Origin of the sequence: Acinetobacter sp. YH12086 (assembly GCF_013419345.1) — a bacterium.
GTDB classification, from domain to species: domain Bacteria; phylum Pseudomonadota; class Gammaproteobacteria; order Pseudomonadales; family Moraxellaceae; genus Acinetobacter; species Acinetobacter amyesii.
This window is the reverse complement of record NZ_VPAF01000003.1, coordinates 57,672-228,420: the sequence shown is the minus strand read 5'-3', so window position 1 is coordinate 228,420 and position 170,749 is coordinate 57,672. Positions and strand designations below refer to the sequence as shown.

Below are 170,749 nucleotides of genomic sequence, written 5' to 3'. Positions count from 1 at the left end.
TAAGGTTTTTAATCAGTTGTATTACGGTGACTTCATGTCTCTTACTGATTTTATAGAGTGTGCGATTAATGACTAAAATTCGATTAACAAAACCCCAATTCGCCCAGCTCCAAATTGACAACTTAACGTCAAAAGACATGCCCTACTTTGAAAATTGGGATGCGCAGGAAGTTGAACTGTTTAATGCGATTGTGAATGCAGTCGATTACGACAATGAGTTTACTTTCAATATGCGTGGTTGGTCACGTCAGCGTGTTGTAAATGGCACAGGCGGCATGATCGAAGTTAATGAAATGAATGCTGATGAGCTATACCACTTGTTTAGCTGTTATTTGAGCGGGTTGTCTAGAAATGTGATGGAAAGTTTGAAGGAGGTGTCTTGATGAAATCCAATGCTGAACATGAATTGCTTCAAGCTATCTTTAATGAAATGCAAGAGCTAAAAAAAGCTATTCAAAAAAAGGATGAGCGTCGAGTAAATGTGAGAGAGTTTTCCCAACGATTAAATATCTCAATTCCCTCTCTTTATTCTCGTATTAATGATGGTGTGATTCAAAAACCAAATAAGGATGGAAAACTAAGTTACTGGCTGAATAGCTATGTAAATGAAGTTGTCACACAGCCCTCAAACTCTGATAAAGTAGCCGCTTAAATTAGCGGCTTTTTTAATTGCGCTAAATTTAAGCAAAAATTCTAATGTGAGTAACATTGTGAGTAACAATTATATTAATTAATTATTACCACAATAAAAATCAGAGGTTTACATCCAAAATGCTTCTAATGATCGACAATTATGACTCTTTTACCTACAACATCGTCCAATATTTTGGCGAGTTAAATCAGGAAGTAAAAGTTGTACGTAACGATGCCGTGACATTGGAAGATATCGAGCGATGGCAACCGAAGTATTTAGTCATTGGTCCTGGCCCTTGTTCGCCAAGTGAAGCAGGCATTTCAATTCCTGCGATTCAACACTTTGCGGGGAAAATTCCTTTACTGGGTGTGTGTTTAGGCCACCAAGCCATAGGACAAGCTTTTGGCGGCGATATTATTCGCGCTAAAAAAGTGATGCACGGTCGTTTATCTGACATGTATCACAGCGATCAAGGTATTTTCAGCAACCTCCCTTCTCCATTTTCCGCAACGCGTTATCACTCTTTGGTGATTGATCAAGCGACTTTGCCTGAATGTTTAGAAGTGACCTGCTGGACCAATGAAGAAGATGGCACGATGGAAGAAATCATGGGCGTTAAACATAAGACATTGCCTGTCGAAGGCGTGCAGTTTCACCCTGAATCAATTCTTAGTGAACATGGCCATCAAATCTTTAAAAACTTCTTAGAAATTTACGCTTAATCGAGTGCAAAAAATATTATGAATATTCAACAAGCTTTAAATAACATCACTAAAAATATTGAACTCACTCAACCTCAAATGGAAGAAGTGATGCGAACCATCATGCAAGGTGAAGCGACCGATGCTCAAATTGGCGCACTGATGATGGGCTTACGCCAAAAAGGTGAAAGTATTGATGAAATCACTGCCGCAGCACGTGTAATGCGTGAGTTTGCGATCAAAATTGATGTCAGTGATTTACCACATTTGGTGGATATCGTTGGTACAGGTGGTGATGGTCAAAACTTATTTAACGTCTCTACTGCGTCTAGTTTTGTTATTGCAGCAGCAGGTGCAACTATTGCTAAACATGGCGGTCGTGGTGTTTCATCAAAATCAGGCTCTTCTGATCTTTTAGAACAAGCTGGAATTAACCTTGACCTTAACATGCAGCAAACTGAACGTTGTATTCGTGAAATGGGCGTTGGTTTCCTCTTTGCCCCTAATCATCATAAAGCCATGAAATATGCTGCTGGTCCACGTAAAGAATTGGGCTTCCGTAGTATTTTCAACCTACTTGGCCCGCTTACGAATCCGGCCGGCGTAAAACGTTTTGTGATTGGTGTTTTCTCTACAGAATTATGTCGTCCTATGGCTGAAGTTTTAAAACAGCTTGGTGCAGAACATGTCTTGGTGGTGCATTCTAAAGATGGTTTAGATGAAATTAGCCTTGCATCAAGTACTTATGTTGCAGAACTCAAAGATGGCGAAGTCACTGAATGGGAAATTCAACCGGAAGCTGTAGATATCGAATCGCAAACCTTAACAGGTCTATCTGTAGATAGTGCTGCGGAAAGTCTAAAATTAATTAAAGATGCTTTAGGTAAAAACAAATCTGCGCTCGGTGATAAAGCCGCGAATATGATTGCCCTAAATGCAGGCGCAGGCATTTATGTTTCAGGCTTAACCAAAAGCTATAAACAAGGTGTTGCATTAGCACATGACATTATCTATGGCGGTCAAGCCTTAGAAAAAATGGGCATTTTGTCTGAATTTACGAAAACTTTAAAAGAATACGAAGCTTAAGATTAGGACACAGATCATGGTAGATATCGCCAATACAATTTTGGGTAAAATTGTTGAACGTAAAAAAGAAGAATTTGCAGCCCGTCTTAAACAACGTAGCTATAAAGATGTCGAAGAGCTAGCTCAAGCAGCTACACCCATTCGAGGTTTTGCACAAAACCTCGGCTCTAAACGTCCGGGGGTGATTGCTGAAATTAAAAAAGCATCACCATCGAAAGGCATCATTCGTGAAAACTTTAACCCTGCTGAAATTGCGCAGCAATATCAAGATGCTGGTGCGGCATGTTTGTCTGTTTTAACTGATGTCGACTTTTTCCAAGGTGCCGATGAAAACATTCAGATTGCACGTACGAACTGTGACTTACCTGCGCTGCGAAAAGATTTTTTAATTGACCCTTATGGTGTAATTGAAGCACGTGCATTACATGCTGACTGTATTCTTTTAATTGTGGCTTGTTTGTCTGATCAACAACTCGAAGAAATGTCGAAAACTGCTTTTGAGCACAATCTCGACGTATTGGTTGAAGTACATGACGAAGAAGAACTTGAGCGTGCAATGCGTCTTTCTGACAACTGTCTACTTGGCGTCAATAATCGTAATTTAAAAACCTTTGAAGTTGACCTCAATACATCATTACGTTTGAAGAAGTTACTTGAGCCTTCTCGCCTGCTAGTGACAGAAAGCGGCATTGCAACACCTGCTGATGTCGCGATGATGCAAGAACATGACATTCATGCCTTCTTGGTCGGTGAAAGTTTTATGAAGCAGCCACGCCCTGATCAGGCATTCAAGGAGCTGTTTGGTGTGCCTGATAAAATATAAATGAAATATGTAGGGTGAGTTCGCTCACCCTTTTTCTCCTTTGCATCTATATTAAAAAAATTACACATCCTTTTTATATTTTTTATTCAATTGAGAATTAAAAATAATGAAGTCGATTATTTCTTCTACTCTTCTATTCATTTCATTAATCTTGGTTTCACTACACCAGATAAGTTAGGCAAAAATATAACTCTTTATACTGGTTCACCGTATCATATTGACCAAAATCATATCCTCTACTTTAATATTTCCAATATGCCCGAAGGCATCATTGCTGCGCAGATTGACCTAAATCAAATTTTTCCAAATATAAATACTCACGTGCTAAAGGGCAAAAATTATGATTTCAATAAGAATCAACTTGAAATCATTAGTTATCAAGGCTTACCAATAGTCATTAATTTCTCAATCAATACTAAAAACAAGAATATTGAAAATTCAACCTATTTTTCTATTTCTAAAGGACAAAAAAATTCTTTATCAAAACCAATCAATATTATATCTCACCCTATTTCCATGGAAAAATTAAATCATTTTGAACAGATTTTTTATAAAGATACCCCTCATTTATTGAAAAAGAATTTAGCTGATGAGCCATATTTAATAAATATATTCATGTTCCATGCAGCAATAAATGATTTTGATGATATGAATGATTTTTTCCAAAATGCTATAAAGAACCTGACACAGAAAAATGATATTGATAATTATGAAAAAGCCAAAAATTTGTATCTTGAATATTTAAATTTTGGTGAAAACAATGAATTTTATGATACCACCTTAATTATGGCGGCTATCGAGCACACAGATATTTCTTTCATCAAAAAAATGAAGCTGAGAAAAATAAATGAACTTGTAGTAGATGAAGTTGAACCACAAACATATTATTTCACTAGATGCTCCCCATTAGGTAAAGCTATCCGCCTAAATCAATATCAGATAATTTCTTATTTACTTGAAAAAGGCGCTTCAACCGAAATCGTGTGTATTTCTAAATTTAATGAAGAACAATCAGCATTAGCTCTTGCAGAACAATATAAAAATAAAAAAGTTATTAAATTAATTAATTCAACTTTGAAGCCCAAATAGGACTTGTAATGAATTAAGAGTCTTCTTTATATAAAGTCTTTCCAGTTCAAATCAGTGCCATTTAAGGCTATAATTGCACTAAATTTTTGTATATTTCCCGTTTTTTCATTATGAGCAAACACGATTCTTCGCTTTCAAAAGATCAGTACAACCTACTGAAATCTTTTAAAAAGCAAATTACGAATCCACATTCCTCAACGATTGCTAAACAGCCTGAGCCAACGCCAAAGACTGTTGAACAAGAGCAGGAAGAAGACTTCGCGCTTTTCCAAAAGCAAATGCAAGGTGTTCAAAAAATGAATGCAGGAAATATTGCAAAAATGGAAAAAGTGGGTCGTAAAAAACCTGATGCGCAAACGTTGGCTAAACGTGCTGCTGCAATTGGTCCTATGGAAACAGATGATGCATTACTTTCTGATACGCAAGCGATGCTCAACCCTGTTGCCAGTCAAGCTGCTTTAAGCTATCGCATTGCAACCTTACAACATAAAGTTTTTGAAGATTTGAAAGCTGGTAATCTACGTTGGTTTGAAGCTGTCGACTTACACGGTTGCACTGTTGAAGAAGCCCGTTCTGCCGTGCTGCAAATTATTCAAATGGCGAAAGATGACAATCAAAACGTTATTAAAATTGTGCATGGCAAAGGTCCAGAAGCAATTTTAAAAACTTATGTAAATAGTTGGTTACGTCAACATCGTGATGTATTGGCATTTGTGAGCGCCCCAGAAAAACAAGGCGGCACAGGTGCTGTACTGGTTCTGCTTAAACGTGCAGAAAAAAACCCACAGTTTAAACAATAATCGGATTTAACTCCAAAAGAAGGCATTGTAATAGTTTTCTGCTACAATGCCGTCCTTGTTCAATCTCTCAGTGTAAGTGAACACGTCTTATGTCTATGCAGCAATCCTACGCAAATATCCTAACTGCCGTTGGTGAAGATCTGAATCGCCCGGGTCTTAAAGATACGCCTATGCGTGCTGCTAAAGCTTTTTCATATCTTACTTCTGGTTATAGCCAGACACTTGAAGAAGTGACCAACAATGCGGTTTTCCCATCCGATAACCGTGAAATGGTCTTAGTTAAGAATATTGAATTCTATTCATTGTGTGAGCACCATTTATTGCCTTTTTATGGCCGTGTACATATTGCTTATCTCCCAGAAGGCAATGTTTTAGGTTTATCAAAATTCGCACGTATTACAGAAATGTTTGCCCGTCGCTTACAAATTCAGGAAAACCTTACTCAGCAGATTGCTGAAGCAGTGGCTGAAGTGACTGGTGCGCGTGGTGTTGCTGTGGTGATTGATTCAGCTCACATGTGCATGATGATGCGTGGTGTAGGTAAACAAGAGTCTACAACACGTACCGTTTCTTTTGTCGGTGACTTTAAAACCAATAAAGAAGAACGTCGTGAATTTTTAAGTGCAGTTCCAGAAAGCTATTAATAGAACATTCAGCGTTAGCACTCATAAAAAAAGCCTCGAGCTCTTGAGGCTTTTTTTATTTGTGTTTTAATGTCGAAAATCGTTTGCTTTGATAGCAAAGTACTATTTTCAGGATGAATCATGTCAGATGTATATATTGCCGGTCAGGGTTTAGCACAAGCCGAACACAGCATAGACTTCCCTCGCCCAGACCGTTTGGTTCAAGGCAATCCTAAACGTGAAACCGCAAGCCTGTATGTACACCCCAATATGGACTGCGGGATCTGGCAATGTGAAGTTGGTGCATGGAATATTGTCTTTGCACCGAACAAACAAGAGTTTTTTACAATCCTTGAAGGTTTAGTACGTATTCATGATCAACAAGGCGGATATATCGAAGTTTCTGCTGGCCATGCGGGCATTATTCCCCCATCGTTTCAGGGCAAGTTTGAAGTTGTCGAAGCCGTCAAAAAATACTATGTGGTTGTAGAAGTTTAATCGCCCAAAATATTTATTTTGAAAAAATATCTTTTAAAAATATTGTTTGTAACCGTGCTGTAAGACTTGTAACTCAAAACTACAGCATAAAATTGATATCAATTACTTAATGTATTTCTGTTCATAAATTAAACATTTCATAACATGATTTCCCCCCCATATTCAAGATTAGTCCGTACATTGAAAACAAAATGAATCCTTTAGATTCATTGCTATTTTCTTTTTTTTACTAACTAAGGGTGATCACTATGGTAGCCGCAAAAAAGACAACTGAAAAAGATGAGAAAAAGACAGCGAAAACTACGGCAAAAACTGCAAAAAAGAATGAGGATAAAGTAAAAAAATCAGCTAAAGCATCGAGTAAAGATTCAAACAAAGCAACAAAGAAAACTGCTGAAAAAAAATCTAAGGACAGCACTTCTAAAAAAGAAGCTGCAACTAAAGATGAAAAAGTAAAAGCTAAAAAATCTGCATCAACTAAAAGTTCGCCGAAATCTAAAGCTGACAAAAAAGAGGCCCCTAAAAAAGCCAGCACATCAAAAAAAAGCACTAAATTTAAAGAGGAAAAGCCAAAAGCTGAGAAGAAAGCAACAAAAAAATCTTCAACAGCAAAGAAAACGGATGCTAAGGCAAGCAAGTCTAAGGGAGAAAAAACCAAGTCGACCAAAGCCAAATCCACCAGCAAAAAGACAAAATAAAAAGTAGCCTCAACTGGGGCTACTTTTTTAGCTTAAGCTTGAAATAGAGTAAGGTTGTAATGGAGTGAATATGAATAATAAATCCATCCCCACACCTAAGCGTGTATCACGCGTTCATTCCAATAGTTTTGATTACAGTTTAGATTTTAAAAAGATAAATTTTCGCGAACACCCTGAACTTTATAGAATTGGACGTGGTGAACAAGGTGTATTACTCGTAGAGCCTTATAAATCTGAAATTTTGCCTTATTGGCGATTTGCTAATGAAGAAAAAGCCATCGAAAGCAGTACCAAAATTTGGCAACTTTTTGAAGAGTATTTAGACGCTGAAGATTTTGTCGGTGCAGATATGGCACGTAAATTTTTGCAGATGGGTTTTACACGTGCACGTCGCTATGCCAACCATAAAGGTGGTAAAAAATATGAGGGTCCAGTCCCTAATGATAAAAAAGGATTAAGTGGTGCACATGGACGCGAAGAGCTTCCAAGACAAAAAGAGGATCCCGTCAAAGCAGCTGCTGCACGAGTATTTAAACAAAAATGGGATGAAGCTAAAGTTCATCCCAAGTATGTAGAGCAAAAAGCAAAATTTTTAGATTTTTTACAAAGCAAAATTAAGTGAATATCCATTTAGGATGAAGATGATCTTGTTTGCTGATCAGTTTTAGCAACGTAAATACGGTTACGACCAGTATTCTTGGCAGCATAGAGTGCTATATCGGCAGCATCTAGTAAACGTTGATAGTCAGGATGACCATTATACTGCACACAGCCAACGCTAACGGTTAAACTAAATTGCTGACCTTGTACTGTTCGGATCACTCCGTTTTCAATATATTGGCGAATATTTTCTGCAACTTTCATCGCACGGTTTACATTGGTGTCCACCAAGAGTAACAAGAACTCTTCGCCACCAATACGGAATGCATAATCGCTACCTTGGCTGTAACGCTGCAAAGCTTCGGCAATAAATTTCAGTGCAAGATCACCTGCCGCATGACCAAACTTATCATTGATCATTTTAAAGTAATCCGCGTCAAAGGCTAGCAAAGACAAAGGCGTTTCATTTTGACGTGCAAAAGTAATTTCACGTGAAATAATAGTACTAAGATAACGACGGTTTAGGAGTTGCGTCAAAGAATCATTGCCTGACTCAATATATTCAGCCACCTGAAATAATTGATCGACTAAATGCTGAATTTCACGATTTAAGTCTCGAATCTGTTGAATCAAATGTTGCAGTTGATCTTTATCCGTTATTTGTGTGGTTTGCTGCGTTAGCTCATCTACTTGATAAATTCGATCAATAATTAATTGAACCTGATCTGAACCCGAAAAAGCATATGCCGCTTTATGAATAAACCACAATCCAAATTCTGATTTTGAAAGTAAGGAATGATAAAAACTGACATTTCCCGAAAAGATTTTAAACATCAATTCATTTTCCCAATTGAGCAATGAACCACGTTGTTTATCTTTATGCACTGCCACATCTTGCATCGCTGAAAATAAGCGATAATTATGCTTGGTTTCTTGTTTTTTTTCCGTATTGATCTCATAAGATCTGCACATAATTTCTGTGCTAAATCCCATAATTTGCACAATATAACTACACATATGGAGAATATTTTGAGTTTGGTTTAGCTCTAAAATTTCAAATATTTTACGTTCTATTTCACGTACACCACGCATAATCAACCATGACGGAATGCCGACACGCGCATGCACCATTCCAACTTTTTGCTGCCTTTTAACCGAAATTTCAAAATCATTATTTAGTGCAACATTAAATGTTTCTAATAACCATTTTCTTAAGGTGTCGATGAGCCTTTTTTGAATAATATCGTCTTTAAAAAATTCAGCTGACGCTGGTTCTCGCGACATTTGTTCATAAAAAACAGTGACTAAATGCTCAACATGCTTCTGAATAAATTGCAAAGCTGCAAGATGTTCATTTTCAGTATATTGATCACAAATATCTTTCCAAGTCTGACTTAGACTTGTAATACATTCTTGATTCATTCGGTGACACAAACCACAGCTATTACAAAGCTAGAAATCATACCTCGCTTTACTTACATAAAAAAACAAATTTCTTTGATATTTCACATTTTATCTATTTTTAAAAATTAATAGAAAAATACATAACTCAATTTCAATTTATTCCAATCTTGATCATCTTGCTGCTGGTATTCATAACCTAGTCTTAAAGCATTTTGTTGGTTGACGATATATTGTAATTCAGCATCAAGTTTTAGATTCCACTGTTGCACATCTTCCCAATACGGAAGCTCTACCTGAATCAAACTATTGAATCTCTCTGACCAAATATTTTGGCAACCCAGTGTCGGCCCAAGGCCCACTCGCCATCCCTGATCAAGTGACTTGCCTCCCTGCACCTGCATTTGAGACTGCACATAACACAAATGTGTACGTTCCTGATTGGCCCAGCTATATCCAGATTGAGCTTTTAATTCAGCAACGCCATGTTGTTTCGTTTCACTAAATTGACCTGCATCTACAGACACTTGCTGCCAACCAAAATTAAAACCCCAGCTTAGCGGTGTTTTAAATGGCGTGATCGGATTGTAGGAGTTGACCGATAAAAAATCAAAATGATTGAGTTTGAGTTGGTCGTCTCGATATTGGATCGAGCCATCCCAAAACATCAACTGCGTACCAATCCGAAAGCCACCTTGCGGATCGATCAAATCATGATATGCCTGACGATGACCGAGTTCGATGTATTTTTCACCTTGAACTTCGCCTACTGCGGCTGAAAAATTTCGCGCATGATGTCCATTGACTGGGTCTAGACTTGGCTGCTTAGGTTCAGTCCGTTGTTTGGGTTGTGAAGATTGACTACGTAAGGCCAAGATTTGACGCAATTTAGGCTGCGTTTCTTCCGCACTCACCTTTCTCCCAATCAGTAATAAATACAGATGGTCATACGCCATTTCTAATATTTTCGCTTGCTCTACTTCATTAAACTGAGCGAGTGCTGTCGGCATGTTCTCAGGTTCAATTTCAGCGAGCTTATGCGCTTCGCGTGCTAAACGATATCCATGTTGCTGCGCTTGTGACAAAAGCTGCGTTTCTAATGCAGGACGATAAACCGCTGCTTGAATCAGTTGTTCATCATTGATCGCTTTGATCGTCTCAACGGGAATGGAAGCAACTTTAAATTTTTCGGTTAAATTCAGTGTCGGGCGAACCAAATCCATTAAGCCCAATAATCGATATGCACAGTTATCACTGGCGAAATAATAGGGAAAACTGACATTTTGCATTTCCCAAATATGTTTAACCAAATAACTGGTTTCTTGCTCGGTCAGTGCTAGCTCATATTCCCACAAATCACGACTTTCAAAATCACCATATTCTTTCACTTTACGGTAGTACGGCATCAATGAATATTCACCAGGATACTGCCCTGTTAAGCCTTTCCATGCATAAGACCAGTTATCTTCACCTGCAACTGTCGCTGCATAGTTAATGGCATAGGACACCAAATTTAGTTCTTTTTGATCTTTCGGATCGAGACGCAATAAGGTATGTCCAAACATAGAACTTGGATTACCCATAAAGTCTGTGGCGTAGATTAATGTTGCTTTATAAGGCTTAATTTTTCCAAACCATTCATCAAACTCAGGGCAGCTCACCACAGGTAACTGCTCTGAACGGATGGATAACTCTTGCATCAGCCACTGACTACGCGCAGGGAAACGACAACGAAAGGCTTGATTAGGTTCGGCGGTTTGAAATAGTGCAGCGACATCTGCCTCTAATTCGGCTTGGGCATTTTGACGGCCATTTTCAGCTAAAAAATAACCGGTATAGGCAACTTCACTTTGTCCTTTATGATCTGTATATAAAAGTCGTTGCCAACTGATGTGTTCAGACAGTTTTTTTGATTGTGCAAGTTCAATATATCGCTGTAGCTCTACGGTTTTAGAGAGGTTTGGATCTACAACTTGCTGAGCATATAAGATGCTCGGAATCATAAAGGTACAAAATAAAGCAATTGATTTCATTCAGTTATATTCAAATCCATTTTTATATATTTTAGATAATAAAAAACCCTGCCGAGAGACAGGGTTTTGAAAGCATCGATTAAACGTATGCTTTAAGTACTTCGTCTTTTGCCATTACACTTTGTAATGAAGCAAGTACTTGTAGAGAAGACTGGTTTTCAGCTGAATAGATTTCAGCAAAATTTGCTTTAGACACAGCAAAGAAACGTGCTTTATCTGTTGATTGGATGTTTAAAAGCTCAGCCAAAACATTCAGGCTCTCACCTTGACCAACTGCCATATCACGAGCAAGTGATTCAGCATTTTCATTGGTAAATGTTACCGCTTGAGCAGTTACTGTACCTGTACCGCTACAACCTAAAGTACCAAAGGTAATACCAAGTAACTGGTTAGTAAAAATACCGTTGGTAGTCGCAGCTAAAATTTTAGGAATTTTACCTGATTGACCAGCCCAAACTTGAGAACCAACACCACAACCTACGTCACGGTCAGCAAAAGCAGCTGTAGAACCTAGTGCAACGACTGCAACTAAAGCTAATTTTTTTAACATAGCACTTCTCCAGGGAATTTTATTCCATTGTTTTTAATTATTAAAACATGTGTAATTTTGATTACACACCTGTAGATTAACTTGATCTTTCAGATAAGGCAAAACATTTTCATCTAAAAATTTTGGCTAAAAATAATACGTTCTTTTTCACTATTTTTTGAGCAACCAAGTACCATTTTCATCACGTTTTCCAAGAATTTTGAGCACTAAAACCAGACTGAGTAATAGCAACAAATACCAAGAACCGAGTTTCCCCCAACCGACCATATGCCATGCATCGACCTGACTTGGATATAACCAAATTTGATAGAAAGTACTGATATTTTCTGCGATCCAAATCAAAAATGCCAAAATCAACAGTACTGGTAACATCGGCAACTGAATCACATAATTTTGTAATTGAAAACTGAGCTTGGTTTTCCAAAAGATCACCACACTCCAAGCAAACAAAAACATACGAATATCTGGCACAAAAAATTTGGTCATAAAATTAAGATATGACAAAACGGCTAAGCACAGCATATTGCCAAAACGCGGTAAGTTACTGAACGACGCTTGATATAGACGTAGCGAACGTGCAAAGAAACTTCCCACCGCCGAATACATAAAACCAGCAAATAATGGCACAGTCAGCAGTTTAAAAACCGCAGGCTGCGGATATTGCCATGAGGCAATGTGTGGATGGGTCAGAAATATTTCCATCCCCATTGCAAGGATATGAAACAGTGCTATGACTTTAGCTTCCGCCCAAGACTCGAGTTTAAGGTAGAGTAAACACACTTGAATGATCAGTGCATAAAACAATAAATAATCATAACGGAAAAAGCCAAAATATTCCTGACTTCCCATTGCTGCAGTTAATGCAAAAGCGATCAGCAGTAATATCCCAAATAAGGCAGCCGAAGCTGCCTTATAAGAGAACTCAAAACATGATTTTATAATCTTGACCACGGTTGAATCCTAAACCTATTTCCCTAAAGCCTTATAAATACTTGGCACTATATTCGTGTACCGTATCAATAAAGGCTTTTGGATTGGCAGGATCTACCCACTGGGTAATACCATGACCTAAGTTCGCCACATAACCGGTTTTTTCACCGTTGGCATATGCGTCATCTAACATAGCACGCGTCGCTTTCGCGATTGCTTCAGGCGAACCATATAATGTTGCTGGGTCTAAGTTACCTTGCAAAGCTGCACGGCCTGCGACTGTTTGACGTGCTACATTTAATGGCGTAGTCCAATCTAAACCAAAAGCATCTGCACCCGTTGCAATCATTGGCTCTAACCATTGACCACCACCTTTGGTAAACAAAATCACAGGGACTTTGCGTCCATCTTTTTCACGCTGTAAACCTGCCACGATTTTTTGCATGTAGTTCAGTGAAAATTCAATGTATTCACGGTGTGCTAATGCCCCACCCCAACTATCAAAGATTTGTACGGCTTGGGCACCTGCATCAATCTGCGCATTGAGATATTCAGTCACCGCCACAGCCAAACGGTCTAATAAGGCATGCAGCACTTCAGGTTGTGCATACATCATTTGTTTTGTAAAACGGAAATCTTTGCTTGAACCGCCTTCCACCATATAGGTTGCCAGTGTCCAAGGACTGCCAGAGAAGCCAATCAAAGGAACTTGTCCGCCCAAAGCTGAACGAATCGTAGTCACGGCATTCATGACATAATCTAAGTCAGATTTGGCATTAAATTTAGGTAAATTCAGTACATCTTGTTCGGTACGTACAGTTTTATGAAACTTCGGACCTTCACCTGCCTCAAAATACAGTCCCAAACCCAACGCATCAGGTACTGTCAAAATGTCTGAAAATAAAATGGCTGCGTCTAAGTCATAACGACGCAAAGGTTGTAAAGTAACTTCACAAGCAAATTCTGTATTTTTACAAAGGGATAGGAAATCACCCGCTTTTGCACGTGTTTCACGATACTCTGGTAAATAACGGCCAGCCTGACGCATCATCCAAACCGGAGTTGCATCTACCGGTTCACGTAATAAGGCGCGCAAGAAACGATCATTTTTTAAGGTCGTCATTCACTTTCCCAACTTAATTCGATATTCGCATCATCATATCAAAAAGGTTGTAAATATAATAACTTCTCAAGCATTTAAAAACCGATCATGTTGAGTGCCAAAAATGATATTTACACAAAACAACTACTGCATCTCCACTTTTTTTCTGTAATACTTAGCCAGTTTTTAATACACAGTAAATGAATAATTCTTAAGGTTGAATTACATGTTCGTTCGCACCATGCTCGCACTGAGCCTAAGTTGCATATTTGCTGGTACAGCTATTGCCGCATCTACTGCTGAACAACCATTAACGCCAAAAAAAGTGACTAATGTTGCAGTTCAGGATCCCATTGATCCGTTAGCGACTGAAGCTTCAGCTGCAACTAGCCAGATTAGCGCTCAAGAACAAGAAGATCTGAACCAAGCATCGCAAACTTTAGACAGCCTGCAACAATCAGAAGATGTTAAAGCCGACATCGGTGCTGCACCTGCTACAGCGACTGCTACAACTCCAACATCAACTTCGCCTGCTGCCAAAGTTGCTTGGGGTTTAAATGACCTAAATAATGCACAGTGGTATGACAACATTGGTAAAGGTCAATTCCCTGTTTATGCACGTGCGCATGTCATGCTCAATAATGCACATGCTTCACCGGGTGCAATTGATGGTACCAGTGGTAAAAATACCCTAAAGGCGATCGCTTCATTCCAACAAATGAATGGGTTGAAACCTACAGGAACGTTAACCAAAGAAACTTGGGATGCGCTGATTGCGAAACAAGGTTCTAAACCTGCATTCATTGAATACACATTGACTGATGCAGACTTGAAAGGTCCTTATGCAGCATCAATTCCACACGACTATGCATTACAAGCAAAAATGAAAGGCTTGTACTACACACGTGTAACTGAAATGTTGGGTGAAAAATTCCACATGGACGAAGACTTTTTGAAAAAGTTGAATCCAAAAGCGACATTTAAAAAAGTTGGTGAAAAAATCTTAGTAGCGAATATTCGTAACGAAGTTCCTGAAGATATTCACTTAATCGTTGCACATAAAGGCGCGAAACAACTTTACTTGTTTAATAGCCGCAACCAAATGATCGGTTCATTCCCGGCAACGATTGGTAGTTCAGATACGCCATCACCTACAGGTACATACAAAGTTACAGGTGTTGCACCAAACCCTTGGTACAGCTACTCACCTTCTAACTTTGTTCAAGGCAACAACAGAAAACCATTGTCTTTACCACCTGGTCCAAATGGTCCTGTTGGTAATATCTGGATTGGCTTGAGCAAAAAATCATTCGGTATTCACGGTACACCGAACCCATCTGCTATCTCTAAAACTGCGTCACACGGTTGTATTCGTTTGACCAACTGGGATGCAAATGACTTAGGTAAGAAAGTGAAATCTGGTGTGACTGTTAAATTCTTAGAATAATTTTAGTCATATTTAAAAAAGCCTGCTTCGTGCAGGCTTTTTTATAGCTGTGCTTTCATGCATAACAAAAGACTCAATCTTGGCTGAGCGTTGCAAAAATAGGATGAATTGTCGCTAAAAAACTATATATCCCGATTTAGTTCAATCTTAAAATAGGCACATGTTCAATAATTAAGATAAGGATGAATGCCATGAATGCTTTTTTACATCCAAGTGAAAACCGCGGTCACGTAAAAATGGGCTGGCTTGAGTCTAAACACAGCTTCTCTTTTGGTAACTGGTATGACCCGAAATACATGGGCGTTAGTGCGCTTCGTGTGATTAATGATGACTTAATTGCAGCACATGAAGGTTTTGGTCAACATCCACATGACAACATGGAAATTTTAACCTGTGTGTTAAAAGGCACCATTACACATAAAGACAGTATGGGCAACCATGGTGGCATTTCTGCAGGTGAATGGCAGCTCATGAGCGCAGGTACAGGTGTGCGTCATAGCGAAATGAACCAAGGTGATGAAGATGTGCATTTACTACAAATTTGGATCGTTCCAAATGAACGTGATGCTGAACCGACATATCAACAAATTAAATGTGATCCACGCGATCAACCCAATCAATGGCATTTAATTGTCGGTCCAAATGACAATGCAGCTATGCATATTCGCCAGCAAGCGGAAGTTAAATCTGCATTTTTGACGAAAGGTCAATCTTTAGATATCCATGCAACGCAGCATATCAACTATATCCATGTTATTTCAGGTTCAGTGCAAATTGCTGAACATAAAGTTGAAGCTGGTGGTGCAATTGCGTTCTTAGAAGATAGCCAAATTGAAGCGCTTGAAGATGCTCAAGTGATTTGGTTTGATTTACCCGAAGTAAAATAATTAAAAGCCCTCAAATGTGAGGGCTTTTTTTATGCAGCTTGGCTAAGGCGTTCACTGCGTTTATATAACCATATCAACACTAAAGACGGAATAATAAATCCATCAGCATGCATGGCTATATGTTTTATTGGAAATGTGCATGGTGACATTTGTAGTGCCAGTAAAGCGAAGAAACTGAGCTGCCAAGTTATGTTTTCACCTTTTTGAGCATGCTTTTTATATTCATAAGCCAATATATGGCAGCAAATCCAATGTCAAAGACCTAAGATCAAGTACCCCATTCCCCCATAAGTCTAAACCAAAGACAATTTTGCAAAAATATAAGTTCATATCTGCATAATACTGAAGGATATCGTCGAAAAATGCAGAAAACATGACAAGACTCTAATTGTCGCAATATGCTTATCTTTAGCCCCAAATATGTATTTTAAAGAATAAAGCAAATTACCTCCCTCACGAGAGAGTGATCCAAATCTATAAAAGTTAAATTAAAATATAAGTATGGAAATGTTTGAAGATTTGAATTTACTTGTAAAAGGCGAAATTACCCGTTTACCTTATAAAAATTAGTGACACAAAATGCCGTTAAATCATCTGACCTTGCGTACCAAAGCCTGAATAAAGTTTTTGCTATAGCCATGTTCTGCAATAGCAGCAAGCCATTATCGAGGAGATTTTGACAATTTTCTAAATTTTGATCTGCTTAGGACATGGTTTAACTAAGATAAACTGAGAGTTAAATGAACAGATGCTCAGTTAATTCATAAACGATTTTTTTTATTTTTAGTAAATCTTAAATTTAATACGCCATAGCCCTGATTTAATTTAAAACAAAGACATAAAATATGAAGATTAAATACATCTGAATGCATCTTAAGTGTTCCAATAAAAAAAACCTCGATCAAAGCCATTTTGCTTTAACAGAGGTTTTAGCTTGTTGGATATCGATCAGAAGTTAAAGCCAATATTTAAATTGACGCGATATAGCCATTTATCGCTATTTTCAGATGTTGCTGAAGTAAAGCCTGTGCCATTGGTTGCCCCACCAATAATATTGGCATTTTTGCCCCAAGTATAATCTGCCCACACCATAAATGGTGTAGCGATAAACATTGCACCTGTGGTATTCATTTGCGAAGCTGACCAGTCACTGCGTTCTTTGTCTAAATAACTGTAGTCATTGTAAAAACGAATGGCTTTGAGTTTACCCATATTTTGAACAGGTAATGTATATGCCAAATTGACGCTTGAAACTGTACCTTCAGAGGCAATGAAATAGGCTGGTGTTAAACCATTTGCGCCCATCAAGGTCATGTCATTACTTACACCTTCAGGGTTTTCAGCATCATATTGATAATGAATCACCGAAGACTGTAAATTCCAACGTTGGTAGTTGCTGTTGGTATGAATCCCGGCGGCATAATAACTACCTTCATCGCGGGTCGTTTTGTTATGCAATTGTGCGGCAGATCCAGATATACCGACCTCGTGTTTCCCGATTTGATCATTACCGAATTTACGTACAATACGAGTATTCAGCTGATTGTGCTTTTCGTTTTGATAAGCAGCTTGAAAGGGTAAATGATTCTCTGAAAGATCATCATAAGTTGCAGATTCAGGTGAATAGCGTAAATTGGTTTCCAACATACGTGGGTAGTAACCAACTTTCACATCCCATTCAGGATTATTGTAATTCCAGTTAATCCCCGGCGCGATGTTGTTGCCATAGCCCAAGAAGAACGGGATATGATAGGTCCAACCATTTTGCGGATATGGATAAAGCGCAAATGGCTTATAGACAAAACCTGCTTCGATGCTGTTGTTTTTGTCTAGGTTATAACCCACATAGGCTTTTTCAATTGAGGTTTTTTCCTGATCTTGAATTAAATAGCTCGCATTCAAATAGGCATCACCTGATTTGCCTTTTAAGTCGATACGGAAAATATCGAAATCTAATTTTCCAAAACCACGTTTATCACTGGCATCCCATTGTTCATAACGATGATTGAAACGAACTACACCACCAACTTTAAAACTATGTGCCCCGTCTTCACTTTTCCACTCTAGCAGATCATCTTTAGCTTGTGTTGTTGCGAAGCTATTACAAAGCAAGAGCATCGCAGCCAATACAACCTTAGGATTGAGAAAAATATTATTATTCATGGTGATTTCCTTATACCTTAAAGTTTTATATATAAAACTTTGTTTGATTTGAATTTTGGCTAAAAAATTATGCAATGTCTTGCAAATTTTCACTGACCTTCACTTCGGTAATTAAATTTTCAAAAGAGAAAACTTGCTGTAATTCTTGCTCTGTCATCAATCCTTGTGACAGTACAACCTCTTGAATGGTTTTATTTTCTGCAATACATTGCTTACCAATCGCATCACAGCGCTCATGTCCTAATATCGGATCAAGTAAGGTCACGATGCCCACACTACGCATCACCATGTCATAGGCTTGTTGTTCATTCACCTGAATGCCTGCAAAACATTTTTCATCCAAGGTATGAATGCCTTCCACCAATAATTGAATCGACTCGTTGAGTGACAATGCAATAACTGGCTCCATGACATTTAACTGAAGTTGCCCTGCCTCTGCTGCCATGGTGATGGTTAAATCATTGCCCATGACCTTAAAGGCGATTTGGTTCACGACTTCAGGAATAACTGGATTGACTTTGGCTGGCATGATCGATGAACCTGCCTGCAGTTCTGGCAGTCGGATTTCAGCCAAACCTGTACGTGGCCCTGAACTCAATAAACGTAAGTCATTACAAATTTTTGATAGCTTACAAGCCAAGCGTTTCAAGGTACTTGAAATAATAATAAATACGCCGCAATCACTGGTCGCTTCGATATAATCTTCCGCGCCTTTAAACGATAAACCAGTCAATTTGCTGAGGTTTTCGGTAATACGATGGGCGTATCCGACTGGGGAATTCACACCTGTACCAATCGCTGTTGCGCCCAGATTAATTTCCAAGAGCAACTGACGCATCTGATCAATCAAACGTAGATCTTCATTTAATAATGTGGCAAAGGCACTGAACTCTTGCCCAACTGTCATCGGCACCGCATCTTGCAATTGGGTACGGCCCATTTTTAAGGCAAATTTATATTCGTCTGCTTTGAGTCGAATAGTACTTACTAAGCCTGTCAGTCCTTGTAATAAATCATCCAAGCGTTGATACAAACTGATTCGTAACGCTGTCGGATAAACATCATTGGTCGATTGTGATTTATTTACATGATCGTTAGGATGTAACTCACGATAATTGCCTTTGTTCAGTCCCAAGAACTCCAAACCAATATTGGCAATCACCTCGTTACAGTTCATGTTGACCGAGGTACCTGCTCCTCCCTGATAAACATCAATGGGAAAGGATTCCGCCCATTTTTCAGGATGTTCAATCAATTGATCTGCACCGTATTCGATGGCAGCAAGTTGCTGTGCGGTAATACGCCGAAAATTAAAGTTGGTTTGAGCTGCCGCTTTTTTAACAAAACCTAAGGCACGAATAAAGTGCGGTAACTGTCCAATTTTCACATTGGAGATTTGAAAATTTTCGATGGCTCTGAGGGTATGAATACCATAATACGCATCTACAGGAACTTCTTTCGCTCCTAATAAATCATGCTCTATCCTTGTTTGCATTTGCTCGCACCTATATGGCCTGAATTGGGTTCATTCTGATTCAAACTTTGTGCAATCCTTCCTTTTTAGAAAATTGCACCCTCTATGCTTCGTTATGGCTTAAAACGCTTTATCTTAATTAGTAAAGTTTTTTCTGCGGTGGACCTGCAAATTTCAATGGACCAATGGCGTTCATATCCAGTTCAATCACTGCTGGGCCATTCAGATCAATAGCTTCTTGAATCGCAGTTTTGAACTCGTCTGCACTACCTACTTTCCAGCTCTTCACACCCATCGACTCACCCAATAAACGGTAGTCTGGAGTGTGCAATTCATTGAAGTACTGACGACCGCCAAAGTAGTTATTTTGAATGCCGCGCATCACGCCATAACCACCATCGTTCATAATCATTAACACCATGTCGGTGTTTTCTTGTGCCATAGTGGCAATTTCACCAATACCGAGCATCAATCCGCCATCACCCACTAAGCCCACCACTTTTTTGTCTGGGTTGGCAATCGATGAACCAATCGCGTGTGCAAGGCCCAGACCAATCGCACCTGCAAGTGAATGGATGTTTTTATTAGGGCTTTGTACAGGGAACAAACGGCTGCCCCATGTGCTGCCTGACATGGTGATGTCACGTACAAAAATACCGTCTTCTGGTAATGCAGCGCGCAAGTGGTCGCAAATCAATGCGTATTGATCCATTTGCGTACGTAGTGCATCTACCGCATGTTCACGCGCAGCCTTAACATCTGCATCATATGCAGCATCAATTTTGCTTAGGCCATTCAATGCGCTAATGACACGTGCAAAAGTATCTTTGGTATCTGCACATACAAATTGTGAAATCTTGTAGTTACGTTGCTGTGCAACTGGATTTGCATCAATTTGGATGATGTTTTCAGGGAATTCAACTGAGTAAGTCTTGGTTTCATTACTGCGTAAACGTGAGCCTGCAACAATCAATAAGTCCGCCTCTTTCATCAGTTTTTCAACGGCTGCAGAGTTATGGAATGCACGTAAGCTACGTGGATGATCATCTGCCAATACACCGCGTGCATGCGTAGATGAAACAACTGGAATACCTAAGTCAGCCAGCGCTTTCACTTCTGCAACTGCATTTAACGTACCGCCACCAATCCACAGTAATGGACGTTTCGCCTTTTTCAATGCATCTGCAATCATGTTAATTTCAGCATTTTCCGCTTGCGGCAGTTGCATGGCTTTTACTGGGCCAAGATTGGCTGGCAAATCAATTTCAGCCGCTTGCACATCAATTGGAATTTCTACACTGACTGGCCCCATAGGCACAGTCGTCGCAACGCGAATCGCTTCACGAATAACACCAACAGCATTGTCTGGGCTGGTAATACGAAAAGCCGCTTTGCTTGATGCTTTTAAGAAAGTCAGTTGATCTTTAGTTTCATGAATAAAGCTTGCATCGCGATCTAAATATTCACGTTCCACTTGACCTGTTAAATGCAACACTGGACTGCCTGCATTCATTGCTTCAATGAGTGAACCCACAGCATTACCTGCACCAGCACCAGTACTGGTCAAAGCTACACCTAAACCTTTAAAGCGTGCATGTGCGTCTGCCATAGTGACAGAACCTGCTTCACCACGCGCTGCGACAAAGCGCATTTTTTCACGGCGGCCTACGGCATCTGCAATAGGCAAGTTGTGAATAGAAATCACGCCATACATGCTGTCTACATTATGCTGTTCTAAAACTCGAGCGATTGCTTCGCCTACATTTACACGTTCAGTCATTGTTCTTTCCTTAAATTCTTGAATTTTTGATTACTAATTTTTTGAGTCTGCTAGTCCGACCATGGATTGGCTTGCTCGTTTAAACCTAGATAAATACTTTTTTGCTGCATATAAGACAGGATACCGAGACGGCCTTTTTCACGGCCAATTCCACTGTCTTTAAAACCACCAAAAGGTGCGCTGATGGAGAATTTTTTATAGGTGTTAATCCACACCGTACCGACTTCCAGCAAACGGGCAATTTTCCATGCTTTACGGTAGCTTTCTGTCCAAATCCCTGCCGCTAAACCAAAACAGCTATCGTTGGCTTGCTCGAATAAATCTTTTTCATTGTCGTATGGCATAACGACCAACACAGGGCCAAAAATTTCTTCTTGGCAGGTTTGCGCGCTGTTGCTCAAACCCGTGATGATCGTCGGTTTGTAGAAACTGCCTTTGGCAAATTCACCTTCAGTGATCGCTTCACCACCCGTAACAACCGTACCGCCTTCAGCTTTGGCTAATTCCACATACCGATGCACAGATTCCAAATGCTTTTGGTTAATAAGTGAACCCATATGTACATTTGGCTGTTCAGGATGGCCCACGCGTAAACCTTCAGTGATTTCCACTAATCGCTTTAAAAATTCGTCATAAATGGAAGCGTGAATAAACAAACGCGAACCCGCAATACACGCCTGACCTGCTGAACTGAAAATACCGTAAGCAATACCTTTGGCTGCAATTTCAATATCTGCATCTGGCAGTACAATTGTTGGCGATTTTCCGCCTAACTCTAAAGACGTGGTAATCAGCTTTTCAGCAGCAATATGCGCCAAGTGACGGCCAGTAGATGTACCGCCCGTAAAAGAAATTTTGCGTACTAAAGGATGTTGGGCAATAGCATCACCAATCACTGAGCCGCGTCCAACCAACACACTCAAAATGCCTTTTGGTAAGCCTGCTTCTTCAAAGATTTTTGCCAACTCCAAAGCAATTAATGATGTCGCTTCAGCTGGTTTTAAAATCACCGCGTTACCTGCTGCAATAGCGGGTGCCAATTTTTGCACTTCACTGGCAATTGGCGAATTCCAAGGGGTAATCGCTGCCACTACACCCACAGGCTCATGCACGCTCATGGTCAAAAAGTCAGATGCACGCTGCGTGGTCAATTCTTCATTAAATGTTTCGCAAGCTGCGGCATTAAAGCGCGCCGTTGCTGCTGCACTCATCACCAAAGCACGTGTTTCGGCTAAAGGCTTCCCGTTGTCACGAGTTTGCAATTTAGATAATTCATCTGCGCGGGCTTCAATAATATCGGCGACACGGTACAAAATTTTTGCGCGCTCATGCGGCAAAGAATTGCGCCACGCTGGCTTACGCCAAGCTTGATCAGCCTTTGTAATCGCTTCTTCAACATCGTCCAACGTTGCGGTAGAAATTTCCGCATTGACTGAATTGTCTGCTGGAAAAACACTTTGAATCACGTTGCCGCGGCCTAAACGCCATTCACCTGCAATATAAATTTCTTTAACCATGGCACTCACCAAATTCCTTTTAAATCTGAATCGCATCTACGCTGTTGCGGCATGCACGGATCACGCTCAATGCTGCCAATGTTGATGTTTTGGGATTGCTCTCCAAAGGCACACCAATCATTTCAATACTCATTTGACCAAACCGCCCTTGGGCAATAATGGTATGTTTGTTTTGGTTAATATGTGGATCGACCGTTAGCTCAACCATGGTTTCATCCATGCCGATACCCGCCAATGCAATGGTGGCAGCCACGTTGGCATTGGCTGGAAAATGCAATGCCGCTTCACGCGCAGTACCGGTATAAAAAACGGTGGCTTCAGTCACTTGATCTAAATCAATGAGCTTTTCTGCATAACTGCCACGCCAACTGTTTGGACTTTTGCAGCCTTTATAAGTGACCTTTTCCAATCCACCTTCTTTGGCCGCTGAAATGCCGTCAATTCCTGCAATCGCACCTGCCAGTAAATGAATGTGTGCACCCGAATGTTCAGCGATATTTTGCAACTCTTCAAAGAAAGCGCTGTCAGCCAAAGTGCCCACAGAGATCAGGCCAATGTTCCAGCCTTTTGCTAAAACTTTCGTGGCATGTTCTTTCACCGCAGCTTGGCCTGCCACTTCAATCACATAGTCGGGCGTGCCATCACAATCGTCGATATCGGAAATGACCTGCACATCTGCGGCAAGCGCGTCCTGTACACTGGCAATACTGCGCTCTGGTACCACCACCCATTTCAATTTAAGGTCTTTGGGCAAATGGCTGCGAACCTCATTGGCCATTGCGCCAAAACCAATCATCATCAGCTGTTTCATATGCCCACCTTATAAATGCTTGTTAAAGCCGCCAGAAACATCGATTGCGGAACCTGTGGTATATGACGCCATTGGCGATGCCAAGAAAACCAAAGCGCGCGCGGGCTCTTCAGGTTTGCCTAATCTCTCCATTGGAATACCTCGTTTTTTAGCGATATTGCCAATCCATTCTTCCCACGTTTGATTTTGATCAGAACGGGCTGCAAAACGGCGTTTCCACTGTGCAGATTCCACCATGCCCAATAGGATTGAGTTGACACGAATACCGTATTGAGAAAATTCATGCGCCAATGAATGGGTTAAATTCAACAATGCTGCACGTGCAGATGAGGTCGCTATCATGTGCGGTTCAGGCTGCAACGCTAGTAATGAATTGACATTGGTAATCGATGCACACTCTGACTGCTGCAATGCCGGCAAAAATGCGCGGATAGGATGCAGCACACTGAAATATTTCAATTCAACTTCTTTCAGCCAATCTTCATCCGCAGTATTTTCGAAGTTTGAAACACGACCTTGGCCTGCGTTATTAATTAAAATATCCACGCCACCAAATTCTTTTTGAACTTGATCTGCAAATTTTTTCACATCAACTTTATCTAAAACGTTGCAAGTTGAGGTAAAGACTTTGGCATTTGGGTACCGTGATAAAACCTGTGCTTTTGACTCATTCAAACGCTGTTCGTCACGACCACACCAAGCAACTTGTGCGCCTTCGGCTACCAAAAGCTCAACCGTTGCCAAGCCAATACCAGACGAGCCACCGGTGACTACTGCTTTTTTGCCTTCTAATTGGAAGCTCATTTTCCTATCTCACATCCGTGCGTCATGTAGCGACAATAAAATTTGGTTAAATTGCGCTGCTTGATCCAAATAACTCAAGTGGCCTGCAGCGGCAATTTCGTAGCATGGATTCAACTGAAACTGATCCGCCAATGCTTGAATATCCTGTGGAGGCGTTATGCCATCCGCCATGCCTTTAATCACATGAATATTGTACTGTCCTGGGTTTAAATAACTTTGAATCGCGTCATAGGCCAAAAGATACGATGCATCAGTAAAGCCTTCTAATTGAATGTTTTGCATCACTGTTTCAATCAGCGCTAATGCCTCTGCTGAAGCATTAGCAACCAAATGCGGCCCACGTGATTGCGCCATGCCTGATGCGCCTAAGGTCTGCAGCATTTTTGGACGCTTTTCAAAGACATCCTGCTGCTTTTGTGCATCACTACCTTTATAACCCTGCGCTGCATTGGCAAGGACCACTGCATCTACCATGTCTGGATAGCGTGCATTAAAGGCTGCTGCCTGCATTGCACCTAAAGAATGACCGACCAAAATCATTTTGTTTTGATCCGGAGCTGATCCTAAGTTCAGGCCTAATGCAGTCAACATGCCTTTTAAACGCTGTGCATAATCTTCTGCATTCGGCTGTTCTGCAGCTAAAGGATCTGACTGGCCATAACCCGGTGCATCCCATGCAATCACATGAAAATGATGACTCAAATCTTGCAACTGCTTGACCCATGAACCTGAACCCGAACTGATGCCATGCAGCAAGACCAGAACTTTGCCTGCGCCTGCCTCACGGTAAGATTGCTGTACACCGTCAAACTGAACGGTTTTTAATTCAAACTGTGCCAATTGCTCAACTAAAGTCATCTCTTTTCTTCCTAAAATTAACGCTTGATTTGAGACAGAGGGTGTTCAGGCGGATAGTTCGGAATCGTCGGCTTGCCAGTACCTAGCATTACGCACATTAGGGCATCTTCACTTCCTGGGTTAAATAAGCCGCGGTAAATCCCCGGTGGAATTGAAATCAAGTCACGTTCTTTTAAGCGGGTTGAAAACTTCTCGCCTTCATGTTCGATAAAAAGATCAATTTCACCACGCAGCATAAAGAACACTTCTTCTACATCGTGATGAATATGCAACGGACCTTCGCACTGCGGTGGCAAGACCATAGTTGAAAAGGTAAAGTTTTCTGCAGGCACCGTATTTCCATCATTTGCTACACCTGTTGCACCTGTCCCCATATAACGCATTTGCGCACGGCGGTATTTTGGGTCGTAATCTGCTTGGAATTTGAGTGCATCATAATCGTATTGACGGGTTTCAAAGCGAGCGATGCGTCCGCCAATCCAGTCTTCTAATGTTTGACCTTCAGGCTGTTTCCAAGATTCAAATTGCTGTACGGACATGATTCTCTCCTTATTTCAGCTCACTGCGATTTCATAAAAGTGGAGCTGGATCTGATCTAAATTGTTCTTACCGTCAGCACCAGTTGCTTTAAGCGTCATGACGGTCATGTATATCGGTTAAATAAAAGTAAGGGCTAATTTCTTGGCTTTAACTTTGGCTCAAGCCTTAATAACGTTTCAGCAATGGCGCGAGGAAGAATGAACCGATCACGGCGACTGCTGCCAAGAAGGTAATGCCAATATTGAAACTACCGGTTTGCATTACGATCGCACCAATTAATACCGGTGCCGCTGCACTGGCAAAGTTACCAAGACCATTGAAAATACCGCCTGCTGTTGCGCCTACGTCTGCTGTAGTAATACGTGCTAACAATGCAAATACTGCTGCTACACCGAAGCCCCATGCCATAGCACTTAGAGACATCGCTAGAATCACCATCACAGGATCAGTTGCAATCACCATGGCATACATGAATATCCCTGCAATCAGTAAGCCACCACTCACTTGAATCGCACGTTTGCCCATTTTGTCCGAAAGGAATGCACCAGCGACTTCACCCACTAACATCGCAATGAATGGAAGACTTGAGTAGGCACCGAATTCTTTTAAGTTAAAGCCTTTGTCTTGAATTAAGTACGAAGGCACCCAGCTGTTTAAACCCCAGAGGTAAGTCATCAATGCAATGTTAAAGATGCACAGTAACCAGAATGAACCGTTGCTAAGCAAAGTCTTGGTATGCACCACATGGGTACGGAAATTTACGCGTTTACCAACACCTTCCAAATCCACTGTGCGTTTCAACTGTAAGTTACGTAGGCCATACACAATCAGTATCAATACAATGAAGGTCAATGCCCCCATAACAAAGAACGTGGTGTGCCAGTCATAGTGCGCCAAAACAAATGCAGTAATCGGAAAGCCTAGGAATGCGCCAATGGGAGTTCCGAGGAGGAACATGGTTGAAGCACGCGCTTGCTGACGGTCGGTATAGGTTTGTTTCACAATGGTATAAGCCAAAGCAAACAATGGGCCTTCAGCTAAACCGAGCAGAACGCGCAGCGTCATCATCGTAGAATAATCTGTGGTGAAACCCATCAAAAACATCAATAGGCCCCAAGACGTCACACTCCAAAACAGCATTTTTTTAGGACAAAAAATATCGCCTAAAAAGCTTAGGAACATTGACGAAAAACCGTAAGCTAGCAAAAAGCTTGTCATCAGCCAGCCTAGTTTTGCCTTGTCCTGTGCAATGCCCATCGCATCTTGGAAGGTTGCATCTGAAAACAAGACAGCAATACTAATTTTGTCAAAGAAAGCCAGTACCACGCAGATCATTAAAATGATCGCTGGGGTCCAATGCTTTAATCCTGTTTTTGCATCATTATCCATGGGTAAATCCTTTCATACATGGGCTAATATTTTTTAAACGCTTATTTCAATTTCATTAAATTAAAGTCTGGATCTTGCAATTGAGCTGGATCCAATTCGCGCTGGCTGGCCATCCATCGTTTTGCCAGTTTGATTAATTTTGAATCATTCACTGCGATCATATTCAGCAGCTGTTGATTTGCATCTAAATAGAAAAAACTGATTTGCGTTTCTGTAGTTTTACGAATCACCACCTGATGAGTTTTTTCAGGCTGATAAGTCCCTAAAATCTGAATGTTGCATTGATACTGATCTGACCATAACCAAGGTATATCCTGATAGGCTGTCATCTCACCCAACATTGATTTTGCTGCAGAAATAGCCTGATTTTGCGCATTCGCCCAAGACTGAATGCAGTAACCGAGTGATGGATGAATAGCCACATCACCTGCAGCATAGATATCTACATCTGAGGTTTGTCCATATTCATTTACCACAATGCCATCTTTAACTTCGAGTTCAGCTAAAGTAGCCAATTCTTTTGCAATTTCTGCACCTGCGCCGACCACCACACAATCAAACTGTTTTAATTTAATGTCTGCATCAAACACTTCAACATGATGATCTGCTGTTTCGATCAGATGCAATTTAGTCGCATTTAAATGAATCGCTGTACCATTGCTTTCATGCAACTGCTTGAGAAAATCAGAAACTTCTGGGCTGACACTGCGTGCGCAAAGGCGTGAACCGTATTCAAAAATTTCAACCTGCTTGCCCTGCTTACGCGCAGTTGCAGCAATTTCTAGACCAATCCAGCCACCGCCAATCACGGCAATATGTTCTGCAGATTTAAATTTTTCTGTCAGCTTTTGGCAGTCTTGAATATCACGCATGGTGTAAACATTATGCATGCTCGACCACGCTGAAACAGGAATACGCGCTCGGCTGCCCGTCGCAATTAGTAATTTGTCATAAGGCAAAACTTTGCCGCTTTCCAAATGAACGGTTTTATCCGCTTTATCCAGTTTGACCGCATGATCTGGCTTATGCCAAGTCACTGAAAAATCATTCACCTGCTCATGAGAAAACAGATTTAAGCTTTCTACTTCTACTTCTTGTGACAGCACTTGCTTTGACAATGGCGGACGTTCATAGAACACCTGCTCTTCATTTGAAACTACGTGAATTTCACCGTCAAAGCCTTGACTACGTAAAGTATGTACTGCCCATCCTGCGGCTTGGCCTGCACCGACAATCACTATTCTGTTCATGCTGATCTCCTTATCACCATTTACCTTAGGCAGGCTTTACTTGACGGCGGGTTTCATGGTCCAAACCACCTTCAATTGCCCATTCGGTAAATAACTCCAAGCTATGTTCTTCTTCACGCGGCTGCCATTCTTCTGTCAAATAATCATCATTGGTGTAGTACTCAAACGCACCGCCCAATGGAGAATTCACATACCAAAAATATGCAGATGAAATCGGGTGGCGACCTGGGCCAATAAAGGTTGACCAGTCCTGACGATTCATACTTAAACCGCCGCCAATGACTTCATGAATATCACGGACCACAAAGGCCACATGATTCAAGCCCGCTGGTTTATTCGGGACGGACAATAAGAACAAATCATGATGGAAACCTTCGCCGCGGCAGCGTAAGAATGCACCGCGCTTACGGTAAGCATCGGATAAATGGAAGCCAACTTTCTCAATGTAAAATGCTTGTGTCGTTTCCAAATCTGGTGTGAAAAACACTACGTGGCCAATGGCTACCGGTTCAGCTTTTTCATACACAGGACTAGCTGCATTCACACGTTGTATATTGCCAAATTGGTTAATGCCTTCCGTTTTCGCTTCTGGCAATGTATGCGTTATGCTTTTTTTAAACACAATGGTCATGCCATTTGGATCGCGGCACTGCACATGTGAAGCCGAACTAGCAAAACCCGGCTCATTGGCTAAATTTGCTTTTAAACTGTCAAAATCTTGATCATTTTCAACACCCCACGTTACTTCACGTAGTGTTGAACCGGCTTCAATGGCTGGCGGTAAACGTGCATCAGAGGTATCAAAAAGATACAGTTTGCTGCCATTTTGCGTTTGATATAAATCTGTACCATCAATATCTGTTGCCACCGACTTTAAGCCAAAATCAGCTAAAAATGTCTTTGCCTCTTGGCGGTTTTCGACACCAAATTTAAGGACTTCAATTCCTGTAATCATGTCTTGCTCCTTAATTAAATACGAAACCGCCATTCACAGGAATATTCTGTCCGGTCACAAAAGATGATAAATCTGAAAGCAGATAAATCGCTGTGCCGTTCACATCCTGCGGAAGTTGTTGACGCTGTATTGCTCTTCCATTCACATACAAATCATGGCGTGATTGCGGGACATATTCTGTGGCTTCGACTAGTGTTAAACCTGGGCTGATGGTATTCACACAGATATTATCTGCGCCTAACTCACTTGCCATTGAACGGGTCATCGAAATAATGGCGCCTTTACTTGCAACATAAGCCATCAGCTTTGGTGCGCCCCACAGCGCTGTATCGGAAGCAATATTGATAATTTTGCCCTGTCCTGACGCTTTTAAATGTGGTACACAAGCTTGAGAAACCAACCAAGTGCCTTTAACATTGACAGTCATCACACGGTCCCAAAGCGCTTCGTCATAGCTCATCATATCTACACCGCCCACCCCTGTCGCCAAAGCAGCACAGTTGATCAAGCCATCCAATCCACCTAAAACACCTACGGCAATTTGTACGGCATTTTGAATCGAATTTTTATCGCTCAAATCAATCATGACAGATGAGACTTTTAAGCCATTTTTCGCCAAGCTTTGCGCTTCATCATGCACTTGATCTGCCAAGATATCAGCCATCACCACCGCAGCGCCTGCTTCAGCAGCCGCTTGGGCGAAATCAAGTCCTAGGCCGCGCGCAGCTCCGGTAACCAAGATGCGCTTGCCGGCTAAAATCTGCACATTAGCCATTTGACGCTTCCTTCATTTCAATGCGATTTTCATCTTTCACTTCACGCAGCGCTAAGATTTTTTTGATTTGCTTTTCCGCCTCTTTTTTCATCAGGCGGCGTAAGCGAGATAAGCCTACATCGTGCTGATAAAGGAATTCGTGTTGACGTGCATTGGGCGCCATGTTTTCTAAGATAATGCGGTCTTGTTCCAGTACATCCCAGTGCAATTGCTCAAGATGGTTACGGTACAAGAAGCGCCATACATTACGCTGCCAGCCAGAGACTTTACGGCAGCGCCAGAAAAATACGCGCGTGTTGTCGGCATCAATTGGAGTTGCAAAACCGACAATCCAAAACTCACCACCCGGACCAAAAGACTTACGGTAAGGAATTGATAAACGCAACCATGCTGCACCCGTTTGACCATATTCAACCCAGTCAAAGTTCACACCAGTTTGGCCTTCTTTTTCAAAGACAAAACCATCTTGGGTTGCGCGGTGCTTCATTTCTGCTGTACGTTCACCTTCCGCCATCGAGTGCGATGTGCAATGAAGGTATGTGCCGTGCATCGGGTCCATCACGTTATCAATGGCATATTGATGATTCACTTTCCAATCCGCCATACATAAGAATGAGCTCCACTCATCACTTGATAGCTGATCGGGCAAATTAAGTTCCGCAGGCGCTTCTGCAGCATCAAGACCAAACCAAATAAAGATTGCATCATTCATTTCTTTGACTTGATATGATTTTACGCAGTCGCTGCCTTTGAGCGGGCAATCATGGACTGCTGGCACATCTTCCACCACGCCGTCATGACGCACTTCTACACCGTGATACCAGCAAGCGACGCGGTTACCCAGATTCCAACCTAGCGATAAACGTGCACCACGGTGCGGACAGCGGTCTTCCAGTGCATGTACAGCGCCTAGCTCATCGCGCCATACCACAATATTTTCGCCTAAACGGGTAATCCCAACAGGATTTGAACCTACTTCCCAGCTTGCCAAGACTGGATACCATTGATCACGCAGACCAAGATCCAAATATTGTTCTAAATTAATTTCTGCAGTCATGATTAAATCCTTTTCTTAATAGCCTAGACGCTGCATTTCTTTCGAGAAGCTCTCAGTGGTCCAAACCTCTCCTGCTACTGTTCTAAACCCTTGCTGATTCAGTGCATCGGTTAATGCATCCAGTTCTGTCACATCGTTATTGAAGGCTTGAATTAAATGCTGCACAAAATCCAATTCATATTGGCTCGGCGCGCGGCTGCGGTTTTGCCAAACCAAATGTTCAACCTGACCCGGAATTTGAATATTGTTAATGCCTGCGTCATTCGAAGGCGTTGCGTTAATCCATTTAGCTAGCTTTTCGTTAAATGCTTTCATGTGAATATTTCCTTTTCTTCCTTCAGCCTTAGAGTTGAATTTGAACTTCACCGTTTTCAACGCGTACTGGGTAAGTACATAAATCTCTGCAACCAGGGCCACTTTCCAAAGCCCCTGTTTCCAAGTTGAAAATCGCTTCATGCAGCGGGCATTCAACTGTCAGTCCTTCAATGAAGCCTTCTGTCAGTAACGCAAATGCATGCGGGCAGACGTTTTCAACCGCGAAATAATTTTCTTCGATAAGAAAGACACCGATCTTTTTGTCTTCGACTTCAACCGCTTTTGGCTCTTCATCAGCGACTTCATTCACTTTGCAAACAGATATCCAGTTCATATGCTCATCTTCCATGTTTTATATGCAAAACAATATTTAATATTTGAAACATTATGAATAGAATAATGCGTGAGCAATTTAATTGTCAATTTTTATAAATTTATATATTTCATAAAGATAGTTAAAAAACACATTTTGCAATGTTTTATTTAAAAATAAATGTTTTATATATAAACATTGCGATCTCATTTTTAGGCCGCTAAAATAGCCCCAATAGGTTATTTATTTTTATATAAACTTGATCAAAGATGAGCTTGGCAAATGAATTCAATTAATAACGATGCCTCTTTAGAGAAAGAAACTGAATCTTCCAATGAGGAGCGCTATTTAGTCCCAGGCTTAATTCGTGGCTTGGCCATTTTAAAATTATTCGATCAACATCATCAGGAAATGACCATTTCTGAAATCGCGGAAAAAATAGATGTAAACCGTTCCAGCGCTTTTCGTTTAATTCACACCTTAGAGCACTGCGGCTACCTGCGAAAAATGTCGCAAAAAACCTATGCGCTCAACAGCAATGTGATGGAACTGGGCTTTAACAGCTTATCTAAATCATCACTGACCGATTTGGCTGCGCCGATCATGCGCGAACTGCGTGACCGAATTAAAATTGCGGTGCATTTATCGGTCTTAGAAGGCACAGATATTGTTTTCGTCAGCAATGTTCAGTCCAATGGTCCATTTACCAGTACCGTGCATATCGGCACACGCTGGCCTGCACATGCAACGGTGATTGGTCAATTGATTTTGTCGCAACTTTCGGAAGCTGAAGTCATCAAGCGTTATGAAAATATTCAAGATTGGAAAATATTTTCGGAACGTACACCGCGTAATATTGAGGCTTTATTAGAACGACTACGTGAAGTACGCAATCAGCCATTTATGGTGAGCTGGGGACATTTCAATACAGATATGGCCGCTTGTGCTGCGCCTATATATAGTCAGGCAAGTGGGAAAATGAGCGCTATTTTGTCGGTCAGTTGCCCTTTGAGCACCTATACAGAAGCTCAATTCCGTGGAGAAGTTGCCAATACCGTCATAGAATGTGCCGATAAAATTTCAAAATTCATTTACGTCTAAATAGATGGAATCACTTTAAACATCTCGAAATCAAGCATTTTGAGATGTTTTTAAATGACGCTCAGTAGCTCAACATTTAGATAAAATTCATCAATCAATGGTGACTTTATATTGTTGTATTGCCGATACAGTCTACAGTTTCTGTCTTAAGTTTCCACGCGATAAAAATGATTTCGCATAAAGACGCCAAACATAGAAGCAAATAATTGCCGATCTTGTTCAGCTTGAAAGATGCCCCTGAAATAGTCCCGATCTGTGGTTAAAATTAAATCTAAGAATGTTGCCTGCTTGGGAACGGCACCCTTTCTTTGGCAATATGCAAAATATGCACTGACATCTTCAAATAAAATCCACCACTCCTGTGGACTTCCAATCTGAATGCCACCTAATGAATGCTCTAGATCAAACATCGCATTAAGCAGATATTGAAAATTTTGCTTTGAACTTTGAAATTGAAATCTAGGATAATCTGTTGTTAGATTTAATTCGATCAGATGTAAATGGATTCTCCGAGCACGCTCTAATCTACATTTAACTTTTAAATATTGTTGATAACGACGTCGATCTTTTGCTGTGACCGTTGTTAAGCGAGACAAATCCATATTGTCGTGTAAATCACTGAGTTTTACTTCACACGCTATTGCATTTTTAGCGGTACGCTGCGCAGCTTGAAATCGGTTCTCACCTGCTGTTTTAGTCAGTGCCAGTATCGCGTCGATAATATGGGCTTGAAAATCTAAAGCATGAAGCTCATCCGTCGTTGTCTCTGTATCTTCTAAAATGTCATGTAATACAGCGACGATTTTAGCATCGGGATGTTGCACATTTTGCATCACACGAAGTGGATGCTGAATATAAGCTTGACCCGCTTTATCGACTTGTCCGAAATGGCGTTCAGTCGCCAAAGAAATCGCGTTTTCTAAAGTTGAAATAAAGAATCTCCCCCTTCGTGGTCTTTTTTATTTTTCTCCATCATATTAACCAGTGAATACAGATATTTGTAGCTCTAAGCGCTACTTGAACGACACAGATTGACTCGTAAAATACATATCTACCGTGAATTATCGTGAGCTAGATCTTTTGCAAATACTTCTATGCCATTCGTGCCAACATTTCCAAAGTAATTTTTTTCACCTCTTCTTTACTTTGCTGAATATGGCTGCGCATTTTCTCCAATGCCGCTGTCACATTATATCCAAGGATCAATTGTAAAATCTGTTGATGCTCTGCATAAGTGGCTTCAATTCGATAATCTTTAGAAAAATCTAAACGTCGAATAATACGGATTTTTTCACTCACATCCCGATGCACCTTTGCCATTTCACTATTACCGATTGCTTCAAGCAATTGGCAGTGAAATGCTTCATCTTGCATCGATAAAGTTTTTAAATCATGCAGAAACTGCTCAGGCGGAATACACCACACATTTACTAAGTCCTGTAAAGCCTGTTTGAGTTGTTCTGGTTCCATTTTGCAGAGCTGCTCAATGGCATAGCATTCCAGCAAAATCCGTAAATCATAGAGTTCTTCATAGGCTTTAAAATTGAGTGGCTTCACTTCCCAACCGCTGCGAAAATGCACCCTTACATAACCATCTTGCTGTAAACGGTATAAAGCCTGCCGTACGGGTGTACGGCTGACTTCATACAATTCTGCAATTTCAGATTCGGTAAAACGTGCACCAGGTTTGAGCTGAAAATCAAAGATATCGTTTTTTATTTTTTGGAAAACCAGCTCAGACAAGTTGTCTGAGCTTTTCCCAACAATAGCTGAGCTCATGTTTATTCCATATAAACCAGCGGTTCACCGCTATGTACCGTTTGTCCTGCACGGCAGATAATCGCTTTCACTATACCGTCATCATCGGCATAGACTGGAAGCTCCATTTTCATCGCTTCAATAATGGCTACAGTCTCACCTTTCTTCACAGACTGTCCAGCTTCGACAAAAATTTTCCAAATGTTGCCGGTCATCGATGCATTTAAAGCTGCATACTGGCTATAGTCGGTATCATCTTGCAGGATTTCCATTTCCGCAGGTGCATCAAACTCATCTTTCCAGCGTTCAACTTCAGTTGTAAATGCCTGCTGCTGCTGTGCTTTAAATTCGGCAATACTGTCCTTCTCTGTTTCCAAAAAGGCTTGATAGGCTGCAAAATCAAATTCAGTTTCTTCAATTTTGATTTCCGCCACACCATTGGCAAAGTCAGCACGGAATTGATCCAGTTCAGCTTCGGTTACTTCATAATATTTAATTTGATCAAAGAAGCGTAAGAACCATTGCTGACCGCCAAACTGTTTGTTCTTTTTAAACTTATTCCAAATGGGCAAGGTACGGCCAATCAATTGATAACCACCCGGTGAGTCCATGCCATAGATACACATGTACATCCCGCCAATACCAACTGTACCTTCTGCGGTAAAGGTACGTGCAGGATTATATTTCGAGCTGAGTAAACGATGACGTGGATCAATTGGTACAGCACAAGGTGCTGTTAAATACACATCGCCCAAACCTAAAATTAAGTAATTGGCATCAAAAATGATGTTTTTGACTTGCTCACGGCTGTCTAAGCCATTAATGCGCTGAATGAAATCGACGTTATTTGGTAACCACGGCGCTTTAGCACAAACACTTTCTTGATAGCGTTCTACAGCACCTAAAGTTGCCGAGTCTTCAAATGCCATCGGCAAGTGAATAATACGGGATGGAATCTTGATTTGGCTCAAATCCCCCATCTCATTTTCGAGTCCTAATAAGAACTGGATCAAATTCGCTTGGCTAAAACGCAATCCATCATATTTAATTTGCAGTGAACGCACACCCGGTGAAAGCTCTAAGATGCCATCAATGTTCGCTTCACGAATGAGCTGCATCAGTCGATAAACACGTAAGCGCAATGCAAGGTCGAGAACGTTTTCGCCATATTCCAGCAAGATGTAACTGTCACCTGCCTGACGATATATAGCTTTCGGCGCATACGCATCTGCTTCACGCACTGCCAATATCCCTTCTGGCTTGCATTCAAAATTTGCCACCGCTGACTTTTCAGGTGCTTGAGCAAAGTTTTGGATATCGGCAATTTGCTGAACTTCCAAGGCATTGGCTTGCTCAACGCTCATCGGGTAGAAACTAATGCTGTCATCCGCTTTAAGCTGACCAATTTTCCAAAGTTCTGCTTTGGCAATCGTCACTGGGCAAACAAAGCCACCGAGGCTTGGGCCATCTTTCGCCAAAATCACTGGGAAATCTCCGGTGAAGTTAATTGCCCCAATAGCATATTCACAGTCATGCACATTGGATGGATGCAAACCAGCTTCACCGCCATTTTCACGTGCCCAGCTTGGTGTCGGGCCAGTTAGGCGAATACCTAAACGGTTTGAGTTAAAGTGCACATTCCATGTTGAAGCAAAAAATTCTTCAATATATTCAGGTTTAAAGAAATCTGGTGCGCCATGCGGGCCATAGAGCACACCAATTTTCCATTCTTTGCCATAGCTTGGAATACGCTCTGCAGCTAAAGCTTGTGGTGCTGCTGTTGCAATTTCCAATCCATCTAAAGGCAGACTTGGATTGACCATTTTAATCATGTCACCTGCACGCAGAACTCGCCCTGCATGACCGCCAAAATTACCCAATGCAAAGGTTGAGCGGCTGCCTAGATATTCAGGTACATTTAGTCCGTTGCGGATTGCAAGATAAGTACGGCAACCCGACTCAACTTGTCCAAGTACTAATGTTTGCCCTGCTTTGATGCTGATCGGTTGCCAAAAATCGACATTCACACCATCTAGAGTCGCGCTACATGGCGCACCTGCAATGGCTACAATGCTATCGGCATGAAATTTTAGGCTTGGTCCTTGTAAGGTAAACTCAAAACCTGCTGCCGATTTTGGATTACCGACAATTTGATTGGCCAACTGAAATGCATAATCATCCATCGGGCCTGATGGCGGTACGCCGATATCCCAATAGCCTACACGCCCCGGATAGTCTTGAATCGAACTTTGCGTGCCCGGTTGCAGCACTTCAATTACATTTGGCACGTATTTAAAATCATCCAGCAGACGTGTCCAGATTTGCATATTTTCAAAGCGTGCATCTGAAACTACGGTATGTGCATAGTCTAAGTTGGTGCTGATGCCATTCAAGCGGGTTTCCGCCAAGGCTATTTTTAACTTAGCAATCGCACTGTCTCGGTCTGCAGCATGCACAATAATTTTGGCAATCATCGGGTCAAAATATTGTGAAATTTCTGTGCCTGTAGATACCCACGTATCCACACGGATGTCTTCAGGGAAATATACATCCGTGAGTACACCAGGACTTGGCTGGAAGTTTTTCACTGGATCTTCTGCATAAATCCGCACTTCAATGGCAGCGCCATTGGGCTGAATATTGCTGAGTTTTTCCCAATCTAAAGCATCACCTGCCGCCACTTTCAGCATGCATTCAATCAAGTCTAAGCCCGTCACCATTTCAGTTACAGGGTGTTCAACCTGCAAACGGGTATTCACTTCAAGGAAATACACTTCATCACGGGCAGCATCATAGATAAACTCAACCGTACCTGCGCTGCGGTATTTCACCAATTGACCAAGCTCTACAGCAGCACGGTGCAATTTTTGACGTGTTGCTTCTGGTAAGTGCGGTGCAGGTGTTTCCTCAACGACTTTTTGGTTACGGCGCTGCAATGAACAATCGCGCTCCCCAAAAGCAACGACTTGACCTAAACCATCACCAAAAATTTGTACTTCTACGTGACGGGCTTTATCGACAAAACGTTCGAGGAAAACACCCGCATCTTTAAAGAACTGTTCGCCTAGACGCTTTACACTTTCATACGCATCTTTTAATGATTGTTCATCATCACAGCGGGTTAAACCAATACCGCCACCGCCAGCGGTGCTTTTCAGCATGACGGGATAGCCAATCTCTGCCGCAGATGCGAGTGCTTCATCTAAACTTGCCAATAAACCTGTGCCCGGTGTCATGGGCACATTGGCTGCCGCAGCCAATTCACGCGCACGATGCTTCAAACCAAATTCTAAAATTTGTTCAGCCGTTGGCCCCATAAAGGCGATACCATTTTCCTCACATGCACGGGCAAAGTCAGCACTCTCAGATAGAAAACCATAACCTGGAAATATTGCTTCAGCGCCAGTTTGTTTGGCTGCTTGAATCAATTTTTCAATACTTAAATAAGTCTCTGCAGGTTTGATGCCCTCAAGTGAAACCGCCACATCTGCATCTAAGACATGTTGTGCATAACGGTCTGTCTCTGAATATACGGCAACCGACTGAACACCGAGTTTCTTTAATGTACGAATCGCACGAACAGCAATTTCACCACGGTTTGCAATTAAAACTGTTTTAAACATGATTATTTCCCCGAATTTTTTAATTTGATTTTGCTGTTGTTGCTTGCAGTGATTGGATATAGGCGCGCCAGCCGCCAAATTCACTAATATTTTTTGCACCGTTTAGGCCATAAGGTTCACAAATAAAGCCTTTCACCCAACGTCCATCGGCAAGCTCGATATTGCCCATACCCAGTGGTGTTGGAATTTCAGCAACAAATTCACCAAAGCGTGCTTTTGGAATATCCCAAAGCTCGACAATAATTTTTTGACCCGCTTCCTGACGCGCTAAACCTGGTTTCGGCGGCACAGTGCTTGGCAATGCATAGAGGGCGTAATCAGCAGAAGTGGTTGTGGTTTCGACATGCACGGCTTGGCGTGTTGTCAGTTGGAAATTGAGTGGCATGCCTGTGAGATGTGCGCCTACAACAGCAACACGAAAATGCTGTGCTGATGGTGCAGAAATGACTGAAGCTGTTGCAGGCAATGTTTTCGCTACTGCACCGAGGGGTAGTTGCAGATGGTTTTGCCATTTTTCTGCAAATTCAGCTAAAGCCGTATCGTGCCAAGCCGGTGCAATGAATGTGATACCAAATGGCAACCCATCTGCACGAAAGCCTGCAGGTACAGCGATGGCACTCAGGTCTGCTAAATTGGTAAAGTTGGTATAGGTGCCAAAGTGGCTATTATTTTCAATTGGCGATTCAGCCATTTCAGCCAGTGTGTGAATGGTTGGTGAGCTTGGTACCACTAAGGCATCAAATTGCGCTAAGGTTTGCTGAATGTCTCGAGCCAATTCTTGCTTTAAATATTCGGCGTTATAAGCATCCACCGCAGTGTACTGCTGGCCTTTTTGAATAATTTCCAAAACTGTTGGATCAAAGTCTTGTACCGATGTTTCTAATAAATCTGCAACTGCAGCAGTACGCTCTGCGACCCATGACCCTTGGTAAAGTTGGCTCGCCAATTGACTAAAAGCACTGAAATCAATTTCTGTTAGTTCTGCGCCTAAGTTTTTTAATTCAGTCAGTGCTTGCTGGAATGCATCCGCCGATTGAGCATCACCAAAAAATTCTAATTGTTTTGGAATGGCTAAATTTAATTGTGCGCTGAACTTTGCAGGCGCTGTAGCAGGATTCACACGTGAATAACTGTCGGTTACATCAAAACCTTCCATAACTTCTGCCACTGCAGTTGCATCAACGACAGTTAAAGCAAAAATTGAAATGCAATCTAAGCTTTTACACGCAGGCAATAAGCCTGTATTTGAAAAGCGACCTTTGGTTGGCTTTAAACCAACAATATTATTAAATGCTGCGGGTATACGCCCTGAGCCTGCTGTATCTGTACCGAGCGCAATCGGGACTAAACCGCGCGCCACCACACTGCCTGAACCTGAACTTGAACCACCGCTTACAAAGTCAGAATTAAAAGTATTCGGCACAGCACCAAATGGCGAACGTGTACCCACTAAACCAGTAGCGAATTGATCTAAATTGGTTTTGCCTACAATAATCGCACCCGCTTGTTTTAAGCGTTGCACCACATAGGCATCTTCAGTTTTTATGTCCGTAAATAATTTAAACGCAGCCGTTGACGCAAAGCCCACCACATCAATATTGTCTTTCACTGCAATAGGCACACCAAATAAAGGTAAGGCCGCAGCATTTTCGATTTGTTTTAAAGCGTCAATCTGTGCAGTTAATTGTTCTATCGATGCAATGGAAATCCATGCTGGATCTGCATGATCAAATTGCTCGACCAAGGCATATAAGTCTTCCAATTGAATTGTGTTATTCGCGTAGCCCGCTTTCCATTCTTCTAAAGTCCAGCCTAAAGTTTTTATTGGGTTCATTGATGTGCTCATTCTTGTATCCAAGTTTGAATACTGTATTGCACACATCATGCCAAAATTAATTTTTTGTTATTTTTTAGTATGTTAATACTAAAGCACCAATCGTTTTCCTATTTTATTTAGGCAATACAAAACGATAAGTGTTCTATTAAGTTTCCAAGCTCCACTATTTTGGTGCATGACTTTTATAATCGTGTTTTCAATAGATTCTTTTGATTTAGATGCAGATCTAAATACAGTGAACTTTCTATTTTCAATATTTATAAGTTTTCGATTTAAATGTTTTGTATGACTTTGAACTTAGAATAAAAACAACTGAGAAATATTTTGAACTTTATATAGAAAAAGATACATCAATGATGGCTAAAGCAATATTGGGCTTTGAGATTGATCGGGTTGAATAGAAAAGTAGTAATAAAAAAAAGCTATTGATTCGCAAAATTTAGTTAAACAGTCAAAACTAAAAAATGGTGCGCTCAGCGTGCACAAGATCGTATAAATATATAATTGTTTTATATGATTTTATTTTTATTCATAATATTTTGTACCGCTAAATGTACTACTAAAATAAAAAATGCTCTGGGTTCTAGTCCTTAATTCATAGTGCACAACCAACACGCATTAATTTTCGGAAAGCTACAGCTCTACTATGTCAAGGACAAGCTAAAACATTACATTTCAATATTTTAATTTAAAACTGACGCTAAGTTGTCGCACTTCAAATTTAATCTATTTATACCTTGGCATTCATAATTCATATTTATAGTTTGTTTTTTCCAGATGATATTCACATTAGAGAATCATATACTCACATCTTCTTAAGATCCGGACGCTAACTATGATCGTCATGAAGAAAAATAAAAAGTATCTCTCCTATAAAATTCAAGAAGATGATCTTGATTACTGGGAATTATCAGAAGTGAATGTTGTAGATCAATCTGGTTGGTGCTGGACCAGTGATTACGAGAAAGCCAAGTATTTTATGAGTAAAAGAGATGCTGATATTTTCTTGGCTAAAAAGAAGGGGGAGTTTTGGCAGGGTGTGGAGATTTTAGATGAGTGATTTAGAGAAGCCCTCACTTGAGGGCTTTTTTTATGGCCATGCATCACTCAGTCGCTTTGCATCAGCTGCGTGTTCATCAGCTCGTTGCGCCACTGTTCGATATTCATTGACGCATTTTTCGAGTACGACACCGCTGGCACTGGCGTACTCAATGATGGTTTCTCGGGTAGCTGTGGACATACGACTTGAGGCTGTATCGATTTGCTTTGACAACCGATCAATAGCGGACTTAGCGCTATTGCTATCAGCAATAATTTGTTTGATATCTTCACGATGTTGAATCTCCGCTTTGAGTAGCTTTTCAGACCATTGCTTTTCTTTTGCGATAGCATCTGCTTTCGCTTTTTCGGTTAGTGCCTCAGCCTTTGCCAGATCAGTTTGATATTTTGAGTCAAGTAGAGCGTAGTCATCTTGCCAGCTGGAAACTCGCCATGTCTGAACTCCAAAGCCAATGAGCGCAATTAATAAAAAAGCCGCCAAAAAGACAATGACGGCTTCATAAAACTTGGTGATAAATCCTGTTATTAATTCTTTCATTGTGCCCCCATGCATTTACTATGACGTTCAAGTTGTCGAGCCCAAACGCCATAGCAATTGTTTGACCGAACCGAGCAATCGCGCTTGGCTACGTATTTCCATTTCAGCAATGAATCGCAAGCTTGCTTATATTGCCCTGCTTTCAAATTGCGTAACATTGATGATGAGCGCCAGTTAGCCGCACCAAAGTTATATGAAAAATCGAGGTACACATCGTATTCAACTTGAGATAGTTTCACACCTTCAAGCGACTTTCGAAATGCAATCTCATCTTTAGACACGTGGGCCTTTGCCCATTCTTGAGCAGTCTTGCGCGTGATTGGTGGATCAGTCATTTTGATTGGCTTACCATCCGGTTTGGTTGTAGATCCAATGCCCTGTGTTACGACTCCACCACTGTCTTTATATGGTTTTGCTGAGTAGCCTTCATACTTTTCTAAACCCACAAAAAAAGCAGCCGAAGCTGCTAATCCATAAGTCCAATATTTAGTCTTGTTCGACATTGCATTCACCGTTTAATTTTCGCTTTGTAAGCTCGTGAATTTCTTTTTCGCGCTGATTTCGTTGCCATGAGAAATAAACATTAATAAGCAAGCCCAGCACAGCAACGCCTATACCTACCCAACCCATCCAATCAATGCCCATAAAAAAACCGGCAAAGCTTGCCGCTCCACCGGTCACTGTTGCTTTTGATCCCAAAGCTGCAGCTGATGTTTCTGCCACCGCTGCTGTCGTTTCAGACATGTCGCCCCCTATTTTTGGCAATAAAAAAGCACCTGGAGGTGCATTAAATAGCTTGAATCCTTGATGCAAAAGCCGACCAGTTTGGCGCTGCTTGATATTCTGCAACGGATGCGGCTGGCACCTTGATTACGCATGTTGCTTTTAATCCAGTAAATGTATTCGATGTTATTGTTGGTGGTGATACCGCTTTACATATAATTTCATTGCATGCAGTTAAATCTCTAAATGCTTCCGAGCCAATTAATATTAAGCTCGCTGGCAATGTTAATTTTATTGCAGAAATACAACTTCTAAATGCTTGTTGACCGATTGATGTAACCAAATCTGGTATTAAAATCTCTACTAATGCTCTCCAGTTATAAAAACAAAGATCGGGTATTGATGTGATTCCGCTTGGCAATACAAGGCTAGTTGATTCTATCCATTGCCCAAAAGCCCCTCCAGATATGCTTGATATAGACTCAGGTAAAATCAAAAATTTTGATTTAGACCATCCAGAAAATGCATTTGCACCGATTGATGTAACACTACCAAGAATTGTTAGTCCGGTAGCCTGTGCGAATAAGGTATTTCCTGCGTTAAAAGCATTATTTCCTATAGCGCCAGAAATTTCGCTTGATAATGTCACATTGCCTATATTTAATGGAAAATTGCTCATATCACCAGAGAACTGAATTGCACCACCACCAACAACCTCACTTGGTGCGTATAGTTCAATTGATTTTGTTGCTTCATCTTTCTCAGATGTAACTGTGATTTTTTCTCCGCCTGTATAGCTCGCAGGAAAAGAAACGGTAAAATCACCATTTCCATCCGCAACAGTTGTGTAAGTTGCCATAATCTTTTATTCCTCAACTTCAATTGTAATTGTAGCGCCCGCTTCAGCTTTCCCAGAAATTGACGAGCCATCAAATTTCATATTCGCTTTAAGTGATTCATCTACATTCACAGAAATATTTGCAACAGGCACTGTTGAACCAATAACTTTATCTTTTGATGTTGTGGCTGTAAGAACCAAACTCACCGATTCAACAAAGAAGTTGTGTTCAAAGATTTGGTAAGATTCAAAGCCTTCGCGCACAGACCAAAGCTTTAATTTGTGTGCTTTATTTTGCAAAAGTACAGATGTCTGAATTGTGTGATTATCCGAATCAATGTCGCTTGCGCTATAAATCACCCCATTCTCAACAGTTGATAATTCAAGTGAATACGTCACACCAGCTTCCATTGTCACACTACTATCAAACCATCCTAAAATCTCCCCGCCTGTTTGTTGAACACGGTTTCTGTGCGCCCAAGTTAATAAAATATCATTGGAAATTACATGAGTTTCTGGGAAATAATTTCCATTAAATTTCACATTAGCTGGTGGGTAAGGCCTGAATGCGCGTGCATTCATTTCAATAGCAATTGAACCTTTATTCTCAAGCATGCCTGATGGCGTAGTTGTGAGCGCTGACACAAGAACTTCTTCACCAGCAACATATTCAGTTGAATCATAAGCAACATCATTTCCACAGAAATAAAGTTTTGTACCTACTCCCCAGTCTTGCGGCAGTGAATCAAGAGCACCACGCTTCACACTCACAACACCGGTATATGCATCAACGCCTTCAAACACCATCCACTCACCCGGTGTTCCAATCCAATCACTACCACATTTAATTAATGTGCCAATTGGAAGCCCCGCGATTGCAGCACTATCTTTAACTGTAAAACTCATCGATGTTTTTGAGATCATCTGATCGAGATCGGCAGCAGGTTCGTAGTCGATTGTCGCAGCACGAAGCCATTCCTCACCCTCGATTCCACTATGCGTCATCATCACAGCATAAAGTGAATTCGATTGCGGCTTTTCAGCAACCACTGCAGCTAAACCAAAGTTATTCTCATAACTTAGTTCTTCATCAACTTGCCGCTGACCAAGTGCCATCACTGCCAAGTAATACGGCATTTCAAACGGCTCATACGGACAAGCTTGTGGTGGCTGTGGTGCAATATCAATCGGAGTATCAATTACAATATCTGATGACAAATTGCTCGAATACGGAACAATTTCGACAAAATCAATTGACACATCAGTACCAGTGCCAAGATTGATTTTCATGATTCGAACTGTAATTGTACCCTGCCATTTGCGCGGCCAAGCCAATTTCAATAAGTCATAACGATTCCATTTTCGCGCATTGTACTCAGCAGTTGTAAAAGAGCCTCTCCACACTGGAGATGACATTTGCTTGAGCTTCCACTGCGCAACGATTGCAGCATTGCGCTGATTCATGAAATATGGAAAGTCTGCATCTTCAGCATTTACACGACCATTCAAGTTGCGAATTGATGCATTTTCAGCGATTGAAAAAGATGAGTATTTAATTGCATTGCGATTGTAATATCTCACATTGAGTTGATTGATCGCTTCATCTGCATTTGCAACTTCGAGCGATATGCTCTTGATCTTATTAACTGAAAGTGTGTGAATTTCACTTTCTTCAAACCAATCATCACGAAACAAAACCATCTCATACAAGCCGGTTTGACGGTTTACTCGAACACCAGCTTCGATGTGCCCGCACAACTCATTAATTGCTTCTAAGCATGATTTTTCAGTGATTGACCAAGAAATTCCAAGCCCCTCATCCCAAATTCGATCTGCCGCTTTCATGAAATTCACATCATTTACGTCAGATTCAGGCTTATTCATTGCTGTGTCATCTGTCAAGATTTCACGGATTTTATGGATAGGATTAATGTCAATGCTATCCGAATTGCAAAAAAAACCAGATTTAGGATCCGGTTGAGAAAACATAAAATGCAAATCACCCGACGGTATTTCTTCGGTAAGCTCCAAGTTGTAATTAAAAGATACTAGTACATTTTGTATATCAAAACTCGGCTTTATAAATAAAGATAATGAATACTTATTAGACCAATACTCTCCTACATAAGGTGAAACAGATGAAATATCATCAACATTTGAATTTATCGACACAGTGCCTTTTGTTGATAAACCAACATCCAAATTCAATACAATTTCTTCTGAACTTCTTATTGAAAACTCAAGTGTTAAAACACCGGATTTTGGATGTCTGACATCATCTAGCTCACTCGGTTGAGCTATCCAAAAAGGGCTGTACGGGTCGCCATTCAATTTCCATAACGGTGAAGATATATATCCATCAACATACTCGCATTTAGACCCATCGCCATAGTCGCCAATCTCACAAACCCACGGCCTCTCCGCTGTTGTTGCATACCATTGCTCTTGCCCATCATTTCTAACACGCGTGCGCTTCACCCACAGCAGCATTTCTTTCATATAGCCTGAGTTGCCGAGGTAAAACCCTTTTCCCGGCACAATTCCATCCTCATACTCATCTGCGAGATCTTGAAGCTCTTCATCAGTCATGTCGTTAAATTGACTTGCTAATTCACTACCACTAAATGAAATGTAGGATTGATAAGGATATGCTGAGGCTGGTAATGAAATTGAATTCATGTACTTTGTGTATGCAGAATCAACTGTCTGCCGCTTTGATCCATACTTAATGTTGAGCACACCACTTACACCTCCTTCATTTTCACCGTAAAGGTTTGGTAGATGTAGATAGCAAAGCTCCCCATTAGTCCCCATTGGCACGCGTTTTCCTGTATGCCACCCCCGTTTATCAAAATTTATTCCAAGTACTTTTTCAATTGGATTGCCGATAAATAAAAGAAAATTGGCAAAATAGCGATACCCTGTTACTTGCTTACTGCTGCTGCCCATTCTTCGCCACCCCTACAACTTGCAATGCCATTGCATCATTCGTATCGATAAAGTCTCGAGCATCACGCCCATTCTTCAGAAAATCCTGCCAATCCCAACCACGAGCCAAAAAAAATGCCCGCGATCCGCGAGCACACATTTTGGCTTTTCGTAAATCCGAGATATAAATTTTCATTTCTTCCCGCCCTTACTTTTGATTGCAGTGGTTCTTTGACCCCAAATATGGGTGATGTTCCCATACATGTGAGGGCTGCCTGCAATGTCACTAAATGAAGTACCTTCATCTGCAATTGTTCCATCAAGCTGATTTGGTTTTTGTTGGTTTTTTTTCTGCATCTTGCGCATCTGCATGTAGTTGTATACTCCAACAACTAATGCAACCACAGCCATCACAATCATTGCGATCATGGTTTCACCTATTTAATTAATTGCGTATATATTGGGTTTTGACTTGGAATAAATGGGTGCCCTGCAAAATTCAGGCTGTTATTAAGTTTCTCATGGCAGGTTTTTAATGATTGATCACAGCCCGGTGCAACACGCACCACATCACCAACCTTTAAACCCACATGCTGGCGATAAAGGCTTAATGAATTTCCACCGCCCGACGCGATTGTGGTGTAAACACCATCTTTCATTAACAGACCTAAATTCAGCCATGCTGCTGGGTATGACTTGGTTTCCATGACTGGTGCACCATCTTCATAAGTCGGATTGCCTTGACCATCTAAAACAGGCTGACCTAGTTCATCTAAAACAGGGATTTGTTCAAAGACCGGATTACCCTGCTCATCGAGCACCTGTGTTGGAACCACAGTAAAACTAACAGCTAAGCCCGATACCGTTGTGACCACTACTTCAAATGACAACTTCTCAAAATCCAAACCACACCAACGGTCGTAAATTGAGTTTGGACACGAAGACTGAAATTTGCGCGTCAAAATATTGCGGTTTAAATACGATTCACCGGTTTCACACACCAACGTCAATGTATCGGCATCTTCATCAAATTTCGGTTGTGTCACACGGCCTTTATGCAGCACCAATGTTTCGTTTTGATATAGCTCAAGGATTGTGACCGTTACGCCACCATAAAAGATCTTTCCTGCAAATACTGCTGCAAGGTTCTCACCTTCAGCATTTAATAAGCTCATTTGCGGAAGTGTCACTTCGGTATCACACTTATCAATGCTTTCGTCTTCAATCGCTGTGCGTGAAAGTCCACGAATTGGCAAATATTCAATGTCAGCATGAGTTATCGCTTTACGCTGATTAGTGAAATACCAAATACGTGTACCGTGCTTAAATTGATAAAGTTCCGCTCTCGTTTTCATGATGAAAGCTCCACGATTGGCACAGTGACTTGCGTTTTATGTGCCCCTAAAAATTGAAATTCAATCTGGTCAGCATCAAGCCGATGCAGACCTAAATAGCAAATGGTTTTGATGTCGTTACGGTGGGCATTGATTGCTGGCGATACAGTGAGTGAACCGCCTGTTTTTGCAGTAATCGTGTGCGCTGTCCAAGTACCATCTTTGCGTTTCACAGCAATGTGTTTTCGATCCGCCTCAAGCAAATACTTTGTGTTTGTACTGAGTGAAGTTGTAATGTTGCCAGTATTGAGAATATTCAAATGCTTCTCATATAGCGGCATCCAAAATGCCTGAAAACGCCCCATTCGACGAAACAAAAACTTGCGATACTCTGTGTATTGGTTCCAGTCACGTAGTAACGACTTAAATGGTTTTAAATATCGTGGCTTGGCCCAATGCGTAAAATCCTGAAAGCCACCAACATCACCATCGACAATGTTTTGATGCTGCGTCAGTGTCATTTCTAAAGAATTACCATCAAGTAGCAAAGGCTTGAAGTAAATATCATCACCAAGGAATTGCTCAGGCACATCAGCTTCAAATTCAGGTGAATCCTCTGCAATCACACGAAAAGCCACACTTGAGCTAGACCAAAATCCGCCAGTATTAATTGAAGCATCGCCATCAATAATGCAGATCCGCAGCGGCATGATTGCTGCATTGGTTGCTGTCACATTAGCTGCAAGTCGGAAGCCATCCTGATACTCAGTAATTAATTCTTGAATGATTTCTTGCGTTTCAGGATCTCGAATTTCTTCTTGCACAATGATGTAGCGACCTATGCTTACAATCTCAGCAACTTGAGCGCCCTCAGAACTTTCAAGCAAAATAAAACCGACTCTAAGGTCGGCTTGGTGTGCTGTCGTGTCCATGATAATGAAGTCGCTATCTTCAAGATTTGGGATAATCTGTCGAAACTGTGGTAACGGAATACCCCACTGTTTACGCAAATTTGCATAGAACATATGGAACATATCACCCATGGCTTTACGCATATTCACATAGTTGAAGCTCAAGACTTGACGTGGTGCATCACGCTGAATGTATCGAATTTCACTACCATCAAACGATTCATGCACCTCGGTCTTAAACTCAAGACGTTCAGTAGAATCAAGCAGAGGGCAATTTGTTAATACGTGTACTTCGCCATATTTGGTTTGTATTTTCATTTTGTCCTCAAAATTTTGGCAATAAAAAAACCGCCCTATTGAGCGGTCTTAAATATAATGACATGGGGCAAGGACTCGAACCTTGCATCAACCTCCCATCAGTCAACAACTCTTCAACACTTTGCTATGATCACTTGCATTGCGTTTTACTAAGTTGCATCAATTAGATGGTGTGGGGCTCTACCGGTGAGCTACGCCATGCCAAAAACATTATAACAAATAGCACTGAGTTAAACACCCAAGGCTGAACGGTTTCGTTTAAAGAACTTCACAAATGCTTTTGTGCCGTCAGGACTGAATAAATAATCACTCAGACTTTCACGCTCATCTACAATAACGAAGTTCGGGTTTAGGTTTACTTGGGATTGACCACTTGAGTTTTGGGCTTGGGAAAGATAGTTAGTCAAATCCTTATTTTGTTGAGGGTTCAACAATTTAGGCGCATCAAGTGCGATTGATCCACCATCTGCATAAGCATTTGGCAATCTGCCGGTTTGATTCATAAAGTTCAACGTATCAAGACCAAGCATATTTACGGCTGCGGTTCGCATCATGAACTCACCGTTTGAAGCCATAATTGGGATTTCATCACTCGTACCAGTACCCTTCCCAGTGATATGGCCACCAGTCGCATAACCAACCGGACTCAACGCTGAAACCGCAGCCTGAAGCAAACCAGTTTCTATAGTTGCCATTGTAATCGCAGGCATATTGTATGGAAACGGTGCTGACGCCCAAGCTGCCGAAATAGCTTGATAACTATTTAACGCTGTAGAAAACAGCGCAGCACCTTTTTGAATCCCACCCAAAACCGCGTAAGCAGAACTACATGAATCAACCAACCCCATCATCATGCCTGCAAAATCTGCACCGTACTGGGCACCGTATGACATCTGCATAGCCAAACGCTGTTGTTGATACTCCTCTTCTGTCAGTAGCATGTGTTTACGTGCTTCTGCTAAAAGATCCATATCTTCTTGGTATGGCGATTTATCCAAGCCCATCATGGACTTGTAGTCTCCCCATACCTGTTCACGCTCAGCGTTTGATTCTAAACCTTGATTAAAGTTCGCCTCTTTAACAAGACTTTGCTTCATTTCAGGTGAATATTCAGCAGTATTAAGAATTTCTTCTCGTACTAATGCGTAATATTCTTTGGCGTAGTCAGCAGCAGATATCCAGTGGCGTTTTGCTTCGAGCAGCTGCTTAGATTGAGCAATCCTAATTTTTTCAATTTCAGCAGCTCGTTGTTTTTCTAAATGAAGTGATGCTTCAGCATATTGATCAGCCGTTAACTGAATATCAAGTTTCAAATCCCGCTGGCGGCGCGCATAGCTTTCATTAACTAACTGCTCTTCGGATTTCATATAATCAGAATATGTAGCCAATTTATCAGCCTGCGCAGCTGATGCAATCTGAATTTCAATATCTGCACGCTTTTGATATTGAGCTTTAAGTTCGCTTGCTTTTGCATCACTAAAACCAGCTTGATCTATTTCCTCAAATTTATCGGCTAACTGCTGTCTAATTCTAGTAGCGTCATCCGCAACATCAGCATTTAACTGCTTCTGTTTTTCAGCAATTCGCTCACGTTCAACAATAATCTTTTCCTGCTCTTTCACCCAATCATCAAATGAATAATCTTCTGTGAATGAAACACCGCTGGCACCCCCCATATAGCCTTTAACATTTTTTACATACTGTCTGTTAATTGGTCCAATATTTGTACCGCGTTGAACATTACCTTCACCCGCATGATATGCACTAATTGCCTTTTCAATATCTCCATTAAACAGACTGAGCAAATGCTTTAAATATTTACCAGCACCTTCAGCCGATTGAGCTAAATTGAAACGGTCGCTTACTCCATACTGTTTTGCAGTTGCAGATAAAAATTGAAAGCCACCAGAAGCGCCTGTGCTTTTGTTATAAGCATTCGAATTCCCGCGCGACTCTTGCATATGAACAGCGGAAAGCAATCCAGACGGCAAGCCATTTTTTGCTTCAATGCCTTTGAAGTTATATTTAGCCGCGTTAGATGCAACTAAAGCATTGACTTTCATTGCATTACCTTGGGCCTCAACCAGCTTTTTGTTTTTCTCCTCAAGCTTATTACGCTCATCAATGGTTTTGTTTAGATTTTTTTCGGACTGCCAGCGTTCACGAACCGATTTGAGTTGATCCTCAGTTAAGCTTTTACCTGTTCCCAAAATACCAGCCGCTTTACGCATTTCGTATATGTATTCTGCCAATTTAGGATCGACTTTTGCGTTTGAAACAATGCTCCCAACAAGATTATTCTTGTAGGCAACCACGCTATTGTCTTCTAAAAGTTTTTTAAGCTCTTCTGATAAAACCGCAACTTCACTTGCCTGCTTCTTAACTTCGCCAGTGACACCATTTAATGCAGTTTTAAACGCATTTTGCGCAGATTCAGCATCTTTAAATTTACTTTTAGCATCAACATAGCCACCCAACAACTTACGAACCTTACTTAGCTGATCATCAGTTAAAATATTGACATTCTTAACAGCTTTGTAATATTCATCACTGGTTATACGGCCTTGCGACAGTGCACTATTTAATTTACTAAAAGTGGCAATCTTCTCATCAGAAACTGGTAACGCTTGCATAAATGAATATAAGTCTGATGATGCTACTCGATATTTAAGACCTAATTCTTCAATTTGATCTGCTAAAGCTTTTGCTTCATTATCTCTCTGCAGTGTATTGAGCTCTCGATACTTGACTACCAGCTCGCCAACAGATTTTCCTTGAGTATCAATTGAAGCTGTTGCTTTATCCGCATTATCTTTCATTAAAAGATAACCTGCTGCTACTGTAGCAACGGTAAGCCCTAATCCAACTGGCCCGCCCAAAATACCCTTTAGAGATGATCCAGCCCTCACAGCAAGCGATTTGGATGCATTATTTGCATTTTGTGCAACAGTATCCGCCTCCAAAGCCGCAGTATTTGCAGCACGCAAAGGTAAAATTGTTTTTTCAAAATATGCTAAGCGCGCCATACCACTCATCCGCGCGTACTGCGCCTCAGCATTCTTAAGCTCCGCAAGTGTTAAATGTGCAACGCGAGCAGTCCTTTGTGCAGTAATTTCATTAGCTAGTTGTTCAGCTCTAATATTTTCAATAACCGCCAACGTCTTACCTTTTATCGCTAAAGCCTGCTTATAAATAAATGGAAGATAAGAACCTGCCAAATAAGCACCTGCAACCATGGTTACATTGCCTAGCGCATCTAAATTATTTGCCGCCAATTTTGCCGCTTCACCAACCACTCCTAGTGAACCAGCCATGGCATTCGTTACGCCATAAGTTTCATTGATTTTACCTGCAAGTACAGTAAACCCATTATGTGCATTGTTTAACCCATCTCGTAATGAATTACTCATGTTATTGGCCAATGCTTCACTTTTTTCACGACTTGCATCAAGAGCATTATTTAAATCTTTTGTGCTTAATTTCCCTGCATTACCCATAGACAAAATATCAGCTTCAGATTTATTTAAGCTTTTTGATAAATCAGTAACAATACTTGGGATTGCAGACAAAATTGAAATCCAAGCATCACCAGAAACTTTGCCGCTATAGATACTTTTCATATAAGCATCAGTTGCGCTTGCTGCTTTATCGGCAGCTGTTGCGTTATGCGTAAATGAAAATGACAAGCTGTCTGTAATACGTAAAGAGCGATCTGTCGTTTCACCATAGGCTTTTAAAGCGCCGCCAATATCTAAATAAACCTGCTGCGCCTCTTTTAAAGGACGGTATGTGGTATTTGCAGTTTCCAAAAGATGTTGCTGGACTTTGTTATATTCTTGCTGACTACTGGTTGCATTGCGGATCTGCGCTGCCATCTGGGTATATTCATCTGCCATGCTGATCACTGAACCAACAGTAAAGCCTGCTAGTGCTGTAACCCCTAAACCTTTGATCATTTCAATCGCAGAACCCGCGCTGTTTTCAATACGTTTAGATTCGCGCTCTGCGGTATCACCCGCCTTTTTCATTGGCTCAGTAAAGCCAGCCGTTTTGGCAATTAAATCCAGAGTTAATGTTCCAAGCTTAGTCGCCATAACTTTTCCTCAGGCATAAAAAAACTGCCTTACGGCAGTTAGAGTCTAAATTTAATTAATACAATAGCTAGAAAGCTTAACAATTAATGTAACTTTGTTATCTCGCTGATTTTTATCATGCCATTGATATTAAAATACCCTCCCGAACCACACACCTCTCCCAAAAAAATAACTTTTTCTTTGGTCTTTAAAAACATTGATAAGTAGTTACTCTCATCAAAATCAAATTTTACTAAGTCTTGTTTGTTCAAGAAAAGCCCATCAGGTGAATGAGATTTTTTTGTTTCAATCTTTATTGCCCCGTCTAGCGGAATATATTTGAAAGACAAAATCTCATCAATGAATATAGATCCAGAACAAGCTGGATCATTATTTTGCCCCAAATTAATGATACCATTTACAGTAGTAATCTGATCATTTCTCCCTAGATCAACTAAAAATCTAGGTTTCGACCATACTGTCTGACTTAATAAAATCAAACAAAATATAAATATTTTTTTCATTTAAACCAACTTTATATATTTTGCCGAATTTGCCACTCTTGATGGCATATCTAATCTAACACCAAATTTATAATCTTCACTGCCACCGCCAACAATTACAGCATTAACAAATACTTCAGAGTTATCGGACATATTTAATCGCCCCAAAAGCTTAACCCAACTTTCAGCATTATTTCGAGCAAAATATCCAACAGTTAAGCCATTAATATCTACTTTGGTGGCATTTTTATCATAACTATTATTAAGATCTCTAATAATTCTCGCCTGCACTTCAGTAAAACTGCCTTTACCATCTCGCTTAACAGCAAACCGTTCAATATTAGATTGATATGATGCCTCGCCCACTATTTCAAATGGGTATGATTCAAAGTCATAAACACCGTCATAGACCAGTTTGTACTTTTGGCTTTTCTGTACTGGCTTAGTTTCATAAGTAGGACTTGGTAATCGTCCCTTAGTTGTACCAGGAGTTTTCGGCGCAGGCACATATTTTTCAAAGTCACCACTTTTTTTCAATTCTTGTGTTACTAAATACCCCACCAGAGCAACGGCCACTAAGATAATTAAAACCCACATCATAAAAAATCCCCATTAAACCCAAAAGTTCAATGAGGATATTATGTATTGCTTAATTTATCTACTATACACCGCGCCAATTCAATCTTCCTAAAATTGGCAATAGATTGAACTAAGGTGCAAAAAAATTATCTTGATAATCAAAACCTACTTAAGCGGATTTCTTTCTAATCGCTTTCATACGTTCTTCTTCAAAAGACGTTTCTGGTACATCTTCATGCGGCATATAGGCCAAAGCAGAAACACTTTCAGGATCTTTCACTTTAAACATCGTGTAGTGTGCCATCCAGTTACCAAAGCCTTGCTCTATTCTGCGACCAAAAAACAAAGAGCCTCTTTTTTTACGAAAGGCTCTCCATATTTGAAGCTCAGCATTATCTAAGTTTCGCTTTGCGTCTCTGATCGTGTTTCCACCGATTCCGCAGCTGACGAGTTCGCACCAGAATTCATTTTCTTCAAGTGCTTGATCTGCTGCTTTCCCGTAAAATCATTGACCGCTTCAGATGCTTTATACATCGCATCAATAATGGCTGGAACAGGCTTACCTACACTTTCAAGTGTTGGAAAACACGGTTCATTTGTATCTGCATTATAAATCGTTTTTTGCACACGAAGCTTATGCAGATCTGCCATGAGCATATCTGTTAGATCTTTCCCGCGAGTCAAATCTACCACTTCATCAAAGCTTAAAAGTTTTACAGCGATATCAGCTGTGTAGTCTTTACCATCAATGGTAAAGACAATCTCTTTAGGCACTAACTCCGTAGAAATTTTATCCGAAAGACCTAATAGATCAGTTGAACTTAATTTTTCCATTATGGCGACACCTTAAATTGATCAATCACTTCAGTTTGGCGCTTCATTGGAATCGTGTGATTCACCATTGCATCTACAGCAAACACTGGTGAGCCTTTTCGCAAGATTGCTTCAAAACTTGACCAAGTTCGTGTTTCAGGAAGCTCAATATCACTGCCAGTCAAAGTTGGCTCTGCAATACCATCCGACCAGCCCACATATACTTCTACTTTTTCCTTAGCTGCCGCCAATTCAAGCAATTTCATATGTGAACCATTTTTCGGGTCGGTATCAATTTGAATAGAACCTTCACCCGGTGTCACCAAACCATACTCAGAAGTTTTTGTACTGATTTCTTCCAAGCAAGTCGTGTCAACTTCTGATGCGCTATCATCACCAAGTACCAAAGCTTTAATACAACCCATTTTGGTTAATGTCGGTACAGTGCCATGGACGATCCACACTGCTGTACCATTAGATAAAACACCTTTCTTTTGTGCTGCCATGAGTAGCTACTCCTCAAATTTTTGGCATAAAAAAACCACCTTTCGGTGGTATATAAAACAAATTAATTAATGACTCATACGCCCGACCAGTAACTCATATCCCAGCCGCGGCCAAATAGTTTTGTTTCAAAATCTTCATTATCTGGATGCTTTCCTTGATAGAAAAAACCAATCTTTTCTAACACTTTTACTGCACGTGAACGAATTCTTTCAGCTTCTTGAATATTGTCATGCCAAACCGAAAATTGATACTGGTTATTATCATTCACTGCACCACAATCTATAGCATGTTCAGGATCGGAACCGATTCCCTGAAAAACTATATATGGAACAGGTGTATCCAAGTCTGCAGTATTCGGAAAAATACGCACACCCAGTAATGGCCCCAAAATATCATCCGCCTTAAGCGCTCGTGAAATTTCAACCGTCATGATGCTAACTCCTTATCCAGCTCTGCATTAAACACTTCAGCAAATTTGGTTGTCACGGCATTAAAATTATTAAAAAATGCAATTCGCATAAAAGGAATGGCAGGCTGATATTTAGTTCCAAACTCTATATAACGCCAGTGCCGAGTATCTCCACCGCTCAACCCAGCTGTGCTGATCGAATGCTGGTTTTGACTTGCGCCTCCTCTAATACCAACGCGCATTTTAATATCGTTAGCACTTTGAGTTTTCCCTGCCTGAACTGCAATATTTTTATGAATCATTGCGACAGTTTCAGGGTCATCAATTGACTTTGCATTTGTACGAGCCGCATCTCTTACAATATTCATTGCTTTACGGGCTGCTTTACGTGCAATAGATTTTGCTTTTTTAGGATTGGCCAATCGATCTAATTTAAACTTAACCTCATCCAATCCTTTTATTTTAAATTCAACTGACATATCACCCGCCTTGGGCATGCTCTGTACCCTGAGAAAGTAAAAAAGTCATGTATTCGTTGCCGCTATTGTTGTCTTCTAAGGCTTGGCTATCAATTGCGTAAATTTGGTCCTTATAAACAACGCGCATAGTCGTATTAATATCTTTACGATAACGCAGTTTTAAGCGGGCAACGACTTTGGATTGATTCGCCTGTGCCGCAATCAAATCCTTGCCGGACAGATGCGTCACTTTAGCCCAGAGTTTTTTGTATTCAGTCCAAACCACAGGGATCGGATAGCCATCTGCATCACGATCAAGCCCTTTTTGTTGAATCATCACACGATGGCGTAATTCACTTGCTAAATTCATAATCTAGCCATCCAAATATCCGGATGATGAAGATTCATTATCCTCATCATCTTGTATAAGCTCAGCAATCAGATCGTTATTTTGATCAACAATTTGCACCAAAACTTTGTTTTGCTCAGCGTGACTATTGATCAGTGCTGTGTGACTGTTGATCAATGCTGTGATCTGCTGACTTTGGTTGTTTATTGTTTCCAACATTTGATGCACCAAGCTGCTGCAGCAGTTTTTGCATTCGCAGCTTTGCGCGCTGGGTGTGTTTTCCAATCCACTCACGTCGTGCCTCACATCCTGAACAAGTCATATTATTTATTCCAAGCAAGCCAAGTCAATTCAATGGCTGGCACCTCAAATACACCGTTTCGGCGTATAAAAAGGCGCTCGCCATGAATAAAAACAAGATTTGTGTATTGCGGTGTTTGTTTTACGAAATTTAAAAAATCATCCATCTTCATCAAACTCAACTTTTTCCGCATCAATGAGTGTTTGGGTCACTTCAACACGTGCTTCCGAGAGTCCAGTCAATTCTGAAACTGAAATGTGCACGCTATAAGATACGTCAGCATCACCGACATCTAAACCAACCTGTTTAGCTAAATGATTTGCCAAAATTTTATGAATTAAATTCGCATCTAATTTACCCTGATGCTTTTTAAAATGATGCTGCCTTGTTTTAATTTCCATTTCACACCACCAAAGGCACATAGTATTTAGACAGCAAATCTTTCACTGGCTGTGGCAAGAATCCATCATTTGATGGGGTATCCTTGCTCACACCGCGATGCTCATCGAAATATCCGCACATCATCAAAACTGCCCGCTGCTGAATCTTATTTTCAGCATCATATTTCGTCAGCACATGATCTTTTACAGCTTGCTCTGCACTGTCCATAATGGACTGCAGGTCTAAAGCCACAATATCGTCATCGTCATAGCGAAGATGACGAGCCACGTCATTCACTGTTAGTGCCATCACCTTCTCCATTTGATTTGCCAGAACCTGAAGCAAACGGATCATCTTTCGAATCACGTTTTGAAATTGCTTCAAGTGAATAGTTTTGCTGCTGCATGTATGGCGTATCACCGCCAGTTTTAGGTTCGTAATTGAATACTGCCCGCGCTTCGTTTGGTGCAAAAATACCGCGCTGCACGCCAAGCGAATAAAAGTTCATTTGCGACATACTGTCCATGCGAAGCAAAGTTGAAAGATCAAGAAATACTTCATAGCCTTTAGCTTTTAAGTCAAAAGCAGCATCAAAGCAGTTTTCAATCGCTTCAATTGGACTTTGCAGACAACTATTCAGATAGATTCGTTCCATGTCTTCAACTTTTTGCCCTTGTGGAATACTGCCAATGCCAATTTTCCAAGGCGGGACATTAAAGACAGAACAACAAATTTCAGCAGACCATTTATGCTGCTCGATCATTTGCGCATCTGCAGCGGGCATAGACATCGCAATGTATTTAACATCACCGCCAAGTACTGCAGTTTTGCCAATGTTTTCACCTGAATAATTTTGTTCCCAGCCTTCTTTGATGCGCTTTGCATCTTCTTCTTCAATTTTTCCTGGCATTGTCAAAATGCCACTTGGTCGACCGTTATTACCAAAGAATTTGGCACCATATTTTTGAATAGCCGTCCCTTGCGAAGCTGATAAACCACAAGCGACCAAAGGGCTAATCCCAACCAGCGGATGGTACAAGCAGTTCCAACGGTCATGAATGATTTCAGAAGCAGGTAAGATGATTGATTCTGTTTGTTTGGCCAACTTATCAATGCCAATCCGGTAGAAAACATCACCCTCATCACTGACCAAAGGCGTCACATTGTCAGGATTTAATACAATGAGCTGCTCTACATCACCTTTAAAATTTCGCAGCTTGAGCACATAAGTATTGCCGCGGGTTTCTTTGGAAATGATGTAATACTCAAGAAACTGCTGCATGGTTTGAAAATGATTTGGTTTTTCAAAAAATGGCAGATTCTTGTCCTTGGTTTTGACCCATACGCCATTTTCTTTTTTGCGAAGCTCCAATGGCAGCTTGCCAATATCTTTTGAAATGATAGAAATACAGGCGAATACAGCATGAAATGAAAGCTGGTCTTCACGATTTAGCTCTATATTTCGCTGCCAAGCACCCATAAATGGTTCCAGTATTCGCCATCCGCCACCGCCATTTACCGGTGATAAGGATTTTTTGCGAAACATATTGCTAAAAAGACCCATTAAATTCACCCTTATTTAGACGCTTTTGAGCCTTTTTTGGCAGGCTTTTCGGTTTCTGGTAACGGTTCTAATTGCTGAGCCATATCACCAAAGTCATCTACTACAGGACGACCATTTAAATTTAATAAAGCATCTGGCGGTATCTGCTCATATTCTTTTTCAGCTGCTAAACGTGCAGCTTCAGTTTGTTCTGAATCATCAAAAATTTCAGCAGCACCCATTTTAATCAGTACATTTGCTTCATAGTCTTGCAGGCTATGTACAGTGCCAGCACGACCAGAGCAAAGGTCTTTTAAAAATTTAACTTTTGGCATTTTCTTGGTCCATAAAAAAGCCCCTTAAAAATAAGGGGCTTTGTGGCAATTTAATTTAGAGTTTAAGTTTATGTAAATTGAATATAACCAGCGGCAATTCCACGTGCTTTCCAGCGAATGAAGCGTTCTCCGCGAATCGCGATTAAATCACTTTGGTATAAACTCACCCATTGTGGCGCAGCATCAGTACCTGTATTGATTGAGGCTTCTGAACTGATTGCAAAATCTACAGCGCCATCATCAGCTAGTAAAATTTGTGATGGAATAACCAACACAATCTTATCGGTACAAGCAGCAGAAATTTCAACAGGCAAAGTAAGAAGCTCTTTAGCACCGTTAATATTCATTCCTTCAAAATATTTTTTGCCCAGTGCATCACGCAGCACACTTAACTTAGCAGCACGGGTTTCAGACATCACCCATGTTGCACCTTCCAAAGTTAAGCCAGCATCAGTAGCCTGTTTAATTACCGCTGCCAAATCAGCTTCAATAGCTGCACCTGTTTCGCCAGTACTATCCACAGGGGTCACACCATTTAGAATAGAAGCTGGGCTATCTGTAGCTTCAGCTTTCGCAGGATCAAAGAACTGACCATCAATGAATGCCGCTGTCGATTTAATTAAATCATCAAGTACCAATCCATCGGCCTTCGGATTCGAAAAGCGTACTAACTCTTCCGAAAGCATCACAATCCCCGCCACTTTTGATTTCGTCAAGGTGATACTGCCAAATGTTGGATTAGTCACTGGTTTAGTTTTAGCCTCACCCACCCAGCCAACTGTTGATGTGCCAGTTTGTGATGGAACTTTCACATTAAATGGAACTTGACGCATTTTAGATGCAAGCTTATCTACTGCGGTTTTACCACGCAGCAATTCAATAAACTCGCCCGAAAGGGCCTGATAATCAACAAGTGATTCACCGAAGGTTTGCTCTGACGTTGTGCCAATTAGAGCTTTTTGTGTAACTGCATTTTTTACAATCTCTGGTGCATGCCAAGAGTCCAGCACTTGTGACGCAGTCACCGCGCCTTTGCTCAATGCAGCAACAGCCTGTGCTTTAACAGCAATTGCATAACCAATACCTTTTGGTAAGTTGCTTTCAGTTTTAACCACAGTTTTACCTTGGGTTGAGTTCAACCCTTTTTCAGAAGTACTACCGTCAACAGGCGTTGTGGTGTCAGCTAATGCAGGCTGTGATTTTTGAATTTTTTCCAATCGGGCAAGGTTTGCTTCTAAATTTTTGATTTCAGTTTCATAACCTTGGATTTCTTTCTCATCATCACCTTCAGGTGTTGAGCCATTATCCTTAGCAGCCTTTGTCATAATAGCTGACATTTTTTTCATACGATCATTGATCGTTGCCTTAATTGCATCGATATGTTCTTGCAAAGTCATGCGAATTTCACTCCAGTAGATTTAAATTTAGGTGTTTCAAGCAGCTTTACCCCGCCCACTTTAGGTACTGGATTTGCTGAATTGGTTGATTGAGGTGGTTTACACGGCAGTGTTTTTTCCTGCTGCTCAGTGTCTTGTTTATTTGTTTGATTGGTACTACAGAGTGCCTTAATGCCAGTGATTGTTGCTTCTTGATTCGCAGGAATCGTAACAGCTGATAATTCATACCAATCCCATTTAATGAACTTGTAGCCCCATGTGCCCTGAATATCTGCGACCTCAAGACCACGAAAGCCAATTGAAAGCCCACGCACCAAGCCTGTCTTGATGCTGTCGTAAGCTTCTTGCAATCGCTCCTTTAGCTTTTCAGACTTAACTTCATCGGGATGTGTTAATTTAAATTTGACTGCAATGCCGTCATCGGAGACATTTGCCTCAATAACATGGCCAATTGGTTGACGCTTATCGTGTTGCCACAAAAATGGCACTGGCAATGTGAATTCAGCACCTTTTGGCTCAACTACATCGTCAACACGGTCTGGCGTCGGGGTTGTTGCAATGCCCTCAAAAGTCCAGTCGTCTTCATTGACGCTTTTGATTTCAAGCAGGCTATACGCGCGCTTCATCGCTTTTCTACTCCTACGTTTTACTTCGCTTTAAGCCTGCTTTAAGTGCATTTAACTTTTCACAAGCCAAAAAAAATCGCTCATCTATGTGAGCGATCTCTTTATCTGTTTTCCCTGCTGTGCTGCAGGACCCAAAATGATTAACCTCTGTTTCGACTCGCGCTATTTCCCCGCGAATCCGCTGAATTCTTGTCATACGAAATACACTCCATAGCTTTGAGCGGCAACTTCAGGATTTTGTGACATCAAGGCGACTGCGTTAAATGTTGCAATTAGCGGGTCAATCTTTGCTTTCCCCGATTCCTGCTTGCGAATTGTCATTGCGTTACCCTGATATACCCCCTTTGCGTTACCAACACACCAGTTCATCATACGCTGACCAGCATGCAGAAATTTACCCTCTGCAACTTTTCGCTCTGTTGTTTGTACATAACTTGAAAGTTGATACCCTTGCGGGACCCCGATAAGCAGCTCAAATGGTATTTGTTCAAGTAAGCCGTCTTGCAGCGATGGCATACCCAGCTTATCTAGTCCAATTGCAGCCTTCTCTGGCAGCTTGCCAGCATCGTAAATTCGCTTGCACAGCTGCGCAGCCTGTGTAACATCTTCACCAATGTTTTTCACAATGACTAAATCGCCATCTTGCTCAAAATCCTTTAATGCTGGAGCGATTTCTTGGCGACGCTCGAGCGCAATCGGGTGTGCCCAAGCACGGTTCCAGCAGTACCATTTTGAACGGTCTTCCTTGTCACGACCAATTACAGCCATTCCAAACAAGTCATCAAGACCACCACCATCGAACCCGATCGTGCAAATTTCACTGAGATCCAAAATCGACTCAACAAACAGCTTATCTTTGTAGGCTGACAGCATCCAAAAATCAGCACCGGCCCAACGATCGGCACGCTTGTTCATGCCTATTTCGACGTTCAAATACTTAGCTAGGAATATTTGGATTGAATCAGCACCACTTTCCTTTGCCTGCTCATACTTATTGAGCAAATAACGGATATGGGTAGAACGACCAAGGTTCGGATTAGTCACATAAAAATAATCTGGGTCTAGATAACTTTCGTCATCAAGCATGCTTTGCGGAAACTCATACAGCAGCGGCAAGAATGACGGATTATCAATTTCACCATCGCGCACCTTGCGGGCATAATCCAGTTTCTTTTTAAACACACCAGCTGGCGGTTCATCCGACTGCGTAGACAACCAAATCAGGAAACCTTCCGGGAAAGAAGCCATACCGCCAGTCGCTTCCTCAAGCATAGACTCAGCATTTGCACGTTTACCAAAAATCCAAAGCTCATCTACAAGAATATAAGCGCCTTTTTTACCGCCTACAGATCCGGTATCCGCTGCCACAACTGCCAAAGTTGCCTTGGTCTTACGGTGTGTGACTGTCCGAGTATGTTCTGACACGCTAAACAGCGCATTCAACTTTGGATCTTCACGAATCATGTCGCGAATTGGTTTAAACGAGTTATCAGCAACTTCTTTCGTTGGGGCCAAAATAATAAATTCAGCAGAATGACGATCATTCAAAATAATTGCAGTCAGCATGATGCCCGCAGCAAGTGTAGATTTCGTATTTTTCTTACTAATGAGCAAGAAAAATTCATTGATTAATCGCTCATTTTTCTCGTAATCATAAGCACCAAAAATCACACCAACAAAATCAAAGACCCACTGCCCTGTGACTTCACCAACTTTGGGTTTTCCCGCGACATCAACCAGCGTCAGTTTCTTAAAAACGTTCAAAGCCATTTCGGCTTCATCTGGGTACAACGGCGTGCAGGCAATCAGCGATTCTTTTGCAAGAATCTTCTTTTCCCAATCCGTGCAAGCTGTTGTCCAGATCGGGGACATTGAAGACATATCAACTCACTCTATGCTGACCCCGAGCTGCACGTTGATTACCAGCAGTTGCAAAGTCATTGTCATTTTCAGAAACATCACCAGCCGCATTTTCACGGCCTTGCTTTACACCCATTTCACCGACTTTGCCAAATTCATATGGCAAAGCAGCTTTGGCAGCTTCAATTCGTACCTTACGTTCCAAACGTGCATTTTTATAAATTGAACGCAAAAACTCTAAAGAGTTTGTTACACTCTCCATCTCCTTGAAGTCGGCTTGTATCGCGGCTTCGCCCAAGGTCATAGATTCAAAGACCGCCGCCCCCTCTCCCCCTGATTTTACAAGCCCGTCCAGATAGGTAATTACCTCGGGATTTTGAGCCAGCTGGCTGCCTTTCGACCCTGCCGACTTCTCTGAATAGCCCGCTTCGATGGCCGCTTGTTTATTTGACAGTTGCTTTCCAGTCTCTGGATCATTTTTCAGTTTGGCATGAGCAAATTTTTTCATCTGTTCAGTCAAAGCCATATTTTCACCTTCAAAGCTGAATATTTAAAAAAATTAACCTAAATTTATGATTTTGAATAAAAAGTTTATTTACTTTTGCTCAAATCAGGAATTTTTTTACAAATGAGGAAGGGGGGCGGTGTCCGCTGGGACCCAAATTTTTAAAAATTCATACCCCCCACGGGGTAAAATGCGCACCAATATGATGCAAGTCATTCATTTCATTAAAATGTTCCACGAAAACTTTAATGAAATGAATCACAGTTTATGTTCCACGAATTAAAAATCCCTGCCGTTGCCGACAGGGATTAGAGTCGTTCACTATGGCCAACTGATGTGTTAATGGCTTGCCGTCACCAAAGTCAAATCCATCTTATACCCACCTTGACTCAACATCCTGTCGAGTAAATGAAGATCATGGGTTTTGCTTACACATGAACTTGCCGTCTATTCCGAGCTGTCAACATTGAACCGAGCTAACGTGTGCCGGTTCTGTATGTTCTTTTAATCTTTGATTCGTTTCAGTCCGATCTGAGCAAGCTGGTCATCGGTCAAGTCATTAAGCTTGCCAATGTCTGTGGTCAATTCAGCATCAATTGGCAGCTGGTCAATAAACTCTGGCGTGACTTCAACAGTCATACGCCAAATAGGGTTATCAACACCACCCACCAATTTGATTGACTGAACACCCTTCAAGCGTGTTCCATCTTCAAGTTCAACATGAGTTCCCATCACACCTATACCACCAGGTACTATGAGCTTTGCTATCTTGGTCATTTGCGTTGCATCCCGTGTTTGCTTTCTTGTTGTGTCTTCTGGTCATGGCATTGCTTGCATAACGACTGCAGGTTGTCCATGTCATCCGTTCCGCCTTGGGCTTTGTTTACGATATGGTCACACTCAAGGTTTATGGATACACGCTGGCACTTGCAGCACGTCCAGTTATCACGCACATGCACTTCACGTTTGATCCGACGCCATGGCCGACCGCCACGACCTTGGCCATAGTTTTCTTGTTTGGCCAAGGTCGGTTGATTACTCTTGAGTGTTGGTAGCGATCCACCCAGCTTTGTTAATCGTGCCATTACTTCACCGTATATAATTTTGCGTCTTTAGGTATGGGCTCCTGCACAGTCAGTGGCTTGCCCTCAGTGATTCTCTGGAAGCATGGCTCACACAATGCCTGCCAGTTATCGATGTTCCAGAACTTCACTTGGCTGATAGGCTGATCAATGTGCGCAACCTGATCTGCTGGGCTTGTATAACCACGCTTAGTGCAGTCATAGCAGTATCGATTCGCCAGTAGATAATCTGCACAGGCTTTACGCCATGCTTTGGCCTTGTCATCTTTTAGCGGTTTTGCTCTGGCCTTCTCAGCTTTGTCGGCTGATTGCTCATGCTCCTGCCAGTGAGCTGCTCGATTCTTTTTACCCATGCCTGCGTATCCCATAAAAAAACCCGCATGCTTGCGACCAGTGCAACATGCGGGCATAAAAAAACTGCATGAACTTTCCGAGGGTAATCATGCAGTTTGTTTAAAGAACCTTTCGGTTCCATGGAGAACTACAGCGCTTTTATCTAGAGTTTTCCATTGTGGTAAAAGTTAACTTAAATCTGGTTTTTCGTCAATAACAAATTTTACTTAGTTTTACTAACCTGAATAAAAATTTTATCTTCGCCAAGAGCTAACTCAGCATTCAAGTCTTCAAGTACACGCTCAATACGGCCGTTCATATAATTTCTAACAGTCGTATCACTCCAGCCACAAATTGAAGCACGTGCACGCTTACTTGGCTTGTAGCTTGCCGGGACCAGACAAAACTCGGTCAATGCAATCAGCACGATGGACTGATGATAAATCTGATTCACACCCGCATCAGTGAACTGCTGTTCATACTTGCCAACTAGAATTTCACTAAAGATTTGTACATTGCCTTTGGTGTTTGCACCAAAGTATTTTAAGCGGATCAAGTTGTCTTGTAGCTTAGTCAGCTTTGCAAAGCTCATTGCTAGCAGAATATCTTGTGCAGTGATTGTAGGCTGGCCACCGTCAATGCGATCTGCTTCGTAATTGATTGACTTTGGATTGAGTAAACGCATGAATTTTTCCATTACATCACCCCAAATGTGAACGATGTGAATGACATGGGAATGAGTTTCTAAGCTCATTCACATGGTAAGCCATTGTTTTTATATTTATTTTAATTAAATGTGAACAAGTGAATAATAAAATATACGCGCGTGAGAGAACAAAAAAAATAAATACAGTAGATACAATAGAAAGAATTGAAAATATAGAGGAAATAAAATAATTTCCCACGTGTGCGCATGAGAAACTATTCACTCGTTCACATTTATCGAATATTAGCTTGTTATTCAATCGGTTATCGTGTGAACGAACGTGTGAACGAGGTTTTTTATCATTCCCATCGTTCACATTTAATGGCTTATAAGCCATTGTTTTAACGAGATAAATATTAGGTTTTGATAAACTATTTGTCAAGAACATTTGGAACCCCCTTCTCGAATTCATCTGCACACTCGCCATACCAATCCATATCCGTTTTTCCATCTGGTCGCTCACCAATGGCGATTATTAGAGACTGCCCTTCCTCTCGGCCATACCTCCACCGCTGTTTTTCAAGTAAATTAATACCTTCAATTTTCTTTAAATCCTCCGTAAATTTTCGATAAGAATATTTGTGTTCAAGGGATGATGAAGCCCATTCTTTATAAGATTCATATAGCTGTTTTGCTTTGCAGCTGATGCACTTGTATTTTGTTTCGCCAGATAGCCATTCGTCGATAAAAACTTCAATCGAACGCTTACTCGCATTAATTAACAATCGCTTAGCATCTGTTATTGGCGGCTTATCATGCTTAAAATCATCCAATGGAATACTCAACAAATAGGTGTAAAAAGCATCTAAACCATCTCCAGCAATTTCTGCATAAACTTGTTCACTTAAACCTTCGTCTAGTTTATTTTGTGGAGCAATTACGAACCATCGACGAGCCTCTCCGTGCAACGGAAATGGTATATTTTCGTTTGATGCGAAAGCCATATTGAAATATGCAGGAACCTGTTTCTGTGGACGCTGCTTTTCATTAATCGTGACACTTTTTGCAGTAATTAATGCATTCAAATAAGGTGTAACGTTGTACTTAGTTGCATTCGTCGCAATTTCTTCACCAAAAATAAATGCAGCATTATTAAGCCATCCGTTAAATTGCGGACTTTCTAGCTCCTGGGAAGTAATCACTCTATGATATTTCCCATAAATACCACCCATAACTTTCTCAAACAGTGTAGTTTTACCTGAACCCTGTATATGGCTTGCCATTAAGACAGCACTGTGCGCTTTTTGGCCTTCATTTTGTAATGGATATGCCAGCCATTGAAGCAACCACCGTTGAATACTTGAATCGCCATTACATAGTGACCAAATCATTTTCAAGATCGCAGTACAACGTGACCGAGTTATTGCATATTCAATGCGGTTCTGCTCCTGATCCAACAATTCTTTAACGGGATAACCTTCAAATGTATTGATATAGTTTGGATCAATATCAATTTTTCGAGTCGGGTCAAAAATCAATTTTTCATAATCAATTTCACAACGAGTCGGACTTTCAATCCACTTTTTATACTCATGCGGATACATCAGTTGTGCAGCTGACCAGCCAACAACACGATTTAACGACTTGTCATACAAAAAAGTTTCACCTTTAAGCAGCACACAGTTTTTGCTCATATTTGGCGCAACTGCACCAGCATTTTCGATTAATAGTTTCTCAACTTCATCTTTTTCAATAGTTTTTCTATTGTCATGGCTATACCAGTACTTAAACGTCGTACTTAGTGTGTGTTTTAAAGATGAAATCTTAAATTTATGGTTGTTTTTTAAATCGAAAGCATCATTACTGCATGAGATAACAGCATAACGATCCAAGGCATTTTGTAATTTCTCATCATCAGTATGTCCACCCCTAGCCCCCTGATGTTCCTGCGAGCCAGTTTCTGGGTGACCATTCATAGGAGGTGCAAAATCCAAGGAAAAATCATCAAGCCTTGAATCTTCACAAGCATTCATTTGATTTTCAAAGCCATTATCATGGCCAAATTCTGACATTTGCCCCGAAAAGTGGTCGGCTAAAACAAGGGGGTCCGGGGAAACAGAAAAAGCAGAAGATTGTGCCGAAATACCGCTTTCGATCTGCTCCCGCACAACCCCTAGTCCCTCTGACACATGCAGGTCATTGAAATCTGATAGTGGCTTTGATGATGCCTGCGGCTGCTCTAACATTTCATCTTGACTCATACGTTCACCGCTTGACTAAATTTGGGGATAATCACAATGCCGCCTGTTGCAGCCACAGCTTTATTCGCAGCTTTTAAGCCTGCATCAGGTGGAGTCGAATGACTGTCATCGTCAGCGCAATACACAAGACGTGCATGCGGATGCAATATGCGTATTTCTTTACCCACTTTGTCTATATTTCCTGAATTAAACGCCACAACCGTGACGTGACCGGTCGCCTCATAAATGCTGGCACCAGTCGCATAGCCCTCAGCTATACAGATAATTTGATCTTGCTGAGTCACCTGGCCAATCATGTAAAAACATGCGCTGACTCGCCCGCCTGGTAAAAAAGGCTTATGGCCATCCGCATGAATTTCTTGAACATTCCAAATTTTTCCGTCTATATCAAACAGCGGAACAATCAGATTTCCTTTGCCATTTATGCGACAGCCATGGTTTTGAACCTGCTTGCGTGCCAAGTACGGGCAATCACGATCAGATGATTTATAGGCCCAGATCCGTGCCGCACGTTTGGCTGCAGCTTCTTGTGCTTTACGCTCTTCAAGTTCAGCTGCTTTGGCCTGTGCTTCGGCCTTTTCTTTCCATTTTTTACGGTCTGCATCTGTGACTTTGGTTTCTGCAGATAAGCCCAGTACTGCGCCAACTTCTGTTAAAACTTCTGAATAGTTCATGCTGCGAGACTTTTCAATCAGTGCAAATCCATCACCTGCACCACATTGATTACAGATCCACGTACCTTTTCCCTGTTTGTCGTCACAACGGAAGCGGTCTTTACCGCCACAAATCGGACATGGACCATGCATATTTTTTTTAGCTGGTACTGTGATGCCAAATGCTGGGTATACAAGATCTTTCCAACGTCCGAGCGCAGCATCCCGCACTTGATCAAATGTTAGAGCCATCAATTTGTCTCCACATCATTTTCTGCCTTTTGACGGGCTAATTTTTTAAGTTGTGCCACAGCTGCAATCAGACACATTGCATCTTTTTCAATGCTTGCCAATTCAACATCGACTATTCGTCCATCTTTCAATGCATTACTCACCGTTGTGAATAACTCACCTACACGGTTAGAAATTGCACCTATATTGGCCAAAAAGCCCGTGTCATGAATATCAATAACGGCTGGTAATTCGTAAACCACTGCATTACCATGCGCGGCAGCTGCACTTTGCAAAATGCGAATGTCTTTTGTGTAGTTCAAAATTGCTTCGACATGTTCAGGATGCAAATGATATTGCGTATTTTGTATATCAACACATTTGCTGAATACCATTGGATTAAACCCATGAATTTCAGCTATGGCGGCTTTACTTCCATGTCTATCTTTACAAGCACGATATAGCGCAACATCCAAAGGTAAGACAGCATTTTGTGCAGCGAAATTTGATAAAAAATCACTCATATCTAATTTGTCCTTAATTTTGGATATTTTCAGCTGATCCGGATTTTTCTAAAGTACGCATGTGAATAATTGATTTTTCTCGTTTTTCAACTAAAGCATTTATTTCATACTCACGAAGCTTAGGTATTTGTTCTTTATCCCATTTGGCTACTGCTGCCGTTGTCACACCAAGCAACCTAGCCATCTCAGCTAAACTACAATCCAATTTTGCAATGGCTTCATCTCTTGTCATCTTTAGATCCAAAAACTAACTTTAGTAAGTTTTATTAAATATGAGTTTAGTTAGCTGGTCAAGAACTAATATAAGTTAGTTTTATAATAAAAGGCTTTTCAATGGAAACTATCGGTTCAAGAATTAAGAAATTACGTAAAGAAAAAAAATTAACGCAAAAAGATCTCGGTAAAATTGCAAACGTCTCAGATGCTGCAGTTGTACTTTGGGAAAAAGACGTAAACGTTCCGAAACTTGAAAGCTTACAAAATATAGCTCCCGCGTTAGGTTCTAATGTGGGTTACATCATGTACGGCATTGAAGGCACAACTGACAATATTGAAGATTACAGACCTGTTGCTCGCATGCTCCCCGTACTCTCTGACGTACAAGCTGGAAATTGGACCAATGTGCAATCTGTAAATAATTTTGATATTAATCAATGGCTACCATCACCACCAAATGCAGGAAAAAATAGTTTTTATATGGTTGTAAGAGGTATTAGCAACTACCCTCATTTTAAAGATGGAGATTTTATTTGTATTGATCCAGACATCTCAATTGAGCATGTACAGACTGGAGAGATGATCGTTGCCCAATGTGATGGAGAGGCAACATTTAAAGCTCTTGTTAAAGATTACAACCGCATGTATCTACAAGCCCTGAATCCCAATTTTCAACCTAATATATTGGAGTTGAAAGAAAATTGTGAATATAAAGGTAAGTATGTTGGGAAATTCGAACCTAGCAAAAAATTTATTTAAGTTAGATAAAACTAACTAAAGTAAATTTATTGTTGACACAACCTACTAAGTAAAGTTAGTTTATTGGAACAAACTTTACTTAGTAGGTTTTTTTATGAAAAATTTAAATCCTCAAAAAAATGATCAATTCGATCAAATCATTGTCAGTCGTCTACTCGCTGATGACTTTGCGCAACCACAAGTCAAAGACTTTGATTTCTACAAAGAACGTGCTGTTTCACAGATTCAGACTGCTATTCACAGCATCTACAAATCAAACAATCAACACGAATTTACAGTCGCAATTGCACAAGCAAATGCATTCATTGATGCTGCAATCAATTTCGAATTTATTGATTTAACAGAAAAAGCTAAATGGCTTGACGATGTTGCAAAGGCTATGCGTGCTCAATTGATCGAGGAGTATGTATGAACTTATCAGTTACTCCTGAAAGCATCGTACCCGAGCAATCAGTCATTGATTCATGGCCAAAACTGCATCGAAAAAAAGGTGGCCATGCTTGCCAAGGGAAATGTCCAAATTATACGGATGAACAATGCTGTCATTGTTTGATCCAAGACACTCCAGCTGCTCTATCTGATGAAGACAAGCACCTTAACAATGCTGTGGACGCTGTGGGGTATGTGCCATGAGTTTAGAAAGTAATTTGCTTACTGGCATCGCAAATATTTCACGACTGTGTATGACCAAATCAGGTACTGATTTTGAAATCAATATGTCGCTCTACCCGACTAAAAACGAACTGAATATTTATGTTTTTAAAGGCGGTTATGCGCATGCATGGCGTAATCGCAAAAAACGTATTGAAAAAATTCGTATTGATTTACGTGATCCAAAACTTGCAGCAATGCATATGGTCGAAGCTTTTACTCATATTGAAAATATGGCCAATGGATTTCGTAAGGAGATGAACCAATGAATTTACATTATGGCCATGTTGCCGTGTTCATTTTTATAGTTTGTCCCGCTGTTTTAGCTGCCTCAATATTTTTCCGCTTGATGATTAATCATGCTGGTGAACTGAAGGCGCAAGCAATGCAACATAAAACTAAAATTGGAGAATAAGACATGCTTCAGTTTACTGATTTGAATCATACAAAGCACACCATCCATTTAGCAAACATGACAAATGTGGTCTACCGACTTCAAAACGGCGCTCATATCATCACTTTTCACATGCTTGGAAATCATATCGTACCTGCGACTGTAGACCGTGTAACTGCAGAGCGTTTGATTCAGGAATTGGGAGCAAATTAATGACTCACATTGAAATGCTTCAAAACCCCAACTTCAAACGTAAGCTTGAAAATAAAATAGTTGCGCATATCAATCATGAGTTTTCAAAGGCTGGCCGAGAACTACCATTGCCTAAATTTCGAAATGATATGGTGACTTACGAGGATGCTAACGTCACGAAATTAGTGAATCGCATTCGTACAGGTGCAGTACTGCTTGCGCAGATGCTGGATGAAAAGGAGGCTAAATAATGGTTTTAACGATTAGTCAAACTTGCAAACTTTTAGATATTGGCCGCACTACAGTTTATAGAATGTTTGATCGCGGTGAACTTGAACGAATTGAATTTGGCCGATCAGTACGTGTCAAATTACCTGATAAACTTTCGGAAGCATATGCAGAACAAATCAAAGCCCTTATAAACTAAGGGCTTTTTCTTTCAAGCTATCCAGATAATCTGACCAGGCTTGCATCATTACTCGACGTTCATCTAAATATTTTGTCCTATTATAGGCACGTCCATGCATATCACGCACTTGATGCCCCAGCTGCTGTTCAATACGCTCAATCGGGAATTTTAAAACTTCATCTAGCAACGTCCGAGCAGTTGCACGAAAACCATGCCCTGTTGTTTCACCATTTTCCCAACCTAAATTTTTAAGTGCTTTATTGATAGAACTGTCAGATAAAAGCCGTGTTTTTCCCCAATAATTCGCAAAACAGTATTCATTATTACCAGTCACCATTTTGAGTTCTTCAAAAAGCTTTTTTACCTGGTGTGATAGAGGCACTATTAACTGTGTACCAATCGCATTTTCTGTTTTGGCCGGCGTATAAGACCAGGTGCTATTTTCTAAATCTATGTCCGCCCATTTGGCTGCACGTAATTCACCAGGGCGCACAAAAACATGTGGCAATATTCGCAATGCGTAACACATGACGATAGATCCACGCTTTGTGTATTGATCAATCGCAACTAGAAGTTCACCCAACAATTTTGGATCTGTTACTGCAGCATGATGAGTCGCCCGATGTGGCTGCAATAATCCCTGAATATCTAATGCGACATTTCTGTCACAAAGACCAAGCACCAATCCATATTTAAAAACTTGACCGGCTTTAGAGCGCATGCGTCTTGCCGTTTCAGATTTCCCTTGCTTCTCATAAATTTGACAAACATCTAATAATTGACGGGCCGTTATTTCATGAATCGGTTTTTTCCCGATTGCATCGAATAAATACTGATAAACAAATTCGTTACGATGCCGCGTTGATTCAGCCAGTTTTTCTGTTTGCATAAATTCGCGAGCCACAGCTTCAAATGTATTATTCAACGCAAATCGCGCTTGTTCTTCTAATTGCTGCTTATGCGTGAATGGATCTATACCTTGTGACAGTAGCTCACGATACTCTTCACGATGTTTTCGCGCTTCCGCCAACGTCATCGCTGGATAAATACCAATGCCAATCGTGGTTCTCTTTTTTGTTATGGGCTTAAAATAATCAAACCGCCAATAAGTTCCACCTTTTTTATCTAAAAGTAGAAATAAACCACCACCGTCAGACAGTTTTACAATCTTATCTGGTGATTTTTTGTGCTTAGTAATTTCTGATTTGATCCTGGTATCAGTGAGACTTACGACAGTTCTGGCCATGTTTAGTAGTACATTATTTAGTGCTGCCATGTTGTACTGCTAAATGTACTGCTAAAAATTCGGATTATAGCGGTACTACATGGAACAAGTTGAAACAAAGAAAGGAGCGATAATACAGTATTTATAAGGATTTGCGGTTATTTTGGTATGTGTTGAAATATGTAAGTGGTGCGCTCAGCGGGACTCGAACCCACGCCACAGGCTTCGGAGACCTGTACTCTATCCAGTTGAGCTATGAGCGCTTATTTTGGATTGCGCACATCATAACAAAAAAAACTCTAAGGTAAAGCAACTATATAGATGTTAGGTATTTTTCTGCTTAAGCTTTATACAACGTTCTATTTTTAAAATGCAGAATTCCATACGATTTACTTGGTTTATTTGCCCCGATATCGCACAATACTCACACTATTTATAGAGTGAATTATTTATGACTGATGCACTAACGTTAAAGCAGCTGTCAAAAACCTATAAAAATGGGTTTCAGGCGCTTAAAGGTATTGATTTAACAGTACCCGAAGGTGAATTTTATGCACTTTTAGGTCCCAATGGTGCAGGAAAATCTACCACGATTAGTATTATCAGTTCACTTACCCGTAAAACTTCAGGTTCTGTTGAAATCTTTGGCCATAATTTAGATACCCATCCCTCGCATGCAAAGCAGTGTTTGGGCGTTGTCCCTCAAGAATTTAACTTTGGTCAATTTGAAAAAACATTTGATATTTTGGTGACTCAAGCTGGTTATTACGGTATTTCTAAAAAGATAGCAGAGAAACGTGCAGAGGAATATTTAGAAAAGCTTGGCCTTTGGGAAAAACGTAGCACCCAAGCACGCATGCTATCGGGCGGTATGAAACGCCGTTTAATGATCGCTCGTGCCATGATGCATGAACCTAAACTACTGATTTTAGATGAGCCGACTGCTGGTGTTGACATTGAGCTACGCCGTTCGATGTGGGATTTCCTCACTGAAATGAACGAAAAAGGCACGTCCATTATTTTAACGACACACTATTTAGAAGAAGCAGAAATGTTGTGTCGTCGAATCGCAATTATTGACCGTGGTGTGATTAAAGAAGACACCAGCATGAAAGGTTTTCTCAGTCAGTTAAATGAAGAAACCTTTATTTTCGATTTAGCCGAACCCATTGAACCGATCCATATTGAAATTATTGGTGTTCGTTTCAACTTAGTTGACCCCGTCACTTTAGAGGTCACTATGGATAAAGCCCATACCTTAAATGATCTATTCCAACTCATGGAATCTCAAGGTATTCAGGTTCGTAGTATGCGTAATAAATCTAACCGACTAGAAGAACTGTTTGTCCGTATGGTCGAAAAAAATCTTGAAGGTGCAGCACAATGAATTTTAACCAACTGTGTATCGCCCTCTACACCTTAGTGTATAAAGAAATTCGCCGTTTCATGCGTATTTGGCCGCAAACTCTTCTCCCACCTGCGATCACCATGAGTTTGTACTTTGTGATTTTCGGTAATTTAGTCGGTTCACGCATTGGGCAAATGGGCGGTTTTAGCTATATGCAGTTCATCGTGCCCGGCTTAATTATGATGGCGGTCATCACCAACAGCTATGCCAATGTGTCATCCAGTTTCTTTAGTGCAAAATTTCAAAAAAGCATCGAAGAATTAATCATGAGTCCAGTGCCGTTACACTTGGTGCTTTGGGGTTATGTGATCGGTGGTGTTTGCCGTGGTGTTTTAGTCGGCTTTATTGTCACTGTGATGAGCCTATTTTTTACTGAATTACACCTGACCAATATCTTCGTAACTATATATACAGTTCTCATTACTTCGCTGCTGTTTTCTCTTGGCGGATTTATTAATGCTGTTTATGCAAAATCTTTTGACGACATTTCGATTATCCCGACTTTCGTCCTGACTCCGCTGACTTATTTAGGCGGTGTTTTCTATGCCATCTCATCACTGAGTCCTTTTTGGCAAAATCTCTCTTTAATCAACCCTGTCGTGTATATGGTCAATGCATTCCGCTACGGTATTTTGGGCCATAGCGATGTGAATGTCGGCATTTCACTGACAGTAATTACTGCATGTTGCGTTGTACTTTATGGCGTGGCGTATCATTTACTTTCTCGTGGTTCAGGAATGCGTGAATAATGAGTGTAGAACAATCCCTTTTAGGTAAAGACACCAACTACCCAACAGAATATCAACCCGATATTCTGTTTCCGATTGCACGTGCCACTGCACGTGAACAATATGCCCATGTGGAAGGCATCCGCCAAGGTACAGACTGGTGGCATGTTTTTGAAATTTCTTGGTTAAATGCTTCTGGTGTGCCTCAAGTCGCTATTGGCCGTTTAACTTTGCCTGCAAGTTCAGACAACCTCATCGAATCCAAATCTTTAAAGCTCTACTTTAATAGTATGAACTTTACCAAATTTGATTCTCAGGCAGCGTTTAAAGCAACCGTTGAAAAAGACTTATCTGCTGCAGCCAATGCCGCTGTGACTATTGATCTATTTCATGTTGATGAAGTTGAAATTTCAAAACCGCAAGGCATCTGTATTGATGACTTAGAACCCACCCAGTTAGAAAATCATCCAAATGCAGCTTTACTCTCTTTAGATGAAGATGCAGCGCAAGAAGAAGTTGAAATTCAACTTTATTCACATTTATTAAGAAGTAACTGCCCAGTCACGGGTCAACCTGATTGGGGAACGGTATTTATAAGGTATAAAGGTACTAAGCCTTGTTATCGTAGTATTCTGGCTTATATTATTTCTTACCGTCAGCATAATGGTTTCCACGAACAATGTGTGGAGCAAATGTTTGCCGACATTTGGCAACATTTAAAACCAAGTCAGCTGATGGTATATGCTGCCTATACACGCCGTGGTGGATTGGATATCAACCCTTGTCGTGTATCGGATTTAACATGGATGCCTCGCCCCATTCGATTGGCGCGACAATAAAAAAATTGAGGTTAGTGATGCCATTTTTTGGTTTTATTCCTTCTGAGGAACTTCTAAGCAGTATCCAAAATGGTCACGCGAAAAAAAATTCGAGTGAACCACTTTATCCTTTACGTGATAAAACAGCTTTGCTGATTAATGAAGAAATCATTGGTGCAACTATATTAGCTCCTGTTCATCTGTTTCCTGCAAGCGATAAGCGCGACACAGCAGAAAAACTGGCTGGCTATGTCAAATCAACAGTCGCTGTATTGTTAAAGCAACTACTAGGTAAATCTCCGAATGATGTGGTGAAACAATCAATTGAATTTTCAGAACGAAGTTTATTTCAAGACGCGACTGGCACTTATCGTGTAGGTCTAAGTTTAGATGCAGGACTAGTCACTAACCTTAAAAATAGTTATGCGGAAATTAAATCGGGCGCAGATATAAATAAAGCTGCTTTTGGTGAACTGTATAAACAGTTTGCTGAAGCTGCAGTGCGTCATTTTATGAATGACTTTAATAAAACACTCGATTTAGGCATGATTAAACGTAAAGCAGCCGATATCGGTTCTTCTGCTGTGATTAAAGCTATTCATATTGCAATTGATAAGATTTTCCCAAATTTAACCAAAGAAGAGCTAAGTGCCCTTGCAGAAGCACATGATGCGATGTTTAACAAATAAATCTCGCTTTTCGTCAAAACCTAGCTTTGGCTAGGTTTTTTTATGGCTAAACGCATAAAATCGAATCCCGATACAATGACTATATAGTCATGCAAACACAGTTCTAGAATTGAACAGATTTTTATTAAAAGAAAGACAGTACATTGATATCCACAATTTTTAAAAATCTACAAAGAACAGGAAGAACCTGAATATAGATCATATTTTAATGTGAGCCGTCATTTTGGCTTAAATTTCAATGCGTCCATTTTAATATTCAATCTCTTTCTTTTTTATCATTCAGTCTATATTTCTACTATATATAGCGACGTTTTCAACAGCATTGAAGCGCTGGCGAACAAAAACTATGTAATGAATAAACCACTGCTTGCATATGGGTGTTTTAGACCGGTACCTTTTTAATCCTGTCCCTTTATTTTTAGATATAACATTGCAACTTTTGTAGCTTCTAAACAGTATTTCGCAACGCGATAAAGTTTACTCGTTCAGCGTTTTTATGACGCATGAGTTTTAGAGTCATCTTTATTTCAAATGATTTGTGAATATTTGCAAGTTATGTAAATGAATATGTCACTTTTCAATATGTTAACTGCGAAAAAACCCTTTGCTTTGTCTTTTTTTGTATATCTATTTATGAAAGCATGCGCTGTCAGTGGTATCTTAGTTGCTATTGGTAACGTTTACCTTTAATGAGCTATGAAACCAGAAGGTCATCACAATTTTCAGGATCTTTTCCCCTCGAAATTTTGTTCATACTCATCGCTAAAGCAACTGGAAATTTTTTATTTATGCTAAATCGAAATTTTTATAAAAAACTATCACATATTGCCATTATGGCCGGTTCAATTTCACTGACCAGTTTTTGTCAGGCTAACGACTTCCAATCTCATCCGGCATATGCAAGCTTTAAACAAAATGCAATGCAAACCTATGGTCTGAGTGAAAATCAAATTGATTGGGCAATGCAAGGCAGTAAAAACCTACCCAACATTATTAGCATTATGAATAGACCTGGTGAATCAAAGCCTTGGTACCAATACAAAACCAATTTTTTAGCTGAAAGTACAATTCAACGCGGCGTTCGCTTCAAAAATCAATATGCCGACACTTTAAATCGTGCAGAACAACAATTTGGTGTGCCTCAATCCGTGATTTTAGGCATTTTGGGTGTTGAAACAGGCTACGGCAGCAATAAAGGTAATTTTATTACCCGTGATGCTTTGGCGACCCTTGGTTTTGGCTATGAACGCCGTGCGCAATATTTCCAAGATGAACTTGCTGCACTGATTGCTTGGTCATATAAAGATGGTGTTCCAACCAACTCTGTCGTCGGTTCATATGCAGGTGCTGTGGGTTATCCTCAATTTATGCCAAGTAACATTCCAAAATTTGGTGTGGACTACGATGGCAATGGTCATGTTGACCTGCGTAATTCGGCTGTCGATGCCATTGGTTCAATTGCAAATTATCTAGCAAATTATGGTTGGCAGCGTAATCAACCGATTGCTTTTGCTGCTCGCTATAGCGGAAACAACCCAGATGCTATTATTGCAAAGGATTTAAACCAGCCAACACCCTATGGTGTACTCAAGGCTCAAGGTGTAACCCCTATGAATCCATTGGTAAAAATCGATGATCTCGATTTAGTCAATGTCATCCAATTGCAAGATAGTTATGGACCAATTTATTACATCACTTATCCAAATTTTCAGGTCATTACAACCTATAACAAAAGCCGTATGTATGCGACTGCACTATGGCTTTTAGGCACTGAAGTTACCAGTCGATAAGACTGGTTTTTTCTTATAGAGCAAAAAAGTCAACAAATATTTTCATTAAAATGAGCATTTATTCGACATTTTACACACCTTGTTACATTATTGATTATTTTTTAACCAACTATTGTTAATTTTTTAGACATTTTCAAAGTATTTTAATTAAACACTAGACAGCCTATTGATGGCATGAATATTATCCATCTCGTTAAATGTAGTTGCAAAAGTGAAATATCAGACGTGTTTACATGGATATCAGCGACTTAGTTGAACCAGTAAATATGCCATTGGGAGATAAACAATGCAGTCATCAATTATTAAATATGCCTTAGCGCTTGCCACGGCAGTTGCGCTAAGTCAGTCACAAGCTGAGATGGTTCAGTCATCATCATTCAATCATGATAATGACAACTCGCGTCTTGCAGCTCGTGTATTGAATAAAGAAGCTCAAAGCTTCAATTCAAACTTTACGAATTTAAGTAGCCTTTCAATCACTGAGCGTTCTGGCGATAAAATTCGTCGTCAAACAATCGCTGCTAAAATCGAAATTCCTGAAGATGAGCCTTCAGTGATTGAAAAGTTAAATACTGTTGCATCGAATACTGTTCGTAAGTTCACTCAAACAGGTACTGCTTCTTGGTACGGTCGTCAATTCCACGGTCGTAAAACAGCAAGCGGTGAAACGTTTGACATGAACGCACTTACAGCAGCACATCGTAGCCTGCCACTTAATTGCTTTATTCGTGTTACGAATCGCAATAATGGTAAAAGCGTCGTGGTGAAAGTAAATGACCGTGGTCCATTCCATGGCAACCGTGTTCTTGATTTATCTTATGGTGCTGCTAAGCAATTGGGTATTACCAGTGCGGGTACTGCAAATGTGAGCATTGAACGCGTAGACGGTCCAAATTCTTAATTCTCCAATGAAGTGACTGCATTTAACAGACCACGCCTAGCGTGGTTTTTTATTTGAAACCTCTTAGTCTTTCAAATCATCAGTAATCCTGATTTTGACCCTTCCTCCATTCTTGTTTATATTGGAGTCCTTCCCCATGATTAAGGACTATCATGAAAACAATCAACGAATGGTTTGATGAATACAGCGAAAGTCATCAAAATAAAACCAATAAAATGATTCACTGGATTTGCGTACCCACGATTTATTTTTCAATCGTTGGCATATTGGCGCATTTAAGCGCGCTACTTACTGCTGTCTTACTTGCCTTAGCATTTATCTTTTACGCACGTTTAGACATTGTCCTTGCTGTTGCAATGGCCGCGTTAACGTTAATCATGGCATGGCTAATTTGGGTGCTACCAGTTGGATATGGCTTTTATATCGCACTCTTTGTATTCGCATGGATTGGTCAATTTTATGGCCATAAAATTGAAGGTAAAAAGCCCTCTTTTTTCAAAGATCTCCAATTCCTCCTCATTGGCCCTATTTGGTGTTTAGATACATTTGCAGGCAAAGTACTTGGTAATTGGAAAACACGCCATAAATCGCAAATAAAGAGCATTTAAAGCATGATTAATTTCATAGATCTCTTTTTCACTTATTCCACATCGGTTTTCTTCATATTCGATGCTTAAAACCCTATTGTTTATAGGTGTATTTATCTCTGGTATTTCCAATCATTTTTTCTATTTATACGACCAAAAAGCCAGTGTTTAAACACTGGCTTTTACTCAATATGGTTAATCCAATTTTATGTTGATAGCTTCATCTGAATCATGATCATTTAAATAACTAAAGTTAAAAATGACTATGTGATTTTTATTGATAGGTTTTACCTTGATGCTTTAACCAACCATCCTGATGACGTCCATTTGGATCGTGATGTGTCCAGTGCATCACCCCCCCCGATCTGAATATTCATATTCACCGTAAAATTGAACTGTATCGCCTTTTTGCAAGTTATCAATTCGTGGGGCTAGATCGATATTATGTGCAACTAAAAGGGTTTGACCATTATTTAAGGTCAAAATGAACTTTTGATGGCGACTACCTTCATTATCATCTCGAAGTACCGCTTTCACTCGACCTATACCCTCAACCTGAACATTACTGAGTTTATTTTTAAATGCATGCGCAATAACATCTTCAGTACTCTGCCCTTTTTGTTGAGCATCTACAGGTTGTACTGATTCTATTTGTGGCTGTGCGTTTTGTTCCGTTGTCGTCTGAACTGGTGCAGATTTTTGTTGTTGTAAATCAATTCCGAAATAAGCGGCTGCAAGCGCAACAATAATTCCGCCGATGGTTAAATTTGTTTTGTTTGCCATAAGAGAGTTTAAATCTAAATTTTCAACTCATTATAGTCATTAATATGGATAAAAATAGAATCTGTGAACAACAATGTACACAATATAAAGTTTAAATAGCTTTGAAATCAGTAAAGCTACAGCCATAAAAAAAGCCCTCTAAAACGAGGGCTTTTTTCTACAAATAATCAGAGATTATTTTGCAGCAGCTTGAGCAGCAGCAACTTCTTCAGCGAAAGAAAGTTCAGCTTTTTTCTCAATACCTTCACCAACTTCGAAACGTACGAAGTTAGCAACAGTAGTACCAGTTGCTTTAAGAACTTCTGCAACTTTCTTATCGTTGTCGATAACGTACATTTGGTTCTCAAGAACAACTTCGTTCAAGTATTTCTGAACTGAACCAGTTACCATTTTTTCAACGATGTTTGCTGGTTTACCAGATTCAATTGCTTTCGCTTCAGCAATTTCTTTTTCTTTAGCGATAAGTTCAGCAGAAACGCCAGCTTCGTTTACAGCAACTGGGTTGAATGCAGCGATGTGCATAGCCAAACCTTTACCAGTTTCAGCATCACCAGCGTATGCAACTACAACACCGATTTTTAAACCGTGTTTGTAAACTGCAAGGTTGTCGCCTTCAACGATTTGAGCACGACGTACTTGGATGTTTTCACCGATTTTTTGAACAAGCGCGATACGAGCTTCTTCAACAGTAGCACCATCTTCAAGTTTCAATTCAGCAATTTGAGCAACGTCAGTTACACCAGCAGCAAGCGCAGCAGCAGCAACTTTAGCAGAGAAACCAGCAAAGTTTTCGTCTTTAGCAACGAAGTCAGTTTGACAGTTAACTTCTAAAAGGATTGCTTTGTTGCCTTCTTGAGCAATAGTGATCGCGCCGTCAGCAGCAATGTTACCAGCTTTTTTAGCAGCTTTAGCTTGACCAGATTTACGAAGGTTGTCGATCGCTAATTCGATGTCACCGCCCGCTTCTGTTAATGCTTTTTTACATTCCATCATTGCAAGACCAGTACGATCGCGCAATTCTTTAACCATGCTTGCTGTAACTGCAGTCATGTTAATCTCCTAAATACGGTAGAAAATGAATTCTTTTTTAGAACAGAAACGGCCCAGAGCTGTCTCTTGGGCCGTCTGCATACATGACGCTTACTTTGCCACTATCACGTGTCGCAAAAATGACAAGCTTACGTCAAACGCATTAAGCCTCAGAAGCAGGAGCTTCTTCGCCTTTAGCTTGTGCATTTGCTTGTGATTGAGCATATTCTTTACCAGCAAGAATCGCATCAGCCATAGCAGAAGCGTAAAGAGTAACTGCACGGATCGCATCGTCGTTACCAGGAATAACGTAGTCTACGTTGTCTGGGTTAGAGTTTGTATCAACGATACCGATAACAGGAATACCAAGGTTTTTAGCTTCTTTAATTGCAATTGCTTCGTGATCAACATCGATTACGAATAATGCGTCAGGTAAACCACCCATGTTTTTAACGCCGCCAAGAGCGCGTTCAAGTTTTTCCATCTCACGAGTACGTTCTAAAGCTTCACGTTTAGTAAGTTTAGCGAAAGTACCGTCAGTAGATTGAGTTTGAAGGTCTTTTAGACGGTTGATTGACTGGCGAAGAGTTTTCCAGTTAGTCAACATACCACCCAACCAGCGGTGATCAACATATGGTTGACCTGCACGTTGAGCTTGTTCACGAATGATTGCAGAAGCTGCACGTTTTGTACCAACGAACAAAACTTTGTTCTTTTTGCTAGCCAAGTTGTTAGCAAAGTTCAAAGCATCATTTAACGCAGGAACAGTGTGCTCAAGGTTGATGATGTGAATTTTGTTGCGCGCGCCGAAGATGTATTCGCGCATTTTTGGATTCCAAAAACGTGTTTGGTGACCGAAGTGTGCGCCTGCTTGAAGAAGGTCGCGCATGCTTACGTTGTAATCTGCCATTTTCTTTACCTTAAAGTTTGGGTTAGGCCTCCATATACCCGCATTCTCCACCTAAAAAGGCACCCAGAGAAATGTGTCGATATATGTGCGGATTTTATTGCCCCATCGCACAAAGCTCGTGAAAGATATTCACGAAAAAGCATTTGATAAAATGGGCGGCTATTTATACCATAGTCACATACAAATTTCCAAAAGTTTTTAGAGATCATGAACAGTACTTACGAAGCTCCACGTCGATTAATTAAAACGCCTGACGAAATTGAAAAAATGCGCGTCGCGGGTCGACTGGCGGCAGAAGTTTTGGATATGATCAAACCGCATATTGTTCCAGGTGTGACTACCCTCGAACTTGATACGATTTGTCATGACTATATTGTCAATAAACAAGAAGCTATTCCTGCATGTTTAGGTTATGGCGCTGCGCCGGGTCGTCCAGCATTTCAGCACGTTATCTGCACTTCAGTGAACCATGTGGTGTGTCACGGTATTCCATCTGAAAGCAAAAAATTAAAAAAAGGTGACATCTTAAACATCGATGTCACTGTGATCAAAGATGGTTACCACGGTGATACCAACATGATGTACATCGTGGGTGGTGAAACATCTATTTTAGCGAACCGTTTATGCAAAGTTGCCCAAGAAGCCATGTACCGTGGTATGGCGGTGGTAAAACCAGGCGCAACCATGGGTGATATCGGCCATGCTATTCAACAATATGTTGAATCAGAACGTTTTGGTGTTGTACGTGAATATTGTGGTCATGGTATTGGTACCGTTTTCCATGACGAACCACAAGTTTTACACTATGGTCAACCCAATACAGGCATGATCTTAGAAGAAGGCATGACATTCACGATTGAACCAATGGTGAACGGTGGCGACTGGAAAACCAAACTTCTTGGCGACAAATGGACTGTCGTGACTAAAGATCATAGCTTGTCTGCACAGTACGAACACACGCTACTTGTAACAAAAAATGGTGTAGAAGTGCTAACTGCTCGCCCTGAAGAAGATCTATCGCGTTTTGTTCAATAAGCAAAGTATTTGAAGCACAAAATTTTATTAAAAATGGTCACACATATTGTGGCCTTTTTTATGCCCTATTTTTGTCCGTGACTTTAAGAATTTGCCATAAAATTTGATTAAAAATTTAAGTAACTCAATGTAAATTTTCTCAATTATAGGGTTAGGATGGAATATCACACTTTTTTGCACATTGTTGATTTTGCCACTCCCCATTACTGTGCATTTAAGCTAAGATAGTGTGCTTTTTATTTTTTAATCCCTATAAGAAGGAATACTGCCGTGGACGTACGTCTGTCTGATCGTGTAAATAGCATCAAACCGTCCCCTACACTTGCTGTTACTAACAAAGCTGCTGAATTGAAAGCGGCTGGTAAAAACGTAATTGGTTTAGGCGCAGGTGAACCGGATTTCGATACCCCACAACACATCAAAGATGCTGCAATTGCTGCTATCAACAATGGCTTCACTAAATATACAGCTGTTGACGGTACTCCAGGTCTTAAAAAAGCAATTATTGCTAAATTAAAACGCGACAATAACCTTGATTACGCTGCAAACCAAATCTTGGTTTCTTGTGGTGGTAAACAATCTTTCTTTAACTTGGCACTTGCTTTGTTAAACAAAGGTGACGAAGTAATTATCCCTGCTCCTTACTGGGTAAGCTACCCAGACATGGTGATCATTGCTGAAGGTACTCCTGTAATCGTGAAATGTGGTGAAGACCAACGTTTCAAAATTACTCCTGCTCAATTAGAAGCTGCAATCACTGACAAAACTCGTTTAGTGGTTCTAAACAGCCCTTCTAACCCAACAGGTATGATCTACACTAAAGAAGAATTGCTTGCTTTAGCTGACGTACTACGTAAATACCCAGAAGTTTTAGTTGCTTCTGATGACATGTACGAACCAATCCGTTGGGACGACGAATTCTACAACATCGCAACAGTTGCACCAGATCTTTACGATCGCGTAATCGTTCTTAACGGTGTATCTAAAGCTTATGCAATGACTGGCTGGCGTATTGGCTACGCAGCGGGCCCTGCTAAACTTATTGGTGCGATGAAAAAAATCCAATCTCAATCAACTTCAAACCCAACTTCTATTTCACAAGTTGCTGCTGAAGCTGCCTTGAATGGCCCTCAAGACGTTCTTGAGCCAATGATTGAAGCATTCAAACGCCGTCACGACTTAGTTGTGAAAGGTTTGAACGACATCAACGGTATCACTTGCCTTCCTGCTGACGGTGCATTCTATGCATACGCAAACATCCGTCCTTTAATTCGTGCCAAAGGTTTAAAATCTTGCACAGAATTCTCTGCATGGTTGTTGGAAGAAACTGGTGTTGCAGTAGTTCCTGGTGATGCGTTCGGTCTTGGTGGCTACATGCGTATTTCTTATGCAACTGCAGACGAAGTACTTGTAGATGCGCTTGCACGTATTAAGAAAGCTGCTGATTCAATCGAAGGCGTTGACGCTGCGATTGCTTCCATTGCTGCTGAAAAATAATCTGCTTTTAAAAAGCTAGATTTAAAAAACCCGCGAATATCGCGGGTTTTTTATACTCTTCAAAAGAATAAATTAATACTCTTCACTTCAACATGCTTTTGATCAATTTTTTTCGCGGTTCAAACTAAATAACAAAGCTCATCCAGCCCATTTGACTTCCTTCAAATCGACTTAAATATTAAAAAGCCAAACGATAAAACCTAAAACTAACCTTCATATTCAAATCTTTGGTTTGCATTCTTTTTACGTTTTCAGCTATGTTATTTAAATAAGTTCCATTTTAGAACCCAAAACAATCACAAAACTAACCTATCCAGAGATATACCAATGAACATCAAAGAAATGACTGGACTCGAAATTTTAAAGGCAATGATGCAAGGCCAAATTCCACCTGCAAGCATTAGTGAAATTATTCCAATGCATCCCAAAAAGATTGAACAAGGTAATGTAGAGTTTGTTGTAAAAGCCGATCAGCGCCATTTAAATCCACTTGGTGGTGTGCATGGTGGCTTTGCAGCAACAGTCTTAGATACAGTTACAGGGTGTGTCGTACACTCAGCATTAGAAGCTGGTATAGGCTATGGCACCATTGATCTCAATATAAAAATGTGCAGACCTATCCCTAAAAATCAAGATTTAACCGCAATAGGCCATTTAATTAATATCAGCAAAAATTTAGCAATTTCAGAAGGCAGAATTATGGATAACAATGGAAAGATATATGCTCATGCAACAGCGACATGCATGATTATACGTCCTTAATATTTTTATTTTTCTGCTCGCAATTCAATGCGAGCAGATGATGATTCAAACTTAAATTGCTGAATGTAAGGCGCGAATTAATTGGCCTTCGCTTAGATCAATGCGATTACTGCCCTTTTGAAAGCAGTAATATTTTAAAGCACTATCTAACTCAACACGAAGTTCTTGTTGTTCTGAAATAGACCATACTTTAGAACGATTTGAGCCTGATAACGCATTACCGGCCAATTGGTATAAATACAAATCTTGCTTGCGTTGCAAAGGCACACGACGGCCATCATCTTGATGTTCAAAACGTAAATGACATGGCGTGTTGATCAACCATTTTTCACTAAACCACAGTTGTAATAAATCACCCAATGCCAAGTCACGTCGACCCAAAGGCCAAACGTCAACGTACGCACCTTCCACAGGTGTTTGATATTGCTCTTGATTACTAATAATGGAAAGATAGTTTTCTTGGTAAAAAGAAAAATTTGAAAAAATCTGAGAAATAGTCAGCGTATTCATTCGCTTTCTCCTGTTTAGCCATTTTAGTGCTGGCAAGTTGGGTTTAAATCCACACTGTTTAAACATATGTTTAAACGCTCTTTTGTTGTACTCAGACTATCAATTGAATTTTTTCTTTGCAAGCCTAAGATTCATTTTTTCTAAAAAATCCTTCTTTTTGTTCAAATAAAAAACATCTATCACGCATTTCTCCTCATATTGGTATTTTTAGCTTGACCCTCTTCAAAATCTGCTTATAATCGCATTCAGATTCTCCAATAGCTCAGTCGGTAGAGCGACGGACTGTTAATCCGCAGGTCCCTGGTTCGAGCCCAGGTTGGAGAGCCAAATTCTAAAGCCCATTTATTTAAATGGGCTTTTTTAATGACTATGATTTACATATAATCTATAAGTCATTGTCATTAAAATAAAAAAAATGTTCATTCAAGTTGATGCTGAATCAAATAAAACTGCCTTAAAACACTATCTCACTGCATTCATTTTTCTTTTAATTTTTATCAGCCCATTTGCAATTTATTTGGTGAGCTGCACACCCGAAAGTGAAATTGAGCAACATTTCAAAACGCCACCCAATTTATATAATAGTGAAACCAACACCCTTCTTGACAGCAGCCTACAATGGTTGATTCCACCTCAGCAGATTCAAAATCACAATACTATTCCGGAAATATCTGAATCTGTATTGAACGAGATGACAGAAGGACAATATTGGGCGAGCACACCGATTACACTGCAAAACCAATCTGATCAACTGTATGTTCATATTGATTTTGCAGGTCAGCAACAAACACGAAAAGATCTTGAAATTTCAGTACTTCCGTTATGCATTGTTAACGAGAAAGAAACGCCATGTATGAAAGCTGGGTTAAATGCAAGTGGACAACTTTTTAACATCTCAACTCAAAAAAATACGCAATATCGCACATTGGAGACCAATAAATCCTGGATGTTTTATGGCCATGAATTCCAAGAAAATTATATTATCCCACCACAAGCCACTCTCAAATTTTTAGTTAAAGCCAACACCCCTGAACACTTAACCCTTCAATGGCTTAGGCTAAGCATCAGTACTAGCCCCATTGTTGAGAAACAGCAAAATTTTATGCTCATGACGCAAAACAGTATGAAAATAAAATATGCACTTGCTCTATTACCACTCTTCATTTTAGCTTTGATGCACATTTTTCAAGGGTTTGAAAGCCTGCGTAATTTATCTATCGGCGCACTTGCAGCACTTTTATTTGCTATCAACACCATCATTTGGGATATCCACTATATGGTCATTGGTTGCCTGATTTTATGTTTTGCAAGTGTCTGTTATTGTTTTGAGAGCCGATATTATCGATTGCTCTATTTAACGGGTTATTTACTGATTGCAGGCTATTCGCAGCAATATTATGGTGGTTTTAATAAACACTTTTTCACTCAAACCAGTTTAATTTTATTGATAGGTTTATCGATGTTTTATCTTGAACCAAAAGATAGCTAAATCATTTTGATAAAAAAAGCTCTGCAAATCGCAGAGCTTTTTCTCATTTAACTACCCTTCGCTTTAGATCACATTAAAACTCAAAGTATATTTATATCGTTTTAATGCGCCTCCCTTCATTTCAAAAGGCTGCTGATAGTCAATTTTCAGTAAATACTGACCACGATCTGCTAGATTAAAATTTAAGTTTCCATCTTGATCAGTTTTAAGCGTTTTATAAACCTTTCCTTCACGGCTGTAATCCGTGGTTTGCTGCAAAATTTCAATCTGCAAACCCGCAACCGCTTTTTTCTGATCTAGCACTTTCAGTTGTACTGGCTCATTTTGCATAATGGCATTCGGATGAGTTTTAAATTGCACATCAAAACCATCATATAAATGATTCACCACTTGTGTAGACGTTACACGACGTGATACAAAAGTTTCAATGATTTCCTGCGTTTGAATACTTTTGATTTGCGACTTTTTAGTCAACTCGGCTGTATAAATGACATTTGCATTCGCAGTTTTTTGAGGATCACGTATACCATTGATTAACGCTTTCCACTGCTTTTGATCATAAGCAAAACGCGCTGTACTTCCCTGTTTTTCACCACGAATACGATACGTGCCATCTTGCTTATTCTCTAAACTATAACTGCTGACCGTTTGCGTTTTTACCCAATCGGCATCTGTTAAATGCAGCTTATCACCTGATGGTGTATGTACATGGAAATTAAAGTTTTTAATGGCTATTTCAGAAACAAACGGATTGTCATAAAAACCAGAAAGAATGGCACTATGATTATTAAATGTTTGATAGTTTAATGGCGCCACATAAGGATAATGCGCTTCAGCCTGACCAACCGCACACAAAGCGATACAGAGTAAAGTGAATTGTAATTTCATATTAAAGAAGTGAGCTTAAATTGTTTGATTCATAGAGATCGTTTCATTTTAGATTCACCCAAGATAATTGTAAATAATTCTTATTATCATTTATTTTAAGTGCATAAAAAATCCCCCATTTTGGAGGATTATTTTATCAAGCGGCTTTGACTGGCACACCACTATGAAAGCGGAATAAATCATCTGGGCTGCTAATCAGATTTTTTTCAACTTCACGAATATGCTCAATACGCATCTGAATATCTTCTTTCGGGTTCTTTAGCTTATTGGTCGTCGCCACATCCATGGCCAATGCTAAATAGTCCTCATAATGGCGTGATTCAGACTTTAGCAAATAGCGGTAGTAACGCCCCAACTCTTCATCCACATGTGGTGCAAGCGCATAGAAACGCTCACATGACCGTGCTTCAACAAATGCGCCAATCACCAAGATATCAATTAACGCTTCTGGCTCATAAGTCCGCACTTCTTTGCGTAGGCCACCTGCATACCGTCCAGCACTGATTGCAGTCCATTCCTGACCACGTTTTGCCATCAGTTCCAGCACTTGCTCATAGTGCAGCATTTCTTCACGTACTAGCTGTGCCAGTTTGATTTGTAAATCCGAGAAAAAACTATAACGAAACATCAAATTCATTGCTGTACTTGCTGCTTTCTTTTCACAATTGGCATGATCCTGCATCAGGATATCCAAATTATTTAAAGCTTCATCTAGCCATGCTTTTGGTGTTTCACACCCCAAGAAGCCAATGACTGGCTTCATTAGGGCATCATAATCAATATTTGACATATACTTTACTTAAAAATTAACGTGCAGATTTAATCGCAGCTTTCATTTGTTTTACAGACTGTGCCAATCCAATAAACACTGCATCAGCAATAATCGAGTGACCAATATTCAATTCATGAATTTGAGCAATGCGCGCAATCGGAGTGACATTGTCAATATTTAAGCCATGACCAGCATTCACAATCAATCCTTTAGATGCCGCATATTCAGCACCTCGAATAATACGTTCCAGCTCTGCTTTCTGCGCTTCAGGTGTTTCAGCATCTGCATATGCACCTGTATGCAACTCAATCGTAGGCGCACCACAGGCAATCGCTGCATCAATTTGAGCAAAGTCAGCATCAATAAATAATGAAACTTCGCAACCAATCGCCGCGAGTGCTTGAGTCGCGTTTTTTACATCTTCAAAATGCCCAACCACATCTAGACCGCCTTCAGTCGTGACTTCTTCACGCTTTTCAGGAACAAAGCATACATGATGCGGCTGAATCTCTTTGGCAAATTCAACCATTTCATTGGTCACTGCCATTTCAAGGTTCATATGGGTTTTCAATACAGAACGCATACGACGTACATCATCATCTTTAATATGGCGACGATCTTCACGTAAATGCAGCGTAATCCCTTCCGCCCCCGCTTGCTCACAAATAATTGCGGCATTCACAGGATCTGGATAAGTTGTCCCACGTGCATTTCGTAGTGTTGCCACATGGTCAATATTTACACCAAGCAAAGCTGCCATAATTCTTTCCTAATGACGTTGAGTTTGAGAATTCTGTATCCACAATTGACGACTTTTTAATGGACGATCGCCAAGCAAGGAAGTAATCATTTGTCGGTACAACTTAGACAGTAATTGTAACTGTTCAGGATTAAATTCCCCACCTTTTTCATAATCACACATACTTAAAATATGTTGACCTGACAATGTTGCGCGTGAGGCTTTAATGACAGGTTGAAAACCTTCGTTTAAATGAAATTGATAATTTTCATGAGGCTGAATTTGCTGTTGATTTGCATCAGTTGAAAAATCCAATGCAAAACCCAACTCTTCAAGCAGCACATGCTCAAATTGTCTAAGGATTTGCCGTAAGAATAGATCAGGGTTGGCCTGGACAGACATGCATTGAAGTTTTTCCAAGGTGTGTGCATATTGAGCAAATGTCTCAGGCATCTCAAACTCTAACGGACATAGCCTCAATAAAACTTCATTTAGATAAAATCCTGAAAAAAAAGCATCACCAAAAAAGAAAATCGGTTGATTTACAATTTCGAGTTTACTAAAGTTTTTAAGTTCGGACTTACCAGATGCTTGCAAGCAAATTGGTTGATACTGGGGAGGTGGCGTTTGCCTGAGAATACCATCAATTCGACCATGCTCCTGAGTAAACAAGTGCACAATATGACTTTTTTCACGATATTTACGATGGTGAATTAAATAACCATGCAGTATCTCATTACGCATGATTTGAAATATTAATCCTTGTCTTTCTTTTTCTTGTCGTCTTCATCTTCATCCCCATCTGGAATGACTGCACCCACAACTGCAGCAGTACCTTTAACCACGCCTTTTGTGGTTTTATAAGCCACTTTGACAGGAACAGTAACGATTTTATGAATACACCCTTGTAGAAACAAAACACATGCCACTACAGCTAATACTTTCATCATTACTCTTCCCTCAAAGTTTGTTATTTAACGATTAGATATCGCTATAACCCAAGCTTTTCAACGCACGTTCATCATCAGACCAACCACCTTTGACTTTCACCCAAAGTGTCAGCATGATTTTTTGCTCGAACATTTTTTCCATATCCACACGTGCATCCATACCGATTTTTTTCAGTTTGGCACCCTTCTCACCAATAACAATGGCTTTTTGGCCAGAGCGATCGACAAAAATCGTCGCATCAATATAGGTACATGCCGCTTTAGGACGACCAGTTTTTGGATTAACTGTTGCTTCTTCTGTTTTAAACGATTCAATTTGAACCGTTAAATCATAAGGAAGCTCTTCACCCAATTGACGCATGATTTTTTCACGGATAATTTCAGACGCAAGGAAACGCTCTGAACGATCCGTTAATTGCTCAAGTGAATACAGTGGTGGTTGGAATGGCAGATATTTCTCAATCGTGCTGCGCAAATGATCTAAATTTGCACCGCGCAACGCTGATACAGGAACAATTTCTGCAAAATTCATCAATTTTGCACGCTCTTGTATCAAGGGTAATGCATGGTTTTTATTTTCTAGCGTATCAATTTTATTGATCACAAGAATAACCGGCATATCGGCATTTTTTAGCTTTTCTAACACTAAATCATCATTCTGTGTCCATTTGTCTGCATCAATCACAAACAAAACTAAGTTCACATCACGAAGTGCAGAATGTGCCGCACGGTTCATCATTTTATTGATGGCACGGACTTCTTTTTTGTGCATCCCCGGGGTATCTACAAATACCGCTTGAGATTTTTCGCGTGAGTCAATACCCACAATTTTATGACGTGTGGTCTGTGGTTTACGAGAGGTAATGGAAAGTTTTTGACCCAAAATATGGTTCATCAACGTTGATTTACCCACGTTTGGACGACCAACAATCGCCACAAACCCACTTTTAAAATCGGCAGGAATTTCAGTGCCTTGTGCACTAAAAAACTGACTAATTAAATCGTTACTGTCGCCTTGCGACTCGTGATCAGCATCTACGTGATCGGAATGAGTAGTCATTAAGACTTTTTCTCCAAAATTTCTAAGATTTCTGCCGCTACTGCCTGTTCAGCAAAGCGACGGCTTGAACCTTCACCGTATTTAACAGGGAGCCCTTCAACTGTACATTCAACTTTAAAATGTTGGTTCGGAGCATCACCCTGAATATCTACAACCTCGTAAACCGGGAGAGGTTTTTTACGTGCTTGTAAATACTCTTGCAAACGTGATTTAGGGTCTTTCAGTTGATCGGTCGGTTCAATATGATCTAAATATGGCACATACCATTTAAGAACAATCGGTTCCAGAATTTTTAAATCCTGACAATCGACATAGATTGCACCAATGATCGATTCAACGGTATCCGCAAGTATAGACTCACGATGATGACCGCCAGATTTCAACTCACCTGTACTCAAGATTAATTCTTGACTGAGTTTTAAGTCATTGGCAATTTTTCCTAGCGCTTCCTGACGAACCAGTGTCGCACGCATACGCGTTAGACGCCCTTCATTTTCATGCGGGTAGGCATGGTACAGATAATTGGCAATTATCATACCCAACAATGAATCGCCCAGATATTCTAGGCGCTCATAATTGTATTTATGGCTCACCGATCGGTGGGTCAAGGCCAGTTGCAACAATTCAGGTTGTTTAAACTGATAACCGATACGACTTGCTAAACGAGCTTCATTTAGCTTGGACTGAGCTTTGATCAAAACTTTTCTCGAACTTCAACACAATATCAATATTCAATAAGAAAGGTTTTCTTATTTCATAATTTTTTTCCACTCGTAAACCATTATCATTGTTTACTTGTGCAATATCTGAAAATTTAATATCAATCATATTCATATTAAATCGTTTATCCATTTCCTTTACAAATCCAGCTGGACTAATATTCTTAGGAGCACTAACAAGTTGCTCACGGATCTGACTATTAATCATCCGATCCTCAAAATATGGCCCCCATACTGCAATTGCAACCTTCGCCATAAATGCAAAACCAACTACAGCTAACATTATAGCTAAATAAGACGTTCCCCGTTGATGTCTCATTTTATTTTCCTGATGTAAGACTAATCAATACTGCCATTACGACTAAATGAAGGCAGTTTTAAACCAGGTTCCTTATGCATCCACTTGTAAAAAGCACGTCCAGTGAGGTTTTCTTCAGGCACAAAGCCCCAAAAACGACTGTCCGCACTTTGATCGCGATTATCCCCCATCGCGAAATAGTGACCTTCAGGAACCTTAACTTCCCAATATAAACCATTTTCTGTTGAATATTTACCATTTTCAACATAGTTGATAAATGGTGCTTGGCGCGCAACATTGACGCCTTCAAGCTCACGCATGGTAAACGTATGCTTACCCATGGTTTCTTTATGATAAATCGATGTAGGTGTATCAAGTTGATCTTTTTCACGGCTAAATTCTACAGGAACTTTTGCCACCTTTTGACCATTCACACTCAGTTGACCATGATCGTAAATAATATGATCACCTGGTAAACCGACCACTCGTTTAATATAGCTGATGGTTGGTTGTGGTGGATAACGGAATACAATGACATCACCACGCTCAGGTTCACCGACATCAAGAATTTTTTTATTGACGATAGGTAAACGTACGCCATACTGATATTTATTCACCACAATAAAATCACCTGTTTCTAAGGTTGGAACCATAGAGTCAGATGGAATATTAAATGGCTCATATAAGAATGAACGCATCACCAAAACTATCGCAAGAATCGGCCAGAAATCATAAGCCCATGCGATAACGACATTTTCATTCCCTTTACCTTTGGTCTGCCGTTGCTTCCAGACAAACTTATCCAATAGCCAAATTAAGAAAAAAATGACTGTGGCAGGAACAAGGATCAAATTAAAGTCAAAATCCATGAGCTCATAAACCTCTATTTATTATCTTTCTACTTTCAATACAGCAAGGAACGCTTCTTGTGGGATTTCGACGCTGCCCACTTGTTTCATACGTTTCTTACCTTCTTTTTGTTTCGCAAGAAGTTTCTTCTTACGCGACACGTCACCACCATAACATTTAGCCAAAACGTTTTTACGCATCGCTTTTACAGTTGAACGTGCAATGATTTGTGCACCAATCGCTGCTTGAATAGCCACATCGAACATTTGACGTGGAATTAAATCTTTCATTTTTTCCACAAGTGCAATACCACGATGGCGAGCATCTTGTCGGTGGCAAATCATGGCCAAGGCATCAACCTTTTCACCGTTGATTAACACATCCACCTTAACTAGAGATGAACTCTCAAAACGCACAAAGTTATAATCTAACGATGCAAAACCGCGTGAACATGATTTCAATTTATCAAAGAAATCCATCACTACTTCAGCCATTGGGATTTCAAACGTAATGGCCACTTGGTTCGCCATAAACTTCATATTCTTTTGAACGCCGCGACGTTCAACACATAAAGTCATCACATTACCCAAGTATTCTTGCGGTACTAAAATGTGACATTCAGCAATTGGCTCACGTAAGTCTTCAACTGTTGAACCATCAGGCATTTTAGAAGGACTGTCGATATAAATGGTTTGACCATTTTTCATCACCGCTTCATAAATTACGGTTGGTGCTGAAGAAATCAGGTCCAGATCATACTCACGTTCTAAACGTTCTTGTACAATTTCCATGTGCAGCATACCCAAGAAGCCACAACGGAAGCCAAAACCAAGTGCATCTGAACTTTCAGGTTCAAAGAACAACGCTGAGTCATTAATTTGCAGTTTGTGCAGCGCCTCACGGAACGGTTCAAATTCACTTGAATCGATTGGGAATAAACCTGCATAGACCTGTGGTTTCACTTTTTTGAAACCCGGTAAGCTTTCAACTTCTGGTGTAGTTGCCAAGGTAATCGTATCACCAACTGGAGCACCAAAAATATCTTTAATACCCGCGATCACGAAACCAACTTCACCTGCTTCGAGCATGTCAGTTTCTGTATGTTTAGGATTAAAAATACCTACTGAGGTGATGATGTGTGTTTGACCAGTTGATTTCATCAACATTTTATCGCCTTTACGCACACGACCTTCTTTAATACGAACTAAAGAAACCACGCCCAAATAGTTGTCGAACCAAGAGTCAACAATTAAGGCTTGTAATGGTGCATTACGATCGCCTTCGGGTGCAGGAATGACATTGACTAGTGTTTCAAGCACCCCTTCAATGCCTAGACCGGTTTTAGCTGAACATGTAGGTGCTTCAGTCGCTTCGATACCAATAATGTCTTCAATTTCTTGAATAACACGCTCTGGCTCTGCTTGCGGCAAATCAATTTTATTTAAAACAGGTAGGACTTCTAAACCTTGTTCAATTGCTGTATAGCAGTTAGCAACAGACTGTGCTTCGACACCTTGTGCAGCATCGACAACCAACAGTGCACCTTCACACGCAGCCAATGAACGTGAAACTTCATAAGAAAAGTCAACGTGCCCAGGTGTGTCAATAAAGTTAAGCTGGTATTCTTCACCGTTAGGATGAGTGTAATACAAAGTCACAGACGTAGCTTTAATCGTGATACCACGCTCACGTTCTAATTCCATAGAATCTAGAACCTGTGCCTGCATTTCACGATCTTGCAGGCCACCACAAGTTTGAATAAATCGGTCGGCAAGCGTCGACTTACCATGGTCGATATGCGCAATGATCGAGAAGTTACGAATGTTTTTTATATCAACAGATTTTTTAGCTTGCGCCATGGGCTACCTTGGAAAAATAAAAGCGCTATACATGCAATTCTTTATGCATAGCAAAAGCCGAATAGAAATTGCCGAGGATTATAGCAGATGGATTTTTCAAAGTATCGAAAATAATGCATTGCTTTTATGCTAACTACTTTTCCTGCGTGTAGAACTTAACTAGTCTTCGCTTTAGTATGAGGTTTCAATTAAAAATCAGAAATCATAAGTACTAAAATCAAGCGGATTTATGCTATCTGCGATGGGTTGATAAGCTTGGGTAAATGTTGGCGACATGCGCTTTGGACGGCCTGTAGCAATTTCAATGCATGCCCACTGTGTATTGCCTGTAAATAATATCGCTTTGTCTTTAGGGCGATAAAATACGTACTGCCGAAACGAATACAATGCATTGATATCATTTAGCCAAGTTCGTAAAATAATCTCCTCACCTTCGAGCGCTGCTTTACGATATTGCACATGATGCTCAACAGCGACCATGGCATGCTTCAATTCAATATATTCTTTTAAGCCTAAACCCAAAGCTTCAATATGTGCTGTCGCGACATCTTGCATCCAACTGACGTACACCACGTTATTCACATGATTTAATGTGTCGATATGTTCAGCTTGAACTGTAATTTTTAAATCAAAGATATCGCTCATAGCGTCCTGCAAATTTTAAATTGTGGCCCACAGTCTACCCATTTTTATCTAAGGGTGAATTGCAAAAACGCTAAAGTTAAAAAACCACTCGCTTGGAGTGGTTTTCATTTAGTAACTCATTACTGAATACGCATGCCCACAATCGCACGCTGCCCCTGACGAATCAAAGAAACACGTGCAATGCTACCATTTTTCAACTCAGAAATAACTTTCACAAAATCTTCAGCATTGTTTACGACTTTATTATTAACTTGGGTGACAACATCCCCCGGCTGAATTCTCGCTTGTGAAGCTATACCACCAGCTCGCACATCTTGAATCAAGACACCGCCTTTTAGACTCAGTTGTTTTAATTCATCTGCGTTTAAGTTGCGAATTGACACCCCAATCACAGGACCTTTTTTCACAGATGTCGTTTCAGCTTTTGCAGGCGTATCATCTGGTGCTGTGATCAAGGTTGCTGAAATATTTTGGCGTTTATCATCACGCAGCACTTCAAGCTGAATACTTTGATTTGGACCTGTACGATTAAGATAATTCAGCAGTTCGCCTGTACGTGAAATTGGTGTGCCATTAAATTTCAAAATGACATCACCCACTTTAAAGCCAGCTTTTGCAGCAGGTGAATTTGGTGCAACTTGAGTAATCAAAGAACCTTCTGGTTTTGAAAGGTTATAAGACTCTGCAAGATTACGATCGATATCTTGTAGCATGACGCCTAAATAAGCACGTGTTACCTTGCCGTTTTTCTTTAATTGGTCTGCAACATCCATTGCAACATCAATGGGAATCGAGAACGATAACCCCATATAACCGCCTGTACCACTAAAGATACGAGAATTTACCCCGACCACTTCACCAGACTGATTAAATAATGGACCACCAGAATTACCCGGGTTCAATGCCACGTCGGTTTGAATGAATGGAACCGAGGTTTCTCCCATCATATTACGCATTTTAGCACTAACGATTCCTGCCGAAGCTGAATAGTCAAAGCCAAATGGTGAACCAATGGCCAACACTGGCTCACCTACACGTAAACGGTCAACATTGCCTGTGCGTAGCTCAGGAAAATTTGAACCTTTGACCTTTAACAAAGCCACGTCAGTCCGCTCATCACTACCCACAACTGTGGCATCAATTTCACGGCGGTCATTCAGTACAATGGTGACTTTCGAGGCATCTTCTACCACATGATGATTGGTCAATAAATAACCATCTTTACTAATAAAGAATGCGCTTCCATAACCGGTCTTTTCTTGCGGCATTTTTTGCTGCGGAATAACCACCTGATTACCGAAAAAGCGTCGTAATATTTCTGGGACTTGTTGCTGCAAAAGCTCTTCTTGACTAAGCTTTTTAACCACATTCACGCTTACGACAGCTGGGCTGACTTGTTCAACCAAATTGGAAAAATCAACAGGACCCGCTGCCTGAGTCTGCACGCTAGCAACCGTAAACACAGCTGCATAGAGTCCCTTTTGTAAATACGATTTATTCATTGTTAGCATTCACTCAATTGTGCTTATCATTTGAAATACGTTAGTTTTTATCACAATGCAAGTCTAAGCTTCGTAATAAAATGTTTGATGATTATTTATGATATACAATCTTAAACATTCCTTAAATATTACAGATCTATGAATATTTTTCATTATTTAGTTAATTTATAGTCATTGCGTTTTTAGGCAAAAACAGTTGTGATGATCGGACATTTTTAAAATTAGCTGATGGACATGTCTAATTTAAACACGATACATCAATTTGATGTAATTATTGTGGGAAGTGGCGGTGCAGGCCTAAGTTTAGCCCTATCGCTACCAGATCATTTTAATATTGCTGTTTTAGCTAAATCGACGCTGACGGATGCCAGCACATATTATGCCCAAGGTGGTGTTGCTGCCGTCCTCGATAAAACAGATTCTATTGAACAGCATATCAATGACACCATGATTGCCGGTGCGCATTTATGTGAAATGGCGGCGGTAAAACAAACCGTTGAAGGTGGTAAATCTTCTGTCGATTTTCTACTAAATCAGGGTGTGCAATTTACTTTAGACGAACAAGAACAGTTACATCTGACACGTGAAGGTGGTCACTCTCACCGGCGGATTATCCATGCAGCAGATGCCACAGGTCGTGCTATTTCCACAACATTGGTTGAACGTGCGCAAGAAAAAACCAATATTCATATTTTTGAAAATTTTATTGGAATCGATTTAATCACGGCACAAAAATTAAATCCTGAAGCTGAAAACCGTGCTCTCGGTCTGTATGCTTTAGATGAAAAAACCGAAAAAGTACATACCTTTTTAGCACCCTTCACTGCCCTTGCCTGTGGTGGTGCCATGAAGGCATATTTATATACATCAAATCCCGACATTGCGACGGGTGATGGTATCGCCATGGCGTATCGTGCAGGCTGCCGTGTTGCCAATATGGAGTTTAACCAATTCCATCCAACCTGTTTATATCATCCTCAAGCTCGCTCTTTCTTAATTACCGAAGCGATGCGTGGCGAAGGTGCCTATTTACGTCTTCCAGATGGTGAACGCTTTATGCTGCGCTTTGATGAGCGTGCCGAATTAGCACCACGCGATATCGTAGCGCGCGCTATTGATTATGAAATCAAACGTCTAGGAATCCGTCATGTTTGGCTTGATATCACCCATAAACCTGCAGAATTTGTCAAAGAACATTTCCCAACATTGTATGCACGCTTAATGGAACTCGGTATTGATATTACCAAAGAAATGATCCCAGTGGTTCCTGCAGCACACTACACCTGTGGTGGCGTTGTGGTTGATGAAAACAGTCAGACCGATATTCCAGGCCTATATGCCATTGGGGAAACCTCTTATACCGGCCTACATGGTGCAAACCGTATGGCGAGTAACTCCTTACTGGAATGTTTTGTCTATGGTATGAGTGCTTCAGCACATATCACAGCACAGCATCAAGGAACTTATCAGGCGCCTCATGTCCCAGAATGGGATGACTCGCAAGTGACCAACCCTGATGAAGACGTGGTGATTTTGCAGAATTGGGATGAACTTCGCCAAACCATGTGGAACTACGTCGGTATTGTCAGAACAACCAAGCGCCTCCAACGTGCCCTACACCGCATTGAAATGCTTAAGCGTGAAATCACCGAGTATTACCAAGATTACCAAGTCAGTAAAAATCTGATTGAACTCCGTAACTTAGTATTGGTATCAGAAATGATTGTGCGCTGTGCAATGGAACGTAAAGAGTCTCGTGGTCTGCATTTCACTTTAGACTATCCTGAACAAGCAGACGAACTACGTAAAACGGTGTTAAGTCCACCCGATTTCACGGTTGATTGCCCTGTAGTTAATACTGAGTTAGTCTCTTAAAACTTTTAAATCAAAAAAAGCCGCACATGAAGTCGGCTTTTTTTTGATTTTACTACCCATAAATATGTAATGCCGCTTTGAAAGTTTCTAAGTGCAGATTTACAAGATCATTCATATTTTGATAGCCCCCAGCCAATACAAACATCAGCGGAATATCTGCACGTTTAGCCAATTTAAAGACCATTTCTTCGCGTTTCTGTATCAAAGCGGTACTAAACCATGATGAGCCAAATGGGTCAGCTTGATGACAATCCATTCCTGCTTGATAAATGATTAAATCTGCACCCCATGCTTTGGCATGCTGTATTCCCTCATGTATAGCCAAGGTATATTGTGCAAAATTTCCACGATCTTTATGCACATGCCGAGTTAAAGAACGTTCATAAGTAGGACAACCAAAACGTAGCCCATAAATACTAAAGTTAAAAAGGTTCTCTAAGCGTCTAGTAAACTCAGCTGTACCATTCCCCCCATGTTGATCGCAATCGAGTACAAAGATTTTTTTATTCGGATTCTGCTGTGCCACAAAAGCCAAACCATTGAAGGTACAAAATGATCCGCCATATTCATACACTGCATGATGAAAACCCTGTGCAACATTTGCTGCAATGCCTTTTTGCAAAGCCATTTCTGCTGCCATCAACTGCCCTGCATTGATTCTCAGCACTGCATCTCGAAGCTGAGTATTCCAAGGCTTAAAACCTGAAAAGGTCGCAAGCTTAGTGGGCTGCCCTGTCATAAATGCGTCCACATAAGCAGGATCATGCACTTGGCTTAAAATTTCAGCGTCAATACACTCAGGTTCGTGTATTCGGATGTTCTGCCATTGTTCTAAAGCTGTTCCAACTGCCAATAATTTTTCCATACTATTGGTATGGGTATGAGCAAAATATTTTGGCGAAAAGCATACATCTAACATGATGGAAATACTCAAAGTTGCGCTATCGCCACATTTATTAATTGCTGAAGCTCAGTCGTACCTGGACTATACAGACCATTATCCACTTGCTGCTGAAAATGTGTACTGAATGCACGTTTTCGATTTTGTGGCGACACAGCCAAAGTCGTTAAGCGTAAAAACCACCACCCAGAAATGGCCTGATAAGGAATCACAAAACCTTTAAATTCACGATTCCCCCGTTTTTCAACTAATTGTTCTGCATCATAATCGACGGAAAAAAGTGAACCGGCTGGAATACGGACACCATTCATGAGTACAGGTTTCAAGCTGATACAAGAATGGTTATCCCCCATATTTAATTTTTCCATAAATAAGGGCTGACCGTATTCATCTACAAAAATATTAATTTCACCGCTACGAAATACACGTCGATGTGCAATTTTTAAAAAGAAATTTTCAGCCATTGGACAAGAGCCAACTTTTGGCTTATTAGCCAGTGCTTGTACTTCAACGATTTGGTTTTCAGTTGACGATTTTGGCAAAATCAGATCTTCAATCAAGGTACAAATAAGCTTACTTTCTTCCAAATTTGCATGTTGCTGAATTTGACGCAAACTTTTTTGAAGATGTAATTCTTTCTGTAAAACCTCGTAAAAGTCTGTAAATTGTTTCAATTGCTGAATATTTTGATTTAAATTTTGATTTAAATCTAGATGACGCCAACCTGACAAATCTAAATGATAAGCACGACTTTGATCTAAAATTTTGCGTAAACCATGCGTGTCATATTGATCAAAGAGTTTGAGATCTTGAAATTCATGTGATGCACGCGGCAAATTAATATATTCAGCTAACACACGTGTGGCTTGAGTATATCCACAGCCACGTCGTTCGGTTTGATGTGAGTAATGCTCATTCAGCATTTCTGTCAATTTTTCTGACAATGGATATGCATGCTCCTGAAAGAGCCGAACAATTTCATGTGCAGTAGCAGTCATGTATTTAACCAATCAAATCTGTGATTCAATTATAGATTTAAAATAACACTTATGAGTTGATTGATTTCTACTAAGCTCTTGAAATTATGCAAATAAAAATACACTACGCAGAAAATTCACCAACCAATGCACAATTTATTTAGACAGACTGCTGCATTTTAATCCAATCTAATGGATCAACTGCATATTTTCAGTTCAATATCGCTGCGGAGGAATCGAATAGCTACCGGTAATATGAGCCACAGGCTCTTCAACACCCTCTGAATAAACCAATACCTCACCATAAATGATGCTTTTACCGACTTTAAGTAATCGACATTCTCCCCGCAAATCTTTATTCGCCTCAGGCTTCCTTAAAAAGTTAATATTCATACTTGTGGTGACTGCAAGTCCGACAATTCCAATCTCTGCAAGTATTGCCACATACAATGCAAAGTCCGCCAAAGTCATCATAGTCGGGCCTGAAACAGTATTGCCAGGCCGCAAATCTTTTTCAGTCACATGCCAAATTAAAGTGGCAGCCTTTTCACCAACTTCAACGATAGTGCAATGCTTTAAGCTTGGCGCAAATTCAGTCTTAAGGAAATTGATAATCTCCTGTTTTGTAGCATGCATAAAAAATCATCCATAACTTTTGCTATGAATGATTTTTAAATCAATTGCCTAACAAATACTATGGCATTTTAGATCTGCTGTAGATGCGATAATGCCTGTTGGAAAACATGCTCAGGTGTTTGGGTTGCGTCAAGGCGTTTCATTCGTTCAGGGTGCGTTTGATGAATCTCAGCAAAACCTGATCTTACTTTCTCAAAGAAAGTTGCTTTCTCTTGTTCAAAACGGTCTAAAGCACCACGCTCTCTTGCTCTTAACATTCCTGTTTCAATCGGTGCATCAAGCCAAAAAGTAATATCCGGTATACGCGCAACAAAACTTGCATTTAAGACATTGAGCTTGTCACGATCTAAACCACGTCCTGCACATTGATAAGCAAAACTCGAATCAGCAAAACGATCACATAAAACGATTTTACCTTCTGCCAATGCAGGTAAAATCACGCGCGCCAAATGCTGTGCGCGTGCAGCATACATAAGTAACAACTCTGTATCATCACTCATTGCTTCATCATGATTGACGGCCAAAAGTAATGCACGAATTTGTTCAGCCATAGGTGTACCACCCGGCTCACGTGTAAGTACGACATTTTTACCCAAATTTTGGAAATGATCATGTAATTTACGAATGAGTGTAGTTTTACCCACACCTTCCGTGCCTTCAAAACTAATAAACATGCTCACTCCTTAGTTTTTCGCACGAATTACCGATAAATACTCTTGTACCGCTCGGTTATGGTCTGACAAATTACTGCTAAATTTATGACCACCGTTACCTGTTGCCACGAAATAGATGTTATTTGACGCATCTGGATGCATCGCGGCTTCAATGGCTTTTTGACTTGGCAAAGCAATCGGTGTAGGCGGTAAGCCATTGATCGTATAAGTATTATATGCTGTAGGTGTACGTAAATCTTGGCGAGTGATATTGCCTTGGTATTTATCGCCCATGCCATAAATCACAGTTGGATCTGTTTGCAAACGCATCCCTTGTTTGAGACGACGCACAAATACACCAGACACTTGTTCAAGCTCACTATCAATACTGGTTTCTTTTTCAATAATCGACGCCATAATCAAGGCTTCATATTTATCTTTATACGGTAAATTTTGAGCTCGATTGTTCCAAGCCTGATCTAAGGCTTTGATTTGTCGGTTATACAAATCCTTCAAAATTTTGCGATCAGACTCGCCTTTTGCAAAGAAATAAGTATTCGGAGCAAATAAACCTTCTGGGTGTGAATAGGGAATGCCGAGCTCTTTTAAAATTTCTGCATACGGTAAATGACTGATGTCATGCGTCACCAAAGGGTCATTTTTTAAAGCATCTATCAGTTGCTTAAATGTCGTCCCTTCGATCACTAAAATTCGATTCATTTGCGCATTTTCAGAATTCGAAATCAACTCCATAACTTCTCGTACACTCATACCTTCATGAATTTCATACACACCTGCTTTTAAGGTGTCATTAATCATGAACTTTTGATACAACTTCAAAATAATAGGAAAATGAACTTGTTTCTCTTTCGCTAGTCGGTCAATAAATCCTGAATAGGTATCCCCTGCACCAATCGCCAACATTTGCTTTTTGCCTTCCACAGGATAGGCCTTAAATAAACTCGACCACAGTAAGATCGCCACAAGTACAACGATACCAAGTAGCACAACCAAACATGCTTTAAATGGAAAACCTGCTGTGGCAGATTTTTTCTTATTTGTTTTTTTAGACACGGTGGACATATTAACGAATCTGACTTAATTGAAGTGTTCGGAAAAGTTCAATACAAGCTTGAACATCTAACTCAACTCCATTCAGAGTTGATGCAATTTTCATGGGACTTAAAGCATTGCAGAAAAAAACACTCTGAAAATGCGTAATTTCATCCATATTGACGTGACGTTGAGTACATGGAATCTGATGCTGCAGCATCCGTTTTAAAATTTCTGCACGCATGACACCATGCACGCCATTATAACGAAGTTCGGGTGTAATCCATCCTTCATTTGTGCGAATAAAACAATTACTGCTCACACCTTCAACAACTGTACCTTGCACATCCGTCACCAAAGCTTCGCCCCATGGGGTTTGATCCAACTCTGCTTTGAGCATAACTTGTTCTAATCGATTTAAGGACTTCAAACCCACCAAACTTGGCATGGTTAACCCAATGGCTTGATGTAATACACCACTTTCGACAGTTTCGTACTCAAAATCTGCAACAGCTTTGGGGTAATAAAACACCCAAACATCTGCTGGATGCTCAGGCAAACTATAGCCACGCTGACCAATACCACGACTCAACACAATTTTTAAAGTGCCATTGACGATATCTTGTTTACGTAACAATTTTAAAGTGTCTTCAATAAGGTTTAAATCTGCATTTAGCTTTAATCGCTCATTGCTCAGTTTTAATCGTGCAATATGTAAAGCTAAAAGTTCTATTTGTCCTTGGCGAATACGTGCCGTGCTAAAACAGCCATCGCCATAGTGAAAGGCTCGATCAAGTAAATTAACTTGTTCTATTTGCTGCGCATTTTTAAAACACTGCATACGTCGTCATCCCAATTACATCACTTTATTTTAAAAAATAATCGCTCAGCATATATTTCTTTTTTGTTCATATTAAATTCTTTTTTAATTATTTTTTCTGCATTAAAACTACAGATATTCTTGCCTCATTCAACAAAACATGTATAAAAATTGAGGACAACATGAATCTATCGAAATTAAAACTTGGGGTTTTGGCTGCATTCATTTCTGCCACAGCATTCAGTGCATCTGCCAAAGATTTCTTAAATGTGTCATATGATCCAACCCGTGAATTGTATGATAACTTAAATAAAGACTTTAGTGTTTACTGGAAAAAAACCACAGGCCAAGACATTAACTTTAAACAATCTCATGGTGGCTCAGGCAAACAGGCTCGTGCAGTTATTGATGGTCTAGATGCAGATGTCGTCACTTTGGCTTTGGCTGCAGATATTGATGAAATTGCTGCACGTGGTTTAGTTGCAAAAGACTGGCAAAAAAAATTCCCGCAAAACTCAACGCCATATACATCGACCATTGTGTTCTTAGTGCATAAAGGCAACCCGAAAGGCATTAAAGACTGGGGCGATTTAATTAAACCTGGTGTCGACATTATTACCCCGAACCCAAAAACATCGGGTGGTGCGCGCTGGAACTATCTAGCAGCGTGGGCTTGGGCAAAACATCAAGCAGGTGGTAATGATGCAAAAGCCCAAGAATTTGTCCGTCAAATTTATAAGCAAACCAAAGTCCTCGACTCAGGTGCTCGTGGTGCAACAACTACATTCGCTGAACGTGGTATTGGTGACGTGTTATTGGCTTGGGAAAATGAAGCACATTTGGCAGTTCGTGAACAGCCAGGTAAGTTTGAGATTGTGACCCCTTCACTTTCTATCTTGGCCGAGCCACCTGTTGCGATTGTAGAAAAAAATGCTAAGAAAGATGGCAATGAAAATTTAGCCAAAGCGTATTTAAATTATCTGTACTCACCTGCAGGTCAAACTATTGCCGCACAGAACTATTATCGTCCACGTAATGCGGCAGTTTTAGCAAAATATAAAAATGTTTTTAAACCTTTAAAACTCGTCACGATTGATAAAGAGTTTGGTGGTTGGAGCAAAGTGCAGAAAAAACATTTTGAAAATGGTGGTGTCTTTGATCAAATCGTGAAGATCAATAATTCAAAATAATGCTTTAAATACTGAAAAGCATCTTCCTTTCGCATAAGGTCGATGCTTTTTTTTCGTAGACACACTTATTATCTTTTTTATTCATATAAAATTCGTTTTTAATTATTTTTTATGCATAAAGATTGGCGCTATTCTTCATCCATGTTACAGACTAAGTAAAAATTATTGAGGTTTCACATGAGTCTTTCCGCAAAATTAAAATTGGGTGTTCTTGCAGCAGTCATCTCGACGGTTTCTTTTGGCGCAGCTGCAAAAGACTTCTTAAACGTATCTTACGACCCAACGCGTGAACTCTATGAAAGTGTGAATAAAGACTTCAGTAAATATTGGGAAAGCCGTACAGGTCAAAAAATTAATTTTAAACAATCTCACGGTGGTTCAGGTAAACAAGCACGTGCAGTCATTGATGGCTTAGATGCCGATGTGGTGACTTTAGCACTTGCAGCGGATATTGATGTGATTGCAGAAAAAGCCAAACTTTTACCTGCAGATTGGCAGAAGAAACTTCCACAAAACTCAACGCCATATACCTCAACAATTGTGTTCTTAGTCCGTAAAGGCAACCCAAAAGCGATTAAAGATTGGGGCGATCTGGTTAAACCAGGCGTAGGTATTATCACCCCAAACCCGAAAACCTCAGGCGGTGCACGTTGGAACTATTTAGCTGCGTGGGCTTGGGCAAAACATCAAGCGGGTGGTAATGATACAACAGCTCAAGAATTTGTCCGTAAGATTTATAAAAACACCAAAGTACTCGATTCAGGCGCACGTGGTTCGACTACGACCTTTGCTGAACGTGGCATTGGTGATGTATTACTGGCTTGGGAAAATGAAGCACATTTAGCGATTCGTGAACAACCGGGTAAATTTGAAATTGTGACCCCTTCACTTTCAATTTTAGCTGAGCCCCCTGTTGCTGTTTTAGAAAAAAATGCAGAGAAAAAAGGTAATCTTTATTTAGCCAAAGGTTATTTAAACTTCCTTTATTCACCACGTGGTCAGCAAGTCGCAGCTCAGAACTTTTACCGTCCACGTAACGCTACAACGCTTGCACAATACGCATCAGTCTTTAAGCCACTTAAACTCGTAACCATTGATAAAGAATTTGGTGGTTGGGATAAAGTCCAAAAAGCACACTTTGAAAATGGCGGCGTGTTTGACCAAATCGTCAAAGCCAACAATGGAAAATAAGACCATTCATTGACTGAATCAGGAGAACTTGACATGACACATACAGTAATTGTCCCGGGTGTAGGCGGTAGTGAACACGTACATTGGCAATCTTGGTTACAACGTCAGCTCATGTCTAGCTCTCGTGTTCAGCAAAAAGACTGGAATCATCCTGTACTAAAAGACTGGATTAAAGAATTCGTTAAAACCGTACGACCTTTACAGGGTGAAATTCAAATTGTGGCGCATAGCTTTGGTTGTTTAACCACGGTGGCAGCATTGGCCTTGTATCCAGAACTTAATAAAAAAATCAAAAATTTAGTTTTGGTTGCGCCAGCCAATCCAGCACGCTTTGGAGAAAACGGCTTTGCACGCGACAGTACAACGGATTACAAAGCATTTTTTCATCAGCTGAGTATTCGTGTGCCGACAACGATGTTGATTAGTGAAAATGATCCTTGGCTTGGCTTTGAAGATGCAAAACAACTTGCTGATGCTTGGAAGCTTTACCCTGTGAATATGGGTGCTGTGGGTCACATTAATGTTGCATCAGGTTTTGGACCGTTTCCTGAAATTTTCAATTACTTAATTTCAGAAAACCACATGAAACATATCAGCTTTACTGATGAAAACAAGTATTTATTTCAATTTGCTTTTTAAGTACTGAGCATTAAGCTTGTCGCAAAATCATTTATTCAATTTTGCTGACCTTTTAAGTCAGCTTTTCTCATTTTGAGGAGTCATCATGTCGCAGCGATCCCGAGTGCTGCCAGGATTTGGTCTTTCTCTAGGCTTTACCCTAGCGTATTTATCCTTAATTGTGCTCATTCCCCTTTCGGCCGTATTTATTAAATCTTTAGGTATCGGTTGGGACGGACTATGGGAGATTTTAAGCTCAGAACGTATTTTAAAATCGTTACAACTGAGTTTTAGTGCCGCCATTATTGCTGCGTTAGTCAATGTGGTTTTTGGTTTGCTCTTAGCATGGTGTTTGGTTCGTTATACCTTCCCGGGTAAACGTATTATCGATGCATTGGTTGATTTACCTTTTGCATTGCCAACTGCCGTTGCTGGTATTGCACTGACTTCGTTATATGCACCGACTGGTTGGATCGGTCAGTACCTTGAACCCATTGGCATTAAAGTCGCATATACCCCAATCGGGATTACCTTGGCTCTCATCTTTATTGGTATTCCTTTTGTGGTTCGTACCGTACAGCCTGTACTGAGCGACCTAGAAACTGAACTTGAAGAAGCAGCTTCTGCACTGGGCGCAAACCGCTTTCAGATCGTGACCAAAGTGATCTTACCTATTCTATTTCCTGCGCTGTTAACAGGTTTTGCTCTGGCATTTGCTCGTGGTGTGGGTGAATATGGATCGGTGATTTTTATCGCAGGTAACCAACCCTTCAAAACTGAAATTGCGCCATTGATGATCATCTCTCGTCTTGAGGAATATGATTATGCAGGCGCGACCACGATTGCAGTCGTGATGCTGGTGATTTCTTTTGCCATTTTATTCTTAATTAACTTGGTTCAAGCATGGGCAAGTCGCCGTACAGGGAGAACTGCACGATGAATACGAACAGTAATGCGCTTGCGGAAAAATTACAGTCGCGTGATGCAACGCGTGAACCGACATGGGTTCGTTATACCCTGATCATCATTGCTTTAATTTTCTTCTTAAGCTGCCTGATTCTGCCATTGGTTTTGGTTTTCGTTGAAGCCTTTAAACAAGGTGTTGGCGTTTACTTCCAAGCACTGGTTCATCCAGATACATTATCAGCAGTAAAACTTACGTTACTGACAGCTGTGATTGCCGTACCGTTGAACGTCGTCTTTGGTGTAGCTGCGGCATGGTCTGTTGCCAAGTTTAATTTCCGTGGTAAATCTATTTTAACCACGATTATTGATATGCCATTTTCAGTCTCTCCAGTTATTGCTGGCTTAATGTTGGTATTGATTTTTGGTACTCAAGGTTGGTTAGGCGGCTGGCTGATGGATAACGACATCAAAATTTTATATGCCGTTCCAGCCATTGTCCTTGCCACTGTGTTTATTACCGTTCCTTTTGTGGCACGTGAGTTGATTCCATTAATGGAAGCTCAAGGGACTGAGGAAGAAGAAGCAGCTATCGTATTGGGTGCTTCAGGCTGGCAGACTTTCTGGAAAGTGACACTTCCAAATATCAAATGGGGCTTAATCTACGGCGTGATTCTATGTAATGCACGTGCAATGGGTGAGTTTGGTGCTGTTTCTGTAGTTTCAGGTCACATTCGTGGCGAAACCAACACCTTACCGCTACACGTAGAAATCCTTTATAACGAATATACCTTTAGTGCTGCTTTTGCTGTGTCTTCACTATTAGCGCTCTTGGCGATTGTGACCCTGATTTTAAAAACATGGGTTGAACTACGTCAGGAACGACAAGACAAGCGTAAAGAAGATTCACAAGTTTCTTAAGGAATGACCTCATGAGTATTCAAGTAAAAAATATTGAAAAACACTTTGGTGCATTCCATGCACTTAAAAATATCTCTTTAGATTTCCCTGATGGCCAGCTCGTTGCGCTGCTTGGCCCATCAGGCTGTGGTAAAACTACTCTGCTCCGTATCATTGCAGGACTTGAATCTGCTGATGGCGGTCAAGTGATTTTAGAAGGTGAAGATGCCACTAAAGTTCATGTCCGTGAACGTGAAGTTGGTTTTGTATTCCAACATTATGCACTATTCCGCCATATGACCGTATTTGACAACATTGCTTTTGGTTTACGCGTACGCCCACGTGCAACGCGTCCAAATGAAGCTGAAATCAAAAAACGGGTTACTCGTTTACTTGATCTTGTTCAACTTGGTTTCTTGGCTGACCGTTACCCTGCACAACTTTCAGGTGGTCAACGCCAACGTATTGCCTTAGCACGTGCATTAGCGGTTGAGCCGCGTGTGTTATTACTGGATGAACCTTTTGGTGCATTGGATGCCAAAGTTCGTAAAGAATTACGCCGCTGGTTACGTACCTTGCATGACGAACTCCACATCACCTCTATTTTCGTGACCCATGACCAAGAAGAAGCGCTTGAAGTGGCCGATCAAATCATTGTGATGAATAAAGGCAACGTAGAACAGATAGGCTCGCCACGTGAAGTTTATGAAAAACCTGCAACACCGTTTGTATTTGACTTTTTAGGTCAAGCCAACCGTTTTGAAGGTCAAAATAGCAATGGCCTTTTTCAAATTGGTGAAGACCGAATTTTGTTGCCACAAAATGCCAATGCACCGCAAGGCAATGTCATTGCCTTTGCTCGTCCGGATGAACTGCGTATTCATGCACAGCCGCAAGAAAATGCCATCCAAGCGACTTTTGTACGTGAGCTTTGGATTGCAGGTAAAGTCATTGCTGAACTGCATGACCGCCAAGGCAATCTGATCGAAATTTCATTAACGGCTGATGAAGCGAAAGCGCATCAATTCCGCCCAAATCAAACGGTATGGTTAAGTGCAACGAACTTGCATTTATTTGAAAACCAAGTTGCATAAAACAAAAAGTTGGGGCCTTCACAAGCCCCACTTGCTTTTAAGGTAAAATAAAATTATGAATTTCCAACAATTAAGAATTATTCGAGAAACCGTACGTCAGAATTTTAATTTAACAGAAGCATCTGCTGCACTTTACACCTCGCAGTCTGGCGTGAGTAAACACATCAAAGATTTAGAAGATGAACTTGGTGTACAGCTGTTTATTCGTAAAGGTAAACGTCTACTCGGTTTAACCGAACCAGGCCAGTCATTATTGGGTATCGTTGAACGCATGCTCGTGGATGCTGACAATATTAAACGTCTGGCAGATGACTTTAACAAAGTAGATGAAGGGACATTGACGATTGCGACCACACATACGCAAGCACGTTATGTCTTGCCGCCGATTGTGAACCAATTTAAAAAAGAATTTCCAAAAGTTCATCTAATTTTGCAACAAGCAAGCCCTATTGAAATTACAGAAATGCTCCTTCAAGGTGAAGCGGATATCGGGATCGCAACCGAATCATTAACCAATGAAGATAACCTGGCAAGCGTGCCTTACTACAACTGGCAACACAGCATCATTACGCCTAAAGAGCACCCACTGACCCAAAAATCAAATATCACCATTGAAGATTTATCGAACTATCCAATTATTACCTATCACGGTGGTTTTACAGGTCGTTCAAAAATTGATAAAGCCTTTGAAGATTCAGGCTTTGATGTTGATATCGTGATGTCCGCACTTGATGCAGACGTTATTAAAACCTATGTTGAACTTAATATGGGAGTGGGTATTGTCAACGATGTGGCATATGACCCAGAACGAGATTACCGTTTAAAACAAATTCCTACCGATATTTTTGGTGTTAATACCACTTGGATTGCTGTTCGCAAAGGACATTTACTACGCGGTTATGGCTATGAGTTTATTTCTTTATGTTCACCAGATGCCGACATCAAAGCGTTGAAAAAAGTCGCTTACCCAGAAGACTGATAGGCCAATTAACGAATTAAAGAGGACACCTGCTGTCCTCTTTTTTTGGTAAACACATATTTTATCTAGGTTTTCTTGGCTTTATTTTTAATTGTGATTAAAATACATCCAACACAATAAAAATTAAAACCTCATTACTTCCGACCCATAAGCCAGTACTTTATGAAAAATCAATTCGTCGCAGTGGCAGTGGGTATCGTCTGCCCCATACAAATCATGTATGCAGCAGGGATAGAAAACTCGGATCAATCGATCTCGGCCTTTCTTGAACCCGGAAATTATACTGAAGCCAGTTTCGCTTATGTTGATGCTCAAATTGACGGGAAAGTGCAGAACCAAGCTTCAATTAGTGAACTAGGCGTAACTGATTTTTCTACAGGGAATCTCGCCCATCAACAATTTTCTGGGAAATTGGCACTCAAAATTCAAGCACATGAAAATATTTCTGCGGGAGTAATTTATGAGCAACCTTTTCATACTGATATCAGTTATCAATATAGTCCTCGCTTACCAGATAGCTCAAATATCGATATTGAAAGCGCCGATATTAACTTTAGAACGCATAACCTAACTGGGCTGGTAGGCTATCAACCCAATAAAAATTGGAATATTTATAGCGGTTTAAGCCTACAAACATTTAAGGGTGATTTAAAAATTTCTGGGCAACAATATGCTGCTCTCAATGGCTACCATGCCGATTTTAAACAAGATGAAGCGCTCGGTTGGCTGCTCGGATTCAGTTATCAAATCCCTGAATATGCTATTAAAACTAGCCTAACCTATCGTTCAAAAATCAAACATGAAAATAAGGCCTCTGAATCAACTTTATATTCAAATGGTCCTTTTCAATTAGTACCAGACACCCATACCTCTATTCAAACGCCACAAAGCGTCAATTTTGAATTTCAAACAGCCATTAGCCCACACAATGTTGTTTATGGCACAGTTCGGTGGATTAATTGGAAAGATTTCAACATTCAGCCACCGCAGTTTAATGCCGTGCTTCAGTACGCAGCACTCGATCCACAATACCATGATTTAGCTGATATCCAATTGGTGGAATATCAGAAAGATCAATGGTCAGGAAAGTTAGGGATTGCACATCAATTGAATCCGAGTTGGCTCGCTGCTGCAGAGTTTATTTGGGACAACGGGACAGGAAATGCGGCGTCTACCTTAAACCCAAGTGATGGCTATCGAGGTTTAGGTTTAGGTATGATGCATAAATTTAACCCGAACAATTTTCTAGCGACTGGCCTGTATTATATGAAACTCTCAAAACCATCGAATACTGAAACATCTCATATTTCAGGTCTTGCAAGTGTCTCAGACAATGATGCCATGATCTATGGTCTGAAATTTGGTCACAGATTTTAAACGCTTTCTAAAAACAAAAAAAACGAGCCGAAGCTCGTTTTTTTATTTCAGTAAGAACTTACCAATGGTAGCTCACACCTACTTTACCTACTGGAAGCCATTCGTATTTGTCATCTTGTTCGATGCTACGTTCATGGTCAGCAAGTAATTCGCGGTCAGCAGCAGTACCACCAACAGCCGTTAATTTTGCAGTTGGGTTACCAGTGTAATAAGCACCTACTTCACCGAATACGCCCCAGTTTTTATTCAATTTTGGTGCAAAACCAAGACCTAGGTATGGTGCGATATCGTTATCGTAAGATACTTTACCGTTTAGACGTTCGAAAGAAGTTTCTTTACCATCAATTTCGATTTCACCGCTTTTCGCTGTTGATTTCAAGCCATATTCAGTGTCGATATAACCTACACCCGCAGCAACATAAAGACCTTGAGCCCATGGATTAGCACTTGCACCCCAAGGACGTACTTCTGCATTTAAGTAACCAACTTTGTTATCCATATCCATGTCGTATTTTACGCCATCGACAGATAAGTCATCTGACCATGAAATATCACCACCGTTATAACCTAATGCAAGGCCGACGTATGGGTTCGCAGTCCAAAGTAACGCACCACCATAACCAGTCGTACCCACTTCTAGACGAGCGCCAGTTGGGATAAGTTGGTTTTGATCAAATGCATAGCCATCATGAACTACAGAGGTATCTGCCATTGCAGTACCTGCAGCAGTAAGTAGAGCAGCTACTGTTAATAAACGTAATGATTTCATGTGTTTCTCCTCAAAATAAACTGTTATTCAGATTTTACAGACTTGTTATATGGCACATGTTAAAAGGAAACACAGCTCAACATTTATGCAAATTTACTGATTTTTTGTTAACTTTTGATACATTTAGATTTTAATATTGATTAATAAAGAGTTTTTGTTTCATTTTTTTAAATATAATAATGATGTTAAGGAACAATTCTGTATATTTTGTGTATTTTTTATACAAACCTTATGAAAATGCTAAATTCATCACTCTTAATTTCTTGGTTTTAGTGCTTGCTTAATAATTAATTCCGATCCTAGACCGATTTACCATCTATTTTTAACTCGATTTAGTGTAAAATCTTGGAAAATTTTTTTCTGGATGGAAGAACATGTCTCAGCTTTCAACAATCATTGAACAAGCGTTTGAAGACCGTGCTAATTTCACTGCAGCTGACTGTCCTGCTGAAGTACGTGCAGCAGTAGAAGAAGTGATCGCTGGCCTAGATAACGGTACATTGCGTGTTGCTGAAAAAATTGATGGTGAATGGATTGTTCATCAATGGGTGAAAAAAGCCGTTTTGCTTTCATTCAAATTGAACGACAACAAACCAATGGAAGCTTGTGACTTACGCTTCTATGACAAAGTTGACACTAAGTTCTCTGACTGGACTGAAGAACAATTTAAAGCTGCTGGTGTACGTGTAGTACCACCTGCTGTAGCACGTAAAGGTTCTTTCCAAGCAAAAAATGTTGTATTGATGCCTTCATATGTCAATATTGGTGCATATGTTGACGAAGGTACAATGGTTGATACATGGGCAACCGTTGGTTCATGTGCTCAAATTGGTAAAAATGTTCACTTATCTGGTGGCGTTGGTATTGGTGGCGTTCTTGAACCACTTCAAGCGAATCCAACAATCATTGAAGACAACTGCTTTATTGGCGCTCGTTCTGAAATCGTTGAAGGTGTGATCGTAGAAGAAGGTTCTGTGATTTCAATGGGCGTATTTATTGGTCAATCGACTAAGATTTATGACCGTGAAACTGGCGAAATCCATTACGGTCGTGTTCCTGCTGGCTCTGTTGTGGTTTCTGGTAGCCTGCCGTCTAAATGCGGCAAATACAGCCTATATGCTGCAGTAATCGTGAAAAAAGTTGACGCGAAAACTCGTGCGAAAACAAGCTTGAACGAATTATTACGCGAAGACTAAGTTTTATTTCAGCGGAGCATTCGTGTTCCGTGGAGCTTCTATCGCTCCTCGTCTCTACGGTTAGCAATAATCGTAGAGATTTTTTGTTTTTTTATATCTGGTTAATTTTGTTATGAGTACCCTTCGATCTTCCGCTATTCCTGTTTCTGATCCGTCTGCGGGTTTACGTATTACGGAGATTTTTTATTCATTGCAAGGTGAAGCCAATACCGCAGGTTTGCCTACGGTCTTTATCCGCTTAACGGGCTGTCCGTTACGTTGCACTTATTGTGATACAACCTATTCGTTTGAAGGCGGTGAACGCCAATCATTAGAAGAAATTATTCAAACCACTTTAGATTTTAAAACCCCTTATATTTGCGTGACGGGTGGTGAGCCGCTTGCTCAACCGAATGCCCTTCCCCTCATGACTCGTCTGGCCGATTTAGGCTGCGAAGTGTCTTTAGAAACCAGTGGTGCTTTAGATGTGTCTAAAGTTGACCCGCGTGTTTCAAAAGTTATGGATTTAAAAACCCCGACATCGGGTGAAGTTGCACGAAATTTGCTTAGCAACTTCGACCATTTAACGCCACATGATCAGATCAAATTTGTGATTTGTAATCGTGAAGACTATGAATGGTCAAAACAGCAAGTTGATCGCTATAAGCTAAACGAAAAAGTCAGCACCATTTGGTTCTCTCCGGCCTTTGCCGTTGAAAAAGGTGCTGTTCGTTTGCCTCAGCTTGCACGTGATTTAGCACAATGGATTTTAGAAGACCATCTCCCTGTTCGCTTCCAATTGCAATTACATAAATTGCTTTGGAACGATGAAACTGGTCGTTAAGTTTTAAAGAATTATTTGGAGTAATGCATATGCGCCCTCGTGCCATAGTTTTATTGTCTGGCGGCTTAGACTCAACCACTTGTTTAGCTTGGGCTCAAGCGCGTTATGAATGTATCGCCTTGAGTTTTATGTATGGTCAACGTTCTACGACAGAACTAGATGCTGCTCGTGACTTAACTAAGCAGGCTGGTGTAGAACATCGTGTTATTAATATCGATTTAGGTAACTTAGGTGGCTCTGCATTAACTGACCATAGCATTGAAGTTCCTGATCATGAACAAGCCGGTATTCCTGTAACTTATGTACCAGCGCGTAACACGATTTTCTTGTCATATGCTTTAGCTGCGGCGGAAGTTTTTGGTGCAGAAGCGATTGTCATTGGGATCAATGCAGTTGATTACTCAGGCTATCCAGACTGCCGTCCAGAGTTTATCGAAGCATTTGCCAACATGGCTCGCCTTGCAACGAAGGTTGGCGTTGAAGGAAAACCACTTAAATTTGAAACACCTCTGTTACATTTATCCAAAGCAAATATCATTCGCTTAGGTATAGAACATGGCGTAGACTACAGTCAAACGGTGTCTTGCTATCAAGCAGATGACCAAGGTCGTGCTTGCGGTAAATGCGATAGCTGCCGTCTTCGTAAACAAGGTTTCGTTGACGCAGGTGTTGAAGATCCGACACGTTACATACCGAAATAACAAGGTAGGGTTTATGAAAAATTTAAAATCAAACATTATTCTTTCTGCTGCTTTCTCTGCAGCTGCATTGTTTGCTTCAGTTGCACACGCTGACAACGACAAGCTTCAACAAGCATATAAGAGCACTAACGTAAAATCTTCGTTAATTAATGTTTGTAAAGAAGAAACTGGCAAAGGTAAAAAACTAACTGCCGCTGAAGTTAGCAAATACTGTACTTGTGCTGTTGAAGCAGATGGTCGTTTAACCAATGCTCAAAAATGGGAAATCCAAAGCACAATCAACCAGAAGAAAAGCCCTGCAACACTCGCTTTTGTTCAAAAACAAAATAAAGACCTTCAAGCATGTTTCGGTCCTCAGTTAACAGGTAAATTAAAAACTTTAACTGAAGAAGCAATGAAATCTGCTCAAGCGAAAAAATAATTTTTCGTCTCAAAAAAGCCTGCAATTGCAGGCTTTTTTATTGCTTTAAGTTCAAAGTAAATTCTGTATGATGGTCATATTTCACATACTTTGTTTAAGCCCGTTTAGGGATAAGACATGAAAAAGGAAATCTTCATGACTGAAATTAGCTTACCAAATCAAACCTTCCCAACCACCTCAGGTGAAGTCAACCTTGCAGAACTCAACAATGACTGGCTGATCGTCTACTTCTATCCTAAAGATTCAACACCGGGTTGTACGACGCAAGCCATTGGGTTTTCATGCTTAAAAGATCAGTTTGATGCGCTTAATACCCCAATCTACGGCATTTCTCGTGACTCGGTTAAAGCCCATCAAAACTTCACTGAAAAGCAAAATCTAAGCATTGATTTAATCAGTGATAAAGAAGAAGTGCTATGTCAGCATTTTGACGTGATTAAAGAAAAAAATATGTATGGCAAAAAGGTCATGGGCATCGAACGCTCAACCTTTATTTTCCATCATGGCAAGCTGGTGAAAGAATATCGTAAAGTCAAAGCCGCAGGCCATGCAGAACAAGTCCTAGAAGATTTAAAAGCATTACAAGCAGCATAAAAGTAATGATTTGAGCCTGCTCCTTTAGGAATGGGCTCAAACTTAATAAGAAGCTTCTAACTAGAGCAATAATGAGGCTGCAATTCCCCACATCACAACGCCAATAATAAAATCTAAAACTTTCCATGCCTTTGCACTTTGGAAGAGCGGTAATAAATAGCGCGCACCAAATCCGAGGACAAAGAAAAATACCCATGAGGCTGTGATTGCCCCAGTCGCAAAATAGACTGCGGTCGAGTCAAACTTCGTGGAAATAGATCCAATCAGCACAACCGTATCGAGATACACATGTGGATTCAACCACGTTAAAGCCAAGCAGATCAGTACCAGTTTCAATAATTTGGTTTCATTCTTTTCACTGGGCGCTAAACTGCTCGAAGTTTTAAAGGCTTGCAGAAAATGTTGTGCTCCATAAACTGCTAAAAAGGTTGCGCCCAAATATTTCGCAACACTCACAATTTCCGGATGACTTTCAACCAATTGGGAGAATCCGAGCACTCCCAGTAAGATGAGTATCGAATCAGAAGTAGCACAAATAGCGCAAAGCCAAAAGACATACTGCTTTTTTAACCCCTGCTTGAGAATAAACGCATTTTGCGCACCAATCGCGATAATTAGGCTAAATCCAACTGCCAGCCCTTGTATATAACTGTGCAACATTTTTAACTACACTTTCAAAGCTTTAAATGAATGTTGCTATTATCCAAGCTTATTGCTAAAAATAAGTATTTCTAAATAAATATCAATATAACTAAGTTTTTCTTAGTTTATAAAATTTCTAATGCTCATAGGTGACTCATGTTACAAAGCAAACATAGTGAAGCTTTTCTTGCAGTTGCTGAAACAGGAAGCTTTGAACAAGCGGCACTGCGTTTAAACATTACGGCATCTGCGGTCACGCTCAGACTGCAAACCTTAGAAAAGAAATTAGGTCATGTACTCATTGTGCGTGAACGGCCCTGCCGCCCAACACTCGCAGGCCAATCTTTATTGCATTATTTACAACACAGCAAATTATTAGAACATAATTTTCTGCAAAATCTAACAGGACAAACGGCGAATGCTTTCTATCAAGTCAATATTGCAACCAATGCTGACTCACTTGCGACATGGTTGCTTCCGCTACTCAAAGATCTCTTAATTGAAGAAAAAATCGTTATTCATTTTCAGGTCGATGATCAGTCACAAACACATCATTTATTAGAAGCAGGACTGGTCAATGCCTGTGTCACAACAGAATCGGAAGCCATGAAAGGCTGCGTTGCAGAATATCTGGGAGAAATGCATTATCGCTTTGTAGCAACCCCTGATTTTATCCAAAGATGGTTCGGTAAAGGCGTGACGCGAAATGCGTTAAGGGCTGCGCCTGCACTGATTTTTAATGAGAAGGATGACCTGCATACGCAATCGATTCAGAAAAATTTCGGGCTCAATCCTTCACAATATCCGCATCATTTCATTCCCTCTTCAACTGCATTTTTTGATGCCATTACGATGGGCTTGGGCTATGGATGGTTACCCGACTATCAAAGCAAAGACTTATTAGCAGCGGGAAAATTGATAGAGCTTTCAACAGAACTCAGTATTGATTTAGCCTTGTATTGGCATCATTGGAACCAACAATCAATTCAATTACAGAAAATAACTGCTTTTATGCTACAACACGCCAAAGATCATATGTGTTGAAGCCAGCAAAATAGGGTTATTCAATCCGCCATTGGCCTTTGAGTTGTATTAATACTTGCTCCCCTACACCACCAAGTGCTTTACGCATACCAAAATCACTACGTTTAATGGTTGCTAAAGATTGAACATCCAACACTTTTGGATTTTGTGGACTAGGGACAAGTGTGGTATCAAAGATCACAGGTTTAGTGATACCACGAATGGTGAGATCCCCTCGAATCATATACTTGGCATAAGCGACTGGTTCGATTTGTTTACTGAAAAACTTCACGTGCTTAAATTCAGCAGCATCAAAATATTCGCTCCCCAAGATTAATCCTTTCAAGCTTGGGTTACTAAAACTGATGCTATCCACATCTAACACTAAATGCGCTGAACCTTTATGCGGAACTTCAGGATCAAACTTAAGATTCGACTGAACCTTATTAAAGCGTCCTTCAACAATAGATAAGCCCACAGATTTAATGCCAAATGTGACCTGACTATTAGGCGTTAGCGTCCATTCAGCAGCATGTAGGGGCAATACGCAGCATAAAGCGAAGGCTCCCATATATTTTGCTAACGTTCCGTGACGCAAATTCATGTTTTTCTCCTGAATAAAACACAGCCTAAAATCACTACAATGTTTATTTTTTTACTCCATTGTGGTGCTAGAAATTTAGCGTTTTTTATAGCAGATTTGTTTTATCCTGAGTCATAAATTTGTGTTGAAGTTGTTTATAAATGTCTGTCTGTTGAAATTTTTGCAAAAAATCAATGGTACCTTGAGGAAAGGCATCTCTTTCAATTTCACCACGAAAATACGCTTCACGTACTGGTGTCGCAGAAATCGCCCCTTCTAGACTATCCAGCTCAACCATTTTCCACTCGGGGAAGAATCTTAAATAATAAGAAGAATCATCTTTAAAATGCCCGATCAAACCGACTTTTGCATTCGTTTCAACTACATCATCTACCAAAGATTTGACTAACTTTTGCCATTTTTCATCGTTATATACATCAATCACATGCACAAACTTGATTCGCTTCTGATCTTGCTCTGAAAAATTCGACAAGATCATCTGCTCACGTTCTACAGCCAAAAATGGATTTTTGATATTACGTTCATTTTGCGCCGAACCAAGCGCCAGAAGCACATATTGACTTTGTTGCAAGGCAATTTTAATGGTTTGCAGATGTGCTAAATGGAACGGCTGAAAACGCCCAATGAAAACCAAATAATCAAATGTATATTTCATATCAAATCAAACTTTTTATGAACTGAGCAGTTGTGCCACAGGCTGAAATATGCGACATAATGTCGAGCATAAAATCAAAACGAAACTTTTACGCAAGGATAGTACGATGACACTGAGCTGTATTCAACAACCCCATGAACATTTGAATGCGAATTTGGACAATGGCGTACTGACCTTAGCCATTAACCGACCTCAGGCGAAGAACGCGCTGTATACAGAATTATATCTGTGGATTGCAAAAGCATTAGATGAAGCTGATCAAGATACTTCAGTGCGTGTAGTAGTACTCCGTGGTCAAGATGCAGACTTCAGTGCGGGCAATGACATGCAAGATTTTATGAAATCTGCTGCTCAAAAAGGGCAAGCTCCAGCTTCTGAAGGCGCACCGTTCATTTTATTAAAATCTGCTGCTCAATTTTCTAAGCCGCTGATTGCTGCGGTTCGCGGTGTTGCCATTGGGATTGGTGTTACGATTCTGCTTCATTGCGATCTTGTCTACAGCGACAATACTGCCCTATTCCAAATTCCGTTTGTGAGCCTTGGTCTATCGCCTGAAGGTGCATCGAGCAAGCTATTGGTTCAACAAGCCGGCTACCATAAAGCGGCGGAATTACTGTTAACTGCTCAGAAGTTTGATAGTGCGACAGCGCTTTCAGCAAATTTGGTCAATAGCATTGAAGAAGATGCTTATGCGACAGCTGCGAAAAAAGCAGCACAGTTATCTGCACTTCCACTAGCATCTTTGGTTCAATCAAAAGCATTAATGAAACATAATGTAGATGAAATCGTGGCATGGATTGACCATGAAGCTGAAATTTTCATGGATCGAGTAGGCTCTCCAGAAATGATGGAAGCTGTTGCCGCCTTTATGCAAAAACGCAAACCTGACTTCTCTCAGTTCAATTAATGTTTTAATGGAACTAAAAAACCACTCATATTTGGGTGGTTTTTTTCATCTCAGCCCCAATCTATTTTCTAAATTAAAAAACTGGATGTTTCCACATGACTGCAGTATCACAAACTGAAACTAAACCTGAAAAGAAACGCTACTACGAGCCTGCGCCTGAAGGCATCGATATCGAGAATTTTAAAAAAGTTGTACAAAGCCGTCGTTCTGTACGTAAGTTTACCGACAAGGCCATTCCAAACGACGTTTTAGATGAATGCTTAGACCTCGCCTTGCTTGCACCCAATTCATCGAATTTACAACCGTGGACATTCTATGTCGTTCAGAACCCTGCAAAGAAAAAACAATTGGTGAAAGCTTGCTTAGGGCAATTGGCAGCGAAAACCGCTGCGGAATTGATCGTCTGTGTCGCGCGTACCGACCGTGTAGATGAAATGGCAAAACGGAATATTTCGGAATTTCCATTTCCTGAAGCACCTGCAGCGGTGCAGAAGTATTACAAGTTTATTCCTTATAACTATAAAACAGGTTACTTAAACGCACTAGGTAACTTTAAGAAAGTAGCTTTCAAAGTTGCACGTACACTGGATAAACAATTGCCTGTAACAGCTTTTAATGAAGCAGATGCCAAACTTTGGGCGAGCAAAACCACAGCATTGGCTTGTGAAAACTTAGTTTTGGCTTTACGTGCCTATGGTTTTGACAGTTGTATGATGGAAGGTTTTGATGAACCTTTGGTGAAGAAGATTTTAGGATTAAATGCCCAGCAATACCCAGTGATGGTGATTGGTGCAGGTGAACGTGCTAAAGATGGTGTGTTCTTCCCGCAGTATCGTTTTGATCGTGAGCTGTTTATTCAGAAAATATAATTTGCTTTCAAAAGAATAGTCACAACCACAATTAGCTACGTGACTTTAGTTTATAACGCGTAGGTATTACGTTACTTTGAAGGATCAAAGTAACCAAAATCCCTTGTTAGACAGAAGATTCATCCTTGAATCTCTGTCTAACGGGTGACATCCATGTCACCCTTCGTGTATCTACTTTTTTCTATAACTTAAAAATTTAAAAGCATCATTAAAATTGAATATCCACCATTTGAATAAACTCAAATGCCGGCTCTTCATAAGGATGACTTGCTTTTAAAGCCCTCGCTACCGCACTTGCCTTTTCTTCAGGCACGATGGTTTCCACTCGCCATTCAGGGATAGACTCTAGCTGCTCCAACTCACCAATAAATGGATTTGCACCTTTTACAGGTTTAAATTGCCCCTTCCCTAAAAATTGCCAAGCACAGTGTTCATAGTTTCCTATACCACCTGCTCCTGCTTCAAATACGGCCAGTTTAGTCGACTCTAGGTGAGACTCAGGTACATAATAAATCAGTTTTAACATTGGTTATTCCAGACGCTATTGTGCAGTTACATAATTTAAAGCACTGTAAATCATTTTCAATGCAACATTATTCGATGCATTCGGATAGGTTGCATATAAACCTAGTTTCGGTAATTCCACATCTGTTTGAATGACTTTGACCGAATCATTTAAAAACTTCAGTAAATACTCGGGCACAAAACTCAGGCCCATGCCCATATTAATCAAATTTAAATGCTGCATGACATTTGTTACCCACAGCATATGATCATGTTGATGCTGATCAAAAGGAATCAAGGCATTTAAGGTATCGTAAAACACAGGAGAAGCATTTTGCTCACACATAATAATGGTGTGATTTTTTAATTCTTGAAGTTTTAAGATTCGATCTGATGGATGCAGATGCGCTGCACCGACTAGATAGATCTGCTCACTTAAAACCTGAATATTGGTAAAGTCGTCATGACTTAAGTGATAACGAGTAAAGCTAATATCCAATTCAGTATTTTTTAGTTTTTGAATCTGCTCTGTACACGTCAAGCTATGTAAATGAATTTTCAAATCAGGGATATATTGTTTTAATTGCGCCAAAATACTCGGCATAATTTTCAATTCTGCAACATTTAAAAAGCCAATATGTATTTGATTATTTTTGGCTTGCGCCACGTGGCGAGCTGCTGCTATAGCTTGTTTGGCATTTTCTAGTGCTTGCTCTGCATATTTCAGAAAAGCCTGCCCCTCATCGGTCAGTAAGACTTTTCGGGCAGAACGTTCAAATAATTGCACCCCAACCTCCTGCTCTAAGTCTTTAATTTGCTGACTGAGCGATGGTTGTGCTGTAAATAGTTTTTCCGCTGCCTTAGTGAAACTCTGTTCTTTCGCCACCGTCACAAAATAACGTAAATGTCGTAATTCCATTCGCTTCACTCCACACACTCACTACATCACCCGTGTCATGCAGTCAAAATACCAATAGATCTATAGTTTATATGAATATCCATTCTACTCGGAAAATCATTTGCCTAGACTGCGGACTATTCCAAGTTTGCGCTTCACATACACATAGAGTTTTGTATGACACAGCAATACGATACCGATGTTCTGATTATTGGCACAGGGCCTGCAGGTTCTACTTTAGGTTTGGCCTTGGCAAATTACGGTATTCAGGTTCAGCTTTTTACCCAATTTAATTGGTTAGCCAATAGTCCGCGTGCCCATATTACCAACCAACGTGCGATGGAAGTGTTACGTGACTTAGGTATCGAAGAACAAGTTCTCGACATTGCCACACCTTGGGAACAAATGGGTGAAAGCCTCATTACCACCAGTCTTGTCGGTGAAGAAATTGCCCGCATGAGTGCTTGGGGAACGGGTGATGAACGTCATGGCGATTATATTAAAGGCAGTCCTTGTCCATTGGTCGATCTCATTCAGCCGAAAATGGAAGCTTTATTAGTAAAAAATGCGGCTGAACGTGGTGCGATTTATAATTTTAATACTGAATATTTATCACATATACAAGATGAACATGGCGTAACAGCAACATTCCTTAATCGCATTACCCAAACTGAATTTAGCTTACGTGCCAAATATTTGGTCGGTATGGATGGGGCAAAATCCAGAGTCCTTGAACAGCTTGATTTACCCCTTGAAGGGGTAATGTCTCGTGCAGGTACAGTCTATGTAACCTTTAAAGCTGATCTTTCCAAATACGTGCAACACCGCCCTGCTATTTTGCAATGGATTGTTAACCCTGAAGCCAGCTTTGGTGATCTGGGTATGGGCTTACTCCGTGCCATTACACCTTGGAATGAATGGATTATGGGTTGGGGCTTTGATATTTCCAAGGGCGAACCACAAGTCACCGAAGAACAAGTTCGTGCGCGTCTAAATGCCTTTGTCGGTGCTGAAGTTGAAAATGTCGAGATTCAAAAACTGTCTTATTGGTATGTGAACCAAACATGGGCAACTGAATACTCGAAAGGTCGTGTATTCTGCGGCGGTGATGCGGTACATCGTCATCCACCATCAAGTGGCTTAGGTTCAAATACCTGTATGCAAGATGCTTTTAACCTCGGTTGGAAATTGGCATATGCCATTAAAGGTTGGGCTGCTCCTACTCTACTTGATTCTTATACATTAGAGCGTGCGCCTGTTGGCAAGCAAATCGTGGCGCGTGCCAATCAATCTCGCTTTGACTATAAGCATCTCAAAGAGGTATTTGGTTTTGACCAAGGCATCACAACTCAAGCTCAAATGATGCAACGTATTTTTGCGAAAGATGAACAAGCTGCAGAAATTCGTCAAAAGCTATATCAAGCCTTAGAAATTAAAAACTTTGAATTTAATGCCCAAGGTGTAGAGTTGAATCAGCGCTATACATCCAATGCCATAATTGCTGAATCTGAGCCCGAGATCTTTGCCAAAGATCAACAGCTTTACTTGCAAGCAACCACGCGTCCAGGGGCTAAAGTTCCACATACTTGGATTATTGATGCCAAAGGCGATAAGCAATCAACTTTAGATATTACAGGGCATGGTCGTTTCACCCTACTGACAGGTCTTTCAGGCAAAGGTTGGAAATCTGCTGCTGAATCGTTGAATCTACCTTATTTAGATGTGATTCAAATTGGTTCCCGTGAATACCGTGATGTGTACGGTACGTGGAATGCTAAATCTGAAATTCATGAATCAGGCACTGTCTTAGTTCGTCCAGATGGTTATGTGGCTTGGCGATACCAAGACAGTACCAATACTGCTTTTGATTTTGAAAATACGTTGAAGGCGGTGTTAAAACAGATTCAATTGGCTGTTTAATCAAAAAAACCACCTTCGGGTGGTTTTATTAATTCAATATTTTAGGATTTTTCTTTCCAACAATGTTGTTTTTTTTCTACACCTATTTCAGCTTTATCTAACAACAATACTAAATTTTGTGTTCGATTATTTGAACTTTTTGGCACAAAACTATTTTGACTATATCCATTTTTATAAACGCAAATCGACCAACTATATTTTGCTGGAAATATATGAATAAATTGCAAACTTTTCTCTGCAGAAAATGTAGCAATTCCGTCCTGTGTTTTTTTTAATGTAGATTCAGTAAAAGACTTGCCTTGCCATGTTGTAAGATTTAAAAATACTTCTGCATCGTCCAACTTTTCATTTTGATCATTGATAACAGTTATATTAATTTTCGGATGCTTCGTTTTTAAAATAGGAAAGCACCCACTTAACAATGTTGACGGAAACATAAAGCCTAAAAGTAAAAATATTTTTATATCTTTTAATAATACAAATTGTTTAAAGCTCATTATTAATTTTTGCAGTTTTTTAATTATGCATTAGTTTACATAAAAAACCGCCTCACGGCGGTTTCAATTGTTCAAATATTACATCTGCAACGCATAACCCAAAAATAAAAACACCAACTGCAAACACACGACTGCACCAAAAAGCTTCCAACCCTTTTTACGCAGCGCAGACTTATCCACTGCCGAATATTCTACTATTTTAATCATGTCATCACCTCATCATGAGTGTTGATACTGAACTCGTTTACTTATCCATCTTTCTTTTATCTTGCTAGTCTTTAATCTTGCATAGTTATTGTGCATAAATTACACACTAGCATGTTTCCACAAATATAAAAGCAAAATCTAAACCAAGTTCAGTGGGAGAAATAAAAATTTAAAACCAACAAAAAACCACCCGCAGGTGGTTAAAAATCGAAAGCGATTATATGTGTAAAAATAAGCATTCACAATAATTAATATATCTTTTGGTAAATTTTAAACATAAAAAAAGCCACCCGAAGGCGGCTCTTTTCTATTATTCATCTATCTAAGATTAACCAATAAATTTACGTGCATTACGGAACATACGTAACCAAGCACCGTCTTGATCCCAATCTTCTGGTTTCCAAGAATGCTGAATCGCACGGAAGTTACGTTCAGGGTGCGGCATCATAATTGTTGCACGACCGTCTTTAGACGTTACACCAGAAATTGCTTCTGGCGAACCATTCGGGTTCATTGGGTAATGCTGCGTTGGGTTGCCTTGGCTGTCTACATAACGCAAGATCACTTGATCGCCAGCATTCAATGCTGCAATGTTTTCTGCGCTTGTAACCACACGACCTTCACCATGTGCTACAGCGATAGGAAGAATCGAACCTTCCATACCTTCTAACAGTACAGAATTTGATTTTTCAACGCGTACGTTTACAGCACGAGCTTCAAACATCTCTGAAGTATTGCGGTGGAAACGAGGCCAAGCTTCTGCACCTGGAATTAATGGTGCAAGCTGAGACAGCATTTGACAGCCGTTACAAATACCTAGGGAGAATGTTTCGTCACGGTTAAAGAATTTCTCAAATTGGTCACGAAGTTTAGGATTGAACAATACAGATTTAGCCCAACCGCCGCCTGCGCCCAATACGTCACCGTAAGAGAAACCGCCACATGCCACTAAGCCTTCAAAGTCATCAAGACTGATACGGCCAGCAAGCAAGTCACTCATGTGTACGTCTACAGTGTTGAAGCCGACTTTATCGAATGCAGCAGCCATTTCTACATGACCGTTTACACCCTGTTCACGCAGAATCACCATGTTTGGACGGCGTTCATTGATGTACGGTGCTTCGATAGGCTCGTTCAAATCAAATGTTGGTTTTGCAATTAAACCTGCATGTGATTTGTCAGCGATTAACGCATATTCTTGATCCGCAGTTTCTACGTTGTCACGTAGACGTTGGATTTGATGTGACACTTCAGTCCATGCTTGCTGTAATTCAGCACGGTCTAAGCTCAAACCATTTACAGTTAAAGTATCTGTATCATTTACAGTACCTACCACTGCAATTGCATCTTTAAGGCTAGACGCTGCAACTTCAGCTTCTAAGGCAGCCCAATCTGCTTTGCTGATTTGAAGCACTGCACCAATTTCTTCTGCAAACAAGCTTGCAGTAGATTGATCTTCAAGTGCTACACCTAGGCGTGAAGCGAACATCATTTCTGCAACAGTCGCCAATAGGCCGCCATCACCGATGTCATGGTAAGCCTTGATTAGATCACGGCTGTTCCAGTCTTGAACCAATGCAAAGAATGCTTTGAAGTCATCAAAACTGTCTACATCAGGTGTTACAGAACCAATTGCTTTATAAACCTGAGCAAGGATCGAACCGCCAAGGCGGAATTGACCTTTAGAAAGATCGATACGTACAAGTACAGACTCGATATTTTTAAGTTCAGGTGTTAATGTTTTGCGAACATCTGTTACAGGTGCAAATGCTGTGATCACGCCTGTCATAGGAGATGTTACAGATTTATCAACACCGTCATCATTCCAAGTTGTACGCATAGACAATGAGTCTTTACCTACAGGAATTGCGATACCTAAAGCAGGACACATTTCCATACCGATGGCTTTAACGCCTTCAAATAGCGCTTGGTCTTCACCCGGTTGACCTGCTGCAGCCATCCAGTTTGCAGACAATTTAATGTCACTGATCTGGTCGATTTTTGCAGACATGATGTTTGAAATTGATTCTGCTACAGATAAACGTGCAGAAGCAGCAGGATTCAACAACGCAACTGGTGGACGCTCACCCATTGCCATCGCTTCACCTGTATAACCAACAAGGCTAGTCGTTGTTACTGCAGCATCCGCTACAGGCACTTGCCACTTACCGACGAACTGATCACGTGCAACCATACCTGTAATCGAACGGTCACCAATGGTGATGAGGAACGATTTAGATGCAACAGTTGGATTCTTAAGAACGCGGTAAATCGCATCTTTCAAATCTGTTACTGTTTCAGCAGTGAAGTCATCGCCTTTACGTTCAATGGTTTCGTATGAACGGCTCATGCGTGGTGTACCACCAAGCATCACTTGCATTGGCATATCCACAGCTTTGTTTTCAAACAATGGATCTTCAACGGTTAAATGGCGCGCTTCAGTCGCTTCACCCAATACCGCAAACGGACAACGCTCACGTGCACATAGTGATTCAAAGAGTTCTAAAGATGATGGACGGATTGCCAATACATAGCGTTCTTGCGCTTCATTCGACCAGATTTCCATCGGAGACATGCCTTTTTCAAGCGATGGAATTTTACGCAGATCAAGTACCGCACCTAACTCGTGATCGTTCACAAGTTCAGGCATTGCATTTGAGATACCGCCCGCGCCTACGTCATGTACAGACACGATTGGGTTATGATCTTCCATGCGCCAGCAAGCATCAATCACTTCTTGGCAACGGCGTTCCATTTCTGGGTTTTCACGCTGTACAGATGCGAAGTCTAGGTTTTCACCCAACTTACCGCTGTCTACAGAAGACGCTGCACCGCCGCCTAAACCGATCAGCATGGCAGGACCGCCAAGTACGATTAAAAGATCGCCCGGTTGGATTGCATCTTTTTCTACATGGTCAGGACGGATGTTACCGTAACCGCCGGCAATCATAATTGGCTTATGGAAGCCTTTTACATCACCATTTACATTTTGTTCAAATGTACGGAAGTAACCATTTAACGCAGGACGACCAAATTCATTGTTAAACGCTGCACCACCCAATGGGCCTTCAATCATAATTTGAAGTGGAGATGCCATACGAGATGGTTTGCCGTAGTTTTCTTCCCAAGGCTGTTCAAAGCCTGGAATATTCAAGTTAGATACGGTAAAACCTGTTAAACCAGCTTTTGGCTTACCACCACGACCTGTTGCGCCTTCGTCACGGATTTCACCGCCCGAACCTGTTGCTGCACCAGCAAATGGTGCAATCGCTGTCGGATGGTTATGGGTTTCCACTTTCATAAGAATGTGAGCAGCTTGGCTCTTATACTTATAAACATGGTGACCTGTTTCAGCATCTTGCTTTGGATAGAAGCGTTGTGTGTCAAAACCCACAATTACAGAAGCGTTATCTTTATATGCCGACAATACATCTGTAGGTGATTCTTTATAGGTGTTTTTAATCATTTGGAACAATGACAATGGTTGAACTTCACCATCAATTGTCCATTCAGAACCGAAAATTTTGTGACGGCAATGCTCTGAGTTCGCTTGGGCAAACATCATCAATTCGATGTCATGCGGGTTGCGACCCATTTTTGTGAAAGCATCGGTTAAATAATCGATTTCTTCATCAGAAAGCGCAAAACCAAATTCAGAGTTAGCTTTCACCAACGCCTCTTTACCTTGACCCAAAATATCAATTGAGTTTAAAGGCTTTGGTTCAGTTTCAGAGAAAAGTGCCGCAGCATCTTCAATAGCATTGAAAACACTTTCGGTCATGCGGTCATGTAATGCTAGTTTTACTTCATCAGAAACAGCATTTACACCCTTCAAAGTAAACAAAACACCGCGTTCAAGGCGATGAACCGGTGTATTACAGTTGGCAAAAATGTCTGTTGCCTTAGACGACCACGGAGAGATGGTTCCAACACGTGGCGTCACTAAAATTTGGACTTCGTCACTTGCTGCTTGGTGCAATTCAAAAGATTGACCATCGTTGAGAAGCTGTAAAGCGGATTGCTGTTGTTGCTCGTTGAGCGCTTGGTCAAAAAGGTAAACCCATTGACTTTCAATTGATTGAACAGAACTAATTGACGTTAAACGTGATAATAGTTGAGTTTTCTTAAATGAAGAATGTGCAGGTGCACCGGCAACGATAAACATGCTGATTTTGGCTCCACGGGATGATCGAAAAGACCATGCCACAATGTGACTTGAGAGAGCGCATATTCTACTGTGTATTAGTTAAATCAGCTAGATGTGAAAGTGAAATTGTAGTGCTTATATCGGGAAGTTTAGGCAATAATGCTTTTATTTTTAAATAATAAAATTGAATTTAGTCGCACAGATTAACACAAAATTATCTGATTTTTTCATTTCATCCTAAGAATAATATTCAAACTAGAAAAATGTTTTATTTTTCAACAACAACTCACTTTTTAATCAAGCGTTCAAATCATATTTGAAAATTAATTTCAGGTCTAAATGTGTGAGATTTAAACCTGAAATTCATAAAGACTAAAATCAATTCACATTTGAAATTGAAACATTTTATTTATTCAAATCTGACAATAGATGTTGAATTACATTAAGGGCTAAGTTCAGTGAGTTTACATCTACACCATCAATCGTATCGCAAGCCTTGTGGTAGCACGGTGCAAATTCGAGTTCATCACCTTTCATTTGCTCATTAAATAAAATTAGTGAAGTAACGGGAACTTTCCCTAAAAATGGCAAAGTATCGCTTGCTGTTAAAGTCGTTACATCATCTTTAATCTGCATATTATTGGTTTTAAAATATTGACGCATACTTTGTTCTAATGCAGCATCCTGCGGGTGCTTAGGTAATTGACTCATGCTGTCTAAGATTGGCTGATAATCACTTTGTGCAAGTCCATTGGCTTTAAACTGTGCCGCCATTTCTGCAATTGATGAATGGTCACCATCGGCAATCATGATATTCGGATTCTTTGTTCCCACCATATCAACATTGATATAGGCTTGAATGCCTTGAAGCTGTTTCTCACTGAGTGATTTCACAAAAGCTTGTGAACCTGCAATACCAACCTCTTCCGAATCCCAAAAGGCAAGATATAGTGTGTGTTTAGGTTTTACCTTTTGCTTCGCATAGTCTTGTAATAATGCTAACAATACTGCAACGCCTGAAGCATTATCATTAATCCCCGGCCCCATTTTCACCGAATCATAGTGCGCGCCGACAATCACAGCGGTATCTTTGGATTGCCCTTCAATCTCAATCACAATATTTTGCCCAACGGTCTTTTCTCGATTTTCAAATGGCAACATTTGCGCGTGCAAGCCTGCTTTCTTGGCTTGTTCAAGAATATATTGTGCAGAAGCCAATCCACCTGCTGTACCTACTGCACGATTGCCACCATTTTGTTCCGCAATTTCTTCAAATGTTTGTAAATGATGCATCATGCTATTTTCTGATGCAGCAACATTTTGGTTTGGCTGCACTTTCGTTGTATTTTTTTCTGTATTGAAACTTGTACAACCTGACAAAAAAAATGTCACGCCCAAACTTAGTGCAGTCAAAGTAGGAAGAAATTGTTTTCTATACATTTAAATTATTCTCATTGAAAATTAAAAAATGGGATAAAAGGTAAAATTTGCTCATCTATACTAACAGCCCTTTTTTAAATTTCTGTTTTGTTTTGCATTTCATTAAGGCAAATCACTCATACATCTTTTAAGACAAGTTGTGTCGCCCCACACTAGTGCTTTTCTGCTAAGTTTGGCATTATTCAATTCAAGTAATAATTGAATAATGATAAATGACTCAAATGCGTTGGCTTGAACTTCTTTCTACAGTTCGTATTGGTAGCAATAAACACAGTTCTGAACAGGCACGTAGCCCTTTTCATAAAGACTATGACCGCATCATATTTTCGCAGAGTTTTCGACAGCTTAATCGCAAGACCCAAGTTCATCCTTTAACTCAACACGATGGTATTCACACCCGACTTACGCATTCACTTGAAGTATCTTGTATCGGGCGTTCACTCGGCATGTTGGCTGCGGAAAAAATTAAAGATGAATTGCCAATGTGGATTTCGCCTGCCGATGTTGGCGCGATTATTCAAGCCGCTTGTTTAGCACATGATATTGGCAACCCGCCTTTTGGGCATGCTGGTGAATATGCCATTCGCGAATGGTTTGATGATGCATCACATACAGACTTTTTAAAAGATTTAAGCCCAGAAGAAGAAGCCGATGTTCGTCAGTTTGAAGGTAATGCACAAGGCTTACGTTTACTGACTAAAATTGACTATCACCCAAATGATGGTGGTATGCGCCTAACTTACGCAACCTTAGGGGCTTACTTAAAGTACCCATGGCTATCCAAAACCATTGCATCACAAGGAAATACGCCTGCCAGTCAGCGTGCCAAGTTTGGCTGTTACCAAGCCGAAAAAGACATCTTGCAGCAAATTGCAGAACAACTCGGCTTAATTCAACTCGGTGAATATCATTATTGCCGTCATCCTCTGACTTATTTATTAGAAGCAGCGGATGATATGTGCTATGCCCTGATTGATTTGGAAGATGGCATTATTCTCAATATGTTGAGTTATAATGAAGTTGAGCCAATTTTCCTTGACCTGATTGGTGATTATGGTATTCCTGCCGAACTTGCAATGACGGATACCACATGGCAGCAGAAAATTGCCGCTTTGCGTGGCCGTGTGATGAAGCGTTTGGTTGAAGAAGTAACTACAGCTTTTGCACGTCATCATAATGAAATTTTGTCTGGCCAACTTAAAGGCAGTTTATTGCAATATTGCAGTGAAGATATTGAAATCGGGATTAACCGTGCCAAAGAACTGGCTCGTGATAAAATCTTTGAACATCCGCATAAGGCAGGTTTGGAAATTATTGCACACCAAAGTTTGCAAAATATTTTGGATGCCTTTATTCCACTGACCACGCCCAATAAAACTTTGAGCTTTAAAGAGCAACGATTGATGTCTATTTTACATCGTTCAGGAGCACATTTTGGTATGTCGCATTATGACAATATTATGCAAGTACTCGATATCATCTCTAAGTTTTCAGATCATCAGGCTTATAACCTTGCACAAGAACTTCAAGGTAATAAAGTTGGTTTCTTTTAAAGCTGAAAAAATGTGAAGACTAGTAATTCGCTGGCCTTCACGCTAATCTCACAACAAATTGAAATTGAGCAAATAGCTCAGACTAAACTGAAATAAAGTGAATAAATGACATGATTGGATGCTTAATTGGCGAAGTGCTGGCATTGGAAGCACCAACAGTATTACTCAATGTAAATGGTGTGGGCTATGAGATTGACACCCCACTTTCAACATTTTGCCAACTACAAAAAGGTCAAAAAATTACCCTGTGGACACATCTGGCTGTTCGTGAAGATGCACAACTGCTGTATGGATTTAGCAATGCTCAAGAAAAACTGATTTTTCGCACACTATTAAAAGTCAACGGCGTAGGCCCTAAAATGGCGCTTGGCATTCTTTCAACGTTAAGTGTTGAAATGCTGATTCACACGGTTGAACATGAAGATGTAAACACTTTAGTCAAAGTTCCGGGTGTAGGTAAAAAAACCGCAGAACGCTTGATGATTGAACTTCGTGACCGTTTTAAAGCGATGTCATCTGGCACAGTACCAAGCAATTCAACTTCGGAGCAAATCCAATTTACCGGTACTTCTGCCGTTGCAGAAGCTGAAGCTGCATTACAATCACTGGGCTACAAACCACTAGAAGCACAAAAATTAGTGAATGCTGCCAAAGGTGACTTCACCGAAGCCAGTGATATCATCCGCGCTGCCTTAAAGTCGATGAATAAATAATTTTTAGTTTCTAATGAACACTGCATCCTTTGCATTTTAGAGCTATAGACAGTATGTGAATCACGCAGGCGACAAGGATGTCGCCGTTAAACTGTGCTACAAGGACGTAGTATCAGTTTAACAAATGGGTTTTGTCACTTTTGCCCAGTCAAAAGTGAGAATCGCCTATACAATGGCATTTAAAGTTCAATCGCTTTTTGAGGCTGTTATTCTTCCACAACGATATAGAGATTAATTAAATAATTATGCAAGACCGTCTTATCAGTGGTTCAGAAAAACCCGAAGACCACTTCGACCGTGCCATCCGTCCAACATCCCTCGATGACTACATCGGGCAGCCTGTCGTCCGTGAACAAATGGAAATCTTTATCGGTGCTGCGCGTGGCCGTGAAGAAGCACTCGATCACACCTTAATTTTTGGCCCTCCGGGTTTAGGTAAAACCACACTGGCCAATATTATTGCCCGTGAAATGGGTGGCAACTTAAAATCGACATCAGGCCCAGTCCTTGAGCGTGCAGGCGATTTGGCTGCAATGCTAACTAACCTCGAAGAAGGTGATGTTTTATTTATTGATGAGATCCATCGTCTTTCACCGGTCATCGAGGAAATTCTCTATCCAGCGATGGAGGATTACCAACTCGACATCATGATTGGTGAAGGCCCTGCTGCCCGTTCTATCAAGCTCGACTTACCTGCATTTACATTAGTTGCAGCAACCACACGTGCGGGACTACTCACCTCACCTTTACGTGATCGTTTCGGGATTGTGCAACGTTTAGAGTTCTATTCCGTAAAAGATCTGACTCATATTGTGACTCGTTCAGCAAACTTAATGGATGTACCGATTACTGAAGATGGCGCACTGGAAGTTGCACGTCGTGCACGTGGTACGCCACGTATTGCCAACCGTTTATTACGCCGTGTTCGAGATTATGCCCAAGTCAAAGGTACAGGCGAAGTGACCCAAGAAATGGCGCAACGTGCTTTAGATATGTTGAATGTCGATAAAGATGGTTTAGACACTTTGGACCGTCGTTATTTATCAATGCTACTAGAGCGTTTTGATGGTGGCCCTGCAGGTGTAGAAGCTTTGGCTGCTGCTATGGCAGAAGACTCAGGGACGCTAGAAGATGTGATTGAACCGTATTTAATTCAACAAGGCTATGTCATGCGTACTGCACGTGGACGTATTGCCACCAATATGGCGTATTTACAGTTTGGGATGACGCCTCCCGAACCTAAAGATAAATAGCTGATTATTCACCAAACAACTTCAGGGAGTTAAATTCTCCCTGAATGTTTATTTAAATTTTTAAATAAATTCAATCCACTACAAACAGCAAACTAAAATGATAAATCTTGAGAATAGAATAATTAACAAAATTAATAGCGAATACATTCAAAACCTACCATTAGACAGTGCCATTGAACACATTCCCAGAGAACAACCCATCAGTTCATTTAGCCCTAAACAAATGAGTGATTTTGAAAGTTTATTCCACACTGAATACAATTATTTTATCACTGTCGAATGTGAAAACATTCTTAGCAAAGAAACTATAGAAGTAGATGAAGATAACATCTTAACTATTAAGCAATCGCCTTCTGCATATCGTATAAAAAACCTGAGCTTCAACTATACTTCTGCCCTCATTTTTATTGGGGCGTACTATCACGACGACGTACAAGTTTTGGTCAAGGAAAACTTTAAGCCAGCAAAAATTAATACATTTTATTTCAGCCTCTCATTCTTTGCTTTAGTCATACTCGTTTATGTGTTTTTCTGGATAGATCTAGCTAATAAACTTTTACTTATGTTAGTTATTGGCCTTAGCTTTTGCTGCTTAACGTATATGTATGAATCTTTAAAGGCATTACTCCCAAAGCAACAGAAAAAGAAAATGGAAGAAACTCACTTTCATATTGCGGGATATTTAGCAGCTCATCTACAGGATTTTGTCGATGCAAAATTTAAATTAGATGAACAAACAAATTAAAAGTAGTCTCTTTTTTTAAACAATAATTACAACTACGAAAGTTAAAGATTTACGTGAGTTGAAACCTTGTGCCATTGGACTGATGACTCACGGTGCTAAACTGCCCGTCATTGAAGCACTTGACGAATCATTGAATTATCGCCATTTTTAAATGCTCTAATTCTTTGCTGAAGTGCAGAACAATATTTTTCAGATTTTATAAAGACGGAACACTCTCATGGCGAATAAATTCGAATTCAACATTCGTGTATATATTGAAGATACAGATGCAGGTGGCATTGTTTACCACGCAAATCATATTCGCTTTATGGAACGTACCCGCACAGAATGGCTGCGCGCTTCAGGTGTAAACCATTATTGGCATCAAAAAGATTACAACTTTGTCGTTCATAAAATTAATGTGAAATATTCACGTCCTATATTAATGGATGACCTGATTACTGTTACAGCAAGTGTAGTTTCGTGTAAGGCTACGTCATTTGTGTTGCAACAAAATATTTATCGTGGTGATATTATGCTGGCATCAGGTGAGGTAGAATTGGCATGTATCAGTGCAGAGATGAAACCCCGTCGCCTTCCTGATGAAATACGTGAACTGATTCTGAAAGAATTGGAACAAGATTAAAAAAATTATTTGGCACATGTAGTAACTATGGCAACTCAACTAGAATCAACACTCAAAGTTTCAGACCTCATCTTACAAGCAAGTCCTGTCGTACAACTGGTAATGCTCCTGCTGCTCTTAGCTTCGTTATTCAGTTGGTATCTGATTGCCAAGTTACACATGAGTTATAAAAAAGCGCAGGCTGACGATGAACATTTCCAAAAAATCTTTTGGTCTGGCGCCGAACTCAACACTTTATACAACAATGCTCAGCTCAACTCGAAACGTGTTGGCCTTGAAGATGTCTTCTATCAAGGTTTAGGCGAGTTTTTCAAACTTAAAAAACGTAATGCCAGCGCAGAACAATCCATTGAAGGTACAGAACGTATTCTTCGCGTAGGTTTAAGCCGTGACCAAGGACATTTAGAAAATGGTTTAGGCGCGCTTGCGAGTATTGGATCGGTTGCACCCTATGTTGGTTTATTCGGTACCGTTTGGGGCATTATGAACGCTTTTATTGGTTTGGCAGATGTTGACCAAGTCACCCTTGCTACGGTTGCTCCGGGTATTGCAGAAGCATTGATTGCAACGGCCATTGGTCTTTTTGCGGCAATTCCTGCTGTACTTGCATTTAACCATTTCACAGCCAAAGGTGAAGCAGTTTATAACGATCGTGCGCTTTTTGCCGAAGAAATGGTTGCGTTATTACAACGCCAGTCTGTAGGTTCAACTCAGGACAATGACTAATGGCTATTCAACGTTCTGGACGCTTTGAGCGCATCAAAAAACCATTAAAAAGTGACATGAACGTCGTACCTTATATTGATGTCATGTTAGTTCTTTTGGTGATTTTTATGGTGACCGCACCAATGATCACGACAGGTGTTAAAGTCGACTTGCCACAAGCCAACGGTACGCCTATGCAAGCGGAAGATCGCCCTGCGATTGTTACACTTGAGGCGGATGGAACGATCAAACTCGAAGATAAAAATCATCAGAATGATGTACTCACACTTGATGAACTAAAATCTGTTTTAACTGCTTCACAAAATGAAGCGAACGAACAGAAAAAGCAAATGAGTGTCCTGATTAACGGCAGTGAATCTCGTCCTTATGGTGAAGTCATGAAACTCATGTCTGCCCTTCAAGATGCAGGTTTAACACAAGTAGGTTTACTGACTGAGCCATTAAAATAATTTATGAAAGATTTCAACAAGCCGCCTTTTAAACAAAAAGCCGTTGCGATTGGTTTCACACTAGGTGTTCATATCGTCGCTGTGGTTGGCTTACTTTATCTTGGCATGAGTAAACCACCTGAGCCCCCTAAAAAAATAACCACTGTTTTGGTAAAACCGGAAGATTTGAAACCTGTAACTCGTGAAGTCACAGAGTTTGATGAAACCGCGCATGAAAATGTAGCTGAACAAATCACGCAAACAGCAGAACCTAGCGTTGAACCAGCACCCGAGATTCCAACGGCTGCACCACCTAAACCAGCAGAACCACCTAAGGCAGATCCACAGGTTGCTGCTCAACAGGCACTCGCTGCGGCAAAAGCACAGCAGCTTGCTGAACAAAAAGCTGCGGACAATGCAAAGCGTGCTCAAGAACAAGCTAAAGCGGCTGAAGCTGCAAAACTAAAAGCACAACAAGAAGCCAAAGCGGATGCGGCTAAGGCAAAAGCAGATGCTACGGCGAAAGCCAATGCTGAAGCAGCAAAACGTAAAGCAGATGCTGATGCCAAAGCCAAGGCTGAAAAAATCCGTGCCGATGCTTTAAGAAAAGCAGAAGCTGACAAAGCCAAAGCTGCAGCAACGGCAAAAGCCAATGCAGATGCAAAAGCCAAGGCCAATGCGGATGCTGCAAAACGTAAAGCAGATGCAGACGCGAAAGCTAAAGCCAATGCGGAAGCTGCAAAACGTAAAGCAGATGCTGATGCGAAAGCCAAGGCCAATGCAGAAGCTGCAAAACGTAAAGCAGACGCCGATGCAAAAGCTAAAGCCAATGCGGAAGCTGCAAAACGTAAAGCAGATGCTGATGCCAAAGCTAAGGCCAATGCGGAAGCTGCAAAACGTAAAGCAGATGCTGATGCGAAAGCCAAGGCCAATGCAGAAGCTGCAAAACGTAAAGCAGATGCCGATGCAAAAGCCAAGGCAGATGCAAAGGCTAAAGCCGATGCCGAAGCACGCGAACGTGCAGCCAAAGAAGCCAAAGCTTCATCAGCTAAAAAAGCAGCTGAAGAAGCCGCACAGAAAAAGGCTGAAGCGAAGAAGATTGCATCTACTGCAAAGAAAGATTTTGAAAATAAAATCCGTCGTGCATGGGACACACCTTCTGACTCTGCGGGTAAATCGGCAACTGCTCGGGTGACATTATCAGAAAGTGGTTCAGTCCGATCAGTTATTGTGAACTCTAGTGACCCTGATATGAAAGCCAGTATTGAAGCCGCGGTTCGTGCTGCAGCACCGTACCCAATGCCAAGCGACCCTGATGCTAGACGTGAAGCACAAAGCTTTACCTCTACATTTAGATCTTCAAATTAAGTTTGATAAATCCCTGCATTGATTGCGGGGATTTTTTTATATTTCTTCTGAATATGGCAAACTTTGGAAAATTTATTGATTAGATGGGTTCATTCACTGATTTTTTGAATGAAACAAATTCTATTTGGTCGACACTTTTCATAAAATGACATATATATAAGTTTTACTAACTCAGCCTAATCAAGAGCTACTTATTTCTTCTAAACATTTGATTCAAAAATTAAATTTCAACTATATAGAATTATCATTTCCAATTCAAAATGTGATGTTGTCTGCACCAATTTTAAGATAAACTTCAGTGAACTCGAATAAAATCTCTGCATTTTTCACAGTGTTATAACAGTTCAGTCATATTTTCATGCTTTTAATAATTCAAAATCATGCCATTATGTGACACAACCTAATACAGACAATAACTCACATTTTTAGAGTAGTTAGCGAATGATGGAAATGACGCGTAAACATCTTCTTTGCTTAGCAATTATGACCGCTTTGAGTCCAGTTTTAATCACTCAAACACATGCACAGCTTCATCTTGAAATCACCAAGGCGCCTGAAGAGGCACCTAAAATTGCGATCGTGCCTTTTAGTAATGACTCAAATATTTATCCTGTGGTTGAAAATGACTTGAACCGCTCAGGTAAATTTACCAGTGCCTCTAAAAACTTACCTGCAACTGCAACAATAAATTCACCTAATGCAGAAGCATGGAAAGCTGCGGGCGTACCCTATGTCGTGACAGGTACATCAAAAACAACGGCAGATGGCTCTTATGAAATTCACTACCAACTGTATGATGTTGAAAAAAAACAATACCTGTTAAATGAACTACTCACTGTACCTGCTTCACGTTACCGTCAAGCAGCGCATATGATCAGTGATGCGATCTATCAAGCTTTAACTGGCATTCCTGGTGACTTCAGCGGCCGTATCGCTTATGTTCTGCGTAATGCAGCAACTCCAGATCAACGCTATACCTTACAAATTGCCGACACAGATGGGGAGCAGCCACGCACCATTTTGACTTCACGAGATCCAATCCTTTCCCCTGCTTGGACACCTGATGCTAAAAAACTAGCCTATGTTTCTTTTGAAACCAAGCGCCCTGCGATTTACATCCAAGACTTAGCAACTGGTAGCCGTGAAAAAGTTGCAAGTTTCCGTGGTTTAAATGGTGCTCCAAGCTTCTCGCCCGATGGTAAAAGCATGTTGTTCACTGCATCTATGCATGGCAACCCTGAAATTTACCAAATGGATTTACAAAGTCGTCAGCTAAAACGGATGACCAATGATACTGCCATCGACACAGAAGCGCGTTATGCCCCTGACGGTAAATCATTTATTTTTACCTCTGACCGTGGTGGCTCTCCACAAATTTATACCTACAACTTAAGTACTGAAAGCGTAAAACGTTTGACTTTCCGTGGTGCATTTAATGCCCGTGGCACTTTAAGTGCTGATGGTAAAAAATTAGCTTTGGTGCATCGTCCTAGCGGTAGTAACTATAAAGTTGCGGTTCAAGACATTGGTTCTGGTGTAACCAATATTTTAACACCAACAAGTTTAGATGAATCCCCAAGCTTCTCTCCAAATGGTCAAATGGTGGTGTATGCAACACGTGAAGCAAACCGTGGTTTGCTCTCGATCATGTCTTTAGATGGTCGTTTCCGCATGAACTTACCAAGTGAACAAGGTGAAGTTCGTGAACCAGCTTGGGCACCGAAATAAACACTGCATGATTTATTCAACAACAACTTTTTAATGAAACATCATAAATAACCATCATGGAGATCAATATGAAAGCAATGAAACTGATTGCATTACCTGTTTTAGCTACAGCATTAGTAATGACTGGTTGTGCCAGCCGTAAACCTGCAGCAGACATACAAGCAGGACAAAACCCAAATGGCTCAACCACTGTAAACACTTCAGGTTTAAGTGAAGATGCAGCACTCAATGCACAAAACCTTGCGGGTGCATCATCGAAAGGTGTAACGGAAGCGAATAAAGCATTTTTAGCGAAGCGCGTAGTACACTTTGACTACGACAGTACCGAGCTTAGCAATGAAGACTTACAAACCCTTCAAGCTCACGCTCAGTTCCTAGTTGCTAATGCAAACTCACGCGTGGCTTTAACAGGTCACACCGATGAACGTGGTACTCGTGAATACAACATGGCGCTTGGTGAGCGTCGTGCCAAAGCTGTTGAAAGCTTCCTGATTACAACAGGCGTAAGTCCAAATCAGCTTGAAGCAGTTAGTTATGGTAAAGAAATGCCAATTAATGCGGGTCATGATGAAAATGCATGGAAAGAAAACCGCCGTGTAGAAATTAACTACGAAGCGGTTCCTCCGCTACTTAAATAAGACTTGAAAAAGTCTGAGCTAAAAAAAGCACTCATTGATGAGTGCTTTTTTATTTAACCCGTATCATTTAATTTATATCGTTTCATTTGCACAGTTCTGTTGCAACGTTCTTTGCTTTAATTCAATTTAGCCCTTTAACTCAGGATAAATTCGATTAGCGGCTTTAGAACTTTAAGAAAATATCCAATTAAAAATGCAAATGAACGACTTTTAAAACGAGATCCTTAGCTTTACCAACTAGAAAATTAGCTTAACAATCCAAATCATTACGCTTCTGCTTCTGGATGTTCAGCATTTTCTTTTTCTGTTTGCATCGACTCAATGAGGTCATGTTTATTGAACTTTTTATACTCTGCTTTAGCTTCGTAACTGCTCCATGCAGCTTTTACGGTATCCGCAGAAATATCGTCTAAATTCAATCCCTCAGTTGCAGTCGGAGTCGCATCAAATTTTTGTGTGGTCATTGTTGTGCTCCCTGTCTTTCGATTTATACATTAGATTCAACATAGCATGTTATTCAGGACTTGCAAGGGTAAAATCACGACAAATAGTCTAGTTTAATTTTTCTTTTCCTTCGTTCTCATCTAAAATGTTGCACAATCACATTTTTATCATTTTTGATAAATTAATATTTGGAGTTTTCCGGTTATGTCAAATCTCACCCTTTCCCAATTTCTACAACAACAAAGTGGTAATCTTACTCCTGCATTAGCACAAGTTATTGAAACAATTGGTAATACATGCAAAGACATTGACCTTCTATTACAAAAAGGTGCTTTGGCTGGTGTATTGGGTAGCGCGCAACACGAAAACGTTCAAGGTGAAGAACAAAAGAAACTTGATGTCATTTCAAATGATTACCTCATCGATGCATTGAAAGTTCATCCACATGTCGGTGGTTTGGCTTCTGAAGAATTAGATGAATTCACTCCAGCTCAAGAAAATGGCGATTATCTTGTCTTGTTTGACCCATTAGATGGTTCAAGCAACATCGATATCAATATGTGTGTGGGCACAATTTTCTCAATTCTTCCTGCAAAAAATGCGGTAACGCAAGCTGAAGATTTCATGCAAGCGGGTGTTAACCAAGCGGCTGCAGGTTATGTACTGTATGGCCCATCAACAATGATGGCTCTAACTGTCGGTGCTGGCGTAGTCTTCTTTACTTTTGATCCAGAAAGCAAAGAATTCTTATTAACTAAAGATGCGATTGCGGTTGCAGCAGACACTAAAGAATATGCAATTAATGCATCGAACCAACGTCACTGGGAAGAACCTGTAAAACGTTATATCGACGAACTTCTTGCAGGTAAAACTGGCCCGCGTGAAAAAGACTTCAATATGCGTTGGGTCGCATGTATGGTGGGTGATATTCATCGTATTCTTTGCCGTAGCGGTATCTTCATGTATCCATACGACTTCAAAAATCCGAAAAAAGCAGGCCGTCTACGTTTAATGTACGAAGCAAACCCAATGAGTATGTTGATGGAACAAGCTGGCGGTGCTTCTACAACAGGCCGTGTCCGCATTCTAGACATCCAACCAACAGAACTTCATCAACGTGTTCCTGTGATTATTGGTTCTAAAAACGAAGTTGACCTAGTTACGTCATACCATAATTAATTTCTTATAACGAAAGTCAGTATTTTTGCTGACTTTCGTGGATATCTCCCTCATGGCTCTGATTTATCTCGAATCAAAAGACAACCCTAAAATTAAACACCTCCGTGGCTTAATCGAACAAAATGCCTACCGTAAAAAACAAGGTCAAACTGTTTTGGAAGGCACACACTTGGTGTTGTCATGGTTAGACTCAAAACGTCCAATCAAATCGATTTTCACCACTGAACAAGCAATTAACCATGCTGATTTCGACCGCATTGCGGAACAATATCAAGGTGCGGTGTTCATTCTAAGTGAATCTTTATATAAAGATATCAGTACACTTGGAACATCGATTGCTTGCTTAGCGATTGTGGATTTACCAAGTTCAAGTGAAGCACTTAACTTCAGTGAAGACACCTTAATTTTAGACAACATTCAAGACCCAGGAAATGTAGGCACCCTACTCCGTTCTGCTGCAGCAGCAGGTATTGAACAAGTTGTTTGTACCAAAGGCTCTGCATCGCTCTGGTCACCGCGTGTATTACGCGCAGGTATGGGCGCACATTTTTCATTAAATACCTTTGAAAATATTGCTCTTGAAGATATTTTGACTAAATTCAAAATTCCAGTGTATGCAACAAGCTCACATCAGTCTGAAAACCTATATAGCAAAAATTTGCGCAAACAATGTGTTTGGATTTTAGGCAATGAGGGTCAAGGTGTCTCTGAGTATGCATTACAACATGCCGAAGCCGTTGCGATTCCTCAACCGGGTGGTCAAGAATCGTTAAACGTAGCCATTGCAGGCTCGATCTGTTTTTTTGAAATGGTACGTCAGCGTCAGTAAAATCGTTATTTTATTGTATTTAGCGCTTAAGCCTGAAAAAAATAGACTACACTAGAAAAAATAATAATTCTTTTTGTCAACCTAACTGTTATTTCCATCGTTATTTGTATATGAATATGGAAATAATGGTGGGTATCCGATGACAGGATTTTCCATCTCTATGGATTTAGCACCCAAAAAGTCCGAGACGCAAGACAGCAGTGTTTTAAAAAGCACGGCTGAGTCTCGCCTGAAAAACTTCATGAATGAAGTGACGGGGCGTGCTTTAGTAATGATGGAAAGTGCAACGCACGGTCAACATGGCATTGCCATGGACTTGGTGCAAGAAGCCTTTATTTCCTTACATAAAGCTTATGCTGAAAAATCCACAGAGGAATGGTATCCCCTGTTTTACACCATTTTAAATAACAAGCTGCAAGACTGGCGTCGAAAAGAAGCACGTCGTTCGCAGCCGTTTTCCCTATTTAGAAAAGTCAGCCTAGATGACGACGATGTCGAAATACAGGATGTTGTAGATGAATCTACACCAAACCCTTTCGACTTTCTGGATCAGGCTGTCACTGCAGAGGAAATACAAGATGCTATCGCAGAACTTCCAGTCCGCCAGCAACAAGCATTTATGTTGCGAGCTTGGGAAGGCTTTGATACGCATACAACTGCAGAAATTATGAATTGTTCCGAAGGCAGTGTGAAAACACATTACCACCGTGCCATTCAAGGTTTACGTACCGCTTTGGCACATTTGAATCCACATATGGGAGGATCATCCGAATGAAACAAGATGATTTCTTAAAGCAAGTAACTTCCAAACTTGATGGACTCGCACAGCACCATAAAGACAAAGCAACTGTCATGAATAACGTGCTTGAAGATATTCATCAGCGCGAAACTTCACGTTATGGTTTCTGGAAAATGTCTGGCTTTGCACTTGCAGCAGCAATTGCTGGTTTTGTCATTTTACCGAATGCGACTGTACTGTATGACAAACCACAAAATCAGGTGATTTCAACCCCTAAGCTCTCCCCTCAAATGGTGGAAGATCTTGAAATGTTGATGGTTCTGGGTGAGGACAAAGTTCCACATGGCAGCTAAAAAATTAGCAATTGCATTCTGTGCTTTTAGTTTTCTGCAAACCAGTTTTGCTGGATTTGATCGCTTTTGGATTTTTTCCAAAGATGCAGATACTCAAGTCAATGAAACTTGGGATTCGCTATCTGAAGCAGAACAACAGGCTTTAATTAAAAAGTATCAGGCACTCAAAGAGATTCCTGCAGATCAACGTGTCAGCTTGCAACAGCGCATGGATTGGTTCACCCAACTTCCGGACAGTGAAAAGCAGCGTATGCGCGAAACATGGCAAAAAATGAGTACTTTAGAACGTAAAGAACTCGCGACACGTATGCAAAAAGCCAGTCCTGATGAACGACCTGCTATTCGCGATGAGTATATCAATAAATATTTACAACCTATCGCTGTCGTACACTAATCAAAAACAACAGTGTTGTGAAAATCAAATCAATTACATTAGTTAAGCCATAAAAAAAAGCCTCTTATCGAGGCTTTTTTTATTGTCTTACTTGCTCAACCGACGCTGACGATACACACCTAAACCTATCAATGCCAACAGTCCAAATACTCCCATTGAGCCACCACCGCTAGAGGAAGAGTTGGTATTTTTCGCTGTATTCTTAAGGGTCAGGATTGCATTACTTGAGGCAATGCCGTCACTATCGATAACGCTATATTCAACAGGATAGTCAAACTGACTAAAGCCATTTTTTACTGAGAAGGTAATTTTTCCACCGTAACAAGTTTCCTTTAAATAACTTGCTGGGCAACTGCCACTATACTCAGCTTCAAAGTTTAAACCTGCTGGGATTTTCGTAAAACGAATTGGGATAATTTGACCTTCTTCATTTTTATGCCATACCGATTTACCTGCTGGCATAGATGTAACTGGACCATCACCATCATCATTAGCATTTTCTAATAAATTATTGACGGTAACAGACAAATTATTTGACGGACTAATTGTATATTGAGCAGCTTTGGCCACTGGGGTCATATTTTTAAATGCCACACGTACTACACCAGAGGATTCCGCCTGACTCCCTGTCTTTTGTTTTAGCGTATATTTACAAAAACCGTATTCGGTAGGTGCTGTTGTTGCTCCACTAGTGCGATATATAACGATTTGTTTTATTCCCGCATCCCAATCACAGTGCAGGTCATGTGGTGGATTACCTACGATACTTGCTTCGCCAGTACTAGACACCGTAATTTCACTACCAATGCCGATTGGTGAAGTCGTCACGGTATAGTTGTCAGCATTTAAGGCAATTTGTCGTGTTTCAGCACTACCATTCACAGACTCCTCTTGAGGTAATGATGCCGGGAACGGATCAAAATAAACCGCACGATATTTAAGGTTATTTTTTAATGCACTTAATACCGCTTCGTACTTTGTTAAATCATCCTGATTGGCAACTTTATATTCTGCATAATCTGGATCATCGATATCCTTTTTCAAAGCATCAATTGTATTTTGATACTTATCTTGCAGAGCTGTTAAAGACTCATTGGTAATATCTGCCATATCTGCTGCGGTTAAATTCATTAACTCAACCGAACCAATATCACATGTGTTTCTTTGCGTAGGTGATAACTGTAAGGTACCATCGGTGATCCGCAATATACCCCGTTGATCCGCATCACTACAGCCGTCTAAGCCCAGATTGATCAAGTCAAAACCACTACCGATAGCTTTCGGGTAATACAAAGGTAAATACAAGTTATAAGCAGATTTTGTTTGTAGCGCGCTTAATAAAGTCCCCATAGCATAGCTACTTACATCATGGTTTTGCAGAAAGCTTTCCGTACTATTCAGCACACTTTCGGGTAAATCACACTGTGCGGCTGCCAGTTCAAATGCATTATTACTTGCCACAAATTTTTGACCATTATCAGGTACTGCATTATTCAGATAACGACAAGATTTTCCACCAGTATTGTAGGCCAATACATTGAAATACCAAGCCTTTGTACCATTGTTATCATAATAATAGGTACTAGCCGCATTGTTCTCGACTATTGTATTACTGGTTAAAACGAAGCTAGAAAAAGCACTTAAACGTTCCGTTCCCTGAGAAATGGCACGGATAATACTACCCGTACTTGGATTTGCTTGGTTTTTTGCAATCGTATTTGCTGTCAGTTCAACCTTGGCATTTCCACAGAAGTCCATCACACTATTGCTCGTCGATGAACCATTTTGAATAATACTGCTTTGCTGGAACACAATTTCAGGCTGGGTATCCCCCAAGTTCCCAATACAATCCATAGCGACAACACTACCTTTAGGTGCGACGTTACCCTGAACTAAACTGCTCACCAATAATGTTTTTTTCGACATATTATGCGCAACGGAGTAGATAGCACCGCCAGCAACTTTGGCCTGAGAGTTTTCTATTGCACCATTATTTAAGGTAAATGCTCCCCCTAAATACAAGGCACCACCACGGTCTTCTGCCATCCCGCCAGTAAGACGTACATTATTGACGATAAAGTTGGCTTCTGAGCGTGAAGTATTAAAAATACGCGATTTGCCTTGGGCATTAATCGTCGTTCTAATATCCTCATAGGCAGGAAATTTCTGCGTCAGTAAATTTTTTGAATCATAGTTAAAGCGACTTTTCCCCTCAATCACGATCTGATTGAGCGGAACTAACTCACCTTTGGTCAGAAGATATTCACCTGCTTCAAGTTGAATATAATCGGTCTGCCCATTATTTGGGTTACCGACATTACATCCACCAAAAGATTTGTTTTTACGTGCAGTTTCAATCGCTTCACGTAAAGAACATTGATTGAGATTTTCACCATTTTCATCCTCAAAGGTCGTAACTTTGATGATGTTACTTGTCGCTGCCATAGATGACATAGCCGCAAGGACCATGACCGCCAGCAATCCTTTTTTATAATTTTTCATGTGCTGTCCTTAATTCTATCCAGACTATTTTTTAAAGCGACGAAATCCAACTAAGCCAAGCAGCGCAAAAATACTCGCCCAGCCTAGAGCACCACCCGAAGTTTTAACGGTTTTACTTTCCATTTCATTGTTTGGTTCTTGGAAAATACGCACTTCTGCAGCTAAATAATTTTTTGCCGAAGTATTAAAACGGGTTGAAGACGTCACCACACGCAATTCAAAAATATCTGCGCCATGCCAATTTCCATTTGGCGTGTATTCAAAATCACCATTCAAATTCAGTGTAAATTTACCTTTAGATTCGGTGCTTTGTACAATTATTGGGCAACCATCTTGCCATGGCTCACCTGTTGGATTTGCCATACCCATCACTTTTGTACATTCTTCTTTTGGAATTAAATCACTGTCACCTAAAGCGTCTAAGATATTAAACTTCGCCACTTCACCTGTACGTATGTCTTTACCTAAGCGAGGCATGCTCACAGGAACCACAATTTCTATAGCCCCACGATCACACCAAACATCATCCAAATTACGATTTTTTCCACGCTGATCAGAAGACTCACAATACACATGATGCTCATTGCCATTTGCTGTGGTCTTCCCCTTATTTAATATCGGGCTTGAGAAAATCGTTTCGTAATTTAATAAAATACGAGGACGTAAATAACCAATAAATGCGTTATTTGCTGTGGTAAATGGACAGAAAAGTGCATTACGATCTTCTGTTAAGGTTTTACAGCTACCTTCATCTTCACCCGCGATTAAACTTGTCCCAGACCATACATCATTTAAATTTGCAGCAGGTCCAACAGGACAACTCGCAGCCACTAAGTTGTTATAAAAAACAGATTGGTCTGTTCCTGAGTTCACGACTTTACAATCTTGAGCGGTACCACTGAGCGCATTACCAATCACCACACTATTGGCTAAATAAGCATGCTCAGAGGTACTATTTAGTTCGATACCGCCACTGTTCTTCAGTACTGTAATATTATTGAGTGCTAAACCATCACGTAAGTTGACAGCAAAACCTTTGTTTTTGAAAAAGGTACTATTGGCAATGATATTTTGAGGGTTACTGAACACCAACTTGCTGATGTCTGCGAGCCCATTTTGATTGTAAACAATCGCTCGACCAGAAGTGCTTTCATTATTTTTGAACAAAGATGTATAGATTTCATAAGCCGGTGCTTCTGAGTAAATTGCACCACCATCTACCGCTTTGTTGTTTTGAAAAATCGTGGTTCGTATATATAGACGGCTTGCTACAGCTGCACCATGTTCTGAAAATCCAACATTGTAGATTGCACCACCAAGTCGTGCATAGCCATCTTCAAACTTTACATTTTCAAGTGTGAGTTTTTCATTATTAAAAAGGATGCCGCCTTTATCAGCGCACTGATCTTGCTTACATCCTTTAAATGAAATTTCTTTAAAATTGATCGCAAGTAGTTCTTTTTCGCCATCATTAATATTAAAAATTTGATCCTTACCGGTCATTTCAATGACGGCATTATTGAGACCGAGTACAACATCTTCATTGACGTTACTGTCATACGCCGTTTTCAGATTCAGTTCTGCTTTAATATCAATTTTTTTAGTGAGTTTATAAACTTCATTTTTTTTCAGAGAAATTGAGGCATAGGCGTCTTTACCCCCGCAACCATTATATCCGGCTTCTGGCATACCATTATTGATATATTCTATGGCTTCACGAAGTGAACATTCCTTGTCATCCTTTACAACATCTTCAGTGGTTGTAACGGTAATTTCTGCGCTAAATGCATGACCTGCCATGAGAAGCATGCCAATGCCTATGCTCTGTTTGAGCATATCCATCTCCTTAAATATTTTTTATCTTTTTATTCTTAAGTTGCACAATCCTTGCAACATTAAAATATTTTTATGTACTTTGTCACAGCTTGAGTAATTACTCAAGAATTTTTATTGCTTACCGATATTCATCAATTAGGGCAAAAATCTGTCTTAAATTTGCATGACTCAATTTAACTTTTTCACCTTTTAACATCTGAATCAGTTGTTCTAAAGAGCGAAGTAAAATAGACGCCTGATGCGGCCCATGTGCCAACAAATAATCCACAATTTGTTGATCCATATGGATGCCACGTCGTGCCAAAACAGAGTTTACGAGTGCTTGTCGGTCTGCGTATAAACTACCATTTGGCACTTTTACACTGACAGCCTGAGTTAATCTAGACTGTAAATCTGGCAGTTCAAGTTTGAGTTCAATAGGCGCCAGCCGAGATGAAAAGACCAATTGACCACCTTCTTCGTTATTATAATTAATCAGGTGAAAAACAGCTTTTTGCCAATGTGGAACTCCGCTAATCGCTTCAATATCGTCTAAAGCCACCAAGTCATAGCGATCGAGCGAAGTAATCGCTTCAGTGGGAGCATCTAGCAATTCAAGCAATGAAACTTGAATTGCTGATTTGCCAATTTCTAAATAGGAGTCACATATTGCAGACAGTAAATGGCTTTTTCCTGTGCCAGCTCCACCATAGATATAGAAACGATTCATTAAACCAGCATGTAACTGACGAACACCATCGATTACATGCCCCCAACTCGGCCCAGAAAAATCACTAATTCGGGCATCGAGTTGAGGTTCTATATCTAACTGCAATTGACGCATATCTATATTTTAGCCTTATCAATCTTTATGTTCTGATCTTTCAATGTTACTCGAAATTTCAGGATCTTGCAGCGAATTTGCAGACTGATTTTTGAGCTCAATATCAACAGCAACTTGATTGGTTTCTACGTTTAAAGTGCCACTTGCAGCATCATTTACAACCAGTACATCATTTCGGTATAAATTACTTTTCTCGTAATTTTCGCGTGCATGACGTAATAAGACCACAATAATCGCTGCAACGGGTAGTGCAATGAGCATTCCGAGGAGTCCTGCCAATTGCGCGCCTGCAAGGACTGCAAATACCACTGCCACAGGAGACAAACCAATTTTGTCGCCTAATAAGAAAGGCTGTAAAATATAACCTTCTATTGCCTGCCCTACCATGAATACCACCAATACTAAGGCCAAATGCACCCAATCCAAACCGAATTGGAACAGGCAAGCCACAATTGCCGAAATAATACCAACCGCAAAACCCAAATACGGAATAATACTGGCTAGACCCGCAATCATCCCAATGATGATGCCAACCTCAATACCGACTAATTGGAGTCCAACCGCATAAACAACGCCCAATAAGAACATTACCAAGAATTGGCCTTTTACAAATGCACCTAAAACTTCATGACATTCGCCCACGATTGTGAGCGTGCTTTTTTCATATTTACGTGGAATAAGTCGACGCATGTTTTCTAACATACGCTCCCAATCTAATAAGAAATAGAAAGCTATGATTGGAATTAAGACAATCGTGCCACCAATCTGTATGAAATTCAGACCCGATTGTGCCACTTTTAACAACATGGCTTGGATACTGTCTGCACTATAGTTGGTTTGAATATACTCCATGATCGCTGCTGACATTTGCTCTGTATCAATTTCCATCGGTACAAGATTAAATGTCTCTGATAACCACGGCAGGAATGTATAGTTGACCCAATGAATATTGCTTGGAATATTGTTTTTCGCATACATCAACTGTTCCCATACCAGTGGTACGAGGAACCACATTGAAAGGAATATAGCGACACCAATTCCAATAAAGACCAAACTGATAGATAACCAGCGCGGCAAGCCAATATTATGTAATTTATCGACTAAAGGGCTAAATAAATATGCAATTAGAAATGCGCCGATAAAAGGAACAACTACAGGCTTTAATAAGTATAAAACCCATATGATCAATGCTATCCCAGCAAGAATAAATATTCGGCGCAAGGTGCGATCACCCATATAAAGTCACCTTTTTTCAATGTAATCGTTATAGAAAGGAAAATATTTTAATAAAGATAACATTTTAGTGCGAAATAGCATAAGAGTTTTCCATATTCAGGTTATAATCCCCGCGCGAATGCGGAGACTTCATTATGAGCAACTCAACTTCTACCCCAAACACTGGTTTAAGCTACAAAGATGCAGGTGTCGACATTGAAGCGGGCGACGCGTTAGTCGATCGTATCAAATCTGTCGCGAAACGTACTGCACGTCCTGAAGTAATGGGCGGTCTAGGCGGCTTCGGCGCTCTTTGTAAAATTCCTAAAGGTTATGAAGAACCTGTTCTCGTATCTGGCACAGATGGTGTTGGTACAAAATTACGTTTAGCATTGAATTTGAACCGTCATGACACAATTGGTCAAGACTTGGTTGCAATGTGCGTAAACGATCTTCTTGTATGTGGTGCTGAACCACTGTTCTTCCTTGACTACTATGCAACTGGCCACCTCAACGTTGACGTTGCAGCAAATGTTGTGACTGGTATCGGTGCGGGTTGTGAACTTGCAGGCTGTGCATTGGTTGGCGGTGAAACTGCTGAAATGCCAGGTATGTATGAAGGCGAAGACTATGACCTTGCAGGTTTCTGCGTAGGTGTAGTTGAGCAAAGTAAAATTATTGATGGCTCTAAAGTTAAAGCGGGTGACGTTTTAGTTGGTGTTGCATCTTCTGGCGCACACTCAAACGGTTACTCACTTCTTCGTAAAATTTTAGATGTGAAAAACGTCGACCTTACTCAAATCGTTGATGGTCGTCCACTTGCAGATACAGCAATGGAACCAACACGTATTTATGTAAAACCAATTCTTCAGTTATTGAAAGAAGTGGATGTACACGCTATGGCGCACATCACAGGCGGCGGTTTACCGGGTAACTTACCTCGCGTACTGCCAAATGGTGCTCAAGCGGTAGTCAATGAAGCATCTTGGGAATGGCCAGAATTATTCAAACTACTTCAAAAAGAAGGTGGTGTTGAACAATTTGAAATGTACCGCACATTTAACTGTGGCGTAGGTATGGTTCTCGTGGTTGATGCAGCCGATGCTGACAAAACTGTTGAATTACTCAATAGCCTTGGCGAAAAAGCATTCACAATGGGTCACATTGCAGATAATGCTGAATCTGTTGAAGGCGCTGACGAAAAAATCCGTGTAGTTTTCGCATAAGCAACGTTCATGATTAAAATTGCTGTACTTGTTTCAGGCAGCGGATCTAACCTGCAAGCCCTGATCGATGCCAATCTATCAGGCCAAATCGTTGGGGTGATTTCCAATAGACCTGACGCTTTTGCACTGCAACGTGCAAGAAAAGCAAAGATTGCAACTGCAGTCATTGAACATAAGCAATATCCAAGTCGTGAAGCTTTTGATGATGTGATGCATCAACAACTGCTCGACTGGGATGTTGATTTGGTCATTTTGGCAGGCTTTATGCGCATTTTAAGCGCAAAATTTGTCAAAGCATGGGAAGGAAAAATGATTAACATCCACCCTTCTCTGCTGCCAAATTATAAAGGTATGCATACTCATCAACGTGTTTTAAACACCGGTGATGTCTTCCATGGCTGTACAGTTCACTATGTGACTGCAGAACTGGATGCTGGTCAAGCGCTTGCTCAAGGCGTGCTTAAAGTCAATGTGCATGATCATGCTGAAAGTCTGGCAGATCGGGTTCACGTGCTTGAGCATGTGATTTACCCTCAAGTGGCAGAATGGATTTGTAATGGCACCATTCAACACACTGAAAACGGTGTTTTATATCGTGGCGAGCCTTTGCAACAACCTGTTCAATTCTGTAAGTTCTAAACAACTGTATAATTTAACAATCAACGCATCTTAGGGTGCGTTTTGTTTTTCAGTGCCAAATAAAACTCTATTTATTACTAAAATCTAAAATCTAAAATCTAAAATCTAAAATCTAAAATCTAAAATCTAAAATCTAAAATCTAAAATCTAAAATCTAAAATCCATTTTTGCAGAATGTTCAACTTTATGATCAATATGTAGTTTTTAGTTAAATTAAAGCTTTTAGCATCATTAAAATAATAAGCTTATATTGCAATTAGTAAACCTTATAAATCTAGAAATATTACATCCTTCAAACAAAAGTGGAGAAAATCACATGTTAAAATCCATCACACTGGCGACTTGTGCATGTATAACACTGGGTATGATTGGTTGTGCTACGACATCAAATCCGGCTACTGATCGTAATTTAGATAAATTACAAAACAAAAATTGGGTTGCGAGTGAAATTCAAGGCGTTAAGCTTGAAGCTGACCCTAACAATTCGAACGTACCCACCATCACTTTCGACGATACTCGTGTAAGTGGTTCTGATGGTTGTAATCGATTCATGGGCGGTTACGCTGTGCAAAACACAAAAATCCAATTTTCAAACCTTGCTACAACACAAAGAGCGTGTTTGACTGCGACAAATATTCCTCAACATTTTTCGCAGGCATTGAGCCAAGTTACTCATTATGATGCCTCTAAAGATCATTTGAAATTTTTAGATGCCAACAACAAAGTTGTTTTACAATTTGAAAATGCGAAATAAATCTCAAAGTAGAAAGTAGAATGTTTCATTCATAAAAAAAGCACTCTATAGAGTGCTTTTTTTATGTGTTGTGGTTTTTAAGGTTTAATGATGACGCTTAGACGATTTGAGTAAATCTTTGATCAATTCCACAGTTTCTACAGGATGTTCTAAGGGGAACATATGACTCCCCGCAGCAACTTTAAATGGAATCGCAAATTTTTTCTCTACCATTTGTGGAAAGTGCCGAGCTAAAAATGGTCCCTGCTCTGCAATTAACTGCTGTACAGGTACTTGCGGTTGAGCATGAGGTAACCACCACAGTGAAGGATTGGTTCGAAAAATATGAACTTCATCATCACGTGAAATCGTCAATTCCACCCCACCACGCAGTTTATCGTCCATCAAGGCATGATCAATATAAGCTTGATAACAGTCTGGATCGAAATCTTTATAAAAACCTTTCGGCCTTAAAAGCTCTGCTGCTTGTTCACGGCTGTCCCAATGATCACGACGACGCTTCGACAATCCTGCTGGGGACATTTTATCGAGGACTTTAAGTTTGAGGAGTTTTGCGATGTGCAAAGCAAAAGACTCTTTACCCATGATCATAGGCGGATCAATCATTAACACTTGTTCAAACAATTCTGGACGTTGTAAAGCAGCCTGAAATGTTAAAACCGAACCTAATGAGTGACCTAATCCAATCACCTTACGACCATTGGCCTGACGTACAATACTGTCAATGACTTGCTGTGTTAAGCTCTTCCAATGGTTATCGATTGGGTAACGCTTATCTGGCCCAAGTAAAGGTACATAGATCACATCATATTCATCACTCAGTAAATCAAACAATTTTTGATAAACCCGTGATGGCACGCCATTGGCGTGCGCAAAATGAATTAACGGTTTCATTGTAATTTCGTGCTGTTTTCAGATTGAACCTGTTGTGACAATGCGCTTGCCAAACCTTGACCAAATGAACTTCCCATACGACCTAGTACAGAATCAAACGGACTATTTTCAATGGTATAGTTCACTGCTTTTTCAGTTTTCAATTCACGTTTCAGGCTATTTAAACTACCTGTACGGTCAGCAATACCTAGCTTCACAGCCTGATCACCCGTCCAAAATAAACCTGAGAAAATAGCTGGATCATTTGATTTTAATTTCTTACCGCGACCTTCCTTCACTGCATTAATAAAATGCGCATGAACATTATCGAGTACACCTTGAACATGTGCTTTTTGTGCTGCATCTACAGGTTGAGTCATGGATAAAATGGCTTTGTTCTCACCCGAAGTCATGGTGCGATCTTCTACACCGAATTTTTGCATCAAACCACTAACACCATAATTTGGCATAATCACGCCAATCGAACCCACTAAACTTGAAGGATTGACAATAATTTCATCTGCCGCAGACGCAATATAGTACGCACCTGAAGCGCCTGTATCACCAATAATGGCATACAGTTTTTTATCGGTATGGGCTTTTTTCAAGTACTGAATTTCTTGCCAAATTTCATCAGACTGAACAGGTGAACCACCTGGTGAATTAATATTTAAAACAATCGCTTTGCTTTGTTTGTTTTCATAGGCTTTTTTCAAAGCTTTGATGGTATTTGCGCTGTTTACACTTTGCTTGTCCGCTGCAATGGTCCCAATGATATCAACCACGGCAATATGTGAACCCGCTGTCGCTGCTTGATCAGATGACGACATGCTGCAACTTTTTGCCATCGCAATGATAATAAATAGCAAATAAGCAAAGGTTAAAAATTTAAAAAATATACCCCATCTACGTGCTCTACGTTGTTCTTCAACGGAAGAAAGCACGGCTTTTTCTAATATTTTCCATTCATTTCCAGTTGGCTGCTGAATATTGTTTGAAGAACTTTGCTGTTTTTCTTCAGGTTTTGGTGGCCATTCGGACATAAAAAAACCCATTTGATCGTTAATTTGTAGTCATTATATACACGCTAATCGCTATAACTGTCTAATCAATTCATTTTCCCCTATAATTATTTTAAATTTTCTTTCATTTCTTTCAGACTTAAATAAGATGACCGACCAAAATTCACAGGACACCACATATCACCTGTTAAAATTTATCAGCCGTCAACCTATTCAAATTTCAAGATTAATTGCAAAAGGTTTGGCTGGGTTAGTCAATGTTTTAAAAATCTCTAAAACCTACTCTACGATTCAACGCAATCTAAAAATTGCATTGCCTGAATTATCAGAGTCAGCTCGCATTCAACTCACTAAACAAGCGATTCGAAACGAACTTTGTTCTTATTTTGAATTTTTTAACATTTGGGGTGCAAGTACAGAAAAAAATATTCAACGAATTCATCACGTACATGGCGCTGAATATTTACATGAAGCGCTCGCCCTACAAAAAGGCGTTGTACTCGTAGTACCACATTTTGGTACTTGGGAAATCATGAATGCATGGGTTGCGCAGTACACTCAAATGACCATCATGTACAAGCCGGTAAAAAGCGAATCTGCCAACAATTTTGTCCGTGCTGCTCGAAGCCGTGAGCAAGCAATATTGGTTCCTACGGATGAATCAGGTGTACGTCAGATTTTCAAAGCACTAAAACAAGGTGGGACGACTGTGATCTTGCCAGATCATACCCCCAATGCCGGCGGCGAAATGATTCCATACTTTGGTATTCCACTAAAAACCAGCAACTTAAGTGCAAAACTAATTCAAAAAACCAAAGCACGTGCGCTCTTACTGTACGCCATTCGTAATGATAATCATGGTTTTGATATGCATATCGAACCTATCGATGACAATATTTATCAAGGCAATGCAGATGATGGCTCAATGATTATTTTTAAAGCAGTGGAAGATTTAATTCATCGTTATCCAGAACATTATCACTGGAGCTATAAACGCTTTAAAGCCAATCCAAAATTGAGAAATCTATACAATATTAGCGATGAAGAAGCCGCTCAACGCATTCGTGATATTCGTGAGGAATATCAAAGACAGCAAAAAATTAAAAATGTGGCAGAATGACATTTTCAAACAATATACTTGAAGTAGTTTTTCTATTCGGATTCTTTAGATAGCCTGCGATATAGATCGAGCCATTTATACTTTGTCCGCTCTTCAATTAGTTCAATTTGCTGTTTATTTTGCTTGAAATGGATACTTCCACTTTGTGCAGTTTGCAAAAGTGGAATGTCTAATTGTTTGAGACGTGTTTGGGTCATCTTTGCAGGATGTCCATAACGATTAAATCGCCCCGCAGAAGCAATCGCCAACTTGGGCTTAAAATGGTTTAAAAACGCATAGGATGAACTGTGCCGACTACCATGGTGTCCAAGCACCAAGACATCGACTTTTAGGTCTGGATAATCACTTAATATTTGATATTCCGTCTCCCAACCCGCATCCCCCATCAATAGAAAATGTCGTGGCCCATTGACGCCTTTGACCGTCACATACAGTACACAAGAGCGTTCATTGGCATTCCATTTGGCATCTGTCAGATCTTCAGGCTTTGGCGAGAGTATTTCAAAATAGACTTGCTGATCCCAATTCCACTGCTGACCACGTTGACATAAACGCTGTGGTGCATGATTCGTGGTTTGAACCCGCTCATTACTTGAAAGCTGCCCAATATCAAGCTGTTGCTCCAATGAGAAAAAGCCACCGCTATGGTCTTGATCTAAATGAGTCAATAACACCCGATCTAGTCGATGAACTCCATTCACACTCAAAAATGGCCGGATGATATTCTGCCCGACACTAAATTGACTTTCATCATAGTTTCCACCGAAGTCCACCATCATATGATGATCTACAGAACGGATATAGATCGCCTGCCCTTGCCCCACATCTAAAATTGAAAGCTGAAAATTTGCTGAATTTTTCCATGGGATAAACAGAGTAAAAAAGGCAATGACCGCCCAATATTTTGGCAAGATTCCTTCAGGTAAAAATAAGATTACTATGGCGAGTATCAACAGTACGATCTGAGTTGACGTCAATGCGACATCTTGCATTTGTGGTGCAAAGAGTCGATCTAAGCCATAGAGAAATACATGCAACACTTCTAAACACAGATCATTGAGTAAAAAGACCAAATGCGCCAAAGGTGTAGAAATATAAGAAAGTGCCCCTCCGATGATATCTAAAGGAACCACCACAGCCCCTAACCACGGGATGGCGAATAAATTACTTAATGGGCTAATCCAAGTCACTTGCTTGAAAAAAATCACCATCAATGGAAATAAGGCGACAAAGATTTTCCATTGTGATTCCACCATCAACCACATTGAATGCTTTAACTTTTGCCAAAAACTGGCTTCCGCTTGAGCCAGTAAATGCTTCCTTAAGGTTTGATAAATCCGCAGTAAAATAAAGCATGCGCCATAAGACAACCAAAATGCCGCGGATAAAATACTAAAGGGATCCACAAGCAATAAAATTGCGGCACTAAAAACCAGCAGTTGAAAAGGCTGAATGGTTTGCCGTAACAAAAGCATGCTACTGGCGACTAGGCAGATCGTCAGCGTTCTCAGTGCCGGTATTTCAAAACCAGTAAATGCACAATATAGAAGGACACAAAAGATAAAGGGCAGGACCAATACATATTGTTTGGGCCATTTGAGATAGATTTTGGGACAATATTTGCGAATACCTAACTGCATCGCCCAACAAAGCATACTGGCAAAAACAAGTACATGTGGACCAGATATTGCCAATAAATGACTCATTCCAAAGCGTTGAAATAATTCACTGGTGCCTTCAGTGAGTAAACTTTTATCACCTGTAAGCAGTGCTAACAGCAAGCCATGATTCCGTAGCGGTTGTTGGTATATAAACGCTCTTAAATATAAACGTTGTTGTTCGACCTTAATTTTTAACTGGTGTAGCACAGCTTGATGTCGTTGATACTGCTGTCCATAGCCCATCGCAGTCATATGTTGAGGTGGTATCAGTTCGACCGACTTCACCTTTAAACTGGCATGTATATTTTGCTGTATACTCCACCTTTCTTGGTCAAATGCACCTTCGGTCACATAGCTTTGGGTAGGTCGTAACTCACCATACATACGATAGTATTGTCCAGGGACCAACTGAATCGTCTGTTCATTATTTTGCAAAATTGAATTGGGTAAATACGCCATAAAATGTTGAATCTGCTGATTCAGATTGAGCACTTCAATTTTTTGCTGAATTACTTGGTCTTTGAGTTGGCTGATCTGTGGAATATACGCAATAAACTCGCCTTGTCTGCTCTGATGTTCAACCAATGCCAAACGCTGATCGAGTTGAGTATTGGCGAAACTAAAGCCGAGAATTGCACCTATGCAAAGATTTGCACTGAGCTGTAAGATTTTCGAAAAGATACTTTTTAGTTTTGGTGAAATGTAGAGCTGTAGCACTAGCCAAATCAGGACAATAAAAAGCAACTGAGCTGTCGAGAGTTGTGGATTCCAAAACATGAACCCCATAAAAGAAATACCTAAAATCCAGCCAATACAAAAACTTTGTAACATGAGTCGTCATTATTTTTATTATGTGCTGGCAATAATAAAGCCCACCGCGGTGAGCTTCAATCAAACAATCTTAATCCACTAATTTTTTTTACAAAATCAATTTAGCGCTTAGTCATCTACCCATAAACCATCTTGCATATGCAAAATCGCATCAGCAGATTGAGCTAAATATTCATCATGGGTCACAATTAGCATTGCCATGTTAAATTCTTTACGCAACTCAGATAACAACTCAAAAATCTTCACAGCGGTTTTGCGGTCTAAGTTCCCTGTTGGCTCATCAGCCATCATCAACTTAGGTCTTGCTACCAATGCACGAGCCAAAGCCACACGTTGACGTTCACCGCCTGAAAGCTCACCAGGTTTGTGCGTCATGCGGTGGGAAAGTCCAACGCGTTCCAAAAGATATTCAGCTTGCTGCTTCACTTCTTTGAAGTTACTCGACTTACGTAACATCAATGGCATCGCGACATTTTCAAAGGCGGTAAATTCAGGTAGCAAGTGATGGAATTGGTACACAAAACCTAAATGCTCATTACGAATATATCCACGCTCTGCTTCACCTAAAGTGTCAAAGCGTTGACCATTAATCAACACTTGACCCGATGTTGGACGATCCAAGCCACCCAATACATGCAACAACGTACTTTTACCAGAGCCACTTGAACCAACAATTGAAACAAACTCACCTGCTTTGACTTGTAATGAAAGTCCGCGAATTACATCGACTGTAGACTTACCATCAGTAAAAGATTTGGTAATGTTTTGGGCATCTAAAACTAAATTACTCATAGCGTAGAGCCTCTGCAGGTTGAACTTTAGCTGCACGTAAAGCCGGATAAATGGTCGCGATAAAGCTCAGGCCCAATGATAAGGACACAATCACCACAACATCTTGCCATCTTAAATAAGACGGTAAATAGTTGATGAAGTAAGCATCAAACATATTTAAGCCGAGTGTAGTATTCAACCAGCCAACTAAATTACTAATACTAGAAGCAGCGATAATCCCTAAAATCGCCCCAGATACCGTACCAATGACCCCAATCACTGTACCTTGCACCATGAAGATCCGTGTGATTGTAGCCGGTGAAGCGCCTAGTGTACGCAAAATGGCAATATCGGATTTTTTATCAGTGACCACCATCACCAATGAAGACACGATATTAAATGCTGCAACCAATACAATCAGGAACAGCAATAAACTTACCATTGCCTTTTCCATTTGAATCGCACTAAATAGGTTGCCGTGTGTATAAGTCCAATCTGAAGCATAGAAGTTTGCTGGTAGATCACGCACAATTTCTTGAGAGACTTGTGGTGCTGCAAAAATATCATCCAACTTCATACGGATGCCTTGTGCACCATCTGGCAGTCTTAATAAAGTCGACGCATCGTTCAGGGCCACATAGCCCATCATCGAATCAACTTCCGCACCAATACTGAAAATACCCACAATTTTAAATCGTTTAAAACGCGGAACTACCCCAGCCGGAGAAGGTGTTGCTTCAGGAAGCACCAAGGTCACACTGTCATTCAAACCTAAACCCAAGGCATCTGTCATTTGCTTGCCAAGGACAATACCAAACTCACCTTTTTTCAGGTTATCGATACTGCCTTCCACCATATGGTCTTGGATAATTGATACCTTTTTTTCATACTGCGGTTCAATCCCACTGACCATAATGCCAGACACTTGACCTTGTGCCGTCAACATTCCCTGTAATTGGGTGAATGGTGCGACCCCTTGAACATGCTCATGTTGCTCAATTTTTTTTGCAAGTTCAGGCCAATTTGTTAAAATTTGTGTTGAAGAAACAGTGGCTTGAGGTATCATTCCTAAGACACGAGTTTTCAGCTCACGATCGAAACCATTCATCACAGATAAAACTGTAATAAGGACTGCCACACCAAGCGTGAGGCCGATCATGGATACCAGAGCAATAAAAGAAATAAAGTGGTTACTGCGCCGAGCGCGAGTGTATCTCAACCCTATATACAGCGAGATTGGTTTAAACATAACCATCTAGTCCGAGGTAATATATATTATGGAAAACTTACAGCATCAAAGCGTTCAAACTGAACGCCGTGTAATGTCGCGTATCGATGCTGCTTTGCGCATCAACTATCAGATTATCTCTGATGATGTTGCACTGAATGATCCTTACGATCCTAATTTTGTATTGCCGCGCTATTTTCTACTACTTGCTGAATTAGATCAATTTGATCATGCACTCAACTACGAATTAGAACAATTAGCTGAGAAAGATCAACAAATTGCTCGAATCTTATCCTTATTTAACCAAAAGTTAAACCTTATTACGGGTTCTTTATACGACGCAATTGTACAAAGCATGTTACCAGTGCCTGAGCATGTGAATTTTTCAGAGACTGGTTTGAGCTTTTTTAGCGAACGCGCGATTAAAGAAGGTACTTATATCCATGTGACCTTAAGCCACCCTGAAAATTTCTTCCATATTGCGGCAACTGCGCAAGTGGTTTATAGCCGTGAAGAAGAAAGCAACTTATACCGTACGGGTGCCTATTTTATCACACTGCTCCCTCAAGACCGCGTCAAACTTGCAGAGTGTATCGCACTGACCCAAAACAAAGAGTGATTTTTAATCAATGTTTTAATTTTTGGGCGAGCTCTCTGTTCGCCCGAAAATCTTTATAAAAATAAACAAACAAGCCTGATAATAGAATCACAGCACCAAGTAAAACCATCAATGATAATTTTTCATCATTCAGTAAAGCACCAAAGAGCATAGCAAGCATGGGTGTGAGTACCGTTGTTAAAGACAAAGTTGTCGCCTTGATGTTTTGTACCAGTTTGAAATAACAAAACATTGCAATCAATGAAGCCATAATCACTGCATAAAATAAGCCAATGAGTGCTTTGGTCGAAGGCATCTGTGTCGGTGCATACTGCCAAATAAACGGTAGCATTGCAGCAGAAAATAGTGCTGAGATAAGAATCGAACCCGTGGCTTGAGACATGGGCTGCAATGGCGCATTGACTTTTTTCACCCAAAAAATCGACATACAGTAGACGAATACGCTCATTAACATTAAGACGATGCCAACAGGCTGTACGTGCTGATCACTGCCGCCTAAGCAAATAATGGCTAAACCACAGACGGCAATCAACATCCCAATCCATTGCAAGCGATGCAGATAGGTATGAAAGAAGAAACGACCGATCAGACCCGTCATAATTGGTGCCAAACCAAACATCAGGGCAATAATGCCTGAGCTGAGATAGGCCGTTGCCATATAGGTAAAAATTTGAGAACCAATAAAACTAAATGCCCCCGCCAAATAACTGTGCAGGGAGGTTTTATCCATCGGAAGTTTATGTTTAAAAATAAACAATAATGCGACAGCCAAGGGTAATGCGATAAAAAAGCGTAATGTCAGTGCCCAAAACGCATTGATATCACTGACACTCCAAACGATGGCAAGTGGCGTGGTCGACCAAATGAACACCAACAACGCATAGGTCGTCGCTAGATTTGTTTTAGATGGCATGGTTTTTACTTCTGCGCCGTTTTACGTTTTTGCTTTTGAATAGTTTGATCTAAGCTGCTGGAAAATTCACGCTTATCTCGTTCAGAAATCGGTGCTGGACCACCGGTTTGCACACCTGCGCCCCGTAAAGTATCCATAAAGTCGCGTAAGTGTAGACGTGCTTTGACATTTGCTGTGGTATAAATCTCACCCCGAGGATGTATCGCTATACCGCCCCGCTCAATCACTTCAGCAGCAAGTGGAATATCCTGTGTCATCACGATGTCGTGCTCTTTCATGCGCTGAATAATTTCTTTATCCGCTGCATCTGCCCCACTCATGACTTGAATCGAGTTAATTCGGACCGAAGGCGTTATCCCAACATTTTGATTGGCGACAAAAGTGACTTCTAACTGGTAACGATCAGAAGCACGAATAATTACATCACGTAAAATGCGTGGTAACGCATCTGCATCCACCCATAATTTAAATGGTAGCACTGATTTTCCATTCACTTTTAAACATAACTCATAGTAACAAATCTACATGACAATTTGGGGATCTGCATCCGCTGAATGGATCTACATTTCTCTAATCATGAGAATCGAAAAGCTGCAAAATGAGCCAAAGTTGAGCCTATTTTCCAATGCTTTAACATTTAAATCCTACTGAAAACATTTTTTATGCATGATTTCATGATAAATATGACGTCGGTGACTTGAAAATTTCAAATAACCCTCGATTTATTAATTATGAAACCAACCCAATATCAATTGTGCATATGAAAAAACAAAATAGCCCTGAAATTATCACTATTGAAGATCAAACTTTTGGTAGTCATGTTGAACATTGGAATTTGCTTACAGGCAACCCGACAACGGATGTACCAGTTTGGCTGGGTCAGGCATTGGATGCACCCATTATGCCGATGGGCTTATGTGCACAAGAATCTGATATGGATCAAAGTACATGGCTGATTCAAGGTCCATCTCTAGCGTCTATTCAACTTTGCCAAGTGATTGCTGTAGAAAATAATAAACCTAAAGCCGTTAAAACTGCATTTCCAAGTTTTGATAGCCCATATAAAACCAAAGCCACCATTGAACGTATTATTACCTGTAAATCCAATACGCAAGCTGTGCTTTGCCTCGACTTAGGCGCAAATACCAGTGTGTATGCTTTTGATAGTTTATATAGCGTCAATCACGACCAATATGAAAAAGATGTAACCTACAGTGTGCAACTCAATGCTTGGGCCTATGAACTCGAAGCTGTCGCAGAACATGAACAGCTTGTTGTTGATGATCCTGCATCGATTAAACATCATCGTGCTTTAAACGATATCTTGGCAGCAAATAATGGTATTGCCCCTGCAGACTTACACGAACAAATTAAAGCGTGGCAACCGAAGTCTGAAGATGACAAAGCACCAGTCACCGTCGATTTTTCTAAAATGGTTGCATACCTATATGGTGAAAACCTCGGTCAAGAAGATGAAGCATGGTTCCAAGGGCATATTGTTGGCAAAACCGCCATGCAATTTAAAGAGCAAGACTATACGCTGTATGATGTGACCTTAATCCACGAAGAAAACCAAGAAGCGGTGATTGTTCGTGTTGCAACACGAAATCCGGCGCATAAAGATTTCAATGTTGGGCAATATATTCGTGGCAACCTGTGGATACAAGCCAATATTTACGCAAAATCAGCCTAATTTAAATTGAAAAAACCAATTTCACATAAAAAAAGCCGCCTCAGTGCGGTTTTTTTATTTCTCGCTAATCATGTGTATTCGCTGAATATTTAAATGATTGAATATTTCTTATCCATAAACCAGTCAATATATTCTATTTTTAAATTCAAATTAAAATAACTTATCCACAATATTAAATTCAAAATAATGCTGCTAAATAAATCCATCTGCAAAGGATAAAATATAAAAATCTAATATAAATAAATAAGATAGCAAATTTATGAAACTAAATTTATCAATTCAGTTGCTTATTTTTAAATAAACTAAATAGTTTAGTAAGTTTACGGCAGATAGTGCTTTATTTAATCAAATAATTATGTTAAAAATGCGTTTAAGAAATAGTAATTAACGATAAATAGATCGGAAAGAATATCTATGAAAGTCGTGCAAGAAGAAAACTTATCGCAAGTTGACCATCACATGGAATCTCGATATCAAATCGAGCCAATGTCCTGCTTATTTTTTATGTTAGGTATGCTGATTTGTGCATACGTTTTACATACGTTTATTTTTTAATCTATTCAATAAAAAAACCGGCATTTGCCGGTTTTTTTATGTCTTTAGGATTATGCGTTGCGTTTTGCAAAGTCATCCATAAAGTTAACCAGTGCTTGAACGCCTTCTAGCGGAACAGCATTATAAATACTTGCACGCATACCACCCACTGAACGGTGACCGGCTAAATTAAGCAAGTGGTTTTCTTCAGCTTCTTTTAAGAATTGTTTTTCCAATTCTGGATTTGCCAAAGTAAATGGTACGTTCATGATTGAACGGAATTCTTTTGCAATTGGATTTGCATAAAAATCGCTTGAATCGATATAACCATAAAGCAATTCAGCTTTTGCCATATTCGCTTTATAAATTGCGTCTACACCGCCCTGCTCAAGTAACCATTCAAAAACGAGGCCAGATAAGTACCATGCATAAGTTGAAGGTGTATTCACCATTGAACCATTTTTCGCTTGAGCTGAATATTTCAAGATACTTGGAATATCTGCTTTCGCCTGATCCAATAAATCATCACGAATAATCACCAAAGTTAAACCAGCAGGACCAATATTTTTCTGAGCGCCTGCATAGATTAAACCGAACTTAGATACGTCTAATGGTGCAGATAAAATGCTTGATGAAAAATCGGCAACCAATGGTTTGTCTGTTTCAGGAATGTTGGCAAACTGAAGACCGCCAATAGTTTCATTATCTGCATAATGCACATAAGCCGCATCATCAGATAAGTTCCAAGTGCTTTGATCAGTAATCGCAAGTTTACCGTCAATGGTCGTACCCGCTTCAACGACATTAATGTCGCCATAACGCTGTGCTTCTTTCAACGCTTTTTCAGACCAAATACCAGTGTGGATATAGTCTGCTTTGCTGTTTTTACCCAATAGGTTTAATGGGATCGCAGAGAATTGAAGTGATGCGCCACCTTGAAGGAATAACACTTTATAGTTGTCTGGAATATTCATCAGCTTACGAAGATCAGTTTCTGCTTTCTCTGCCACAGCAACATAGTCTTTACTACGGTGGCTCATTTCCATGATCGAAAGGCCTTTGCCTTGCCAGTCAAGCATTTCAGCTTGAGCTTTTTCTAAAACGGCAGTGGGTAATGCAGCAGGACCAGCACAGAAGTTGTACGCGCGCATGAGTTTTCCTTTCAAAGTGAAACACAATAAAATGATGGCATTTAACCATATCTGACGCGTGCTTGCAGTAGTTAAAGCTGAAAATATTCCAATGCTGTCTGACATTTAAAGTCAAAATTTCAATAAAGATCAAAATTAATTCTTCTTAATTCAAATTATTAGATTTACTGATATTTTTTATCCCTTGAATTGATGCTAATTTAAGGTCTTGATGTGCGAAAATGACGTGCGCTGCGAAGATAAAATTTATTTACATATGTATATGAAACAATACAACAACTTAGTGAATTTACCCAACTTCATCACAATGACTATAATGAACCCATCCTAGCTGTGAGTGTATTTTTATGCCTTTACCTCGAACAGATTATTCTATAAAAATTAAACATACATTTCGTTCAGGTTTACTGCTTGGCCTTGGTTGTTTCAGTGGCTTTTTTAGCCCCACGGTACTTGCGCAAAGTATCAGTTATAGCCAAGCAGAACAAAGTCTACTCACTAGTTCGTATAGTACTCAGGCCAACCAAGCGCTACAACAATCTGCCGAACTTCAAGCTCAGGCCATTAAAGGCCTTGGTTTACCTCGTGTGGATTTAAACGTCCGTGCCTATGCCTTTCATAATGAACTCGATATTCCTCTCGGCGCCTTAAAAAACAACTTAGAACAAACGCTGAGTAATGGCATTAATAATAAAATTGATGAAAGCTTACCGAGTGATTTGGCAGACCCATTAAAAGACAGTCTGCAACAGCCAATCCGTGATGGTGTCGGATTAATTCCAGATTCTTCCCAAGTGGTCTTAGATGATCAAGTGATCCGCCCTACCGTTTCCGTAATGATGCCGCTGTATACCGGTGGGTTAACGTCTAGCGCCAAGGAAATTGCCAATATCCAAGCCAAACGCAGCGCGATAAGCAGTGAACAACAACAAGATGTGCAACGTTTTGAATTAATCCAAGCCTACTTCAATGCTCAATTACAAAAAAAATTAGTCGAAAGCAGCCGCTTCAATTTAAATGCGATGCAACAACACTATGCCAATGCGCTCAAAATGGAACAACAGGGTTTTATTAGCAAAGGCCAGCGTATGCAATTTGAAGTGGCGAAGAATAATGCACTCAGAACTTTTCAAAATACTGAAGCGAATCTCCGCTCTAGCTTATTTAAGTTAAACAACTTAATGCAAAGCAGCCAAATTACTGATCTTTCAACGCCATTATTTATCAATCAGCAACACAATCAAAATATAACCGCCTTACTAAAAAGTTATCAGGATCAGTCTAGTTTGGTGCGTAAAATGCAATTGGACAGTCAATTGGCTGGTGCCAATGTGAAAGCCCAAAGCGCAGCAAAAAAACCCAACGTCTTTGCCTTTGGCGAATATAGTCTCGACGATAAACAAAACTGGATCGTTGGTGTTGCCGCTCGCTACAACTTATTTTCAGGTATAGATAAAAACAAATCCGTACAAGCTGCTGAACTTCAACGCTATGCATCTGAGTTAATGACTGAGCGTACCAAACAAGAAATTGAAAGCCTGATTTATAGCTCATTTAATGAAGTCACCAGCGCTCAGCAAAGTCACCTGTTGTTGCAGCAAAACCTAAAAGCTGCTCAAGAAAATTTAAGAATTCAACAGCTTTCGTTTAAAGAAGACATGGGTACGGCCACACAAGTCATTGATGCACAAAATGCATTGAACGGGCTACAAAGTGAAATGGCGCTCAATGCTTATAAATACGTGATGTCACTCGCAACACTGCTACAAAGTCACGGGAGCATTGACCAGTTCCAAAGCTATATCAATCAATCACACACCGACTATATTCGCTAAGCTTAGCCGAGGGGAAACCATATGAATCAGGAACCAACTGATCACCAAGAAGATGCCTCTGCGAAAGGTGAAACATCCCAATCCAATGTCTCGAGTTCAGACGTTTCATCTACAGCAAATACTGCTGAGGATACTCCAAAGAAAGTGAATACCAATACTGATGCAGAGACGAAAAAAAGCTCAGTGCAAAGTCGCAATAAATCTGCTTTGATCAAGCTCGTGATTGGCATTGTCTTAGTTCTGCTTTTGGCATTGATTGCATTTGGCTTATGGAAAAGTTATCAGCCCAAACAGGTTGAATTACAAGGTCGAGTTGAGGCTGAAACCATCCACATTAGTACCAAAGTACCTAGCCGTATCGAAGAAATATATGTGCATGACGGTGAAAAAGTACAAGCGGGTCAAGCGCTGGTTCGTTTAACCAGTCCTGAAGTCGATGCAAAGAAACAACAGGCTTTAGCTGCACTCCAATCTGCCCAAGCACTGCAATCCACAGCTGAACGCGGCTCTCAACAAGAAAATATTGATAGTTTATATGCCAATTGGCAAAGTCTAAAAGCACAGCAACAATTGGCGCAAACCACCTACCAACGTGGTCAAAACCTCTATAAAGAAGGCGTGATTTCACGACAACGCCGTGATGAAATGCAAGCTGCCGCAGTATCTGCTGCGCAAATGACAGAAGCGTCTTATCAACAATATGCACGTGCAAAACGTGGTAGTACACCACAACAACAAAGCTCGGCAGATGCCCAAGTCAAGATTGCGCAAGCGGCGTTAGCTGAAGCCAATGCACTTGAGGCTGAAACCAAGTTATTTGCACCGTCCAATGGCACCATTTCAAAAACCTATGGCAAAGTTTCAGAATTAGTTGCGATGGGTGTGCCCGTTGTAAGCCTGATTCAAGATGATAGCTTATGGATTAGCTTAAATGTCCATGAAGACCAGTATGCTCAAGTGTATCAACTCAAGACCATGCAAGGATTTATACCGGCGCTAAACAAATCTGCCGATTTTAAAATTGATCACATAGAAGCCGAAGGTGAATTTGCAACGATTAAAACCACGCGGCAAACGGGCGGCTATGATATTCGTAGTTTTAAAGTCCAACTGAAACCCGCTCAGCCGATTGCTGACTTAAAAGTGGGTATGAGCGTGTTGTTTAAAATTGAAGAGCGTAAATAATGTTTAGGGGCATTCTGCGTGAGTTTCGCTATTTAATGCAGCACAAATGGGACTTGTGTATGGTCACACTTGCCCCCGCCCTTGTGATTTTGCTCTTTAGCAATATGTTTGCTCAAGGCAAACCAGATCATTTACCTATCGCGATCATAGACCAAGATCAAAGCAGTTTAAGCCGTAACATTACTCATTTTGCGCAGCTCAACCATACCTTAAAAGTAGCCACCATTACACCCAGTATGGATGATGCTGAAAAGCTTTTAAATCAGACTCAAATTTGGGGCTATATTCATATTCCTGCTGGCGCAGAGCAACGACT

Annotated in this window: 179 protein-coding genes, 2 tRNA genes and 2 pseudogenes (1 of these 183 running past the window's edge); 77 read left to right on the top strand and 106 right to left on the bottom strand. The window is 40.4% G+C overall.

Features of this window, described 5'->3' with window-relative positions:
- Positions 1-68: 68 nt before the first annotated feature.
- The 11 genes from FTU29_RS05915 (at position 69) to FTU29_RS05865 (ending at position 7,574) form a co-directional block, all read left to right on the top strand.
- The gene (locus FTU29_RS05915; RefSeq protein ID WP_180120862.1) at positions 69-383 is read left to right on the top strand and encodes a hypothetical protein; all 315 of its coding nucleotides are present in this window, start codon (positions 69-71) and stop codon (positions 381-383) included.
- Positions 383-652: a hypothetical protein gene (locus FTU29_RS05910; RefSeq protein WP_078191966.1), complete on the top strand. Its 270-nt coding sequence runs from the start codon at positions 383-385 to the stop codon at positions 650-652. Before FTU29_RS05915 ends, FTU29_RS05910 begins: the two co-directional genes overlap by 1 nt.
- 119 nt (positions 653-771) lie before the next feature.
- Positions 772-1,356 carry an aminodeoxychorismate/anthranilate synthase component II gene (locus FTU29_RS05905; protein ID WP_078190263.1) on the top strand — a complete coding sequence of 195 codons (585 nt, stop codon included), beginning with the start codon at positions 772-774 and terminating at the stop codon, positions 1,354-1,356.
- An 18-nt stretch (positions 1,357-1,374) separates the two neighbouring features.
- Positions 1,375-2,421, top strand: coding sequence for an anthranilate phosphoribosyltransferase (gene trpD / locus FTU29_RS05900; protein WP_168379163.1), 1,047 nt, complete (start codon positions 1,375-1,377; stop codon positions 2,419-2,421).
- A gap of 16 nt (positions 2,422-2,437) precedes the next feature.
- Positions 2,438-3,244 carry an indole-3-glycerol phosphate synthase TrpC gene (trpC, locus tag FTU29_RS05895; RefSeq protein WP_180010492.1) on the top strand — a complete coding sequence of 269 codons (807 nt, stop codon included), beginning with the start codon at positions 2,438-2,440 and terminating at the stop codon, positions 3,242-3,244.
- Positions 3,245-3,499: 255 nt separating this feature from the next.
- Entirely contained in the window at positions 3,500-4,333 is an 834-nt protein-coding gene (locus FTU29_RS05890) for a hypothetical protein (protein ID WP_257226899.1), read from the top strand.
- A gap of 110 nt (positions 4,334-4,443) precedes the next feature.
- On the top strand, positions 4,444-5,133 hold the full coding sequence (locus FTU29_RS05885; protein WP_078191970.1) for a Smr/MutS family protein: 690 nt from the start codon (positions 4,444-4,446) through the stop codon (positions 5,131-5,133).
- 95 nt (positions 5,134-5,228) lie between these two features.
- The gene (gene folE / locus FTU29_RS05880; RefSeq protein ID WP_171262632.1) at positions 5,229-5,777 is read left to right on the top strand and encodes a GTP cyclohydrolase I FolE; all 549 of its coding nucleotides are present in this window, start codon (positions 5,229-5,231) and stop codon (positions 5,775-5,777) included.
- 120 nt (positions 5,778-5,897) lie between these two features.
- Positions 5,898-6,254: a cupin domain-containing protein gene (locus FTU29_RS05875; protein ID WP_180035550.1), complete on the top strand. Its 357-nt coding sequence runs from the start codon at positions 5,898-5,900 to the stop codon at positions 6,252-6,254.
- A gap of 248 nt (positions 6,255-6,502) precedes the next feature.
- Positions 6,503-6,952 (top strand): hypothetical protein, encoded by a 450-nt coding sequence (locus FTU29_RS05870; protein ID WP_180120860.1) that lies wholly within the window; start codon positions 6,503-6,505, stop codon positions 6,950-6,952.
- Positions 6,953-7,022: 70 nt separating this feature from the next.
- Positions 7,023-7,574, top strand: a complete 552-nt coding sequence (locus tag FTU29_RS05865) for a DUF4385 domain-containing protein (protein ID WP_180023378.1) — start codon at positions 7,023-7,025, stop codon at positions 7,572-7,574.
- A gap of 8 nt (positions 7,575-7,582) precedes the next feature.
- On the opposite strand, the gene FTU29_RS05860 is transcribed toward FTU29_RS05865, so the two are convergent.
- From FTU29_RS05860 to hemE, 5 genes are all read right to left on the bottom strand, one after another.
- Positions 7,583-8,974, bottom strand: a complete 1,392-nt coding sequence (locus tag FTU29_RS05860; protein ID WP_180120858.1) for a diguanylate cyclase — start codon at positions 8,972-8,974, stop codon at positions 7,583-7,585.
- Between the two features lie 107 nt (positions 8,975-9,081).
- Complete coding sequence (locus tag FTU29_RS05855) at positions 9,082-10,956, bottom strand: DUF4105 domain-containing protein (RefSeq protein WP_373423581.1); 1,875 nt, start codon at positions 10,954-10,956, stop codon at positions 9,082-9,084.
- 109 nt (positions 10,957-11,065) lie between these two features.
- A complete protein-coding gene (locus FTU29_RS05850; RefSeq protein ID WP_078190276.1) occupies positions 11,066-11,536 on the bottom strand; it encodes a DUF3015 family protein in 471 nt (156 codons plus the stop codon).
- 150 nt (positions 11,537-11,686) lie between these two features.
- Complete coding sequence (locus FTU29_RS05845) at positions 11,687-12,478, bottom strand: DUF817 family protein (RefSeq protein WP_373423580.1); 792 nt, start codon at positions 12,476-12,478, stop codon at positions 11,687-11,689.
- Between the two features lie 40 nt (positions 12,479-12,518).
- Entirely contained in the window at positions 12,519-13,589 is a 1,071-nt protein-coding gene (gene hemE, locus FTU29_RS05840) for a uroporphyrinogen decarboxylase (protein ID WP_078191978.1), read from the bottom strand.
- Between the two features lie 205 nt (positions 13,590-13,794).
- Here hemE and FTU29_RS05835 point away from each other — a divergent pair, with 205 nt between their 5' ends.
- Complete coding sequence (locus tag FTU29_RS05835; RefSeq protein ID WP_180120852.1) at positions 13,795-15,015, top strand: L,D-transpeptidase; 1,221 nt, start codon at positions 13,795-13,797, stop codon at positions 15,013-15,015.
- Positions 15,016-15,206: 191 nt separating this feature from the next.
- Entirely contained in the window at positions 15,207-15,902 is a 696-nt protein-coding gene (locus FTU29_RS05830; RefSeq protein WP_168379153.1) for a pirin-like bicupin family protein, read from the top strand.
- Positions 15,903-16,850: 948 nt separating this feature from the next.
- On the opposite strand, the gene FTU29_RS05825 is transcribed toward FTU29_RS05830, so the two are convergent.
- From FTU29_RS05825 to FTU29_RS05755, 15 genes are all read right to left on the bottom strand, one after another.
- Positions 16,851-18,020, bottom strand: coding sequence for a hypothetical protein (locus FTU29_RS05825; RefSeq protein WP_180120887.1), 1,170 nt, complete (start codon positions 18,018-18,020; stop codon positions 16,851-16,853).
- Between the two features lie 112 nt (positions 18,021-18,132).
- Complete coding sequence (locus FTU29_RS05820; RefSeq protein WP_180120851.1) at positions 18,133-19,560, bottom strand: aspartate ammonia-lyase; 1,428 nt, start codon at positions 19,558-19,560, stop codon at positions 18,133-18,135.
- Positions 19,561-19,678: 118 nt separating this feature from the next.
- Positions 19,679-21,319 (bottom strand): thiamine pyrophosphate-binding protein, encoded by a 1,641-nt coding sequence (locus FTU29_RS05815; protein ID WP_180120849.1) that lies wholly within the window; start codon positions 21,317-21,319, stop codon positions 19,679-19,681.
- 50 nt (positions 21,320-21,369) lie between these two features.
- A complete protein-coding gene (locus tag FTU29_RS05810; RefSeq protein ID WP_180076851.1) occupies positions 21,370-22,836 on the bottom strand; it encodes an aldehyde dehydrogenase in 1,467 nt (488 codons plus the stop codon).
- 19 nt (positions 22,837-22,855) lie between these two features.
- A complete protein-coding gene (locus FTU29_RS05805) occupies positions 22,856-23,647 on the bottom strand; it encodes an aspartate dehydrogenase (RefSeq protein ID WP_180120847.1) in 792 nt (263 codons plus the stop codon).
- A 9-nt stretch (positions 23,648-23,656) separates the two neighbouring features.
- On the bottom strand, positions 23,657-24,451 hold the full coding sequence (locus FTU29_RS05800; RefSeq protein WP_180076849.1) for an SDR family oxidoreductase: 795 nt from the start codon (positions 24,449-24,451) through the stop codon (positions 23,657-23,659).
- A 9-nt stretch (positions 24,452-24,460) separates the two neighbouring features.
- Complete coding sequence (locus FTU29_RS05795) at positions 24,461-25,309, bottom strand: alpha/beta fold hydrolase (protein WP_180120845.1); 849 nt, start codon at positions 25,307-25,309, stop codon at positions 24,461-24,463.
- Between the two features lie 17 nt (positions 25,310-25,326).
- A complete protein-coding gene (locus tag FTU29_RS05790; protein ID WP_180095023.1) occupies positions 25,327-25,848 on the bottom strand; it encodes a cupin domain-containing protein in 522 nt (173 codons plus the stop codon).
- A gap of 166 nt (positions 25,849-26,014) precedes the next feature.
- On the bottom strand, positions 26,015-27,238 hold the full coding sequence (locus tag FTU29_RS05785; RefSeq protein ID WP_180120843.1) for an MFS transporter: 1,224 nt from the start codon (positions 27,236-27,238) through the stop codon (positions 26,015-26,017).
- Between the two features lie 41 nt (positions 27,239-27,279).
- Positions 27,280-28,488, bottom strand: coding sequence for an NAD(P)/FAD-dependent oxidoreductase (locus tag FTU29_RS05780; protein WP_180120841.1), 1,209 nt, complete (start codon positions 28,486-28,488; stop codon positions 27,280-27,282).
- Between the two features lie 25 nt (positions 28,489-28,513).
- Positions 28,514-29,443, bottom strand: a complete 930-nt coding sequence (locus tag FTU29_RS05775; protein WP_180120839.1) for a VOC family protein — start codon at positions 29,441-29,443, stop codon at positions 28,514-28,516.
- Positions 29,444-29,453: 10 nt separating this feature from the next.
- The gene (locus tag FTU29_RS05770) at positions 29,454-30,218 is read right to left on the bottom strand and encodes an SDR family oxidoreductase (protein WP_180076843.1); all 765 of its coding nucleotides are present in this window, start codon (positions 30,216-30,218) and stop codon (positions 29,454-29,456) included.
- Positions 30,211-31,275 carry an aromatic ring-hydroxylating dioxygenase subunit alpha gene (locus FTU29_RS05765; protein ID WP_180120837.1) on the bottom strand — a complete coding sequence of 355 codons (1,065 nt, stop codon included), beginning with the start codon at positions 31,273-31,275 and terminating at the stop codon, positions 30,211-30,213. The genes FTU29_RS05770 and FTU29_RS05765 overlap by 8 nt, the downstream gene beginning before the upstream one ends.
- A 15-nt stretch (positions 31,276-31,290) precedes the next feature.
- Entirely contained in the window at positions 31,291-31,590 is a 300-nt protein-coding gene (locus FTU29_RS05760; RefSeq protein ID WP_180076841.1) for a recombinase-like helix-turn-helix domain-containing protein, read from the bottom strand.
- Positions 31,591-31,618: 28 nt separating this feature from the next.
- Entirely contained in the window at positions 31,619-31,924 is a 306-nt protein-coding gene (locus FTU29_RS05755; RefSeq protein ID WP_078190446.1) for a non-heme iron oxygenase ferredoxin subunit, read from the bottom strand.
- A 261-nt stretch (positions 31,925-32,185) separates the two neighbouring features.
- Between FTU29_RS05755 and FTU29_RS05750 the strand changes: the two genes are divergently transcribed.
- Entirely contained in the window at positions 32,186-33,004 is an 819-nt protein-coding gene (locus tag FTU29_RS05750; protein WP_180120835.1) for an IclR family transcriptional regulator, read from the top strand.
- A 530-nt stretch (positions 33,005-33,534) separates the two neighbouring features.
- Here FTU29_RS05750 and FTU29_RS17405 read toward each other — a convergent pair.
- The 4 genes and pseudogenes from FTU29_RS17405 to atzF form a co-directional block, all read right to left on the bottom strand.
- Positions 33,535-33,936, bottom strand: a pseudogene (locus FTU29_RS17405) (guanosine-3',5'-bis(diphosphate) 3'-pyrophosphohydrolase); the annotation flags it as partial.
- A gap of 160 nt (positions 33,937-34,096) precedes the next feature.
- Complete coding sequence (locus tag FTU29_RS05740) at positions 34,097-34,783, bottom strand: GntR family transcriptional regulator (RefSeq protein ID WP_180120834.1); 687 nt, start codon at positions 34,781-34,783, stop codon at positions 34,097-34,099.
- A gap of 2 nt (positions 34,784-34,785) precedes the next feature.
- Complete coding sequence (uca, locus tag FTU29_RS05735; protein ID WP_180120832.1) at positions 34,786-38,385, bottom strand: urea carboxylase; 3,600 nt, start codon at positions 38,383-38,385, stop codon at positions 34,786-34,788.
- Positions 38,386-38,404: 19 nt separating this feature from the next.
- The gene (gene atzF, locus FTU29_RS05730) at positions 38,405-40,219 is read right to left on the bottom strand and encodes an allophanate hydrolase (RefSeq protein WP_180120883.1); all 1,815 of its coding nucleotides are present in this window, start codon (positions 40,217-40,219) and stop codon (positions 38,405-38,407) included.
- A gap of 838 nt (positions 40,220-41,057) precedes the next feature.
- Here atzF and FTU29_RS05725 point away from each other — a divergent pair.
- Positions 41,058-41,282 (top strand): hypothetical protein, encoded by a 225-nt coding sequence (locus FTU29_RS05725; RefSeq protein ID WP_180120830.1) that lies wholly within the window; start codon positions 41,058-41,060, stop codon positions 41,280-41,282.
- Between the two features lie 30 nt (positions 41,283-41,312).
- Here FTU29_RS05725 and FTU29_RS05720 read toward each other — a convergent pair whose 3' ends face one another.
- From FTU29_RS05720 to FTU29_RS05550, 35 genes are all read right to left on the bottom strand, one after another.
- The gene (locus FTU29_RS05720) at positions 41,313-41,819 is read right to left on the bottom strand and encodes a hypothetical protein (protein ID WP_180120829.1); all 507 of its coding nucleotides are present in this window, start codon (positions 41,817-41,819) and stop codon (positions 41,313-41,315) included.
- The gene (locus FTU29_RS05715; RefSeq protein ID WP_180120827.1) at positions 41,816-42,322 is read right to left on the bottom strand and encodes a lysozyme; all 507 of its coding nucleotides are present in this window, start codon (positions 42,320-42,322) and stop codon (positions 41,816-41,818) included. The genes FTU29_RS05720 and FTU29_RS05715 overlap by 4 nt, the downstream gene beginning before the upstream one ends.
- Complete coding sequence (locus FTU29_RS05710; RefSeq protein WP_180120825.1) at positions 42,306-42,563, bottom strand: holin; 258 nt, start codon at positions 42,561-42,563, stop codon at positions 42,306-42,308. Before FTU29_RS05710 ends, FTU29_RS05715 begins: the two co-directional genes overlap by 17 nt.
- A 43-nt stretch (positions 42,564-42,606) precedes the next feature.
- The gene (locus FTU29_RS05705) at positions 42,607-43,401 is read right to left on the bottom strand and encodes a leucine-rich repeat domain-containing protein (RefSeq protein WP_180120823.1); all 795 of its coding nucleotides are present in this window, start codon (positions 43,399-43,401) and stop codon (positions 42,607-42,609) included.
- Positions 43,402-43,407: 6 nt separating this feature from the next.
- Positions 43,408-46,329, bottom strand: coding sequence for a phage tail protein (locus FTU29_RS05700; protein ID WP_180120821.1), 2,922 nt, complete (start codon positions 46,327-46,329; stop codon positions 43,408-43,410).
- Positions 46,313-46,504, bottom strand: a complete 192-nt coding sequence (locus FTU29_RS05695; RefSeq protein ID WP_180120819.1) for a hypothetical protein — start codon at positions 46,502-46,504, stop codon at positions 46,313-46,315. Before FTU29_RS05695 ends, FTU29_RS05700 begins: the two co-directional genes overlap by 17 nt.
- Positions 46,501-46,737 carry a hypothetical protein gene (locus FTU29_RS05690; RefSeq protein WP_218954869.1) on the bottom strand — a complete coding sequence of 79 codons (237 nt, stop codon included), beginning with the start codon at positions 46,735-46,737 and terminating at the stop codon, positions 46,501-46,503. The genes FTU29_RS05695 and FTU29_RS05690 overlap by 4 nt, the downstream gene beginning before the upstream one ends.
- 8 nt (positions 46,738-46,745) lie before the next feature.
- Complete coding sequence (locus FTU29_RS05685; RefSeq protein WP_180120817.1) at positions 46,746-47,663, bottom strand: phage BR0599 family protein; 918 nt, start codon at positions 47,661-47,663, stop codon at positions 46,746-46,748.
- Positions 47,660-48,871, bottom strand: coding sequence for a hypothetical protein (locus FTU29_RS05680; RefSeq protein WP_180120815.1), 1,212 nt, complete (start codon positions 48,869-48,871; stop codon positions 47,660-47,662). The genes FTU29_RS05685 and FTU29_RS05680 overlap by 4 nt, the downstream gene beginning before the upstream one ends.
- Positions 48,872-49,101: 230 nt before the next feature.
- Positions 49,102-52,965, bottom strand: a complete 3,864-nt coding sequence (locus FTU29_RS05675) for a tape measure protein (protein WP_180120813.1) — start codon at positions 52,963-52,965, stop codon at positions 49,102-49,104.
- A gap of 83 nt (positions 52,966-53,048) precedes the next feature.
- Positions 53,049-53,468 carry a hypothetical protein gene (locus FTU29_RS05670; protein ID WP_180120812.1) on the bottom strand — a complete coding sequence of 140 codons (420 nt, stop codon included), beginning with the start codon at positions 53,466-53,468 and terminating at the stop codon, positions 53,049-53,051.
- A complete protein-coding gene (locus FTU29_RS05665; RefSeq protein WP_180120810.1) occupies positions 53,469-54,047 on the bottom strand; it encodes a hypothetical protein in 579 nt (192 codons plus the stop codon).
- A gap of 148 nt (positions 54,048-54,195) precedes the next feature.
- The gene (locus FTU29_RS05660) at positions 54,196-54,372 is read right to left on the bottom strand and encodes a hypothetical protein (RefSeq protein WP_218954868.1); all 177 of its coding nucleotides are present in this window, start codon (positions 54,370-54,372) and stop codon (positions 54,196-54,198) included.
- 50 nt (positions 54,373-54,422) lie between these two features.
- Positions 54,423-54,860: a hypothetical protein gene (locus FTU29_RS05655; protein WP_180120808.1), complete on the bottom strand. Its 438-nt coding sequence runs from the start codon at positions 54,858-54,860 to the stop codon at positions 54,423-54,425.
- Positions 54,860-55,345 carry a phage tail tube protein gene (locus FTU29_RS05650; protein WP_180120806.1) on the bottom strand — a complete coding sequence of 162 codons (486 nt, stop codon included), beginning with the start codon at positions 55,343-55,345 and terminating at the stop codon, positions 54,860-54,862. The genes FTU29_RS05655 and FTU29_RS05650 overlap by 1 nt, the downstream gene beginning before the upstream one ends.
- Before the next feature lie 74 nt (positions 55,346-55,419).
- A complete protein-coding gene (locus tag FTU29_RS05645) occupies positions 55,420-55,776 on the bottom strand; it encodes a DUF3168 domain-containing protein (RefSeq protein ID WP_180120804.1) in 357 nt (118 codons plus the stop codon).
- Entirely contained in the window at positions 55,773-56,234 is a 462-nt protein-coding gene (locus tag FTU29_RS05640) for an HK97-gp10 family putative phage morphogenesis protein (RefSeq protein ID WP_180120803.1), read from the bottom strand. Before FTU29_RS05640 ends, FTU29_RS05645 begins: the two co-directional genes overlap by 4 nt.
- A 1-nt stretch (position 56,235) precedes the next feature.
- A complete protein-coding gene (locus FTU29_RS05635) occupies positions 56,236-56,583 on the bottom strand; it encodes a phage head closure protein (RefSeq protein WP_218954867.1) in 348 nt (115 codons plus the stop codon).
- 3 nt (positions 56,584-56,586) lie between these two features.
- The gene (locus FTU29_RS05630; protein WP_180120801.1) at positions 56,587-56,781 is read right to left on the bottom strand and encodes a hypothetical protein; all 195 of its coding nucleotides are present in this window, start codon (positions 56,779-56,781) and stop codon (positions 56,587-56,589) included.
- A 240-nt stretch (positions 56,782-57,021) separates the two neighbouring features.
- The gene (locus FTU29_RS05625) at positions 57,022-57,264 is read right to left on the bottom strand and encodes a hypothetical protein (RefSeq protein ID WP_180120799.1); all 243 of its coding nucleotides are present in this window, start codon (positions 57,262-57,264) and stop codon (positions 57,022-57,024) included.
- Between the two features lies 1 nt (position 57,265).
- A complete protein-coding gene (locus FTU29_RS05620; protein WP_180120797.1) occupies positions 57,266-57,553 on the bottom strand; it encodes a head-tail connector protein in 288 nt (95 codons plus the stop codon).
- A complete protein-coding gene (locus FTU29_RS05615; protein ID WP_257226898.1) occupies positions 57,534-58,790 on the bottom strand; it encodes a phage portal protein in 1,257 nt (418 codons plus the stop codon). The genes FTU29_RS05620 and FTU29_RS05615 overlap by 20 nt, the downstream gene beginning before the upstream one ends.
- A gap of 29 nt (positions 58,791-58,819) precedes the next feature.
- Positions 58,820-59,122, bottom strand: a complete 303-nt coding sequence (locus tag FTU29_RS05610) for a hypothetical protein (protein ID WP_180120794.1) — start codon at positions 59,120-59,122, stop codon at positions 58,820-58,822.
- Between the two features lie 68 nt (positions 59,123-59,190).
- Positions 59,191-60,519, bottom strand: coding sequence for a phage major capsid protein (locus FTU29_RS05605; protein WP_180120792.1), 1,329 nt, complete (start codon positions 60,517-60,519; stop codon positions 59,191-59,193).
- Positions 60,516-61,145 (bottom strand): HK97 family phage prohead protease, encoded by a 630-nt coding sequence (locus tag FTU29_RS05600; protein WP_180120790.1) that lies wholly within the window; start codon positions 61,143-61,145, stop codon positions 60,516-60,518. The genes FTU29_RS05605 and FTU29_RS05600 overlap by 4 nt, the downstream gene beginning before the upstream one ends.
- 192 nt (positions 61,146-61,337) lie before the next feature.
- Positions 61,338-63,026 (bottom strand): terminase large subunit, encoded by a 1,689-nt coding sequence (locus tag FTU29_RS05595; RefSeq protein ID WP_180120788.1) that lies wholly within the window; start codon positions 63,024-63,026, stop codon positions 61,338-61,340.
- Position 63,027: 1 nt separating this feature from the next.
- A complete protein-coding gene (locus FTU29_RS05590) occupies positions 63,028-63,531 on the bottom strand; it encodes a terminase small subunit (protein WP_180120787.1) in 504 nt (167 codons plus the stop codon).
- A gap of 483 nt (positions 63,532-64,014) precedes the next feature.
- Positions 64,015-64,287 carry a hypothetical protein gene (locus tag FTU29_RS05585; RefSeq protein ID WP_180040758.1) on the bottom strand — a complete coding sequence of 91 codons (273 nt, stop codon included), beginning with the start codon at positions 64,285-64,287 and terminating at the stop codon, positions 64,015-64,017.
- Positions 64,284-64,595 carry an HNH endonuclease gene (locus tag FTU29_RS05580; RefSeq protein ID WP_180120785.1) on the bottom strand — a complete coding sequence of 104 codons (312 nt, stop codon included), beginning with the start codon at positions 64,593-64,595 and terminating at the stop codon, positions 64,284-64,286. Before FTU29_RS05580 ends, FTU29_RS05585 begins: the two co-directional genes overlap by 4 nt.
- On the bottom strand, positions 64,595-65,002 hold the full coding sequence (locus tag FTU29_RS05575; RefSeq protein ID WP_180120783.1) for an HNH endonuclease signature motif containing protein: 408 nt from the start codon (positions 65,000-65,002) through the stop codon (positions 64,595-64,597). The genes FTU29_RS05580 and FTU29_RS05575 overlap by 1 nt, the downstream gene beginning before the upstream one ends.
- Before the next feature lie 146 nt (positions 65,003-65,148).
- The gene (locus tag FTU29_RS05570) at positions 65,149-65,679 is read right to left on the bottom strand and encodes a hypothetical protein (protein ID WP_257226896.1); all 531 of its coding nucleotides are present in this window, start codon (positions 65,677-65,679) and stop codon (positions 65,149-65,151) included.
- A gap of 323 nt (positions 65,680-66,002) precedes the next feature.
- Positions 66,003-67,832, bottom strand: coding sequence for a DUF5906 domain-containing protein (locus tag FTU29_RS05565; protein WP_180120781.1), 1,830 nt, complete (start codon positions 67,830-67,832; stop codon positions 66,003-66,005).
- Complete coding sequence (locus tag FTU29_RS05560) at positions 67,829-68,737, bottom strand: primase-helicase zinc-binding domain-containing protein (RefSeq protein WP_180120779.1); 909 nt, start codon at positions 68,735-68,737, stop codon at positions 67,829-67,831. Before FTU29_RS05560 ends, FTU29_RS05565 begins: the two co-directional genes overlap by 4 nt.
- Entirely contained in the window at positions 68,737-69,240 is a 504-nt protein-coding gene (locus FTU29_RS05555) for a phage regulatory CII family protein (RefSeq protein WP_180120777.1), read from the bottom strand. Before FTU29_RS05555 ends, FTU29_RS05560 begins: the two co-directional genes overlap by 1 nt.
- Before the next feature lie 13 nt (positions 69,241-69,253).
- Positions 69,254-69,472: a Cro/CI family transcriptional regulator gene (locus tag FTU29_RS05550; RefSeq protein WP_180120775.1), complete on the bottom strand. Its 219-nt coding sequence runs from the start codon at positions 69,470-69,472 to the stop codon at positions 69,254-69,256.
- 101 nt (positions 69,473-69,573) lie between these two features.
- Between FTU29_RS05550 and FTU29_RS05545 the strand changes: the two genes are divergently transcribed.
- The 8 genes from FTU29_RS05545 (at position 69,574) to FTU29_RS05510 (ending at position 71,879) form a co-directional block, all read left to right on the top strand.
- Positions 69,574-70,215, top strand: a complete 642-nt coding sequence (locus tag FTU29_RS05545; protein ID WP_180120774.1) for a LexA family transcriptional regulator — start codon at positions 69,574-69,576, stop codon at positions 70,213-70,215.
- A gap of 94 nt (positions 70,216-70,309) precedes the next feature.
- Positions 70,310-70,627, top strand: coding sequence for a hypothetical protein (locus FTU29_RS05540; RefSeq protein ID WP_180120772.1), 318 nt, complete (start codon positions 70,310-70,312; stop codon positions 70,625-70,627).
- Positions 70,624-70,848 carry a hypothetical protein gene (locus tag FTU29_RS05535; protein ID WP_180040742.1) on the top strand — a complete coding sequence of 75 codons (225 nt, stop codon included), beginning with the start codon at positions 70,624-70,626 and terminating at the stop codon, positions 70,846-70,848. The genes FTU29_RS05540 and FTU29_RS05535 overlap by 4 nt, the downstream gene beginning before the upstream one ends.
- A complete protein-coding gene (locus FTU29_RS05530) occupies positions 70,845-71,135 on the top strand; it encodes a hypothetical protein (RefSeq protein WP_180120770.1) in 291 nt (96 codons plus the stop codon). The genes FTU29_RS05535 and FTU29_RS05530 overlap by 4 nt, the downstream gene beginning before the upstream one ends.
- Entirely contained in the window at positions 71,132-71,281 is a 150-nt protein-coding gene (locus FTU29_RS05525) for a hypothetical protein (RefSeq protein ID WP_180040740.1), read from the top strand. Before FTU29_RS05530 ends, FTU29_RS05525 begins: the two co-directional genes overlap by 4 nt.
- A gap of 3 nt (positions 71,282-71,284) precedes the next feature.
- The gene (locus FTU29_RS05520; RefSeq protein ID WP_180120768.1) at positions 71,285-71,473 is read left to right on the top strand and encodes a hypothetical protein; all 189 of its coding nucleotides are present in this window, start codon (positions 71,285-71,287) and stop codon (positions 71,471-71,473) included.
- On the top strand, positions 71,473-71,703 hold the full coding sequence (locus FTU29_RS05515; RefSeq protein WP_180120766.1) for a hypothetical protein: 231 nt from the start codon (positions 71,473-71,475) through the stop codon (positions 71,701-71,703). Before FTU29_RS05520 ends, FTU29_RS05515 begins: the two co-directional genes overlap by 1 nt.
- Positions 71,703-71,879: a helix-turn-helix domain-containing protein gene (locus FTU29_RS05510; protein ID WP_111883997.1), complete on the top strand. Its 177-nt coding sequence runs from the start codon at positions 71,703-71,705 to the stop codon at positions 71,877-71,879. Before FTU29_RS05515 ends, FTU29_RS05510 begins: the two co-directional genes overlap by 1 nt.
- Here the strand turns inward: FTU29_RS05510 and FTU29_RS05505 are convergent.
- Together FTU29_RS05505 and FTU29_RS05500 are read right to left on the bottom strand one after the other, a co-directional pair.
- Entirely contained in the window at positions 71,869-73,107 is a 1,239-nt protein-coding gene (locus FTU29_RS05505; protein WP_111884028.1) for an integrase arm-type DNA-binding domain-containing protein, read from the bottom strand. The genes FTU29_RS05510 and FTU29_RS05505 overlap by 11 nt on opposite strands.
- Positions 73,108-73,273: 166 nt before the next feature.
- Positions 73,274-73,349: transfer RNA gene (locus FTU29_RS05500), tRNA-Arg, on the bottom strand.
- Positions 73,350-73,537: 188 nt separating this feature from the next.
- Between FTU29_RS05500 and FTU29_RS05495 the strand changes: the two genes are divergently transcribed.
- From FTU29_RS05495 to FTU29_RS05465, 7 genes are all read left to right on the top strand, one after another.
- Positions 73,538-74,473 (top strand): ABC transporter ATP-binding protein, encoded by a 936-nt coding sequence (locus FTU29_RS05495; RefSeq protein ID WP_180120765.1) that lies wholly within the window; start codon positions 73,538-73,540, stop codon positions 74,471-74,473.
- The gene (locus FTU29_RS05490) at positions 74,470-75,243 is read left to right on the top strand and encodes an ABC transporter permease (protein WP_180076837.1); all 774 of its coding nucleotides are present in this window, start codon (positions 74,470-74,472) and stop codon (positions 75,241-75,243) included. The genes FTU29_RS05495 and FTU29_RS05490 overlap by 4 nt, the downstream gene beginning before the upstream one ends.
- Positions 75,243-76,061 (top strand): NADPH-dependent 7-cyano-7-deazaguanine reductase QueF, encoded by an 819-nt coding sequence (gene queF / locus FTU29_RS05485; protein ID WP_111883994.1) that lies wholly within the window; start codon positions 75,243-75,245, stop codon positions 76,059-76,061. Before FTU29_RS05490 ends, queF begins: the two co-directional genes overlap by 1 nt.
- 17 nt (positions 76,062-76,078) lie before the next feature.
- A complete protein-coding gene (locus FTU29_RS05480) occupies positions 76,079-76,729 on the top strand; it encodes a hypothetical protein (RefSeq protein ID WP_078191986.1) in 651 nt (216 codons plus the stop codon).
- 788 nt (positions 76,730-77,517) lie between these two features.
- Entirely contained in the window at positions 77,518-78,519 is a 1,002-nt protein-coding gene (gene mltB, locus FTU29_RS05475) for a lytic murein transglycosylase B (protein ID WP_078191987.1), read from the top strand.
- A gap of 286 nt (positions 78,520-78,805) precedes the next feature.
- On the top strand, positions 78,806-79,420 hold the full coding sequence (locus tag FTU29_RS05470; RefSeq protein ID WP_180007647.1) for a septal ring lytic transglycosylase RlpA family protein: 615 nt from the start codon (positions 78,806-78,808) through the stop codon (positions 79,418-79,420).
- Between the two features lie 152 nt (positions 79,421-79,572).
- Positions 79,573-80,028 (top strand): DUF962 domain-containing protein, encoded by a 456-nt coding sequence (locus tag FTU29_RS05465; RefSeq protein ID WP_180120763.1) that lies wholly within the window; start codon positions 79,573-79,575, stop codon positions 80,026-80,028.
- Positions 80,029-80,281: 253 nt separating this feature from the next.
- Here FTU29_RS05465 and FTU29_RS05460 read toward each other — a convergent pair.
- From FTU29_RS05460 to rpsB, 3 genes and pseudogenes are all read right to left on the bottom strand, one after another.
- Positions 80,282-80,790: pseudogene (locus FTU29_RS05460) on the bottom strand (DUF3465 domain-containing protein).
- A 174-nt stretch (positions 80,791-80,964) separates the two neighbouring features.
- Positions 80,965-81,840, bottom strand: a complete 876-nt coding sequence (gene tsf / locus FTU29_RS05455) for a translation elongation factor Ts (protein WP_180066391.1) — start codon at positions 81,838-81,840, stop codon at positions 80,965-80,967.
- Positions 81,841-81,982: 142 nt separating this feature from the next.
- The gene (gene rpsB, locus FTU29_RS05450; RefSeq protein WP_078190314.1) at positions 81,983-82,729 is read right to left on the bottom strand and encodes a 30S ribosomal protein S2; all 747 of its coding nucleotides are present in this window, start codon (positions 82,727-82,729) and stop codon (positions 81,983-81,985) included.
- A 207-nt stretch (positions 82,730-82,936) separates the two neighbouring features.
- On the opposite strand from rpsB, the gene map reads away from it, so the two are divergent.
- From map to FTU29_RS05435, 3 genes are all read left to right on the top strand, one after another.
- Positions 82,937-83,764, top strand: a complete 828-nt coding sequence (gene map / locus FTU29_RS05445) for a type I methionyl aminopeptidase (protein WP_078191991.1) — start codon at positions 82,937-82,939, stop codon at positions 83,762-83,764.
- A gap of 270 nt (positions 83,765-84,034) precedes the next feature.
- Entirely contained in the window at positions 84,035-85,261 is a 1,227-nt protein-coding gene (locus FTU29_RS05440; protein WP_111883988.1) for a pyridoxal phosphate-dependent aminotransferase, read from the top strand.
- A 327-nt stretch (positions 85,262-85,588) separates the two neighbouring features.
- Positions 85,589-86,023 carry a PaaI family thioesterase gene (locus tag FTU29_RS05435; protein WP_180120761.1) on the top strand — a complete coding sequence of 145 codons (435 nt, stop codon included), beginning with the start codon at positions 85,589-85,591 and terminating at the stop codon, positions 86,021-86,023.
- 51 nt (positions 86,024-86,074) lie between these two features.
- On the opposite strand, the gene FTU29_RS05430 is transcribed toward FTU29_RS05435, so the two are convergent.
- Complete coding sequence (locus FTU29_RS05430) at positions 86,075-86,533, bottom strand: hypothetical protein (RefSeq protein WP_180007643.1); 459 nt, start codon at positions 86,531-86,533, stop codon at positions 86,075-86,077.
- Between the two features lie 251 nt (positions 86,534-86,784).
- On the opposite strand from FTU29_RS05430, the gene FTU29_RS05425 reads away from it, so the two are divergent.
- Positions 86,785-86,860 (top strand) — tRNA-Asn (locus FTU29_RS05425).
- Positions 86,861-86,948: 88 nt separating this feature from the next.
- Positions 86,949-88,022 carry a hypothetical protein gene (locus tag FTU29_RS05420; RefSeq protein WP_180120759.1) on the top strand — a complete coding sequence of 358 codons (1,074 nt, stop codon included), beginning with the start codon at positions 86,949-86,951 and terminating at the stop codon, positions 88,020-88,022.
- Positions 88,023-88,085: 63 nt separating this feature from the next.
- Here FTU29_RS05420 and FTU29_RS05415 read toward each other — a convergent pair whose 3' ends face one another.
- The 12 genes from FTU29_RS05415 to FTU29_RS05360 form a co-directional block, all read right to left on the bottom strand.
- Complete coding sequence (locus tag FTU29_RS05415) at positions 88,086-88,910, bottom strand: DUF4198 domain-containing protein (RefSeq protein WP_180120758.1); 825 nt, start codon at positions 88,908-88,910, stop codon at positions 88,086-88,088.
- A 136-nt stretch (positions 88,911-89,046) separates the two neighbouring features.
- Positions 89,047-89,700 carry a tRNA-(ms[2]io[6]A)-hydroxylase gene (locus FTU29_RS05410; protein ID WP_078191997.1) on the bottom strand — a complete coding sequence of 218 codons (654 nt, stop codon included), beginning with the start codon at positions 89,698-89,700 and terminating at the stop codon, positions 89,047-89,049.
- A gap of 16 nt (positions 89,701-89,716) precedes the next feature.
- Complete coding sequence (gene pdxJ / locus FTU29_RS05405) at positions 89,717-90,442, bottom strand: pyridoxine 5'-phosphate synthase (protein ID WP_111883982.1); 726 nt, start codon at positions 90,440-90,442, stop codon at positions 89,717-89,719.
- Positions 90,443-90,451: 9 nt separating this feature from the next.
- Positions 90,452-91,168, bottom strand: a complete 717-nt coding sequence (gene recO, locus FTU29_RS05400) for a DNA repair protein RecO (protein WP_180120868.1) — start codon at positions 91,166-91,168, stop codon at positions 90,452-90,454.
- Between the two features lie 8 nt (positions 91,169-91,176).
- The gene (locus FTU29_RS05395) at positions 91,177-91,371 is read right to left on the bottom strand and encodes an NF038104 family lipoprotein (protein ID WP_078192000.1); all 195 of its coding nucleotides are present in this window, start codon (positions 91,369-91,371) and stop codon (positions 91,177-91,179) included.
- A 31-nt stretch (positions 91,372-91,402) separates the two neighbouring features.
- Positions 91,403-92,431 (bottom strand): GTPase Era, encoded by a 1,029-nt coding sequence (gene era, locus FTU29_RS05390; protein WP_067765139.1) that lies wholly within the window; start codon positions 92,429-92,431, stop codon positions 91,403-91,405.
- The gene (rnc, locus tag FTU29_RS05385) at positions 92,431-93,129 is read right to left on the bottom strand and encodes a ribonuclease III (RefSeq protein WP_111883979.1); all 699 of its coding nucleotides are present in this window, start codon (positions 93,127-93,129) and stop codon (positions 92,431-92,433) included. Before rnc ends, era begins: the two co-directional genes overlap by 1 nt.
- A complete protein-coding gene (locus tag FTU29_RS05380) occupies positions 93,101-93,469 on the bottom strand; it encodes a DUF4845 domain-containing protein (protein ID WP_078190327.1) in 369 nt (122 codons plus the stop codon). Before FTU29_RS05380 ends, rnc begins: the two co-directional genes overlap by 29 nt.
- A 20-nt stretch (positions 93,470-93,489) precedes the next feature.
- Entirely contained in the window at positions 93,490-94,317 is an 828-nt protein-coding gene (lepB, locus tag FTU29_RS05375) for a signal peptidase I (RefSeq protein ID WP_111883978.1), read from the bottom strand.
- 21 nt (positions 94,318-94,338) lie between these two features.
- Positions 94,339-96,156, bottom strand: coding sequence for a translation elongation factor 4 (gene lepA / locus FTU29_RS05370; protein ID WP_111883977.1), 1,818 nt, complete (start codon positions 96,154-96,156; stop codon positions 94,339-94,341).
- A 195-nt stretch (positions 96,157-96,351) separates the two neighbouring features.
- Positions 96,352-96,801: a thioesterase family protein gene (locus tag FTU29_RS05365; RefSeq protein WP_180034352.1), complete on the bottom strand. Its 450-nt coding sequence runs from the start codon at positions 96,799-96,801 to the stop codon at positions 96,352-96,354.
- A gap of 119 nt (positions 96,802-96,920) precedes the next feature.
- Positions 96,921-98,303 carry a Do family serine endopeptidase gene (locus FTU29_RS05360; protein WP_111883975.1) on the bottom strand — a complete coding sequence of 461 codons (1,383 nt, stop codon included), beginning with the start codon at positions 98,301-98,303 and terminating at the stop codon, positions 96,921-96,923.
- A 228-nt stretch (positions 98,304-98,531) separates the two neighbouring features.
- Here FTU29_RS05360 and nadB point away from each other — a divergent pair, with 228 nt between their 5' ends.
- The gene (gene nadB, locus FTU29_RS05355) at positions 98,532-100,178 is read left to right on the top strand and encodes an L-aspartate oxidase (protein WP_111883974.1); all 1,647 of its coding nucleotides are present in this window, start codon (positions 98,532-98,534) and stop codon (positions 100,176-100,178) included.
- A 52-nt stretch (positions 100,179-100,230) separates the two neighbouring features.
- On the opposite strand, the gene FTU29_RS05350 is transcribed toward nadB, so the two are convergent.
- From FTU29_RS05350 to pabC, 6 genes are all read right to left on the bottom strand, one after another.
- The gene (locus FTU29_RS05350; protein ID WP_111883973.1) at positions 100,231-101,097 is read right to left on the bottom strand and encodes a histone deacetylase; all 867 of its coding nucleotides are present in this window, start codon (positions 101,095-101,097) and stop codon (positions 100,231-100,233) included.
- Positions 101,098-101,108: 11 nt separating this feature from the next.
- Complete coding sequence (locus tag FTU29_RS05345; protein ID WP_180120756.1) at positions 101,109-102,077, bottom strand: hypothetical protein; 969 nt, start codon at positions 102,075-102,077, stop codon at positions 101,109-101,111.
- Between the two features lie 195 nt (positions 102,078-102,272).
- Entirely contained in the window at positions 102,273-102,692 is a 420-nt protein-coding gene (locus FTU29_RS05340; RefSeq protein WP_180076822.1) for a PaaI family thioesterase, read from the bottom strand.
- 68 nt (positions 102,693-102,760) lie between these two features.
- A complete protein-coding gene (gene tmk, locus FTU29_RS05335) occupies positions 102,761-103,366 on the bottom strand; it encodes a dTMP kinase (protein WP_180040130.1) in 606 nt (201 codons plus the stop codon).
- Positions 103,367-103,375: 9 nt separating this feature from the next.
- On the bottom strand, positions 103,376-104,428 hold the full coding sequence (gene mltG, locus FTU29_RS05330) for an endolytic transglycosylase MltG (protein WP_180120754.1): 1,053 nt from the start codon (positions 104,426-104,428) through the stop codon (positions 103,376-103,378).
- 1 nt (position 104,429) lies between these two features.
- Complete coding sequence (pabC, locus tag FTU29_RS05325; protein ID WP_180120752.1) at positions 104,430-105,239, bottom strand: aminodeoxychorismate lyase; 810 nt, start codon at positions 105,237-105,239, stop codon at positions 104,430-104,432.
- Positions 105,240-105,400: 161 nt separating this feature from the next.
- Between pabC and FTU29_RS05320 the strand changes: the two genes are divergently transcribed.
- The 8 genes from FTU29_RS05320 (at position 105,401) to FTU29_RS05285 (ending at position 113,470) form a co-directional block, all read left to right on the top strand.
- Positions 105,401-106,408 carry a sulfate ABC transporter substrate-binding protein gene (locus FTU29_RS05320; RefSeq protein WP_180120750.1) on the top strand — a complete coding sequence of 336 codons (1,008 nt, stop codon included), beginning with the start codon at positions 105,401-105,403 and terminating at the stop codon, positions 106,406-106,408.
- A gap of 177 nt (positions 106,409-106,585) precedes the next feature.
- Positions 106,586-107,599 carry a sulfate ABC transporter substrate-binding protein gene (locus tag FTU29_RS05315; protein ID WP_180120748.1) on the top strand — a complete coding sequence of 338 codons (1,014 nt, stop codon included), beginning with the start codon at positions 106,586-106,588 and terminating at the stop codon, positions 107,597-107,599.
- Between the two features lie 33 nt (positions 107,600-107,632).
- A complete protein-coding gene (locus tag FTU29_RS05310; protein WP_180120747.1) occupies positions 107,633-108,238 on the top strand; it encodes an alpha/beta hydrolase in 606 nt (201 codons plus the stop codon).
- Between the two features lie 85 nt (positions 108,239-108,323).
- Positions 108,324-109,157, top strand: a complete 834-nt coding sequence (gene cysT, locus FTU29_RS05305; RefSeq protein ID WP_180007627.1) for a sulfate ABC transporter permease subunit CysT — start codon at positions 108,324-108,326, stop codon at positions 109,155-109,157.
- Positions 109,154-110,041 carry a sulfate ABC transporter permease subunit CysW gene (gene cysW, locus FTU29_RS05300; protein WP_078192018.1) on the top strand — a complete coding sequence of 296 codons (888 nt, stop codon included), beginning with the start codon at positions 109,154-109,156 and terminating at the stop codon, positions 110,039-110,041. Before cysT ends, cysW begins: the two co-directional genes overlap by 4 nt.
- Positions 110,042-110,052: 11 nt before the next feature.
- Positions 110,053-111,114, top strand: a complete 1,062-nt coding sequence (locus FTU29_RS05295) for a sulfate/molybdate ABC transporter ATP-binding protein (RefSeq protein ID WP_180073573.1) — start codon at positions 110,053-110,055, stop codon at positions 111,112-111,114.
- A gap of 55 nt (positions 111,115-111,169) precedes the next feature.
- Positions 111,170-112,093 (top strand): CysB family HTH-type transcriptional regulator, encoded by a 924-nt coding sequence (locus tag FTU29_RS05290; protein WP_078192020.1) that lies wholly within the window; start codon positions 111,170-111,172, stop codon positions 112,091-112,093.
- Positions 112,094-112,255: 162 nt separating this feature from the next.
- Positions 112,256-113,470: an OmpP1/FadL family transporter gene (locus FTU29_RS05285; RefSeq protein WP_180120745.1), complete on the top strand. Its 1,215-nt coding sequence runs from the start codon at positions 112,256-112,258 to the stop codon at positions 113,468-113,470.
- Between the two features lie 58 nt (positions 113,471-113,528).
- Here the strand turns inward: FTU29_RS05285 and carO are convergent, their stop codons facing one another.
- Positions 113,529-114,239: an ornithine uptake porin CarO gene (gene carO / locus FTU29_RS05280; protein ID WP_078190346.1), complete on the bottom strand. Its 711-nt coding sequence runs from the start codon at positions 114,237-114,239 to the stop codon at positions 113,529-113,531.
- 374 nt (positions 114,240-114,613) lie between these two features.
- Between carO and dapD the strand changes: the two genes are divergently transcribed.
- The 5 genes from dapD to FTU29_RS05255 all read left to right on the top strand — a co-directional run bounded on the left by dapD (position 114,614) and on the right by FTU29_RS05255 (position 117,974).
- On the top strand, positions 114,614-115,435 hold the full coding sequence (gene dapD / locus FTU29_RS05275) for a 2,3,4,5-tetrahydropyridine-2,6-dicarboxylate N-succinyltransferase (protein ID WP_078190347.1): 822 nt from the start codon (positions 114,614-114,616) through the stop codon (positions 115,433-115,435).
- Positions 115,436-115,547: 112 nt separating this feature from the next.
- Positions 115,548-116,258: a 7-carboxy-7-deazaguanine synthase QueE gene (gene queE / locus FTU29_RS05270; RefSeq protein WP_180120744.1), complete on the top strand. Its 711-nt coding sequence runs from the start codon at positions 115,548-115,550 to the stop codon at positions 116,256-116,258.
- Positions 116,259-116,287: 29 nt separating this feature from the next.
- On the top strand, positions 116,288-116,959 hold the full coding sequence (gene queC / locus FTU29_RS05265; protein WP_180120742.1) for a 7-cyano-7-deazaguanine synthase QueC: 672 nt from the start codon (positions 116,288-116,290) through the stop codon (positions 116,957-116,959).
- Positions 116,960-116,972: 13 nt separating this feature from the next.
- Entirely contained in the window at positions 116,973-117,380 is a 408-nt protein-coding gene (locus FTU29_RS05260) for a hypothetical protein (protein WP_078190350.1), read from the top strand.
- Between the two features lie 135 nt (positions 117,381-117,515).
- Positions 117,516-117,974 (top strand): peroxiredoxin, encoded by a 459-nt coding sequence (locus FTU29_RS05255; protein ID WP_111883962.1) that lies wholly within the window; start codon positions 117,516-117,518, stop codon positions 117,972-117,974.
- A 60-nt stretch (positions 117,975-118,034) separates the two neighbouring features.
- Here FTU29_RS05255 and FTU29_RS05250 read toward each other — a convergent pair whose 3' ends face one another.
- A complete protein-coding gene (locus FTU29_RS05250; protein WP_180120740.1) occupies positions 118,035-118,634 on the bottom strand; it encodes a LysE/ArgO family amino acid transporter in 600 nt (199 codons plus the stop codon).
- Positions 118,635-118,772: 138 nt separating this feature from the next.
- Here FTU29_RS05250 and FTU29_RS05245 point away from each other — a divergent pair, with 138 nt between their 5' ends.
- On the top strand, positions 118,773-119,660 hold the full coding sequence (locus FTU29_RS05245; protein ID WP_180120738.1) for a LysR family transcriptional regulator ArgP: 888 nt from the start codon (positions 118,773-118,775) through the stop codon (positions 119,658-119,660).
- Between the two features lie 16 nt (positions 119,661-119,676).
- Here FTU29_RS05245 and FTU29_RS05240 read toward each other — a convergent pair whose 3' ends face one another.
- Complete coding sequence (locus tag FTU29_RS05240; RefSeq protein ID WP_180120736.1) at positions 119,677-120,243, bottom strand: YceI family protein; 567 nt, start codon at positions 120,241-120,243, stop codon at positions 119,677-119,679.
- Between the two features lie 85 nt (positions 120,244-120,328).
- The gene (locus tag FTU29_RS05235) at positions 120,329-120,898 is read right to left on the bottom strand and encodes a nicotinate-nicotinamide nucleotide adenylyltransferase (RefSeq protein WP_180120735.1); all 570 of its coding nucleotides are present in this window, start codon (positions 120,896-120,898) and stop codon (positions 120,329-120,331) included.
- Positions 120,899-121,004: 106 nt separating this feature from the next.
- Between FTU29_RS05235 and FTU29_RS05230 the strand changes: the two genes are divergently transcribed.
- Together FTU29_RS05230 and FTU29_RS05225 are read left to right on the top strand one after the other, a co-directional pair.
- Positions 121,005-121,805: an enoyl-CoA hydratase-related protein gene (locus tag FTU29_RS05230; RefSeq protein WP_078192396.1), complete on the top strand. Its 801-nt coding sequence runs from the start codon at positions 121,005-121,007 to the stop codon at positions 121,803-121,805.
- A gap of 95 nt (positions 121,806-121,900) precedes the next feature.
- Entirely contained in the window at positions 121,901-122,674 is a 774-nt protein-coding gene (locus FTU29_RS05225) for a nitroreductase family protein (protein ID WP_180120733.1), read from the top strand.
- 208 nt (positions 122,675-122,882) lie between these two features.
- Here FTU29_RS05225 and FTU29_RS05220 read toward each other — a convergent pair whose 3' ends face one another.
- Complete coding sequence (locus tag FTU29_RS05220) at positions 122,883-123,200, bottom strand: NGG1p interacting factor NIF3 (protein ID WP_180120731.1); 318 nt, start codon at positions 123,198-123,200, stop codon at positions 122,883-122,885.
- A 15-nt stretch (positions 123,201-123,215) separates the two neighbouring features.
- A complete protein-coding gene (locus FTU29_RS05215) occupies positions 123,216-124,097 on the bottom strand; it encodes a LysR family transcriptional regulator (RefSeq protein ID WP_180120729.1) in 882 nt (293 codons plus the stop codon).
- A gap of 156 nt (positions 124,098-124,253) precedes the next feature.
- On the opposite strand from FTU29_RS05215, the gene FTU29_RS05210 reads away from it, so the two are divergent.
- Complete coding sequence (locus FTU29_RS05210) at positions 124,254-125,996, top strand: FAD-dependent monooxygenase (RefSeq protein ID WP_180120728.1); 1,743 nt, start codon at positions 124,254-124,256, stop codon at positions 125,994-125,996.
- Between the two features lie 41 nt (positions 125,997-126,037).
- On the opposite strand, the gene FTU29_RS05205 is transcribed toward FTU29_RS05210, so the two are convergent.
- The 4 genes from FTU29_RS05205 to FTU29_RS05195 all read right to left on the bottom strand — a co-directional run bounded on the left by FTU29_RS05205 (position 126,038) and on the right by FTU29_RS05195 (position 132,287).
- Complete coding sequence (locus tag FTU29_RS05205; protein WP_180023331.1) at positions 126,038-126,493, bottom strand: hypothetical protein; 456 nt, start codon at positions 126,491-126,493, stop codon at positions 126,038-126,040.
- A gap of 78 nt (positions 126,494-126,571) precedes the next feature.
- On the bottom strand, positions 126,572-126,700 hold the full coding sequence (locus FTU29_RS17395; protein ID WP_257220672.1) for a KGW motif small protein: 129 nt from the start codon (positions 126,698-126,700) through the stop codon (positions 126,572-126,574).
- Between the two features lie 328 nt (positions 126,701-127,028).
- On the bottom strand, positions 127,029-130,865 hold the full coding sequence (gene purL, locus FTU29_RS05200) for a phosphoribosylformylglycinamidine synthase (protein WP_180120726.1): 3,837 nt from the start codon (positions 130,863-130,865) through the stop codon (positions 127,029-127,031).
- A 387-nt stretch (positions 130,866-131,252) separates the two neighbouring features.
- Positions 131,253-132,287: a M20/M25/M40 family metallo-hydrolase gene (locus FTU29_RS05195; protein WP_372491131.1), complete on the bottom strand. Its 1,035-nt coding sequence runs from the start codon at positions 132,285-132,287 to the stop codon at positions 131,253-131,255.
- Between the two features lie 212 nt (positions 132,288-132,499).
- On the opposite strand from FTU29_RS05195, the gene FTU29_RS05190 reads away from it, so the two are divergent.
- The 10 genes from FTU29_RS05190 to pal all read left to right on the top strand — a co-directional run bounded on the left by FTU29_RS05190 (position 132,500) and on the right by pal (position 142,064).
- Positions 132,500-133,840, top strand: coding sequence for a deoxyguanosinetriphosphate triphosphohydrolase (locus FTU29_RS05190; protein WP_067765238.1), 1,341 nt, complete (start codon positions 132,500-132,502; stop codon positions 133,838-133,840).
- 110 nt (positions 133,841-133,950) lie between these two features.
- Positions 133,951-134,553 (top strand): Holliday junction branch migration protein RuvA, encoded by a 603-nt coding sequence (ruvA, locus tag FTU29_RS05185; RefSeq protein ID WP_180120724.1) that lies wholly within the window; start codon positions 133,951-133,953, stop codon positions 134,551-134,553.
- A gap of 245 nt (positions 134,554-134,798) precedes the next feature.
- Positions 134,799-135,806 (top strand): Holliday junction branch migration DNA helicase RuvB, encoded by a 1,008-nt coding sequence (ruvB, locus tag FTU29_RS05180; RefSeq protein WP_111883949.1) that lies wholly within the window; start codon positions 134,799-134,801, stop codon positions 135,804-135,806.
- Positions 135,807-135,903: 97 nt separating this feature from the next.
- Complete coding sequence (locus FTU29_RS05175; protein ID WP_180120722.1) at positions 135,904-136,551, top strand: hypothetical protein; 648 nt, start codon at positions 135,904-135,906, stop codon at positions 136,549-136,551.
- Positions 136,552-136,768: 217 nt separating this feature from the next.
- On the top strand, positions 136,769-137,176 hold the full coding sequence (gene ybgC, locus FTU29_RS05170; RefSeq protein ID WP_180120720.1) for a tol-pal system-associated acyl-CoA thioesterase: 408 nt from the start codon (positions 136,769-136,771) through the stop codon (positions 137,174-137,176).
- A gap of 27 nt (positions 137,177-137,203) precedes the next feature.
- A complete protein-coding gene (tolQ, locus tag FTU29_RS05165; RefSeq protein ID WP_078192037.1) occupies positions 137,204-137,902 on the top strand; it encodes a protein TolQ in 699 nt (232 codons plus the stop codon).
- A complete protein-coding gene (gene tolR, locus FTU29_RS05160) occupies positions 137,902-138,351 on the top strand; it encodes a protein TolR (RefSeq protein WP_078190369.1) in 450 nt (149 codons plus the stop codon). The genes tolQ and tolR overlap by 1 nt, the downstream gene beginning before the upstream one ends.
- Before the next feature lie 3 nt (positions 138,352-138,354).
- The gene (gene tolA / locus FTU29_RS05155; protein WP_180120718.1) at positions 138,355-139,698 is read left to right on the top strand and encodes a cell envelope integrity protein TolA; all 1,344 of its coding nucleotides are present in this window, start codon (positions 138,355-138,357) and stop codon (positions 139,696-139,698) included.
- A gap of 444 nt (positions 139,699-140,142) precedes the next feature.
- On the top strand, positions 140,143-141,426 hold the full coding sequence (gene tolB / locus FTU29_RS05150; protein WP_180093857.1) for a Tol-Pal system beta propeller repeat protein TolB: 1,284 nt from the start codon (positions 140,143-140,145) through the stop codon (positions 141,424-141,426).
- Between the two features lie 68 nt (positions 141,427-141,494).
- Complete coding sequence (pal, locus tag FTU29_RS05145) at positions 141,495-142,064, top strand: peptidoglycan-associated lipoprotein Pal (protein WP_180120716.1); 570 nt, start codon at positions 141,495-141,497, stop codon at positions 142,062-142,064.
- A gap of 266 nt (positions 142,065-142,330) precedes the next feature.
- Here pal and FTU29_RS05140 read toward each other — a convergent pair whose 3' ends face one another.
- Positions 142,331-142,528 (bottom strand): NF038105 family protein, encoded by a 198-nt coding sequence (locus FTU29_RS05140; RefSeq protein ID WP_078190373.1) that lies wholly within the window; start codon positions 142,526-142,528, stop codon positions 142,331-142,333.
- A 184-nt stretch (positions 142,529-142,712) separates the two neighbouring features.
- Here FTU29_RS05140 and FTU29_RS05135 point away from each other — a divergent pair, with 184 nt between their 5' ends.
- From FTU29_RS05135 to FTU29_RS05115, 5 genes are all read left to right on the top strand, one after another.
- On the top strand, positions 142,713-143,687 hold the full coding sequence (locus FTU29_RS05135) for a class 1 fructose-bisphosphatase (RefSeq protein WP_180120714.1): 975 nt from the start codon (positions 142,713-142,715) through the stop codon (positions 143,685-143,687).
- A gap of 52 nt (positions 143,688-143,739) precedes the next feature.
- On the top strand, positions 143,740-144,516 hold the full coding sequence (locus tag FTU29_RS05130) for an RNA methyltransferase (protein ID WP_078192042.1): 777 nt from the start codon (positions 143,740-143,742) through the stop codon (positions 144,514-144,516).
- Positions 144,517-144,676: 160 nt separating this feature from the next.
- Positions 144,677-145,291 carry an RNA polymerase sigma factor gene (locus FTU29_RS05125; RefSeq protein WP_111883945.1) on the top strand — a complete coding sequence of 205 codons (615 nt, stop codon included), beginning with the start codon at positions 144,677-144,679 and terminating at the stop codon, positions 145,289-145,291.
- Positions 145,288-145,608 carry a hypothetical protein gene (locus FTU29_RS05120; protein ID WP_180120712.1) on the top strand — a complete coding sequence of 107 codons (321 nt, stop codon included), beginning with the start codon at positions 145,288-145,290 and terminating at the stop codon, positions 145,606-145,608. Before FTU29_RS05125 ends, FTU29_RS05120 begins: the two co-directional genes overlap by 4 nt.
- A complete protein-coding gene (locus FTU29_RS05115; protein WP_078190378.1) occupies positions 145,598-146,002 on the top strand; it encodes a DUF3106 domain-containing protein in 405 nt (134 codons plus the stop codon). The genes FTU29_RS05120 and FTU29_RS05115 overlap by 11 nt, the downstream gene beginning before the upstream one ends.
- Positions 146,003-146,089: 87 nt before the next feature.
- On the opposite strand, the gene FTU29_RS05110 is transcribed toward FTU29_RS05115, so the two are convergent.
- The 4 genes from FTU29_RS05110 to cxpE form a co-directional block, all read right to left on the bottom strand.
- The gene (locus FTU29_RS05110; protein WP_180120864.1) at positions 146,090-148,504 is read right to left on the bottom strand and encodes a CSLREA domain-containing protein; all 2,415 of its coding nucleotides are present in this window, start codon (positions 148,502-148,504) and stop codon (positions 146,090-146,092) included.
- A gap of 24 nt (positions 148,505-148,528) precedes the next feature.
- A complete protein-coding gene (rbtA, locus tag FTU29_RS05105) occupies positions 148,529-150,340 on the bottom strand; it encodes a rhombotarget A (protein WP_180120710.1) in 1,812 nt (603 codons plus the stop codon).
- Positions 150,341-150,458: 118 nt separating this feature from the next.
- Positions 150,459-151,163: a DnaA regulatory inactivator Hda gene (gene hda, locus FTU29_RS05100; RefSeq protein WP_078190380.1), complete on the bottom strand. Its 705-nt coding sequence runs from the start codon at positions 151,161-151,163 to the stop codon at positions 150,459-150,461.
- A gap of 18 nt (positions 151,164-151,181) precedes the next feature.
- On the bottom strand, positions 151,182-152,399 hold the full coding sequence (cxpE, locus tag FTU29_RS05095) for a chloramphenicol efflux transporter CxpE (RefSeq protein WP_180021921.1): 1,218 nt from the start codon (positions 152,397-152,399) through the stop codon (positions 151,182-151,184).
- A 134-nt stretch (positions 152,400-152,533) separates the two neighbouring features.
- On the opposite strand from cxpE, the gene purM reads away from it, so the two are divergent.
- The 3 genes from purM (at position 152,534) to FTU29_RS05080 (ending at position 154,997) form a co-directional block, all read left to right on the top strand.
- Positions 152,534-153,604 (top strand): phosphoribosylformylglycinamidine cyclo-ligase, encoded by a 1,071-nt coding sequence (gene purM / locus FTU29_RS05090; protein ID WP_078190382.1) that lies wholly within the window; start codon positions 152,534-152,536, stop codon positions 153,602-153,604.
- 9 nt (positions 153,605-153,613) lie between these two features.
- The gene (purN, locus tag FTU29_RS05085; protein ID WP_111883942.1) at positions 153,614-154,243 is read left to right on the top strand and encodes a phosphoribosylglycinamide formyltransferase; all 630 of its coding nucleotides are present in this window, start codon (positions 153,614-153,616) and stop codon (positions 154,241-154,243) included.
- Between the two features lie 316 nt (positions 154,244-154,559).
- Positions 154,560-154,997: an META domain-containing protein gene (locus FTU29_RS05080; RefSeq protein ID WP_078192049.1), complete on the top strand. Its 438-nt coding sequence runs from the start codon at positions 154,560-154,562 to the stop codon at positions 154,995-154,997.
- 84 nt (positions 154,998-155,081) lie between these two features.
- Here FTU29_RS05080 and FTU29_RS05075 read toward each other — a convergent pair whose 3' ends face one another.
- Entirely contained in the window at positions 155,082-155,891 is an 810-nt protein-coding gene (locus FTU29_RS05075) for an alpha/beta fold hydrolase (RefSeq protein ID WP_180059246.1), read from the bottom strand.
- Positions 155,888-156,913: a signal peptide peptidase SppA gene (gene sppA, locus FTU29_RS05070; protein ID WP_180063185.1), complete on the bottom strand. Its 1,026-nt coding sequence runs from the start codon at positions 156,911-156,913 to the stop codon at positions 155,888-155,890. Before sppA ends, FTU29_RS05075 begins: the two co-directional genes overlap by 4 nt.
- Before the next feature lie 127 nt (positions 156,914-157,040).
- Between sppA and FTU29_RS05065 the strand changes: the two genes are divergently transcribed.
- Entirely contained in the window at positions 157,041-158,012 is a 972-nt protein-coding gene (locus FTU29_RS05065; protein ID WP_180120708.1) for a lysophospholipid acyltransferase family protein, read from the top strand.
- 32 nt (positions 158,013-158,044) lie between these two features.
- On the opposite strand, the gene FTU29_RS05060 is transcribed toward FTU29_RS05065, so the two are convergent.
- The 3 genes from FTU29_RS05060 to FTU29_RS05050 form a co-directional block, all read right to left on the bottom strand.
- A complete protein-coding gene (locus FTU29_RS05060) occupies positions 158,045-160,504 on the bottom strand; it encodes a DNA internalization-related competence protein ComEC/Rec2 (protein WP_180120706.1) in 2,460 nt (819 codons plus the stop codon).
- 108 nt (positions 160,505-160,612) lie between these two features.
- Positions 160,613-161,296, bottom strand: a complete 684-nt coding sequence (gene lolD / locus FTU29_RS05055; RefSeq protein WP_078192053.1) for a lipoprotein-releasing ABC transporter ATP-binding protein LolD — start codon at positions 161,294-161,296, stop codon at positions 160,613-160,615.
- Positions 161,289-162,524 (bottom strand): lipoprotein-releasing ABC transporter permease subunit, encoded by a 1,236-nt coding sequence (locus FTU29_RS05050; RefSeq protein WP_078190389.1) that lies wholly within the window; start codon positions 162,522-162,524, stop codon positions 161,289-161,291. Before FTU29_RS05050 ends, lolD begins: the two co-directional genes overlap by 8 nt.
- A gap of 28 nt (positions 162,525-162,552) precedes the next feature.
- Between FTU29_RS05050 and FTU29_RS05045 the strand changes: the two genes are divergently transcribed.
- Positions 162,553-163,122, top strand: a complete 570-nt coding sequence (locus tag FTU29_RS05045; RefSeq protein WP_078192054.1) for a PilZ domain-containing protein — start codon at positions 162,553-162,555, stop codon at positions 163,120-163,122.
- 7 nt (positions 163,123-163,129) lie between these two features.
- Here FTU29_RS05045 and FTU29_RS05040 read toward each other — a convergent pair whose 3' ends face one another.
- Together FTU29_RS05040 and FTU29_RS05035 are read right to left on the bottom strand one after the other, a co-directional pair.
- A complete protein-coding gene (locus FTU29_RS05040) occupies positions 163,130-164,035 on the bottom strand; it encodes a DMT family transporter (RefSeq protein WP_180120704.1) in 906 nt (301 codons plus the stop codon).
- 5 nt (positions 164,036-164,040) lie between these two features.
- Positions 164,041-164,529 (bottom strand): YaiI/YqxD family protein, encoded by a 489-nt coding sequence (locus FTU29_RS05035; protein WP_372491130.1) that lies wholly within the window; start codon positions 164,527-164,529, stop codon positions 164,041-164,043.
- 266 nt (positions 164,530-164,795) lie between these two features.
- Between FTU29_RS05035 and FTU29_RS05030 the strand changes: the two genes are divergently transcribed.
- Positions 164,796-165,728, top strand: a complete 933-nt coding sequence (locus tag FTU29_RS05030; RefSeq protein ID WP_180120703.1) for a hypothetical protein — start codon at positions 164,796-164,798, stop codon at positions 165,726-165,728.
- 605 nt (positions 165,729-166,333) lie between these two features.
- Here FTU29_RS05030 and serC read toward each other — a convergent pair.
- Positions 166,334-167,413 carry a 3-phosphoserine/phosphohydroxythreonine transaminase gene (gene serC / locus FTU29_RS05025; protein WP_180120701.1) on the bottom strand — a complete coding sequence of 360 codons (1,080 nt, stop codon included), beginning with the start codon at positions 167,411-167,413 and terminating at the stop codon, positions 166,334-166,336.
- A gap of 347 nt (positions 167,414-167,760) precedes the next feature.
- Between serC and FTU29_RS05020 the strand changes: the two genes are divergently transcribed.
- The 3 genes in view from FTU29_RS05020 to FTU29_RS05010 are tightly spaced (at most 21 nt apart) and all read left to right on the top strand, a layout consistent with a single transcriptional unit that may run on beyond the window.
- Entirely contained in the window at positions 167,761-169,248 is a 1,488-nt protein-coding gene (locus FTU29_RS05020; RefSeq protein WP_180120699.1) for a TolC family protein, read from the top strand.
- A gap of 21 nt (positions 169,249-169,269) precedes the next feature.
- Positions 169,270-170,433 carry an HlyD family secretion protein gene (locus FTU29_RS05015; RefSeq protein WP_180120697.1) on the top strand — a complete coding sequence of 388 codons (1,164 nt, stop codon included), beginning with the start codon at positions 169,270-169,272 and terminating at the stop codon, positions 170,431-170,433.
- Positions 170,433-170,749, top strand: the start of a protein-coding gene (locus FTU29_RS05010; RefSeq protein ID WP_180120695.1) for an ABC transporter permease. It continues 814 nt past the right edge of the window; the window shows 317 of its 1,131 coding nt (coding positions 1-317); the start codon lies at positions 170,433-170,435; its stop codon lies off the right edge, out of view. Before FTU29_RS05015 ends, FTU29_RS05010 begins: the two co-directional genes overlap by 1 nt.

Bases quoted from the DNA above. Each gene is read 5' to 3' on its own strand.
- FTU29_RS05915 (WP_180120862.1), top strand. From the start codon at position 69: ATGACTAAAATTCGATTAACAAAACCCCAATTCGCCCAGCTCCAAATT.
- FTU29_RS05910 (WP_078191966.1), top strand. From the start codon at position 383: ATGAAATCCAATGCTGAACATGAATTGCTTCAAGCTATCTTTAATGAA.
- FTU29_RS05905 (WP_078190263.1), top strand. From the start codon at position 772: ATGCTTCTAATGATCGACAATTATGACTCTTTTACCTACAACATCGTC.
- trpD (WP_168379163.1), top strand. From the start codon at position 1,375: ATGAATATTCAACAAGCTTTAAATAACATCACTAAAAATATTGAACTC.
- trpC (WP_180010492.1), top strand. From the start codon at position 2,438: ATGGTAGATATCGCCAATACAATTTTGGGTAAAATTGTTGAACGTAAA.
- FTU29_RS05890 (WP_257226899.1), top strand. From the start codon at position 3,500: ATGCCCGAAGGCATCATTGCTGCGCAGATTGACCTAAATCAAATTTTT.
- FTU29_RS05885 (WP_078191970.1), top strand. From the start codon at position 4,444: ATGAGCAAACACGATTCTTCGCTTTCAAAAGATCAGTACAACCTACTG.
- folE (WP_171262632.1), top strand. From the start codon at position 5,229: ATGCAGCAATCCTACGCAAATATCCTAACTGCCGTTGGTGAAGATCTG.
- FTU29_RS05875 (WP_180035550.1), top strand. From the start codon at position 5,898: ATGTCAGATGTATATATTGCCGGTCAGGGTTTAGCACAAGCCGAACAC.
- FTU29_RS05870 (WP_180120860.1), top strand. From the start codon at position 6,503: ATGGTAGCCGCAAAAAAGACAACTGAAAAAGATGAGAAAAAGACAGCG.
- FTU29_RS05865 (WP_180023378.1), top strand. From the start codon at position 7,023: ATGAATAATAAATCCATCCCCACACCTAAGCGTGTATCACGCGTTCAT.
- FTU29_RS05860 (WP_180120858.1), bottom strand. From the start codon at position 8,974: ATGAATCAAGAATGTATTACAAGTCTAAGTCAGACTTGGAAAGATATT.
- FTU29_RS05855 (WP_373423581.1), bottom strand. From the start codon at position 10,956: ATGATTCCGAGCATCTTATATGCTCAGCAAGTTGTAGATCCAAACCTC.
- FTU29_RS05850 (WP_078190276.1), bottom strand. From the start codon at position 11,536: ATGTTAAAAAAATTAGCTTTAGTTGCAGTCGTTGCACTAGGTTCTACA.
- hemE (WP_078191978.1), bottom strand. From the start codon at position 13,589: ATGACGACCTTAAAAAATGATCGTTTCTTGCGCGCCTTATTACGTGAA.
- FTU29_RS05835 (WP_180120852.1), top strand. From the start codon at position 13,795: ATGTTCGTTCGCACCATGCTCGCACTGAGCCTAAGTTGCATATTTGCT.
- FTU29_RS05830 (WP_168379153.1), top strand. From the start codon at position 15,207: ATGAATGCTTTTTTACATCCAAGTGAAAACCGCGGTCACGTAAAAATG.
- FTU29_RS05825 (WP_180120887.1), bottom strand. From the start codon at position 18,020: ATGCTCTTGCTTTGTAATAGCTTCGCAACAACACAAGCTAAAGATGAT.
- FTU29_RS05820 (WP_180120851.1), bottom strand. From the start codon at position 19,560: ATGCAAACAAGGATAGAGCATGATTTATTAGGAGCGAAAGAAGTTCCT.
- FTU29_RS05815 (WP_180120849.1), bottom strand. From the start codon at position 21,319: ATGACTGAACGTGTAAATGTAGGCGAAGCAATCGCTCGAGTTTTAGAA.
- FTU29_RS05810 (WP_180076851.1), bottom strand. From the start codon at position 22,836: ATGGTTAAAGAAATTTATATTGCAGGTGAATGGCGTTTAGGCCGCGGC.
- FTU29_RS05805 (WP_180120847.1), bottom strand. From the start codon at position 23,647: ATGAAACAGCTGATGATGATTGGTTTTGGCGCAATGGCCAATGAGGTT.
- FTU29_RS05800 (WP_180076849.1), bottom strand. From the start codon at position 24,451: ATGAGCTTCCAATTAGAAGGCAAAAAAGCAGTAGTCACCGGTGGCTCG.
- FTU29_RS05795 (WP_180120845.1), bottom strand. From the start codon at position 25,309: ATGACTTTAGTTGAGCAATTGGCACAGTTTGAATTAAAAACCGTTCAG.
- FTU29_RS05790 (WP_180095023.1), bottom strand. From the start codon at position 25,848: ATGTCCGTACAGCAATTTGAATCTTGGAAACAGCCTGAAGGTCAAACA.
- FTU29_RS05785 (WP_180120843.1), bottom strand. From the start codon at position 27,238: ATGGATAATGATGCAAAAACAGGATTAAAGCATTGGACCCCAGCGATC.
- FTU29_RS05780 (WP_180120841.1), bottom strand. From the start codon at position 28,488: ATGAACAGAATAGTGATTGTCGGTGCAGGCCAAGCCGCAGGATGGGCA.
- FTU29_RS05775 (WP_180120839.1), bottom strand. From the start codon at position 29,443: ATGATTACAGGAATTGAAGTCCTTAAATTTGGTGTCGAAAACCGCCAA.
- FTU29_RS05770 (WP_180076843.1), bottom strand. From the start codon at position 30,218: ATGGCTAATGTGCAGATTTTAGCCGGCAAGCGCATCTTGGTTACCGGA.
- FTU29_RS05765 (WP_180120837.1), bottom strand. From the start codon at position 31,275: ATGACTGCAGAAATTAATTTAGAACAATATTTGGATCTTGGTCTGCGT.
- FTU29_RS05760 (WP_180076841.1), bottom strand. From the start codon at position 31,590: ATGAAAGCATTTAACGAAAAGCTAGCTAAATGGATTAACGCAACGCCT.
- FTU29_RS05755 (WP_078190446.1), bottom strand. From the start codon at position 31,924: ATGAACTGGATATCTGTTTGCAAAGTGAATGAAGTCGCTGATGAAGAG.
- FTU29_RS05750 (WP_180120835.1), top strand. From the start codon at position 32,186: ATGAATTCAATTAATAACGATGCCTCTTTAGAGAAAGAAACTGAATCT.
- FTU29_RS05740 (WP_180120834.1), bottom strand. From the start codon at position 34,783: ATGAGCTCAGCTATTGTTGGGAAAAGCTCAGACAACTTGTCTGAGCTG.
- uca (WP_180120832.1), bottom strand. From the start codon at position 38,385: ATGTTTAAAACAGTTTTAATTGCAAACCGTGGTGAAATTGCTGTTCGT.
- atzF (WP_180120883.1), bottom strand. From the start codon at position 40,219: ATGAACCCAATAAAAACTTTAGGCTGGACTTTAGAAGAATGGAAAGCG.
- FTU29_RS05725 (WP_180120830.1), top strand. From the start codon at position 41,058: ATGATCGTCATGAAGAAAAATAAAAAGTATCTCTCCTATAAAATTCAA.
- FTU29_RS05720 (WP_180120829.1), bottom strand. From the start codon at position 41,819: ATGAAAGAATTAATAACAGGATTTATCACCAAGTTTTATGAAGCCGTC.
- FTU29_RS05715 (WP_180120827.1), bottom strand. From the start codon at position 42,322: ATGTCGAACAAGACTAAATATTGGACTTATGGATTAGCAGCTTCGGCT.
- FTU29_RS05710 (WP_180120825.1), bottom strand. From the start codon at position 42,563: ATGTCTGAAACGACAGCAGCGGTGGCAGAAACATCAGCTGCAGCTTTG.
- FTU29_RS05705 (WP_180120823.1), bottom strand. From the start codon at position 43,401: ATGGCAACTTACACAACTGTTGCGGATGGAAATGGTGATTTTACCGTT.
- FTU29_RS05700 (WP_180120821.1), bottom strand. From the start codon at position 46,329: ATGGGCAGCAGCAGTAAGCAAGTAACAGGGTATCGCTATTTTGCCAAT.
- FTU29_RS05695 (WP_180120819.1), bottom strand. From the start codon at position 46,504: ATGAAAATTTATATCTCGGATTTACGAAAAGCCAAAATGTGTGCTCGC.
- FTU29_RS05690 (WP_218954869.1), bottom strand. From the start codon at position 46,737: ATGATCGCAATGATTGTGATGGCTGTGGTTGCATTAGTTGTTGGAGTA.
- FTU29_RS05685 (WP_180120817.1), bottom strand. From the start codon at position 47,663: ATGAAAACGAGAGCGGAACTTTATCAATTTAAGCACGGTACACGTATT.
- FTU29_RS05680 (WP_180120815.1), bottom strand. From the start codon at position 48,871: ATGAAAATACAAACCAAATATGGCGAAGTACACGTATTAACAAATTGC.
- FTU29_RS05675 (WP_180120813.1), bottom strand. From the start codon at position 52,965: ATGGCGACTAAGCTTGGAACATTAACTCTGGATTTAATTGCCAAAACG.
- FTU29_RS05670 (WP_180120812.1), bottom strand. From the start codon at position 53,468: ATGAAAAAAATATTTATATTTTGTTTGATTTTATTAAGTCAGACAGTA.
- FTU29_RS05665 (WP_180120810.1), bottom strand. From the start codon at position 54,047: ATGATGTGGGTTTTAATTATCTTAGTGGCCGTTGCTCTGGTGGGGTAT.
- FTU29_RS05655 (WP_180120808.1), bottom strand. From the start codon at position 54,860: ATGGAAAAATTAAGTTCAACTGATCTATTAGGTCTTTCGGATAAAATT.
- FTU29_RS05650 (WP_180120806.1), bottom strand. From the start codon at position 55,345: ATGGCAGCACAAAAGAAAGGTGTTTTATCTAATGGTACAGCAGTGTGG.
- FTU29_RS05645 (WP_180120804.1), bottom strand. From the start codon at position 55,776: ATGACGGTTGAAATTTCACGAGCGCTTAAGGCGGATGATATTTTGGGG.
- FTU29_RS05640 (WP_180120803.1), bottom strand. From the start codon at position 56,234: ATGTCAGTTGAATTTAAAATAAAAGGATTGGATGAGGTTAAGTTTAAA.
- FTU29_RS05635 (WP_218954867.1), bottom strand. From the start codon at position 56,583: ATGAATTTAGCAAGTGAATTACGCCATCGTGTGATGATTCAACAAAAA.
- FTU29_RS05630 (WP_180120801.1), bottom strand. From the start codon at position 56,781: ATGTTGGAAACAATAAACAACCAAAGTCAGCAGATCACAGCATTGATC.
- FTU29_RS05625 (WP_180120799.1), bottom strand. From the start codon at position 57,264: ATGGAAATTAAAACAAGGCAGCATCATTTTAAAAAGCATCAGGGTAAA.
- FTU29_RS05620 (WP_180120797.1), bottom strand. From the start codon at position 57,553: ATGGCACTAACAGTGAATGACGTGGCTCGTCATCTTCGCTATGACGAT.
- FTU29_RS05615 (WP_257226898.1), bottom strand. From the start codon at position 58,790: ATGTTTCGCAAAAAATCCTTATCACCGGTAAATGGCGGTGGCGGATGG.
- FTU29_RS05610 (WP_180120794.1), bottom strand. From the start codon at position 59,122: ATGCCAAAAGTTAAATTTTTAAAAGACCTTTGCTCTGGTCGTGCTGGC.
- FTU29_RS05605 (WP_180120792.1), bottom strand. From the start codon at position 60,519: ATGACTTTGCAAGAACATATCGATGCAATTAAGGCAACGATCAATGAT.
- FTU29_RS05600 (WP_180120790.1), bottom strand. From the start codon at position 61,145: ATGAAGCGCGCGTATAGCCTGCTTGAAATCAAAAGCGTCAATGAAGAC.
- FTU29_RS05595 (WP_180120788.1), bottom strand. From the start codon at position 63,026: ATGTCTTCAATGTCCCCGATCTGGACAACAGCTTGCACGGATTGGGAA.
- FTU29_RS05590 (WP_180120787.1), bottom strand. From the start codon at position 63,531: ATGGCTTTGACTGAACAGATGAAAAAATTTGCTCATGCCAAACTGAAA.
- FTU29_RS05585 (WP_180040758.1), bottom strand. From the start codon at position 64,287: ATGACCAAGATAGCAAAGCTCATAGTACCTGGTGGTATAGGTGTGATG.
- FTU29_RS05580 (WP_180120785.1), bottom strand. From the start codon at position 64,595: ATGGCACGATTAACAAAGCTGGGTGGATCGCTACCAACACTCAAGAGT.
- FTU29_RS05575 (WP_180120783.1), bottom strand. From the start codon at position 65,002: ATGCCCGCATGTTGCACTGGTCGCAAGCATGCGGGTTTTTTTATGGGA.
- FTU29_RS05570 (WP_257226896.1), bottom strand. From the start codon at position 65,679: ATGAGCTTAGAAACTCATTCCCATGTCATTCACATCGTTCACATTTGG.
- FTU29_RS05565 (WP_180120781.1), bottom strand. From the start codon at position 67,832: ATGAGTCAAGATGAAATGTTAGAGCAGCCGCAGGCATCATCAAAGCCA.
- FTU29_RS05560 (WP_180120779.1), bottom strand. From the start codon at position 68,737: ATGGCTCTAACATTTGATCAAGTGCGGGATGCTGCGCTCGGACGTTGG.
- FTU29_RS05555 (WP_180120777.1), bottom strand. From the start codon at position 69,240: ATGAGTGATTTTTTATCAAATTTCGCTGCACAAAATGCTGTCTTACCT.
- FTU29_RS05550 (WP_180120775.1), bottom strand. From the start codon at position 69,472: ATGACAAGAGATGAAGCCATTGCAAAATTGGATTGTAGTTTAGCTGAG.
- FTU29_RS05545 (WP_180120774.1), top strand. From the start codon at position 69,574: ATGGAAACTATCGGTTCAAGAATTAAGAAATTACGTAAAGAAAAAAAA.
- FTU29_RS05540 (WP_180120772.1), top strand. From the start codon at position 70,310: ATGAAAAATTTAAATCCTCAAAAAAATGATCAATTCGATCAAATCATT.
- FTU29_RS05535 (WP_180040742.1), top strand. From the start codon at position 70,624: ATGAACTTATCAGTTACTCCTGAAAGCATCGTACCCGAGCAATCAGTC.
- FTU29_RS05530 (WP_180120770.1), top strand. From the start codon at position 70,845: ATGAGTTTAGAAAGTAATTTGCTTACTGGCATCGCAAATATTTCACGA.
- FTU29_RS05525 (WP_180040740.1), top strand. From the start codon at position 71,132: ATGAATTTACATTATGGCCATGTTGCCGTGTTCATTTTTATAGTTTGT.
- FTU29_RS05520 (WP_180120768.1), top strand. From the start codon at position 71,285: ATGCTTCAGTTTACTGATTTGAATCATACAAAGCACACCATCCATTTA.
- FTU29_RS05515 (WP_180120766.1), top strand. From the start codon at position 71,473: ATGACTCACATTGAAATGCTTCAAAACCCCAACTTCAAACGTAAGCTT.
- FTU29_RS05510 (WP_111883997.1), top strand. From the start codon at position 71,703: ATGGTTTTAACGATTAGTCAAACTTGCAAACTTTTAGATATTGGCCGC.
- FTU29_RS05505 (WP_111884028.1), bottom strand. From the start codon at position 73,107: ATGGCCAGAACTGTCGTAAGTCTCACTGATACCAGGATCAAATCAGAA.
- FTU29_RS05495 (WP_180120765.1), top strand. From the start codon at position 73,538: ATGACTGATGCACTAACGTTAAAGCAGCTGTCAAAAACCTATAAAAAT.
- FTU29_RS05490 (WP_180076837.1), top strand. From the start codon at position 74,470: ATGAATTTTAACCAACTGTGTATCGCCCTCTACACCTTAGTGTATAAA.
- queF (WP_111883994.1), top strand. From the start codon at position 75,243: ATGAGTGTAGAACAATCCCTTTTAGGTAAAGACACCAACTACCCAACA.
- FTU29_RS05480 (WP_078191986.1), top strand. From the start codon at position 76,079: ATGCCATTTTTTGGTTTTATTCCTTCTGAGGAACTTCTAAGCAGTATC.
- mltB (WP_078191987.1), top strand. From the start codon at position 77,518: ATGCTAAATCGAAATTTTTATAAAAAACTATCACATATTGCCATTATG.
- FTU29_RS05470 (WP_180007647.1), top strand. From the start codon at position 78,806: ATGCAGTCATCAATTATTAAATATGCCTTAGCGCTTGCCACGGCAGTT.
- FTU29_RS05465 (WP_180120763.1), top strand. From the start codon at position 79,573: ATGAAAACAATCAACGAATGGTTTGATGAATACAGCGAAAGTCATCAA.
- tsf (WP_180066391.1), bottom strand. From the start codon at position 81,840: ATGACTGCAGTTACAGCAAGCATGGTTAAAGAATTGCGCGATCGTACT.
- rpsB (WP_078190314.1), bottom strand. From the start codon at position 82,729: ATGGCAGATTACAACGTAAGCATGCGCGACCTTCTTCAAGCAGGCGCA.
- map (WP_078191991.1), top strand. From the start codon at position 82,937: ATGAACAGTACTTACGAAGCTCCACGTCGATTAATTAAAACGCCTGAC.
- FTU29_RS05435 (WP_180120761.1), top strand. From the start codon at position 85,589: ATGAACATCAAAGAAATGACTGGACTCGAAATTTTAAAGGCAATGATG.
- FTU29_RS05430 (WP_180007643.1), bottom strand. From the start codon at position 86,533: ATGAATACGCTGACTATTTCTCAGATTTTTTCAAATTTTTCTTTTTAC.
- FTU29_RS05420 (WP_180120759.1), top strand. From the start codon at position 86,949: ATGTTCATTCAAGTTGATGCTGAATCAAATAAAACTGCCTTAAAACAC.
- FTU29_RS05415 (WP_180120758.1), bottom strand. From the start codon at position 88,910: ATGAAATTACAATTCACTTTACTCTGTATCGCTTTGTGTGCGGTTGGT.
- FTU29_RS05410 (WP_078191997.1), bottom strand. From the start codon at position 89,700: ATGTCAAATATTGATTATGATGCCCTAATGAAGCCAGTCATTGGCTTC.
- pdxJ (WP_111883982.1), bottom strand. From the start codon at position 90,442: ATGGCAGCTTTGCTTGGTGTAAATATTGACCATGTGGCAACACTACGA.
- FTU29_RS05395 (WP_078192000.1), bottom strand. From the start codon at position 91,371: ATGATGAAAGTATTAGCTGTAGTGGCATGTGTTTTGTTTCTACAAGGG.
- era (WP_067765139.1), bottom strand. From the start codon at position 92,431: ATGACTACTCATTCCGATCACGTAGATGCTGATCACGAGTCGCAAGGC.
- FTU29_RS05380 (WP_078190327.1), bottom strand. From the start codon at position 93,469: ATGAGACATCAACGGGGAACGTCTTATTTAGCTATAATGTTAGCTGTA.
- lepB (WP_111883978.1), bottom strand. From the start codon at position 94,317: ATGGATTTTGACTTTAATTTGATCCTTGTTCCTGCCACAGTCATTTTT.
- lepA (WP_111883977.1), bottom strand. From the start codon at position 96,156: ATGGCGCAAGCTAAAAAATCTGTTGATATAAAAAACATTCGTAACTTC.
- FTU29_RS05365 (WP_180034352.1), bottom strand. From the start codon at position 96,801: ATGAGCGATATCTTTGATTTAAAAATTACAGTTCAAGCTGAACATATC.
- FTU29_RS05360 (WP_111883975.1), bottom strand. From the start codon at position 98,303: ATGAATAAATCGTATTTACAAAAGGGACTCTATGCAGCTGTGTTTACG.
- nadB (WP_111883974.1), top strand. From the start codon at position 98,532: ATGGACATGTCTAATTTAAACACGATACATCAATTTGATGTAATTATT.
- FTU29_RS05350 (WP_111883973.1), bottom strand. From the start codon at position 101,097: ATGTTAGATGTATGCTTTTCGCCAAAATATTTTGCTCATACCCATACC.
- FTU29_RS05345 (WP_180120756.1), bottom strand. From the start codon at position 102,077: ATGACTGCTACTGCACATGAAATTGTTCGGCTCTTTCAGGAGCATGCA.
- FTU29_RS05340 (WP_180076822.1), bottom strand. From the start codon at position 102,692: ATGCATGCTACAAAACAGGAGATTATCAATTTCCTTAAGACTGAATTT.
- tmk (WP_180040130.1), bottom strand. From the start codon at position 103,366: ATGTTTATTAGTTTTGAAGGCACGGAAGGTGTGGGTAAAACTACACTC.
- mltG (WP_180120754.1), bottom strand. From the start codon at position 104,428: ATGTCCACCGTGTCTAAAAAAACAAATAAGAAAAAATCTGCCACAGCA.
- pabC (WP_180120752.1), bottom strand. From the start codon at position 105,239: ATGCAGTGTTTTAAAAATGCGCAGCAAATAGAACAAGTTAATTTACTT.
- FTU29_RS05320 (WP_180120750.1), top strand. From the start codon at position 105,401: ATGAATCTATCGAAATTAAAACTTGGGGTTTTGGCTGCATTCATTTCT.
- FTU29_RS05315 (WP_180120748.1), top strand. From the start codon at position 106,586: ATGAGTCTTTCCGCAAAATTAAAATTGGGTGTTCTTGCAGCAGTCATC.
- FTU29_RS05310 (WP_180120747.1), top strand. From the start codon at position 107,633: ATGACACATACAGTAATTGTCCCGGGTGTAGGCGGTAGTGAACACGTA.
- cysT (WP_180007627.1), top strand. From the start codon at position 108,324: ATGTCGCAGCGATCCCGAGTGCTGCCAGGATTTGGTCTTTCTCTAGGC.
- cysW (WP_078192018.1), top strand. From the start codon at position 109,154: ATGAATACGAACAGTAATGCGCTTGCGGAAAAATTACAGTCGCGTGAT.
- FTU29_RS05295 (WP_180073573.1), top strand. From the start codon at position 110,053: ATGAGTATTCAAGTAAAAAATATTGAAAAACACTTTGGTGCATTCCAT.
- FTU29_RS05290 (WP_078192020.1), top strand. From the start codon at position 111,170: ATGAATTTCCAACAATTAAGAATTATTCGAGAAACCGTACGTCAGAAT.
- FTU29_RS05285 (WP_180120745.1), top strand. From the start codon at position 112,256: ATGAAAAATCAATTCGTCGCAGTGGCAGTGGGTATCGTCTGCCCCATA.
- carO (WP_078190346.1), bottom strand. From the start codon at position 114,239: ATGAAATCATTACGTTTATTAACAGTAGCTGCTCTACTTACTGCTGCA.
- dapD (WP_078190347.1), top strand. From the start codon at position 114,614: ATGTCTCAGCTTTCAACAATCATTGAACAAGCGTTTGAAGACCGTGCT.
- queE (WP_180120744.1), top strand. From the start codon at position 115,548: ATGAGTACCCTTCGATCTTCCGCTATTCCTGTTTCTGATCCGTCTGCG.
- queC (WP_180120742.1), top strand. From the start codon at position 116,288: ATGCGCCCTCGTGCCATAGTTTTATTGTCTGGCGGCTTAGACTCAACC.
- FTU29_RS05260 (WP_078190350.1), top strand. From the start codon at position 116,973: ATGAAAAATTTAAAATCAAACATTATTCTTTCTGCTGCTTTCTCTGCA.
- FTU29_RS05255 (WP_111883962.1), top strand. From the start codon at position 117,516: ATGACTGAAATTAGCTTACCAAATCAAACCTTCCCAACCACCTCAGGT.
- FTU29_RS05250 (WP_180120740.1), bottom strand. From the start codon at position 118,634: ATGTTGCACAGTTATATACAAGGGCTGGCAGTTGGATTTAGCCTAATT.
- FTU29_RS05245 (WP_180120738.1), top strand. From the start codon at position 118,773: ATGTTACAAAGCAAACATAGTGAAGCTTTTCTTGCAGTTGCTGAAACA.
- FTU29_RS05240 (WP_180120736.1), bottom strand. From the start codon at position 120,243: ATGAATTTGCGTCACGGAACGTTAGCAAAATATATGGGAGCCTTCGCT.
- FTU29_RS05235 (WP_180120735.1), bottom strand. From the start codon at position 120,898: ATGAAATATACATTTGATTATTTGGTTTTCATTGGGCGTTTTCAGCCG.
- FTU29_RS05230 (WP_078192396.1), top strand. From the start codon at position 121,005: ATGACACTGAGCTGTATTCAACAACCCCATGAACATTTGAATGCGAAT.
- FTU29_RS05225 (WP_180120733.1), top strand. From the start codon at position 121,901: ATGACTGCAGTATCACAAACTGAAACTAAACCTGAAAAGAAACGCTAC.
- FTU29_RS05220 (WP_180120731.1), bottom strand. From the start codon at position 123,200: ATGTTAAAACTGATTTATTATGTACCTGAGTCTCACCTAGAGTCGACT.
- FTU29_RS05215 (WP_180120729.1), bottom strand. From the start codon at position 124,097: ATGGAATTACGACATTTACGTTATTTTGTGACGGTGGCGAAAGAACAG.
- FTU29_RS05210 (WP_180120728.1), top strand. From the start codon at position 124,254: ATGACACAGCAATACGATACCGATGTTCTGATTATTGGCACAGGGCCT.
- FTU29_RS05205 (WP_180023331.1), bottom strand. From the start codon at position 126,493: ATGAGCTTTAAACAATTTGTATTATTAAAAGATATAAAAATATTTTTA.
- FTU29_RS17395 (WP_257220672.1), bottom strand. From the start codon at position 126,700: ATGATTAAAATAGTAGAATATTCGGCAGTGGATAAGTCTGCGCTGCGT.
- purL (WP_180120726.1), bottom strand. From the start codon at position 130,865: ATGTTTATCGTTGCCGGTGCACCTGCACATTCTTCATTTAAGAAAACT.
- FTU29_RS05195 (WP_372491131.1), bottom strand. From the start codon at position 132,287: ATGTATAGAAAACAATTTCTTCCTACTTTGACTGCACTAAGTTTGGGC.
- FTU29_RS05190 (WP_067765238.1), top strand. From the start codon at position 132,500: ATGACTCAAATGCGTTGGCTTGAACTTCTTTCTACAGTTCGTATTGGT.
- ruvA (WP_180120724.1), top strand. From the start codon at position 133,951: ATGATTGGATGCTTAATTGGCGAAGTGCTGGCATTGGAAGCACCAACA.
- ruvB (WP_111883949.1), top strand. From the start codon at position 134,799: ATGCAAGACCGTCTTATCAGTGGTTCAGAAAAACCCGAAGACCACTTC.
- FTU29_RS05175 (WP_180120722.1), top strand. From the start codon at position 135,904: ATGATAAATCTTGAGAATAGAATAATTAACAAAATTAATAGCGAATAC.
- ybgC (WP_180120720.1), top strand. From the start codon at position 136,769: ATGGCGAATAAATTCGAATTCAACATTCGTGTATATATTGAAGATACA.
- tolQ (WP_078192037.1), top strand. From the start codon at position 137,204: ATGGCAACTCAACTAGAATCAACACTCAAAGTTTCAGACCTCATCTTA.
- tolR (WP_078190369.1), top strand. From the start codon at position 137,902: ATGGCTATTCAACGTTCTGGACGCTTTGAGCGCATCAAAAAACCATTA.
- tolA (WP_180120718.1), top strand. From the start codon at position 138,355: ATGAAAGATTTCAACAAGCCGCCTTTTAAACAAAAAGCCGTTGCGATT.
- tolB (WP_180093857.1), top strand. From the start codon at position 140,143: ATGGAAATGACGCGTAAACATCTTCTTTGCTTAGCAATTATGACCGCT.
- pal (WP_180120716.1), top strand. From the start codon at position 141,495: ATGAAAGCAATGAAACTGATTGCATTACCTGTTTTAGCTACAGCATTA.
- FTU29_RS05140 (WP_078190373.1), bottom strand. From the start codon at position 142,528: ATGACCACACAAAAATTTGATGCGACTCCGACTGCAACTGAGGGATTG.
- FTU29_RS05135 (WP_180120714.1), top strand. From the start codon at position 142,713: ATGTCAAATCTCACCCTTTCCCAATTTCTACAACAACAAAGTGGTAAT.
- FTU29_RS05130 (WP_078192042.1), top strand. From the start codon at position 143,740: ATGGCTCTGATTTATCTCGAATCAAAAGACAACCCTAAAATTAAACAC.
- FTU29_RS05125 (WP_111883945.1), top strand. From the start codon at position 144,677: ATGGATTTAGCACCCAAAAAGTCCGAGACGCAAGACAGCAGTGTTTTA.
- FTU29_RS05120 (WP_180120712.1), top strand. From the start codon at position 145,288: ATGAAACAAGATGATTTCTTAAAGCAAGTAACTTCCAAACTTGATGGA.
- FTU29_RS05115 (WP_078190378.1), top strand. From the start codon at position 145,598: ATGGCAGCTAAAAAATTAGCAATTGCATTCTGTGCTTTTAGTTTTCTG.
- FTU29_RS05110 (WP_180120864.1), bottom strand. From the start codon at position 148,504: ATGAAAAATTATAAAAAAGGATTGCTGGCGGTCATGGTCCTTGCGGCT.
- rbtA (WP_180120710.1), bottom strand. From the start codon at position 150,340: ATGCTCAAACAGAGCATAGGCATTGGCATGCTTCTCATGGCAGGTCAT.
- hda (WP_078190380.1), bottom strand. From the start codon at position 151,163: ATGCGTCAATTGCAGTTAGATATAGAACCTCAACTCGATGCCCGAATT.
- cxpE (WP_180021921.1), bottom strand. From the start codon at position 152,399: ATGGGTGATCGCACCTTGCGCCGAATATTTATTCTTGCTGGGATAGCA.
- purM (WP_078190382.1), top strand. From the start codon at position 152,534: ATGAGCAACTCAACTTCTACCCCAAACACTGGTTTAAGCTACAAAGAT.
- purN (WP_111883942.1), top strand. From the start codon at position 153,614: ATGATTAAAATTGCTGTACTTGTTTCAGGCAGCGGATCTAACCTGCAA.
- FTU29_RS05080 (WP_078192049.1), top strand. From the start codon at position 154,560: ATGTTAAAATCCATCACACTGGCGACTTGTGCATGTATAACACTGGGT.
- FTU29_RS05075 (WP_180059246.1), bottom strand. From the start codon at position 155,891: ATGAAACCGTTAATTCATTTTGCGCACGCCAATGGCGTGCCATCACGG.
- sppA (WP_180063185.1), bottom strand. From the start codon at position 156,913: ATGTCCGAATGGCCACCAAAACCTGAAGAAAAACAGCAAAGTTCTTCA.
- FTU29_RS05065 (WP_180120708.1), top strand. From the start codon at position 157,041: ATGACCGACCAAAATTCACAGGACACCACATATCACCTGTTAAAATTT.
- FTU29_RS05060 (WP_180120706.1), bottom strand. From the start codon at position 160,504: ATGTTACAAAGTTTTTGTATTGGCTGGATTTTAGGTATTTCTTTTATG.
- lolD (WP_078192053.1), bottom strand. From the start codon at position 161,296: ATGAGTAATTTAGTTTTAGATGCCCAAAACATTACCAAATCTTTTACT.
- FTU29_RS05050 (WP_078190389.1), bottom strand. From the start codon at position 162,524: ATGTTTAAACCAATCTCGCTGTATATAGGGTTGAGATACACTCGCGCT.
- FTU29_RS05045 (WP_078192054.1), top strand. From the start codon at position 162,553: ATGGAAAACTTACAGCATCAAAGCGTTCAAACTGAACGCCGTGTAATG.
- FTU29_RS05040 (WP_180120704.1), bottom strand. From the start codon at position 164,035: ATGCCATCTAAAACAAATCTAGCGACGACCTATGCGTTGTTGGTGTTC.
- FTU29_RS05030 (WP_180120703.1), top strand. From the start codon at position 164,796: ATGAAAAAACAAAATAGCCCTGAAATTATCACTATTGAAGATCAAACT.
- serC (WP_180120701.1), bottom strand. From the start codon at position 167,413: ATGCGCGCGTACAACTTCTGTGCTGGTCCTGCTGCATTACCCACTGCC.
- FTU29_RS05020 (WP_180120699.1), top strand. From the start codon at position 167,761: ATGCCTTTACCTCGAACAGATTATTCTATAAAAATTAAACATACATTT.
- FTU29_RS05015 (WP_180120697.1), top strand. From the start codon at position 169,270: ATGAATCAGGAACCAACTGATCACCAAGAAGATGCCTCTGCGAAAGGT.